At 40.2% G+C, this 163713-nt stretch carries 146 protein-coding genes, 7 pseudogenes and 1 riboswitch; of the genes and pseudogenes, 77 read left to right on the top strand and 76 right to left on the bottom strand.

What is annotated here, in order from left to right:
- Nucleotides 1-166: 166 nt before the first annotated feature.
- Together PSF67_RS10140 and rne are read right to left on the bottom strand one after the other, a co-directional pair.
- Entirely contained in the window at nt 167-457 is a 291-nt protein-coding gene (locus tag PSF67_RS10140) for a putative quinol monooxygenase (RefSeq protein WP_102137715.1), read from the bottom strand.
- A gap of 174 nt (nt 458-631) precedes the next feature.
- Nucleotides 632-3925 (bottom strand): ribonuclease E, encoded by a 3294-nt coding sequence (gene rne / locus PSF67_RS10135; protein ID WP_102137716.1) that lies wholly within the window; start codon nt 3923-3925, stop codon nt 632-634.
- Nucleotides 3926-4467: 542 nt separating this feature from the next.
- Here rne and rluC point away from each other — a divergent pair.
- Entirely contained in the window at nt 4468-5427 is a 960-nt protein-coding gene (gene rluC / locus PSF67_RS10130; RefSeq protein WP_210842901.1) for a 23S rRNA pseudouridine(955/2504/2580) synthase RluC, read from the top strand.
- A 43-nt stretch (nt 5428-5470) separates the two neighbouring features.
- Here the strand turns inward: rluC and PSF67_RS10125 are convergent, their stop codons facing one another.
- A complete protein-coding gene (locus PSF67_RS10125; protein ID WP_272676855.1) occupies nt 5471-6058 on the bottom strand; it encodes a Maf family protein in 588 nt (195 codons plus the stop codon).
- Nucleotides 6059-6201: 143 nt separating this feature from the next.
- On the opposite strand from PSF67_RS10125, the gene yceD reads away from it, so the two are divergent.
- The 22 genes from yceD to umoD all read left to right on the top strand — a co-directional run bounded on the left by yceD (nt 6202) and on the right by umoD (nt 27480).
- A complete protein-coding gene (yceD, locus tag PSF67_RS10120) occupies nt 6202-6726 on the top strand; it encodes a 23S rRNA accumulation protein YceD (RefSeq protein WP_102137719.1) in 525 nt (174 codons plus the stop codon).
- A 12-nt stretch (nt 6727-6738) separates the two neighbouring features.
- Nucleotides 6739-6909 (top strand): 50S ribosomal protein L32, encoded by a 171-nt coding sequence (gene rpmF, locus PSF67_RS10115; RefSeq protein ID WP_004253223.1) that lies wholly within the window; start codon nt 6739-6741, stop codon nt 6907-6909.
- Between the two features lie 12 nt (nt 6910-6921).
- A complete protein-coding gene (plsX, locus tag PSF67_RS10110; protein ID WP_102137720.1) occupies nt 6922-7962 on the top strand; it encodes a phosphate acyltransferase PlsX in 1041 nt (346 codons plus the stop codon).
- A gap of 9 nt (nt 7963-7971) precedes the next feature.
- Nucleotides 7972-8922 (top strand): beta-ketoacyl-ACP synthase III, encoded by a 951-nt coding sequence (locus PSF67_RS10105; protein ID WP_272676857.1) that lies wholly within the window; start codon nt 7972-7974, stop codon nt 8920-8922.
- Between the two features lie 18 nt (nt 8923-8940).
- Nucleotides 8941-9873, top strand: a complete 933-nt coding sequence (fabD, locus tag PSF67_RS10100; RefSeq protein WP_272676854.1) for an ACP S-malonyltransferase — start codon at nt 8941-8943, stop codon at nt 9871-9873.
- Nucleotides 9874-9880: 7 nt separating this feature from the next.
- Nucleotides 9881-10615 carry a 3-oxoacyl-ACP reductase FabG gene (gene fabG / locus PSF67_RS10095; protein WP_102137722.1) on the top strand — a complete coding sequence of 245 codons (735 nt, stop codon included), beginning with the start codon at nt 9881-9883 and terminating at the stop codon, nt 10613-10615.
- Nucleotides 10616-10770: 155 nt separating this feature from the next.
- Nucleotides 10771-11007, top strand: coding sequence for an acyl carrier protein (acpP, locus tag PSF67_RS10090; protein ID WP_004253236.1), 237 nt, complete (start codon nt 10771-10773; stop codon nt 11005-11007).
- 77 nt (nt 11008-11084) lie between these two features.
- Nucleotides 11085-12335: a beta-ketoacyl-ACP synthase II gene (gene fabF, locus PSF67_RS10085; RefSeq protein WP_102137723.1), complete on the top strand. Its 1251-nt coding sequence runs from the start codon at nt 11085-11087 to the stop codon at nt 12333-12335.
- 151 nt (nt 12336-12486) lie between these two features.
- Nucleotides 12487-13317, top strand: coding sequence for an aminodeoxychorismate lyase (gene pabC / locus PSF67_RS10080; RefSeq protein WP_102137724.1), 831 nt, complete (start codon nt 12487-12489; stop codon nt 13315-13317).
- Nucleotides 13318-13369: 52 nt separating this feature from the next.
- Nucleotides 13370-14392, top strand: coding sequence for an endolytic transglycosylase MltG (mltG, locus tag PSF67_RS10075; RefSeq protein WP_272676853.1), 1023 nt, complete (start codon nt 13370-13372; stop codon nt 14390-14392).
- Between the two features lie 5 nt (nt 14393-14397).
- Nucleotides 14398-15027: a dTMP kinase gene (gene tmk, locus PSF67_RS10070; RefSeq protein WP_166264649.1), complete on the top strand. Its 630-nt coding sequence runs from the start codon at nt 14398-14400 to the stop codon at nt 15025-15027.
- A 24-nt stretch (nt 15028-15051) separates the two neighbouring features.
- Entirely contained in the window at nt 15052-16044 is a 993-nt protein-coding gene (gene holB, locus PSF67_RS10065; RefSeq protein WP_166264651.1) for a DNA polymerase III subunit delta', read from the top strand.
- Nucleotides 16045-16056: 12 nt separating this feature from the next.
- Complete coding sequence (locus PSF67_RS10060; protein ID WP_166264653.1) at nt 16057-16848, top strand: metal-dependent hydrolase; 792 nt, start codon at nt 16057-16059, stop codon at nt 16846-16848.
- Nucleotides 16849-16888: 40 nt separating this feature from the next.
- Nucleotides 16889-17239: a purine nucleoside phosphoramidase gene (gene hinT / locus PSF67_RS10055; protein ID WP_102137729.1), complete on the top strand. Its 351-nt coding sequence runs from the start codon at nt 16889-16891 to the stop codon at nt 17237-17239.
- A 20-nt stretch (nt 17240-17259) separates the two neighbouring features.
- Nucleotides 17260-17652 carry a YcfL family protein gene (locus tag PSF67_RS10050; protein ID WP_102137730.1) on the top strand — a complete coding sequence of 131 codons (393 nt, stop codon included), beginning with the start codon at nt 17260-17262 and terminating at the stop codon, nt 17650-17652.
- Nucleotides 17653-17654: 2 nt separating this feature from the next.
- Nucleotides 17655-18233: a penicillin-binding protein activator LpoB gene (gene lpoB, locus PSF67_RS10045; RefSeq protein WP_102137731.1), complete on the top strand. Its 579-nt coding sequence runs from the start codon at nt 17655-17657 to the stop codon at nt 18231-18233.
- A 64-nt stretch (nt 18234-18297) separates the two neighbouring features.
- Complete coding sequence (locus PSF67_RS10040) at nt 18298-19098, top strand: phosphotransferase (protein WP_272676852.1); 801 nt, start codon at nt 18298-18300, stop codon at nt 19096-19098.
- A 64-nt stretch (nt 19099-19162) separates the two neighbouring features.
- Nucleotides 19163-20182, top strand: a complete 1020-nt coding sequence (gene nagZ / locus PSF67_RS10035; RefSeq protein ID WP_166264657.1) for a beta-N-acetylhexosaminidase — start codon at nt 19163-19165, stop codon at nt 20180-20182.
- Between the two features lie 1389 nt (nt 20183-21571).
- A complete protein-coding gene (locus tag PSF67_RS10030) occupies nt 21572-22924 on the top strand; it encodes an OprD family outer membrane porin (RefSeq protein ID WP_102137734.1) in 1353 nt (450 codons plus the stop codon).
- 35 nt (nt 22925-22959) lie between these two features.
- Nucleotides 22960-24579, top strand: a complete 1620-nt coding sequence (locus PSF67_RS10025; protein WP_102137735.1) for a bifunctional metallophosphatase/5'-nucleotidase — start codon at nt 22960-22962, stop codon at nt 24577-24579.
- 417 nt (nt 24580-24996) lie between these two features.
- Complete coding sequence (locus PSF67_RS10020) at nt 24997-26301, top strand: NAD(P)/FAD-dependent oxidoreductase (protein ID WP_004253300.1); 1305 nt, start codon at nt 24997-24999, stop codon at nt 26299-26301.
- Nucleotides 26302-26883: 582 nt separating this feature from the next.
- Nucleotides 26884-27480: a UmoD family flagellar biogenesis regulator gene (gene umoD / locus PSF67_RS10015; RefSeq protein WP_102137736.1), complete on the top strand. Its 597-nt coding sequence runs from the start codon at nt 26884-26886 to the stop codon at nt 27478-27480.
- Between the two features lie 70 nt (nt 27481-27550).
- On the opposite strand, the gene mfd is transcribed toward umoD, so the two are convergent.
- Nucleotides 27551-30994, bottom strand: a complete 3444-nt coding sequence (gene mfd / locus PSF67_RS10010) for a transcription-repair coupling factor (protein ID WP_102137737.1) — start codon at nt 30992-30994, stop codon at nt 27551-27553.
- Between the two features lie 276 nt (nt 30995-31270).
- Between mfd and lolC the strand changes: the two genes are divergently transcribed.
- Genes lolC through lolE form a run of 3 tightly spaced genes read left to right on the top strand, consistent with a single transcriptional unit; the run spans nt 31271 to nt 34414 of the window.
- Complete coding sequence (gene lolC / locus PSF67_RS10005) at nt 31271-32473, top strand: lipoprotein-releasing ABC transporter permease subunit LolC (protein ID WP_102137738.1); 1203 nt, start codon at nt 31271-31273, stop codon at nt 32471-32473.
- The gene (lolD, locus tag PSF67_RS10000) at nt 32466-33167 is read left to right on the top strand and encodes a lipoprotein-releasing ABC transporter ATP-binding protein LolD (RefSeq protein WP_125891188.1); all 702 of its coding nucleotides are present in this window, start codon (nt 32466-32468) and stop codon (nt 33165-33167) included. The genes lolC and lolD overlap by 8 nt, the downstream gene beginning before the upstream one ends.
- Nucleotides 33167-34414 (top strand): lipoprotein-releasing ABC transporter permease subunit LolE, encoded by a 1248-nt coding sequence (lolE, locus tag PSF67_RS09995; RefSeq protein WP_166264661.1) that lies wholly within the window; start codon nt 33167-33169, stop codon nt 34412-34414. Before lolD ends, lolE begins: the two co-directional genes overlap by 1 nt.
- Before the next feature lie 40 nt (nt 34415-34454).
- On the opposite strand, the gene PSF67_RS09990 is transcribed toward lolE, so the two are convergent.
- A complete protein-coding gene (locus PSF67_RS09990; RefSeq protein ID WP_272676851.1) occupies nt 34455-35027 on the bottom strand; it encodes a class IV adenylate cyclase in 573 nt (190 codons plus the stop codon).
- A 140-nt stretch (nt 35028-35167) separates the two neighbouring features.
- Nucleotides 35168-35656, bottom strand: a complete 489-nt coding sequence (locus tag PSF67_RS09985) for a TIGR00645 family protein (RefSeq protein ID WP_102137742.1) — start codon at nt 35654-35656, stop codon at nt 35168-35170.
- 420 nt (nt 35657-36076) lie between these two features.
- Here PSF67_RS09985 and cobB point away from each other — a divergent pair, with 420 nt between their 5' ends.
- Nucleotides 36077-36910, top strand: coding sequence for a Sir2 family NAD+-dependent deacetylase (gene cobB / locus PSF67_RS09980; protein ID WP_102137806.1), 834 nt, complete (start codon nt 36077-36079; stop codon nt 36908-36910).
- A 51-nt stretch (nt 36911-36961) separates the two neighbouring features.
- Here cobB and PSF67_RS09975 read toward each other — a convergent pair whose 3' ends face one another.
- Nucleotides 36962-37672 (bottom strand): SDR family oxidoreductase, encoded by a 711-nt coding sequence (locus PSF67_RS09975; protein WP_166264663.1) that lies wholly within the window; start codon nt 37670-37672, stop codon nt 36962-36964.
- A 385-nt stretch (nt 37673-38057) separates the two neighbouring features.
- On the opposite strand from PSF67_RS09975, the gene pepT reads away from it, so the two are divergent.
- The gene (gene pepT / locus PSF67_RS09970) at nt 38058-39293 is read left to right on the top strand and encodes a peptidase T (protein WP_166264665.1); all 1236 of its coding nucleotides are present in this window, start codon (nt 38058-38060) and stop codon (nt 39291-39293) included.
- Between the two features lie 50 nt (nt 39294-39343).
- On the opposite strand, the gene PSF67_RS09965 is transcribed toward pepT, so the two are convergent.
- The 9 genes from PSF67_RS09965 to rluE form a co-directional block, all read right to left on the bottom strand.
- Nucleotides 39344-39943, bottom strand: coding sequence for a LysE family translocator (locus PSF67_RS09965; protein ID WP_166264667.1), 600 nt, complete (start codon nt 39941-39943; stop codon nt 39344-39346).
- Between the two features lie 328 nt (nt 39944-40271).
- On the bottom strand, nt 40272-41396 hold the full coding sequence (locus tag PSF67_RS09960) for a ribosomal protein uL16 3-hydroxylase (RefSeq protein ID WP_272676850.1): 1125 nt from the start codon (nt 41394-41396) through the stop codon (nt 40272-40274).
- 246 nt (nt 41397-41642) lie between these two features.
- On the bottom strand, nt 41643-43100 hold the full coding sequence (gene phoQ / locus PSF67_RS09955) for a two-component system sensor histidine kinase PhoQ (protein ID WP_181490123.1): 1458 nt from the start codon (nt 43098-43100) through the stop codon (nt 41643-41645).
- A 1-nt stretch (nt 43101) separates the two neighbouring features.
- Nucleotides 43102-43776 carry a two-component system response regulator PhoP gene (phoP, locus tag PSF67_RS09950; RefSeq protein WP_125891179.1) on the bottom strand — a complete coding sequence of 225 codons (675 nt, stop codon included), beginning with the start codon at nt 43774-43776 and terminating at the stop codon, nt 43102-43104.
- A gap of 240 nt (nt 43777-44016) precedes the next feature.
- Nucleotides 44017-45387 (bottom strand): adenylosuccinate lyase, encoded by a 1371-nt coding sequence (gene purB / locus PSF67_RS09945; protein WP_102137749.1) that lies wholly within the window; start codon nt 45385-45387, stop codon nt 44017-44019.
- Between the two features lie 17 nt (nt 45388-45404).
- Complete coding sequence (gene hflD / locus PSF67_RS09940) at nt 45405-46031, bottom strand: high frequency lysogenization protein HflD (protein WP_102137750.1); 627 nt, start codon at nt 46029-46031, stop codon at nt 45405-45407.
- A gap of 2 nt (nt 46032-46033) precedes the next feature.
- Nucleotides 46034-47137, bottom strand: coding sequence for a tRNA 2-thiouridine(34) synthase MnmA (mnmA, locus tag PSF67_RS09935; protein ID WP_102137807.1), 1104 nt, complete (start codon nt 47135-47137; stop codon nt 46034-46036).
- 139 nt (nt 47138-47276) lie between these two features.
- The gene (locus PSF67_RS09930; RefSeq protein WP_102137751.1) at nt 47277-47726 is read right to left on the bottom strand and encodes an NUDIX hydrolase; all 450 of its coding nucleotides are present in this window, start codon (nt 47724-47726) and stop codon (nt 47277-47279) included.
- Nucleotides 47719-48375 (bottom strand): 23S rRNA pseudouridine(2457) synthase RluE, encoded by a 657-nt coding sequence (rluE, locus tag PSF67_RS09925; protein ID WP_430442462.1) that lies wholly within the window; start codon nt 48373-48375, stop codon nt 47719-47721. The genes PSF67_RS09930 and rluE overlap by 8 nt, the downstream gene beginning before the upstream one ends.
- A gap of 527 nt (nt 48376-48902) precedes the next feature.
- Here rluE and icd point away from each other — a divergent pair.
- Both icd and PSF67_RS09915 read left to right on the top strand, forming a co-directional pair.
- Nucleotides 48903-50156 (top strand): NADP-dependent isocitrate dehydrogenase, encoded by a 1254-nt coding sequence (gene icd, locus PSF67_RS09920; protein WP_004253371.1) that lies wholly within the window; start codon nt 48903-48905, stop codon nt 50154-50156.
- Between the two features lie 115 nt (nt 50157-50271).
- The gene (locus PSF67_RS09915) at nt 50272-50940 is read left to right on the top strand and encodes a hypothetical protein (RefSeq protein WP_272676848.1); all 669 of its coding nucleotides are present in this window, start codon (nt 50272-50274) and stop codon (nt 50938-50940) included.
- Here the strand turns inward: PSF67_RS09915 and PSF67_RS09910 are convergent.
- Nucleotides 50927-51442, bottom strand: a pseudogene (locus PSF67_RS09910) (tyrosine-type recombinase/integrase); the annotation flags it as partial. The gene PSF67_RS09915 and the pseudogene PSF67_RS09910 overlap by 14 nt on opposite strands.
- Before the next feature lie 118 nt (nt 51443-51560).
- On the opposite strand from PSF67_RS09910, the pseudogene PSF67_RS09905 reads away from it, so the two are divergent.
- A pseudogene (locus tag PSF67_RS09905) lies at nt 51561-51776 on the top strand (antitermination protein Q); the annotation flags it as partial.
- A 77-nt stretch (nt 51777-51853) separates the two neighbouring features.
- Here the strand turns inward: PSF67_RS09905 and PSF67_RS09900 are convergent.
- A complete protein-coding gene (locus tag PSF67_RS09900; RefSeq protein ID WP_272676847.1) occupies nt 51854-52417 on the bottom strand; it encodes a hypothetical protein in 564 nt (187 codons plus the stop codon).
- A 376-nt stretch (nt 52418-52793) separates the two neighbouring features.
- Between PSF67_RS09900 and PSF67_RS09895 the strand changes: the two genes are divergently transcribed.
- The gene (locus PSF67_RS09895) at nt 52794-53126 is read left to right on the top strand and encodes a DUF2628 domain-containing protein (RefSeq protein WP_272676846.1); all 333 of its coding nucleotides are present in this window, start codon (nt 52794-52796) and stop codon (nt 53124-53126) included.
- 76 nt (nt 53127-53202) lie between these two features.
- Here PSF67_RS09895 and PSF67_RS09890 read toward each other — a convergent pair.
- A pseudogene (locus PSF67_RS09890) lies at nt 53203-53589 on the bottom strand (DDE-type integrase/transposase/recombinase); the annotation flags it as partial.
- Between PSF67_RS09890 and PSF67_RS09885 the strand changes: the two are divergent.
- Both PSF67_RS09885 and PSF67_RS09880 read left to right on the top strand, forming a co-directional pair.
- A pseudogene (locus PSF67_RS09885) lies at nt 53590-53757 on the top strand (NADP-dependent isocitrate dehydrogenase); the annotation flags it as partial.
- A 275-nt stretch (nt 53758-54032) separates the two neighbouring features.
- Nucleotides 54033-54389: an MmcQ/YjbR family DNA-binding protein gene (locus PSF67_RS09880; protein ID WP_272676845.1), complete on the top strand. Its 357-nt coding sequence runs from the start codon at nt 54033-54035 to the stop codon at nt 54387-54389.
- Between the two features lie 185 nt (nt 54390-54574).
- On the opposite strand, the gene PSF67_RS09875 is transcribed toward PSF67_RS09880, so the two are convergent.
- Complete coding sequence (locus PSF67_RS09875; RefSeq protein ID WP_272676844.1) at nt 54575-55462, bottom strand: PhzF family phenazine biosynthesis protein; 888 nt, start codon at nt 55460-55462, stop codon at nt 54575-54577.
- A gap of 667 nt (nt 55463-56129) precedes the next feature.
- Here PSF67_RS09875 and PSF67_RS09870 point away from each other — a divergent pair.
- A complete protein-coding gene (locus PSF67_RS09870; protein WP_166264754.1) occupies nt 56130-56519 on the top strand; it encodes a nuclear transport factor 2 family protein in 390 nt (129 codons plus the stop codon).
- A gap of 87 nt (nt 56520-56606) precedes the next feature.
- Here PSF67_RS09870 and PSF67_RS09865 read toward each other — a convergent pair whose 3' ends face one another.
- Both PSF67_RS09865 and PSF67_RS09860 read right to left on the bottom strand, forming a co-directional pair.
- Nucleotides 56607-57449: an MBL fold metallo-hydrolase gene (locus PSF67_RS09865; protein WP_206276374.1), complete on the bottom strand. Its 843-nt coding sequence runs from the start codon at nt 57447-57449 to the stop codon at nt 56607-56609.
- A gap of 182 nt (nt 57450-57631) precedes the next feature.
- Nucleotides 57632-59305, bottom strand: a complete 1674-nt coding sequence (locus tag PSF67_RS09860; RefSeq protein WP_272676843.1) for a methyl-accepting chemotaxis protein — start codon at nt 59303-59305, stop codon at nt 57632-57634.
- Between the two features lie 355 nt (nt 59306-59660).
- Between PSF67_RS09860 and PSF67_RS09855 the strand changes: the two genes are divergently transcribed.
- Both PSF67_RS09855 and PSF67_RS09850 read left to right on the top strand, forming a co-directional pair.
- On the top strand, nt 59661-59999 hold the full coding sequence (locus tag PSF67_RS09855; RefSeq protein WP_102139791.1) for a GlpM family protein: 339 nt from the start codon (nt 59661-59663) through the stop codon (nt 59997-59999).
- Between the two features lie 212 nt (nt 60000-60211).
- Nucleotides 60212-60550 carry a hypothetical protein gene (locus PSF67_RS09850; RefSeq protein ID WP_272676842.1) on the top strand — a complete coding sequence of 113 codons (339 nt, stop codon included), beginning with the start codon at nt 60212-60214 and terminating at the stop codon, nt 60548-60550.
- A gap of 45 nt (nt 60551-60595) precedes the next feature.
- Here PSF67_RS09850 and PSF67_RS09845 read toward each other — a convergent pair whose 3' ends face one another.
- Together PSF67_RS09845 and PSF67_RS09840 are read right to left on the bottom strand one after the other, a co-directional pair.
- Nucleotides 60596-61378 carry a class I SAM-dependent methyltransferase gene (locus PSF67_RS09845; protein ID WP_272676841.1) on the bottom strand — a complete coding sequence of 261 codons (783 nt, stop codon included), beginning with the start codon at nt 61376-61378 and terminating at the stop codon, nt 60596-60598.
- A gap of 85 nt (nt 61379-61463) precedes the next feature.
- Entirely contained in the window at nt 61464-61955 is a 492-nt protein-coding gene (locus PSF67_RS09840; protein WP_272676840.1) for an N-acetyltransferase, read from the bottom strand.
- 134 nt (nt 61956-62089) lie between these two features.
- Between PSF67_RS09840 and PSF67_RS09835 the strand changes: the two genes are divergently transcribed.
- The gene (locus PSF67_RS09835; RefSeq protein ID WP_102139795.1) at nt 62090-62434 is read left to right on the top strand and encodes a DMT family protein; all 345 of its coding nucleotides are present in this window, start codon (nt 62090-62092) and stop codon (nt 62432-62434) included.
- A gap of 43 nt (nt 62435-62477) precedes the next feature.
- Here the strand turns inward: PSF67_RS09835 and PSF67_RS09830 are convergent, their stop codons facing one another.
- The 3 genes from PSF67_RS09830 to PSF67_RS09820 form a co-directional block, all read right to left on the bottom strand.
- Entirely contained in the window at nt 62478-63629 is a 1152-nt protein-coding gene (locus tag PSF67_RS09830) for a pyridoxal phosphate-dependent aminotransferase (RefSeq protein ID WP_272676839.1), read from the bottom strand.
- A gap of 246 nt (nt 63630-63875) precedes the next feature.
- Nucleotides 63876-64214, bottom strand: coding sequence for a hypothetical protein (locus tag PSF67_RS09825; RefSeq protein WP_102139797.1), 339 nt, complete (start codon nt 64212-64214; stop codon nt 63876-63878).
- Nucleotides 64215-64402: 188 nt separating this feature from the next.
- Nucleotides 64403-64627, bottom strand: coding sequence for a hypothetical protein (locus tag PSF67_RS09820; RefSeq protein ID WP_094960468.1), 225 nt, complete (start codon nt 64625-64627; stop codon nt 64403-64405).
- Between the two features lie 285 nt (nt 64628-64912).
- Here PSF67_RS09820 and PSF67_RS09815 point away from each other — a divergent pair, with 285 nt between their 5' ends.
- On the top strand, nt 64913-65290 hold the full coding sequence (locus PSF67_RS09815) for a hypothetical protein (protein ID WP_102139799.1): 378 nt from the start codon (nt 64913-64915) through the stop codon (nt 65288-65290).
- 55 nt (nt 65291-65345) lie between these two features.
- On the opposite strand, the gene PSF67_RS09810 is transcribed toward PSF67_RS09815, so the two are convergent.
- Nucleotides 65346-65717 (bottom strand): hypothetical protein, encoded by a 372-nt coding sequence (locus PSF67_RS09810; RefSeq protein WP_102139800.1) that lies wholly within the window; start codon nt 65715-65717, stop codon nt 65346-65348.
- Between the two features lie 381 nt (nt 65718-66098).
- Entirely contained in the window at nt 66099-66347 is a 249-nt protein-coding gene (locus PSF67_RS09805) for a DinI-like family protein (RefSeq protein ID WP_102139801.1), read from the bottom strand.
- Nucleotides 66348-66922: 575 nt separating this feature from the next.
- Between PSF67_RS09805 and PSF67_RS09800 the strand changes: the two genes are divergently transcribed.
- Nucleotides 66923-68383, top strand: a complete 1461-nt coding sequence (locus tag PSF67_RS09800; RefSeq protein WP_102139802.1) for an alanine/glycine:cation symporter family protein — start codon at nt 66923-66925, stop codon at nt 68381-68383.
- A gap of 187 nt (nt 68384-68570) precedes the next feature.
- Nucleotides 68571-69467 carry an aromatic amino acid DMT transporter YddG gene (gene yddG / locus PSF67_RS09795; RefSeq protein ID WP_229597448.1) on the top strand — a complete coding sequence of 299 codons (897 nt, stop codon included), beginning with the start codon at nt 68571-68573 and terminating at the stop codon, nt 69465-69467.
- Nucleotides 69468-69533: 66 nt separating this feature from the next.
- Here the strand turns inward: yddG and yidA are convergent, their stop codons facing one another.
- Both yidA and PSF67_RS09785 read right to left on the bottom strand, forming a co-directional pair.
- A complete protein-coding gene (gene yidA / locus PSF67_RS09790; RefSeq protein ID WP_272676838.1) occupies nt 69534-70346 on the bottom strand; it encodes a sugar-phosphatase in 813 nt (270 codons plus the stop codon).
- Between the two features lie 225 nt (nt 70347-70571).
- A complete protein-coding gene (locus tag PSF67_RS09785; protein WP_004253477.1) occupies nt 70572-70955 on the bottom strand; it encodes a helix-turn-helix domain-containing protein in 384 nt (127 codons plus the stop codon).
- 332 nt (nt 70956-71287) lie between these two features.
- Between PSF67_RS09785 and mgrB the strand changes: the two genes are divergently transcribed.
- Nucleotides 71288-71434, top strand: coding sequence for a PhoP/PhoQ regulator MgrB (gene mgrB / locus PSF67_RS09780; RefSeq protein WP_231068146.1), 147 nt, complete (start codon nt 71288-71290; stop codon nt 71432-71434).
- Between the two features lie 229 nt (nt 71435-71663).
- Complete coding sequence (locus PSF67_RS09775; protein WP_195697236.1) at nt 71664-73040, top strand: amino acid permease; 1377 nt, start codon at nt 71664-71666, stop codon at nt 73038-73040.
- 93 nt (nt 73041-73133) lie between these two features.
- On the opposite strand, the gene pagP is transcribed toward PSF67_RS09775, so the two are convergent.
- Entirely contained in the window at nt 73134-73709 is a 576-nt protein-coding gene (pagP, locus tag PSF67_RS09770) for a lipid IV(A) palmitoyltransferase PagP (protein WP_102139807.1), read from the bottom strand.
- Nucleotides 73710-74372: 663 nt separating this feature from the next.
- On the opposite strand from pagP, the gene PSF67_RS09765 reads away from it, so the two are divergent.
- The 3 genes from PSF67_RS09765 (at nt 74373) to thiD (ending at nt 77756) form a co-directional block, all read left to right on the top strand.
- Complete coding sequence (locus tag PSF67_RS09765; RefSeq protein WP_272676837.1) at nt 74373-75929, top strand: YjjI family glycine radical enzyme; 1557 nt, start codon at nt 74373-74375, stop codon at nt 75927-75929.
- Nucleotides 75901-76767 carry a YjjW family glycine radical enzyme activase gene (locus tag PSF67_RS09760; protein WP_166264762.1) on the top strand — a complete coding sequence of 289 codons (867 nt, stop codon included), beginning with the start codon at nt 75901-75903 and terminating at the stop codon, nt 76765-76767. Before PSF67_RS09765 ends, PSF67_RS09760 begins: the two co-directional genes overlap by 29 nt.
- A gap of 191 nt (nt 76768-76958) precedes the next feature.
- Nucleotides 76959-77756, top strand: coding sequence for a bifunctional hydroxymethylpyrimidine kinase/phosphomethylpyrimidine kinase (gene thiD, locus PSF67_RS09755; RefSeq protein ID WP_102139810.1), 798 nt, complete (start codon nt 76959-76961; stop codon nt 77754-77756).
- Between the two features lie 47 nt (nt 77757-77803).
- Here the strand turns inward: thiD and yegS are convergent, their stop codons facing one another.
- From yegS to purM, 14 genes and pseudogenes are all read right to left on the bottom strand, one after another.
- Nucleotides 77804-78703: a lipid kinase YegS gene (gene yegS, locus PSF67_RS09750; protein WP_166264764.1), complete on the bottom strand. Its 900-nt coding sequence runs from the start codon at nt 78701-78703 to the stop codon at nt 77804-77806.
- A 461-nt stretch (nt 78704-79164) separates the two neighbouring features.
- Nucleotides 79165-80550 carry a prephenate-dependent tRNA uridine(34) hydroxylase TrhP gene (gene trhP, locus PSF67_RS09745; RefSeq protein ID WP_272676836.1) on the bottom strand — a complete coding sequence of 462 codons (1386 nt, stop codon included), beginning with the start codon at nt 80548-80550 and terminating at the stop codon, nt 79165-79167.
- Nucleotides 80551-80678: 128 nt separating this feature from the next.
- Nucleotides 80679-81392, bottom strand: coding sequence for a two-component system response regulator BaeR (gene baeR, locus PSF67_RS09740; RefSeq protein WP_102139813.1), 714 nt, complete (start codon nt 81390-81392; stop codon nt 80679-80681).
- Nucleotides 81389-82777, bottom strand: a complete 1389-nt coding sequence (gene baeS / locus PSF67_RS09735) for a two-component system sensor histidine kinase BaeS (protein ID WP_102139814.1) — start codon at nt 82775-82777, stop codon at nt 81389-81391. The genes baeR and baeS overlap by 4 nt, the downstream gene beginning before the upstream one ends.
- A complete protein-coding gene (gene mdtC / locus PSF67_RS09730) occupies nt 82767-85868 on the bottom strand; it encodes a multidrug efflux RND transporter permease subunit MdtC (protein ID WP_272676835.1) in 3102 nt (1033 codons plus the stop codon). Before mdtC ends, baeS begins: the two co-directional genes overlap by 11 nt.
- Nucleotides 85868-88990: an MdtB/MuxB family multidrug efflux RND transporter permease subunit gene (locus tag PSF67_RS09725; protein WP_272676834.1), complete on the bottom strand. Its 3123-nt coding sequence runs from the start codon at nt 88988-88990 to the stop codon at nt 85868-85870. The genes mdtC and PSF67_RS09725 overlap by 1 nt, the downstream gene beginning before the upstream one ends.
- A complete protein-coding gene (locus PSF67_RS09720) occupies nt 88990-90234 on the bottom strand; it encodes an MdtA/MuxA family multidrug efflux RND transporter periplasmic adaptor subunit (protein ID WP_166264776.1) in 1245 nt (414 codons plus the stop codon). Before PSF67_RS09720 ends, PSF67_RS09725 begins: the two co-directional genes overlap by 1 nt.
- 248 nt (nt 90235-90482) lie before the next feature.
- On the bottom strand, nt 90483-91835 hold the full coding sequence (locus PSF67_RS09715) for an MFS transporter (RefSeq protein WP_210848017.1): 1353 nt from the start codon (nt 91833-91835) through the stop codon (nt 90483-90485).
- A 585-nt stretch (nt 91836-92420) separates the two neighbouring features.
- Nucleotides 92421-93707, bottom strand: a pseudogene (gene mgtE / locus PSF67_RS09710) (magnesium transporter); the annotation flags it as partial.
- A 360-nt stretch (nt 93708-94067) separates the two neighbouring features.
- Entirely contained in the window at nt 94068-95597 is a 1530-nt protein-coding gene (locus tag PSF67_RS09705; RefSeq protein WP_102139820.1) for an exopolyphosphatase, read from the bottom strand.
- 4 nt (nt 95598-95601) lie between these two features.
- Complete coding sequence (ppk1, locus tag PSF67_RS09700; RefSeq protein WP_102139821.1) at nt 95602-97671, bottom strand: polyphosphate kinase 1; 2070 nt, start codon at nt 97669-97671, stop codon at nt 95602-95604.
- Nucleotides 97672-97725: 54 nt separating this feature from the next.
- Nucleotides 97726-98313, bottom strand: a complete 588-nt coding sequence (gene speG, locus PSF67_RS09695) for a spermidine N1-acetyltransferase (RefSeq protein ID WP_102139822.1) — start codon at nt 98311-98313, stop codon at nt 97726-97728.
- Nucleotides 98314-98550: 237 nt separating this feature from the next.
- On the bottom strand, nt 98551-99189 hold the full coding sequence (purN, locus tag PSF67_RS09690) for a phosphoribosylglycinamide formyltransferase (RefSeq protein ID WP_210842928.1): 639 nt from the start codon (nt 99187-99189) through the stop codon (nt 98551-98553).
- The gene (purM, locus tag PSF67_RS09685) at nt 99189-100229 is read right to left on the bottom strand and encodes a phosphoribosylformylglycinamidine cyclo-ligase (protein WP_272676833.1); all 1041 of its coding nucleotides are present in this window, start codon (nt 100227-100229) and stop codon (nt 99189-99191) included. Before purM ends, purN begins: the two co-directional genes overlap by 1 nt.
- A 351-nt stretch (nt 100230-100580) precedes the next feature.
- Here purM and upp point away from each other — a divergent pair, with 351 nt between their 5' ends.
- From upp to hda, 3 genes are all read left to right on the top strand, one after another.
- A complete protein-coding gene (gene upp, locus PSF67_RS09680) occupies nt 100581-101207 on the top strand; it encodes a uracil phosphoribosyltransferase (RefSeq protein WP_004253541.1) in 627 nt (208 codons plus the stop codon).
- Between the two features lie 98 nt (nt 101208-101305).
- Complete coding sequence (uraA, locus tag PSF67_RS09675; RefSeq protein ID WP_102139825.1) at nt 101306-102601, top strand: uracil permease; 1296 nt, start codon at nt 101306-101308, stop codon at nt 102599-102601.
- 109 nt (nt 102602-102710) lie between these two features.
- A complete protein-coding gene (hda, locus tag PSF67_RS09670) occupies nt 102711-103430 on the top strand; it encodes a DnaA inactivator Hda (RefSeq protein WP_272676856.1) in 720 nt (239 codons plus the stop codon).
- Nucleotides 103431-103473: 43 nt separating this feature from the next.
- Here hda and arsC read toward each other — a convergent pair whose 3' ends face one another.
- Nucleotides 103474-103830, bottom strand: a complete 357-nt coding sequence (arsC, locus tag PSF67_RS09665) for an arsenate reductase (glutaredoxin) (RefSeq protein ID WP_102139827.1) — start codon at nt 103828-103830, stop codon at nt 103474-103476.
- 12 nt (nt 103831-103842) lie between these two features.
- Entirely contained in the window at nt 103843-105306 is a 1464-nt protein-coding gene (locus tag PSF67_RS09660) for a beta-barrel assembly-enhancing protease (RefSeq protein ID WP_166264791.1), read from the bottom strand.
- Between the two features lie 194 nt (nt 105307-105500).
- Between PSF67_RS09660 and PSF67_RS09655 the strand changes: the two genes are divergently transcribed.
- Nucleotides 105501-106565, top strand: coding sequence for an AI-2E family transporter (locus PSF67_RS09655; protein WP_102139829.1), 1065 nt, complete (start codon nt 105501-105503; stop codon nt 106563-106565).
- 47 nt (nt 106566-106612) lie between these two features.
- On the opposite strand, the gene bcp is transcribed toward PSF67_RS09655, so the two are convergent.
- Both bcp and PSF67_RS09645 read right to left on the bottom strand, forming a co-directional pair.
- Nucleotides 106613-107083, bottom strand: a complete 471-nt coding sequence (gene bcp, locus PSF67_RS09650; protein WP_004253548.1) for a thioredoxin-dependent thiol peroxidase — start codon at nt 107081-107083, stop codon at nt 106613-106615.
- Between the two features lie 14 nt (nt 107084-107097).
- Nucleotides 107098-107655, bottom strand: coding sequence for a glycine cleavage system transcriptional repressor (locus PSF67_RS09645; protein WP_102139830.1), 558 nt, complete (start codon nt 107653-107655; stop codon nt 107098-107100).
- A 287-nt stretch (nt 107656-107942) separates the two neighbouring features.
- Between PSF67_RS09645 and dapA the strand changes: the two genes are divergently transcribed.
- From dapA to purC, 4 genes are all read left to right on the top strand, one after another.
- Nucleotides 107943-108851, top strand: coding sequence for a 4-hydroxy-tetrahydrodipicolinate synthase (gene dapA, locus PSF67_RS09640; RefSeq protein ID WP_102139831.1), 909 nt, complete (start codon nt 107943-107945; stop codon nt 108849-108851).
- Between the two features lie 16 nt (nt 108852-108867).
- Nucleotides 108868-109923 (top strand): outer membrane protein assembly factor BamC, encoded by a 1056-nt coding sequence (gene bamC / locus PSF67_RS09635; RefSeq protein ID WP_102139832.1) that lies wholly within the window; start codon nt 108868-108870, stop codon nt 109921-109923.
- 192 nt (nt 109924-110115) lie between these two features.
- A complete protein-coding gene (locus PSF67_RS09630; RefSeq protein ID WP_231068140.1) occupies nt 110116-110763 on the top strand; it encodes a hypothetical protein in 648 nt (215 codons plus the stop codon).
- A 421-nt stretch (nt 110764-111184) separates the two neighbouring features.
- Nucleotides 111185-111898, top strand: coding sequence for a phosphoribosylaminoimidazolesuccinocarboxamide synthase (gene purC, locus PSF67_RS09625; protein WP_102139833.1), 714 nt, complete (start codon nt 111185-111187; stop codon nt 111896-111898).
- 73 nt (nt 111899-111971) lie between these two features.
- Here the strand turns inward: purC and PSF67_RS09620 are convergent, their stop codons facing one another.
- The 5 genes from PSF67_RS09620 to PSF67_RS09600 are packed head-to-tail and all read right to left on the bottom strand — an operon-like array spanning nt 111972 to nt 115361.
- Nucleotides 111972-112772: an energy-coupling factor ABC transporter ATP-binding protein gene (locus PSF67_RS09620; protein ID WP_272676832.1), complete on the bottom strand. Its 801-nt coding sequence runs from the start codon at nt 112770-112772 to the stop codon at nt 111972-111974.
- Nucleotides 112759-113622 (bottom strand): energy-coupling factor ABC transporter ATP-binding protein, encoded by an 864-nt coding sequence (locus PSF67_RS09615; RefSeq protein ID WP_272676831.1) that lies wholly within the window; start codon nt 113620-113622, stop codon nt 112759-112761. The genes PSF67_RS09620 and PSF67_RS09615 overlap by 14 nt, the downstream gene beginning before the upstream one ends.
- The gene (locus PSF67_RS09610) at nt 113613-114317 is read right to left on the bottom strand and encodes an energy-coupling factor transporter transmembrane component T (RefSeq protein WP_272676830.1); all 705 of its coding nucleotides are present in this window, start codon (nt 114315-114317) and stop codon (nt 113613-113615) included. The genes PSF67_RS09615 and PSF67_RS09610 overlap by 10 nt, the downstream gene beginning before the upstream one ends.
- Nucleotides 114318-114899: an ECF transporter S component gene (locus PSF67_RS09605; RefSeq protein WP_195697225.1), complete on the bottom strand. Its 582-nt coding sequence runs from the start codon at nt 114897-114899 to the stop codon at nt 114318-114320.
- A 36-nt stretch (nt 114900-114935) separates the two neighbouring features.
- Complete coding sequence (locus PSF67_RS09600; protein WP_272676829.1) at nt 114936-115361, bottom strand: PPC domain-containing DNA-binding protein; 426 nt, start codon at nt 115359-115361, stop codon at nt 114936-114938.
- 577 nt (nt 115362-115938) lie between these two features.
- On the opposite strand from PSF67_RS09600, the gene PSF67_RS09595 reads away from it, so the two are divergent.
- Complete coding sequence (locus PSF67_RS09595) at nt 115939-116391, top strand: DUF441 domain-containing protein (RefSeq protein WP_102139838.1); 453 nt, start codon at nt 115939-115941, stop codon at nt 116389-116391.
- A 7-nt stretch (nt 116392-116398) separates the two neighbouring features.
- Nucleotides 116399-118420 carry a tRNA(Met) cytidine acetyltransferase TmcA gene (locus PSF67_RS09590; RefSeq protein WP_272676828.1) on the top strand — a complete coding sequence of 674 codons (2022 nt, stop codon included), beginning with the start codon at nt 116399-116401 and terminating at the stop codon, nt 118418-118420.
- On the opposite strand, the gene PSF67_RS09585 is transcribed toward PSF67_RS09590, so the two are convergent.
- Nucleotides 118401-118592 carry a YpfN family protein gene (locus PSF67_RS09585; RefSeq protein WP_109912443.1) on the bottom strand — a complete coding sequence of 64 codons (192 nt, stop codon included), beginning with the start codon at nt 118590-118592 and terminating at the stop codon, nt 118401-118403. The genes PSF67_RS09590 and PSF67_RS09585 overlap by 20 nt on opposite strands.
- 342 nt (nt 118593-118934) lie before the next feature.
- On the opposite strand from PSF67_RS09585, the gene PSF67_RS09580 reads away from it, so the two are divergent.
- The gene (locus PSF67_RS09580; protein ID WP_102139840.1) at nt 118935-119327 is read left to right on the top strand and encodes a DUF454 family protein; all 393 of its coding nucleotides are present in this window, start codon (nt 118935-118937) and stop codon (nt 119325-119327) included.
- Between the two features lie 54 nt (nt 119328-119381).
- Here PSF67_RS09580 and PSF67_RS09575 read toward each other — a convergent pair whose 3' ends face one another.
- From PSF67_RS09575 to PSF67_RS09560, 4 genes are all read right to left on the bottom strand, one after another.
- Entirely contained in the window at nt 119382-120050 is a 669-nt protein-coding gene (locus PSF67_RS09575) for a M15 family metallopeptidase (protein ID WP_102139841.1), read from the bottom strand.
- On the bottom strand, nt 120047-121177 hold the full coding sequence (dapE, locus tag PSF67_RS09570) for a succinyl-diaminopimelate desuccinylase (protein ID WP_272676827.1): 1131 nt from the start codon (nt 121175-121177) through the stop codon (nt 120047-120049). The genes PSF67_RS09575 and dapE overlap by 4 nt, the downstream gene beginning before the upstream one ends.
- Nucleotides 121178-121190: 13 nt before the next feature.
- A complete protein-coding gene (locus PSF67_RS09565; RefSeq protein ID WP_166264809.1) occupies nt 121191-121562 on the bottom strand; it encodes an ArsC family reductase in 372 nt (123 codons plus the stop codon).
- A 145-nt stretch (nt 121563-121707) separates the two neighbouring features.
- Entirely contained in the window at nt 121708-122328 is a 621-nt protein-coding gene (locus PSF67_RS09560) for a LuxR C-terminal-related transcriptional regulator (protein ID WP_206275955.1), read from the bottom strand.
- A 539-nt stretch (nt 122329-122867) separates the two neighbouring features.
- On the opposite strand from PSF67_RS09560, the gene maeB reads away from it, so the two are divergent.
- The 5 genes and pseudogenes from maeB (at nt 122868) to PSF67_RS09535 (ending at nt 131626) form a co-directional block, all read left to right on the top strand.
- Nucleotides 122868-125147 (top strand): NADP-dependent oxaloacetate-decarboxylating malate dehydrogenase, encoded by a 2280-nt coding sequence (maeB, locus tag PSF67_RS09555; RefSeq protein WP_272676826.1) that lies wholly within the window; start codon nt 122868-122870, stop codon nt 125145-125147.
- A 119-nt stretch (nt 125148-125266) separates the two neighbouring features.
- Nucleotides 125267-126133 carry a ChaN family lipoprotein gene (locus tag PSF67_RS09550; RefSeq protein ID WP_272676825.1) on the top strand — a complete coding sequence of 289 codons (867 nt, stop codon included), beginning with the start codon at nt 125267-125269 and terminating at the stop codon, nt 126131-126133.
- A gap of 145 nt (nt 126134-126278) precedes the next feature.
- Entirely contained in the window at nt 126279-127082 is an 804-nt protein-coding gene (locus tag PSF67_RS09545) for an energy transducer TonB family protein (protein ID WP_210848027.1), read from the top strand.
- 12 nt (nt 127083-127094) lie between these two features.
- The gene (locus tag PSF67_RS09540) at nt 127095-129227 is read left to right on the top strand and encodes a S9 family peptidase (protein WP_272530363.1); all 2133 of its coding nucleotides are present in this window, start codon (nt 127095-127097) and stop codon (nt 129225-129227) included.
- A 140-nt stretch (nt 129228-129367) separates the two neighbouring features.
- Nucleotides 129368-131626: pseudogene (locus PSF67_RS09535) on the top strand (TonB-dependent receptor domain-containing protein).
- Between the two features lie 62 nt (nt 131627-131688).
- On the opposite strand, the gene xseA reads toward PSF67_RS09535, so the two are convergent.
- Nucleotides 131689-133056, bottom strand: coding sequence for an exodeoxyribonuclease VII large subunit (gene xseA / locus PSF67_RS09530; RefSeq protein WP_210844593.1), 1368 nt, complete (start codon nt 133054-133056; stop codon nt 131689-131691).
- 171 nt (nt 133057-133227) lie between these two features.
- Here xseA and guaB point away from each other — a divergent pair, with 171 nt between their 5' ends.
- Both guaB and guaA read left to right on the top strand, forming a co-directional pair.
- Nucleotides 133228-134694, top strand: a complete 1467-nt coding sequence (gene guaB, locus PSF67_RS09525) for an IMP dehydrogenase (RefSeq protein ID WP_272676824.1) — start codon at nt 133228-133230, stop codon at nt 134692-134694.
- An 85-nt stretch (nt 134695-134779) separates the two neighbouring features.
- Nucleotides 134780-136357, top strand: coding sequence for a glutamine-hydrolyzing GMP synthase (gene guaA / locus PSF67_RS09520; protein WP_166264823.1), 1578 nt, complete (start codon nt 134780-134782; stop codon nt 136355-136357).
- Nucleotides 136358-136481: 124 nt separating this feature from the next.
- Here guaA and PSF67_RS09515 read toward each other — a convergent pair whose 3' ends face one another.
- Nucleotides 136482-136964: a glutathione peroxidase gene (locus tag PSF67_RS09515; RefSeq protein WP_206276000.1), complete on the bottom strand. Its 483-nt coding sequence runs from the start codon at nt 136962-136964 to the stop codon at nt 136482-136484.
- A 645-nt stretch (nt 136965-137609) separates the two neighbouring features.
- Nucleotides 137610-138704, bottom strand: a complete 1095-nt coding sequence (locus PSF67_RS09510) for a porin (RefSeq protein WP_272530359.1) — start codon at nt 138702-138704, stop codon at nt 137610-137612.
- A 379-nt stretch (nt 138705-139083) separates the two neighbouring features.
- Between PSF67_RS09510 and alr the strand changes: the two genes are divergently transcribed.
- Both alr and PSF67_RS09500 read left to right on the top strand, forming a co-directional pair.
- Entirely contained in the window at nt 139084-140313 is a 1230-nt protein-coding gene (gene alr, locus PSF67_RS09505) for an alanine racemase (protein WP_195697174.1), read from the top strand.
- 218 nt (nt 140314-140531) lie between these two features.
- Entirely contained in the window at nt 140532-141269 is a 738-nt protein-coding gene (locus PSF67_RS09500; protein ID WP_272676823.1) for a phosphatase, read from the top strand.
- Nucleotides 141270-141382: 113 nt separating this feature from the next.
- On the opposite strand, the gene PSF67_RS09495 is transcribed toward PSF67_RS09500, so the two are convergent.
- Nucleotides 141383-141853, bottom strand: a complete 471-nt coding sequence (locus PSF67_RS09495; RefSeq protein WP_181490157.1) for a GNAT family N-acetyltransferase — start codon at nt 141851-141853, stop codon at nt 141383-141385.
- A gap of 135 nt (nt 141854-141988) precedes the next feature.
- On the opposite strand from PSF67_RS09495, the gene rlmA reads away from it, so the two are divergent.
- Nucleotides 141989-142813, top strand: a complete 825-nt coding sequence (gene rlmA / locus PSF67_RS09490; RefSeq protein ID WP_102138693.1) for a 23S rRNA (guanine(745)-N(1))-methyltransferase — start codon at nt 141989-141991, stop codon at nt 142811-142813.
- A 32-nt stretch (nt 142814-142845) separates the two neighbouring features.
- Here the strand turns inward: rlmA and mntP are convergent, their stop codons facing one another.
- The 8 genes from mntP to pabB form a co-directional block, all read right to left on the bottom strand.
- Nucleotides 142846-143427 carry a manganese efflux pump MntP gene (mntP, locus tag PSF67_RS09485; protein ID WP_102138692.1) on the bottom strand — a complete coding sequence of 194 codons (582 nt, stop codon included), beginning with the start codon at nt 143425-143427 and terminating at the stop codon, nt 142846-142848.
- Between the two features lie 46 nt (nt 143428-143473).
- A riboswitch (yybP-ykoY riboswitch) is annotated at nt 143474-143618 on the bottom strand.
- Between the two features lie 151 nt (nt 143619-143769).
- The gene (locus tag PSF67_RS09480) at nt 143770-144228 is read right to left on the bottom strand and encodes a DUF986 family protein (RefSeq protein WP_272676822.1); all 459 of its coding nucleotides are present in this window, start codon (nt 144226-144228) and stop codon (nt 143770-143772) included.
- An 89-nt stretch (nt 144229-144317) separates the two neighbouring features.
- Nucleotides 144318-145169 (bottom strand): PTS mannose transporter subunit IID, encoded by an 852-nt coding sequence (locus tag PSF67_RS09475; RefSeq protein WP_102138691.1) that lies wholly within the window; start codon nt 145167-145169, stop codon nt 144318-144320.
- Nucleotides 145170-145181: 12 nt separating this feature from the next.
- Nucleotides 145182-145985 carry a PTS mannose/fructose/sorbose transporter subunit IIC gene (locus tag PSF67_RS09470; RefSeq protein WP_004253851.1) on the bottom strand — a complete coding sequence of 268 codons (804 nt, stop codon included), beginning with the start codon at nt 145983-145985 and terminating at the stop codon, nt 145182-145184.
- 68 nt (nt 145986-146053) lie between these two features.
- Nucleotides 146054-147022 carry a PTS mannose transporter subunit IIAB gene (gene manX / locus PSF67_RS09465; protein ID WP_272676821.1) on the bottom strand — a complete coding sequence of 323 codons (969 nt, stop codon included), beginning with the start codon at nt 147020-147022 and terminating at the stop codon, nt 146054-146056.
- 681 nt (nt 147023-147703) lie between these two features.
- Nucleotides 147704-149068 (bottom strand): L-serine ammonia-lyase, encoded by a 1365-nt coding sequence (locus PSF67_RS09460; protein ID WP_102138690.1) that lies wholly within the window; start codon nt 149066-149068, stop codon nt 147704-147706.
- A 280-nt stretch (nt 149069-149348) separates the two neighbouring features.
- A complete protein-coding gene (locus PSF67_RS09455) occupies nt 149349-149909 on the bottom strand; it encodes a CoA pyrophosphatase (protein ID WP_102138689.1) in 561 nt (186 codons plus the stop codon).
- Nucleotides 149902-151272 carry an aminodeoxychorismate synthase component 1 gene (pabB, locus tag PSF67_RS09450; RefSeq protein WP_272676820.1) on the bottom strand — a complete coding sequence of 457 codons (1371 nt, stop codon included), beginning with the start codon at nt 151270-151272 and terminating at the stop codon, nt 149902-149904. The genes PSF67_RS09455 and pabB overlap by 8 nt, the downstream gene beginning before the upstream one ends.
- A 124-nt stretch (nt 151273-151396) precedes the next feature.
- Between pabB and PSF67_RS09445 the strand changes: the two genes are divergently transcribed.
- Together PSF67_RS09445 and yebF are read left to right on the top strand one after the other, a co-directional pair.
- Nucleotides 151397-151576 (top strand): YoaH family protein, encoded by a 180-nt coding sequence (locus tag PSF67_RS09445; protein ID WP_004253877.1) that lies wholly within the window; start codon nt 151397-151399, stop codon nt 151574-151576.
- Between the two features lie 180 nt (nt 151577-151756).
- Entirely contained in the window at nt 151757-152122 is a 366-nt protein-coding gene (yebF, locus tag PSF67_RS09440) for a protein YebF (protein ID WP_102138687.1), read from the top strand.
- Between the two features lie 78 nt (nt 152123-152200).
- Here the strand turns inward: yebF and PSF67_RS09435 are convergent, their stop codons facing one another.
- Entirely contained in the window at nt 152201-152431 is a 231-nt protein-coding gene (locus tag PSF67_RS09435) for a DNA polymerase III subunit theta (RefSeq protein WP_004253885.1), read from the bottom strand.
- 290 nt (nt 152432-152721) lie between these two features.
- Between PSF67_RS09435 and ftnA the strand changes: the two genes are divergently transcribed.
- The 4 genes from ftnA to PSF67_RS09415 all read left to right on the top strand — a co-directional run bounded on the left by ftnA (nt 152722) and on the right by PSF67_RS09415 (nt 155152).
- Nucleotides 152722-153225, top strand: a complete 504-nt coding sequence (gene ftnA / locus PSF67_RS09430; protein WP_102138686.1) for a non-heme ferritin — start codon at nt 152722-152724, stop codon at nt 153223-153225.
- Nucleotides 153226-153455: 230 nt separating this feature from the next.
- Nucleotides 153456-153842, top strand: a complete 387-nt coding sequence (copC, locus tag PSF67_RS09425; protein WP_102138685.1) for a copper homeostasis periplasmic binding protein CopC — start codon at nt 153456-153458, stop codon at nt 153840-153842.
- 1 nt (nt 153843) lies between these two features.
- Entirely contained in the window at nt 153844-154740 is an 897-nt protein-coding gene (gene copD / locus PSF67_RS09420; protein WP_239979355.1) for a copper homeostasis membrane protein CopD, read from the top strand.
- Between the two features lie 64 nt (nt 154741-154804).
- Nucleotides 154805-155152: a DUF2511 domain-containing protein gene (locus tag PSF67_RS09415; protein ID WP_272676819.1), complete on the top strand. Its 348-nt coding sequence runs from the start codon at nt 154805-154807 to the stop codon at nt 155150-155152.
- Nucleotides 155153-155593: 441 nt separating this feature from the next.
- Here PSF67_RS09415 and PSF67_RS09410 read toward each other — a convergent pair whose 3' ends face one another.
- From PSF67_RS09410 to yebS, 3 genes are all read right to left on the bottom strand, one after another.
- Nucleotides 155594-155827, bottom strand: a complete 234-nt coding sequence (locus PSF67_RS09410) for a DUF1480 family protein (RefSeq protein ID WP_102138682.1) — start codon at nt 155825-155827, stop codon at nt 155594-155596.
- 148 nt (nt 155828-155975) lie between these two features.
- Nucleotides 155976-158315 carry a PqiB family protein gene (locus PSF67_RS09405; protein WP_272676818.1) on the bottom strand — a complete coding sequence of 780 codons (2340 nt, stop codon included), beginning with the start codon at nt 158313-158315 and terminating at the stop codon, nt 155976-155978.
- On the bottom strand, nt 158290-159516 hold the full coding sequence (gene yebS / locus PSF67_RS09400) for a membrane integrity lipid transport subunit YebS (RefSeq protein WP_272676817.1): 1227 nt from the start codon (nt 159514-159516) through the stop codon (nt 158290-158292). The genes PSF67_RS09405 and yebS overlap by 26 nt, the downstream gene beginning before the upstream one ends.
- Nucleotides 159517-159648: 132 nt before the next feature.
- On the opposite strand from yebS, the gene PSF67_RS09395 reads away from it, so the two are divergent.
- From PSF67_RS09395 to PSF67_RS09380, 4 genes and pseudogenes are all read left to right on the top strand, one after another.
- The gene (locus PSF67_RS09395; protein ID WP_195697169.1) at nt 159649-160131 is read left to right on the top strand and encodes a GAF domain-containing protein; all 483 of its coding nucleotides are present in this window, start codon (nt 159649-159651) and stop codon (nt 160129-160131) included.
- A gap of 110 nt (nt 160132-160241) precedes the next feature.
- Complete coding sequence (gene proQ / locus PSF67_RS09390; protein ID WP_102138678.1) at nt 160242-160931, top strand: RNA chaperone ProQ; 690 nt, start codon at nt 160242-160244, stop codon at nt 160929-160931.
- A gap of 19 nt (nt 160932-160950) precedes the next feature.
- Nucleotides 160951-162993, top strand: coding sequence for a carboxy terminal-processing peptidase (gene prc / locus PSF67_RS09385; RefSeq protein WP_102138677.1), 2043 nt, complete (start codon nt 160951-160953; stop codon nt 162991-162993).
- A gap of 284 nt (nt 162994-163277) precedes the next feature.
- A pseudogene (locus tag PSF67_RS09380) lies at nt 163278-163713 on the top strand (cell envelope biogenesis protein TolA); the annotation flags it as partial.

Here is a 163713-nt window from a genome sequence, read left to right as displayed (position 1 = left end):
TGAACTATTTAGAGGATTGATATAGTTGTATTTATTTAGGGTTATTAGTATTGCCATCATCGCGCACATATCCTCTCCTATTTTTGCCCGTCGCGTTGTTGGCGTCGCACACTCGCCCTAGTCACATACTTATGTATGCTCCTAGGATCTCGTTTAACTAATGCGCTTATTCAAACGCACCATTCATCAGTTTGATAATAGGGTCCGACCGCTTATAGCTATTTATGAGCGGAACAAGGCGCTGAAAATGTTCGCTGGCACAGTGAATATCTAGCGCTTCTTGATTCGGCCACTCCTCGATAAAAATAAAGTGCCCCGGATCTTTTTGGTCAACGTAAAGGTCGTAACTGATACACAATGGTTCTTGTTTGGTTGCAGCGACTAATTCACGATATAGTGGCATAACTATTTCAATCGCCTCAGTTTTAATAAAATCTTCCGCAATGACTTTTAACATGGATTTCCCTTTTCTTTATAAATAAACTGTACAAAAACACAGTAATATAAACATGAATTGGGTGAGAATACAATGTAAAAAAACGACGAGGTGATGAAATTTTTAAATTATATTGTAATAAAAAAGCCTTGATAGTTTCCTATCAAGGCTTCGGTGTTTTAAAACTATTAAGTTTTAGTGACTAGATGGTTTTGCCATTGCAGAGGTTGCGACGTTTGAAGCAACATGGCCACCTGCGCCACCTTTACCTTCAAAGGTAGAGGCTTCACGCTGATACTCTGTTATCTCAAATGGTGCAGCGGCAGTTGTAGGTGCTGGCGCTTTTGTCATTGGAGAATAAGCATGGCGTTTATGTAAGCTGACCGCTGGGCTGCTTGCTACCGCAGCAGGCTCAACCGCTGCAACAGGTTCGATAACTTCCTCGATACGGGCAACCTCAACTGATGTAGTGACAGCAACTTCAGCATGCTGTACTTCTTCAACCACGTCATTGACCTTTTCATTAACAATAACGGGCGCCGTTTGTTCGTCCGCGATAGTAACGCTTTCAGCCACTTCTGTTTGAGCTATTTCAACCTGTGGCTCAATAACGTCAGCCACTATTGCTACAGTTTCTTTTACAGCTTCGACGGTTTCAACTTCTTGCGAAACACCAGTTTTCTCTTCGACAATAACTGGAGCTGGTTCAACAATGTGCTCGACAGCGGTTGGTTCGTTAACTAAAGAAGTTTCTACAGTCGTGTCCTGAGACTCGAGTTTAACGTCTTCAGCGACGACAGGGGCAACAGTCACATGACTTTGTGACGCGGTAACATTTGCAGTTTCAGTTACAGAAGCTTCATTAACACTTTGTTGTTCAAGCATTTCTTCATTAGTGATGATTGCCATGCTCTCTTGTTGAGACTGGGCAATCGGGTAATGAATAAATACTTTGCCAGATGCGAGCTCAGGTGAGGCAACTGCAGCAACTAATGGCATTGGTGATTTTGTTAAATGACGTTCATCACGGTAGCGACGACGACGTTGCCCACTGACACGTAAATGACGTGGTGAACGACGTGAACGACGTGGAATGATGGTGTCTTGCTTTTCTTCGTCATCAGTTTGTGCCACAGCGCTTTGACGCTCTTCTGCTTGTACTTCACCTTCAGTTTGGCTCACTGGGGCAATTGGTGCAGGCAATGCAGTAATTGGCGCAGGCGCTATTTCAGGTGTCGTTTCAACTGGAGCAATAACCTGCTCGTTATCAGTAACACGAATTTTTTGCTCTAATTGACGACGTTGACGACGAGGGGCAACAGGACGTTGTTCTTCTTCCTTTTCCACTGCATCTTCAACATTATTTTGCTGAGAATCTTGCTGGGTTTTAGCCACCTGCTGTTGACGTTTTTCATCTTGGCGACGGCGACGCTCAGTCCGTTGCTCGCGACGTTGCTGCTGGTTGTCACGATTGTTAGTCTCAGTTGTTTGTTCGTCTTGTTGGCTCGTATTCTTATTATTACGGCCTTTATTACGATTATTCGCATCATCCGATGAGGCATTGCGGTTATTGCGATTGTCGCGGTTATCACGATTGTCACGATTGTCACGATTGTCGCGTGTTTCATTATCATCGCGGTCACGACGATTATTATTACGGCGATTATTATTGCGACGATCATTGTTCCGACGACGATCATTATTATGACGATTTTTTGGTGCAGGCTTCTCTACCACTTTTTCTTCTTCACCGAATAGGTTCTTGAAGAAAGCAGCAATTTTGCTAAATAAACCTGGTTTTGCTGGTTCTGCTGTTGCTGGTTTAACCGGCGCTTTTGTAGAGGCTTCTTTTAACTTAACAGTTGTAGATGCATCAACAGGCTCTTGCAGTGCAAAAGCAGAAATTGCAGGTTGCTCAGGTACTTTACGCTCAGCAGCAGTTTCATCACTTTGCGTTAAAGTTTCTGTCTCGTGATATTGAGCTAAGTTATAGCTTAGAGTATTTACCTCTTCACCTTTACGGATACGGATCACGTGGAAGTGAGGAGTTTGCATTTGGTCATTAGGAACAACTACAACACGAACATGGCTTTGGCGTTGTTCGATATCGCTGACCGCTTTGCGTTTTTCATTCAATAGGTAAGATGCAATTTGTACGGGAACAATCGCATGTACCTCATGGGTATTTTCTTTCAGCGCTTCTTCTTCAATAAGGCGAAGAACAGACAGAGAAAGTGATTCGTTGTCACGAATGGTTCCCGTTCCTGTACAGCGAGGGCATACGTGGTGGCTTGATTCACCTAAAGAAGGGCTCAAGCGTTGACGTGACATCTCTAATAAACCAAAACGAGAGATACGTGCAATTTGAATGCGAGCACGGTCTTGGCGCACAGCTTCACGTAAGCGGTTTTCAACTTCACGTTGATGCCTAACTGGCGTCATATCGATAAAGTCGATAACAATCAAACCACCTAAGTCACGTAGACGTAATTGACGAGCAATTTCATCGGCTGCTTCTAAGTTAGTATTGAACGCCGTTTCTTCGATATCACCACCACGTGTTGAGCGCGAAGAGTTGATGTCGATAGCAGTTAACGCTTCAGTGGTATCAATAACTAATGCACCGCCAGACGGTAAGCGAACTTCACGTTGGAACGCAGATTCGATTTGTGATTCAATTTGGTAGTGACTAAAGAGTGGAACATCACCACTGTAGTGTTTGATTTTACTTGCAAAATCACCACGACCAATAGCTTCGATATGGTTACGAGCCATTTCGACAACTTTCGGGTTGTCGATCAGGATCTCACCAATATCTGGGCGTAGGTAATCGCGGAATGCACGAACAATAACGTTACTTTCTTGGTGAATTAGGAACGGTGCAGGGCGATTTTCAGCCGCTTTTTGAATAGCTTCCCAATGACGTAAACGGTAGAGTAAATCTTGTTGCAGTGATTCTGCCGATTTACCTACACCTGCGGTGCGAACGATTAACCCCATGCCATCAGGGATTTCTAAAGAAGACAGCGCCTCTTTTAATTCCGTTCGGTCTTCGCCTTCAATACGGCGTGAAATACCACCCGCACGTGGGTTATTAGGCATTAAAACGAGGTAACTTCCTGCCAAGCTAATGAAGGTCGTTAACGCAGCACCTTTATTACCACGCTCTTCTTTATCCACTTGAACAATAACTTCTTGGCCTTCTTTTAACACATCTTTAATGTTAGGACGGCCTTGAGAGTGATAGTTACTTGGGAAGTATTCACGAGCGATTTCTTTGATAGGAAGGAAACCGTGTCTTTCAGCGCCGTAATCAACAAAAGCGGCTTCAAGACTAGGTTCAATACGGGTGATTTTACCTTTGTAGATATTGGCCTTTTTTTGCTCATGACCGGGACTTTCAATATCCAAATCATAGAGGCGTTGCCCGTCAACAAGGGCAACACGCAACTCTTCCTGTTGAGTTGCGTTTATTAGCATTCTTTTCATGTTATTACTTACTCATTATTTTCTTTTAAATAAGAGCAGCGAAAGAAAGAGCTACTGTAAACCGATGGCCTCGTGATTTTTACAAAACCGTCTGCCTCGCGGCAGTCGTTCGTATAGAGACGCGCAGTATTCGGTGAACCTGATTTTTAGATTAAAAATTCAGCGTTCTTAATCAGGATGCCGTAAGTTATTAAAGAAAACGGAAGTTCCTAACCCAATAAGCCAAAATTCGTTGCTCGCTAATTTATTTGATGTTGCTAAATGTCTTACGCCATTGCTGCATTGTTACGCCATCAAATAAGAAATCCTATAAAACGTTAACTTTCGTTTTTTAAACATCTCAGCAACTTCATATTATTCCATTGCCATAGCCATTATAGCAAGTGGATACGGAAGTTATATGGAAATTTTATTTAGAAATAGGATAAATCATGCAGAAAATAACCAAATTAAAAAAAAAGATAAAAAATTTTGTGGAGTCGGTATGATAGTGAAAGCGAATAAGAGCATATTTTAATCAATTAGAGTTAACGCATTCCCGAATGAATACACAAAATCAAGTTCAATTTATTGACATCAGCGATGACGAAGCTGGGCAACGTATCGATAACTTTTTGCTCACTAAACTAAAGGGTGTCCCAAAAAGTATGATTTATCGCATTATCCGCAAAGGGGAAGTGCGTGTTAACAAGGGGCGGATAAAGCCTGAATATAAATTGGCAGAAGGGGACCAAGTCCGCGTTCCACCTGTTCGGGTTGCTGAGCGTGAAACAGCCCCGGTTTCTGCTAAGCTGGATAAGGTCGCAGCATTAGCGAATTGCATTTTATTTGAAGATGACGTTCTCTTAGTGCTGAATAAACCGTCTGGTACAGCCGTTCATGGGGGAAGCGGTTTAAGCTTTGGTGTTATCGAAGGCTTGAGAGCATTACGCCCAGAAGCGCGTTTTCTTGAATTGGTTCATCGTCTTGATAGAGACACCTCAGGCATTTTGTTGGTGGCTAAAAAACGCTCAGCACTTCGGGCGCTACATGAACAATTACGTCTGAAACAAATGCAAAAAGATTATTTAGCATTGGTAAGAGGCAACTGGCAGTCACATATGAAAGTTGTCCAAGCGCCTTTACTCAAAAATATTCTACAAAGTGGTGAGCGCGTTGTAAAAGTGAGTAGCGAAGGAAAACCATCAGAGACTCGCTTTAAAGTGGAAGAACGTTTTGATAATGCAACCTTAGTAAAAGCGAGCCCCGTCACAGGACGTACCCATCAAATTCGCGTACATACCCTCTATGCAGGGCATCCAATTGCGTTTGATGACCGTTACGGTGACAAACAATTTGATAGCCAACTGACAGGAACAGGTTTGAATCGTTTATTTTTGCATGCGAGCGCACTGAAATTTACGCATCCTAAAACGGGTGAAGAGATGCGGTTGCACGCTCCATTAGATAACCAGTTGAATCACTGCCTAAAAATACTGCGTAGCCGTAAAGCAGAAAAGTAAGTCATTTAATTAACTGGCAGGTTTTTCCTGCCAGTATAAATAGTTAGAGACTAAGTAATGGGTTGACTTGGTGTTGACGTAACATCTCGAGTAATAAGATAAGTGGAAGCCCAACTAATGTATTAGGGTCACGCCCTTCTAAACGTTCAAATAAACTGATCCCTAACCCCTCTGATTTAAAACTTCCAGCACATTGATAAGGCTCATCTTTAAGTAAGTAATTAGTGATTTCCTCATCAGATAATTGCCTGAAATGAACATGAAATAGTTCACACTCAACATTAAACTTACCTGTTTCAGTATCAAGCAAACATAAGCCAGTATAAAAAGTAACCTTATTCCCTGACGCAGATTGAAGTTGTTGAAACGCATTATCAAAATTATGTGGTTTTCCCATAATTTTATTATCAATAACACAAACTTGATCAGAACCAATTACCAGATGCTGAGGGTATTGAGCAGAGAGTGCGCTAGCCTTTGCATGAGATAAACGCATGACTAAAGCTTGAGCTGACTCATTTAATATAGGGGACTCATCAATATTGGGTGCCGCTGCTAAAAAAGGTAATCCCAACTTTTTTAATAGGGCTTGTCGGTATGTCGAAGTTGACGCCAAAATAATCGATTTCATGATTTTTCTCGAAACTCGTAGCCAAAAGGGTTAACTCATTTTAAACTATAAAACGTAAAACCTACGGTTTTTTGGTGAAAAGGCGAGTTTACCCCGCCTTTTTCTTTGACTATAGCTCATTACAAAGTTAATATGCGCGCCTTATGCAAAAGGTAAAATTACCCCTGACTATCGATGCGCAGCGTGCAGCTCAGAAAAACCTCGACTATGTTGGGAGTTATACATCTGAGCAAGTTACACGAATTGCCGAATCAGTAGTCAGTGTAGACAGTGATGTAGAAACCGAATTATCATTTAATATTGATAAACAACGACTCACGGTTATTGAAGGGAAATCCGATGTGGATCTCACCCTCCAATGCCAACGTTGCGGGAAAAATTTCAAGCATCATGCCTACGTATCGTATTGTTTTAGTCCTGTCGTCAATGACGAAAAGGCCGAAGCATTACCGGAGCTCTACGAACCGATTCAAATTGATGAATTTGGTGAAATAGATTTGCTGGGAATGATAGAAGATGAAATAATTCTATCCTTACCAGTGGTTCCGGTTCATGATTCTGAACACTGTGAAGTGTCCGTAGCGGACATGGTGTATGGTGAACTGCCTCCTGAGGCAGAAAAACCAAACCCATTTGCCGTATTAGCCAGTTTAAAGAAAAGTACTTAAGGAGTAAGGTCAATGGCCGTACAACAGAATAAACCAACTCGTTCAAAACGCGGTATGCGTCGTTCACATGATGCACTGACTGCAACCCTAGTTTCTGTAGATAAAACTTCCGGTGAAACTCACCTGCGTCACCATGTGACTGCAGATGGTTACTACCGTGGCCGTAAGGTTATCAACAAGTAGTTTGTTGTTACCTTGGCTAATCTAACCATTGCGTTAGATGCTATGGGCGGGGATGTTGGTCCCCGCGTCACGGTGCCTGCTGCATTGCAGGCACTGGCATCTAATCCAGCACTCAAATTACTGCTTGTCGGTCAACCCGAAGCCATTCAACCTTTGCTTGCACATCAAAGTGCTGAGCAAATTTCGCGTGTCGAAATTATTCCTGCAGACGGCATTATCGCAAACGATGCAAAACCATCAAACGCGATAAGGCAAAGTAAAGGAACATCGATGCGAGTGGCCTTAGAGTTAGTGAAGACAGGGCAGGCACAAGCGTGCGTGAGTGCAGGGAATACAGGTGCGCTGATGGGCTTAGCGAAATTAATGCTAAAGTCTATAGAGGGGATTGAGCGCCCAGCGCTAATGACAATCTTACCTAATCAGCAAAAAAGCCAAACAGTAGTGCTAGATTTAGGCGCTAATGTTAACTGTAGTAGTGATATGCTCGTCCAATTTGCCGTAATGGGTTCCGTGATGGCTGAGGAAGTGGTTAACATTTCTAAACCGAGAGTTGCGTTACTGAATATTGGCGAAGAAGAGAGTAAAGGGTTGGATAATATCCGCGAAGCCGCCTCAGTATTAAAAGAAACGACATCAATTAACTACATTGGTTATGTAGAAGGTAACGAGTTACTGACAGGTAAAACCGATGTGTTAGTGTGTGACGGCTTCGCAGGTAATGTCTCATTGAAGACGATGGAAGGCGTAATACGCGTCATTCTTTCATTGATAAAATCGACCGGTGATCAACATAAAAAAAGCAGTTGGTTTATGCAACTAGCGAAAAAATGGTTAAAAAAACGTTTAATGAAACGTTTTGGGGACATGAACCCCGACCAGTATAACGGTGCGACTCTGTTAGGATTAAAAGGTATTGTCATCAAGAGTCACGGTGCAGCGAATGAAGGCGCTTTTAAAGCGGCTATTGACCGCGCAGTACAAGCTGTTGAAAAACAAGTCCCAGAAAGAATAACAGCGCGACTAAATATTGTTTTACCCAGGAGTGATCAATAACCTATGGCTATGTACAGTAAAATCTTAGGAACCGGCAGCTACTTACCAGCACAAGTACGTACCAATGCTGATCTGGAAAAAATGGTTGATACTTCTGATGAATGGATTGTGACACGCACTGGCATACATGAAAGACGAATTGCCAACGAAGACGAAAGTGTCTCAGTGATGGGGTTTCATGCTGCGAAGAATGCTTTAAGCATGGCGCAAGTTGATGCAACTGACATTGGCTTGATTATCGTTGCAACCACATCAGCAACTCACGCTTTTCCTAGTGCAGCTTGCCAAATCCAACAAATGCTTGGCATTCAAGATTGTGCCGCATTTGATGTTGCAGCCGCATGTGCAGGTTTTACCTATGCAATTAGTATTGCTGATCAATTCGTCAAAACGGGTATGACCAAAAAAGCATTAGTGATTGGTGCCGATGCATTATCTAAAACATTAGACCCAGCAGACCGTGGCACGATTATTTTATTTGGTGATGCGGCAGGGGCTATTGTTATTGGTGAATCTGAAGAACCGGGTATTATTTCGACACATTTACATGCCGATGGCCGTTATGGGGATTTACTCACATTACCTAACCGTAGCCGTTGTTCTGAAGACCCTGCATATTTAACCATGACAGGTAACGAAGTCTTTAAGGTTGCAGTGCGCGAATTAGCTCATATTGTTGATGAGACATTAGCACAGAGCGGCATTGCGAAAGAAGAACTTGATTGGCTAGTCCCACATCAAGCAAATTTAAGAATTATTTCTGCGACGGCAAAAAAATTAGATATGACAATGGATAAAGTCGTTGTCACATTAGACCGTCACGGTAATACTTCTGCAGCATCAGTTCCTACAGCGTTGGATGAAGCGGTGCGCGATGGCCGTATTCAGCGTGGTCAACTTGTGCTTTTAGAAGCCTTCGGTGGTGGTTTCACTTGGGGCTCTGCATTGGTTCGTTTTTAATTAACTGAGAAAATAGACATGACACAATTTGCTATGGTATTTCCCGGGCAGGGTTCTCAGTCTTTAGGTATGTTAGCGGCACTGGCTGAAGAAAATCAGTTGGTTGAGCAAACATTCGCTGAAGCATCGGAAGCATTGGGTTACGATCTCTGGGCGTTAGTACAAAATGGGCCAGAAGAAGAATTAAATAAAACATGGCAAACACAGCCTGCTTTATTAGCAGCGTCTGTGGCGATTTTCCGTGTTTGGAAAGAAAAAAATGGCGTAATGCCTACAATCATGGCAGGCCACAGCCTTGGGGAGTATTCAGCTTTAGTTTGTGCCGGTGTTATCGACTTTAAACAAGCGATTAAATTGGTCGAATTGCGCGGGAAACTCATGCAAGAAGCGGTTCCTGAAGGCACTGGTGCAATGTATGCCATCATTGGTTTAGATAACGAATCAATTGAAAAAGCCTGCCAAGAAGCCTCTCAAGGTCAAGTGGTTTCACCGGTTAATTTTAATTCATCGGGCCAAGTTGTGATTGCGGGTGAAAAAGCGGCCGTTGAACGTGCGGGTGTCGCATGTAAAGAAGCGGGTGCAAAACGTGCATTGCCATTATCCGTTAGCGTACCTTCACATTGTGCATTAATGAAGCCAGCTGCTGATAAATTAGCCGAAGCGTTAGAAAAAATTGATTTTTGTGAGCCAGGCTATCCAGTTATTAACAATGTTGATGTTAAAATTGAGAAATCGGCACAAAATATTCGTGATGCTTTAGTCCGTCAACTGTATAATCCAGTACGCTGGACGGAAACAGTAGAATTGATGGCAGATCAAGGTGTTGAACATCTAATTGAAGTAGGCCCAGGGAAAGTATTGACTGGTCTTACCAAGCGAATTGTCTCTAAATTAACTGCCGTTGCAGTCAATGATCCTGTATCATTAAGCACTGCTTTAGAAAATAGCTGAGGACGACATGAGCTTTGAAGGAAAAATTGCACTGGTAACAGGCGCGAGTCGTGGAATTGGTAAAGCGATTGCTTTAACTCTAATTGCTCGCGGTGCTACTGTTATCGGAACAGCAACCAGCGAAAAAGGCGCAGAAGCCATTACCGCTTATCTTGATGGTAAAGGTAAAGGTTTAGCGTTAAACGTGACTGATACAGCATCAATCGAAGAAACTTTGACCAAAATCCGCGAAGAATTTGGTGAAATTGATATTTTGATTAATAATGCAGGTATCACTCGTGATAACCTATTGATGCGTATGAAAGAAGATGAATGGCAAGATATCATTGACACTAATCTTTCATCCGTTTACCGTTTGTCTAAATCCGTTTTGCGTGCCATGATGAAAAAACGTTGTGGACGTATTATTTCAATTGCATCCGTTGTTGGTGTAATGGGAAATGCGGGGCAAACTAACTATGCAGCAGCGAAAGCAGGGTTGATTGGTTTTAGCAAATCATTGGCTCGTGAAGTCGCTTCTCGTGGTATTACTGTCAACGTCGTTGCACCTGGTTTTATCGAAACTGATATGACTAAAGCATTGACAGATGAACAGCGTGCAGGCATTTTATCTCAGGTTCCTGCGGATAGACTGGGTGATGCACAAGAAATTGCCAGTGCTGTAGCGTTTTTAGCTTCTGATGAAGCTGCTTACATCACAGGTGAAACATTGCATGTCAATGGTGGCATGTACATGATCTAAAGAAATGATGGAACTATTTGCATTTTTAATGTTATCCAACGCTAAATAATGCAAAATAATAGTTCCAACAGCCGGGATTGGGTTGTATCTTTTCCTGTATTTCATAAACTACGAAAACCATCGCGAAAGCGAGTTTTGATAGGAATTTTAATAGTATGAGCACTATCGAAGAACGCGTTAAGAAAATCATCGTTGAACAACTGGGTGTTAAAGAGGAAGAAGTTGTAAATACAGCTTCATTTGTTGATGACTTGGGCGCTGATTCTCTTGACACAGTTGAGCTGGTTATGGCTCTGGAAGAAGAGTTCGATTGCGAAATCCCTGACGAAGAAGCTGAAAAGATCACAACAGTACAGGCTGCGATTGACTACGTCGAGAACGCATCTAAATAATTGTACGAAAACTTATCTAGGCGATCACTCGATCGCCTATGTTTCTTTTGTAACTTTTCCCTCCTTGGAGGAAATACGTGTCTAAGCGTCGTGTAGTCGTAACCGGACTGGGCATGTTATCTCCTGTCGGCAACACAGTTGAGTCATCATGGAAAGCTGTTTGTGACGGACAGAGTGGTATCAGCCTAATCGATCATTTTGATACTACTAACCACGCAACTAAATTTGCTGGCTTAGTAAAAGATTTCAATTACGAAGAATTTGGCATCTCCCGTAAAGATGCAAAGAAAATGGATCCATTTATCCAATATGGTATCGCGGCTGGCTTTCAAGCCTTCAAAGATGCTGGATTGGAAGTAACAGAAGCCAATGCTACCCGAATTGGTGCAGCGATTGGTTCTGGTATTGGTGGGTTAGGCTTAATTCAGGACAACTGTGAGTCATTACTGCACGGTGGACCTCGTAAGGTAAGCCCATTCTTCGTACCATCAACCATCATTAATATGGTGGCTGGTCATTTAAGTATTATGTACGGTTTCCGTGGCCCAAGTATTTCAATTGCAACCGCTTGTACATCAGGTGTGCATAATATTGGCCATGCTGCACGTATGATTGCTTACGGTGACGCGGATGTAATGGTTGCAGGCGGTGCTGAAAAAGCGACAACACCACTCGGTGTAGCTGGTTTCGGTGCAGCAAGAGCATTATCAACACGTAACGATGACCCGCAAGCGGCAAGTCGCCCATGGGATAAAGACCGTGATGGCTTTGTTCTGGGAGACGGCGCAGGTATCATTATTCTTGAAGAATATGAACATGCCAAAGCGCGTGGTGCAAAAATTTATGCAGAAATTGCAGGTTTTGGGATGAGCAGTGATGCTTATCATATGACATCACCACCTGAAAATGGTGCGGGTGCAGCACTTGCAATGGAAAACGCACTGAATGACGCAGGAATTAAAGCGAGTGACGTGGGGTATATCAATGCTCACGGTACTTCAACCCCTGCTGGTGATTTGGCAGAAGCGCAAGCGGTTATTAATGTATTTGGTGAAGGTACTGACGTATTAGTCAGCTCAACTAAATCAATGACGGGGCACTTACTTGGTGCAGCGGGTGCTATTGAGTCAATCTTCACCATTTTGTCATTGCGCGAACAAATTGTTCCACCAACCATCAATCTGGATAACCCAGATGAAGCGTGCAAACTGGATTTTGTTCCAGGTGAAGCCCGTAAAGTGGACAACATGGAGTTTGCTCTGTGTAATTCATTTGGTTTTGGTGGTACCAACGGTTCATTAATTTTCCGTCGTTATCACGGCGAGTAATTAATCTACTACCGTTATTAATTAGCCCTAGTCACTTAATTGTGGCTGGGGCTTTATTTTTTTCAGTTCTTTGCACAGTTCTTCGCTTTAGTTTATGATGATCCCACTTGATTACTGTCTGATTTATCAGCTTTTATTATAAGTAATATCAATGTCATATTGGGTTAATGGGCAGCTTTGCCAGCAAATAAGTGTTACCGATCGCGCAGTCTCTTTTGGGGACGGCTGCTTTACGACCATACACGGTGTTAATCAGCAAGCTAAAATGCTAGATGAGCATATTGCTCGGTTGAAACATGATAGCCAGAGGTTGAGAATTGCACAGCCAGATTGGGAAAGCTTGGCAGAGCACTTAAAGCAGATTTGTACAGAACAAACTCAAGACGAGTTTGTGATTAAAGTGATCCTGAGCCGTGGTGTCGGAGGCCGGGGATATAGTGCTAAAGGTTTTACTTCACCGACGGTGATAGTGAGCGTTTCTCCCTTTACAAATAACTATGTTCAACTGCAGTGCAAAGGAGCGCGCTTAGTTCTTAGCCAAATTCCATTAGCTCGTAACCCATTGTTAGCTGGAATGAAACATCTCAACCGCCTAGAACAAGTTCTTATTAGACAAGAGGTTGATGAACTTGGTGCAGATGAAGCGATTGTGCTAGATACCGACGGCATTATTATTGAATGCGGTAGTGCGAATGTTTTCTGGCGAGTTGGGCAAACTGTGTATACCCCAATTTTATCTCATAGTGGTGTGAATGGATTAATGAGACAAAAGATCATATCACTGTTAGAGGATAGCCAGTACCATCTTCAACAGGTCGAACGCTTTGCTAATGTTTTAAATCATTGTGATGAAGTGATCATTTGTAATACGTTGATGCCTGTTTTGCCGGTACAAAGTATTCAAATGAACAAACAGTGTCCACCATTGCAATTTGCGTCCCGCGAGTTGTTTGAGTATTTATTTTTGCGTTGCAAAATTTAGTTTTTATAAATGAATTAATTATTACCAACACACGCATTGAAATGGTCAATAAATGAAATTAGCCAAAAAAATCATTCTAATCGCCGTTACCTTGGCTGCTATTGTCGCAGCTGCGGTCTATTGGCAATACCGTCAAGTATTGGACTATGCCAAAACGCCTATCAACATCACACAAGAAAAAATCTTCACGGTGCCTGCGGGGACTGGACGTGTTGCGTTTGAAGGGCTACTTATTGAAGATAACATTCTTGAAAAAGGGAATGAATTTCAATGGTTACTCAAACTACGACCTGAACTGGCTCAGCTAAAAGCGGGAACTTACCGTTTGCAGCCGGGGATGAATGTTGAACAGCTATTACAATTAATTGTGAGTGGAAAAGAAGCCCAGTTTTCGATCCGTTTTATCGAAGGTAATCGTTTAAGTGATTGGGGTAATATTTTACGAGACGCTCCTTACTTAGAGCCTAAAACTACCAACTTAACCCCGACTGAACTGCATTCCCTCATTGGCTTTAACGGGGAAGGCACTTTAGAAGGGTGGCTATATCCTGACACTTATTTATACACAGCAGGGACAACCGATGCTGAAATTTTGAAACGTGCCTATAAACGTATGCAAAATAGCCTTGATGAAGAGTGGAAAGGGCGTGATAGGGATTCACCCTATAAAAATGCCTATGAAATGCTTATCATGGCTTCGATTATTGAGAAAGAAACCGGTATCGATAGTGAAAGATCTCAAGTCGCTTCGGTGTTTGTTAATCGCCTAAAGAAAAATATGCGTCTGCAAACTGACCCAACAGTCATCTATGGTTTAGGTGAAAAGTATCGTGGTAAAATTTATCGTAGTGATTTAGATAATTACACACCGTACAATACCTATAAGATTGATGGTTTGCCACCAACACCGATTGCAATGCCAAGCCTTGCATCACTGAAGGCAGCAGCGCATCCGGCTAAGACGGATTACATATTCTTTGTCGCAGATGGTAAAGGTGGGCATACTTTTAGTCGTAATTTAAATGACCACAATCGTGCCGTTAAAGTTTACCGCCAATTTGAACAGCAAAACTGATAAAAATGAAAAACCAATTTATTGTTATTGAAGGACTTGAAGGCGCTGGTAAAACGACCGCAATCAATACAGTTGTGGAAACGTTGAACCAAGCAGGGATCACGGATATTGTTTTCACCCGTGAACCGGGAGGCACGCCATTAGCAGAGAAATTACGCGAGCTGATAAAACAAGGTATTGCGGGTGATAAAGTTACTGATAAGGCGGAGTTGCTAATGCTATATGCTGCCCGTGTACAACTGGTCGATACAGTGATCCAACCTGCATTAGCAGCAGGTAAATGGGTGGTGGGTGATCGCCATGATTTATCTTCCCAAGCTTATCAGGGCGGCGGACGTGAGATTGACCGCGACTTAATGAAATCATTACGTGACTTGGTGCTAGGTGAATTCAAACCTTCATTAACGTTATACCTTGATTTACCACCTGAATTAGGTTTGCAGCGTGCAAGGTCACGAGGTGAATTAGATAGAATTGAAAAAGAATCGTTAGCCTTTTTTGAAAGAACACGCAGCCGTTATCTTGAACTTGCTGCTGGCGACAAAACGATACTCACTATTGATGCAAGCCAAAACATTGAGCAAGTACAGCAAGATATTCGGCAAACGCTGACAGAATGGCTCGCGCGTGCCTGATAAACCACATAAGGTATTAATCCCATGAATTGGTATCCTTGGTTAAATGAACCTTACCGACAAATCATTACTGCGTACCAAAGCGGTCGAGGCCACCACGCGTTACTGCTTCATTCTATACCGGGAAATGGGGCGCAAGCGCTGTGTTATGGCGTGAGTCGTTGGCTTATTTGCCAAGAAAGAGACGGCTTAAAAAGCTGTGGGCAATGCCATAGTTGCCGTTTGATGCTCGCAGGTCATCATCCTGATTATCATATTATTGAAGTAGAAAAAGGAAAATCTACTGTTAGTGTTGATGCAGTTAGGAAATTAATTGAAACCTTAAGTCGCCATGCACAGCAAGGTGGCAACAAAGTGGTGTATATCCCACAGGTTGAAGCATTGACAGATGCAGCAGCGAATGCCTTATTGAAAACATTGGAAGAGCCTGCAAAGGATACTTATTTTTTATTAGGAAGTGATAAACAAGAGAATTTGCTAGCGACTATTCGCAGCCGCTGTTTAAGTCATTTCTTGCCAGCACCCGACTCACAAATTGCGCTCTATTGGCTTCAAAAGCAAAAACCGGGTATTGCGACTGAAAATGCGATAACAGCATTAAAAATATGCCAAGGTGCACCAATTTCTGCGCTGGCCTTACTGGACGAACAACGTTGGCAAAAGCGTAATGCACTATGCCATAGTTTAAGTCACGCATTGCAAACGGGTGATATGCTGAGTTTGCTGCCTAGTTTGAATATCGATGAACTGCCTGATGCCTTAAATTGGTTACTCAGTTTATTTGCGGATGCGATTAAAATTCAACAAGGGGCTGGGGTTTTTTGCATCAACCAAGATAAGCAAGCTCAAGTCCTGCAATTAGCTGGTGCTATGAATCGTACTCAGTTAATAAATATGTATGATAAGTGGTTATATTGCCGTCATCAATTAATGACAGTTCCTGCTCTGAATCAGGAACTGATCCTGACAAATCAATTATTACAATGGGAAGCTTCACTGGCTGTCCCTACATTTTAAAAAGAGTTAAATATGTTTGTTGTTGATTCACACTGTCATCTCGACTGTTTAGATTATGAAAAATTGCACACAAATGTCGATGATGTTATTGCAAAGGCCTCGGCTCGTGATGTTCACTTTATGTTAGCTGTTGCAACGACGTTGCATGGTTTTGAAAGCATGAAGAAAATGATTGGCATGCGAGACAATATCGCTTTTTCATGTGGTATCCATCCTCTTAATTTAGATGAAGGGTATGATTTCGCTCGATTAGCACAATTAGCCGCAGGAAACGAGGTCGTTGCGTTAGGGGAAACCGGGCTGGATTACTATTACCAGCAAGAAAATGCCGCGTTGCAACAAGAGTCTTTTCGTCAGCACATTCGCATTGGTCGCGAAGTTAATAAGCCAGTCATTGTGCATACTCGTGCGGCACGAGAAGATACCTTATCGATTTTGCGCGAAGAAAACGTGATGGATTGTGGCGGGGTATTACACTGCTTTACTGAAGATAAAGATACGGCAGTGGAACTACTCGATTTAGGCATGTATATCTCATTTTCAGGGATCGTCACATTTCGTAACGCAGAACAAATTAGAGAAGCCGCTCGTGTTGTCCCTTTAGATCGCATTTTAGTTGAAACTGACTCACCTTATTTGGCTCCTGTTCCTCACCGTGGTAGGGAAAACCAACCTGCGTATGTTCGTGATGTCATTGAATATATGGCAGTACTGAAGGGCGTTAGTGTTGAACAGCTCGCTGAAATTACGACGCAAAACTTCAATCGTTTGTTTCATTTAAATGTTGGTACAGGTAACGTATAAATTAGTTCACAAGAACGATTAAATGACTAAGGAAATTGAAATGGCAGAAGAAACGATTTTCAGTAAAATTATCCGTCGCGAGATCCCCGCAGATGTGGTTTATCAAGATGAACTTGTCACGGCATTTCGTGACATTTCGCCACAAACACCATCACACATTCTTATCATTCCTAATAAATTAATTCCGACTGTCAATGATGTCACTGCGGATGACGAGCTTGCGTTAGGCCGTTTGTTTACTGTTGCGGCTAAAATTGCCAAAGAAGAAGGGATTGCAGAGGATGGTTACCGTTTAATAATGAACTGTAATGAACACTCGGGGCAAGAAGTCTTTCATATCCACATGCATCTAGTGGGTGGTCGTCCATTAGGGCCATTATTGGCTAAGTAATAAGGGATAAGGGATCGACAATGAACCGTATTGCATTACTTGCTTTGGTAACAATGTTGCTAAGTGGTTGCATCTTTAAAAAGACACAAGGGCTGGTTTTTAATGAGCAACAACGCATCATTATGGAGCCAGCAGTACTCGCACAAGGGGTCATTGTCGAAAACCCAGTGATAGGTAGTGAAAACCATCAAACCATTGCCACGATTAATATGAGTAATACTCAATCTGAAGTGGTGACTATTGCTTATCGTTTATATTGGTATGATAAGCAAGGGTTAAAAGTGGAAACTTCAAATACCTTGTATCAGCCGATTGCAGCGAATTCCGTTGCGAAAGTTCGTGCTGTGACTTCCTCTCCACGTGCAACAAATGTACGTGTTCATGTATTTTTATCGCCAAAGGCCGGAGAGTAATAATGAAACGCATCTTAATGGTTGCTGCCGCTACATTAATTTTGGCTGGGTGCCCTTCATATCCACCTCAACAACCTGGTACTCAGCCACCGATTGTCCCCGTAGAGCCGGAAAAGCAACCTGAAGTAACGCCACCACCCATTGATGTTGTTCCAACTCCACCAAAACAGCAAACAACAGATTGGTCAGCGTCTATTACACCTTTAGTTAACCAAATGGTGACTGAGGATGGCGTTGAAAGCGGCAAAGTCCTGTTAGTTGATTCAGTGAAAAATAATACGAACGGTTCACTACCTGTGCAAGCGGTGACATCAGCCATGACAACCGCAGTTGAGAATACAAATCGCTTTAAAGTTGTTCCTGCCAGTGTGGTGAGTTCTGCGCGTAAAACTCTCGGTTTATCTCAAGAAGACAGCTTGGTAACCCGTAGTAAAGCAATTGGGTTAGGTCGCTATGTCCAAGCGGATTATGTCATTTACAGTGTGATGTCAGGTTCAAACAAAGAAAGAAGCCTTGAAATGCAATTGATGGAAGTGCAAACAGGTGAAATTATTTGGACTGGAAAGCACAATATTGAGTAACCTGCAGTTACTTTTTCAACTGTTAGTGACGTGCTTTCCTACAATCTCGGTACGAGATTGGGAAATGTCCCCGCTAGCAGGGCTGTCAGGTGGAAGTTATTTGCTGCAATGTTCTTTGCCTGGCAGCCAAGTAAAGCTTATCGCACGTGCTGATGGAAATACACAAACCGCGTTGTATGTTAACCGAAAGAAAGAAGCGCGGATATTACAGCAATTACGTGCTTTTTCCTTTACACCGAAAGTGATTGGTCGAAATTCACAATGGTTATTATTAGGGTGGTGTGAAGGGCAACACCCTGATAATCATGTTTTTTTGCAGTCTAGCTTTCAGTGCGAACTTGCAAATATAGTCACACAATTACATCGCGCGCCACTGTTGGGGTATCACTTACAACTGCGCGATGAAATATCGCATTATGGCTATTTAATTGATAAAAAACGTTTTTCACCTCGTTGGAAAAAATTACATCATTATTTCACCTCTGCTGATTTTCCTAAAATGCTAAAACTTGCCCCTGCCCATATGGATATTCATGCTAAAAATATTGTTTGCACACCAACAGGGCGATTACTGCTATTGGATTGGGAATATGCGGCAAATACAGATATCGCGTTCTCTTTAGAAACCTATTTTCAATTTAATGGTCTGAGTGATATTCAGCGAGATTTTTTCTTGACGCAATATTGTGACATTCACGGTGCTTATCGAGACAAACAGCAATTGGCCGAAAGCTGTCAATTGTGGGCACCTTGGGTAAAATATATGACATTAATGTGGTATGAAGTGCAGTGGCATGAAAGCCAGTCATCTGACTTTTTGTTACACTCACAGTCATTACGACAATATTTTGGTTTATTAGGTTGATGGCCAAGGGCTATCAGAAAACAGTATCGGATTAAGTTAATTAGTTTAATAAGTGAGGCATGTTATGGGTCCTATAATGCTAGATGTTCAGGGGTATGAATTGGACAACGAAGAGCGCGAAATATTAGCTCACCCATCCGTGGGAGGGTTAATATTATTTACCCGTAACTTTCATGACGCAGCACAATTACGAGAACTTGTTCGCCAAATTCGTGATGCATCAAGACACCGGTTATTGATAGCGGTTGACCAAGAAGGTGGTCGAGTACAACGTTTTCGTGATGGTTTCACCGCATTGCCTTCTGCTCAGGCATTTGCTGCACTCAATAGTGAAATGGATGGCGCTAAGCTTGCTGAAGAGGCTGGCTGGTTAATGGCATCAGAGATGATAGCTATGGATATTGATATTAGCTTTGCACCTGTTTTGGATCTTGGTCATCAAAGTATTGCGATAGGTGAACGCTCATTCCATGAAGACCCAGAGATTGCGATGGTTATGGCGGAGCGTTTCATTAAAGGTATGCGCAGTGCGGGTATGAAAACGACAGGGAAACACTTTCCTGGTCATGGTGCAGTGAAAGCCGACTCGCATAAAGAAACGCCACGGGATGATCGCACGTTGGAGAAGATCCGTGGTAAAGATATGTTAATTTTTAAAGACTTTATCCAACGAGAGTTACTCGATGCGGTTATGCCTGCCCATGTTATTTATACCCAAGCGGATGATCGTCCCGCGAGCGGTTCACCATTTTGGTTAAAATCGGTATTGCGTGAGCAGCTTGGTTTCCAGGGGGTCATCTTTTCTGATGATTTGTCTATGGAAGGCGCGGCAGTGATGGGGAGTTACCCTGAGAGAGCACAGGCCTCACTGAATGCGGGGTGTGACATGATTTTAGTCTGTAATAATCGTGAAGGTGCCGTCAGTGTTTTAGATAACTTACCGAAGCAATATGATAGCCAAGCCTCTAAACTATATCATAGTGGTCGACAATACAGTTTGACAGAACTACAAGCCGTTGAGCGTTGGAAAGAAAGTCATCGGCAACTGGTTGATTTACATGAGCGTTGGCAAGAACACCGCTAATAATTTCGATTACATTTAGTATATCTAAAAGCCAGTATTTTATTTACTGGCTTTTTTGCATAAATACGCATAGCAAAGGGACACTATTTTGCATAAAGAAGATGGTGATATCATTGCTCATATTAAAAGTTACCCGTAACGTTATCAATAATTGCACAGTTAATCACAATAATATATCTAATCGTATTAGATAAAAATCAATCAATATTTATTTTGCTCTCTAAAATAATTAGAGAGTATTTTATTGATTTAATCATTTTAAGGTTCATTGTTTGAAATAAAAAAGTGAAATTGTTGATAGTTTGACTTATTGGTATTTATATTTTTAGTTTATATGAAATGATTAACTAATAATTTGCATTACAGCTTGCTTTTTATGCGATTAAGAGTGTTCAATATGACTTTGAGCCATTTAATAATGAAATAGGTTACTTTCAAAAGTTAAAGAAAATTTAAATAAATGAAAAACAAGATAAGTAAAATAACGTTTGATAGCTAAATAATACTTATCATTTATCCGAGATTTACTTGATCGCAATTGGCCTGTAGGGAAATGTACTTTCTCTTGTGATGTGCTATATAGAATAATTGTGGATTGAATATATATCTACAAACAGTATGTATTCATGTGAAAATTTTTATTAGGTTATATTTTATTCATTACTCTTTATATCTATAAAGAAAGCAGTTTACAGATATCCATTTAAATTTATGTTTTAACTGGTTATAAATGAATTGATTCTGAAACCCTATCCAAAATAAAGGTTTATACCTTAAATTCCCCTAAAATGAAGTGTGACTGCGATCACTGTTGGTAGGTAGTTTAATGCAACTGATGTAACGCGTTGTGACAGCGATCGTTTTAATTGACATAAAATTACGATAGCATTCATATTATGAAAGATTTATGACAATTTAGAGCGATAAGTAATCAGTTAAAAAAAACAGCAATTTAATGGTTGCACTTTAAGTTAAATATTCAAATTTATTTGAGATGATTATTTCTCAGGGGAACACTTTGTCATAAAAAATAGAGTGAAAATTTTTTCTTAATGAATTAATGCGGTGTCGGTAAATACAGTACCGTAATGTGAGGCTTAAGCCAAACAAACACCAAATATGAGTATTTATCGCTATTGATTCAATAATGTACTTTGGAATTCCTATAAGGAATATTTCTATTCATAGTAATAAGTAAACACAAATACAGGGAAATACTGTATTGAATTTTATATTTAAAATGACTTATGTGTTTGAAATGGATGTGTCCGTTTGTCTTTAAGTGAAATTGTTTTATTAAGCTAAAAATAAAAAATGGTGTTTTGTTGTTCATGGAAACATGGCACAGCATAAAATTAATTCAAATAATCATTAACTAGGTTTATTCCAATGAAAGTTAAAAATATTGCGTTATTAATGCTTTCTCCTTGCTATTTAGCGGTAGCAATGGCAAATGCCAGCAACTGGGAAGATTCTATCAAGGAAAACTCATTCATTGCGGATTCGGAGCTAGAGCTGTCAACCCGTAACATGTGGAAATACTTAAAAACAGAAAACCGTTTTGATAAAAACGAAAACCGTTATAGAAAACAAGTCGCAAATGCTTGGGGTCAAAACTTCCAAGCAGATTTCAAGTCAGGTTATTTCGCGGATGTCATTGGTTTTGATGCCTCTTATTACGGCGGTATCAAACTGGGGGCAAGTAAAGACTTCGCCTCCCGTGCAATTTTATATAACGATGATGGCCATGCGAAAGGGTATAACAAAATTGGTCAACGTTATGCAAAAGTAAAACTGGACCTTGAACCAGTAAAATTTAATGCGAAAGCAGGTTGGTTTACGCTGAAAAATACGGGTATTTTCACGAATTCACAGCGTTTATCATTGAACAGTTATAGCGGTTACTACACTAATACTGCGATCAGTGACTGGAGTTTGGATTTATTATATCTCGATAAGAAAGTCATGCGTCGTGATAGTCCAAACATTGATGCTATGTATTTTACTGATGCAAATGGCGTTCGACACAATGTCAATCATGTCATCACCGGTGGAATTAACTACAATACTAAGCCATTGAAAGTGCATTATTTCTATGGGCAAGCGGATGATTTATTCCGTCAACAAGGCTTAGAAGCAAAATATAAGCTGACTTCAGATGTGACACTTGGTACACAAATCTATAACCATGAATACGGTAGTGATGGTAAACGTACTGAAACCGATAAACAAAAAGGGAAGCGTAATTTTGACAAACGTGCGTGGCACTATGCAGGAACGGCAGAATGGCGTATTCCTGAGTCGCCTTGGACGTTAAGCACAGGTTTAACTTATACCCAAGCGAAAAAAGCAAATGGTGTCGGCCAGTTTGCGCGTAACCCAATTGGTAATACCCGTGGTCGCTTTAACTCCCCAGCTTATGCAGATATCGACTACGTACGTGATGGAGAAACCATGGTCGCTATGGCCGCAGAGTATCGTATTAGTAAAGAGCTTTCTGTTGGCGCACGTACTAACTATTCAGAATTTAAATATGAAGGTGAAAGATTAAAACAAGGTCAATTTGGTCTATTTAGTTATTGGAAACCAACTGAAAATCTTTCTGTTTCGTTAAGTGGTGGTCTGGGCTGGCACCATCGTCAGGAAAACGATTACACGACGCCAAAATTATATGATGGCCACTCACGTCGCGCACACTCGTTATCTGGTTCAATGACAACAACTTATCGTTTCAAAATGTAGTCGATAGTTGAAAAGGATTAAAAAAGGTAAGATAAATGAAACATAAAATTGGATTACTCACACTGCTCATTTCCGGTGCACTTTTGGCGGGTTGTGCTTCCAAAAATACGGATACAGTAAAAGTACAAGTCATTGGTATAAATGATTTTCATGGGGCTTTACAAGCACCGGGCGATGGTAAACTAGGTGGCATTGAGTCAATTGCGACGCTAGTTAATCAATTAAGAGCGCAAAACGATAAAACCATCGTTGTGGGCGCAGGTGACTTAGTCGGAGCAAGTCCGCTATTGTCATCAATGTTCTACGATGAACCCACTATTGAAGCGCTAAGTGCGATTGGTATGGAAACCAGTGCAGTGGGTAACCATGAGTTCGACAAAGGTAAAGAAGAGCTGCTGAGAAAGCAAAATGGTGGCTGTCACCCAACAGCTGGTTGTGTGGGTAAAGATTCCTTTGCAGGGGCTGACTTTAACTACTTAGCAGCCAACGTTATTGTGAAAGAAACAGGTGAAACACTGTTCCCATCTTACTTTATTAAAGAGTTTGATGGTGTTCCAATGGCATTTATTGGTTTAACGTTAGAAGGTACGCCGGCTATCGTAACACCAAGTGGAACCGCAGGTTTAGAATTCAAAAATGAAGTTGAAACTATTAATAACCAAGTGAAATTATTAAAATCACAAGGTATTAACAGTATCGGTGTTCTGATCCATGAAGGCGCAACACAACAAGTTGATACCAAAGTTAAAGATATTAACCGTTGTGATAATATCAAAGGCCCAATTGTCGATATCGTCAAACAATTAGATGCGAATGTAGACTTTGTTATTAGCGGTCATACACACCAAGCTTATAATTGTGAAATCAATGGGATGACAGTCATTTCTGCCCAATCTAATGGGACTTTATTGTCTCAATTAAACATTGAGATTGATAAAAACACGAAAGATATCGTTAGCATCAATGCAAAAAATATCCCTGTTGAAACGAGTCGCTATGAGAAGAACCCTGAGTTAACCACGTTCGTACAGAAATACGAAAAAATTGCGTTACCTATTTCGCAACAAGTGATGGGGTCTTTAACGGCCAATGTGGATAAAAAATTACTCCCTGCGGGTGATTCAACTTTAGGTAAGATTATTGCTGATGGTCAATTATATGCGGCCTCTAGCAAAGAAGCGGGCGGTGCTCAAATTGCATTTATGAACAGTGGCGGTATTCGTGCTGACATGAAAGCAGGTGAATTGACGTATGGTGATATTTTCACTGTCCAACCATTCTCTAACGTGGTTGTTACACAGTCGCTAACAGGTGCGCAAATTAAGCAAGCGCTTGAACAGCAATGGGATCGTGCTCGTCCACAGGTCATGCCTGTTTCTAAAGGTTTTTATTACGAGTGGGATGACAGCCGCCCAGTGGGTGACAAAGTCATTCAAAAATCAATGAAATTAAATGGTAAGCCGCTAGACATGAACAAAAGCTATCGTGTTGCTGCGAATGAATTCTTAGCAACAGGTGGTAGCCGTTTCTCTGCTTTCAATCAAGGTAAAGACCGTGTTTATAGCCTGCCAGATAACGAAGCGTTAATGCAATACTTTAAAGATAACTCACCAGTTTCAGTTCCAACTGATGTGCGTATCAAGAAAATTAAATAATAAAATTTAATGTTTCATAAAAAACTCTGAGGGTGTTTATCATCCTTAGAGTTTTTTTTGCGCTCTATTTAGGTTCATATTGAAAGTGATTGGGGGGTAATTGATTGTGCGTCACAAATTAAAGAATGATAGAATAATAATTCTCATTATCATTACACTGTTTGCGGATTTAAACAATTGATTGATATAAATGCTAAAAAGCTGACTCGATTCGTTCTGGAGAAAAAATGATTTGACGAATGTGATCGTAGTCATAATAATCAACTAAATTGATATGAATCAATATTTGGTATTACCAATAGACCACTCATGATATTCTAATTGGAATGAAAGGAACTGTGGCTAATTATTGTTATATAAGGTTTTTCTAAATGAGAAACCTTAAATAACATTAATATATTTTGTTTCGAGGGATTTATGACCTTATCTCAACCCAAAATCATCGTTGTAGGCGGTGGTGCTGGTGGATTAGAACTGGCAACACGTTTAGGCCGCAAGCTAGGCCGTAAGAAACGCGCACAAATTACCTTGGTTGATCGCAACCCTAGTCATTTATGGAAACCGTTGTTACATGAAGTTGCGACAGGCTCGTTAGATGATGGCGTCGATGCGATAAGCTATTTGGCCCATGCCCGCCATAATGCGTTTAATTTCCAATTAGGCTCGCTTACCAATATTGACCGTGAAAATAAAAAAGTGGTTCTCGGTGAACTTTATGATAAGCATGGCGAATTATTAGTCCCTTTGCGTGAATTAGAGTACGACATTTTAGTGATGGCATTAGGCAGTACTTCGAATGATTTCGGTACTCCTGGAGTTAAAGAACACTGTATTTTCTTAGATAACCCACACCAAGCGCACCGTTTTCACGATGAAATGCTAAATCTGTTTTTACGTTACTCAGTCCGTGATAACGCAGAAGAGAGCGTTAATATTGCTATTGTTGGTGGCGGTGCAACAGGCGTTGAGTTATCAGCAGAACTCTATAACGCAGTTGAGCAACTGACCAGTTATGGTTTCAAAGGGTTAGATACTGATGCATTGAATGTCACATTAGTCGAAGCAGGGGAACGTATTCTGCCGGCTTTACCCCCTCGAATTTCAAGTGCAGCTCATCAAGAACTTAATAAGTTAGGTGTGAATGTATTGACGAAAACCATGGTAACCAGCGCTGATGCAGATGGTTTGAATACGAAAGAGGATGGTAAAATTCATGCGGATCTCATGGTTTGGGCTGCTGGGATCAAAGCACCTGATTTCATGAAAGATATCGCTGGGTTAGAAACAAATCGTATCAACCAATTGGTGGTAAAACCAACGTTACAAACATCTCGTGATGATATGATTTTTGCCATTGGCGATTGTGCGTCTTGCGCTAAGCCAGAAGGGGGCTTCGTACCGCCAAGGGCTCAGTCAGCCCATCAAATGGCTAGTCTATGTTATGACAATATTGTCGCGTTAATGAAAGATAAACCTTTAAAAGAATATGTTTATAAAGACCATGGCTCATTAGTTTCACTCTCGCGCTTCAGTACTGTTGGTAGCTTGATGGGCAACTTAATGCGTGGGGATATGATGGTAGAAGGGCGCATTGCGCGTTTTGTGTACATCTCTTTATACCGTATGCACCAAATCGCATTGCACGGTTATATTAAAACTGGGCTAATGATGCTTGTTGGCAGTATTAACAGAATTATTCGACCGAAGTTGAAATTGCACTAATCTGCTAATAACCACTTGTTTAATCTGGTTTTATTATCGACATGCACCTGTATATTCGTATAACAGGTGCATTATTTTTTATATTTATAATGATAAATACTCTTTTAATAAAATATATTAACTAAATCTGTCAAGACTTATCTGTATTAAATATTGCTTAGAAAAACTATTTAGATCAAAAGTAATATATTAAATATCGATTATATTGTCATTATCACTTATGCATATATTATATCCAAATGAAACATAAACCGAGTAATTAATATTGAATGAGTGATTAGAATATTGAATACCTTAAGTGTAAATAATTAAGGTATAAATTTGTTTATATAACGAAAAGTTAAAAATGAATTAGTTTTATTTGTATCTGCTTGATTATTAATAATTAAATTGATTTAATTAAATGGATATAAGAAAGTACACTAATAGTAAAGTTTCTACTTTCTAAAACAGTTATAATAAACCGTTTTTTGATGATGGCTTAAGATAATTCTAAAAAACAATACGATTAGTACGTAATTATCGAATTATTCTGAGTAGTGGTTACAATAGATACAGCATATTTTAATAAGGGTTAACACGATGAAGCTAAAATTTAAGTTGTTATTAGCAACTGTAGTGGCACTCCTTATTGTCTTGCTCGTGACTTTATTCAATCGAGGCCCCGAAACTAAATTGGCTACGGTTTTATCTGTTGAACCAATTCAATCCAATCGTCTTGTTGAGTATGAAAATTGTACAGTAACAGGGGTTTTAGGCTCTTTTAACCAACAGTCTCTTTCTCGTTTTCATCCTGCGCAAAGCGAATGCAAAATGATTTTCATGATTGAAGCGCTACAAGGGAAAGGTTTTCCATCTCTGTTTGATATGCAAAATCAAACTTGTGTTAAGACACAAAAAATGGAATTAGTTGTTGTTGGATATGATGTCGTGTACCAAATTGGTAAAACCATTGGGAAAGTTAGAACATCCTATGAACCATCAATGTTTATTCCTTTAGATGATAAAGGGCGCTTAGTGCTAACATCATCTAATTCAGTATGTGAAACCATTCGCAGTGATATAAAAGGATTATTACCATTTTATTGTCTACAGCAAAATGAATTACCAGTCACAAGAAACGCATCAGTCGTCTTAGAATTGCAACCGAACAAAAATACATTTGGCTTTATGGAATAACCTTTTTATATAAATATTAAAATGATAAAGGCGACATGAGTGTCGCCTTTATCATTTTACAGTGTTAAATCTAGATGATTTGATGTTCTTCAAACCCAGTGAGTAATTGCTTAATAAACTCTAATCGATAGACTCTTTCGGTTAAATCATGGAAAAATTTTAGTCGAACAGGGCCATCTAACCGATAAGTTTGTGGCTGGTTTTGTAATAAGCTTATTAAGAAACTTGGGTCGACTTTATTTTTATCACTAAACTCAATAAACCCACCGTTTTCATGGGCTTCAATCCGTTTAATACCAAGGGCTTGAGCTTGTAATCGAATAGCTGCATTCGTTAATAAGAATTTACCTGCATCAGGTAAGCTACCAAAACGATCGATTAGCTCTGTACGTAAGTCGTCGAGTTCTTGGCTGTCTTTTGCACTAGCTATTCGCTTATAGAAAGATAAGCGAATATTCACATCGTGAATATAGTCGTCAGGCAACAGAACAGGCATACGTAACTCAACCTCTGTTTGTTGGCTAGTTAAATCTTCTAGTGAAGGCTCACGACCTTCTTTTAGCGCATCAACAGCACTTTCTAAAAGCTCCATATAGAGGGTAAAACCAATTGTGGTCATTTGCCCACTTTGATCTTCACCGAGTAATTCGCCAGCGCCACGAATTTCTAAATCGTGAGTTGCCAAAGCAAACCCAGCACCTAAATCTTCCAGTGAAGAAATGGCTTCAAGGCGTTTATGTGCATCGGTGGTCATGGCTTTTGGATGCGGGGTGAGCAAGTATGCATAGGCTTGATGGTGAGAACGACCCACTCGGCCACGTAGTTGATGGAGTTGCGCTAACCCGAAATGGTCAGCACGTTCAATAATAATGGTATTAGCCGTCGGTATATCAATACCCGTTTCAATAATTGTTGTGCATATCAATACATTAAAACGTTGATGATGGAAATCTGTCATTACGCGTTCTAATTCACGCTCACGCATTTGACCATGGCCAACAACAAAACGCGCTTCAGGGACTAACTCTTCAAGGCGTGCTTTTGCTTTTTCAATGTTTTCAACATCATTGTAAAGGTAATAAACTTGGCCGCCACGCAAGGTTTCACGTAAAATTGCTTCACGGACAACTAAGTCATCATATTGGCGTACAAAGGTTTTTACGGCCAAGCGGCGCGCGGGTGGTGTGGCGATGATAGATAAATCACGCATACCACTCATGGCCATATTGAGCGTACGAGGGATAGGTGTGGCAGTGAGTGTTAAGATATCAACGTCTGCACGCATGGCTTTGATCCGTTCTTTATGACGGACACCAAAGCGGTGCTCTTCATCGACGACAAGTAAGCCTAAATCTTTCCATACCAAGTCACTTTGTAGCAACTTGTGGGTACCAATCAGAATATCCACTTTGCCTTCAGCGGTCTGGGTAATGATTTGTTGTTGCTCTTTCGCTGTTTTAAAGCGTGACAACATTTCGATGCGAACAGGCCAGTTAGCAAACCTATCTTTAAAGTTATCATAGTGCTGCTGTGCAAGTAGTGTCGTGGGGACTAACACGGCAACTTGCTTGTTATTATTAATCGCAAGGAATGCGGCTCGCATTGCCACTTCGGTTTTACCAAAGCCCACATCGCCACAAACGAGACGATCCATCGCTAATGGCTGGCACATGTCACTGAGAACAGCATTGATGGCGGCTTCTTGGTCAGGCGTTGTTTCGAATGGAAAACCTTGACAAAACTCTTGGTATTGCTGTTTATCATGCTTAAATGCAAAGCCAGCCTTAGCGGCTCGTTGTGCATAGATATCAAGAAGTTCGGCCGCAACATCACGTACTTTTTCTGCGGCTTTCTGACGTGCGCGTCCCCAGCTATCACTGCCTAATTTATGCAATGGGGCATTTTCATCCGCACCACCGGCATAACGACTAATTAAATGGAGTGAAGAAACAGGAACATACAGTTTATCATTACCCGCATAGGTTAAAATTAAATATTCAGCTTTAATTCCGCCCGCTTCTAAGGTAATGAGCCCTTGGTAACGACCCACACCATGCTCAATATGCACAACAGGTTGCCCAGTGCGTAACTCAGCTAAATTACGAATAAGGGTATCGGTATTAATGGCGCGGCGATTGTCTGACCGACGGCGAACAACACGCTCTCCAAGTAAATCGCTTTCACAAATTAGTGCTTTATGGATATCAGACTGAATAAAGCCATGTTCAGCGGCCCCAATGGTGATGGCAAACCGGTTGTCCGCAGGGCTAGTATAGCTTTGAATAATTTCAGGGCGAATTTTTAAACGAGCTAATAGTTCGGTAACGGTTTCACGTCGGCCTTCGCTTTCGACAGAAAAGACGATAGTTCCATCAAACTGTTCAGTAAACTGCCGCAATTTTTCGAGTGGCGTTTTGCTTTGCCCTTGTGTGCTGATATCAGGCAATGGCAGATAATCTAAATTGGTATTTGCCGCTTTTTTGGGCAGAGACTCGGGAGATAACTGAATACGTGGCCAGTTTTTTAACGATTGATTAAGTTGTTCAACGGTTAGCCAGAGTTCAGATGGCGGGAGCAATGGGCGCATTGGGTCGACACCGCGGCTTTCATACCGCTGCTGGGTGTCAACCTGAAAGCGTTCAGCGGCCTCTTGTAAGCTTTGCGAAACAATTAAGCTTGATGGCGGTAAATATTCAAATAAAGAGGGCAGAGGCTGTGCAAAGAATAAAGGCTGCCAATACTCGATACCCGTTGGTAAGGTGTTTTTACTGACTTGTTGGTAAATATGTTCTGGGTCACGGCGAACTTCAAAACGCTCGCGCCATTGGCTGCGGAAACGTTCAATCGCGTCTTTATCGGTCGGGAACTCATGCGCTGGGAGTAAATTAATTTGCTCGACTTCCTCGAGGGTTCTTTGCGAGTCAACGTCAAAAGTTCGCAAGCTATCAATTTCATCATCAAAGAAATCAATACGAAACGGTAATGAACTTCCCATTGGAAATAAATCGAGCAGCGCTCCGCGTGTTGCATATTCGCCATGTTCTAAAACTTGTTCTACATGACGGTAACCCGCGTTATCGAGCTCATTGCGTAAGTTATCACGGGAAAGTTTATCACCTTTTGCCATCACCAAGGCATGACTGGTTAAAAAGTCAGCAGGGCAGACTTTTTGCATCAGTGTATTGACGGGAAGAATTAACGCGCCTTTTTGTAAACTGGACAAGCGGTACAAGGTCGATAAACGATGAGAAATAATTTCCTGGTGGGGGGAGAAATTGTCATATGGCAATGTTTCCCAATCAGAAAGTGTCTCTATAGGGTGTTGTGTAAACTGTTGAATTTCATCTTTTAAACGTAATGCATTTTGCATGTCACGTGTCACGATGATAACAGGCCCTTGATGACGTTGTATTATTTCTCCACATTCAAGTGCACCAGCCGCCCCGATAAGGCAACCTAAATGGCGAACATCGCCACTACGACTAGGGAGTTCATAACGAAATTTTGACAACATAGAAATCTTCGGTATCTCACAGCGATTAGTAAGCAGTTAAACAAGAGTTAGCACAAACATAGCCAAATTTTGTACGAAAAATAGTTAAGTTAATCAATGAATAGTTAAACTACAAAATTCGGAACAAAACAATCAGTTTTAACCCGTAATTCGTCTGAAAGTCAGACAAAAAGGCATCCAAAGCAGAAAAAAAACCATCGAGTGGTTCCATTCATCAATCGTACCCTTTATTATCGCTGAACACTTCGCTTTGGCAACAGGGGCATCATAGATTTCATGCACCAATCTGTCTCATTATTTATAGGCCTACGTTATTTACGTGGGCGCGCTGCAGATAAATTTGGGCGTTTCGTTTCCAGTTTATCTGCTATTGGCATCACACTGGGGGTGACGGCATTGATAACCGTCACTTCAGTGATGAATGGGTTCGAGCGATCTTTACAAGATAGCATACTTGCTTATATGCCGCAGGCAATTTTAACCTCTGCCTCTGGGAACATAGACCCAGCAAAATATCCAATAACCGATCTACAGCATTTAAACGGTGTTAGCCATGTCGCACCTATTGTGCAATCTGATGTGGTACTACAAAGCCGAACCAATGTTGGCGTTGGTGTCATGGGGGGGATTGAACCCGAAGAACCTTCGCTGTTATTGGATAAACTGGTTGTTGGGCAACGTAGTGACCTTAAAGAAGGCAGCTATAATGTTTTTCTGGGAAACAAACTGGCTGAAACGCTTGGCGTAAAACGTGGTGATGAAGTTCGCTTAATTATTCCTGGGGTGAGTCAGTTAACACCTATGGGGCGTATTCCAAGTCAGCGTTTATTTACCGTCGCAGGTATTTTCCAAACGAATGGGGAAGCGGATACGAGCGAATTGGTTGTCGCACAGCAAGATGCTGCACGTATGCTACGTTATCCAACAGGGCACATTACTGGGTGGCGTTTGTATTTGGATGAACCTTTAAAGGTTGACGTTCTGAGTCAGCAAACGTTACCAGACGGCTTAGTGTGGAAAGATTGGCGAGAGCGTAAAGGGGAGTTTTTCCAAGCCGTTCGCATGGAAAAAAATATGATGGGCTTATTGCTCAGCTTAATTATCGCAGTGGCGGCATTTAACATTATTACCTCGCTATCATTGTTAGTGATGGAAAAGCAAGGTGAAGTGGCTATTTTAAAAACCCTTGGTCTCAAACGTTGGCGTATTTTAATGATATTTATGATCCAAGGTGCAGGGGCGGGGGTGATTGGCTCACTCATCGGCACAATATTAGGCACAATACTGTCTAGTCAACTGAATATCATTATGCCGCTGATTGGTTTATTACCCAAAGGTGTCTCTTTACCTATTGTGCTTGATTACTCTGGTATTTTAATTATTGCACTGAGTGCAATGCTGATTTCTCTGCTGGCAACGCTTTATCCTTCTTGGCGTGCAGCAGCGGTTCAACCTGCTGAGGCTTTACGTTATGAATAAACAACCACTTCTGGTCTGTGAAAATTTAAGTAAAACATATCAAGAAGGGACATTGTCGACGCAAGTGTTGAAAAATGTCAGTTTCTCCATGGGGCTTGGGGAAATGATGGCCATTGTGGGAAGTTCTGGTTCAGGTAAAAGTACCTTATTACATTTACTGGGTGGCCTAGATACCCCATCAGAAGGGAATGTCATTTTTCGTGGGCAGCATATTAATCAATTATCCTCAGATGAACGTGCGGCTATTCGTAATAAAGATTTAGGTTTTATTTACCAATTTCATCATCTTTTACCGGATTTTACCGCCCTAGAGAATGTGGCGATGCCTTTATTAATTGGCAAGGTTGCGAAAGAAACAGCATTTTCGAAAGCGACCGAAATGCTAGAAGCCGTCGGGCTAGCACATCGGGCAGGGCATCGTCCTTCTGAATTATCAGGGGGAGAGCGTCAGCGTGTTGCTATTGCAAGGGCGTTAGTGAATGAGCCAGCATTGGTTTTAGCCGATGAGCCGACAGGTAATCTGGATTTACGTAATGCAGACGCCATTTTTGAATTGCTGGGGGAATTAAACCGAACACAGCGGACCGCATTTTTAGTGGTCACTCATGATATGACACTGGCTCGCCGGTTATCTCGCCAATTGGAAATGCGTGATGGGCATTTGCAGCAGGAAATTACCTTGGGGGCTCGGTAATGTCTAAATTGCCTCTTTCACTACTCACGGCGCTACGTTTCAGCCGTGGCCGACGTCGAACTGGGATGGTCTCGTTAGTCTCGATAGTTTCGACGTTGGGTATTGTTCTCGGGGTTGCGGTGCTCATTATCGGTTTGAGCGCGATGAACGGCTTTGAGCGTGAATTAAATAACCGTGTATTATCTGTCGTTCCCCATGGGCAAATATATGCAGTTAAACCTCCTTATAAAGATTTGGAATTTGCTGAACAAGTTATTCGGAAAACACCGGGTGTAGAAGGCGTTAGCCCTTACATCAATTTTACTGGGTTGCTTGAGCGTGGCGCAAATTTAAAAGCAATCCAAGTGATGGGAGTTTCACGAGAGACTCAGTCACAAGTCAGCGCATTACCACAGTTTATTCTCAATGACGCTTGGCAGCATTTTGAAGCGGGTAAACAATCGATTATTTTAGGCCAAGGTGTGGCTGATGCATTGAATGTGAAGGTTGGGGATTGGGTGACAATCATGATCCCAAATACGGATGCTAGCTTAAAAATTCAGCAGCCTAAGCGTATTCGTGTGCAGGTGACAGGGGTTTTTAAACTTAGTGGCCTGCTAGATCACCAATTGGCTCTTGTTCCACTCGCCGATGCACAGGAATACCTCGACTATGGGGATGGTGTGACAGGGTTTGAAATCAAAGCCACAGACCCATTTATTGCCGATCAAGTCGTTTATGATGCAGGTTTGAAAACTATGCATCATGTTGTTGTAAAAAGTTGGATTGGTGATTATGGCTACATGTACAATGATATTCAAATGGTTAGAAGTATCATGTACTTAGCTATGATCTTAGTCATCGGTGTTGCCTGTTTTAATATTGTTTCTACGCTTGTTATGGCCGTTAAAGATAAAAGTAGTGATATCGCTGTATTGCGAACCTTAGGGGCAAAAGATAGGCAAATCCGCGCTATTTTCTTATGGTATGGTTTGTTGGGTGGCCTTGTTGGTTCTTTGATTGGCGCAGTACTTGGGGTCGCCATATCATTAAATTTAACGTCAATGATCAAGGTCATAGAGGCTATTGTTGGCCATCCAATTTTATCCGGCGATGTCTATTTTATTGATTTTTTACCTTCTGAATTGCATGTTATGGATGTGGTTTATGTTTTAATTACAACCATTATATTAAGCCTGCTAGCCAGCTGGTATCCGGCTCGCCGAGCGAGTAAGTTAGACCCAGCACGGATCCTGAGTGGCCAATAGTTATTAGGGGTAAAGAGCTAATTATTTTTAGGGGATGGCGCTAAAAATTTATTGGCTCTTTATTTGATGACTGTGCAGTTAAAAACATGTGTCTATAGCTGCGAGTTTCGACCATTTCTTCTGTAAATCCATACTTTTTGGCCGTCGCCATCAACCTTTTATATAAACTATCAAGTAAATCTTGCTCATCAGTCATGATGGCAAACTCAGCAAACCAACCGATCCCACTAAGATGGTCAATTGTAATGTGTATGTCATTCAGAAAATAAATACTTCTTACCTTTGTCGTGGTTAAGTAGCAATGGTATCCCAGTGTCGTCAACATGTTTTGTACATGGCGGCAGTCATCAATATTAATGGCTTTGCATTCAGAAACCCCAGGGCCTTTAACTATCCATAATGTTATGCCTGATGGCACCATTTCACGTACACACATGCTGACGTTATTGTCGGCCAGTGGTAAATGCGGGTTTTCATAGAAATAATCTGTTTCTGTATTATTTTCCGTAAAGGGTTCAGCTAAGTCGGCTCTTATTTTATACAAAAAAGTGTCAGGGTCTGGTAATTGAAATTTAATCTCAGCTTCATATTTGCCGACAAAATGTTGGCTCATGTTGAGTATCCTTGCTACTGGTATTCAGGACAGTGATGGTAACACAACGCGGAAAATGAAGAGGGGAATAAAGATAAGATTAGCCAACAGATAAGTGCCTATCTGTCGAGATTAGGCACTTTGAAAATAAATTTTACTGTTTATTTTTTTGTCATTTTATCTAGATAACCCATAACGAATGCAGACAATACAAAGGTTAAATGGATAATGACATACCACATTAGTTTGTCATTTGAGACACCTTTTAAGTCCATGAAGATTTTTAACAAGTGAATTGAGGAAATTGCAACAATGGAAGCCGCGACTTTATTTTTTAATGATGAAGCGTCCATTTTTCCAAGCCAGCCGAGTTTTTCGCTGCTGTCAGGAATATCCATTTGGGAAACAAAGTTCTCATAACCTGAAAACATCACCATCACCAATAACCCACCGACTAATGCCATATCAATCAATGATAATAGCGTCAAAATTAAGTCGGCTTCAGGAATTGAAAAGATATTTGGCAAAATATGGTACAGCTCTTGAAAGAACTTAATGGTTAAAGCCAATAGTGTCAGTGAAAGCCCAAAATAGATAGGCGCTAAAATCCAACGTGAAGCATACATCGCTCTTTCAAAAAACTTTTCCATGAAATCCCTTGTAGTGGTGAGTTAATAACACAGTAAAATCTGCGAGGCGTATTTTAACTGCACTCAGAGTGAACGAGAAAGGTTTTTTTATTGTTTTCCCATTGTGTCGGTTTTATGGCGTATTTATGAAGATATGATGTCATTTTCATGAACAAAAAGTGACAAAATCGATACCTTAGATATTTTTATTTGCATTCAGCATGATGATGCGTTTTAGTATGTTAACATTTAGATAATGTCATCAGTTATGGTAAGGAAATGGTTAATATGCCAATAAAATACACACTTGAGCTTGATTGTTTTAAATAATTTCAAACAATCAAGGTTTATAAATTCATGTCGTAATGACATGATAGAAAACAATTAATATTTAATACGGTATAAATTTATTGGTTATATGGATGAAAGGAAGCTTTGATGTTGCGATTTCGTTATAGGTTAAAAAAAGCTCGTAAGAATAAATGTATACGCCGCCAGCGACTTCGTAACAGGTCTTTTTATATAGATAATAGATTGGATAACATGAAAAATGTCAATATCGTCGTTTTGACGGGGGCTGGAATTTCAGCTGAATCAGGGATCCAAACATTCCGTTCTGCGGATGGGTTATGGGAGGAGCATCGCGTTGAAGATGTCGCTACTCCTGAAGGTTTCGAGCGTGATCCTGAATTAGTACAACGTTTTTATAATGAGCGGCGTCGGCAGTTACAGCAAGAAAATATTAAGCCTAACGCTGCTCACTATGCACTTGCACAGCTTGAAGAACTTTTTGGTGACCGCTTTTTGTTAATTACGCAAAATATAGATAATTTGCATGAAAGAGCGGGGAGTCAGCGGGTTATCCATATGCATGGAGAGCTATTAAAAGTTCGCTGTAATTGGTCAAATCAAGTATTGGAGTGGAAAGGGGATTTATCCACGGATGATCGTTGTCATTGTTGTCAATTTCCTCAACCGCTAAGACCTCACATTGTTTGGTTTGGTGAAATGCCAATTGGCATGGATTATATTTATCAATCCATTGAATCGGCGACTATTTTTATTTCTATTGGGACGTCTGGCCATGTTTACCCTGCTGCAGGTTTTGTCCATGAGGCAAAATTACATGGGGCCCATACGGTAGAACTTAATTTAGAGCCTAGCCAAGTGGAAAGTGAGTTCGATGAAAAACACTATGGTTTAGCTAGCAAAGTCGTTGTTGAATATATTAATAAGCTTATTACTGAGTTACAGACAACGAATACCACGCAATAAGCTTTCAATATATGGCAATATAAGGGAAAACACATTGTTTTCTCTTATAGATTAGACATTCGTATCCATCATAGCGGGCATTGTAATCTCTTTGACGCAAGTTGCATTGCTGGTATTGGCGATAAAGCGTACGGCATTGACAACATCTTGTAATGGGATTAATTGCCCATCACTTCTTTCAATGACTTCATCGACAGAAACAGTTAATGGGAACTCAGTTGCTAGATAACCTAAGTTTATGACTGATATTGCTATTTTATCTTCTCGCAGAGTTTCTCTTAATGACTGAGCTATTCCTCTGAGGGCATATTTGGTGGCAGAAAAGGTGACTTCCTTGCCATTATGATTATCTAAACCCCATGTGGAACCAATCAATATAATCTTACTGTTTTTTGCTAGGCGCAAATTAGGTAAAAGCGCTTTTAAGTTTAATAAACAAGCGCTTATATTGGTTTGAACCATATTGAGTAACTCTATGTCATCAGTCGATTCAAATTGGTACTCCTCATTAAACGCCAGTTTTTCCCATATGCCAACGTTATAAATTAAAGTATGAATAGGTTGATTTTGAATAACATGCTTAATGGCATTTGCACTATTAATGTCATTTAAATCAGCAGGGATCCACGTAAAATTAGTTTGTTCAAAAGGGGGTTTTGAGCGGGAAACACCATAAATATGGTCTACTTTTTCAGGAAATCCTTCGACTAATGCCTTGCCTAAGCCTTTGCTGACACCATAAATTAAACATGTTTTTGACATGAACATTCCTATTAACGAGTAAAATTTCGTTTTGTTTATTAATTAGCTAATAAATAAAAAATTAGACATCATATATAGCACACTATTTCAATTTAATAATTGATGATCTGTGTTGTGGGTGAGTGAAAGTTAACCAAATGGAGTGTTTTTAGGTAACAAATAACGAACAACCTACTAATTAATATAATTTGATTATTAGCTTTATTAATTATATGTGCTGATTGTGACTATAATAGTTAATCAATAAAAAAATAGGCTGAAAAATAAATTTTATTAAAGATTTATCATAAAAATAGTGAGCATTAACAGGAAAGCTGATTTGAGACAATAATTGAATCTGTGATCTTTCCCATAATATGAGCATTAATATTTTAGGGGGAAGGGTATGGACAAACTCTTAGAGCGGTTTTTTGAATATACCGCTTTCGACACACAGTCAAAACTAAACGCAAAAACAGTACCGAGCAGTGCGGGACAGTTAAAGTTTGCCCGTGCATTAGTTAATGAGCTGAACGAATTAGGTTTTGAAAAAATAACACTAAGCGACCAAGGTTGCGTGATGGCCTATTTGCCATCAAATGTTAGTTGGGATGTTCCAACGATTGGTTTTATTTCACATTTAGACACAGCGCCTGATTTCTCAGGTAAAAACGTGAGTCCACAAATACTCGAAAATTATCGAGGAGGGGATATTGCGTTAGGCATTGGTGATGAAGTGCTATCCCCTGTGATGTTTCCGGTACTCCATGAAATGATTGGTAAAACCCTGATCATGACCGATGGTAAAACTTTACTCGGTGCCGATGACAAAGCGGGTATTGCAGAAATCATTACAGCATTAGTACGCTTAAAGGAAAAGAATATTCCGCATGGTAAAATCTGTCTTGCATTTACACCTGATGAAGAGATAGGACGCGGGGCTCGCCATATCGATTTTAAACAATTTGATGCATTGTGGGCCTATACCGTCGATGGTGGTGGTGTTGGTGAATTAGAGTATGAAAATTTTAATGCGGCCAATGTTTCGATTAAAATTGTCGGTAATAACACCCATCCAGGTACAGCCAAAGGGGTGATGGTTAATGCATTAGGTTTAGCGAATCGTATTCACTCGATGTTACCTCCTGATGAAACACCTGAAAATACAGAGGGATATGAAGGGTTTTATCATTTAACATCGTTAAAAGGGACAGTAGAAAAGGCCGAGTTGAATTATATTATTCGTGATTTTGACTTAGCAGGCTTTGAAGCTAGGAAGAAAAATATCATTCGAATTGCTGAAAAAGTTGGCGAAGGGCTACATCCAAGCTGTTATATCGAACTGACGCTTGATGATACCTATTATAACATGCATAAAGAGGTCATGAAGTACCCACATGTTATTGAATTAGCGAAACAAGCAATGCTTGATTGTGGCATTGAGCCCGTTATTCAACCTGTTCGTGGTGGTACCGACGGTGCTCAGCTTTCACATCGCGGCTTACCGTGCCCAAATATTTTTACAGGTGGTTATAATTTCCATAGTAAACACGAATTTATAACACAAGAAGGTATGGAGCAGGCTGTTAGTGTGATCATGCGTATTGCGGAGCTAACGGCTATTCACGCACGGCAATCGTGATATTTTTTGAGAAGTAAGGGTGCTTATAACAATAAGCACTCTTACTGTTGTTATTGAAATAATACAGAAATACCACTAAGCGCCAGTAAAACTCCCATGACTAAGTTAAATCGCTTTAATGTCTTAGGTTGTTTTAGCCTTTCTCTTAATTTACTTCCAAACATAGCCCAGATAGCAACACATGGCCAATTGATAGCTGCAAATATGATAGCGACCTGCAACATTGATAAATAGGGCGCAGTTGTATTGGTATACATCGCCATTCCAGAGACCGCCATCATCCATGCTTTAGGGTTTATCCATTGAAATAGTGCCGCTTCTAAGAAAGTTAGTGGTTTAATTTCTTGGTTATTTGTCTGTGCAATTGAGTGGCTAATAGTCGTTTTCCATGCAAGCCAGAACAAATAAATAATTCCAAAATATTTTAATATCGAATAAACCATAGGGGATGATTGGATCAATGTGCCTACTCCTAGCCCTACTGCAACGAGCATAATAAGAAAACCGATTGATACCCCAAATGAATGCGGCAATGTTTTCCTAAATCCAAAATTAATGCCTGAAGCAAGTAACATAATATTATTGGGTCCTGGCGTTATGGATGTCACAAAGGAAAACAATGATAAAGCCAAAAGTGTTTCTATGTTCATGTTGTTATCATCTTTAAAAGAAGCAATTAACGCTGGGTAAAATTGGCGATATTGAAGTAAAAGAGTTTAGAATCGAATCAAATAAAGTCCTTTATCTTTGCGTGCTTATGGGTAAGTAAGACTCATAATTGGAGTATATGGCCGGGGAATGAAATACATATTAAAATAAATAATTTAGTTATTAATAAAGGTATTTTAATTACAGTCAGCGGTTTTTATTAATGGGGAGGAGAGAGATGTTATATAATACTAATAAGATTATTTTGAAGAAAAGGCCCATATTTAATGAGCCTTTCATAAAATACAAATGTAATATTATAGGTACCGACTAATCATCAAAATACCAGTAACCATTATTGACGAGTGCGGTAAGCAGTGCGATAAAATTAACGTCATCAATGGCGTCAGCTAAAAGTTGGCTATTAACAGCATCATAGCGACATAAGCTATCCGCGGCTTCATAACACTCAGTTTCTAAGCATTCTCCATTCACAAAAAATTGGTCGCCAACACGTAATGCTCTGAGACCATTTAATTTGTATAAGGTTTCTTGCTGAGTTTTTAGTAAATCATAGATTTCTTCTTGCTCATAAGGCGGCTCAGGTGGCGCAATGTCTAACTCGTGGCGTGATTGGGAGATAAACTCACCTAGCCATTTACGAAATAGTTCAGGGTCATTAATGAGTGATCCCATCATCTCACGTAGCTTAATTTGCTCGCCTTGTAAAATCTCTGCAGGGTTATCACGAAATGATAAATCTGGGTCACTATAACGGTAACTACCTAAATCGTTAGAAATTAAGTGATCGGCAAAGCTACTGATTAATTCACGAGTATTTGGTGCACGAAAGCCAACTGAGTAATTTAATGAAGGTTCAATGGCGTAGCCTTCATGTGGAAACCCTGGTGGGATATAGAGAATATCGCCAGGTTCCATCTCTTCATCAATGATGGCATCAAAGGGTTGCACTTGCAGTAAGTCAGGATGTGGGCAGTGTTGTTTCATTGGGATTTTTTCTCCCACTCGCCAATGTCGGCGGCCTTCACCTTGAATAATAAACACATCGTATTGGTCTAAGTGAGGGCCTACACCACCACCGGGAACTGAGTAGGAGATCATTAAATCGTCCATTCGCCAGTCTGAAAGCACACGGAATGGTTTCATCAACGCAGAGCTTGGGTGATGCCAATGGTCAACAGCCTGAACTAAAATAGACCAATTTTCTTCACCGAGGTGGTCATAGCTTTCAAATGGGCCATGACCAACTTGCCAAATTCCTTCTTTATGGCTAACCAAACGGCTATCAACCTCATCTTCCATTGCCAAACCGGCAAGTTCGTCAGGTGAGATAGGATCAATAAAATTCGCAAACCCTTTTTTAATAAGCAATGGGCGCTTTTGCCAGTGACTGTCGAGAAAACTTTGCCAGTCGAGATTTAGTTTGTAATCCATCTTATTGTCCCTTGGAGCTGCTAAATATTGCTAATCTGTTTATTGCAATATACCCGGCCTTAATACTGAAAAATGACCTATATAGAATGGCATGATGCTAAATAAACTTTATGAGAAACATGGGGTGACGGTTTATCTTGGGCGTAAACAAGTTAGCCACCCTAAACGACTTTTCATAAAACACTTCACAAATAGTATACCGGAAATGCTTTGTAAAATAGGGGGCAAACGGACACATATCACAGATTAACTATCTTCAATCATAGATTGCTGCCTAAATGTGACGGATAAACGAGCACCGCCAAGAGGGCTGTCACTAATTGTGATCTCCCCGTCATATTGGTCGATAATATCCACGGCAATGGATAAGCCTAAACCTTGGCCTGGACGAAGCGTATCTGCACGTTGCCCTCGAACAAAAATTAAGCTACGTTTGCTTTCAGGTACTCCAGGACCATCATCATCAACAATTAATGTTAAGCTATCAGCTCCCGTAATAGCGCTAACCTCGACAAATTCAAGGCAATATTTACACGCATTTTCCATAATATTGCCCATTACTTCCATGAAGTCATTAGGTTGACCTAGCCAGGTTATTTCAGGAGAAACATTAACCGTAATAGAAACCCCTTTGTGCTGGTAAACTTTATGTAGAGCACTTGCAAGGCTGTCTAATATTGATGGAACAGATGAAATTTCACGTAGCATCATGTTTTCATCACCTTGCGTTGATGCGCGGTGCAAGTAATAACCAACCTGCTGAGAAATACGGCCAATTTGTTCAAGCATGATAGGTTCAGCTTGTTCAATATTCATTTGTTTGCCTGAGCGAAGCAGGCGTAATGTCGACTGTAAAACAGCTAACGGCGTTTTTAAACTGTGTGTTAAATCAGAAAGTGTGGTGCGATATTTACTGTAGCGCTTTCGTTCATTCGTTAACAAAATATTAAGGTTGCGTACTAGGCCGCGAAGCTCATACGGTGGGTTCTCGTCCAGTGCATCCCGTTCACCTTTTTCTAGGCTACTGAGTTGTGATACTAATGATTTAATTGGCCGTAGGCTCCAATAAGCGGCCAACCATAATAAAGGGATGACTAAAATTAAGTTAGCCAGTAAAACGTAACCAAACCACTCCCAAACTAACCCGGTATTTTGTAAGTCTTGTGGTAGGGTATCAACAACGACAATGGTGAGAGGCGGCAGGTTTTCGCTTGCTGCATATTGGTTAACGGACACGGAGTGAGTAAGCGGTTCGTCGTCATTACCCATGTCGTCTAATTTTGTGTTGAACTCGGGGTTGTCGTCTAGGAGTTGGCGAGTTTCACGAATGTCCGTATCAATTTCATATAAGCCCTCTTTTTTTAGCCAATCATTACGGATCAGCCGTTCAACGCTAGGTACATCCCGTTGGCGCCATAATACGAGACCTTGTTCATCATAAATAATAACCAAAGTAGGGTTATTTAACGTGAAATTTGGTGGAACACGAATATCAATTTTATTATTTTGCCATTGGGCTAGGCTGTAAATTAAGTTACTTTGGCTACGTAATAGGGTGTAAGTTGTTTTATCGAAACTAATTAGATACCCCAAAATTGCTACGATACCGTAAGACAAAGAGAGCGCCAAGATCACGGCTGACGTTGCACAGAGAAAACGCGCTCGTAGCGAAAGGGGCTTGAACTTAAATTTACGTAGCTTCATATTAGCCATTCACATCAAAACGATAGCCTTGGCCACGTACAGTGACAATCACATCATCACTATGGAATTGTTGAATTTTTTTGCGTAATCGGCCCATTAAAACATCGATAGTATGACTTTCTCTAAGTTCGGCATCTGGATAAAGCTGGCGCATTAACGAGTCTTTGCTAACTACTTTCCCATTGTTGCGAAGCAGTGTTTCAATGATGGTGTACTCAAAAGCAGTTAATTTGACGGTTTCACCGTTAACTGTAAATTCTTTACGTGAGAGGTCAATAACGAAATTGCCTAATTCGAGTACTTGTGACGCGAGACCGCTATTTCTGCGCATTAAAGCTTGCATACGGGCGACCAGCTCTTCTAGTTGGAAAGGTTTCGTCACGTAGTCATCTGCACCACTGTTTAGCGCTTGTACTTTTTCTTGCCAACTTTCCCGAGCCGTCAGTACTAAAAGTGGAATATTGACGTGCTCGCCACGCCAGCGTTTTATCATGGAAAGCCCGTCTTCATCAGGTAAGCCCAAATCAACTACTGCGATATCTGGGCAACTTTCGTGTAAAAAGTAGTCAGCTTCTTTTGCATCTTCAGCGGAGTCAACCTGATGACCAAGCTCTTTAAGCTGTACGGTTAAATGGTGACGAAGTAATGCATTATCTTCGACAATAAGAATACGCATCGGAAACCCTCATATTGAAAAGAGATAGCTACAATTTATCAGATAGTAGCACTAGATACGCTATGGTAAAAAGAGTTCTGAACAACGACAAGGGATTAAGTAAATATAAATCAAACGAACCTAAAAAATAGTTTATCTATATTTATCTCTAGATAATTTAGCATGAGGGATAGAACGGGGAATTCAGAATGGTAATTAAAAAAGGCGACTTAGAAGCCGCCCAATTTGACACTATCGAGGCTATTTTAGCTCGTCAATAAAAGTGACAGCGTAACCGATGTAGTTAGCCGGTGTCATCTCTTTCAAACGTGCTTTTTCATGCTCTGGCAATTCTAAACTATCAATGAATTGTTTCATCCCTTCGGCGGTAACGCGTTTGCCACGGGTCAATTCTTTGAGTTTTTCATATGGTTTTTCAATGCCATAACGGCGCATTACAGTTTGAATCGGCTCAGCTAGTACTTCCCAGTTTTGGTCTAATTCATCCAGTAAATGCTGTTCATTAACTTCTAATTTGTTTAGGCCTTTCATGGTTGATTGATAAGCAATCAATGCATAACCTAAGCCGACACCGAGATTACGTAATACTGTCGAGTCCGTTAAGTCACGCTGCCAGCGAGAAACTGGAAGTTTGCTTGCTAAATGGCCTAAGACGGCATTTGCTAACCCTAAGTTACCTTCAGAGTTTTCAAAATCAATCGGGTTTACTTTGTGTGGCATAGTGGAAGAACCAATTTCACCAGCGATTGTTTTTTGTTTGAAGTGATTTAATGCGATATAGCCCCAAATATCACGGTCGAAATCTAACACGATAGTGTTAAAACGAGCGACACAATCAAATAACTCAGCAATATAGTCATGAGGTTCAATTTGTGTGGTGAATGGGTTCCATTGAATGCCTAAAGACGTAACGAAGGTTTCGCTAAATTCGTGCCAATTCACTTCAGGGTAAGCGACCATATGTGCATTATAGTTACCAACTGCACCATTGATTTTACCTAAAATTTCAACCTGTTGTAGCTGGCGGAATTGGCGTTCCAAACGATAAGCAACGTTGGCAAACTCTTTACCAATGGTGGAAGGCGTTGCAGGTTGGCCGTGAGTACGTGATAGTAACGGCAAATTGCGGTACTCATGAGCCATTGTTTTGATTTTATCAATAATTTGACGCCATTGTGGCAGTAATACTTCTTCGCGAGCGGTTTTCAGCATCAATGCATGCGAAAGGTTATTGATGTCTTCTGAAGTACAAGCGAAGTGAATAAATTCAGAAACGGCATGAAGAGCAGGGATGTTTGCCACTTTTTCTTTTAGGAAGTATTCTACGGCCTTCACATCATGGTTGGTTGTGCGTTCAATTTCTTTGATACGCATTGCATCTTTTTCACCGAAGTTCGCGACAATTTCATCTAAGTAAGCGATTGCGTCAGCATCAAATGAAGGAACTTCTTTGATTTGAGCGGTTGCAGCCAGTTTTTGTAGCCAGCGAACTTCAACTTGCACGCGAAATTTCAGTAAACCAAACTCACTAAAAATAGTGCGTAAAGTGCTGACTTTATCACCGTAACGGCCGTCAATCGGGGATACAGCGGTCAGTGAGGATAATTCCATTGGTAGCAACTCCAGATTTAAAGGTGAGACAAAATATCTTTCGCCTGATTAGCCAGACGACTGCGAGAGAACATGAGTTGGATACGACTTCCGCCAACTTGTTGCCAAAGCACCGCGCAGCGAATACCTGCGAGTAAAGTGGCTCTAACTTTTGCTTGAACTAACGTATTCTTTAGAATATCAGGGGAGCCCGTGACTTGAATTCGAGGTCCCGCAGGGCTGACTACGTCCACGTAAATACCCGCAAGCGCGTTAAATACACCTTCAGAAAGTGGCTCAAAATAATCAGCTTGGCGTTCGAATTGCTCAATACGTTGGCCAAGTTGGTTCATCGCTTCTTGGTTTTTATTGAGACGACGCTCGAGTGCCATAATACTTAACATATAGCGTGTCATTTCAGCGGATAAACCACTGTTGCCGCCTGTTAACATGCCTAACAGGGCACTGAGTCCCGTTTTTAAATTTTCGGTATCATTACCAAAGACATCCAAAGTGGATTTTGGATTCATATTGGTGAGGCAATTGACCATGGTTTCAGTGTCTTTCTCAAGACAAACACCTTCATGTGCAAGTTTTTGAACCATTGCGCTTGCTTGGCAGATACCCGCTAAAGCAAGCGTAATGTCATAATAGTTTTTTGCCACATTTACTCCTGAATACGGGCTTCAATAATACCGCCACCGAGACAAACTTCATCGATATAAAATACAGCAGATTGACCTGGAGTGACAGCCGCAACTGGGTAATCAAAAGCGACTTCAATGCGTTCATCACTCAGTGGGGTAATAGTACAAGGAATATCCGCTTGGCGATAACGTGTTTTTACAACGCAACGTAGCGGCTCAGTCATTGTTTTTCGGTCAACCCAATGTAACTGCTGGGCAATTAACCCAACAGACATTAAACGAGGGTGTTCATGGCCTTGCGCAACGATAAGAATATTGTTTTCAACGTCTTTATCGACAACATACCAAGGTTCTTCAGACCCCTCTTTTGTACCGCCGATACCTAAACCTTTACGTTGACCTAAAGTGTGGTACATCAAACCTTCATGTTGGCCAATGGTTTCGCCATCGACAGTCACAATAGGGCCGGGTTGAGCGGGTAAGTAGCGGCCTAAAAAGTCGCGAAATTTACGCTCGCCAATAAAACAGATGCCAGTTGAATCTTTTTTCTTCGCAGTAATTAGGCCAATTTCCTCTGCGATGCGACGAACTTCAGGTTTTTCCAGTTCGCCAACAGGGAACAGACTTTTAGCAACTTGTTCATGGCTTAATGTATATAAAAAATAGCTTTGGTCTTTATTGCCATCTAAACCGCGTAATAACTGGCTTTTTCCGTCAACATCGCGGCGGCGAACATAGTGACCAGTGGCGATGTAATCTGCGCCTAAGTCTTCAGCAGCAAACTCTAAGAAAGCTTTAAACTTGATTTCTTTGTTGCAGAGGATATCTGGGTTTGGTGTGCGACCTGCTTTATATTCAGTTAAAAAATGTTCGAAAACATTGTCCCAGTACTCAGCAGCGAAATTAATGGTATGAAGTTCAATACCCAGTTTGTCACACACGGCTTGCGCATCAGCAAGATCAGCCGCAGCCGAGCAATATTCTGTGTCGTCATCTTCTTCCCAGTTCTTCATAAACAGACCAGCAACCTGATACCCTTGTTGCTGTAGCAAGTAAGCGGATACAGAGGAGTCAACACCACCGGACATCCCGACGATGACTTTTTTTTGGCTGTTATCTGACATGGTACTATTATTTGACATGGAAATATCTCACTGCGGAAAAATCAAGCCCCATACTTTAGCATGTTGTTCCCGCATTACACCAGAGTTAGAGGGGAATATTATTGCTTGGTGAAGATTTCACCAAGCAGAAGTTAAGGGCTTAAAGGTAATGATCACCGTAAGCCGTTAAGATATCTAAAGGATAATGCTTTCCTGTGAGAAAACAGCGCAAACTTTCAGCAACTAATGGCGAGCGTAAGCAGCTGCTATGTAAAATTTCTTCGGCCGTTAGCCAGTGGCATTCGCTAATATCACTGTCTTGTGGTTGTGTTTCACAAAGGGAACCAAGTTCTACGGCGAATAAAAAGCGGATAAACTGGGTTTTATCTGGGGCAATCCATTGATGAATTTTAATTAATTGCGTTGGTGTGGCTTTTATTCCAGTTTCTTCCAGCAACTCACGTTCAGCGGCCTGCAAAATAGTCTCATTCGCTTCTAAATGCCCAGCAGGTTGATTCCACGTGGGTTTGTTATTTATCCACTCTTCCACGACTAAAAACTTGCCTTGAGCATGCACGACAGTTGCTACAGTCACATTAGGTTTAAACAACAGTTACCTCCTTCCATTCGCCAACTGAAAGATTTCCCAAATTAAATTCACCAATTTGATAGCGAATTAGCCTAAGTGTTGGAAAACCTATATTTGCCGTCATACGACGGACTTGCCGATTACGTCCTTCATATAAGGTGATTTTTAACCAACTGGTCGGGATATTTTTGCGTTCCCGTATAGGTGGGTTTCTTGGCCATAACCATTCTGGTTCGCCAACTAACTCGATGCCTGCGGGGAGCGTTGGACCATCATTTAACACCAGCCCTTGCCGAAATTTTAGCAGCGCCTCGTCATCAGGGAGCCCTTCTACTTGAGCATAGTATATTTTCCCTGTTTTTTTCTGTGGTTGTGTTAAACGCGCCTGTAGCTTTCCATCATTGGTTAAAATTAAAAGCCCCTCACTGTCCCTATCAAGGCGTCCTGCTGCGTATACATCGGTGATTGGAATATATTTTTTTAATGTATCGCGGCCTTGTTCATCAGTAAATTGAGGTAAAACATCAAAGGGTTTGTTAAATAAAATGACTTTAGTTGATGTTTGCGAACTAACCGAAACCCGTTTAGCTTTATGTTTTAAAGCGGTAGGCCTCGGTGAGTAGCGGTTTTTCTTCGAAACGGATTTCGTGTTCGGTCTGTTCATGGCCATTCAATAAGAATTTATAATTTGTGGTTATTTACCGCATCTAGTGTAGGAGATTTAACGGTTGGATCCTAGGAGGTATTTTTTCATGGCGATGTAATATTTAATTAACAACTTTAAAAACATTTAAATCAATAAAAACAATTTTCTATTTAAAAATAAGTACATATGAGTTTATTTGGATGGTGATAGTGTGAGCAAAACGTATTTTTAATTTGAGTTAACTTGCTAATATTATTTTTTGTAGGGAAGTACTTTAATCAAAATCAAGTCACTCGCTCAAATGAGTCTTTGACAACTTTTCATCGCGGTTTGATTTATTTTCAATAATAGAATACTTAAATTAATTTATTGATTTAAAAGTGTTTATAAAGAGTTATTCGATTAACTTACAAGATAAAACAGCACGTTAAATGCGATCGGCATTGAAGCTTAGATGAGTAATCATTGGCGTTCGACGCAGATTGAAGTAGTATTGACACGTCTCTTACAAAAAATTAACAAGCAAAATACGCAAGTGAAAGGAGAGGTTAATGGAAAGCAAAGTAGTAGTTCCGGCAGAAGGCGCTAAAATTACCATTGATGCAAAAGGCAAACTAAACGTTCCGAACAACCCAATTATCCCTTATATCGAAGGTGACGGCATTGGTATCGATGTTACACCAGCAATGTTAAAAGTGGTTGATGCGGCAGTTAAAAAAGCCTACAACGGTGAGCGCAAAATTTCTTGGATGGAAGTTTACACCGGTGAAAAATCTACACAAATTTATGGTAAAGATGTTTGGTTACCAGAAGAAACCCTCGATTTAATCCGTGATTACCGTGTTTCAATTAAAGGTCCTTTAACAACTCCTGTTGGTGGTGGTATTCGTTCCCTGAACGTTGCACTACGTCAACAACTTGACCTGTATATCTGTTTACGTCCTGTTCGCTACTATAAAGGCACTCCAAGCCCAGTTAAACAACCTGAATTGACGGATATGGTTATTTTCCGTGAAAACTCTGAAGATATCTATGCAGGTATTGAGTGGAAAGCGGGTAGTGCAGAAGCAGACAAAGTTATTAAATTCCTGAAAGATGAAATGGGTGTGACTAAAATCCGTTTCCCACAAGATTGTGGTATTGGTATTAAGCCTTGTTCTGAAGAAGGTACAAAGCGTTTAGTTCGTGCAGCTATTGAATATGCTATTGATAACGGCCGTGATTCAGTGACTTTAGTTCATAAAGGTAACATTATGAAATTCACTGAAGGTGCATTTAAAGATTGGGGATACCAATTAGCACAAGAGGAATTCGGTGGTGAATTATTAGATGGCGGCCCATGGGTTAAAATTAAAAATCCTAAAACAGGCAAAGATATCATTGTTAAAGATGTTATTGCAGATGCTTTCTTACAACAAATCCTGCTGCGCCCAGCTGAATACGATGTTATCGCGTGTATGAACCTAAATGGTGACTACATTTCTGATGCATTAGCAGCACAAGTTGGTGGTATCGGTATTGCTCCAGGTGCGAATATTGGTTCTGAGTGTGCATTATTCGAAGCAACGCACGGTACTGCACCAAAATATGCGGGCCAAGACAAGGTAAACCCAGGCTCTATCATTCTCTCTGCTGAGATGATGCTACGCCATATGGGCTGGACTGAAGCGGCTGACCTAATCGTTAAAGGTATGGAAGGCGCAATCGAAGCTAAGACTGTAACGTATGACTTCGAACGTCAATTAGAAGGCGCTAAATTACTGAAATGTAGCGAATTCGGCGACGCAATCATTAAACACATGTAATTTATTACGTGGTATAATTAATAACGGGAACTTAATAGTTCCCGTTTTTTATTATCACATTTGAAATGGTTATCAAAAAGTTATCAAAACGAATTATCAAAATATAGGCGAATCCGTGAAGATTTTTAATAAAAATAAGATGAAATTTAGTTTTGTTGTGATTTTTTTTGTGTTGCTGCTTTTATATTTTTATTCGTATGTAATATCTAATGACAATTTATTTCCATTTTTCTCAGATGGTCTTCTTCCTGAACTTATGGGCGTATGCCTTGAATTTATTGTTATATTGTATTTTATTGATTATATACAAAAAAAGGAGGATATGAATAGAAAGATCGTTTCTGAAAAAAGGCTAAGAGAAATTTTAATTTTTTTCCTAAGACATATTGATATATATCTACCAGAAGATCTTAAAATAAATAAACATTATCCTAAAAATTCAAATGATAAAGATGAATTTTTATATGGGGTACATTATAAAAGAAATCAAAAATATCTAGATCTATTAATTAATTATTTTATGGGAAGTCAATTGTCAAAAAGTGATGAAAATAAGTTAAAAAATTTTTGTGAAAGAGAAATAGCAACTGTTAGATGCTTAACTCCTGTAGTTTCTACTCTTGATGATCAAAATTTCAAATCATGGCTTAGAATTATATTTTATATGGATGCCATCATTGCTAATGAATACACAGTGGAGGAATGCATGATTAATATTATTAGCCATATGAAAAAGTTTGAAAACGCATCATTTGATAAAGGTTGGCTTGTTAAGGATGATTAATGTTAACAACTAGCCAATCCTTACCCCGGTCATCATTATACCTATCGGTTTGCTGTTGGTTCTTGTGACCCAGCAAATCTTTAGTGTTTATCCCTTGTTCGCGATACAGCCTTTCAGATAAAGATCTCTGTTCATGAAATGAAGCTGGTGTTCCTTCACCCCAATCAATATCAGTTTTATTTCGTGCCTTCTTGAAATTTGTTGTTATTGTATTTGCAGTGACTTGGTCACCTCGATTTGCTTGAGAAGTTGTATGGAAATAATGGATTAGATATGGGCTGAGAACACGGTCACGACATCTAGAAACAACATCTCTCAGCGACATGTTTAACGCATCAGATCTTAATGCTAGTGGAATAGCCAGTTTACTTCCTGTTTTTTCTTGTGTTACGTGCAAGTGGTCATCCCAAATATCACTAAATTTCATTGCTGAGATATCAGCGAGTCGTTGACCAGTAATGATAGCTAATAACATCGCATTGCCTAAATACTTATGTTGCTTTTCTGCTAAACTGAAAAGGTTATTTGTGAGTCATGCAATGGTAAAGGGCAATTGACACGACCGTTGTCGTTGTAAAGGGCGGGGAAAGGTATTAGATGAGGTACAGACCGAATTACAAGGAGCACCAGTTTATAAAGATTGCCCTTGCTGTGCTGGTCAGGAGTTCAACCGTGTACCGTCGTCTGTGGCGTTTGCTGTAATAAAACATTTGGTGCTAGGCCTCAACGAAAGAACATGGCGCAGAAACTGGAAGCCATTCTATGAGAAACTTAGCAGTAAATGTTTCATTGAGGAAGGCATAGCAGAACAAGCATTTAGCAACGTAATTAAATAGAAAAGCGTTAAATGTAGCCAAGCAAGACGAAATCTAACATTCTACTCGGCTAATGATTTAAACTATATCTAGCTGCGTTATTTGTAACTCTTACCCCCAGTAAACCAGTTTTTTTCAAATTCACATTCTTTATCGCCATCCCAAGTATCAGGTGCTGCTTTTTGTGTGGTAAGGTCGAACACTCCTACACCATACCCCGAATTAAGAGGATACAGGTCATAATCATGGCCTTCTTTTGGTATAAAATCATGCTTATAGGTTGTATATTCTGTCGTTGACTGATTTCTAAATGTCTCCTTGGTAAGAGTTACTCTTAGACGTTGGTTAGCCTTTATCCTATACTCAAGCGCATCAAGACCCTTTAACTCCTCTGAAGGAGGAAGCATATCAGGTAGTCTTTTGTTGAATGTAGATTTAATTCCTGCAATGTTAAAACCAGGACCTAAGCTTCTACTGTCAACCTTTTTATAACAATCCCCTGATTTTTCATATACCTCCAGCCCCAGGGTTGATAGATAATTTTTTGCTCTTATTTTAGCAGCATCAGAACCGGTGTAATCTTCAGGGGCTTTACTTAGACTCACAGAACAGGCAGATAAGGAGCTTGCAACAAGGCAAGCAAAAATATATTTTTTAATCATTTTTACCTCTAAAGCATATTTTAATGTTAATGATAATTCTTAGTTGGCTAAATCAGATTTTCCATTTTAGCAAGTTTTGCTTGTAGCATATATTACATAAGTATAACTAAGTGTGTATGATTAGGGCGTATGATTAAATTTGCAGTATGCTTTCATTCTTGTCCGAAATTGGCTTATTGTTTTCCAATAACGGACATTCTATACCTAGTCACATTAAACCAATTCAAGGCCTCGCAATCGCGGGGATTTTTTTATACATAAAACAAATATAAGACTTGCTGTTACGTTTGGTCGGAGTTACATGTGTAGTTATGTACATAAAGTTATTTTTGTTGTACCTTGTCAGATAAAATTTAACTTATGTGATAAAAGAATTATGGATAATTCAATAAACGATAATCTTAAGTATATAACGTTTACTAAAGGTGATAGTACTGTCGTAGTTAAAAATGGCTTTTCATGGACTGCATTTTTCTTCGGATTTTGGGTTTATCTTAATAGAAAAATGTGGGGGGCTTTTGTTCTATGGTTAGTTGTTGGTCTGGTGTTTGTGATTTTGTCGCTCGGTGCAAATGGAATCGCAGAAAGCACTGGTGACAGTAGGCTTGCGTCAGTAATCTTTTTAATTAGACTTCTATATTCTGTGTATCAGGGTGCCACAATTAACAAAAACCACATGCTTAGATTAAAAATGCAAGAGTATGTATGATGGTGGTGTTATGAATGGTTATCATGAACCTAATATCTCAGCACAGAACACCTAGTCTGAACTAATTCTGAAGTGGTCAATAAAATTTGGCCACGGTTTTAGAGTTTTTCCAAAATAGTCGTTCTGACTCATTTGGAGTTAAGCCGCCATTATATTGATTAGGCCTAATCTGGCTGTAATAGCCAATAATATGATGAGTAATCTTTTGGTGCGCTTCGATTACATCACGGTAACCCGTTATGGGTACCCATTCCGTCTTCAAGCTACGAAAAAAACGCTCCATTGGGCTGTTGTCCCAGCAGTTCCCTCTGCGTGATAGACTTTGTTTTATCTGATAACGCCAAAGTAATTGCCGATAATGTCAGCTAGTATAATGACTTCCCTGATCTCTATGGAATAGGACATTTTGAAGCTTTCCTCGTGACTCAAAGGCCATCACTAATGCCTTACCTGTATATTGATTATACTGTTACGTCACATGGGTTGGGTTGAAGCAGCTGATCTAATCGTTAAAGGTATGGAAGGCGCAATCGAAGCTAAGACAGTAACTTATGACTTCGAACGTCAATTAGAAGGCGCTAAGTTACTGAAATGTAGTGGATTCAGTGACGCTATCATTAAACACATGTAATTTATTACATGGTGTTATTAATAACGGGGACTTAATAGTTCCCGTTTTTTATTGTCTAGAAAAATTCTTCTGCAAAACTCTTCTACAAAACAATTGTTATTTTATAGCTTAAACCTGCCAATTTTTCCTACGATCATCATGATATTTATCGGTCATCGCTTGACTCTTATGGCCTAATAAAGTTTTAGAAGAAGAGTTACAAGGTCGATGAGACGGCATACAATAATGAGGTTAGGTGATATTACTGAAGTTTATTATTGAAATGGGATGATCAAATGAACCGTAGTGAATTGATTGATTATATTCAGAATAATTATGGTGTGGATCCTGATAGTCCGTGGGCAAAGTACCCTGATTGTATTGTTTTTAGGCGAAAAAACAATACAAAATGGTTTGCAGTTATTATGCGTATTTCATCTCGTAAATTAGATCCAAATAAGAATGAAGAGATAGTTAATATTGTCAACCTTAAAGCCCCACCGGAGCTCATTGGTTCATTGAGATTAAAGGATGATATTTATCCAGCTTATCATATGAATAAAGAGCATTGGATTACGATAAAGATACCAGGGAGTCTTACCGATGATGAAATTAAGGGACTAATTGAAGATAGTTATAGGTTAACGGCATAGTCATTTATTATATGCAGGGCTATCCCATCCTTGGGAAAAGTTTCTATACTAGTTAGTTAAGCTTTTTAGCGATGATAAATAATCGAGGGAATGGTATTAAAACATGGCTATTATATTGCATTTGCTAGCCTTATTTTTTATTAAATAAATCATAACTTATGTAGCTGAACATATTGTATTCTTTGTTAAATGTGTATCATTTGCGTATCGATCATGGCTGCTTGGCCACCAACTTTCACTTGAGTGATATTTTTTGCTTGTGAGTTAATGGTTACATGAATCGAGGAGGGGCATCCCATCGCACGGCCTTGCTCAAATAGAAATTGCGTTTCATTCGGTAAGACATAATTGACCAAATAGCAGCCAAGCGCTCCACTAGCGCTGCCCGTTGCCGATTCCTCATTGATCCCATAGAGCGGTGCAAAATTTCGACAATGCGCTGTGGTTGAGCGAGCATGACTTAACTCAAACACATGGAAGCCGATAGCATTTGATTCTCTGCTGATTTCCGTTATTGCTTCATAATTAGGCTGCAGTAAATCTAAATAGCCTGTATTCACTGGAATAATAATGTCAGGTAACCCAGTTGAAACTATCATAGTAGGTAAGCCTGTTTCAGTAATAATTTCACTCGTTATGCCAAGAGCTGTTGCAACTTCATTGATATTAGGCCCATTTCTTAAGGTTGGTAGCGCCTGCTCCATAACGATATTGTTTGGGCTAACAGATACACTTAGAATACCGGCTTTGGTTTTTTGGGTGTAACACCCAGAAGAAATTAGCTTAAGTGAAGCTAAAGTGAAAAACACCGCTAATGTTGCATGACCACAGAAATCGACTTCACCTTCAGTGGTATAGAACTCCACTTTAAAATCAGTCTCTTCACCATTATAGACAAATGCTGTTTCTGAAAAACCAACTTGTTGCGCAATAGCAATTTTTTGTGAAGTGCTGAGTACTGGCGGATTTAGGACGATACCTGCAGGGTTACCACCAGTGTTATTTTGTGTGAAAGAATTGACAAGATACACCAGAATATCTTGCTCAATTGAGCCAGTATTTTTAATTGGCATTTATTTTTCCGAGTTCTAAATAGATATCTTAAATTTTCCGAATGTACCTTACTCATTGGTTTAAATTTAATGAGCAGTACAAATAAGGCATTAGCATAACCCATTGTGTAATAAAGTAAATATGATGTTATTCTTTATTGATATATAAGGTTGGCAATTAGGATAGGTTATTGGCAATGACTTTTTCGTTACATATCATTGCGTAACAAAAAAAGCCCCTGCAAGCAGGGGTATCTAATGGAAATGTATATTTATAGTTATTGTTATAAGGCGCCTATTGCTTAGATAGACCACTAAATAATACCAGTTCTTAAGCCTTAATCCAAATCGGAGTAAGCATAAAAGTGAAATTTTTTATAGGGGATTCAATTACGCATAAAGTGAGTTAATGAGTAATTAATTGAAAACACCAATAAAACTAAACTAAAGTTGATGAATAAGAAATAAGTTTTGATTGTTTACCCAAAAAGTTATCGTGATATAAAAAAGGGATAAAATGCATAAAATTAAGCACTATCTTTCAGATTAAATCACGGACAAATGATAAATCATCGAAAGATAATATAAATGTGAAGTTTAAAAGATAATAAATTCAATTTTGACTTGAAATACAAAATAATACACCCATAACAATTAAAAATGATATTTTTATGATAAGGGATAAAATATGACTAATTCACAGAGGGTTACACAAGCACTAAACGCAGTATTGGGTGAGGACATAGGTTCATTGTCTGTGGCTAGACAATATTTTTCAGATAAATACATCCAAGTTGTTGATGGAAAGCAAATTGATTTTAATGAGTTTATTGCACACTTACAGGTATTGAAGCAGGCCACTGAGTCGATTGTTATTACTATTAAATCTATCGCTGAGGGAGATGGGTGTGTTCATACTCAACATTTGGCAAAAGCAACTAAAAAAGATGGCTCAATAAGTGAATTTGAGGTATTTGCCTGTTTTCAAATAGAAGATGGGAAAATTATCCGTTGCGAAGAAATGACAAGAATGATTAAAGGCAGTAGTAAGGATGAAGATTTAGGCTCAAGAACTTAAACCTTCATTATTTGTAAGGTATTTAATATTACTAATTTAGGTAAAGTCTAATAAGAAACAAGATTTTACCTTGATTACATACAGTGTTTAACTTGGGTAAATTAGTTGTAATCCAGTACCGACTTCTTGTACGGGCGCATATTTTGCTAAATGTATTTTTGCGTTGAGATCTGTACAATGACATGGGTGTATAAATTTTAAATCCTGTTGGTGAAAGTAATTCCCCGTCTGTTCCAAAACCTCTTTTGAAGCTTGTTGTAAATGAAATCCGCCTATCACGGTGACAATGTTATTTATTCCAGTTACATGTTTTGCATATTCAGTGATATTGCAAATTCCAGAATGAGAGCAACCAGTTACGACAATTAGGCCTTCCGTCGTTTTAATTGCAAGTGCTGAATCATCAAATACATAGTCGTCAACGATATTATGATTGAAGTCCAGGGTTGTACCAATTGGCTCTTTTCCTTCAAAGCTATTAATTCTAGGAATTTGGCCTAAAAATACGATGTTTTCAGAAAGATAATAAGGCTTAGTCACTTCTATTAAATTGAAGTAGGACGCTAAAATATCTTTAGATGTATTTGTTCCGATGACTTTAGATTGAAATTTTTTAGGAATTAAGGCATCCGGGTGGTATACCAGATGCTTCGTTTCAGGTGTTTCAATGTTACGACGGTCAAAATATTGGATTAAGTGACTTAAGCCCCATGTATGGTCGTTGTGACCGTGAGAAAGAACCAAGTCAGTGATATTTGCAAGGTCAATATGTAAAATGTGTGCATTATCAATAAATATATCTGAATAGCCGGTATCGAATAATATTTTTTTATCATCGGCCTCGATATAGTAGCAGACTCCAGGTTCACCGCAGAAATAACTATCAATCAGGGTATTATTATCGACAAGAACAGTAATTTTTATTGTCATCATGAACTCAGATTTCATAGAAATAATTGTAATCTGTTATATCAGATAAACGCTAAAAAGTATTAAATGGCTATGAAACATAGTAATAAAAATTGATAACGTGGAGGGAGTAATAGAGAAAAGATAAAAATGTTGGAGGTGACCAAAGAAAGTCAACCCCCTAAATGAAATGTTATACTTTGCTAGATAGATTGTTTTACTTTTTTAGTTTTAGCCTCTTGGGGAGTATCACTATCTATTTCATGTTCACTTTTGGGTTCAATGTGAAAAATAGAAATAATAGCCTCTAATAAATCTGATTGGGACTCCAAAGCTCTTAAGGACGATTGCAATTCACGAGTCATGGTTGCATTCGCTTGTGTGGTGTTATCTAATTCATTGATTGCTAGGTGTATTTGGCTAACGCCATGGGTCTGTTCATTTGAGGCAAGCGCAACACTTTGGATCATCTCATTGATATTAGATGTATCTTGTGCAATTGAAACAATATTGTCATTTGCATCTGCAGCTAACTGGAAACAGTGATTAATTTTATCATTTGAATTATTAATTAATAGCTTGATTTCTTTGGATGCTTGAGTGCAACTAATTGATAATTCGCGGACTTCATTTGCGACGACCGCAAATCCTTTGCCATGTTCACCCACTCTAGCTGCCTCTACAGCGGCATTCAATGCTAATAAATTAGTTTGAAACGCAATATTATCAATGGTTGAAGTAATTTTACTAATTTCTTTCGAAAAATCGACAATATCATCCATATTTTCAACAACATCAGAAATAAGTTCATTACTCTTATCAATTGTTATACTCGTTTCTGACATCAATTTGCACGATTGATTAGTGTGAGCAGTGTTCAATTTAAAAGAGGAATCGAGTTCTTCGACGCTGGCTGCTGTTTCAACAATGGCAGCGGCTTGTTGATCTGCTCGAGTAGAAAGGTCGTGATTCATCTGAGTGATATCATTAAGCTCAGTTTTTATATGGTGAGTGTTATCATAAATATTTTTGACGATATCAACCAGTTTACTTTGCATATTAGATACATGCTGTTTAAGTAATTTGATTTCATATAAACCTTTGTTATCAAAGCTATGGTATAAAACGCCATGGCTAACTTTTTCAATGCCATCAATAACTTGGTTCAGTGGGCGAATAAAGAAAAGCTGTAGAATAAAGCGAATGAACAGAGTTACGAGGATAACGATTGAGATAGTAACGATTAAGCCAATCAAACTTTGTTTATACAGTTGCTCACTTGCGAGAGCAATATCATGATAGCTACTATTTAATTGTTGATGATATTTTACGTAGTTTTTCTCAAATGTGTCCTGAAATCCCTGAGTCGGCTGGTTTAAAAAGTCATATGTTTTTCCTTGAACTAAAAATACGGAAAGCTCATTTAATGCAGCGTATAACGCGTTATATGATTTTTCTAACTCAGCAAATTGGTCACTATTTTTGTAGATGGAAACGGTTGTAAATGCATCCCAATAATTACCCGTTTCAGCTATTTTTTTATGATAAAACGCGATGAGACTATCTATGTCAGTATTTGATGTTTTCATCTTATTGATAACTAATAAATGGCGAGAGCTAGCACGATTTAATGTATTTCTTGCTTGTAATAAAGACTGCCATGTATTGTTTAGTTGAGTTTGTTCGTTATAGATAGTATCGAGTTTGGTTAATGTCTCTTGATATTGTTTTAAAGAACTAAAGAAAAACCAACAAGTTGAAAGAAGAAGGGCGATAAGTAGGCCTGAAATAAACCAGACTAGAGTTGTTGTCTTAAAACCAGAAAAAGAGAACTTAGTTGAACTAAAATTAATTTTTTTTAAATTACCAGACATCATTGATTATTTCCTTTCATACCATCGAATAGTATGTTTCACACATACTAAATACGACTTCTAAACATAACGTGATTAACCATGAGCAAATCGAAGCTGTCCGATAGCTAAAAAGTTATATGTAGTCACGCGAAAGCATCAGGCGTAGGGACTGAATAAATGTATCGGCACTATTTCTGGATACTTTATATCCAACAATTTGACTTAGCTCATAAAATTGAAGTTAATTAGGTGTTTTTACTGATTCAAGGTGGGAAAAGGACACTGTAGTTGTACATTGACAGCGACAATACAGTTAACTTACGGATTATTTGTGATAATAATAGTCCATGTTTAAAATTTAATTATTGAGTGCGGTATGTTTTCTTTACTCTTTAAATGCCTTTTAGGTGCTTTAGCTGTGTTGGTTATTGCACTATTTTCGCGTAGTAAAATTTACTACATTGCAGGATTAGTTCCTCTTTTTCCTACATTCGCATTAATTGCACATGTTATTGTTGTACAAGAGCAAGGAGCGGAAGCTCTAAGAAAAACTGCACTGTTTGGGTTGTGGTCTCTCATTCCTTATGCAATGTATTTATTAACAGTATATTTATTAGCAACAAAAATCACAGTTTGGGGAAGTTTAAGTGTTGCAACTGTTATTTGGATAATAACAGCGGCAATATTAGTTTATATATGGCAACTCACTCAATAGATAACATTGGGAGACATAATTAACTGCAAACTATAATGAAAACTAAAGAAGTGCGATAAGCTGACGGCTTAAGTACACTTGGGTAGAGTCGCAAAAAATTAATTATTAACTATAATGATAACCAGTGTTTTCTATTGAGCTGTATCATTAAAATGTTATTAAGAGCCTTGGTGTTACTGTTAGTAGCTGGGTGCGCATATATTGCAGGAATTATGACTGAAGTTTCACTTGATCCTGAATTAGATACAGAGAGTCGGGTTAAAAGCTCTGTTGAAGATTTTCTTGCTTACCCATCAGCAGCTAATTATAAAAATGTTCAATATTATGTATTGGCGAAAAGTGAAGAAGGGGATGAAACGGGTTATTATTGCGGTGAAGTCTTTGGCTTTGAAAATGAATTACCTCATGGCTATAAAAGATTTATCATTAGGCTTCATAAAAATAGAGCTGGTAAGGTAATGATATCCATTCCTTTTGTGGAAAAAACTGATGATATTATCCCAGCAGAACAATTTGAAGCTGTATGGGATAGGTACTGTAAAAGAAGCTAAGTTAATGATCGCTCGTTGAGTGGTTAACACAACGAGCGTTAATAATTAATTGGTTTTAATTGCCATTGTCGTTAGGAATGTTGGTAGATAATTATCAATAACGAATCGTGGATTAGGTTGCCAATCTTCTTTAAAACCTGTGATAGAAAAGCCTGCTTTTATTTGCCCACCTATTAAGTCTGTCAGTGAGTGACCAAATACAAAAGCTTCTTGTCTTTCCTGTTTCTGTGCTATTTGCTCTGCTGATAAAGTGGATAGCTCGGAGTATGGCATCGTATAACTTGGTTTTATTATGCCTTGCTCGTCATAGTGTTTATCTCGTTTGCCAATAAAAAGAATTGGGTTATAAAAGCTGGATAATAGGCGCCCATTGGTTTTTAACACACGGTGGCATTCTTGCCAGACAGGGTTAACATCTGGAATATATAAATTAGAAATAGGGTGGAATATAATGTCAAAGGTTGCATCCGCAAACATGTGTAATGAGCGCATGTCACCTTGAACAGTCTCTAATGTTAAATCATCCCTTTCTGCTACCATTTTGTCTTGCTCAAGTTGTTTCTGAGAAAAATCAAACACAGTCACATTTGCGCCCGCAGCTGCGAGTACCGGGGCTTGTTGCCCACCCGCTGACGCTAAGCAGAGAATTTTTTTATCTTTTATATCGCCTAGCCAAGCTGCATCAACAGGCGTTGGCGTTAAATGAACCTGCCATTTACCTTGCTTGGCTTCATGGATAGTTTTGGAATCAACAGGTTTTGACCAAGCAAGTTGGGATTCTGCTTGTTTATCCCATGCCTTTTGATTTGCACTCGTGTAATCGGTCATAAATGTACCTCTGTATACAATAATTTGTCACAGTGTAGCAAAAAATAAGCAAGTTGAAACTAAAAATGTACTTATTGGTACATTTTTAGTTTCCGACCATTAGATGATATGTTGTGCCATCAAATTCAAAATCAGTGACATTACTCATGCCTATTTTTTTATGTGCGAAAAGAGACCTAAGATTATCCGCATTGATAAAAGCAACGGGCTTTCCTTGATTGTAAGAACAAATTTCATCAAAAAGAGTCTTGAGAATATTTTTTCCCCTATGATCATTATCAATACAAACAGGGCCATAAAGCCAGTTACCTTGTATAATGTTTGTATGTTGTTTAATAATAAAATGAGCTATAGGTGGTAAAGATAAAGAGTGAGAGTCAAAGCTAAATACGACCGCGACAATTTTATTTCCATCCCGACCAATAATGGTGGTTAGACTTCCTGCAAACATTGCGTTAACTTTGGCTTGAGGATATTCACCGAGTAACCCACCTTGCTGGGATTCAGAATTAGATTGCAATAATTGAGCTACAGCATGACAATCTGATTGTGTCATTAATTCATATTTAATATTCATTATTACCTCGTAATGATTGCTAAATACGTTTAAATTTATGATATGAAAAGTGACGGGATTTGTCGGAGCACATTGGAATGTGTTACCTCTAATTCCATAATATCGATTTCTTGTTATTTGACTATTAAATCAGCATGTTAACTAAATTCTACCCAGTATTATTACTTGTTGTTTCAAATGTATTTATGATGTTTGCTTGGTATGGGCATTTAAAATTCACAACAAAGCCACTGTATATTGTTATTTTCTTTAGCTGGTTAATTGCATTGGTTGAATACTGTTTTGCAGTGCCAGCTAACCGGTTAGGGCATCAGTACTACAGTGCAGCTGAATTGAAAACAATGCAAGAGGTGATAACACTCTGTGTTTTTGTTCTTTTCTCCGTATTGTATTTAGGTGAAAGTTTTACAATTAACCATTTGATAGGTTTTATTCTTATTTTTGCGGGGGCCTTTTTTATATTTAAGGGGCCATTTTAACAAAAAGAGCGGCTTGAGCTGCTCTTTTTGGATTTAACTTAATTTATACCCATCCTTTTTCATGGAATTGTTTTAGTATCACAACAAATTGCTGCATTTCCTCGGGGGTTCCTAGCGTTAATCTATTCCAGCCAACCGCGGGTGGAAATTCACGACCTACCATGACATGCGCATCAGCCATACGTTGTTGATAGGTTTTTACGTCCCCTTTAACCTTATGGAAAATAAAGTTAGCCTGTGATGGAGCATATTCTAGCCCGATTTCGTTTAATGCTTTTTCTACGATTTTTCTCGATATATTGTTGGATTTTAGGCTGTATTGAATAAATGATTTATCCTTCAGTGATGCAATCGCAGCAACCGCACCTGCTGTATTAGTATTATCAATAGATAAAAACGCATCTACAGCAGCAATAACTTCGGGAGTTGCGACCCCATAGCCGACTCTTAAGCCTGCTAAGGCGAAAATTTTTGAGAAGGTGCGTGTGACAATCAAGTTATTTTGGCCTTTTTTGACTAACTCAATAGCACTTGTAAAGTCCGAGTCTTCAACAAATTCAGCATAAGCCTCATCAACGATAAAAAATGTGTTGTCAGACTCTTTACTCATCCACTTATCAAGCTGCCTATAAGGTGTGATCATTGCCGTCGGATTATTCGGATTACAAATATAGACCATGGATAAACCGTCAAAATTATCAGCGGCTTGTTTCATTTTTTCTAAATCAAATGATAAATCGGTTTTTAAAGGAACTTTCGTTATCGCTATATTCAATGGAAGAGAATAGAGTTCTGTATAATTGAATGTTGGATCTGGGGTGACTAATTGAATTTTTTTACCGAGTTTATTTGCTTTAGCAGCCAACATGGCAACAGCGGCTTGAATGGTTTCAGATGAACCATTGCCTATAGTAATGTGCTTATCAGATAAACTGTAGAGCTCGCCAATATTCTGCTGTAATTCAGCACGAGCATCATCAGGGTAGCGGAATGCATTAGGTAATGCCTTGATGATAGCTTCTTTAGCATTTTCGGACATCCCTAATGAATTTTCATTGAAATGCAATAGTAATGGGTGCTTTTCACTCGGCAATACAATATTACTATTTTGTGCAACCGCATGATTAAACAATGAATTAAGCGCAAGCCCGCCAGCCACTAATGAGCTGGATTTAAGAAATGAACGACGATCCATAGCTATTCCCTGAAGTTATTATTTTTTGAGTACATTAGATTACTTAAAATTGACTCAAAGTAAATAATTATTTACTTTTTATGACTAATTATTCGTATCAGTGTGTAGGGGATTTATCTGTTGAAAATTTATTGGAAGTATAAAGGGAAGGCTTGTCATACTACGGTGGTGAAGGGCAACCAATCGGGTTATAGCATTATTGAGGATATATAAAAAAGGGTAGTATTTTTCTATCCTTGGTAAAGATTATTGGCCTTGCACAGGGGTATTAGGTGTAATTTCTACAACTGCAACTTTAACCATATACTGTTTACCATTTTCTCCTTTAGGTGCATCTGCAGCGATTTTTTTCAGTGTTTCATCTGGTTGAGCAGTTTGAATAGATGTTGAATACTGCATCATTCCACGGTGACGATTTGCATAATTAGAGTGACGATAATTATCGCAAGGCCTATCATTATATTGGTGTTGGTTTTGGTATCCGCCACGGTGCCATGAACCATTACCATCCCCTGGGTAAGCGAGTGTCGAAAAGCTAATAGCGATTAAACTCGCACTAAGAATTAATGGTTTTAATATATTCATATGATATCTCCTTTAGATATTTATTAATTATCATTTTGCCATTGTAATTAATTAATTCAATTGCATTTACTTATCTAAATGAATAAACCATAATTCAGCCACTTTTATTTCATTATTTCCTCACAATGAAAATAGTTTGTTAATAAAATAAACTTAACGTTAACTCATGGTTTTTTATTGATTTTATTTTATTGTTTTTCATTGAAGAACTTAGCAAGTTTACTGATTGATATAATTGATGCAACGGCAATGTCTTTATTATAATCATCACATAAAACAAGTAGCCTATCGATAGCGGCTTCTTGTTCAATTGAACAAATATAATCGCCTAATGCATTTATCGCCGCTATTTTAACATCATTATTGTTTCCATGAGTTAAGTTAACAAGATTTTTAACGATTTTTTCTTTCATAAAAATATATTAAATCAGTCTAATAGTATGGAGACTAGTATAAAACTAGCTAAGAAAATAAAAAATATTTTTTTTATTAATGCTAAGTTAATAAATATAAATTGAATCAATGTTGATAGATATTTTCTAGCCAATTATCAGGGTTGGAAAATATTTTTTATATCTTGTTATCAATTGGTTAGGGTAAGCATTAAACAATGGAGTTAAAAGCTCAAATTGTTTACTCAAATGGGTATAATACATTTATACTAAGCTAATTAATCATAAAGTAGGAAGGGTGATGCGTTGAAGCGTATAAAAACAAAATTATTGATAGTATTGCTATTGGCTTTAGGAGTATTTGCATACCATTCTTATACGAGTATTGGTGATTCAGATGTCAAAAATGAAGCCCAAAGCATGGTGGAAAAAAAACTCGGCAACTCATCAGTGGTTGAGTTTAGTGATGTGGAAATAGCACAAAAAAGTGAGTTCAAGGAAGGCGAAAGTTATCGAGTTTGTGGTTTATACCGTTTACCTTCTCAAGAAAACTCTCTGCCATTTGTTGCGAATGTAAGTATTAAAGATGGGCGTTTCTCTGAACACGGGCAACTGATTATAAGTGAGACACCGGAATTACAATTCTCGATTGAACAGTTGTGTGTTAAAAAACAAACTAATTGATAAAAAAAACGCTCAAATTTTAGTTTGAGCGCTTTTTTACTAGAAAATTAAATGATTAAGATTTATTCAAAAGAAGTTCAGTTTGAATTTTACAAGCTGAAACAGAATCATTTAATGATTTATTGAAATCAGCTTCATTAGCAAACTTAGATTTATTGCTGCGTATGGCATCAATCGCTGAAGTTAGATTTTCGCGTAGGTCTGACTCAACAGTGGCTAATTGCTTGAGGTCGACATTTTCACTTTTCAGTTTAGCAATGGTTGCTTGAGTTAACTCACTGCTAGTTTTGTCAGTGCTGTACGCTTCACTTAGTGCTTGACCTGTGATTTCGCAATAATCGTTGGCTATCTCACTAATATTTAATGGGGCATTATCAGCCATAACAAGGACTGGGGTCAGGCAAAAAGCCAGTAATAAACGCTTCATAGTCATACCTCTATTTTGCACTCAATGAATAATAACTCTATCTAGTATTAGAGAAATACTATAGCAGATTAGACCTAAAACGGGGACGTCGAATGGATTTTTAGCATGATTTCATAAAAAAGAGCCAGTATAAATACTGGCCGCTATAATTAGCAAAAGCAATGTAAATGAAAATTACGTTATATACATTACCACATAACGGTTAAAGGTAAAGCAAATTTAACTTGTTTTGATAATAGATAAGACTAAGTATGATCTTGATCAGACTTTGAATAAATATTGAGGGGAAATGTTATCGAAATACGAGAGGATATTAAAAATAACCAGCTAGAGCCCATGTAGGCTCACAGCTGGTTTTATTGGTGTAATCTGGCAAGGAAATTACTGTTTTAACCAATGGCCATGCTTTAAGACATCTTCGACAAGTTCATGTAAAACAATATGTGCTTCGTTATCATCATGAAAGCCTTTAGTTTGAAAAGTCGTTGGGCCGTTATCATGAGTGATCAATAGATAGCTGCCAGGATAGACTTCTAAAACACGAGCTTTCAGCTCAGCAATGAAGGCGTCATATGATTTTTCAGAGAGCTGAGAAAGTGGGTCATCAGATAACTTGATATTAATTTCCATGTGTTAACCTCTTGTCTATAAATTTATTAGGCTCAGTTTATTGTTAAGTGAAAACATAAGCAACCATCTAATTAAGATGATTGTAATTGAATTTGCTTTTTTATTGTACATTAGTGTTACACATCGATGATACATTCCAAATAATGAATTAAATAAAAGAAGTATTATAAAGTTTTTCGTTAAGGAATAAGCTAATTAAAAGTGGATATATGAAATGAATGATGAGTTTTTATTTATTCAATTAACTTGTTGATTAAAATAAGCACGATGAATCAATCATTTGATTTACTTTCGGTGAAATGAAAAGGGGATTTTTCATGACTTGTTTTTTCAAAGGGTTATAGGTTCTTTTTTATGGACGTGTAACGTGTTTCTATTAAAATTGAATGTAGTTAATGATTAATGAATCGAAAATTAATTTACATTAAAGATAAAAAAATATAATTTCTGCTAATCATATTAAGATGAGTCGGCTCTTGCTAGCTAAACTCCTTTTCTGGAGTTGTGATTTAAATGTGAGGATTTAATTTTCGATTAGTTTTTTATTAATCGTTTTAATAAAAAAGGAGTGTAATTTGATAGAATTTATAAACTCAATAACTAATTTCATTTGGGGTTCTTTACTTATTTATTTATTACTGGGAGCTGGTCTATATTTTACCCTTCGATCTGGTTTTATTCAAATTAGGCATTTTGGCCATATGTTTAGTGTCTTAAAAAACAGTAAACAGTCTGATAGCGCAGGTATTTCATCTTTTCAGGCATTATGTACAAGTTTAGCCGCTAGGGTCGGTACAGGAAATTTAACTGGGGTAGCTATTGCCCTAACAGCAGGCGGGCCTGGGGCTATTTTTTGGATGTGGGTTGTTGCTTTATTGGGAATGGCAACCTCTTTTATTGAATGTACTTTAGCACAGTTATACAAAACCAAAGATGATAAAGGAAATTATCGAGGTGGGCCGTCATATTATATGCAAAAAGGCTTAAACCAACGCTGGATGGGCGTGTTATTTTCAATTTTTCTGATTATTGCTTTTGGTTTAGTATTTAATGCAGTACAAGCTAACTCTATTGCTCAAGCAACCGCAGTCGCCTTTGATTTCAATCCAATTTATGTTGGCATTGGCTTAGTTTTATTAAGCGGAGTCATTATTTTTGGTGGATTGAAATCCATTGCGAAGGTTGCTGAATTAGTTGTTCCTGTTATGGCGTTAGCCTATTTACTATTGGCGTTTTGGGTTGTTGGGCACCATATCGAACGATTACCTGAAGTTTTTATGCTGATAATCCGAAATGCATTTGGTTTGCAAGAGGCGGCTGGCGGGGCTGTTGGTTATGGTGTTGCTCAGGCGATGACACAAGGAATTCAGCGGGGATTGTTCTCTAATGAGGCTGGAATGGGGTCTGCACCAAATGCAGCGGCATCGGCAGCACCTTATCCTCCACATCCTGCATCACAAGGGTATGTACAGATGCTTGGTGTTTTTATGGACACCATCGTTATTTGCAGTGCGACAGCAATTATTATTTTATCATCTGGTGTATTAGAAAGTGGAATGGACAACATCAATGGTATTGAATTGACACAACTTGCTCTTTCTTCTGCCGTCGGTAGTTGGGGAAGTACATTTATTGCGATAGCTATCTTCTTTTTTGCATTTACGTCAATTATTGCTAATTATGCTTATGCCGAAAGCAATATGATTTTTTTAGAGAATAATCATACTGCGGGTTTATTTATTTTCCGTTTAGCTGCATTAGGTATGGTGATGTTTGGTGCGCTTGCTGAAATGCCATTTATTTGGAAACTTGCAGACTTATCGATGGGTCTAATGGCGATAACTAATTTAATCGCGATCCTTCTATTATCAGGTATCGCTTTTAAACTTGCTAAAGATTATAACCAGCAGTTAGTCGCAGGTAAAATACCAACTTTTGATATCAATCAGCATCCTGAATTAAAGAAACAATTTGAAGAAGGGATATGGGAAAAAGAAGAAGTTGATAAGTGGGTTGAGAAAGAAACATCTCGCTAATACAAAAGTTTTAAATCATAAAATTCTTAGGTGATAGCCTGAGAATTTTTTTATGACATATTATCAATATTTACTAAAAATAAACGCTTGCATTATAATTGTTTGAGCTATAAGGTTTTTTTAGATGGTAAAATGAATGTATTATTACAATGAATATCATTTTCGAAACTAAATAGCTGAGAGAGTTATGAAATTGAATCAGTATGCCGCAACGCTGTATGGGGTTATTTCGATCTTGTTGTGGAGCACAATGGTAGGGCTGATCCGCAGTGTAAGTGAAAACTTTGGACCAGTAGGTGGCGCCGCATTAGTCTATACGGTTGGTTCACTGGTATTGGTACTTGCCATGGGAGTGCCAAAAATAACGAAATATCCTAAACGCTATTTACTTTGGGGAACAATACTGTTTGTTAGCTATGAAATTTGTTTTGTACTAGCGTTAGGTTTAGCTAATAGTCGGCAACAAGCGATTGAACTGGGTATGGTGAATTATTTGTGGCCAAGTTTTACTATCGCACTTGCTGTGTTTTTTAACCGTCAGCGTTTCACTTTATTATTGGGGGCAGGGTTAGTTTTAGCTTTTATGGGACTGATTTGGGTAATTTCAGGAAATCAGCCATTATCGGTACAAACTATTTTGGCAAATATTCAAAGTAATCCACTGTGTTATTTTTTAGCTTTTATCGGGGCTATTGTTTGGTCATTCTACAGCAATGTGACTAAGCGTATTTCTGGTGGCCATAATGGGATGGTATTATTCTTTATCATGACCTCTATTGGGTTATGGATACTGTATTTTTTCAGTACACCGACACCGTTTATTATCAATAGCCAAAGCCTGTTATTATTACTCATTGCCTCAATAGCGACTGGTGGAGCGAATGCATTGTGGACATTTGCGGTTATCAAGGGAAATGTGGCTTTTTTAGGAACGCTTTCTTATTTTACCCCCGTTATTTCGACAGCATTCGCATCAATATTGTTAAGCACTACATTAGCGTTAAGTTTTTGGCAAGGTGTATTAATGGTGACCATGGGGTCGGTCATTTGCTTTTTAGCGACTAGGCAAACAGTAAGCGGCTAAATGTGGCAGCGTGAACGAGTGTAGGCGCTGCCATGGACATCATGTTGATAGCAAATTTTTCTGTGGCTACACATTAATAAATTTATTGATGGCGACGGCTACGCCATCTTCATCATTAGTCGTAGTGACAAATTTCACCATTTGGCGAATGGGGTCTAACGCATTGCCCATTGCGACAGAAACACTGGCGTATTGCAGCATTTGGATATCATTATTTTGGTCACCAATACTCATGACTTTGTCAGGTGTAATACCCAACTTTTCACAAATACATTGTAACGCAGTCCCTTTATTCGCCGTTTTATTTGAGACCTCAAGGAAATACGGACTTGTTCGGGTTAAAGCGTAATTATCGAAGACATTCTCTGGAATATAGCTGATACCAATATCTAATTTTTCTGGGTGGTCAATTATCATAAACTTAGTAAATTCTAGAGAAGAGTCCATCTCATTAACAGGGCAATAGATGAGTGGTGTGTGAGTTAAATAGGCGTCTGCGACCGTATAGTGACTAATATGGCGGTTAGCCGTGAACATGCAATTATCCGCGAGAGCATGCATGTGAACCCCGACATTTCTTGCGAGTTCCTCAAAATATTGGAAGTCAGCGAAATCTAACAAATTCTCTGCGAGATGGCTGCCATCATTGGCTTGGTGAATGACGCTACCATTATTACTAATACAATAGTTATTCGTTGTATTTAAATCTAATTCTCGTAGGTAAGGAGATATACCAGAAAATGGTCGGCCCGAGGCTAAAATAATATGGACACCTTTTTGCTTAGCCTGCGTGATAGCCTCTTTTACTACGGGAGATATTTGGTGTTGGGAGTTAAGTAATGTGCCATCTAAATCAATGGCGACCAGTTTGATTGACATCCAATGCCTCCTAAAGTTCGTGCTTTCTGCCAATACCTTACTCTAATTATTCAGAATGTAAATTATACAAATAGTTATAACTTTAGTTGCATTAGAATAATGCGTGTTTGATGTGAAATTGAACAGAATGTAAAGCAGGAACTCTGTTCAATAGTCAAAAGTTGAAATGACAATGTTTTATAGCATTATTATGTTAATCAATAGGTTAATGCGGCTAAAATATTCTCACTCATAATTATGAATTAGATGGAGCGGTTGCTTAACATCTAATTGGATTTGGTCATTCTGTCTAAAATCAAATGGCGTGATACCATATTCTTTGCGGAACATATAGGTAAAGTGGGACTGAGACCCAAAACCAAAATCCAGTGCAATATCGAAAATGGACTGGTTACTATTACGGAGTAAGTTGACCGCACCAGCAAGGCGGCGTTGACGGATGTATTTACCCAGTGAAATCCCTGTGACTTCTTTAAAGATTTTTTGCATATGCCAAAGTGAATAGCCTGAATAAGCCGCGAGCTCTTCTAAGTGGATCACGCGCCCTAAGTGTTCTTCTATCCATTTACTCAAAGCATAAACAAGTGCTAAGTGGTTATCTTGTGGCATCTCAAATGTTTTCTAGTTTTACGGTAGCAGAAGTATACACAACTTCATTTCATCATGACAAAGGCTGCTTGTGCGGTATTTCCCATTTTTAGGGTAAAAAAAGCACAATCAGAATAAGTTAGTAACCAATAGCACCTAAAATGAGCAAATTTTTGTAAAAAGAGGTCAATTGCATATTTTCCTCAAATTTGATGCTCTAAATTAGAGTACCATTTCTTTTATAAACGCATTATATGCAATGCCATAAGTGATACCAATCATAAAATGGCAGTATCTTAATATTGTAATCATTTGAAAAATAAAATCATCATAGAAATATGAAGGAATTGTCTGTGTTTGGTCGTAAATTAATTATTGCTGTAAGTGCAGTTTTGGCTTGTGTTTTTTTCTATCTTTTAGCGATGGATAACCTGTGTGATCAGGGTGGTGAAAACTTTATTTTTGGTATTTGTCGTGTGACTGACTTGTTACCATTTTGAATTTGCTTTTTAATGCTCAATCCATGATATTGAATCGGGGTAACCATCCTGCGGTATCATTTTGCTATGTGATGAAAAAAATAATTAATAGCATCTGTTTTGGGGTCGTACAAAATGCTGAAAACGGCACCAGAAGAATGTAGTGTTAATAAGAAAATTCAAATAAACTTGTGTCATTATCATTATTTTGGAAGATAAAAAACAAGTAAGGGGACAAAAGGGTAAAGTTATGGCGCAACAGCAACAGACGCTAAAGCGGGGATTAAAAAACAGGCATATCCAATTGATTGCATTGGGAGGTGCTGTTGGTACAGGGTTATTCCTCGGAATAGCAACAACCATACAAATGGCAGGGCCGTCAGTTTTACTGGGTTATGCGCTGTGTGGGTTTATTGCTTTCCTGATTATGCGTCAGTTGGGCGAAATGATTGTTCAGGAACCTGTGGCGGGTTCGTTTAGCCATTTTGCATTTAAGTATTGGGGTGGTTTTGCAGGGTTCCTTTCAGGGTGGAACTATTGGTTCATGTTTATCCTCGTTGGGATGACCGAACTGACCGCTGCAGGCAAATATATGCAACATTGGTGGCCTGAGCTCCCTATATGGGTTTCTGCCGCGGTGTTTTTTATTGCGGTAAATGCAGTTAATTTGATTAATGTACGCTCTTATGGTGAGACTGAGTTCTGGTTTGCATTAATTAAAGTTATTGCAGTCGTTGCGATGATTATTTTTGGTTGCTACTTATTACTCAGCGGCCATGGTGGCCCACAAGCGAAAGTGAGTAACTTATGGGAGCACGGCGGTTTCTTTGCTAATGGCTTTAATGGGCTAATAATGGCGTTAGCAATTATTATGTTTTCATTTGGGGGGTTAGAGCTGGTCGGTATTACAGCTGCAGAAGCAGAAGACCCAGATAAAAGCATTCCAAAAGCGATTAACCAAGTTGTATACCGTATCTTAATTTTTTATATTGGCTCGTTAGCGGTACTGTTAGCTTTGTATCCATGGGTTGATCTTGACGGCGAAACAAGCCCATTTGTCTTAATTTTCCATGAATTAGGGGACTTACTGGTTGCTAATTCGTTGAACGTTGTCATTTTAATCGCTGCATTGTCTGTGTATAACAGCGGAGCTTATGCGACAAGTCGCATGCTGTATGGCTTGGCACAACAAAGTAATGCACCTAAATTTCTTGCAAAAGTGAATAAAGGTGGCGTACCAGTCATGGCATTATTTGTTTCAGGTGTTGCGACGTCTGGTGGTATTTTAATTAACTTTTTGATGGAAGGTAAAGCTTTCGAATTGTTAATGTCATTAGTTGTGACGACGTTAGTTTTAAACTGGATTATGATTTGTGTTTCAAATTTGAAGTTCAGAGCGGCAATGAACAAGCAAGGTGTCGAAACGAAATTTAAGAGCATTTGGTATCCATTTGGAAACTATTTGTGTTTAGCGTTCTTACTGTTGATTTTAGGGATTATCCTGACAATGGACGGTTTGCGTATCTCGGTATTAATTATGCCATTGTGGATAGCTGTTCTGTGGGTTGGGTATCAATTCTCAGGGGCTAAAAAGCAAGATTTAGCTAAAAGCCAACAACTAAGTTAAATTTATTTTTTTCTTATAAAAAAGGCCGGTAGGGTATTCCCACCGGCCTTTTTATACAGCCATGAAATTTTATATAGCCATGAGATGGCTAGGTCACCATTGCCAACGTAACCAAGCGAATAATACGTTGCCGTTATTATAAGTCCCCGGAATGTAAGTGGCTTGCAGTGAAAGTCTATCATATTCCACTGATACCAGAGGGAGTGGTGCAGGGATCGGAATATAATACATATCCTTACGGGCAGTGACGCTCAGAGTGAAGCCTGCTCCCATACGGAAACCATCAATATCTCCCGGGATCCACATTTTTTGGAATGCATAACCAGCAATTGGCTCCCAATCATTATGTGAATCTTTGAATGCCATTGCATAGATAGCATGCCAGTCATTATCTTCATCATAACGATATTTACCAAAGCCCAGACCCCAAGGGCGCTCATTATATTCATCCGTTTTTTTCTTGTCGTACATTGCACGGTTGTGCCAAGTCACCGCGGGAATGTATAGCTCATATTTGTCTGAGTCCCACGTGGTACTGACATTGCCTTTAAATTTATCCCATAAATTTTCCGATTGCTCTTGAGCAATGGCAGGCGATGATATGCAGATTGAGGTGCTCATGAGTAACGATGCACCTACGGCCAACTGTATGTTTTTATAAACTCTCATTGTAAATCCAGTTCTGTATCGCAGATATAAAAATGATGATTAGCTCGCTAATGATTATCAGATTAGCATTATTATTATAATTTTGAGCGGAATTATTTTAATTAAGATACATATAATATAACAGTATTTATTACATAATTAAGGATAATAACTGGCTGGTCATATTAGAACCGTTTAATTTTGCCTGTTTTTATGTGGGATAACCGATTATCTGATTAAATAATAACGTATCAAATTAGTTGTTGAATAGGCTAATACTCCTAAAGTAGCTGATAATAGACGAGGTGCTTCATTTTCAGGTTGGATAAGACGATTTTTCGATGAGAGAAGACGAGAGGGATTTTTAAAAGAATAAGAAAAATAAAGTGCCATTCATTATTTTTGTAGTTAACGTTATGTAATAGAAAGATATTTTTTATTATCTAGGTGATTGCGACTAGTCATGTTGATAGAGCAGACATTTATGAAAAATAGCGTGCAAACAAATCCAAAAAGTATGACGCACATCAAATAATGACTTGTCTCAATGAGATGAAATGGATCACATAGGCGGCAGGTATAAGCTGCGGTATGTCAACACGGCTAGGAGCTAGTCTTTAAAGGTTTATGGCATATATATTGCTGTGAATTACCTTGGCTTCTAACTAAAAAAGGAACGTCACCATGATGAAACGCCAAGAACCACTGACTGAGTACCAAGCTAAATGCTTGGCTATCGCCACAGACAAAATATTATCACCAAAACAAAAAGCCAATTTTTTAGCGGCAGAGGCAGATAGCCATATTCCATATCTTGCAATGAGCCAGCCCCTTGCTGATGCGTTATATGAACGTGTTATTTGTGATATGTATGAAGGAAATGCTCCGTATAAGCCACGTTATGTATTGCCTGACTACGTAAAATACCTCAAACAAGGTTCGGCATACTTAGAATTAGCCCCCGCAGAGGATTTTGATGACGCACTTAATCATCTGATGATTTTGTATCATCATGTGCCGTCGGTAACCAATTTCCCAGTATTTTTAGGGTATTTAGATAAACTTCTCATGCCATATGTGGGGGAGTTGACAGAAGAACAGCTGTATCCAAAGTTAAAAAGGTTTTGGATACAGTTAGACCGAACACTGCCCGATGCCTTCATGCATGCCAATATTGGCCCGGATGATAACGTTATTTGCCGCTTGATTTTACGCATTGATGCGGAACTGAAACAAGTCGCACCTAATCTGACATTTGTTTATCATCCACAGCGCACACCGGAGTCACTTTTCTTACAAGCGATTGAAAGCATTTGTGAATGCAGTAAACCGCATATTGCAAATGATATCATTCATAGTGCGGCATTTGATGAACAAGGTTACGGTATTGTCAGTTGTTATAATGCGTTGCCCGTTGCGGGTGGGGGAAGTACTTTAGTTCGTATTAATTTACGTGAAGTTGCATTACGCAGTCAAAATTCAGCTGATTTTTTAAATGTGCAATTGAAAAAATATTGTGAGTTACAAATGGAACTCATTGAAACACGTAGCGCATTTTTATTTGAGGAGTCTAATTTCTTCCAAACCAGTTTTCTTGTGCAAGAAGGGTTAATTGAGCCTGAACGTTTTGCCCCTATGTTTGGTATTTACGGTTTAGCAGAAGCTGTGAACATCCTGATGGAAAAAGACGGAATGAAAGGCCAGTATCAGGCAAATTCACCGGCCTTGCCATTGTCTTATCAAATCAGCGAGCAGCTAGCTGACTTTGTTGAAACGACCCCCGTTAAGTATGGCTATAAAGGCCGAGCGATGCTCCATGCTCAATCAGGGATCAGCTCGGATATCGGGACAACACCGGGGGCTCGTATTCCATACGGTGAAGAGCCAGACCCGGTGTCACACATTCAAGCGGTAGCTCCCCATCACAAACACTATTTGTCTGGGATCAGTGACATTTTAACCATCGACGAAACGATTAAGCAGAACCCGCAAGCTCTAATGCAATTGTGTAAAGGGGCGTTTAGTTGTGGAATGCGTGAGTTTACTGCAAATGTGGCAAGTAATGATTTAGTTCGCGTTACGGGCTATATGGTGCGTTTATCAGATATAGAGAAATATAAAGAGCAAGGTTCTAGAAGCAATACTACCTGGTTAGGTGAAGAGGCGACTAAGAACTGTAAAATTACAGCCCGTCAGCAGCGAGTCATCAGCAATGAGCAATCGATGCGCTACGCTGAATAAGGTTATTCCTTTTTCCTGCGTAGATGGGCCGGGTAATCGACATGTTATTTTTTTGCAAGGTTGCAACTTACGTTGTCTGAATTGCCATAATCCATATACCATGTCGCTCTGCGACCATTGTGGGGACTGTGTTTTAACCTGTCCTCACAATGGGTTATCGTTTGTTGACGGCAAGGTGGTATGGGATAGCGATGCTTGCCAGCTCTGCGATACTTGTTTGCAGACGTGCACTAAGAATTCAAGCCCGATGACCGTATCATTAAGTGTTAATGATGCCCTCAATGACTTAAAGAAAAATGTTGCTTTCCTGAATGGTGTAACCGTCAGTGGTGGAGAGGCAACAACACAATTACCCTTTATTATTGAATTGTTTAAAGCGATTAAAGCGGCACCGGAACTCAAGCATCTAACCTGCTTTATTGACAGTAATGGACACCTTGCTTCTGCAGGGTGGAATAAAGTGATTGAGTATACGGATGGCGTGATGATTGACTTAAAATCATGGGGTGATGAGTGCGCATTAAGATTAACAGGAAAAGATAACCAACGTGTTTTTCAATCGGTTCAATTTCTGGCCCAAGCGGGGAAATTATATGAATTGCGTTTATTGTATATTCCTCAGCAAACAGATTACCAAGAACATATTGATAAACTTGCTGATTTTTTAAATAAACTCCCTGAAAACACACGGATAAAAATTAACGCCTTCCAGCAACATGGGGTTAAAAATGAAGCCGCTAACTGGCCTGCGGCAACCCAAACGGAAGTGGAGGCATTTGCTCAACAGTTACAATCGCGAGGTGTGGGTAACATTCATTTGCCTAATGTGTACTTATAAGCCATGCTAATTTTTCCTAGGTGAGATATTCCCTCTTTTTATCTAAGTCATTAAAATTCATTCACTAACCGCTGGTATTTGTTAAATGTTATGAGACAATCAATGCGGTTTTATTGTTTGATTTAAAATGATTTCAGTAAACCTCGCTTATCAATCTATTCAATTGCTTTAGCTGAAAAGGGGAGTCACTCATGAGGATCAATGCGTTAACTATCGCCGGAACAGACCCATCGGGTGGGGCGGGTATTCAGGCGGATTTAAAAACTTTCTCTGCATTAGAGGCTTATGGTACGAGTGTGATGACGGCATTGGTGGCTCAAAATACCCAAGGCGTGCAATCTGTCCAAGACTTACCTCCTGAATTTGTGGCGGCACAATTAGACTCAGTCCTCAGTGATGTGCGAATTGATAGCGCAAAAATCGGCATGTTATTTAACCAAAGTAATATCGCGGTAGTGGCGAATGCGTTGAAACAGTATCCAATTCCGTATGTAGTATTGGATACGGTAATGGTGGCTAAAAGTGGTGACCCGTTATTATTACCGGATGCAGTTGATGCGCTACGCCAACAACTATTACCCCTTGTTTCGATTATTACACCGAACCTACCTGAGGCAGCGGTATTGTTAGATGAAAAAGTCGCACAAACGGAAAGCCAAATGTTGAGCCAGGGGTATAAATTACTTGAAAAAGGTTGCCAAGCGGTATTGATGAAAGGCGGGCACCTAAGTGATGCTGAAAGCCCCGATTGGCTAATCACGCCAGAGGGTGAATGGCGCTTTACCTCTATTCGCATAAAGACTAAAAACACTCATGGGACAGGGTGTACTTTGTCAGCGGCTTTGGCTGCATTGCGCCCTCGTTGTGCAGATTGGCAAGACGCTGTAACACAGGCGAAAGCTTATTTACAAGCTGCTTTGGAACAAGCGGATAGCTTAGAAGTCGGGAAGGGGATTGGTCCGGTTCATCACTTCCACGCATGGTGGTAGCCTTTAAAGACTGAAAGCCCTGAATACAAGGGCTTTCATGACGTGTTTTAAGCCAATAAGTTACATTGGGGAGGTAACCGACACTGAATGGCATTTGGCTGCACAGTGAAGGTAAAGGTGTCTCCCGATAATGGCTCGCCATCTAGGTTTAAGATCATATCGTGAGGTGATGAAATTTTTATCCATGATAATGGCTTTTCGACCAAGTGCTCGTTTTTATCGGTTGAAAATAAATTCGATAAAAATGCCGGTATGACATCCCTTGCAGGAATAATCAGTAAGTTTAGTGTGCCATCATTAATGAGTGCTTGCGGTGTCAGTTGTTGCCCTCCGCCCGCTTGGCGGCCATTTCCAACCGCGATGACTAACGTTTCACCCTCCCAACTAAAGTTTTCCCCCTCAATATGGCAAATATCTGTTTTCAGCGTGTCAGGGCGCAGTAAGCCGTTTATCACATAAGCTGCACCGCCTAATGCCGATTTTAGTGCTTCAGGTGTTTCAGTGGTAATACGCGTCCCAAAGCCGCCAGTGGCCATATTGAGGAAGTAATACTGTTCATTGACTTGCGCAATATCAATGGGGACAGATTTCCCTTTTAATGAGAGTGCTAAGGCGGCTTCAATATCTATTGGAATATTTGCGCTGGTGGCGAAGTCATTTGCCGTGCCCATCGGAAGAATACCTAAAACAGGGCGAGACTCGCTAGGGAACTTCATTAAAGTACTGGCAACGGCATTTACAGTACCGTCACCTCCAGCCGCAATGATGGTATCAATACCGTGTTTTATCGCCTGAGAAATAAAATAATACGTATCATCCATCTCCCAAGGAATACGGACTTGAATTTGATGGCCTTCTTTACGCAAGTGAGTAATGGCTTTTCGCAGCTCAACGTGATTTGCTTGCTTACCATTAAGGATAATCATAGCTGACTTATATTGATTCATAAATACCCATCCATTCGGCTTAACGTACGTCAATATTCGTTAAAATGAGTATAAATGGATTAACAAAATAGGGATGCGCTTTTTTTGTTTTTTTGCAGAAAAAGCGTTGGTAAGAGAAATGAAATGCAAATCGCAGATAAAAGAAATGGCTAGCTCAAGGGAGATTGAGCCAGCCAAGGAGGTGGTTCCTAGTCTTATTTTATGACTTTCTAGTTCTTCATTTTCGAGAGTGACTATACGATATTGAATAACCAATTGATGTGATCTGTTGCATAAAATTGGATATTCGGTGCATTTTTTAATGAAAATGTCAATAACGCGAATAATTCTCATATAAGAAAAAGCATATAAAGTAAAAATAATATCATTTTATAGGTGAAAAAAAGCCAAAATATCAAAGTATTAAACGATGAAGTTTTGGCTTTTAGTTAGCAGATTATTTAACAATAAAGGCGTGGTGACTAGCCAGCAATTTGTTTTTCTGCCTGAGTTTGATGAGGAGCTCGGGTCGTTGTGCCTGCTAGGTTACGGATCAACAAACCAAAGTTAACATCGACATCTTCAGGGATAGGGAGATAAACCACATGGCCGTTACCAGGTGCAACATCAATTGCTTCGCCTTTGCGGTTTGTTAAGGCGTCTAAGGTAAAGACAATATTCCCTGCAGGGGTCATCATTTCTAGGCTGTCACCAACGCTAAATTTGTTTTTTACATCAACTTCAGCCATACCATTAACACGTTTCCCTGTAAATTCACCCACAAATTGTTGAGTCTCAGAAACCGAATAGCCATATTCATAAGTTTGGTAGGCATCATGGGTGTGGCGACGTAAGAAACCTTCAGTGTAACCGCGGTGTGCTAAACCTTCTAAGGTGGATAGCAACGTTGGGTCAAAGGGTTTTCCTGCAACAGCATCGTCAATTGCACGTCTATAGACTTGTGCAGTACGTGCACAGTAATAAAACGATTTTGTACGGCCTTCAATTTTTAATGAGTGAACGCCCATTTTTGTTAGGTTTTCAACGTGCTCAATTGCGCGCAAATCCTTCGAATTCATGATATACGTGCCGTGTTCATCTTCAAAGGCGGTCATATATTCGCCTGGACGTTTGGCTTCTTCTATCATAAAGACTTTATCTGTTGGCGCACCCGCACCTAGGGTTGGCGCCACATTTTGTACAGGGATAGGTTCATGCACATGGACAATATTACCCACATCATCTTCTTTACCTTCTTGTATGTTGTATTCCCAACGGCAAGCATTGGTGCAAGTCCCTTGATTTGGGTCGCGTTTATTAATGTAACCAGAAAGTAAACAACGGCCTGAATAGGCCATACAAAGGGCGCCATGGACAAAGACTTCAAGTTCAATTTCAGGAACTTGTTGGCGAATTTCAGCAATTTCTTCGAGGGATAATTCGCGGGATAAAATCACCCGTGTTAAGCCCATTTGTTTCCAGAACTTCACGGATGCCCAGTTAACGGCATTCGCCTGTACAGATAAATGAATATCCATCTCAGGAAACGCTTCACGAACCATCATAATAAGGCCAGGATCAGACATAATCAGTGCATCTGGGCCCATTTCAATGACGGGGGTTAAATCACGAATGAAGGTTTTTAATTTCGCATTATGGGGAGCAATATTCACGACCACATAAAACTTTTTACCCAGCTCATGGGCTTCTTGAATGCCTTTAGCTAAGTTTTCGTGATTAAATTCGTTATTGCGTACGCGTAAGCTGTAACGGGGTTGGCCTGCATAAACGGCATCTGCGCCATACGCAAAAGCGTAGCGCATGTTTTTTAAAGAACCGGCAGGGGACAAAAGCTCTGGTGTAAACATGGTTATTCTCTATCTGATATCAAGTCAGCACTCTCTCTTATGAGAGAGTGTTTTTAAGGGATGTGGATTTTACGCCTATTTGATAAAAAAACCAAATATCCCACAAAAATAGTATGTCTATTGGTTGGTTAATATTCATCCCAACGGTAGCCAAGACCATATATTGAGCGAATAAAGGTTTTTTCGTTATCGAGAGATTCTAATTTACGGCGTAAATTTTTGACGTGGCTATCAATGGTACGGTCAGTGACTACGCGGTGGTCGTCATATAAGATATCCAGTAACTGGTCACGGGAAAACACCATACCCGCATTGTCAGACATAAATTTAAGTAACCGAAATTCAGCGGGTGTCAGTTCAAGTAACTGTGAGCCATAGCGTACTTGAAAAGCATTTTCATCAATAATCAGTTTGGTTTGGTTATCGTTATTCGTTTGGCTGTTGTGCGCTGCCATGTTTGGCTGGCAACGACGTAAAATGGTTTTGACACGAGCCACAACTTCTCGCGGGCTAAAGGGTTTACAAATATAGTCATCAGCCCCAATTTCTAACCCTAATAAGCGATCAATTTCTTCAGTTTTTGCTGTCACCATAATAATGGGAACATCACTAAATTTTCGCAGTTCACGGCACACGGATATGCCGTCCATACCGGGTAACATTAAATCTAATAAAATAAGTGCGGGTTGATGTTGTTTAACATAGTCGATAACTTCATCACCACGCGCAATTAATGCGGGTTGATAGTTTGCAGCGTGTAAATAGTCAAACAGCAGTTGGCCTAATTTGGGTTCATCTTCCACAACCAAAATAGGGATATTGCTCTGTTCAGCCATGATCATAACCCTTTATCTTTTAATTGAATCGGTAAATTAATGGTAATTTTGACACCACCTAATGATGACGGTGTCGCGGAAATTGTACCATGATGAGCCTCAACAATATTATAGCAAATGGCCAGACCTAAACCGGAGCCGCCACTGGCACGATTACGAGAGCCTTCAGCGCGGTAAAAACGCTCAAATAAATGTTGGCATTGCTCAGCAGTAAGCCCTGGGGCGCTATCTTGCCAAATTATATTGAGCTGGTGTTGGTCTTGTGTGACTTGGATGGCAATTTTACCGTGCGGATCGGTATAGCGTAAGCTGTTTTCCATTAAATTATAGAACAACTGGGTGATGCGGTCAGGGTCTGCAAATACGTAGCCTTGCGCAATAAATTGCCGTTCAACCGAAAGTTGTTGGTCTTCTAACCGCCAGCGAGCTTGGCCTATTGCCATTTCAATTAAAGGAATGATATCGGTAAGTTGCATACGGTAGACCAATGAGCCTCTATCCGATAACGAGAGCTGGTGGAGGTCATTAACCAGCTTAATTAAAGTTTGGGTTTCATTGAGTAGGGAATTAATTGTTTCGGGAGTGGCTTGCCGAACGCCATCTTGCACTGCTTCTAATTCGCCTCGTAGAACTGACAACGGCGTGCGGAGCTCATGGGAAATATCCGCCATATAATCACGCCGCATTTGTTCGTTTTTTTCAAGGGTCGAGGCCAGATGGTTAAAATCTTTAGCCAGTTGCCCAAGCTCATCGCGGCCAGATTCAGGAACCCGCGTAGCAAAGTCACCATTGGCGAGCCGGTTAGTGCCTTCGAGTAATCGCTTGATGGGTTTTAAAAAACTACGGGCAAGGAACAATGTGGCAACCAGAGCCACAAATAAAGACAGCCCAGCGATGATCCAGCTAGTGTACATCTGTTTGGTATCAAAACGGCGGTCAAGGGCGCTGCTAATCCCCGTTTCATAACTGGCAACAAGCCAGCCGACGGTATCTCCCTTGCTGGTAATAATAGGTTCACGGAGTACTTTGCTAGGTAAAGGCGTGTCTTGTCCGAAAATCAGCTTGTCCTGTGTATCATAAACCCAAAAAATTGTTCGCCAACGCTGGCGCATAGGGCCACGGTGTTGTTGGTGCTCTACTGAGCGCAAAATACGAAAGAAAATGCGTTCATTACCAATTAGAAAACCCCAATTGCCCATCTCTTCATACTGTTCCGCAAGGGCGGAAGAAACCAGCTCAACACGCTGTTGGTCATTTTCCTTTATATAATCAATAAAGCCGTGTTGAAAGCTCATGCGTACGCCTTGGTGCATAATCAGCACTAGCAATAAGCATGTTGCAAAAATAGCCAAAAAAAGCCGAGTGCTTACACTATTCAACCTAAGCTTCATGGTTATTCTCCGCGATTTTCTGCGTTAATGATTTTTTTCGCAGCCAACGTTGTCTCAAGCTATCAAAACTTAAATACACAACAGGAGTGGTAAATAAGGTCAGTAATTGGCTCATTATTAAGCCACCGACAATCGTGATCCCGAGGGGCTGGCGTAATTCCGCACCATCACCACTACCTAGCATTAACGGTAGCGCACCAAAAATGGCCGCGAGTGTCGTCATTACAATCGGGCGAAAACGTAATAAACAGGCACGGAAAATGGCTTCTTGGGCCGTTAAACCCGCCGTTCTTTGTGCTTGAATAGCGAAATCCACCATAATAATGGCGTTCTTCTTGACGATCCCAATTAATAGCATGATGCCAATTAAGGCGATTAAACTAAATGGAGTGTCGAATAGTTCAAGGGCTAGTAATGCACCGACTCCTGCAGAAGGGAGGGTTGATAAAATAGTCAGTGGATGAATATAACTTTCATACAATATGCCCAGTACTAAATAAACAGTCACGATGGCGGCTAAGATTAAAAACAATTGTGATTGTAAGGTTTCTTGGAATATCTGTGCCGTTCCTGCAAAAGAGCCTCTTACTGTTGATGGCACGCCAAGTGCGGTCATGGTTTTTTCAATTTCGACAATGGCATCATTTAAGGTATAACCGTCTGCGACATTAAACGCAATAGTGGATGACGCTGATAGCCCTTGGTGATTCACGCTTAATGGGGCATTGGCAGGCTGCCAACGCGCAAAATAAGACAGAGGGATCGCTTCACCATCTTTATTGATAACAAACATCTTATCGAGGGAGCTGACATCTTGCGTATATTCAGGGGCAACTTCCATCACCACTTTATATTGGTTCATTGCTTCATAAATAGTGGAAACTTGGCGCTGACCAAATGCATTGTTGAGCAAGCTGTTGGCTTCACGAACATCAATACCTAATTGGGCCATTAAGTCCCTGTCGTAGGTGATCGCCATTTCTGCGCCTTTGTCTTCCTTATCGGAGTTCACATCGGTCAGCTGTGGTAATTCGCCAAGTGCTTTACGGATAGCAGGTTCCCAGTCACGTAATGCAGAAAGCTCATCTGCAAGCAGGGTAAACTGGTAGCTGGCATTGGCTTGTCGGCCACCAACTCGAATATCTTGCACTGGCATCATAAACAGGTTAGCCCCCGGTTCATTGGCTAATTTCGCGCGTAATCGATTGATGACTTCAGCTGAGCTTTCCGTGCGTTCACTCAGTGGCTTTAATGAAATATACATAAAACCGCTATTTACCCGACTACCGCCAGTAAAACCGGTGACATTATCTGTCGCTGGGTCGGCTTTAACTTGCTGCATAAAACGGGTCATTTTCTCTTTCATCGACTGGAATGAAATGCTTTGGTCTGCGCGAACAAAGCCCAGCACTCGGCCAGTGTCTTGTTCAGGGAAGAACGTTTTTGGAACGGTAATATACAGATAAACGTTTAAGCCGATTGTGGCAAATAGCACCGCCAGAACACTACGGCGATGTCCAAGCACCCATTTTAAAGCAACGCCATAACTTTCTTGCAAACGCAATAACACACGGCCAAACCCGCGATGTTTGGCTTTGACGTTGTGAGGGCGTTTCTTCAGTAAATAAGCACACATCATGGGGGTAAGCGTTAGCGAAATCACCAATGAAATACCGATAGCGGTTGCAAGGGTAATGGCAAATTCACGAAATAAGCGACCGACCAGCCCATCCATAAGCAGTAGTGGAATAAAAACTGCGACTAAGGAAATGCTCATGGAAACAACCGTAAAGCCGACTTCATGCACGCCTTTCACCGCAGCAATAAATGGTCTTGTACCATTTTCAATGTGGCGTGAGATATTTTCTAATACGACAATCGCATCATCGACTACAAAGCCCGTCGCAACTGTTAATGCCATCAATGACAAGTTATTTAAACTAAAGCCACATAAATACATGGCTGTAAAAGTTCCAATCAATGAAACGGGGACGGCAATTGCAGGGATCAAAGTAGCGCGACCTGAACGTAAGAACAGCAGCACCACGAGGATCACCAAGGCAACGGCAATCAGTAAGGCGCGTTCCACTTCAGCTAAAGATGCGCGGATGGTTGGTGTCCGGTCTTGTGCCACTTTTAGCTCAATGGCGGCAGGGATCATGTCATTGAATTCAGGTAACTCAGCACGAATTCGATTCACTGTTTCAATGATATTGGCACCCGCTTCGCGGCGAATAACAATCAAAATAGCCGGTTTACCGTCTGCCATACCGGCAGCGCGTACGTTTTCAATGGAATCTTTAACATTGGCGACATCGCTGAGCTTTACAGCATTGCCTTGACTATAATGAACAATAATTGGCCGATAATCTGCCGCTTTTTTTAACTCATCATTAGTCTGTACTTGATAACGTTTTTCGTCATCATTGATATAGCCTTGCGGTTGGCGAACGTTAGCACTACTGATGGCTGAGCGCACGGCATCAAGGGAAACCCCTTGATTAAATAGGGCAGTTGGGTTGAGTTCAACCCGTACGGCAGGGAGCGAGCCGCCACCAACTGAAACTTCACTAACCCCTTCAATTTGGGCAATTCGTTGGGCTAAACGCGTTGAAGCAATATCATAAATCTCGCCAGTATTCAGGGTGTCTGAGGTCATGGTCAAAATCATAATTGGCGCATCAGAAGGGTTTGACTTGTAATAACGTGGGCGGCTTGGCATTCCGCTGGGCAATAAGTTCTGTGCGGCATTAATCGCGGCTTGCACTTCACGTGCCGCGTTATTAATGTCTTTGTCGAGATTAAATTCAAGGGTAATGGTGGTTCGACCAAGCGCACTGCTTGAGGTCATTTCACTAATACCCGCAATACTGCCTAAAGAGCGTTCAAGCGGCGTCGCTACGGAGGAGGCCATGGTTTCGGGTGATGCCCCAGGAAGTGACGCTGTCACGTTAATCACAGGGTAATCCACTTGAGGCAACGGAGAAACCGGTAAAAACAGAAAACTCAGGGCACCACACAAGGTAATCGCGACGCTAATAAGCGTGGTTGCTACCGGGCGGCTAATAAACAGAGCAAAGAAGCGCTTCATTATGACACCTGTGCCTTCTTCGCTTGGCGACGGTCTTTAAAGTAATGAGAAAGACGGTCGAACAATAAGTAAATAACCGGTGTGGTAAATAAAGTGAGGATTTGGCTCATAATTAAGCCACCAACCATACAAATTCCTAATGGTTGGCGTAATTCAGCACCGACACCGGTACTTAGCATTAATGGTAAAGCACCCAGCAAGGCCGCCATGGTGGTCATTAAAATTGGGCGAAAACGCAGCAAGCATGCTTGGTAGATGGCATCATAAGGGGACATTCCCTGTTCACGCTCTGCCGCAAGGGCAAAGTCAATCATCATAATGGCATTCTTTTTCACGATACCAATTAATAAGATGATGCCGATGACCGCAATAACATCAAGATCTTTCCCTGCCATCATTAAAGCGAGTAGTGCGCCAACCCCGGCTGTCGGTAGGGTAGACAAAATAGTAATCGGGTGAATGAAACTCTCATATAAAATGCCCAATACGATATACATCGCCACAATCGCAGCTGCAATTAACCAAATAGTGCTGCTTAATGCCGCTTCAAAGGCTAAAGTCGCCCCTTGGAATTGCGTGGTAATGGATTTTGGCACAGCAATTTGTGATTCGGCCAATTTCACGGCATTGACGGCTGACTCAAGCGAAGCACCATCCGCCACATTAAACGAGAATGTCACAGCGGGGAATTGGTCGAGGTGATTAATGGCTAATGGCCCATTACCTTCTTGAATATTCACTAAAGTGCTCAGTGGCACAATGGCTCCATCAGTCCCTTTTAGACGGATATCATTCAGCGCATCCATACCATCACGGGTTTGTGTGTCATGTTCTAATATCACACGATATTGATTTGACTGCGTATAGATAGTCGAAATCATTCGCTGTCCAAATGCATTATATAAAGCGTTATCAATGGCTGACATCGTGATACCAAAACGGCTTGCTGTATCGCGGTTTACATTCACATAAGCAACTAACCCTTTATTTTGCCAATCACTACTGACATCAGTGAGTTCAGGTTGTTGTTCTAGGGCGTCTAACAAGCGTGGAACCCAGGTGGTTAATTCCTCTAGTGAACCGGCCTGTAAAGTGAATTGATACTGCGTTCGTGCAACTTGCGTATCGATGGTGAGATCTTGCATGGGTTGCAGATATAAATTCACCCCTGCAATGTTATCCACGGATTGTTGTAGACGATCAATAATCGCCACCACTCTATCTTCACGCTGATCAAGGGGCTTTAAGGTAATTTGCAAGCGTGCATTGTTTAATGTTGGGTTATTCCCATCAACCCCCACATAGGTGGTGACATTGTCGACCGCAGGATCTGCTAATAGCTTTGACGCGACTTCTTGCTGCTTCTGAGCCATGGCATCAAAAGAAATGGATTGACGGCTTTCAATTGAGCCTTGAATAATTCCACTGTCTTGCAACGGGAAAAACCCTTTTGGGATCCACATATACAGCAAAACAGTCAGTACCATGGTGCCAAGCGCCACAGAAAGGGTTAACCATTGGTGATTAAGAATACGCTTTAACCAAATAGCGTATCCAGCAACCATACGGTCAAAAAAGCTCTCACACGCTAGTTCAAAACGGTTATGTTTATGTTGTGACTCCGGTTTTAATAAACGGGCGCACATCATTGGGGTTAACGTCAAAGAGACGACAGCGGAGATCAAAATAGCCACAGCCAAGGTAATGGCAAATTCGCGGAATAACCGACCGACAATATCCCCCATAAATAACAGAGGAATTAACACCGCAACCAAAGAAAAGGTGAGGGAGATAATGGTAAACCCGATTTCACCTGCCCCTTTGAGTGCAGCGACCAGTGGTTTATCGCCTTGCTCTAAGTAGCGGGAAATATTTTCAATCACCACAATCGCATCATCGACCACAAAACCGGTGGCGATGGTTAAAGCCATTAGCGTGAGGTTGTTGACAGAAAAACCACAAAAGTACATCACAGCAAAAGTACCAACGAGCGACAGTGGTACGGCAATGCCCGGTATCAAGGTGGCAATTCCATTGCGTAAAAACAAGTAAATCACCATCACCACGAGGGCAATAGCTAACATTAACTCAAACTGTACATCATTAACGGACGCTCGAATGGTACTGGTTCTATCGGTTAAAATATCGACATTAACCGATTTAGGTAAACTTTCAATTAATTCAGGTAACAGCGAACGAATGGTATCGGTGGTTTCAATCACGTTAGCGCCGGGCTGCCGCTGAACATTGATCACAATCGCTTGTTCATTATTCGCCCATGCCCCTAAATAGGCATTTTCAGCCCCTTGTGCAATCGTTGCGATATCACCTAAACGCACTGGCGCACCATTTTGGAAGGCCACAATAAGTTGACGATAGTCGTCAAGTGACTTCATTTGGTCGTTAGCAGAAAGTGTAACCGCCCGCGTAGGGCCATCGAAACTCCCTTTGGCGGAGTTGACGTTCGCATTGTTAATGGCAAGGCGGATCGTTTCGCTATCCAGCCCTTTGGCTGCCATGGCTTGTGGGTTTAAATTCACGCGAACAGCAGGTCGCTGGCCACCCGCTAAGGTGACTAAGCCTACCCCATTAACTTGGGATATTTTCTGGGCAATTCGCGTTTCAATAATATCCTGTACCTGCGTTAACGGCATTGCATCAGAGGTAACCGCTAAGGTGAGAACAGGCGGGTCAGCAGGGTTAACCTTATTATAAATCGGAGGATAAGGTAAATCAGAAGGCAGTAAGCTACTGGCGGAGTTAATCGCAGCTTGAACTTCCTGTTCCGCGACCTCTAAAGGTAACGTTAATTGGAACATTAACGTGATAACTGATGCTCCCCCTGAACTTTGCGATGACATCTGTTTAAGACCCGACATTTGCCCAAACTGTGTTTCCAATGGCGCAGTCACCGCAGAGGTCATCACATCGGGGCTGGCTCCCGGGTAAAGGGTAACAACTTGAATTGTCGGGTAATCGACTTCGGGCAGGGCTGAAACAGGTAAGAAGCGATAGCCGATGATCCCTGCAAGTAATATAGCCACCATGAATAATGTGGTAGCAACAGGGCGCAAAATAAATAAACGAGAAGGCCCACCGCCTTTTAACATTTCAGGCTGCATTACGCTTTCTCCGCGCTATTCGGTTTACCTTTGCGAGGCTCTTTTTTGGCAATGCTTTCAGGGGTAACGACTTCAACCGTTGTGCCATCGGTGAGTTTATCAACACCATCGGTGATGACTTTGGTATTTGCAGCAAGTCCGCTTTCAATAACCACTTGTTGGCTGTCTTGCATACCCACGGTTACATTGTGTTTGCTGACTTTATTATCATCACTTAATATCCAGACATAATGGCCTTCATTACCCATTTGCAGTGCTGCTGTTGGGATCACCACAGCATTTTGTAGCGTTTCAACTTGCATTTTTACGTTAACAAATTGATTTGGAAAAAGTTTTTCTTCTTCATTAGTAAAGCGCGCTTTTATTTTCAGCGTGCCTGTCGCGGCATCAATTTGGTTATCAGTACTGAGTAGCTCACCACTTGCGATTAGCGCGATATTGTTTCTGTCCCAAGCTTCAATCAACACTTTCTCACCAGAGGATTGGGCCTGTTGGATAGCGGGAATATCGCCTTCAGGTAACGCAAAAAGGACATCTGCAGGTTGAGTTTGCGTGATAACAACAAGAGGGGTTGAGGTTCCCGCAGAGATAAAGTTTCCGACATCCACTTGTTTTAAACCAACACGCCCTGAAATTGGAGCGGTAATTTTACTGTAGGTTAACTGAAGTTTGGCGTTGTCGACGGCTGCTTGGTCGACTTTAATACTGCCTTGAGCCTGTAAGACCGCCGCTTTTTGGTTATCTAGCTCTTGTTGCGAAATCACTTTAGTACCAGCAAGCTTTTGATAACGAACTAAATCTAATTGTGCATTCGCTAATGTTGCTTTATCTTTAGCCAATTGGCCTTCCGCTTGTGATAGCTGAACTTCAAATGGGCGAGGGTCAATTTGTGCCAATAAATCTCCCTTATTGACGTGTTGCCCCTCGGTAAAATACAGCTGCATTAACTGGCCTTCAACACGGCTGGTTACTGTGACAACATTTGCAGCCTGTACTGTGCCTAAACCTGATAAAAAGCGAGGAACAACTTTTTGTTCAGCCACGGCAAACTGCACAGGAGCTAAAACACGTGGTGGGCGGCCCATTGCGCTTCGCTGTGAATTCGGTTTTGCTACCACATCAGTAGATTGTGTATCTGATTGTTTTTCTTGATAATAAAAATACCAAGAAGCGCCAGCTGCCGCAATAATGGCAATAAAAATGGCAGAGCGAATAAAAGGTTTACGTTGTTTTTGTTTATTCATTTTGGGTAATTCGCTTAACTCAAAAAAGTGGATGAGATCCGTCAGGCTGTATACTAAAAAACTAACAAAAAAGAGTCAGTTAGACATATTAGTAGTTTAACGTGATAGGTACAAAGAAAAATGGAGGAAATATGAATAAGTGTCAATTTCTGTACTTATCGGCTTCTGCGCTTGTAAAGGTGGGAGTAGGCGAAATTAACTTTTTTATGAAATAGATTTGCACCCTAATAAATAGGGTGCAATAGATTTTATAGACTAGAAGTGTTTAGGACTGCAGATTTTTCGTTAGAAGGCTCAGAATTGACTGTCCACCCCTTCCAAGATAATGGGATAAAGGCCACAGCAACCGCTAATAATGAGACGCCAGCGACATAATAAGCCGGTGCCATGTGAGACTGCTGCAACCAAGCTCCGGTCAATATTGGTGTTAAACCACCAAAAATTGCATAAGCCACATTGTAAGCGAATGACAGGCCAGAGTAGCGAATTTCAGGTGGAAATGCGCGGGTACTGATAATCGGTGTGGTTGCAATCGCACCAACAAAGAAGCCCATCAAACCATAGTTGAAAATCAACGTACCTGCAGCAATATCAGTGGATAATGACGAATAGAAGTAAATTGCGGTTACGGCTAATCCACCCCACGATAAAGTCATTGAGGTACGTGTGCCAGTTTTATCGCCTAACCAACCCCAGAAGATACAGCCTAATGTTAAGGTTAAAGTCGCTGCACAGTTGGCTTGCAATGCAATATTACGGTCAATGTTATAGATCCCTTTTAACACAACATCAGGTGTCATCAAAATGGTCACAACGATGGCGGTTGATAATGACCACGTCAGTGCAGCGGTGATCATACAAGCTTGTTTATGAGATTTAATGACGGTTTTGACTGGTAACTCTTGTGATAAGGCTTTTTTGGCTGCCAGTTCTTTGAATATCGGAGTTTCTTGTAAAAAGCGACGTAAATACACAGAAATAAACCCAAAAATACCACCAAGAATAAATGGAATACGCCATGCAAAATCATGAATTTCAGTTGTGCTATAAGAACGCTCAATAATAATGGCGACGATAGAGCCTAATAAAATACCACCAGTGATCCCAGAAGTCAGTGTACCAACCCCTAAGCCATAGCGTTGTTTTGGTGTATGTTCTGCAATGAATACCCAGGCACCTGGCATTTCACCACCAATCGCGGCACCTTGCATAATACGCATTAACAGCAGTAATAATGGCGCGGCAGCACCAATGGTTTCAAAAGTTGGTAAGAAACCAATAACAAATGTTGGAAATGCCATTAAGAAAATACTGAGGGTAAACATTTTCTTGCGGCCAATTTTATCCCCGAAGTGAGCCATAATAATGCCACCAAGAGGGCGGGCAAGGTAACCTGCTGCAAATAGACCCAGTGTTGCCATTAGCGCGAGAAATTCGTTATCTCCTGGGAAAAATAGCTGGGAAATAATTTTTGCGTAAAAAACAAAGATAACGAAGTCGTAAAACTCAAGAGTTCCCCCTAAAGAGGATAAGCCTAATGTTTTATAGTCTTCTTTGCCCAAAGGCCTCGCAGAGGGCTGGCTGGCGGTTTGCGGTGTCATTATAGTTTCCTTCTAACTACCTGAAATACTAAATTGCATAAATTCAAAATAATAAGCATTGGCTCATAATAATGAGCTAATCATTTTTATTGGTGCAGATAAGAGGTATAAAACGTTGGGTGGGTATAACTTAGTTTAATACACAGTATCTTTTTTGCATGTGTATATTTATAGCAGGAAATTCTATATTCTGTAAACCTCAACCCCAAAAACAAGCTCAATATTCCAGTTAGTTCGCTTTTGTTAGGTTGTTGATTTGGTGTGACGATAAATAACCTTATATGATGTTAATAATATTAATTTTGCAGAATATCGTATATTTAAATTAGCCAGTTATAGTGTTAATAATATTTAATTTAATAAATTCTTACTGAATTATAGTAAGTAAATATTACCTAATTATTTTCTATTATAATTAATTTTATTAATCAAGATAAACTAAATAACTATAAAAGCATTTAATTAGCAGATAAATGAAATGGCGGTTTGTGGAATTTTGGTTTTTTAGCTGGGTTTTATTGTTGGAGGGAGTGTTTTGTAAATCGCACGCGCCCAGCAGGGATACAGGACGCGTGCAAAGCAAATTTAAACGAGGAAAAGAGTGGCTAAACCAAGGAAAATAAAGAAACCGCCTGTATCTGTGATAGCGGTGATCATCACGCTAGAACCGATAGCAGGGTCCTTGCCCATTTTCAGCATAATGAGTGGGATCAGCACCCCCATAATCGCGGCCATTAACAAGTTTAAGATCATCGCTAATGTCATGACTGCGCCCATAGCGATATCGCCATACAGGAAATAGGTGACCACACCCATTATTCCTCCCCAAACAACCCCATTAATAAAGGCGACACCAAGCTCCCTTAACATTAAGAAAGAGAAACTGTTGTTTTGTATTTGGTGCAGGGCAATGGCACGAACAATCATGGTAATGGTCTGGTTCCCCGTATTACCGCCAATTCCTGCAACAATAGGCATTAATGTGGCAAGGGCAACTAATTGGGAAATCGTATCTTCAAAAACGCCAATCACACGTGAAGCGACAAAGGCGGTACATAAGTTAATGGCTAACCATGTCCAACGGGTTTTAACGGCTTGGCCGACAGGGGCGAAAACGTCTTCTTCAGGGCTTAACCCCCCCATACGACGAATGCTGTTATCGTTTTCTTCACTAATATTATCAACGATATCTTCAACCGTCAGGCGGCCCATTAGTAGGCCGCTGTTATCAACAACAGCCGCAGAAATTAAGTCATACCGTTCGAACGCACTCGCTGCATCTTCGCCTTTTTCATCCGGTAAGAAGGTCACAGTGTCGGTTTTCATAACGTCAGCGACTATTTTTTCAGGGGATTGCGTTAAAATAGTGGTTAGTGGCAATTCACCTTGTAGATAATTATTGTTATCGACAACGAAAATTTTATCGGTCGCTTCTGGAACCTTGCCACGTTGGCGTAAATAACGTTGAACTGTCTTTAACGTTACATTTGGGCGTACGGTGACGAATTCAAAATCCATCATTTGGCCGACGCTATCTTTCGCATATTGCAAAACTTCGCGAATGCGGCTACGTAGGCTAGGTTCTAAGTAGGTAAGGAGCCGACGCATGGTGTCACGGGGTAAATGCTCAGCAATATAGGCTTGTTCGTCGACATGTAAGCTAGCAACTGCGCGCAATAGCTCTCTGTCAGACATATCCTTGATTAGGCTATCCCAAACAGAAACGGAAGCCTCAACTAACACTTCACCACGTTCGTTGTTATCAACAAGACGCCATAACGCAAGACGCTCATCATAAGGGAGCATTTCTAAGATATCGGCGATATCCGCAGTGTGTAAATCAAGTAGCAGTTCTTTTACAAGACTAATTTTTTCACTAATTGCTTTGTCATCAATACTGACGTGTTGGTCATTTTCAACAAGCGCATGGACGAACTCTTCGTCGTCTAAAAATAGCGTCAGGATTTGCTGGCGAATATGTGCCAGTTTTTGTGAATGCGGGTTGACTGTTGGCAACGCATCGGTTGAGAAAGCAGATTGTGACATTTTAATCCTTAAAGCAATAGCAGCGCAAAAGCGCTTTTTATGAATTCGCCTGCGAGCGGACGAAATTTATTATCATTATTGTCGCCTATTTAAATAATATATCAAATAGTTGAGTCAAATAAGCGGTGATTTTCAAGTCATCAAAGATGAATAATAAGAATAAATCACTACAATAATGGCCGCAAATTACTCATTTTCTGCACAAATAGTTAACGACCAACCGGGAACATCTTCCCAATAGCCACTTTCCTTTTCTAAATCTAATAACATCAATGCATTTTGCACGAGATATTCAGATGGTAAATAGAGAGTCCAGTGCCCATCATCCGTTTCTATCCGTAACGAAGAAGGGATTGTTGTAGATTGGCGTTGATTATTTAACAAAATGGCTAGCCGCAAAATTTGAATAAGCGGCATAAATTGTTTTCTTTTAAATAAATTAAATTTAGGGATATCGTCATACTTGATAGCCCTTCGATGGTTTCGCACCAATGTTGCCAGTAATAACTGCTGTTCTTGGTTGAAACCCGGTAAGTTGGTATTTTGCAATATATAAGCAGAATGGCGGTGCATGCCACTATGATTAATACTTAACCCGACTTCATGAAGCATAACCGCCCATATTAAAATGGATTCCAATTGTGGATTGAGCTGCTTAGGGTTTTGTTGCCCCCACTGGAAATAGAGCTCTTCCATCGTTTTTAATACGCGTTTAGCTTGCTCCCTATCGATATTATAGTGCTCAGCAAGGCTTAATGCAGTACGCTGACGGATATCTTGGTGGCGAAAGCGGCCTTCCATTTCATATAAAACACCTTCACGCAATGCACCATCAGATAAACGTAACTCTTTAATTTCTAAGGAATCAAATACGGCAAGTAAAATGGCTAAACCTGGAACAAATACGTGCTTACGTTCATTAGAGAGACCGAGTATATTTAGTGCGCTAAATGACTTATATTTCAACGCCATTTGCTTGATTTCGATAAGGCGTTCACGGGTGATAATACCGTCTTTATAGCCTAATTCTTGTATGACACTATGGGCAGCTTTGATGGTGCCAGAGGCGCCCATCGCCACATCCCAAGTTTGTTTCTTAAATAAAATCGCGGTGCTTTCTAGCTTTAAGCAAGCCCCTAGGTAGGCTCGATTAAAAAACTCAGGGTTAATTTCTTCATTTGGGAAGTAAGTGCGAGCAAAGCTCACACAGCCCATTCGGCGGCTTTCAATCAAAAGCGGTTCAAACTTTTCACCAATGACTAACTCAGTTGAACCGCCACCGATATCAAGTACTAATTTGCGACCTTTCTCGGGTTGGGTATGTTCAACGCCCATAAAAATCAATCGAGCTTCTTCTTGGCCTGAAATGATTTCAATAGGATAGGGCATGATTTCTTTAGCGCGTTGTAAAAACAGTTTTACATTGGTTGCGACACGTAATGAATGGGTGCCAACAATACACACATTTTCAGGGGAAAAACCTTGCAACCGTTCGGCAAACAACGCGAGGCAGGCAAGCCCACGCTCCATGGCTTCTTCACTTAATTCATTCGTGTCACTCAGACCATCCGCTAGGTGAACACGTTTTTTTAAACGGGTGAGAACTTGCAATGCACCGTTAACAATACGGGCAATGACCATATGAAAACTGTTGGAGCCCAAATCTATAGCCGCAATTTCTTGTGGTCTCGGTGTTGAGGCGTCGGTTATTGGCATATTTTTAAGCTCTTGTATCAGGTGTTTCGATTGATTTTAAATAATCATACACAGCAAGCTGGGCTTGGATTTTTCGTTTGTTTCCGCGTGGAACATAATGATTACTTAAATCTTTGTCAACATAACGTGCTTTTACGGTATCGCTAAATTGCAGCTCTAAAATATCCAACACCCGCTGTTTCAAATGTGGGTCGACTAAGCTAACGGCAACTTCAATGCGGTAGTCAATATTGCGCGTCATCCAGTCAGCGGAGGAAATAAAGACTTTTTCGTCACCCGCATTGGTGAAAACATAGACACGGTCATGCTCAAGGAAGCGGTCAACAATACTAGTTACTTGAATATTTTCACTGTAGCCAGCTTGACCCGCCACTAAAGAGCACATCCCCCTGACTAACAAACGAATTTTGACACCCGCATTGGAGGCATCATACAGTTTGTCAGTTAACTCTTTGTCGACTAAATTATTGATTTTTAATGTAATTCCACTGGGGCGTTCAGCGAGCGCATTCTCGATTTCTTGGTCAATTAAGGCCATTAAACGGATCCGTGTATTTTGTGGAGACACCATTAAATTATCGAAAGTCACTGGGCGGTAAGGGTTCTCAATAAAGCTAAATACCCGACGAACTTCGTTGGTGATCAGCTCATTTGCAGTAAGTAGGGAGTAATCGGTATAAAGCCGAGCAGTTTTTTCGTTAAAATTACCCGTACCAATATGGGCATAGCGAACGATTTGGCCTTCTTCCATGCGTGAGATAATAAACAATTTCGCATGGATTTTAAGCCCAGGCGCGGAAAAAATAACATGCACGCCCGCCTCAGTTAACCGTTTAGCCCAATGAATATTGGCGGCTTCATCAAACCGTGCTTGTAACTCAACGACTACCGTGACTTTTTTTCCATTATGGGCGGCATGAATGACAGAATCGATAATACGTGAGTCTTTCGCGACACGGTAAATATTAATTTTAATCGATAATACATTCGGGTCAAAAGACGCTTGGCGCAATAATTCTAAAGTATGTTCAAAGGTATAGTAGGGATAATACAACAGCACATCACGTTCACGAATGGCATCGAAACCGTTACGAAAATTATCAAACCAACGATGACGCAGCCTTGGCAATGGCTTGTTTAATAAGTTTTTATTTCCCTCATTCGGGAAGTTAATAAAATCTTTAAAATTGTGATAGCGACCGCCAGCAATCACGGAGTCATCACTGGATAACCCCAGTTTTTCACGTAAAAGAGCAACCATTTCGTCAGGCATATCACGTTGATAGACAAAACGGACAGGCTCAGCGGTTAAACGCTGTTTTAATGTGGATGACATTATCTCAAGTAAGCTCGATTCCATCTCTGTTGCGATGTCGTACTCTGCATCACGCGTCATTTTCATCGAATAGGCATTGAGCTTATCGTAATCAAAGAAGCCTTTGAAAATTTCATCCAGTGTATAACGAAGGATATTGTCAATTAAAATCATTGATTTGCGACGCTTTGGCATTTCAGGCGGTAGGTTAACAAACCGAGGTACTTTATCGGATGGAATTTCCAATAGTGCATATTGAATTTGGTTACCATTGATGATTTCAACGGCAAGATAAGTGTAGTCATCTTTTAGAAATTCAACGAGATTGGTATCAGGATTAATTAATATTGGCGTAATATGCTGACGCAGATTCTGCCGGAAATATTGACGTAACCAAATCTGCTGGCGTGGAGAAATTTGGCGTTCGTTAATCAAGAATATTTGATTACGCGCCATTTCCAATAGTAAGTCATTATAGAGAATGTCGAACTCTTGTTCTTGTTTGGCGACTCTTGACTGAATTCTCTTTAGCAAGTGGCGAGCACCGCTTGCCGAACCCCGTTCTTCATTAATTAAAATACGGCGTTTGACGTCGGCGAAGCGGACTTTATAAAATTCGTCTAGGTTATTGGAATAAATTCCCAAAAAACGCATTCGTTCAATAAGAGGGTTACGCTTGTCGGCTGCTTCTTGTAAAACTCGTTCGTTAAAAGACAGCCAGCTTAACTCTTTTTCATGATAGAGACGTTCTTGGGACATTCTAACTCCGTATTAGACTCTTGTTACTTTATGGCTATGATACCAGTCAGTTAGCTAAATGTGTTGTTTAATTGCTTTATCTTGGGTAATAACACTTTCTGGGTTTGCAAGTTGTTGTTTCATCGTAAAATACTGCTGCTGAAAAATACACATACGGATAGCAGTATGATAACGACCATTAACAAAGAATTCGTCGATCAGTTCGCCTTCAGTATGGAAGCCTAGTTTATTATAAATATGGATAGCTTTGACATTTTCTTTATCAACAATAAGATAAAGTTTATATAAGTTTAGTACGGAAAACGCGTAGTCCATTGCTAATTTTGCAGCGCGACTCGCATAGCCATGACCTTGATGGCTTGGTGCAATGATAATCTGAAATTCAGAGCGTCGGTGAATATAATCAATTTCTACCAATTCGACTAGGCCAACTTTCTCACTGTCATTTTCTACAATAAAGCGGCGTTCCGACTGGTCATGAATATGTTTATCGTAAAGATCGCTTAATTCAACAAAAGCTTCGTAAGGTTCTTCAAACCAATAACGCATAACACTGGCATTATTATCAAGCTGGTGAATAAATGCTAAATCTTCACGTTCAAGTGGGCGCAACCTAAACGGATGAACTTGCCCGGTAGTCATAAAAATACCTCTATTTAGTTAGGAAAAATGTTTTTGTTCTTCGATTATAAGGATAACATTTATTTACGATAAAATAATGACACAGCACAGAGAGATTATCACCTTGTTGAAAAATAATTCATTTTACTTAGGGGGAAGCGGTTTAACTCAATACTGTTTTATGTTATTCCATGTGAAATACGACGAAAAAAGGGTGGATATCCACCCTTAAATCTATATTTTTCGCGGTTACGAAAGTTACTCGTTAGCATAACCTTGCTGCGGTAAAATTTTGTTATCTAACACGGCTTTGCCTTTTTGCATCGTTAATCGGCCACTGATGAACCACTCAACGACTAAAGGATAAATCGCATGTTCTTGGGTTTTTATCCGCTCGATAATATCGTCTTCGCTATCTTGCTCAAAGATAGGCACTTTGGCCTGTAAAATAACCGGCCCGCCATCCAGCTCTTCAGTAACGAAATGAACGGATGTACCATGCTCTTTATCCCCATTTTCTAACGCTTTACGATGTGTGTGTAAACCGGGGTATTTAGGTAATAAAGAGGGATGGATATTGAGTAATTTACCCGCAAAATGGTTGACGAATTGGGCTGATAAAATGCGCATAAAACCGGCTAACACGACTAAATCAGGCTGAAATTGGTCAACTTGTGCGAGTAAGGCGGCATCATAGGCTTGGCGGTCAGTATACTGTTTCGCATCTAAATAACAGGCTGGGATCTCAGCCTGTTGTGCTCGAACAAGACCATAAGCATTTTCTTGATTGCTGATAACAGCAACAATTTGAGCGCCAATTGCCCCAGAGTGGCAGCTATCAATCAATGATTGTAAATTACTGCCACTGCCAGAAATGAGGACAACAATTTTTTTCATTAGCGGATCACAACCTGCTCTTCACTTGCGGGTAATGCGCCAATGGTACCGATTTGCCATGCGTTTTCACCAAGTTTGTTCAGCAGAGCAAGCGCATTTGCGACTTCCTGTTGTGGCAGGGCAATAATAATACCGACACCACAGTTGAACGTACGGTACATTTCGTGAGTGCTAACATCACCAGCTTGCTGTAGCCAGTTGAAGACAGCAGGCCATTGCCAGCTGCTACCATCAATAATTGCTTGTGTGTTGTCAGGGAGTACGCGAGGAATATTTTCCCAGAAACCCCCACCTGTTATGTGTGCAATGGCGTGGATATTGCTATTTGCGATCAGTTCTAATACATTTTTAACGTAAATGCGTGTTGGCTCTAATAAGTGATCAGCTAAAGGTTTCCCATCTAATTGTGTTTCTTCTGGGTTAGTTTGACTGACTTCAAGGATTTTGCGAACTAACGAATAGCCATTTGAATGAGGGCCGCTAGACGCTAAAGCAATTAAAGCATCCCCAGCACTCACTTTGCTGCCATCGATGATTTCTGAGCGTTCAACTACGCCAACACAGAAACCAGCCACATCGTAGTCTTCACCATGGTACATCCCCGGCATTTCTGCGGTTTCACCACCAACTAACGCGCAACCCGATTGTTTACAGCCTTCAGCGATACCAGTGATCACACTCGCAGCGGTATCAACGTCCAGTTTACCGGTCGCGTAATAATCAAGGAAAAACAGAGGCTCTGCGCCTTGAACGATCAAATCATTGACACACATAGCGACAAGGTCAATCCCAATGGAGTCATGACGTTTTAAATCCATTGCTAAGCGTAATTTGGTACCGACACCGTCAGTGCCTGAAACTAAAACAGGCTCACGGTATTTTTGCGGTAGGGAACATAATGCACCGAATCCCCCAAGCCCGCCCATCACTTCAGGGCGGCGGGTTTCTTTTACGACACCTTTAATACGTTCAACCAAGGCGTTACCCGCATCAATATCAACACCGGCATCTTTATAGCTGAGAGAGGTTTTATCAGTCACTACGGCCCCCAAGGCAATTACATTTTTGAGAAAAATAACATCATTGACATTATTCTAACAGGCTAGGCAAACGTTTGCGATAGCTTTGTGTTGGAAATTTTTGGGTACTCATAATCAAAGGATATGAAAGCTAAAAAGCAGTACAGAGAAATAATAAATAGTTTTATTTAAATCAATTTGCGGTTTGGCCAATTTCAACTTAACTGATATGAGGTATAATTTTAAAAAAAATTGTGTTAATCGTTGTTGTTTTGACCAAAATCAAGCGTTATCTAGTGGCAACTAAAGCTAAAAGAGGTATAATCCGGCGATTTTTTTGTCCGCCGCCGTCTTAAATAGTAGGAGAAACCCATGAAGATCGTTGAGGTAAAACACCCTCTCGTTAAACATAAACTCGGCCTGATGCGAGATCATGATATAAGCACTAAACGCTTTCGTGAACTTGCCTCAGAGGTTGGTAGCCTACTGACTTATGAAGCAACTGCTGACCTTGAAACTGAAAAAGTGACTATCGATGGTTGGTGTGGTCCTGTAGAAATAGAACAAATTAAAGGTAAGAAAATCACTGTAGTACCAATTCTCCGTGCTGGTATTGGTATGATGAATGGTGTATTAGATAGTATTCCAAGTGCACGTATCAGTGTGGTAGGTGTTTATCGTGATGAAGAAACACTGCAGCCTGTCCCTTATTTCCAAAAACTCGCATCTAACATTGAAGAACGTATGGCATTAGTCGTTGACCCAATGTTAGCAACGGGTGGCTCAATGATTGCCACCATTGATTTATTAAAAAATGCGGGTTGTACCTCAATTAAAATCTTAGTCCTTGTTGCCGCGCCAGAAGGTTTAAAAGCTTTGGAAGCTGCACATCCAGATGTTGAATTATACACTGCTTCAATTGATGAGTATTTAAATGAAGAGGGGTATATCGTTCCGGGTCTCGGTGACGCCGGCGACAAGATATTTGGTACTAAATAATGATAAGCCGACTGAGAAGTCGGCTTTTTTTTGATTAATTGTAGAGACTCACTGCTTATTCAGTGATTAGCCATTTCGCTAAAAGAGGATAAAGTCACATGACTCGTCGCACCATCAGTGTTGAAGAAAGACCACCATTATTACAAACTATTCCACTGAGCCTTCAACATCTGTTTGCTATGTTTGGCGCAACCGTTATCGTACCCATTCTGTTTGGTGTAAACCCCGCGACAATTTTGCTGTTTAATGGGATAGGAACGCTGCTGTATCTATTTATTTGTAAAGGGCAGATCCCAGCTTATTTAGGTTCAAGTTTTGCATTCATTTCCCCTGTACTGATTTTGCTACCATTAGGTTATGAACTGGCACTTGGCGGCTTTATTATTTGCGGTGTGTTGTTCTGTATCGTTGCATTGATTGTTAAAGTTGCAGGAAGAGGGTGGATTAACGTGATGTTCCCTCCAGCGGCAATGGGGGCAATCGTGGCCGTGATCGGTTTAGAGTTAGCTCAAACGGCTGCAGGCATGGCAGGGCTGTTGCCTAAAGATGGCGCAGTGGTTGATTCAAATACGTTAATTATCTCCCTGACGACGTTATCAGTCACTATCCTCTGTGCTGTCGTTTTCCGTGGGTTTCTAGCCATAATCCCGATTTTGATTGGTTTTTTATCGGGTTATGCTTTGTCCTATTTTATGGGTATTGTAGACTTCACACCTGTTATTGAAGCGCCATGGTTTGCTATCCCAACATTTTATACACCACGCTTCGAATGGTTTGCCATTTTAACTATTTTACCTGCGGCTCTAGTGGTAATTGCTGAGCACGTAGGGCACTTAGTTGTCACTGCGAATATTGTTGAACGTGACTTAATGAAATCGCCAGGTTTACATCGCTCAATGTTTGCCAATGGGTTCTCTACAGTGATTTCAGGTTTCTTTGGCTCAACACCGAATACGACTTATGGTGAAAACATTGGGGTAATGGCCATTACCAAGGTATACAGTACTTGGGTGATTGGTGGCGCTGCAATTATCGCCATTTTATTATCTTGTGTCGGTAAGTTAGCAGCGGCTATTCAATTAGTGCCGGTTCCTGTAATGGGCGGGGTTTCACTCTTATTATACGGGGTGATTGGTGCATCAGGTATTCGCGTGTTAATTGATTCAAAAGTAGATTATAACAAGCCACAGAATTTGATTTTAACCTCAGTGATTTTAATTATTGGTGTCAGTGGCGCGGTTATCCATATTGGGCAAGCTGAACTTAAAGGTATGGCACTGGCAACGATAGTCGGGATCTTTATGGCATTATTGTTCCGCTTTATTACGTTTGTTAGGCCTGAAAAGCAGTTTGTGACATCTGAAGTGCAAGAGCTTGATAGCAATAAAAAATAAGCCACAGTAACTTCCATATTGCCGTTCGATTGTTCGAGCGGCATTTGGTGACCGTTGTTATTCATCTATCCGTATTTTTTATGGTAAACTGCGAGATGAAAATTGATTTATACAGCCAGAGGCGCTTCTGAACACACCATCACAGCTTTCATTACCACTATATCTGCCAGATGATGAAACCTTTGCAAGCTTTTATGCAGGGGAAAATGGGGCGTTGCTGTCTGCTATTCAGTCTGCTATTAATCAACCGCATGGTAGTTATATCTATTATTGGTCGCGAGAAGGTGGTGGGAAAAGCCATTTATTACATGCGGCTTGCGCAGAACTGTCTGAACAAGGTATTGCAGTCGGTTATGTCCCTCTAGATAAGCGTGCGTATTTTGTTCCTGAAGTGTTAGACGGTATGGAGCATTTATCACTCGTTTGTATTGATAACATTCAGTGTATTGCGGGTGATGAAGATTGGGAAATGGCGATTTTCAATCTATATAATCGTATTTTAGAAATCGGCCGCACTTGTTTGTTAATTACTGGGGATAGGCCTCCGCGGCAAATTGAACTGAAATTACCCGATTTAGCCTCTCGCCTTGATTGGGGGCAAATTTATAAACTGCATCCACTCAGTGATGAAGATAAGATTTGGGCTCTTCAATTACGCGCTCGTATTCGTGGTTTCGAGTTACCAGAAGATGTGTGCCGTTTCGTGTTAAAACGCCTAGATAGGAAAATGGGAACTTTGTTTGATATTTTAAACAAACTTGACCATGCATCCATCGTTGCTCAGCGCAAATTAACGATCCCTTTCGTAAAAGATATTTTAAAACTCTAACCGATTAAATGAGTTGGCAGCTATATAGCTGCCAAAACAGAGATTATAAAATTTCACACACCTGCTCAGGTGGACGGCCTAAACGTGCTTTATCCCCATTAACAACGATAGGGCGCTCAATCAACTTAGGGTTTTCATGCATCGCTTTGATGAGTTGATCTTGAGTTAAAGAGTCATCGGCTAATTTTAACTCTTTATATAACTCTTCTTTGGTACGCATTAATTGGCGTGCGTCTTTGAACCCTAGCATTTTAAGCAGTTTTTTGATTTCAGCCGCGCTTGGAGGGGTATTTAAATATTCAACCACGGTTGGCGTGATGCCTTTATCTGTTAAAAGGGCTAAGGTTTCACGGCTTTTAGAACAACGTGGGTTGTGGTAAATCTTAATTGGATCCGTCATTATTTTAATTCCTTACGGTTTTGCATTTTGATCGCGTAATTGTAGTTTTCGAAGCGCATCAATGCGAGCGTCATAGCGCTGTTGTTCGTAACTGCCTAAACGGCTTTGGCGGCTAGCATCGCTGAGATAATTAATCGCAATGTCATAATTCCCTCGTAATGCCATTCCTTCTGCGTAAGCAGCAAGTTCTTCAGTACGTTTACCTTGTTTTGCGGATGCCTCGGCCAGTAAATCCCAGCCAATTGGGTCATCAGGGTAATCAAACGTATATTTATTCAACAAGGTTGTTGCTTCTTTATACTGATGATTGTTAATCAACGCATTGGCTAAGTTGACTATAAATACGGTGTTTTTCGGTGCTTTTTTCAATGCATTTTGTAAACGAGAGACCGCTCTAGATACTTGATGTTGTTCAATATCGACATCCGTCATACTATCGATAAACCAAGGGTTATCGGGTTGTTTCGCTAATAGTTCTGTCAGGATTTTCCCAGCTTCTGCGTACTTTTTGTCTTGGGAAAGGAGTAATGCTTTACCATACTGAGCCGCAATCTGTTCTTGTGCAGAACCTTTACCATAATTCTCAATGATTTGGTCTAAAGCATGGTGTTGATCTGTGCTATACATGGCCAAAATACGAACCCGAGCTAACATAAAATCCAGTGATGAAGGCACACTCACTTTAGGGTATTGGTTCGAGCGGTTTCTGGCATCCGCTAAACGGCTATCCGGTAAGGGGTGCGTTAGCAGGATTTCAGGGGGCTTAGACATATAGCGGGTTTGGTCTGACATGGTTTGCATGAAATCAGCCATAGCGTGTGGGTCAAAACCTGAGCGTCGTAATGTTTGTAGGCCAATGCGGTCTGCTTCTTGCTCATTGGCTTGGGTAAAGCTTATCATGCCTTGCTGCACCCCAGCCATCGTGCTGGTTAATGCTGCAAAACCAGCTTGAGGGTTTGCCATGACTAACAGTAAAGAACCAATAGTCCCAGCAATCGCGAGAGGCGTGGTGCTTTTCTGATCTTCCATCATTCGTGCGAGATGCCTTTGCGTGACGTGAGATATTTCGTGCGCCATGACGGAGGCTAACTGGCTTTCATTTTGGCTGTACCGAAATAATGCAGAGTGCAGCACGACATTCCCCCCAAAATAGGCGTATGCGTTAATATTGGGGTTGTTGACTAAGTAGAACTTAAACGGTGTTTTAACTGAGTCTGCATTTTTCACTAACCGCATGCCAAGTTTGTTAACATATTGGGTTAACAATGGGTCATAAATAAGAGGGGTGCTGGCGCGAATTTGGCGTGTGATTGCATCTCCCATAATAATTTCTTGGTTGATACTAAGAGTGCCTCCCGCCGTCGTTCCTATATCGGGTAAGGTATCTTCAATTGCGCTATAAGCAGGTAAAACTGCACCGTTCATTAGCGCAGCGATCATGAAAGCCAATAATGGATATTTTAAAGTTTTCTTCATGAAACGTGAGTATCCCATACAACATTTTAATTTAGGGTAAGTACCGACTTTATTTCGGGTATATTTAAGTAAGGCACCTAAAAACGCGAAAAGTTTAAAACACATGATAGCAAAAGCTATCGTAAAATCTGTTCTTCGGTATAATTTTCGTTACTTTAGGAACTGTCCTTTGTGTTATTCCTCAGGAGCAATAAATGCTGGAATTGTTTTTACAGTGGTATCGTCGGCGTTTTGCTGACCCACAAGCCATAGCCCTCTTTACATTACTCGTATCAGGGTTTGTGATCATCTTCTTTTTCAGCAGTATACTGGCTCCGTTGCTGGCGGCAATTGCTTTAGCTTATTTGCTTGAATGGCCAACAAATTTATTACAACGCATAGGGCTATCCCGTTCAGTTGCTGTTGGTATCATTTTGACCTTATTTGCTGGAATAAGTGCCATGGTTATTTTAATTATTGCGCCAACGGCATGGCAGCAAGGGATTAATTTGATGGCCGATCTACCAAATATGGTAAACCGGTTCAATGAATTTGCACAGAAACTGCCAGAACAATATCCCGCATTGGTGGATGTTGGCATCATCGATATGATGGCAGATAACCTCCGTAGCCGTATGTCAGGTATTGCAGACTCAGTAGTTAAAGCGTCAGTTGCTTCGTTAATTGGTATTTTTACTTTAGCGGTTTACTTAGTTCTCGTGCCATTGATGACATTCTTCCTTTTGAAAGATAAAGAACGCATTAGCAAAAGTTTTCTCAAGTTGTTACCCAAAAACCGTTTGTTAGTGGGGAAAGTTTGGGTTGAAATGAATGAACAGATCACCAACTACTTACGCGGAAAAGTCACAGAAATGGTGATTGTTGGGGTGGCAACCTATTTATGCTTTGCATATTTTGACCTGCGCTATTCTGTATTGTTATCGGTTCTAGTCGGGGTGGCGGTATTAATCCCTTATATTGGTGCGGTAGCGGCTACGATCCCAGTGGTTATTGTTGCGCTCTTTCAGTATGGTGTTGGCAGCGAGTTTTGGTACTTAATGTTGGCATATTTAGTGATCCAAGGTTTGGATAGCAACGTTGTTGTGCCTTTATTGTTCTCTGAAGCGGTGAATTTACATCCACTTGTGATTATTTTATCTGTTGTGATTTTCGGTGGGTTATGGGGCTTCTGGGGGGTGTTTTTTGCAATACCGCTAGCAACACTGATTAAAGCGGTTATTCATGTATGGCCGGAAGAAACAACGGAGCCAACAAACTAGGTTAGGAATAGTGCTGTATGGGGGCATACAGCACTATGCAGTGACGATTAAGCGTGTGTATTTATGTAATCAAGCACGATTTCGTGGTGGTTACTGGTTTTAAAATTGTCAAAGACGTGCTCTATTTTCCCAGTAGGGTCAACGAGGAAGCTAATACGATGAATTCCATCATAGGTTTTCCCCATGAATTGTTTTTCACCCCAAACTCCAAATTGCTCACATACTTGGTGGTCTTCATCTGATAATAAAGTGAAGTTCAACATCTCTTTTTCAGCGAAACGAGACAGTTTTTCTGGCTTGTCTGTGCTAATACCTAATACCTCGACACCTTTCGCTTTAAGTGTATCCATTTCATCACGTAGACCACACGCTTGAACAGTACAGCCAGGCGTCATCGCTTTAGGATAAAAGTAAACTAATACGCGTTGACCCTGATAATCAGAAAGATTGATGAGCTCACCATCTTGGTCAGGAAGGCTAAATTGAGGCGCCTTATCACCGGCTTTCAATGGGTTCATTACATATATCTCCGTTAACTTTGCATATTGGGGTTGTTAACAATACTTATGTTGCCTTTGGCATTTAGCATTGTACACAGTTGTTGAAATTTATTTTTTATAATTATGCCATTATCGTCCAACGGGTCGTGTGCAGTAATCTGAATCTCCAGTTGAGCGGGCATATCATTATTGGCTGGTTGTGTTTTAGAAACAAGCTCTGCGATATTACACTGCGAAGTTGTGAATAAATTTGTGAATTGCTCGACAATACGAGGTGCATCGTCGACAACAATATTCACGGTTACGGTTGATGGGTAATAGGTTGTTTGGACACTCTGGGTTCTTTTCATTACGATGAGCAAATCAAGCTCAGCGCCTTTAGGTGGTAATGTTGCCTCTAAAAGGGTGATCGCATTCCAGCTGCCGGATAACATCATAATAAAGGTGAATTCCTTGCCAAACATCGCTAAGCGACTATCTTCAATATTACAGTCACACTCGCTGACGAGGCGTGTAATGGTATTCACAATGCCCGGACGATCTGTTCCCAGCGCAGTAATGACAAGAAATTGCTGTTCAGTCTTAGGCAAAGTCTATTCCTTAGTATTGTAATTATGTCAGTTAAATATTTGATTAGAATATCGCCGTAAAATTCGGGCATTAAAAACTGACTGACTATGAAGGTAAGGAAACCATAAAAAAGGGAATCTGCCAAGAGGGGAAATAGACTCTTGCGAGAAATATCAGTGAATTATTACTTCTATTTAAGTTAATGTCCTCGGCATTAACAAAATTCATTAAATTCTTGCTGTTGGGTGGTTTTCTTCTTTGAAATGAAAAAGTAACATGGGGGTTCAATTATTGAGGGGGTATCGCTATGGCTAATGGAAACGCAAATTATAAAGATTTTTTAACGGGAAGCATTGTTGCAGTTATCACACCAATGGATTCGGCAGGGCGTTTAGATAAAGCCAGCCTAAAAAAATTGGTGGATTACCATGTTGAAAGTGGAACAACTGCTATTGTTTCTGTTGGTACAACTGGCGAGTCAGCAACCTTAACGCATAAAGAGCATGTCGATGTCGTAAAAGCGACACTCGAGTTAGCAGATGGCCGTATTCCTATTATTGCAGGAGCGGGTGCAAATGCGACAGCGGAAGCTATTTCTCTGACAAATGATTTTGAAAACAGCGGTGTAGTTGCTTGCCTGACAGTAACACCTTATTATAATAGGCCTTCTCAGGAAGGGTTATATCAGCATTTTAAAGCAATATCAGAAAACACCAGCTTGCCACAAATTCTTTATAATGTACCATCACGGACGGGCTGTGATATGTTGCCTGAAACCGTGGGGCGTTTAGCAAAACTGGCGAATATTGTTGCAATTAAAGAAGCAACAGGGAACTTAGCTAGGGTTCATCAAATCAAAGAACTGGTTGATGATAATTTTGTACTGTTAACAGGTGATGACGCAACAGCACTTGATTTCATGCAACTGGGTGGTCAAGGCGTTATTTCAGTCACATCCAACGTTGCTGCACCGCAGATGGTAAAAATGTGTGACTTAGCGCTTGCAGGCAAATATACTGAGGCGCGTGAATTAAATAAAAAACTGATGGGGCTTCATCTTCAGTTATTTGTTGAACCAAATCCAATTCCAGCGAAGTGGGGCTGTCATCGCTTAGGTCTGATTGCAGATGGTACATTACGGTTGCCAATGACACCGTTAACCACCTCAGGCCAGCAAAAAGTTGAGGAAGCCTTGAAGCTCGCTGGGTTACTGTAAAATTTAGGGAATTTTAATGGCAACATTATTGCAAAAATCGAAGGTTATGAAGGTTGCTGGCCTGTCACTTGTCGTGTTACTGGCAGCCTGCTCCAGCGATCAGCGCTATAAACGTCAGGTCAGTGGTGATGAGGAATATCTCAATGCTGCGCCATTGAAAGTGTTGAATGTGCCACAAGGGCTGACATTACCAGAACAAAATGGTGAGTATGATATCCCTAAAGCCACATCAACAGGGGCAATAGGAAAAGCGTTAGACATTCGTCCACCAGTACTGACAATTTCGCAATTAGCGGGTTCTCGTACAGAGGATAGCGCTCAAGCAAGCCGTTTGTTGCTAGAAAATACACCTGAAAATAGTGCGCTTTGGTCACAAGTTACAATGATCTTAGAGCAAAGAAATATTCCAGTGTCCTCTAAAGATGATGGTTCTCGCTCAATTGAAACCGATTGGGTGAAATGGGACCGTGCAGATGAAAACGTTCCAATTGAAAGCCGCCATAAAGTCACGGTACAACCCGAAAACGGTATGATGGCATTGACGGTAACAAGCTTAGGTTTACGTCAAGGTGGAGAGACAATTACCGATGTTGTCGAAACTCAACGATATAACAAGCTGTTATTGAATGAATTAACCGATAACTTATATACGTTACGTGATACCTCAAACAAAGGTAGCATTCAAAACGCGTATGGCATTATAGATGTTCAAACGGGTAGTGATGATACTGGCTTACCTTTAATTGTCGTTCGTGCACCATTTGACGCAGTATGGGAGCGTTTACCTCACACCTTAGAAAGTGTTGGTATGAAAGTGGGTGACCGTACACGTTCAAGTGGTTCTGTAATGGTGACTTACAAAGGTTTAAGCAGCTCAGAATGGCAGGCTTTGGGCATTGATGACCCAACTGTGCCAGAAGCAGACTATAAAGTGCAGGTCGGTGACTTAAATAACCGTAGTACACTGCAATTTATCACCACTAAAGGTGTGCCTTTAACACAAAAACAAAATGATGAAATGGTTGCCGCGCTGAAAGCAGCGTTTAGTAAAGCACCCGCTAAAAAGTCATAATTCAACATTTTGAGATTGTTAATTAAACCGTAGCTTAAATGCAAGCTGCGGTTTTTTTATGGGTAATTTTAATCGCGTAGTGGCGTTATAAACATCAATTATTGATAGGGCTAAATTAAGTTTGATGGATTTGTCATCCCACTATTTTCGGATATACTTCAACGAAAATCGCTAACATCAAGGAGAAGAGGGATGGATAATCACGCGATGAAACCCATCAAAAATAGTCGTGATTGTATGCCAAGGAAAATATCAGGGGCTGAGTTTAACCAAAAATTGAGAATAACAGCCAGTAATATAGAAAATACACAGTGTTTTCTAACTAAAGGGGTAATAGACTTTAGTTTGCAGGGGTTTGATATACCGGAAGGTTACCGACTCGTAAAATCACTCAGGAAACAACAATATCGCTTGATTGCTAATGGGGAAAAGCCGGAAACTCTTTATCTCGTTGAACTAAAATTTCGCAAAGACATTGTGATCGGGAAGATAACGTGCACACAAATTAAAGTTTGGCGAAGCACTGCTCATCAATATATTAAAATTATCAAAGATTTACCTCGTCAGTTTTTTGCTTACCTTCTTAATACATATTGCATTATGGTAACCGATGAAGAGCAAACAGATGCAGGTCAACGTTTTTGGGAAACCATGATCAATTGGGCATTTGATAAAAAATATTATGTTTACGCCTCAAATGGTGAAGAAGAAAACCGCCTATTGATCCCGATTAAAGATATGGATGATTTTTACTTAAATTGGATGGACTTGTATTGGGGGAAAGATATTGATATTCATACACATAGGTTGGTGGCCATCAGTAAAACGCCCTTAATCTAAATAGAATAACCTCTCTAATGATTTATTCTCTGTATTTGGTTCATGTTATTTCTATCGTAATTTATATGCTTAGCTAATTATTAATTGGCCTTTCGTTAGTTTTAATTTTTTCCTCTCTGCAACGCTAATTTTATTTTTCATATTTTCACCTAAAACAAATGGACAAAAAATCAGTGTTTATGGTTAAGTAATCGTTTGCGTCTGCTCGGGAATTTTATTATCATGATTAGCAGTGAATTATAAAATATTGAATATCAGCTAGTTAGCGTTTCGCATGGTGAATTTCAGTAACTAACTGAAACAGAGCAGAAAATTAACAATGAATAGGCCATTTGGTGGGTTTTTGTTCTTCTGTTACTTATCTGAATCTGCTGTGCAGGTTGATTTTGTTTAGTTTAATCACATCTCTGGAGTGTGTAAGATGCAAAAGAAAGCTGAGTTGTATCGTGGTAAGGCAAAAACAGTCTATACCACAGAGGATCCTGATCTACTGGTTCTGGAGTTCCGTAATGATACATCAGCACTCGATGGTGAACGTATCGAGCAGTTTGACCGTAAAGGTATGGTAAATAACAAATTTAACCATTTCATTATGAGCAAATTAGAAGCCGCCGGTATTCCAACACAAATGGAAGCATTATTGTCTGACACAGAAGCTCTGGTGAAAAAGTTAGATATGGTGCCTGTTGAGTGTGTGATCCGCAACCGTGCAGCAGGTTCACTGGTAAAACGCTTAGGTGTTGAAGAAGGCATGGAGTTAAACCCGCCTTTATTTGATTTATTCTTAAAGGACGATGCCAAGCACGACCCGATGGTGAATGAATCGTACTGTGAGACATTTGGCTGGGTGAGTAAAGAAAACTTGGCAAAAATGCGTGAGCTAAGCTACAAAGCCAATGAAGTGCTCAGTAAAATTTTTGCTGATGCAGGGCTAATTTTAGTCGATTTTAAACTGGAGTTTGGCTTGTATAAAGGCCAAGTCGTCTTAGGCGATGAGTTTTCTCCAGACGGTAGCCGTTTATGGGACAAAGAAACGCTCAATAAAATGGATAAAGACCGTTTTCGTCAGAGCCTTGGCGGCTTAATTGAGGCTTACGAAGAAGTCGCACGTCGTATTGGCGTACAATTAGATTAATCGATTTCCTATAATTTGAATGAAATTTTAGCCTGCATTGCAGGCTATTTTTTTAGCTATAAACTCAAGACGGCTATTGGCGGATCAAATGAGTGATCCATGAAGCGAGAGCGGTATCCGTGGTACTCATTTTTAGTTGCTGACTAAGTGACATCAATGTCGGTGCAGGAAGTGGGCTTTCAACTTGTAACTCAGGATGACCTAATACTTCCAGTGGTTGACCATCAGCAATTAGATTACCCTTTGATAGATGCAATACACGCTGAAAATGGCGGGCAACAAAATCAAGGTCGTGGCTAATCGAAACGACAGTTACCCCTTTTTCGCGTTGTAATGTCAGCCAATCTTCAAATTTTCGCATCCAAAAGGCATCAAAGTCACGGCTTGGTTCATCAAGTAGCAATAGCTTAGGGGAAACAGCCTCTAAACAAGCAACAGCAACCATCCTACGTTGGCCTGCGTGCAAATCTAAAGGGTGTTTATCCGCTACGTCGGATAGATGGCAAATTTCAAGTGCCTGATGTACTCGGTCTTGAATATCACGTTTATGATATTTCTGGCGTTTTAAGCCAAACGCAATTTCATCACGCACACAACTATGAAAAATTTGTTTCTCAGCTTCTTGGAATAAAATGCCGATATGGTTGGCTCTTTGTGGTGAAGAGAGAAGGTGAAGCGGCTGGCTATCAAGCAGAATGTCGCCTTGTGTTGGTTGTAATAACCCCGCTAAAAGGCGCAACAATGTTGATTTTCCTGCACCATTATCCCCAACCAAAGCAACCCATTCACCAGGGTGAATAGATAGAGATAAAGATTGTATATTATCAATAGTTGAACTTGGCCAACGATAACTCAGATTGTTAAGCTGTAACATATTGCTCCTTAAACATCTGTAGCAATTGCGCTTCATCGTGGGGAATATTTTCTTGCCAATGCCCTAATTTGACCAGCTCACCTATCACCCGCCATGCATCTGGCATATTGATTGTTTCAAGAGCATCAAGAAAAACATCATTTAAACTGCCTGTTGAGACCATTTTTCCTGCTTCTTGAAAGGCTTGCCCCGTACTTAGCAAAAGAAATAGGCCACAGAAACTGATAGCCGGTAGTAAGTTACGTTCAAAAAAAATAATGCTGCAGCCCGTTTGTTCTGTATAGCGTTGTAACTGGGCTAATATGCGCTGTGTTGCACTGGGTGTTAGCCGACTAAAAGCTTCATCAAGTAACAGGAGTTTAGGCTGCATCGCTAATGCACTTGCTAACACAACGCGTTGTGCTTCACCGCCGGATAAGGTGGCAGGGTGGCGCGTACGCAGTGCCTCACAAAATGTGAGTTCAATGGCAAGTTCAACTCGCTCACTAATTTCGTCGGGTGTTAAACCAAGGTTCTCAGGCCCGAACGCAATTTCCTGTTCAACGGTAAACGCGCAGCCTGAAAGTTGTAATTGGGGGGATTGCTGAACAAGTTGGCGTGAGATAGACGCCTGAACCACAGAGCTGTCAGCTAAGGGGGCTTGCAATACCTCTGCGGCTCCTTCAATTTCCCCCTGAATGAGGTCATTGTGCCAACCTGCAACTATTTGTGCTAACGTACTTTTTCCACTACCGTTACCACCCAATACACATAGCCATTGGCCTGCATTGAGCTGAAGGTCAATTGGCCCTAATAGGGACTGTTCCGCGCCTTGTGGAATGAAGTGCATTTGTTGTAAATTCACCACCACAGAGAAAGACCGCCTTCAATAACAATTAACAAAACTAACCCATACCTGAGCAAGGCTTGGTGGGTGCTATCCACCGGAGGGTTCAATGTCGTGCGTTTAGTACAATAGCGAAAGCCACGCATATCTAATGCAGCGCCACGAATACTCAGTTCACTCAAGGTATTACTGGCAAGTGGAAACAATAGGGCAGGTAACGATGTAATACGTTGCCAAAAGCGACCATCAAGAGGAACGCCTCTGGCTATTTGTGCTTCACGGATGGTGCCTAATTGTTGACGAAGTTGTTCGGCAAGTAGTAATGGGCCAGCGAGTAGGTAAGCGAAACTCGCAGGTAAACGGCTAGCAAATAAAGCCCGAATAAAGCGTTCAGTCGGTACATATTGCAGCCAAAGTTGAGAAGCACTAATAATCGTTAATAACTTAAACCACAATGTCAACGCAAATTCAGGGCGGCTATTTTTTAAAGTGGCTCCAGTTAATAGCTGAGCTAGCCATCCACCATGAATTAACCAAAGCCCTGCAGCCATGGGAAGCATAATCCATGCAACAATCTTCCAACGGTGGCGGGCTGGCTGCCAAAATATTAAAGCAGCGAAAGTGCTGCAACCTAGCAGAATTAATGGCCAACCCAATGGTAAAAAAAGCGAAGTTATACTGAGCCAAAACCAAATTGTCAGCGAGGTAAATGGATGCATCTAACGGACCTTAGCCATATTTGGATAATTACGTTGAACGCGTTCTGGTAATTGTCGAACCAGTAACCAAGCAATAATGGCTGATGCGACTTTATCTGTAATATTGGCGCCTAATACCGTAATTGCCACTGACTCTAATAAGTTATCGCCAACTGCATGAAAATACGCGACAAAAAAGTCAGCTCCACTACCAGTTGTTCCTGCGAATAAGTAAGTGCGAATGGGAACTGCAACGATCATTAACGCAAAAGTAATCACAACACCGGATAAGATCACTCTTGGTAAGGTGCGAAAACCACCTGCACGGGCTAATAACCCAGCACTCAGGCCAATCATCATTGCTACAGGGGCAAAAGCCGCTGCAATTGGGCCACTGAGTAAACCCCATAATAAATTCGTTAATAAGCCACTCAATAATGCAACCCAAGGGCCAGCTAATAATGCACAAATTAGCGTTCCGATAGAATCTAAAAATATAGGCAATTTTAGCATCGAACTTAATTGGCCAATGACCATATTAATGGCAATAGAAAACACAATTAAGGTCAGAGTGCGACTAGAGATAATCGACGTTTTACCCATGACAAAGTCATTCCTTACAGTAATAAAATAATAAAATTAACGAGACGTGATAATCAGCTCTTCATAACCAGACAACGGGCAAGGCTCACGAGTGAAATTAACTTTCTCAAGTTCCCCAATAACCAGCTCTAATGTGGTTCTAACAGTACAACCCGGCATCATATGACCACCGAGGACTTTTCCGTGTTCATCGGAGACAGATAAATGCAGGTGTTCACCCTGGGCATCTAACGTGCCAATGAATGAAACAATTTCAAACTTACCGGTTGTTTGAAAAGTATTCTCTTGGCCTGCAAAACGCAGTACAACGTCAGTTAAGCTGCCGACACTACTGACAATAAATGCAGCTTGTAGGCCATACTGCTCAATTTTTTGTCTTAATGTTAAGATCACATCTTCGCCAGGGACTAAGCGGATGGCAATAAAACGAGCGTTTGAATAGGGTGATAAAAGTTGATTCATATTATTAATCCTAATAATTGTGCTTGCGCTGAGCGTCCCACAACCATTGAAATCACTAAAATTATAAATAATGCGAAGTTATGATTTTTCAGTATTAATTGTTCGTAATTATTATACGCAATTGAGATGGATTGTCTGGCGGTAAAGGTATTTCGGCCTATCTTCAGCAAAAGGCACCATAAGTTGGTTTTTATAATGATAAATATAAAAAAAAGCGAGAAGTAAAAAAATAAACAGTGATGAATATTCCGAATATTTAGCTTAAGTTTTATCGATGGTCAGGATTATCCGTATTACCATGTTAATTTTTGTTCAATTAAGGGAGGTGCCGTCAGATATTCTGAGTGACTATTTTTCTAGAAGCATTAAATAGCGAATAAAAAATAGCTCAAATGTCACATTTTGGTTAATTAACTGTGCAGAGATAGTGGCTTATTATTAATTAAAAATATCGTTATAAAAATAAAAAGAGTTGGCGTTAATATTTGCTTCTTTGATGATGAGCCAATAACATGTTTTTAAGTCAGTCGATTGACTGCAAATAAATTATAATTGTGCGTTTTACAGGGACAAATCTATGAGTCATGTTGATCCAACACTAATCATTCTCTTGGTATTAGCTGGGTTAGGTATTATCAGTCATAATATGACAGTCACCCTTGCGATGCTATTTTTATTGGTAGTCAGAATAACACCATTGAATAATTATTTTCCATGGATTGAAAAATATGGTTTAACCATTGGCATACTTATCTTAACTATCGGCGTTATGACACCAATTGCGAGCGGCAAAATAACCGCTAGTGAGGTATTGGGCTCATTTTTGAATTGGAAATCGATTCTGGCAATTGTTATTGGGATCGCCGTTTCTTGGCTGGGTAGCCGAGGCGTCACATTAATGACCCATCAACCGTCTACTGTTGCAGGCTTACTTGTTGGAACCGTGATTGGTGTAGCCTTATTCCGTGGTGTGCCTGTGGGGCCTTTAATCGCGGCAGGGATATTGTCATTATTAATTGGTAAATCATAGCATTACGATGTTGAAATTACTTCCTGTTATTATCGAGCAGCTGCATCTGGTTGGCATGCGTCGTCTTATGGTTCTTTCTGGCGACAATGTGTGGGTGGAACAGCAACTCAACGAAATTCAAACAACTATTGATGGCGACTGGTTAACAATTTCATCAAACTTGCCTCACGGTGTTTCCCCTGAAAATGCCCATCTATTATTGGGCCGTGAATTTTTGCATGGCATCTTTGATGTGCGTGAAGGCTTTCATAGCGAAGCGCTAGCCATGCTTGCTGGCACGTTAAAAGCAGGGAGCTTGTTAATATTATGCACCGCACCGCAATCTGAGTGGGCGACAAATAATGATATCGACAGCCTTCGTTGGAATGAACAATCTGGGGTTATTTCGACACCGAATTTTGTTCACCATCTGCAACGGACTTTTGAAGCATCCTCTGATATTTTATTTTATAAACAAGGGGATAAACCTGATTTTCCATTGCTAAAAAACAAACCGTTATGGCAAGCACCTACAGGCCATCCAACAAAACAACAGCAACAAATAATTAGCCAATTATTAAACGCAGAACATGGAGTTTGGGGCTTAATAGCGCCAAGAGGGCGCGGAAAATCGGCAATAGCAGGCATGTTAATACAACAATTTGGGGGAGAGTGTTGGTGTTGTGCACCCGCCAAAGTGGCGACGGAAGTATTAAGCCGACATGCAGGCCAACCGATTAACTTTTGGTCACCTGATAACTTATTAGCCTACTGCCGCAGCAATGAAAAAATAACAGCAGATTGGCTGATCATCGATGAAGCTTCCGCTATTCCTAATTATATTTTACGAGAGCTGGTTGAGTATTTTCCCCGTGTTTTATTGACCACAACCGTCGATGGCTATGAGGGAACAGGGCGTGGTTTCATGTTGAAATTTTGCGCAAGCCTAACGCATTTCAGGTTATTGCAACTTGATAGCCCTATGCGCTATGCGGCTAATGACGCCTTAGAATCATGGGTTAATAGCGCTCTATTACTGCAAGAGCCCACCTCTCAAACGGTTATTACTGAAACTGTTGAATATAAAGCGTTAACTCAGGCGTCATTAGTAGAAAATAATGAAAAACTAAGCGCATTTTATGGCCTATTGATGAGCGCACACTATCGAACGTCACCATTAGATTTACGACGACTATTGGATGCTCAGCAACAACATTTTATGGTGGCAAAAACCGAGTCTCATAATTGTGCTTATTTAGGTGCATTATGGATGGTAGATGAAGGACAGTTGACCGAATCATTGAGCTGGCAAATATGGGCTGGGCTTCGTCGACCAAGAGGAAATTTAGTTGTCCAGTCATTGGCAGCTCACAGTGCTTTTCCTAATGCGGCACAGTGGCAATCTCGCCGTGTAATGCGTATTGCGGTTGATGCGCACCACCGTAGGCGCCAAATTGGTTTAACGCTGTTAGAAAAACAAAAAACAGTTGCTACAGAGCAAGGGTTGGATTTTTTATCTGTTAGTTTTGGGCTAACACCTGATTTAACGGCTTTTTGGCAAAAAGCCGGTTTTAGGCTGATACGCATTGGCACTCATAAAGAAGCAAGCAGTGGCTGTTTTACCGCAATGGCTATTCTACCGATATCAAACCGTGCATACCAACTCTGTGAACAGGGGGAGTTACGGCTAAAACGTGACCTATATTGGCGCAGTGATTTACAAGAGTTTGCTTTCACAACAGACTCACAACAGCAATTAACGACAGATGATTGGGTTGAACTCATCGGGTTTAGTGAGTTTAAACGGCCCATTTCTGCGAGTGAAAGTGCGATTCTGCGTTTATTGAAGGAAGAAAAAAACGGGCTTTCGCTTCTCAGACGGCATTTGGTGTCATGTGAGCCCATCGCACAGATTTGCGCAGATGTTGGTATAACAGGGCAAAAGCAATGGCTACAACGAGTAAGAGAAGAGGTTGGTATACAGGTAAAACAATACCAACCCACGCTGTTAGCGGAGATAAAGCAAAAGGTTATTTCTTCTTGTCTTTAGGCCAATCGTCTTCATCATCCCAAAGGTGGTTATTATCTTGATGTGGGGGAATTTCTGGCTTGTCATCTAAAAATTTTTTGGGGTCCAATTTCATCATTTCTTTGACTGAATTCCAGATAATACCTACCAATAAGAGTAAAATTATCCACCAGTAGTCGGCTAACCATTGCATACATTACCTTCCATTCGTCATTCTTTGAGCTGTCTGTGCGTTGATATCGCTCAGTTACCCTAGTCACATACTTTTGTATGCTCCTAGGGATGCCTTCACTCATCGCCTTCATACAACTCAAATAATTTAGAATGGGGTGAGAGAGCCATTCTTTGAGCTGTCTGTGCGTTGATATCGCTCAGTTACCCTAGTCACTGCTAGTAATAATCATTCCAGCAGGCAAAAGCGACTTTTCATTAAGCTTGTTTACCATTAGAGTATACCATTGATATTATTATGAGTTACCACAAAATTTATGCGGTTTTTACCATTTAATTTATTTATTAGAGAGGAGGAGTAATTTTGAAAAAATTGTTCCTCATTGTTATTGGATGGTTAGCTGTTGCGCTGGCTTTTGCTGGCGTCGTTCTTCCTGTTTTGCCGACTACGCCTTTCTTATTGCTGGCGGCATGGTGCTTTTCTCGTTCATCTCCACGCTTTCATCATTGGTTATTATATCGCTCTTGGTTTGGGGGGTATATCCGTCATTGGCAAAAGCACAGAGGGCTACCTAAAGGGGCAAAACCCAAAGCAATTATATTGATAATACTTACTTTTTCATTATCAATCTGGGTTGTTAGTTATGTATGGTTGAAAATTGGCTTATTGGCACTGTTGTGTTGGCTGCTTATTTTTATGTATCGACTTCCAGTTGTTGATGAACAAATTTCCACGAAAAATAAAAAAGCCTCATAAATTATGTAATGTAATTTATGAGGCGTGATAGAAGTTGCTTTGCTGACTTAGGGGTTATTCAGGAGCTCTAATATAGCGTTCGAATACATAATCTAAGTTACTGTTTAACCAGTTTTTCCCGCAAATATCCTCTTGTTCTAGAACTTGCTTAATCACTTCTGGCGTTAATAGCTGTTCAGCTTCATGGGATAACGGCCAGTAGCTAATATGCCAAGGTTCATAGGCAACCCCTGCATTTTTGGCAGTAAAAGGGCGATAAAAATCAAATGTCGCCATATTATCCGTGAGCCAGTGATTTAGTTCAGCAAGGTAGCCGCCAGTTTCATACTCCCAAGGTTCTAACTGCAATGTTTGCCCTGCTGGGATACGTAATGGGTCATACACGTCTATTTCGGTTCCCCAATGATGACGGCTTGCACCGGGTAATGCAGACCAATGCAAAATCGCCTCACAAAGCTCACCTTCAGAAAGGGCTGTAATGTCTAGAGGTTGGCTCTGTGCATCAAGAACAGGGCGAAGGCCGGTGAATTTTTCATTCCAAATCAACTGTTGACGTGAAAAATCACGAAATGCACTTGCTGATTGTAACTTGAAGCCTGCTTTTACCGCTGCTTGTTGCATGGCTAAAAATGCTTTGGTGGCATTAAACTGTAGGCGATGAGAGCCGCCAAGTGTCACTAAATGGTCCGTGGAACGGCCTGTTAGCATTGCGATGGTGATCATAATAACAATAGCTCCATGACTCGCTCATAAATTAAGGCCAGTTGTTGCAAGTCTTTGACACTAACGCATTCATCAACTTTATGTATGGTGGCATTCAATGGGCCGAGCTCAATCACTTGAGTTCCCATTTGGGCGATAAAACGACCATCCGATGTTCCACCACTTGTCGATAACTCTGCGTTAAGACCTGTCAGTTCATGAATTGCTTGCAGAGTTGCAGTGACAAGCTCTTGTTTTTCAGTCAAAAATGGCTGCCCAGATAATGACCATTCAATTTTGTATGTAAGGCCATGGCGGTCTAACATGTTAGTGACCCTGTCACGTATCTGTATGTCAGTCAATTCTGTGCTGAAACGAAAATTAAATTGAACAAATAACTCTCCGGGGATCACATTACTTGCCCCAGTACCTGCATGGATATTGGCAATTTGCATGGTAGTGGCAGGGAAGAACTCATTGCCGTTATCCCAGATAGTTGAGGTGAGCTCTTGCAAAAAAGCGGTTGAGCGGTGCACCGGGTTGTCCGCTAAATGGGGATAGGCAACGTGTCCCTGTGTACCCAAAATAGTTAAGTTTGCTGTAATAGAGCCTCTACGTCCATTCTTTATGATGTCGCCTAATTGTGATTGGCTTGACGGCTCACCGACTAAACAGTAATCAACGCGCTCATTACGTGCTATTAATGTTTCAACAACTTTAACCGTGCCATCCAACGCAGCAGCTTCTTCATCAGATGTGATTAAAAAGGCCAAGCGTCCCGGATGATGAGGGTGTTTTTTGACAAAACGCTCTGCTGCGACAACCATTGCTGCGACTGAACCTTTCATATCAGCAGCACCACGGCCATATAGATGTTGATTTATAATTGTTGGGTTAAACGGCGGAGTCTGCCAATTTTCGCTATTGCCTGCCGGTACAACATCGGTATGACCTGCGAATGCAAGGGTTGGCCCCTGAGTACCTCGATGTGCCCAAAAATTCAATGTGTCACCAAAATGCATGGGTTCAACAGTAAAACCAAGTTGGTTTAAGCGCTCGGTAAGTATTGCTTGGCAGCCTTGGTCATCGGGGCTGATAGAAGGGCGAGTAATTAATTCTTTGGCAAGCTGAATAACGGGGCAATCCATTATATCCACCTGATTATCGAATGAAGTTTTGGTAGTCATTAGCGTTAAACCCAACTAAGTATCGGTTATCTGGAGAAACAAGTACGGGCCTTTTGATCATGGCAGGCTCTGCAAGTAGTATTTTTTTCGCACTGTCTGCGTCAACAACTGCATTTTTTTCATCGTCAGTCAGTTTGCGCCACGTTGTTCCCCGTTTATTGACTAACACTTCCCAATCAATATGTTCCATAAAGGTAGAAAGTAATTCATCGCTAATACCATCAACACGATAATCATGAAACTGATAGTTAACGCCATTATCTTCTAAGTAACGGCGTGCTTTTTTAATGGTGTCACAGTTTTTAATTCCGTACATGATATAAGGAGAGTTAGATGTATTTGGCATATGATTTTCCTCAAAAAAACTAGCGATAATCCTTACATAATGAGGCAAAAATCACTTGGGATCTAGCCCAAACTTGAGAAATATATAATAACCTTATAATTAAAAACTATGTGACTTAGCCTCGACAATTAATATATTAAAAAAATCATCTTGAGCGCATATAAATTAAACTAGCTTCTAGACGAGAGCGAACGCGTAACTTTTTAAGAATATTTCGAATGTGAACTTTAACAGTCTCCTCAGAAATAAAAAGCAAATTAGATATTTCACGATTTTTCAAGCCGACAGCCAGTTCATGTAAAATTTCAGATTCTCGTTTCGTCAGTGCTGATAGCGGATCATTATAATTATGACGTGAAATAAGATGTTGATATATTTTTTCACTAAAAACCAATTGCCCTCTAGAGGCCTTCTTCATGCTATAAAATAGCATGTCAAGTTCACTGCTTTTCAATAAATAACCTTGTGCACCTGCATCAATAGCACCATATATATCTGTTTTAATTGTTGATGCAGATAACACTAGTAAGTAACTGTCATTGCAGTGTTTACGAAGTAATCGCATGGTTTCAAATGTTTTAATACCTTGAATATTGGTATCGATGATAATGAGATTAGGCTGTAGGTGCCTTGCGATACTTAAGGCTTCGTAACAACAAGAGCACTCTGCTGTGACACTAAAGTGTGTATCTGTATTTATGAGCTGACGCAATCCCAAGCGTATAATAGGGTGCTCATCAATAATCATTACTGTATATTTAGACATAGAGGGTTCCTTTTTTATGTCTCAAACGTCAAAGTCTAGTTAAGTATTCCCCATAAAATAGACAATCTGATTTCAATATGTTTATTATATTTAATAAGTATATTAATAATTATAAAACTAGTTTGGTATATTATTAATGTTACTTCTTTAATTAATTTGAATAGCTATGCTAATAAAATAAGGTGTTTGTCGATAATACATTAAAATCAGAAAATTCATATCTAATATTTAAATTAAAATTAAAAATAAGTGATTTTGAAACGGAATTACACAGTGTTGTTAGGTAATTAATTATTTATATATATTACCATCATGAAATTAACTATAAATTATTTTAGTTTTATTTTTAATAATTAAAACGGTGTTGCGATATAATCAAAGCGATTACGTTTTACTCTAATAGTGGCCTAACTCTATTGTCACTGAAAGGCTGTAACTGAAAGATTTTTCTGGAAATTGCAGGTATGATCATGATTTGCTAGTGAGATGTGTTTATACTGTTATCGCTCTTACCTTACTTATTTTGAAAGGACTTGACGATGGATGATAAATTAAAACAAAGTGCTCTTGATTTTCATGAGTTTCCACATCCTGGGAAAATTACGGTTACCCCAACTAAACCCCTAACAACCCAGAGAGATCTCGCATTAGCATACTCACCAGGTGTTGCAGTGCCATGTCTTGAAATTGCAGATGACCCACTTAAAGCTTATCGTTACACGGCTAAAGGTAACCTTGTCGGGGTGGTGTCTAATGGTACTGCTGTTCTTGGGTTAGGTAATATCGGTGCTTTGGCTGGTAAGCCCGTCATGGAAGGGAAAGGTGTACTATTTAAAAAGTTTTCTGGTGTTGATGTCTTTGATATTGAAGTTGATGAAACCGATCCAGACAAGCTCGTGGATATCATAGCATCCCTTGAGCCGACTTTTGGCGGTATTAACTTAGAAGATATCAAAGCACCAGAATGCTTTTATATTGAACAAAAACTCCGTGAGCGGATGAAAATCCCTGTATTCCATGATGACCAACACGGAACGGCGATCATCTGTACTGCCGCTGTCATTAATGGGTTACGGATTGTTAAAAAAGAGATTGGTGATGTTCGCCTAGTCGTTTCTGGCGCAGGGGCAGCATCAATCGCTTGTATGAATCTATTAGTCGCATTAGGGTTGAAACGCGAACATATCACCGTCTGTGATTCTAAAGGGGTGATTTATAAAGGCCGTGACGAGCGCATGGATGTGACTAAAGCCGCGTATGCAATTGAAGATAACGGTCAACGTACTTTAGCGGATGCTATTCCTAATGCAGATATTTTCTTAGGTTGTTCAGGTCCTCGCCTTTTAACGCCAGAAATGGTGAAAACCATGGCAAAAGATCCACTGATCTTAGCATTGGCTAACCCTGAACCTGAAATATTGCCACCGTTAGCGAAAGAAGTTCGCCCTGATGCCATCATTTGTACCGGTCGCTCTGATTACCCAAATCAGGTTAATAACGTGTTATGTTTCCCATTCATTTTCCGTGGTGCGTTAGATGTCGGTGCAACAACGATAAATGAAGAGATGAAACTGGCTTGTGTGTACGCCATTGCAGATTTGGCATTGGCAGAACAAAGCGAAGAAGTGGCTTCAGCGTATGGCAATCAAGATCTATTCTTTGGTCCTGAGTATATTATTCCGAAACCATTTGACCCACGTTTGATTGTTAAAATTGCACCGGCTGTGGCAAAAGCGGCAATGGACTCAGGGGTAGCAACACGTCCAATTGAAGATTTCGATGCTTATATCGAAAAATTGAACCAATTTGTTTATAAAACAAACTTATTTATGAAGCCTATTTTCTCCCAAGCGAAGACTGCGAAAAAACGCATTGTTTTAGCCGAAGGGGAAGAAGAACGTGTATTACATGCCACTCAAGAGCTGGTTTCTTTAGGTTTAGCTTTCCCAGTCTTAGTTGGGCGTCCAAGTGTGATTGAAATGCGTATTCAAAAACTTGGCCTACATATTGAGTTAGGTAAAGATTTTGAAGTGGTCAATAATGAAAATGACCCGCGTTATAAAGAGTATTGGCAAGAATATTACCAAATCATGAAACGTCGTGGTGTTTCCCAAGAAATGGCACGCCGTGCAGTGATTAATAACCCAACCTTAATTGGTGGGATCATGGTGTTACGTGGTGAAGCTGACGGGATGATTTGTGGTACTGTCGGAAGTTATGGCGAACACTACGAAGTGGTTAAAGAACTGTTTGGTTTCCGCGAAGGTGTTCACACCGCTGGTGCAATGAACGCATTATTACTGCCAACGGGGAATACATTCATTGCAGACACTTATGTCAATGAAGACCCTTCACCGGAAGAGCTAACTGAAATCACGTTAATGGCAGCGGATACGGTAAGACGCTTTGGTATTGAACCGAAAGTCGCGTTGTTATCGCGTTCTAGCTTTGGCTCTTCAAATTGCTCATCAGCACAAAAAATGCGTGATACGTTATCGATGATCAAAGCACGTGACCCACATCTTGAAATTGACGGCGAAATGCATGCGGATGCCGCATTAATTGAGTCTATCCGTAAAGATGTGATGCCAGATAGCCCATTAAAAGGTTCAGCAAATTTATTAATAATGCCAAATATGGAAGCGGCACGTATTAGTTATAACTTACTGCGTGTGACTAGCTCTGATGGTGTGACTGTCGGGCCGGTGTTGATGGGGGTTGCGAAACCTGTGCATATTTTGACACCAATTGCGTCGGTACGCCGTATCGTGAATATGGTTGCTTTAGCGGTTGTTGAGGCTCAAACAAATCCTCTCTAACGGTTAATATTAGTTAATCCCTTTTAAAGGCTTCTATGGTTTCATAGTGGCCTTTTTTATTGAAAATGATTCTCATTATCTGTATCTTGTGGGTTTGACTACACAAGACGGAAAGCATAATGATTTCAATTAGATTGACCTCTCGAATAGCCACTTTGATGGTTGGGTTATTCTTTCTTATTGGTTGTACACAAAAAGTTGAACCGACAACCGTACAATTAGATAATCAACTAACAGTTAGTAACCAAATTATTGACTTAGCAACAGGTAAGTCTTTAACTCCTCAACAATTAATTGAGCAGCTTGCTCAATCTCCACGTGTGATCGTGGGAGAAAAGCATGATAACCACTATCACCACCAAATTGAGCAGTGGCTTGTACAAGAAATGCCAAAAATACGTCCTCAAGGCGCGGTTCTACTCGAAATGCTGACACCTTCACAGCAAAAGGGCGTGAGCCGTGTACAGGCACAGATGCAAAGTAACCCCTATATTCGTGACGAAAAGTTACAGTCTGCCTTAAATTGGAATAGCGGCTGGCCTTGGGAACAATATGGGTCTTTAATCCGCCATTTGCTGAGCTCACCTTATCCACTACTGTCTGCAAATTTAGACAAAGAAGAGGTGCTTGCCGCCTATGCTAACCCGTCATCGATAGTGGGGCAGTATTCTACTCAGCCTATTGTTCAAGAACTTATCAGCAAAACGATTGAAAGTTCTCATGGTGGGGAGCTTACAGCGGAACAAGTTATAAAAATGACGTTCGTACAGCAGCTGCGTGACCGTCGTATGGCAGAGTCGTTATTAAATGCGCCTACACCAGCGCTTCTGTTCGCAGGTGGCTACCATGCAACAAGAGCTATTGGTGTCCCCTTGCATGTGCAAGATCTCGCCCCTGATGAACCAATGAAAGTGTTAATTATTTCGGAAAGAGGGGAAGAAATAGACCACTTACATGCGGATTTTGTGTGGTACACACCTAAATGATGACTAAATAATAGCAACCTAATGATTTCAAAAAAGTTAATTTTGTGAAGTAATCTTTATTTTCATTAAGAAATGATTTCCATTTTCATTTGTTATTAATTATCATTTGCGTTTATGTGAGAATACGTAAGTATGAAAGATAAAAATGAGTATAACAACATTTGAAAATGAGTATTTAAAGCGAACGACAAAGATGAGTGGTTGGCTCGCATTGGCAATCGCTCTTCATGTTGTGGTTGTTGGCGTGTATTTATGGGTAACTCACAATCAACAATGGGAAGAGTTATTGCCACCGCCATCCGTGGTCATGGAAATTTCGATTGAGTCGCAAGCGGTGCAATTGACAGAAGCTAACATTGGTCAGTTACAAGAGTTGTCTGTGGCGAGTCAAGTTCATGAGGTACCGTCTGAAGATAAAATTATCCCACCCCTAGCAGTCAATGAGCAGGCAGAAGTGCAAGTGGCTAAGGCGGTGAGTAAACAGCGAACAGTTGAAGTCAAAAAACAAAAACATGAAAAGCAGGTGGTTGAACAAAAACAAGCGACTGATTCAAAAGCCAATGATGCTCCTGTCACCAGTGATGCAGCAGCACCATTACAGACGCAGAAAATTGCGGCAGAATTTAATAGCCAGTCACAATCGATAGAGAACGCGAAAAGGCTGTGGGAAGCTCAAGTATTGGGAAAACTAAATAAATACAAGCGGTTCCCTGAAGATGCCGTAAGGCGAGGGCGAGTTGGTCAATCAACCGTGACATTCACGGTTGACCCACAAGGTTTTTTACTTGGTAGCGACTTGGTGAGTTCATCTGGAACGCGATCTTTGGACAGAGAAGCGTTGCAGGTGCTCTCAAGGGCGGCACCGTTACCTGAACCACCAGCCGAAATTTTAATTAATGGGCGGGTAACAGTCAGGATCCCTATTGATTTTACTCTTAATGAAAAATAGATTGGATTAATTATGCGTAATAAACTCACTGAGTTTTGTCTTATTACATTACTTGGTTTATATGCAGCCACTAGTGCTGCGGAGGAAAGAATGTCAGCACCAATAGCCCAAAAGCAACCTCATACCATTACCACTCACGGAGATGTCCGTGTTGACAACTATTACTGGTTAAGAGATGACCAGCGTGAGTCTCCCGAAGTTATCGAATATTTAACGCAAGAAAATAATTATACGCAGCAACAACTTGAAAAAGGTGAGCCGTTAAAAAAAGAAATTTACGATGAACTATTTTCGCGTATGAAGCAGGATGATGAATCAGTTCCTTATAATTATAATGGTTATACTTACCGCTCACGAGTGGTTGCAGGTAAAAACTACTCTATATATGAAAGGCGCCCGGTAAATAGCCAGGGTGAATGGGCTGTATTAGTTGATGGTAATGAACGTGCAGAAGGCACTGAATATTATCGTATGGGCGCATTAGCGATTTCGCCAGATAATACCACGCTTGCCATCGCTGAAGATCGCCAAGGGCGTAATGAATTTGTCGTGTCATTTCGCAAAATTGATGAGAGCGAGTGGCAAGAAAATGTGTTAACCAATACATCAGGTAATATTGTTTGGGCCAATGACAACCAAACGCTATTCTATGTGAATAAGGACAAGCAAACATTGCTTCCTTATCAAGTCGTTAGGCACCAATATGGCACACAGCAAACTCAAGACAAACTGGTGTACGAAGAAAAGGATGATACTTTTTACGTTAGTTTATCGAAATCAACTTCAAAAGATTTTATTTTAATTGGTATCACGAGTACTGAAACCTCTGAATACCGGTTAATTGATGCAAATCAGCCACAAAATGACGCTAAAATCTTGAAACCTCGTCAAACAGGTGTTGAGTACTATCCTGATCATTTCAACGGTAAATTCTATATTCGTTCTAATCACCAGCACCCATTATTTGGTTTATATATTGCAGACAATATTTCAGCTCCGTGGGCAAGTTTTATAGCACCACGTGATGGGGTTGACCTTGAAGGTTTTGCTTTATTTAATAATTGGCTAGTGATAGAAGAGCGCCAAAATGGCTTAGTAAATATTCGCCAAATCAGCTGGTTAACGCATAAAGAAAATCAAGTAAGCTTTGATGACCCAACGTATATGGCATGGATTAGTAATAACCCTGAGCCTGATACAGACATATTACGCTACGGCTATTCATCAATGACCACACCGTCTTCAGTATATGAAATTAATATGCTGACTCAAGAAAAACAGCTTTTAAAACAAGAAGAAGTTAAAGATTTTAATAAGCAAAACTACCAAAGTGAGCGTATTTGGGTCACCGCACAAGATGGGGTAAAAGTTCCGGTTTCCTTGGTTTATCGTAAAGATCTTTTCAAACATGGCCAAAACCCATTGTTAGTCTATGGTTATGGCGCTTATGGATATGGTATTGACCCTTCATTTAGCTCATCTCGTTTGTCTTTACTGGATCGTGGCTTTGTTTACGCGATTGCTCATATTCGTGGTGGTGGTGACTTAGGTAAAAATTGGTACATACAAGGTAAAACAATCCACAAGATGAATACTTTTACTGACTTTATTGATGCAACCAAAGGGTTATTATCAGAAGGTTATGGTAAAGCAGGCCATGTGTATGCCATGGGCGGAAGTGCTGGTGGGCTATTAATGGGCGCTGTAGTGAACATGGCACCTGATTTATACGAGGGTGTTGTTTCCGCTGTTCCATTTGTTGATGTGGTGACCACAATGTTAGACCCGTCAATCCCATTGACCACTGGGGAGTATGATGAGTGGGGTAACCCTGAGAATGAAGAGGACTACTGGCGAATTAAAGCGTATAGCCCTTATGACAATATCAAAGCACAGCATTATCCGCACATATTAGTGACGACAGGGCTACATGACTCACAAGTTCAATATTGGGAACCTGCAAAATGGGTGGCTAAATTGCGAGATATTAAACAAGGCAATTCATTATTATTATTAGAAACGAATATGAATGCAGGGCATGGTGGTAAATCGGGCCGCTTTAATGCGTTAGATGATATTGCTCAAGAATATAGTTTTATTCTTATGCTTGAAAATAAAGATAAATATTTTCCTTATTTAAAATAATAATTAGCCTATAAAATTGAGGTTATTTCAGGCCAGCAACAATATTAATGACATTGTTGCTGAGCCTTTTCACAGGCTTTATTTGCCCTGTGTTAGCAGTGTGAGCGTATGACACACAGTACGTTTACAGGAATGGTTTAATGAATAATAAAACAATAATTATGGTAGCTGGCTTTATTGCCACTGGCTATCAAGGGATTGCTTTGGCTGAAAATACACAGCAGCAAAATAAGCAGAAAGAGGGTGTGGTTAATTTTAGCCAATTAAAAGTTTCAGGTGCACAAAAACAAACACCATTAGTCAAGGCATTGGAAAAACCGGGTGCTTACAGTGCGGTGGGTACAGAAAATAAATTGCAGTCGATGGATAAAATAATCCGCACCATGCCAGGGACTTATACGCAAATGGATGCTAGCCAAGGAACGGTTAACGTGAATATTCGCGGGTTAAGTGGTTTTGGTCGCGTGAATATGATGGTTGATGGTATCACTCAAAGTTATTATGGTAATTCCCCAAGTAAGTACACACACGGGATGCAGCCAAGTAATGATTTTGGCTCATTAATAGATCCTAACTTTATAGTGTCGGTAGAAGTAGAAAAAGGACAGCTAAATGGCAGTAATAGTGTCAACGCCTTAGCGGGGAGTGCAAATTTCCGCACTATCGGTATTGATGATGTCATTTTCAATAACAACTTATATGGCCTACGTAGTAAGGCCAGTTGGGGAGATAATGGTCTCGGTTATAATGGCATGGTTGCAGTTGCAGGAAAGACATTATTACAAGATGATGGCTATTTTGGCGGTTTAATTGCGGTTAGCGGCCATAATATTCCTGGTAGTTATAAGAATGGTGATGGGTTTGATAGTGATGAATTTGCCACAGACCCATCATTTAAACAAAAACCACAATCCCAATTAGCCAAACTGAAATATAAACCTAATGACAGTCATGAATTAGAATTTAGTGGCCGTTTCTTACAAAATAAATTAACTAGCAGAAAGATTAATAGTGATGACTATTACCTTAAATATAAATACACCCCATTAAATGAATTAATTGATGTGGAAATATTGGCAAGTCATGGAAATAATCAGCAGAAACTCTAAGGTGATCCCGTTGGTGGCGCGTACAGAGATGCCATATCTAAAAATAAATCAGATAGTATAAATTTATCCAATACTAGCCATTTTTCTTATGGCGACGTGGATTATAAATGGCAAGTTGGTTCGAAATTAATGAAAACCAAGTACAGTAAGGAAGCTCAATCTGTTGAAGACCCAAACACCCAGAAAAATAATCCATTTGCACCAAGCGGAACACAAGATATTGCCAGTGTATATACTCAGTTTGAAGCGAAATACGATATCTACACAGCGATATTTGACCTTAATTACCTCAATTATAGTGTGAAAGGCTATAAACCTGAGTGTGATGCAACAGAGAAATGTTTTCCTCAAGAAGCCAGTAATCTGAATATTAAAGATAGCGGAATTAACCCTGGAATATTATTATCCACACAACTCATTCCTGAATTCCAACCCTTTGTTAGCTATGCTCATTCAATGCGAGCACCAAATTCACAAGAAGCTTTTTTCTCCTCAAATGGTGGCCAGACTATGAATCCATTTCTTAAGGGGGAAAAATCGAAAACTTGGCAGGTTGGCTTTAATAGCTTAAAACCTGATTTAGTGGTGGAGGGGGACCAATTTAACCTGAAAGCATTGTGGTTTCATACTCAGGTTAAAGACTACATCACGAGTAAAGCTTTCATTCTTTGTCGTTCCAATCCACGGGATGAATTTGATTGGTGTTTAGTCAATGATGATGTATGGGATAAAGAGAATCCACCCATGTCTCAGCGAGCAGAAATGTATGTGAATGACCACCGAGATGTGAATCTACGTGGGTATGAACTGCAAGCCAACTATGATGCAGGTGTATTTTACTCAATGATTTCCTATACCAAAGAGTCAGGAAAACAACCAGTTTCTATTAATAGTACCTCTGCATTTAGTGCTGGGGACTTTACGCAATTACCCGACTATTACCTAACATTAGATTCAGGTGTGCGTTTGCTGGATGAAAAGCTGACACTGGGGTCAACGATAACGTGGACAGGGCCGTCTAAGCGAATTAGCCCAGTTCTTGATGCCGACCAAAATGGTGACGCTATGACGGAAAAATACGAAAAACAGCCAACCATTATTGATGTATATGCAGATTATGAAATTAATAAAAACGTTAAGTTGATGATGACCATTAACAATGTGACAAATAAAAACTATACCGATGCATTAAATCGCGCAAATTCGGGTGCAATTATGGAAGAACGAGGGCGAAATAACGAAACGGGTAGAGGGCGTACCTATATGATAGGTGGGCAGGTGCGTTTCTAATCAACATATAAATTTAACACCACTTATCTCGTTATTTTTATCGAGATAAGTGGATAAAATAATTATTTCGATACTCTTTTGACTTTAACCTTCTCAATGTGGGTGACTTGGCTTTCAACCCAGCCATCATTAAGGCGTGTTTTCAACGGTTGGCCGACTTTCACTTGGCTGGTTTTTTTCAACACAGTGCCTTTAGCGGTTTCACTGATACTAAACCCGCGAGCTAGGGTGGCTAATGGGCTAACCGCTTCCATTTTCGAACAAGCCACTGCGAATCGCTGGCGATAGCTATTGACCAAATGGGTAACCATATTTTGCAAATGATATTGCGTCTGTTGCAGCTGGCGTTGTTGTTTTTGCAGATGTGGGCGCAAATCATTTTGCAGTAAACGACGATTAACTTTCTCGAATTTAGCCGTTGAACTTTGTAGTTGCCGCGTCATCGACTGCGCCAGCTTTTGCTGCAATAAATTGAGCTGGTTATGTTGCCTTGCCAACCGCAATTGCGGGTGCTGCTGCTGTAGGCGGTGATGCAAGCGTGCGAATCTTTGTTGTTGACCTGCCACGTAATAATCCATCGCCATTTCAAGGTGTTGCTGTGCTGATTTTAGCTGGCGGAGCATTTCCAATTGATTACGGCTAACAAGCTCAGCGGCGGCTGACGGGGTTGGCGCTCTTACGTCCGCCACATAGTCGGCAATTGTCACATCGGTTTCATGGCCAACAGCGCTGATTATAGGTAGTTGGCTCGTAAAAATAGCTCTAGCAACGATTTCTTCATTAAATGCCCATAAATCCTCAAGTGAACCGCCTCCGCGACCGACGATCAACACATCGCATTCTTGACGTAAGTTTGCTAGCTCAATCATTCGAGCAATTTGTGCTGGCGCCATCTCACCTTGAACGGCCGTTGGGTAGATGATGATAGGCAGGGAAGGGTCACGACGACGTAAAATATTTAAAATATCATGTAGGGCTGCACCTGTTGCCGAGGTAATGATACCGACAGACTTAGCAGGGCTAGGGAGCGGTTTTTTATGAATAATATCAAATAAGCCTTGTGCGCTTAGCGTTTGCTTTAATAGCTCAAAACGCTGTTGCAGTAACCCTTCACCGGCGGGCTGCATGCTTTCAAGGATTAATTGATAGTCGCCTCGTGGCTCATACAAGGTGACTGTCGCTCTGACTAACACCTGTTGACCATTCTGGGGGCGGAAAGTGACACGCGCATTTTGCCCACGGAACATTGCTGCACGAACCTGAGCCCGATCATCTTTTAAGGTTAGATACCAATGACCGGAGCTGGGCTGCGAAAAATTAGAAATTTCTGCGGTTAACCAAATACGACCCATTTGGTTATCAAGAAGTTCTCGAACCGTCTGGTTAAGCTTGCTAACAGAGTAAATTGCGCTATTTTGTGATGTCGACATGTGAGCCAGATCAAATTTTAAAACAATGACTTAATCGTTAGATACTAACCTAGCCATAAGAGTTATCAAGTTTTTTTTCAAAAAAACGCTGGAAGCAACCGTTTTCGGTGTGTATAATGCCGCGGCAATATTTTATACCTTTCCATAACGCTGCCTGGTGGGATATTGCCTATGTTACGCATTAAAAAAGAAGCACTAACTTTCGACGACGTTTTACTCGTTCCTGCACACTCAACGGTATTACCAAATACTGCAGATTTATCAACTCAACTGACTGCAAACATCCGCCTGAACATTCCTATGCTTTCTGCAGCCATGGATACTGTCACTGAATCTGACCTTGCTATCGCATTAGCACAAGAAGGTGGCATTGGCTTCATCCATAAAAACATGACTATTGAGCGCCAAGCGGAAGAAGTTCGCCGCGTGAAAAAGCATGAAAGTGGTGTGGTTACTGATCCTGTCACCGTAACGCCAGATACGACCATTCGTGAAGTGCAAGAAATGGCTGAGCGTAATGGGTTCGCGGGTTATCCTGTTGTTGCTAAAGACAATTCACTAGTCGGTATCATTACAGGCCGTGACGTCCGTTTCGTGACAGATTTAGACCAACCTGTTACCGCAGTGATGACGCCAAAAGAGCGTTTAGTGACCGTAAAAGAAGGCGAAGCACGCGAAGTCGTTTTGCAAAAAATGCATGAAAAACGTGTAGAAAAAGCCTTAGTGATCGATGATAACTTTCATTTGTTAGGGATGATCACCGTTAAAGATTTCCAAAAAGCAGAACGTAAACCAAACGCGTGTAAAGACGAGCAAGGCCGTTTACGTGTTGGCGCTGCAGTTGGTGCTGGCGCAGGAAATGAAGAGCGTGTTGATGCGCTGGTGGCCGCTGGCGTTGATATTTTATTAATTGACTCATCACATGGTCATTCCGAAGGTGTACTACAACGTATCCGTGAAACTCGCCAAAAATACCCTGATTTGCAAATTATTGGTGGTAACGTTGCAACAGCTGAAGGGGCTAAAGCCTTAGCAGATGCCGGTGTTAGCGCAGTTAAAGTGGGTATTGGTCCGGGTTCTATTTGTACCACACGTATCGTGACAGGCGTTGGTGTACCACAAATCACAGCGATTGCAGAAGCGGCAGAAGCGCTTGAAGGTACTGGTATTCCTGTTATTGCGGATGGTGGTATTCGTTTCTCAGGCGACATTTCTAAAGCTATCGCGGCAGGCGCAGCCTGTGTGATGGTCGGCTCAATGTTCGCAGGAACTGAAGAGTCTCCGGGAGAAACCATTTTATTCCAAGGCCGTACTTACAAAGCATACCGTGGTATGGGCTCACTTGGTGCGATGTCTAAAGGTTCGTCAGACCGCTACTTCCAATCGGATAATGCAGCAGACAAATTAGTGCCAGAAGGGATTGAAGGCCGTGTCGCGTATAAAGGCCGTTTAAAAGAAATTATTCATCAACAAATGGGTGGTTTACGCTCCTGTATGGGGCTGACCGGCTGTGGTACTATTGATGCATTAAGAACAAAAGCAGAATTTGTTCGCATTAGTGGTGCGGGTATCCAAGAAAGCCACGTCCATGATGTTACTATCACGAAAGAGTCTCCAAACTACCGTTTGGGGCAATAATCGATAAAGTTTCTCAGGGTGGCGCATGCGTTTGTTTGCGTCACCGATTCTTATTTTTGACTTGAATTTTTGGAATTCTCCTCAAATGACAACAAATATCCATAAACATCGCATTCTTATTCTTGATTTCGGCTCGCAATATACACAGCTGATCGCTCGTCGCATCCGTGAAATTGGCGTTTACTGTGAACTCTGGGCGTGGGACGTTACAGAAGAACAAATTCGAGGATTTAATCCAAACGGTATTATTCTTTCTGGTGGACCAGAAAGTACGACGGAATCAGATAGCCCACGTGCCCCTGATTACGTATTTAATGCAGGCGTTCCTGTATTAGGTATTTGTTATGGCATGCAAACCATGTCAATGCAGTTGGGTGGTGCAGTTGAAGTCTCTGGTGAACGTGAATTCGGTTATGCTAATGTTGAAATCACTGAGCAATGTGAATTATTCCGTGATATTCATGACTCTCTGAACGAAGCGGGCAAACCAGTACTAGATGTCTGGATGAGCCATGGTGATAAAGTGACTGCAATTCCAGCGGACTTTAAAACCATTGCCAGCACACCAAGCTGCCCATATGCCATCATGGCAAATGAAGAGAAAAAATTCTACGGTGTTCAATTCCACCCAGAAGTGACTCACACTCACCAAGGCCTAAATATTTTAACGCGTTTTGTGAAAGATATTTGCCAATGTGAAGCCCTGTGGACACCAGCTGCAATTATCGAAGACACAGTAGCGCGTTTAAAAGAGCAAATTGGTGATGACCACGTACTGCTTGCATTATCGGGTGGTGTTGACTCATCGGTTACGGCATTGCTATTAAACCGCGCAATTGGTAAACGTTTAACCTGTGTGTTCGTTGATAACGGTTTATTGCGTTTAAACGAAGCAGACCAAGTAATGGAAATGTTCGCAGGTAAATTTGACCTAAACATCATCCATGCAAAAGCTGAAGATCGCTTCTTAAATGCATTAGCGGGGATCAGCGATCCAGAAGCTAAACGTAAGAAAATTGGCCATGTGTTTATCGAAGTATTTGATGAAGAGTCATCTAAGCTGCCTAATATCAAATGGTTAGCTCAAGGTACGATTTACCCAGACGTTATCGAATCAGCAGCATCAGCAACTGGCAAAGCGCATGTTATCAAGTCTCACCATAACGTAGGTGGCCTACCGGATGACATGAAGCTTGGTTTAGTTGAGCCATTAAAAGAGCTGTTTAAAGATGAAGTGCGTAAGATTGGTTTAGAGTTAGGTCTGCCGTACGATATGTTATATCGCCACCCATTCCCAGGCCCAGGCTTAGGGGTTCGCGTGCTAGGTGAAGTGAAGAAAGAGTACTGTGACTTACTACGCCGCGCAGACGCTATCTTTATCGAAGAACTGCACAAAGCGGATTTATATCATAAAGTTAGCCAAGCATTTACTGTATTTTTACCTGTCCGCTCTGTCGGTGTTATGGGTGATGGCCGTAAATACGACTGGGTTGTTTCATTACGTGCAGTTGAAACCATCGACTTTATGACCGCGCATTGGGCACATTTACCTTATGACTTCCTAGGCCGCGTTTCAAACCGCATCATTAATGAGGTCGAAGGCATTTCAAGGGTTGTATATGATATCAGCGGCAAACCGCCTGCGACCATTGAGTGGGAATAATCCCGCAATAGGAATTAGCTAGCAGTGACTAGCAAAATAACGACTTAAGCCCATGTAAAAGTGGGCTTTTTTGTTTTTTTAGTCTTTAATAGCATTCGATTTAATTAAGCAAATTAGTGAACACTTAAATTTGAAGTGCCGAAAGGATTATTGCTTCCATTTTTTCAGGGGTAGTGAATGGAGCGAAGCGTTTGAGCGGTTTACCATCACGCCCGATCAAGAATTTAGTAAAGTTCCACTTGACTCGCCCACCCATTAGACCTGGTAGCTCGTTTTTCAGGTAACGGAATATTGGGTGAGCTGAGCTTCCATTAACGTCGACTTTTTCGAACATTGGAAAGCTCACTTCGTAGTTAATAAAGCAGGTCTGCGCGATTTCCTCAGCCCCACCGGGTTCTTGTTTGCCAAACTGATTACAGGGGAAACCCAGCACCACAAAGCCCTGAGGAGCATATTTCTTGTAGAGTGATTCTAAGCCGTTGTATTGTGGTGTAAAACCACAATGACTGGCGGTATTAACGACGAGAACAACCTTACCAGCGTAGTCTTTCATAGAGATAAGTTGCCCGCCGAGACTCGTCGCTGCTAATTGATGAAAAGGGGCCATAGTAGGATCCTTAGAGTAGAGCCAATCGACATAAGCCAATATAGCCGCTGATTGTGTGGTAGGCCTGAAATCTTGAGCCGGTTATATTGGCAAATTCTAAAGGTAAAAACAACATACTGGCTGTCCTCCCATTGATTGAAATATTAGCTCTTTGTTTTAATCCCGCTATAAACATTCGCTGGCTAAATAATGATATCAGCCCGTGTCAAAGTGGAGGGAGCTTATGGCATCAACAGCCTCTCATGTTCCTTTGCAATCAACTCAGTCCCATCTTTTGGGCAGTGAAATGCGGCAAAATAGCCATGCCAATACCCGCTTGGACTGCGCTAAATTGTGCTGACATCGTACTATTAGTGAGCCGGCAAGCCCTTCAGTTTCTTACTGGTGCCTTTTTTATTAGTACCAAAGACGTTAGAAAAAATAGGTATACCATTATAGGAATTTATTTAGGAAAAGGGGGCCTCTATGTATGGGATTAGATACTTTTGTATCTTGCAACTGTTTTATCGAGGGTAAAGCAACAAAACTTCCCGTTCTGAGGGAATAAGCCATGAAGATGATGAGAGATATTTTTATTGTCAAAGCTCACCCGTAAAAAAGCGCCTGTAATTTACAGACGCTTTTGCTTTTCACTCAATTCTAAAATTAGAACTGATACACTAACCCTAAGCCAAGGACATTATCGGTATTCACTTTGTAGTGGTCGGTAAAATCATTATCATTTAATAAATTGATTTTATAGTCGATGACAGCACTTAGATTTTTATTGAAATCATATGCAGATCCGACAGCGATATAATTTACTAGTTCTTTATCACCAAAGCTGCCCAAGTTTTTACCTTTGGAATAGTTATAGCCAATTGATGGGGTTAAACCGAAGTCAAAAGAATACAAAGCAACCACTTCAAGGTTCTGAGTTTTATTTGCTACTGACTCCATATTATCATTACCAAAACGGCTCATATTAAGCGTTTGGCCATACATGACTGCGAGATACAGGTCTTCGTATTCAAATTTTCCCCCGACGTTCCAAGCTTCAGCGCGTTTACCAGTCGCACTGCTAGTTGTAGTATCTTTTTGTTTTGGTGTACGGGATGATGAGGAATAACCACCGCCAAGGGAAATACCATAACCTAATTCATAAGCTGTAGATAAACCAAAACCATCTCCGTTATCGGTTAATTCATCGCCGGATGATAGGTTTTGTTCGCCATTTTTACCCTGATATTGTAGTGCAAAGCTTAAACCATCAATGTAACCAAAGGCATTATTATTGCGATAAGTGAGTAAATTGCGGTTACGGCTTAGCATGTAGTTATCTTCTTGATCCATCGTATCCGCTCCCCAGAGAGGTAATACGTCTGTCCAAGCATTGGTATCATAGATAACTCCATAATTGCGGCCATAATCAAGGGAGCCGTAATCTGCAAATTTTAAGCCTGCATAAGCTAAACGATTGCTATTTTCTTCAGTTGATTCTGATTTGTTAGTTTTAGTTTCCCATTCAAAACGCCCAAAGCCAATGAGTTGGTCGGTGATTTGTGTGTCACCTTTTAGCCCCAATCTGACACGTGAGTCATCACCATCTTCGCCACTACGGCTTTTAGCAATATGATGGCGAACATCGATTTGCCCATACACATCAAGCTTATTACCATCTTTATTGTACATTTCAGCGGAGTTAGCAACATTAGTAGTAAGTAGTGTTGGAATAATGAGTGCGAGTAATTTGTACTTCATAATATAGCCTTATGGATTGAGTGATATTTAGCAACCGGTCCTAATTGATAGTTATTATCATTTAAGCATTTTAATTCGCCAAATAAAAAATGTAACAAAATTAAATATTAGTGAAATATTATGGCTAACTTATTAAATAATAAAAATAATTTAATTTATGGTGATTTCAACCAAATGTTTTATTTTTAGAAAATTAAAATCAATATGATGTAAGAGCTATGTTTATACTTAAGTGGTTTTTTATGCATAAAACATGAATTATTACTTGTTTGAAGTGCTAAGGTTGGTATTATTTGAATACCGATATATATATTTTTTTATATAACTCAGAAACATCAAAATGATTTTGGTAAAAATCATTAGAAATAAGGAATGACAAGTGGCTTTTCGTTTGAAGTATCTGGCATTACTCCCTTTATTCGTTGCTGCGACAGCTTGCCAGCAACCAAATAATATAAAAACACCAGTAGAAACCTATGCATCACAAAGCCAACCTGCGGTGGTTAATAACGCATGGATTGAAATATCTCGCGGTGCATTGGATTTTAATATCAAAAAAGTACAAAACCTATTAGGGGATAACTCTTCTCTGTGCGCAGTTTTGAAAGGGGATGCATATGGGCATGACCTTTCTTTAGTTACACCAATAATGATTGAAAATAACGTGCAATGTATTGGGGTAACAAATAATCAAGAGCTTAAAACTGTGAGAGACTTAGGCTTTAAAGGTCGCTTAATGCGAGTGAGAAGTGCGACAGAGCAAGAAATGGCTCAAGCAACACAATATGAGACGGAAGAGTTAATCGGTAATTTAGAAATGGCGCAGCGCTTGAATGCGATTGCGAAAAAGCAAAATAAAGTGATCCCTATCCATCTAGCACTGAACTCGGCAGGTATGTCCCGTAATGGGCTAGACGTCAGTAATGTCTCTGGCTTAGATGAAGCAAAACAGATTGCGGCGTTATCACAATTAAAAATTGTGGGCATTATGTCTCATTATCCAGAAGAGGATGAAGCTCAGATCCGTAAAGACCTTGCGAAATTCAAAAAAGAGTCTCAACAAGTATTGGATGTTACAGGGTTAAAACGTGAAGACATTACATTACATGTGGCGAATACTTATGCAACCATTACTGTACCAGAATCATGGTTGGATATGGTACGTGTAGGCGGCATTTTCTATGGTGATACCGTTGCGACTAATGATTATAAACGTGTAATGACGCTGAAATCGAGTATTGCTTCTGTCAATCATTACCCGAAAGGTAATACGGTAGGTTATGACAGAACCTATACCTTAAAGCGTGACTCAGTATTGGCAAATATTCCTGTCGGTTATGCGGATGGCTACCGCCGTGTATTTAGCAATGCAGGACATGCATTGATTAATGGTCAGACAGTTCCTGTTCTAGGAAAAACATCAATGAATACGGTTATGGTTGATGTTACTGATTTAAAAAACGTTAGCCCAGGAGATGAGGTTGTATTTTTTGGTAAACAAGGCAATGCTGAAATTACTGCCGAAGAGGTTGAAGATATCAGTGGTGCATTATTTACTGAAATGTCGATCTTATGGGGAGCGACCAATAAACGTATCTTAGTTGACTAAACTGATTTTTAACTCAGTATGTTTTAACCCGCAATGAACGCGGGTTTTTTTATCCTAAAAGCCTCTTCGGATTTTATCCAATATATCGCAATATGTTGATAAAATGCTGTTTAGCTCAATGACTATCGAAACTTTTAGGCTGATATGTTAGGTTGATAGAGTCTTTTTTGAGCGGATTGACTCAGAAGGGAAATAAAAGAATTAGAAGGATATCATTTATGTATCAAGTTGATTTACATGCTCATACCATTGCCAGCACCCATGCATATAGCACTGTTAATGAATATTTTGCTGAAGCAGCTAGTCGTGGTGTCAAACTCTTTGCAATTACCGACCACGGGCCTGAAATGCAAGATGCTCCACATGAGTGGCATTTTGGTAATATGCCTATCTTACCCAGAATTGTGGATGGTGTCGGTTTATTGTACGGTATTGAGGCGAATATAAAGAACAAGTTGGGTGAGACAGACTGCAATGAAAAGATCTCTCGCCATTTAGATATTATTTTAGCGGGTTTCCATGAACCAGTTCTTGAGCCTCAAAGTTTAGCTGATAATACAGAGTCCATGATTGCCACGATCCGAAGCGGCAAAGTACAAATAATTACTCACCCAGGTAACCCTAAATACCCTATTGATATCAAAGCAGTAGCACAAGCCGCTAAAGAGTGTAATGTTGCTTTGGAAATGAATAATTCCTCATTTTTGCATTCAAGAGCGGGCAGCCAAAAAAATTGCTTAGAAATTGCTAAGGCAGTTAAAGAGGCAGGCGGGTGGGTAGCATTAGGTTCAGACTCCCATTTTGCGGGGTATCTCGGCCGTTTTGATCGCGTGGTTGAAATGTTGGAATCAATTGATTTTCCGCAATCGCAAATTTTAAATGTTTCCCCTCGCCGTGTATTGGACTTTTTAGAGTCCCATGGACGTAAGCCTATCCCTGAATTTGCTGATTTTTAACTGTTATATAAAACTGTAGTCACAGGTACTGTTGATCACAAATATAGTCAGTCTTGAATAGAAATAAAGCCACTAAATAGGTTAGTGGCTTTTAACTCCAGCTATACTGAAAGTTATAATTCAATTTCCATTCGAACACAATTTAACTCGGCTTGTGCAAGAGAAGAGTAATAGCTACCATTTTTAATCGAAATAAATCCATGTTTCTGATAAAAGCGTTCCGCATTCGGTGATGAATCTAATACTAATTTTTTAATGTTTCTCTTTTTGGCTTCAGCTTTAATGGCATCTAATATTAAGCCAGCAGCTCCGCAGCCGGTGTATTGTGGTAGAGTAAATATTGCTTCAACACTGTCAGCCTCTAAATTAAGATAGCCAGTTGCAATGGGGTCATCATTCTTATTTACCGCGACAAAGAATGGGTTATTCTTCACAATACATATATAACTTACTGGCATTTCATCAGGTGTCCAGGCACTGATCGTTTTTGCATCAAAACTCGTTGTGCATCCATGTCGAATGGCTTGGTTACGTATAGACCAAAGATGTTCTGCTTCATCGGCTGTTGCTAACCTAATTTTCATCATGAGACACATCGCTAATGTTTTTTTGATTACTTTTATAGAACAAAAAATACAGTTAAAAAGCAAGATATATAACAGAAAGAAAACTAATTTGAATATGGTATACTCACCCTTATTTTTAAATCAGTGACTTTTATGAATTATCAATGCCCCCTTTGCTTTACACCGCTAAACTTGATGCATAACAGCTATCGCTGCGCAGAAAACCACCAATTCGATTGTGCGAAAGAAGGTTACGTTAATTTGTTGCCGGTGCAACATAAACGATCTAAAGACCCCGGTGATAATGCTGAAATGATGCAAGCGCGTAGGCAATTTCTCGATGCAGGGCATTACCACCCGATGCGTGAAAAGGTGGCAGAAAAAATTATTCAGTTTATTCCATCATCTAATACTAGTTTGTTAGACATAGGGTGTGGGGAAGGGTATTACACAGACTATTTCTCTCGAGAACTAGAAAAATATTTTGAAAAATATACAGTTTTAGGCCTAGATGTTTCGAAAGCAGCGATTCGTTATGCGGCGAAGCGGTATAAATCCGTTCGTTTTTGCGTCGGTACAAGTCATCGCTTGCCATTCTCAAATAACAGCTTAGGTGGAGTTGTCCGAATTTACGCGCCCTGCAAAGCACAAGAATTAAGTCGTGTATTAGTTTCTAAAGGTATGTTAATTACCGTTACGCCTGCGGCAGAGCATCTGCAAGAATTAAAAGCGTTAATTTACGATGAGGTTAAGTTACATCCAACCAAAGACGAAGATTTACCCAATCTTTCGCTAATAGATAGCTGCCAATTAAATTATAAAATGGCACTGACAGGGCAAGAAGCTTATGAATTATTGATGATGACACCATTTGCTTGGCGTGCATCAGAACAGGTCAAAGAGAATTTGCAACAAGCTGAAGTGAAAGAGTATACGGCTGATTTTTTAATTCGTGTTTATCAATCTGATGCAGAGTAAGGTTATTGCCCCCATATAAGGGGGCACAAAAACTAATGGGCGTACATAAATAACTCAAGATGCTCAAATAAAATATTAAAACCAATACCTATTAGTACCAACCCACCAATAATTTCTGCTTTTTTTCCGAGTAATGGGCCAACATAGCGGCCAATCATCATACCGATAGTTGCCATAATCATCGTCATTAAGCCGATAGTCATGGCAGTATGAACAATATCTACTTGTAAGAAAGCTAAACCGAGACCAATAGCCATTGCATCAAGGCTGGTGGCTATCGCAGAAAAAATAAGGTTTGTTGAGCTATGACTAGTGGGTTTAGAACAGCATTCTTCATCTTTTGTTTTAATGCTCTGCCAGATCATTCTAGCACCTAAAACAAACAATAAACCAAATGCAATCCAGTGATCCCAGCGGATAACATATTGACTAGCTAAGATCCCGATCCCCCAACCAATAATGGGGGTTATGGCTTCAATAAAACCAAAAATAAAACCGGTACGGAGGATTTCTCTAAAGCGGGGTTTATGAAGTACTGCACCTTTACAAATAGCGACAGCGAAGGCATCCATTGACAGGGCAAGGGCTAAGATAAGGGTAGCATAGAAACTCATAATAGAACCTCGGTTGGGTGATTCCATATACACATAAATTACCCCCAACCAAAAGGCTTATTTATGTGTCTATGGTCTTGCCAACCGAACTTTGGTGTCCGCACCACGCTTGAAACCAAACGAGTATGTTGATACGGACTTTCTGGTATTATATATAAAACCAGAACAGGCTACTCCCCAATGACGTGGAAAGAAAGATACCATATTTTATATTAAAGGCAACACTTAATTAATTGTGGATATTAAATGTTAGTGAGAATTATTATCAACAAGGTTATTGGTAAAAATAGGGTTAATTAAATTGATAATTAACCCTATTTTTAATGCCAATATAAAAAGCGCTTACTTATGATTAATGAGGAAATCATAAATTCGTTGTAAATCATCAAGATGTGATACTTGAATGTTAATTTTCTTTTTTTCCAAACCTATTATTAATACACCGTCTTCGGATAAATTCATTGTTTTTATTCTGTCATACAAAATAAATGCATTAGCAAAATAAAAACCAGTTTGTTTGAAGAATAGCTTAGGTGTTCTTATAAATGCCAAATAGATTGACATAAAAATAGTAATCAATAATAAGTAAGTGGTTAATAAATTACCATGACGTACAATATTTGTATAAATAACGATACAAATTAGAACAATAAAAATAATAGCATCAGCCCGATGTTTTCTTTTTAGATTAATTTTTAATAAGGTTTTACCCTTTAGCAAATGCTGAATGAATTCATCATAAATTGCATAAACAAGCATGATCAAAATGATTATAGCAAGAATGGCATCATTGAAGGTCATTTGTGAGCCCTTGGATAAGTAGACATAATGCAGAGCTTAAAATTAAAAAAGGGAGGCTGCAACCTCCCAATTCAAATAATGATGGAAAATTATGGCGCTAAGAAGTTCAGCCAAGCACCTAGGATACCCAAGCCAAAGAAGCCGATAATAATCCACAACGCGTTAACTTTACGACGTAACAACCACATACAGGCGAAAGTCAGCAATAGAGGCACTAAGCCTGGCATGAGTTGATCAAGGATCATTTGAACGGTGGTAATATCTTCAGTACCCGTTGTAGGGTTTTTGATCCGTGACACTTCAAGTGGAATATTGACATGTGTCCATTTGTTTACCAAAGCCCCCATAACAAATAAACCAAGGATTGATGCTCCTTCGGTTAGTTTTTGTAGGAAACCACCACCAATGTCTTGAACAATATCAATCCCTTTTTTGTAGCCGTATGACACACCATAGTAAAGGGTTAATAAACGTACAAGGTTAAACAAAACAAAGAACAGGAGAGGGCCAAGTAAGCTACCTGTCATTGCGATACCTGCACCGAGAGCCGCAAATACAGGGCGAACAGTTCCCCAGAAAATTGGGTCACCCACACCGGCTAATGGCCCCATTAGACCAACTTTGATACCATTTATTGCACCGTCATCAATGTCAGCACCATTGGCACGCTGCTCTTCCATTGCCATTGTGACACCCAGAACAGGCGCTGCAACATACGGGTGAGTATTGAAGAATTCAAGATGGCGCTTAATGGCTTGTTTTCTATCATCATTATTTTCTGGGTAAAGACGACGAATAACTGGAACCATTGAGTAGCAGAAGCCTAGGGCTTGCATACGTTCAAAGTTCCAAGAACCTTGCAACAGGTTAGACCGTAAGAATACGCCGCGAATATCGCTTTGTGTAAGCTTTTTAGCTGTCGGTTTTGTGATATCTACCATTATACGTTCCTCCTAGTCTAACTCATTATCAAGGTTGTTATTGCTACTATTTCCTTGGGTAACAACAGTTTGTGATTTATTGTATTTTGGACTGAGTTGGATATACAAAATAGCCATAACAGTACCGATCACCCCAAGTGCAACTAGGTTGAAGTCAGTAAATGCCGCGGTAACAAAACCTAAGTAGAAGAATGGCATTAAGTAACCTGCACGCATCATATTGATGACCATCGCATAACCGACAACGACAATCATACCACCCGCAATATTAAGGCCGTCGGTAACAACTTGTGGGATAGAATCCAACATTTGTTGTACTTCTGATGTACCAACAGAAATGGCGACAATTAACGCAGGTATTGCGATACGCATCGCTTGCAGTAATAAAGCTGAAATATGGATAAAGCCAATAGCAGTTAGATTACCATTGAGGGCGGCTTTATCAGCAGCGTGTTGGAATGCAACCGTTACAGTACGAACAATAATGGTTAATACCTGTCCTGCTGCTGCGAGTGGGATGGCGATGGCAATACCTGCACCAATGCTTTGCCCACCAGCAATAACGAGGATCGTTGAAATGATGGATGCTAAAGCGGCATCTGGTGCAACGGCAGCACCGATATTCATCCACCCAAGTGCGATCATTTCTAATGTACCACCGATGATGATACCTGTTTTCATATCTCCCAGAACGATACCTATAAGCGTACAGGCAATGAGAGGACGGTGAAATTGGAATTCATCAAGGATTGATCCCATCCCCGCGATACACGCGACGATGAAGACCATTACTATTTGAACAACGGTAAGTTCCATTGTTTAATCTCCTGTAACCAAAAGTTTTAAAATCTGTTTTGAGTAATGGATTAAAATTAATATAAAAATTATTTTTTGAGCTTATTGATCAAGTCCATCATATAAACTTTGCTATCTGATGAGACTTTCCTAACTTCAAGTTCAATATTTTTGTCGTTCAAATAATTAAATGCATCAATGTCTTCTTGGTTGATAGATACGGCATTTGTGACCATGGTTTTGCCATCATGGTATGCCATACCACCAATATTAACGGACTTAATATCAACACCTTCTTCGACGATACGTTTAACATCAGTTGGATTAGTGAAAAGCAACATAACGCGCTCACCAGCGTATTTCGGGTTATTGTAGACGCGAATACATTTAGCCACATCGACAACATGCGCGGTGACACCGGGTGGTGCGACTTGTTTCAGCAATGTTGAACGAACTTGGTCTTTAGCTACGTCATCACTGACTACGATAATGCGCTTAACTTGGGTTTCTTTCGTCCAGCGTGTTGCGACTTGTCCGTGAATTAAGCGGTCATCAACACGAGCAAGTGCGATCACCATATGTCCACCGGGGCCGGCTTTCACTGGTACTGGGGCGGGGGTGCTTGATGCGACAGGAGTCGGTTCTACTTCTGTTTCAGCTTCTTTGAATTTAAATGAACGAACACCACCGCGACCCGTTTCGAGTGCAACAGAGATAAGTTCATTCATTGATGGGTCATCATCACGGCACATGAAGGTTTCAACTAACATTGGAACATTCACACCAGTGATAATGTCATAATTATCATGCTCATTAACAATGCGACTAGCCGCGTTAAATGGACTGCCTCCCCATGTATCAACAAGGAATAAGACACCCTTTGATGTATCTAAATCAGTTAGCTTTTGGGTGTACTTATCAAATAGGGTGTCTGCGTTTTCCCCAGGGATAAAGTCAATAAACGACACATTATCTTGTTCGCCTATTAACATTTCGGTTGTTCGAAGAAGCTGCTCTGCAGCGACTCCGTGTGTACCAATCATAATAGCTATACTCACTATTTTTCCCTCATAGATAGATAAAACAAAACATTATCTGTCGATAAAATGGACACTTAAGTTAGGCGCCTTTTTATCAGTTTCCCCTGTATAATAATTTTAGCTGAATAATTACAAACATCTCATAATATTCATTAACTAGCTCATGGTGTTGTTAGTATCAATTACATTATTAGCATATCATCTTGCATTATCCTAAAAACTTGTTTCGCGTCAGAAAAATAAGAATATACCTAAAAATTGATATTGAATTGCATTTTGCTGCTGTTTATTTCAATTCAATAAAATTAATAATCTGAGTATTTTGTTTTTGTTAGTTTCTTGCTGTGTTATCGGTAACAAAAAAAGCAAATAAAATAGTGCGATATTGATTTTTAGAGTAAAAAACAACCAAATCTCAGTAGTGATTAGCTATCTCTTGTTCAGCTCAAAACAATCTTTAGCACAAAATAGTATTAATTTCGTTTTGATGTAACTTGTTGAATATAAGAAAACTGAGTTAATTCAATGGAAAAATTATGGGTAATTGATTAGGTGAATTGGATCATTTAGGAAGATAAAGGTGACTAAAGAATAACAAAAACTTTTTAATGCATATTAAAAAAGCACCCTCAAAATACTGTTTAAAGCGATAACAGAATAGAAAAGGGTGCTTAAGGCTTAAATTAATTGAGAATAAAATTAGTCACATTGTACTTTGATGGCTAACCCGCCTCGGGATGTCTCACGATATTTCGCATTCATGTCTTTCCCTGTTTCGTACATAGTTTCAATGACTTTATCGAGTGAAACCCGCGGCTCACTTGTTCTGCGTAGGGCCATGCGTGTGGCATTCACCGCTTTAACGGATGCGATGGCATTACGCTCAATACACGGAACTTGCACTTGGCCTGCGACAGGGTCACAAGTTAAACCTAAATTGTGCTCCATACCGATTTCTGCAGCAATACACACTTGCTCAGGGCTGCCACCAAATAATTCGGCCAGACCAGCTGCGGCCATAGAACATGCCACACCGACTTCACCTTGGCAGCCTACTTCAGCACCTGAAATGGACGCATTCATTTTGTATAAAATACCAATAGCGCCTGAAGCTAAGAAATAGCGCATATATAACTCTGGCGTTACAGGTTCAATGCAATGATTATAATAGGCTAATACCGCTGGTACGATGCCGCAGGCACCGTTAGTTGGGGCAGTTACGACACGGCCGCCAGCTGCATTTTCCTCATTCACGGCTAAGGCATACATATTGATCAGATCAACCACATTCATCGGGTCATTAGATAGCTTACTTGATGAAGTGACCATTCGATTAAGTGCCGGCGCACGACGGGGCACACGCAATGGGCCCGGTAAAACACCTTCGGTGCTTAAACCGCGTTCAATACAGGCTTGCATCGTCTGCCATACATCAGCGAAATAGGCTTCAATCTCTTCTTTGGTATGAAGGTCTAACTCATTTTTCATCATTAAGCTAGAAATTGAAAGACCTGATTTTTTACAATTTAGCAGCAGCTCTTCCGCAGAGTTAAATGGATAAGAGACCGGTTTACTATCAAGCGCTGACTCGCCAAAATGCTCTGCATCTACAATGAAACCACCACCAATGGAATAATAGGTTTTGGTGTAAATTTCATCATTACCTGCAAAAGCATGGATTGTCATGCCATTTTCATGCAATGGCAGGTTGTCTTGACGAAAATTCATGCCACCTTCATTAGGGAAGTCTACGACCTGAAGACCATTCGCTAATGATAACTTTTCTGTTTCTTCTACATTTTTGATAAAAGTTGGGATGGACTCAATGTCGACAGTGGCAGGTAAATTACCTGCTAGCCCCATAATAATGGCAATATCAGTATGGTGCCCTTTTCCAGTAAGCGATAATGACCCATAAACATCCACTGAAATACGAGTGACATTAGGTAATAGATTTTTGCTTACTAAATCATCGACAAATTCTTTCCCAGCCTTCATTGGACCAACGGTATGAGAGCTTGAAGGGCCTATGCCCACTTTAAACATGTCGAAAACGCTTATCACGCAGGACTCCTTAAAAAAAAGATGAAAATGTAGTGCATTATTTTAAAAGGCGCTACTTTACTGTTATTTAGTAGTGTTAACCAGTAAGTTTAAAGTATTTTTTGAAATAAGGTAGTTGCTGAAGGGTAATTGATTGTAAATAGCACAAAATGTCTGTGATGTGCTCAAAAAAGCAACAGGTGGTAGAGGTATATTTTGTCATATATGACGTCATATCTTGTTATCTTAAATAGATTTTACTGCAATACTGGCATCGTATGGTGAAAAGTTGTGTTAAGCGTTAATCCAATTGCAAAGCAAGTTGGTGAATAATAGAGGCGGTTAGTCCCCACACTAAATGGCCATTATACCAATAAAAAAAGATGCGATTATGTCGCCCTGAACGCTTAATATCGACATACTTATGACGTTGTAATGAAAGCGCATCAAATAAGGGAACTTCAAAGATAGCGGCGACTTCACTCGGGTTGGCTTGGTATTGAATGTTATTTGGCACCAAGCCAACGATTGGCGTGACTTCATAGCCACCGTAACTTTGTAAGGGGCTTAACTGACCCAGTACTGTGACTTTTTCAGGGGGGATGGCCACTTCTTCATAAGCTTCACGCAAGGCGGTATTGACGAGCGTGCCATCTTCTGGGTCACTAGCGCCTCCCGGAAAGGCGACTTGGCCTGCATGGGAGCGTAAAAAAGGAGAGCGTTGCGTGAGAAGTAGCGTCGGATTTGGTTTATTGATAATAGGTAAAAGAACAGCCGCCGATTTACCCGCCTTGCGTTCAGACTGGCGGGTAGCCGGTAAAGTAAACTGAAAACGACTGATAAAGTTATTCAGTTCAGTCATCGGTATTGAGCGCTCCTAATAACGGTAAGATCAGGCTTAATTTATCAAAAGTTTCTTGATACTCTTTGTCTGCTTGGCTATCTGCAACGATACCGCCGCCAGCCCAGCAATAAACCTGCTTTTTATACGTCAGTAAAGTACGGATAGTGATATTGCTATCCATATTACCACTGAAACTAATATAGCCGATTGCGCCACAATAGCCATGTCGACGATGGGGTTCTAACTCTTCGATAATTTCCATTGCACGTACTTTAGGTGCTCCGGTTATTGAACCGCCAGGAAAGCACGCACGTAACAAATCAGTTGCACGGTATGGGCTATCGAGTTTTGCCGTGACGGTACTGACTAAGTGATGCACTGCAGGAAAAGCTTCAACAGCGAATAATTCAGGAACACTGACCGTGCCTGGTTTTGCAACGCGGCCAATATCATTACGTAGTAGGTCGACAATCATCAAGTTTTCTGCGCGGTCTTTTACTGAGTTCGCCAGTTTTTCTGCTTGTGCAAGGTCATCTTGTTCATTATCTAGGCGAGGTAGCGTACCTTTTATTGGGCGGGTTTGAATATTCCCATCTTGTAAACTGATAAAACGCTCAGGCGAAATACTGATAATTGCATTTTCTGGGAGGCGTATAAATGAAGAAAAAGGAGCTCCATTACGCTCAAGTAGCGCTAAAAATGCATTCCATTCATCGCCCTTATATTTGGCCTTGAATCTTTGCGCTAAGTTGATTTGATAGCAATCACCATTATGTAAATAGTCATGGATACGGGCAATATTATGATGATATGCCTCTTCTGACATATTTGATTGCCATGAGGTCGTTAATTGGAATTTGTTTTTACGGGGCTTCTTTTGGGCTTGTAGCCAAGCAAGCCGAGCTTCAACATCATCATAACTAATGAGTGTGGTGGTTTTATTATGATGGTCAACAATGAGTGCCCACAAGTAGATGCCAACTGCCATATCTGGAAACTGCAATTCTGTTGTTGCAATTTCAGGTAATTTTTCAATGCGTCGACCTAAATCGTAACTCCAAAGACCGAGGGCACCGCCGTTGAAGGGACATTCAGTCTCTTCCTGATGTTTCGGTTGGTATTTATCAAGCAATCCTTGAAGAAGTTCAAAAGGATCTGATTCAGAAACGATAGGAGCTTGATTTGGCTCTGAGAGGGTTGTTTCAAGCTGATAAGTCGTCAGCGTTGCAATGGGGTCAGCAACAATAATGTCATACCGATTATGGGCGTGTTTTGCATTACCTGAATGCAGTAACATCGCCCATGGCTGGTGTGCCAGTGGGGTAAAATAATCAATGGCTGTGTTTGGGCTATAAGGTAATTGGATTTTTTTGATAACCATAATGATGAGTCTAAATTTCCGCAAGTGAATCAATACAGATTAACATATATTCTTATCTTAATAGTCGAAGAGATGTTAAAATCTTAATCATTGATTTTAGTCTTTTATACATGAGGTTTAAACCATGTTTTCTGGTATGCCAGCACTTAATCACCAAGAACAGCAAGAAGCAGTTGAAAAAATTCATCAATTGATGGCGGAAGGGATGAGTAGTGGTGAGGCAATTGCATTAGTCGCTCAAGAAATTAGAGAAAAGCATCAAGGTAAAGAGCAGATCCATGTTCGCTTTGATGATGAAAATTAATAATTTGTAAACATACTATTAACATCCATACATAAACCTGATAGATTAATATTAGTTAAGTCATTCTATTTATCAATGAAGACTAGATAATAACCAGAAGATAACTGGTATCTAATAGGCTGAAATAAGCCGCTAAACTAATCAAAAGTCTTTACCTATTAATAGGTATCGGAGGATGGTATGGAAGCGAATCAAAAAATTGCTGTAGTTTTAGGTGCTTGTGCGCTGGTTTTTAGCTCTTTTGCGTTAAGCGCAAATAGTGAAGAAGGTAAAGCTGCACCTTTCGTCAGTTGTGGTACGTTAACTGAGCCACAAATTGCAGCGCAAGTGAAAAGCGATTTTATGCATAATCGTTTACCTCGCTGGACGGATGAAAAAGCGGCTTTAGGTAAGAAAGCGGTTGCATGGGTCAATGATAGTGAAGTCACTAAAACCGAAACAGGTTACAGGGTACCGCTAGTTGTTCGTGGTGCAAAATCTGACTTACATTATTCAGTTGCGGTAGACTGCCAAAATAACACCGTGACATATAATACGACGAAATAAATTTTTTAATCTTAAGAATCAAGGGGTAACCATTCAGGTTACCCCTTTTTTGCATCATTTTTTTGTGTGCTCGTGGGGCTAGCGATTTCGCGGCTCATAAGGCATACGTGCAAAATTCTGTGATAGCTGGCGGTAGTATACAAGTCGCTCCCTGAAGTATTCCCTTAAGTGTTCAGGTTGTTCTCGCTCGACAGCTTCAGCGATGATGGCAATATTATAGCGCTCTTTAAATGCAACACCGGAAGCCAAAAGGTCGACATTGACCTTATCCATTTCATCTTTAGGCAATAAAGCAAGATTGTGACTCATATTTGATCTCTACGGTTAAATTCATCCCTTATTATTGTAACTGGATAATGAGAAAAAATCTCAATACATTAATTGGAATAATGAAAAATAAGGGTTGAATTTATCCATTTATATATTTAGTTATTAAGAATAAACAGGAAAGGATAATGAGATTGATTATTATTGTTTTTAACAAAAGTTATTAATTATCAGTAAATTGGATTTTTTTGTTTTAAGATTGTTTTAGGGTTTTAATTATTGTAATACTGTGCATAATATACTCATCAATGATTAACCGATAAGGCATAAATATGTTAACTACAGATATGGTCAAAAAATTAAACGAACAATTAAACCTTGAATTTTACTCTGCAAACCTTTATTTGCAAATGAGTGCTTGGTGTAGTGACAAAGGCTATGAAGGCGCTGCTGCGTTCTTAAAAGCACACTCTCAAGAAGAAATGGAACATATGCAGCGTTTATTTGATTATCTTAGTGACACAGGTGCATTGCCACTGTTAGGGCAAATTGCAGCGCCACCAGTTGATTTCAAATCAATTAGCGATGTATTCAACCAAACGTACGAACATGAGCAATTAATCACCCGTGAAATTAATAAATTGGCTCATTTAGCAATGACAACACAAGATTATTCTACATTTAACTTCTTACAATGGTATGTTGCAGAGCAACATGAAGAAGAGAAATTATTTAAATCAGTTCTGGATAAACTGGATATGGTGGGTGAGTCTGGTAAAGCACTCTTCTTGCTAGATAAAGATTTAAAAAACCTGTCAGCAGCAACACATGTTTAATCTAAACACCAGTAAATAGAAACATCGTTTTTATTTCAACTTGATATAAAGCTCCCTAGACTTATGGACATGAATACGGTAATTCAATGTTCATAAGTCTTTTTCTTTTCATTTTGTGTGAAAACTCACAGGATAGGGCGATAAAACCCATTTTTAAGCGGTAAAATGGTTTGTTTTCCGTATAATGATTGGCAATTATTCTAAATTCACCTGCAAATTAAGAGGTTACTATGCCAATTAACCCTATTAAATCTTCATGGCGCAAACTCAGCGCAGTTGCCGTTCTTTTTTTAGGTATGTCTTTCCAGCAAGCATTTGCACATGCGCATTTGAAAGACCAGCTTCCTGCTGAAGGTACAGCAGTAGAACAAGCGCCAGAGTCTATTTCATTAAGCTTTTCTGAAGGTATCGAAGTTAATTTCACTAAAGTCAGTATTATTGGGCCTGAAAATAAAATTGTGAAAACGGGTAAAGCAATATTAGACCCAAGTAACGATACAAAAGTGATCGTTCCTGTTGAAGACAAGCTCATTGCTGGGAAATATGATGTTAATTGGAGCGTTGTTTCTGTCGATGGACACAAAACAAAAGGAACGTATAGCTTTACAGTGAAATAATATGTCACTAGAAGCTTTTTACACACTTATTCGCTTTGTTCATTTTATCGCTGCAATATTGATGTGCGGAATGTCAATATTTGCAGTGGTGCTTAGTCGCGGGTCATTTAATTATTTACTAAGCCGCTATCTGAATAAAGGCATTTTCTTCTGCGCCATCGTTACAGTGTTAACGGCCTTTAGCTGGATGCTTGCGCAAGCAGGTTTGATGGGTGATGGTTGGGAAGATAGTATCGACTGGGAGATATGGCAAGGGGTATTAGGGACGTCATTTGGTCAAATATGGCGTTGGGAACTTCTGTCATCCGTATTACTACTCGTGGTTTTATTTGTAAAACCTATCAAATTACGATTAAAGTTAATATTGCTCTTTTCGATAATCCTACTCGGTCTGCATGCTTTTATTGGGCACGCGGCGATGCATGATGGCGCAATCGGAATGCTTCATCGTATTAATCAGTTTGTTCATCTTATTAGCTCCGCCTATTGGTTTGGTGGTTTGTGGCCTTTTTTAATTTGCATTCAATTTTTACGCAATAAAAAAGAGATGGCTGAAGGGATGGATAAACAAATTGTGAATACCATGATGCGTTTTTCGCGTTTTGGCCATATCGCCGTTGCACTGGTTATTATAACGGGGATCATCAGTGCGGTAACTCTCTTGCCAGGTTGGCCATTAAACTACTCTGGGTCAGAATACCAATCACTACTTTGGTTTAAGATCATTTTAGTGGGGGGAATGCTTTTGTTAGCTATTATCAATCGCTACTACATTGTTCCGATCATTAGGCAAAAAGGGCGGGTAAATTACCTAATCATTAACAGTTGGGTTGAGTTACTGTTAGGCACTATGGCGATCCTTTCTGTGGCGATTTTTGCAAGCTACCAACCAATCTAGCTAAACTTTTATATTTAATTGATAATATGCAACGATATCTTCAATGTTTAATAAGGTCACTACCATGAAACTTAAACTCATTATTTGCTCTCTATTATTGGGTGGAACTGTGAGTACAGCTTTTTCTGCACCGTTAACATCCGTGAGTAAAAAACAATTTGGTGCTGATTGGCCATTTACTCGTGAGGAGGTCATGTTAGAGTGCCGCCATAATGGGGCTTTGGTCGTCATTAACCCTGCCACATTAATGCAATATCCACTCAATGAAATAGCGACTGAACTGATGAATAAGAAAGAGATAAAAGCGCAGCCTATTGATGTACTACTTAAGCCTATTGATAGCGCCAAGTCAGTAGAGGAAAGAACCTTGCCGATAAAAGAAGCCGCTGAAAAATTGTGTGTGGTCAATTAAGTGTATTGCCAATTAAAATTATCAGCCTATAAGGGAAGTGGGAAATTAGAAAATTATCAATATTATTCAGTGTGTTGATTGATTGAAAGGTTTGAGTTATTGCATACATAGGTTCAACCTATTAAACAAATAGTTCAACTTTAGAAAATTAAGAAATAAATTGTGTTAATAATATGTGAAATTATTGATAATAAACATGGTAAGAACGTGCATTGAAAGCTAGTATTAGAGTGTACTTTGTTACGTCTCAATGGCAATTTTAGCGCACGGCTCTGCCAGAGCCATTTCCCAAGGCCCGGTAATCGGAATCTACCAGGCCTCTTTTTTTGCCTATTATTTTGTTCGTTCTCATTTCATATCAGCTTATTAGTTCCTGCTCATTTATATGCTTAGCCACTCGCCTAAGCTTTAGTCACTGACCTAAGCATAGTAACAAAACGATTAAGCCAGTTTCATCACCCAATGATGATTTTCTTTGTCATAGCGATCACGGTAGAGTAAGACTGGTTTCTCATCTAAAGTTGCCGGGATACTTGTATGTTCGTCCCACCCATCAAGTTGCATGCAGAAGTCAGTATCAGAATCACACGGAATACTGACGGTATCGCTTTTGTGGGAAGCCATAATCGCATCATTAATTTCATAGGAAGATATTTTCAATTTCACAATACACATAACTGCACCTCACTTTATCCATTTTAACCATATATAATCAGCCTAACGAAGTTAAGCATAGTATAAATGGAATTAATTTCCAAAATAATTTTTATGGTGTGTGTTAGGAAAGGGTGCAATATGTGGTTAATATGCACCCTAATAGTGGTTATTTTTTAGGGATAGACGTTCCCCACGCCATGTAATCTTTAGGGGGTTCTAATTTTAGGATGAAATGCTGTTCAGGTTTAGCTTGTGGGGCTAAAGGTACTGATGGCGGTGTTGCAAGGGAGATACCACCACGCACAAACTGTTTGAACGTTCCGCTTTTGGCAACGCCACCCGTTAAGCCAAAGGAAAAATTAAAACCGGAGGATTGCCAAAACTCGGTATTGCTGCGAATAAGATATTGGTATTCCTTCCCAATACGTGTTGCAACATATACGCGATCGGAAAGCTCTCCCAAATATAGACCTGTAACGACACCGACTTCTAATCCTCTAAACAAAATAGGCGTGCCAACCTGAATGGCGCCGACATCACTAGCATCAAGGTAAATAGTTAAACCGTCGAGATAGCGCGAGTCTGTAATATTGGCGGTTTGTAATTCAAACTGATAACGGGTTTTATTATTCCGTCCCGGTTCTGCGCTAATATATGGTTGCAATATACTATCTAAATTATTTAAACCAGCGGGAGATAGTTCAGGGGTTACAACAGCGAAGCGACTTCCTAGTTTAGTAAAAGTACTGACATATTCAGGGTATAGGATCGCCTTTGCTTGCACTTCACGTTTATCAGATGACAATTTTAATGATTCAATTTGGCCAATATTTATACCTAAGTAACGGATTGGCATACCTTCGGAGAGTTTTGATGCATCAAATGTTGTCAGAGTAATGATGCTTCCTATTGCTTTCGCAGAGGTCTCATTTGGATAAAGTGTATGCTGTCGAGCAGTATTGGCGACGCTACTATCAAGGTTATCAAAGCTAATTGCACCGCTAATGGCTCGGCTCAGAGGGGCCGCTTGAACGGTTAAACCGTTACTATTAAGTTGAACTTTTGCGCCACCTTCAGCCCAAAACACACTGTTCTCAGTGAGTAAATGAAGATATTCATTTGAGATATTTACATTGATCGCAAACCCGACTTTGGTCGGTTTAATTGCAATGATTTTGCCGACGGCAAATTGGCGATAAAGAACAACAGAGCCAGCTTGAATGTCTGGTAATGTAGTCGTGTTGAGGGTGATAGTGGTGGGAGGTAAAGCCCCTAAAATACCCGCTTTTGCATTATCATCACTACGATATAAAGGAAACGTTTCGGGGAGTTTCTCTTTACTTTGTCCTGCAATTAGATGGATGCCGCCATCTAACCATTCTTGAGGAGTAGCACCTTGGAATTGCACTCCATTAAGACCTAATTGGATATCCACCCGGCTATTAGCAACAAATTTACTATCTTCACGCACAAGGTGTTTGAACTCATCATATATCAAGATACTAAAATTGACTTTCTCAGTAGCCAAGTGACGCTGTAACACCTCGCCAATTTGAATGCCTTTATAAACAATCGGTTGACCTTTATCGACACCGTAAGTGTCATGTGCCCAAAGTGCTACCGTAAGGGGGGATTTACCGTCTTCCTCTTCGGTTTTGATTATCTTTTTGCTACTTTGTAGGACAAATTGTTGTCCTTCTTCTGCTTGTGGGCTGTTTTTCGGTGAGTCAAAGGCAATAGCGCCATTGATAACTGCAGAAAGGCTTTCCATTTTTAGACTGGCACCAGACTTAAGGTCAAAATTGCCTTGAAGCCCTGATACATTCCAAAATTGGCTCTCTTTACGGACTAAGTTAACATAAGGCTTTTTTACTACCGCAGAAATGGAAACACCCTTGTTATCAGGCAAAATAGTGTAGTCCGAAATATAACCAACAGGCACTTTCCGGTAATAAATAGGGGAGTTTTCATTCAATGAGCCTAGATCTGGAGCTGTAAGGTGAATAAGTAACTCACCTTTATCAATATTGAGTTGTGGGGGCGTATCTTGTGCAACAAAAGAGAACTGCTCTGTTCCTGTGCTGGGTAACATGCCAATGTAATTTCCACCAACCAGAGCATCAAGGCCAGAAACGCCAGCCAATGATGCTTTGGGGGTGACTAACCAAAATTTAGTGCCTGAATTCAAAGCCGGTCGCATGTCTTTATTCACACTAGCGGTCACAATAATGGTTTTCATATTTTTACTGATAGCAACAGATTGCACTAAACCAACTTCAACACCTTGGTATCGGATAGGCGTTCGATTGGCTACAACACCAGGTGCAGATGTAAATTCAATCGTGATATCCGTTCCTCGTTCAACCCAATGCTGAAACAAAAGCCAGCCCGCAATGAAAATAGCGACTAAAGGCAGCAGCCAGAAAGGCGAAATTTGCTTGCGTTTACGTAATATGGCTTCTGATATTTCCTCAGAGGGTTCATTTTGCGGGTTTTGATTTTCCATAAGAATCCCAAATTAAACGGCTATCTAACCACTCAACAGCCAAAATAGTTAAAATAACGGCTGAACCAAAATACAGAGCAGCAGGCCCCATAGTAAAAGACATCAGCTGATCTCGATTAACGAGTGTCATCATTAAAGCAATGACAAATAAATCTAGCATGGACCAACGACCAATCCATGAAACAAACTTAAGTAATTTCATACGTAGAATAGGGTCAGTATTGCTTTTGAAATGGACAGAAAACAGTAGCAATATCATGATAATAATCTTAATAAATGGAACTAATATACTGGCGATGAATACAATAATTGCTATTGGCCAGTTGCCTGTATCAATTAATGAAACGACTCCAGAATAAATGGTGTCCTCTAAGCGCTGTCCATTGAGATAAAAAATAGAAATTGGCATTAAATTAGCAGGAAATAATAACACCATGGCTGCAATTAGTGCGGCCCAGGTTTTTTGTAAGCTATGAGGCTCCCGAAAATGTAGAGGACGATGGCATCGTCTGCATTTCCCATTCCAATTCGCAGGCCCAGTGTAATGACAGGCAGTGCAGGCTAGTGTGCTATCTTGCGCTTCTTTATTATTAGTGGGATAAAATTTGTGCCATAACTCATCTAGGTTCATATGGATGAGAATTAATAAACTGAGAAGAGACATAGTAATAAAAGCGACTAAGCCATGGCCAATAAATACACTCGCGTAATCTTGCATTTTAATGGCGGCAATACCCAATGCTATCAGGTAAACATCTAACATAACCCACTCTTTGATATGTCCAAGCACTAAAAGGATCGGCCGGAGATTCAAATTGATGCGCTGACCAATAGGTAACAATAAAATTAAAATTGGTAATAATAAGGGGGCGGCAATAGCACAAAAAGCCACTATACTGGCGGTAAATGGGTCCCCTTGTTGATTAATTAAGTGAATACCTTCAATGACATTTGCGTTGATTTGGCTTCCTAATAAATGAATAGAAATGAGAGGTTGCCAAAATGCAATGGGGGCAAGCATCAATAATGTGATAGCCAGTATTGATAAACGATTAAGTGACCAAGATCGCCCATCATTAAGTTGGCTAAAACAGCGAGGGCAAACAACGACTTGCCGTATGCTGAATTGAGGCGTTAATAGCTTCTGATTGCAATGATTACAGCGTTGAAAAAGCAAATCAGTGTGATTAGTGTGGCTCATATTGACTCATTTTAGGTGGTTACCTAGATGTAATCTAGTGTAAAAGAATTTACCTCAAAGTGACAAATTGGTAATCTTAGGGCTACGCTTACAAATATTTGATTAATTGCTTGATTATTACAAGAAATAATTATGGATAAAAAGAAGTATTATCTTGAACTTTCAGACAATCTCTCTGCTCTACTTGCAGGTGAGTATGATTTAATTGCAACCTTAGCAAATACCAGCGCATTATTATATGAATGTTTAGAAGGTGTTAACTGGGCTGGTTTTTATCTCAGTAATGGGCAAGAATTAGTGTTGGGTCCTTTCCAAGGTAAAGTTGCATGTGTTCGGATCCCTTTTGGTAAAGGCGTTTGTGGAACAGCCTTTACCAATAACCAAGTTCAGCGTATAGAAGATGTACATGCATTCCCAGGTCATATTGCCTGTGATGCAGCAAGTAACGCAGAAATTGTCTTTCCTTTGGTAGTTAATGGGCAAACTATCGGGGTTTTAGATATCGATAGCCCAAATATTAGCCAGTTCGACCAGGAAGACGAAAAAGGGTTACAACACCTTGTAAGCCAGTTGTGTCAACACTTGGCAATGTGTTCTATGCCTAAATATCATTAAATAATGGTCAGTTAAATTAATAGTAACGTGGCAATTGTCAGCAACACGATTATAATGTCGGCTTGTTCATGCCCGTGAGGTTGGCAAAATCGTTGTTATCAGGAAATTTCATGGAAAATCAACCTAAGTTGAATAGTAGTAAAGAAGTTATCGCATTTCTAGCAGAGCGTTTTCCTCGCTGTTTTATCGCTGAAGGCGAAGCACGTCCGTTAAAAGTCGGAATTTTTCAAGACATCGTAGGGTGCTTAAAAGAAGAAGATGGTATTAGCAAAACGCAACTGCGTTCTGCATTACGCATGTATACTTCTAGCTGGCGTTATCTTTACGGTGTTAAAGAGGGCGCTAAACGCGTTGACCTAAACGGTGAAGATTGTGGCGAATTAGACGCAGAACATATTGCTCATGCGCGCCAACAATTATCTGAGGCTAAAGCTCGCGTTCAAGCACAACGTGCTGAACAGAAAGCACAAAAACGCCCAGTTGCACAAAAAACGGGTGAAAAAACACCGCGTACTCAAGATGCAACTAAAGAAAGAGCACCTCGCCGCCGTCCAACAGAGAATAAAGAACGTCCGCAAAATACATCATCTAAGAACTCTCGTCGTAATACACCAGCTCCAGAGCAAAAACTGAAATCAGTGACTGATATCAACGCACTACAGATTGGCCAAACTTTGAAAGTGAAAGTGGGCACTAGTGTGATGGACGCCTCTGTGCTGGAAATTGCAAAAGACGGTGTTAGGGTTCAATTGCCAACAGGGCTGGCAATGATTGTACGCGCGGAACATTTAAAGTTCTGATACGGAGGTCAATCAGGTCATGAACAAACTTCTTAAAATTGCACTGGTGGTTAGTCTAGCGACTTTCGGCAGTGCAGTCGCTAATACTCAAGCAGTGGCTCCGGTCACTGCGGCTCAGTTACCTGTCTTAAAACAGAATGTACAACACGGTACAGTGAGTGAAAGAGTCACATCTCGGTTTACTCGCTCACATTATCGTCAATTTGATTTAGACAATGCGTTTTCTGGGAAGATATTTGACCGTTATCTTAATATGTTAGATTTCGGTCATAATGTTTTACTTCAATCCGATATTGACCAATACGCCAAAGATAAAGGCAAAGTCGGTCAATGGCTTGAGGATGGCAAATTAGATCCGTTTTATGACCTGTATAACCTGTCTCAGGAAAGACGTTTCGAGCGTTTTAAATATGCACTAGCTCGTTTAGAGCAACCCATCGATTTAAATGCGACTGATTCAATTGAAGTTGACCGTTCTAAATCACCATGGCCCAAAGACAAGCAAGAGCTTGATCGTCTTTGGGACCAAAAAGTGCGTTATGACTGGTTGAATTTAAAACTATCAGGGAAAGATGACAAAGAAATCAAAGAGAAACTGACAAAGCGTTATAACTTTGCGTTGAGGCGTTTAACGCAAGCGCAAAGTGAAGATGTGTTTCAATTGATCGTTAACTCTTTCGCTCGTGAAATCGATCCGCACACAAGTTATTTATCGCCTCGTAATACAGAACAATTCAATTCAGAAATGAGTTTATCATTAGAAGGAATTGGTGCGGTATTACAGCAAGATGACGAAAATACAGTTATCAACTCGTTAGTTGCTGGAGGCCCTGCGGCTAAAAGTAAAGAGCTAAAAGTTGGTGATAAAATTATCGGTGTAGGCCAAACGGGTAAACCGATTGTTGATGTGGTTGGCTGGCGTCTTGATGATGTGGTTGCTTTAATCAAAGGCCCGAAAGGAAGCAAAGTTCGGTTAGAAGTCGTTTCTGATACTAAAGGGGCGAAGCCACATATTGTCACCATAGTTCGGGAGCAGATCCGGCTAGAAGACCGAGCAGTCAAGCTGACAATCAAACAGCAAGGTAAAGATAAAGTTGCTGTTTTAGATATTCCTGGTTTTTATGTCGGCTTAACAAATGATGTTAAAACCCAATTACAAAACTTGGCAAAAGATAATGTTTCCGCATTGGTTATCGATTTACGCGGTAATGGTGGTGGTGCATTAACCGAAGCGGTTTCTTTATCTGGCTTGTTCATTCCGAAAGGGCCAATTGTGCAAGTTCGTGATAATAACGGCCAAGTTCGCCAAGATATCGATGATGATGACGTTGTTTACTATAAAGGTCCTCTTGTTGTTTTAGTCGACCGTTTTAGTGCATCCGCATCAGAGATCTTTGCTGCGGCAATGCAAGATTACGGTAGGGCGATGATTGTCGGTGAACCGACTTTTGGTAAGGGAACCGTTCAGCAACACCGTGGTTTAAGTCGTGTTTACGATCAAATGCTAAAACCAGAATGGCCTTCATTAGGTTCCGTTCAGTATACCATTCAGAAATTTTACCGAGTTAATGGTGGAAGTACACAGCGTGAAGGGGTGACTCCTGATGTGGTCATGCCTACAGGCCAGGATCCAGCTGAAACAGGTGAAAGTTTTGAGGACAACGCATTGCCATGGGATAGCATTCCACCGGCAAAATATACGCCTGTTGGTGATGTTTCTTCTGATTTATCGCCAATAAAAACGCAGCATTTGGCGCGTATTAGCAAAGATCCTGAGTTCAACTATATTGATGAAGATATTGCGCGCTATAAAGTTAACAAAGAGAGTAAGAATCGTATTTCACTCAACTATGCTGAGCGACAAAAAGAAGATTCAGAAATTGAAGCGACAAAATTGAAACGTATAAATGAACGTAATACTCGAGAAGGTAAACCATTATTGAAATCAATTGATGATTTACCTAAAGATTACGAAGGGCCAGATCCATACCTCGATGAAACGGTTAAAATGGCGGTCGATTTAGCGAATCAACATACTAAGTTATTATCAAATAATAAATAATTTCCTCTTATTATTTGTCAAATTAAGCCAGCGCCTAAGCTGGCTTAATTTTTTAAGTTTTCCTGTACCATCTTAATAGCTATCGCAAAATATAAGCTAAACATTAATGTATTGTTAATATGATATTTTTAGTAAATAGTCCCCAAATTAATGCAGTTTTATGCTTTGTTTACTTTATTTTTTAAAATGACTAACTGAAATTAATAATTAACTATAGGTTTCTTTACCTTTACTTAATTTATCCTAAACTTTTGGTATAGTTTCCTTATCAATGAGGCATTACCATGCGTAAATTATTTATAGGATTAATGGCTGTTAGTGTGATGATGGTTGCATCTATTAATACAGCGAATGCAAGAAATTACCCTTGTTCTGGAAGTAAAGGAGGAATTGACCGTTGTGACGGGGAGAAGTTTATCTGTAATGACGGGTCAACAAGCCGTTCAGAGCAAGTGTGTACGATAGAATTAAAAAACGATATTAACAGTAAAGCGAAAGCGGCTGGAGCGGTGATTGGCACAGGCGTTGTCAAGCAATCAAGTAAATCATCGGTTTCTGACTCAATAAAAAACAGTAGTGACAAAGCCAGTAAAACCGTTTCTGATAAAGCAGACAAGGCAAGTGATAAAGCATCTGGCACAGCTAAGACAGTAAAAGAGAAGGCTAGCAAAGCTGCGGATAAAGAAGTTAAAGACGTAAAAGATAAAGTTAGTAAAGGGA

This window comes from Providencia sp. PROV076 (genome assembly GCF_028483405.1).
Taxonomy (GTDB): domain Bacteria; phylum Pseudomonadota; class Gammaproteobacteria; order Enterobacterales; family Enterobacteriaceae; genus Providencia; species Providencia huaxiensis.
The sequence above is the reverse complement of the archived record's forward strand: the minus strand, read 5'-3'. Positions and strand labels throughout refer to the sequence as shown.

What these genes read in the sequence shown, in the direction of transcription:
- PSF67_RS10140 (WP_102137715.1), bottom strand. Translation starts at nt 457, where the DNA reads ATGTTAAAAGTCATTGCGGAAGATTTTATTAAAACTGAGGCGATTGAA.
- rne (WP_102137716.1), bottom strand. Translation starts at nt 3,925, where the DNA reads ATGAAAAGAATGCTAATAAACGCAACTCAACAGGAAGAGTTGCGTGTT.
- rluC (WP_210842901.1), top strand. Translation starts at nt 4,468, where the DNA reads ATGAATACACAAAATCAAGTTCAATTTATTGACATCAGCGATGACGAA.
- PSF67_RS10125 (WP_272676855.1), bottom strand. Translation starts at nt 6,058, where the DNA reads ATGAAATCGATTATTTTGGCGTCAACTTCGACATACCGACAAGCCCTA.
- yceD (WP_102137719.1), top strand. Translation starts at nt 6,202, where the DNA reads ATGCAAAAGGTAAAATTACCCCTGACTATCGATGCGCAGCGTGCAGCT.
- rpmF (WP_004253223.1), top strand. Translation starts at nt 6,739, where the DNA reads ATGGCCGTACAACAGAATAAACCAACTCGTTCAAAACGCGGTATGCGT.
- PSF67_RS10105 (WP_272676857.1), top strand. Translation starts at nt 7,972, where the DNA reads ATGTACAGTAAAATCTTAGGAACCGGCAGCTACTTACCAGCACAAGTA.
- fabD (WP_272676854.1), top strand. Translation starts at nt 8,941, where the DNA reads ATGACACAATTTGCTATGGTATTTCCCGGGCAGGGTTCTCAGTCTTTA.
- fabG (WP_102137722.1), top strand. Translation starts at nt 9,881, where the DNA reads ATGAGCTTTGAAGGAAAAATTGCACTGGTAACAGGCGCGAGTCGTGGA.
- acpP (WP_004253236.1), top strand. Translation starts at nt 10,771, where the DNA reads ATGAGCACTATCGAAGAACGCGTTAAGAAAATCATCGTTGAACAACTG.
- pabC (WP_102137724.1), top strand. Translation starts at nt 12,487, where the DNA reads ATGTCATATTGGGTTAATGGGCAGCTTTGCCAGCAAATAAGTGTTACC.
- mltG (WP_272676853.1), top strand. Translation starts at nt 13,370, where the DNA reads ATGAAATTAGCCAAAAAAATCATTCTAATCGCCGTTACCTTGGCTGCT.
- tmk (WP_166264649.1), top strand. Translation starts at nt 14,398, where the DNA reads ATGAAAAACCAATTTATTGTTATTGAAGGACTTGAAGGCGCTGGTAAA.
- holB (WP_166264651.1), top strand. Translation starts at nt 15,052, where the DNA reads ATGAATTGGTATCCTTGGTTAAATGAACCTTACCGACAAATCATTACT.
- PSF67_RS10060 (WP_166264653.1), top strand. Translation starts at nt 16,057, where the DNA reads ATGTTTGTTGTTGATTCACACTGTCATCTCGACTGTTTAGATTATGAA.
- hinT (WP_102137729.1), top strand. Translation starts at nt 16,889, where the DNA reads ATGGCAGAAGAAACGATTTTCAGTAAAATTATCCGTCGCGAGATCCCC.
- PSF67_RS10050 (WP_102137730.1), top strand. Translation starts at nt 17,260, where the DNA reads ATGAACCGTATTGCATTACTTGCTTTGGTAACAATGTTGCTAAGTGGT.
- lpoB (WP_102137731.1), top strand. Translation starts at nt 17,655, where the DNA reads ATGAAACGCATCTTAATGGTTGCTGCCGCTACATTAATTTTGGCTGGG.
- PSF67_RS10040 (WP_272676852.1), top strand. Translation starts at nt 18,298, where the DNA reads ATGTCCCCGCTAGCAGGGCTGTCAGGTGGAAGTTATTTGCTGCAATGT.
- nagZ (WP_166264657.1), top strand. Translation starts at nt 19,163, where the DNA reads ATGGGTCCTATAATGCTAGATGTTCAGGGGTATGAATTGGACAACGAA.
- PSF67_RS10030 (WP_102137734.1), top strand. Translation starts at nt 21,572, where the DNA reads ATGAAAGTTAAAAATATTGCGTTATTAATGCTTTCTCCTTGCTATTTA.
- PSF67_RS10025 (WP_102137735.1), top strand. Translation starts at nt 22,960, where the DNA reads ATGAAACATAAAATTGGATTACTCACACTGCTCATTTCCGGTGCACTT.
- PSF67_RS10020 (WP_004253300.1), top strand. Translation starts at nt 24,997, where the DNA reads ATGACCTTATCTCAACCCAAAATCATCGTTGTAGGCGGTGGTGCTGGT.
- umoD (WP_102137736.1), top strand. Translation starts at nt 26,884, where the DNA reads ATGAAGCTAAAATTTAAGTTGTTATTAGCAACTGTAGTGGCACTCCTT.
- mfd (WP_102137737.1), bottom strand. Translation starts at nt 30,994, where the DNA reads ATGTTGTCAAAATTTCGTTATGAACTCCCTAGTCGTAGTGGCGATGTT.
- lolC (WP_102137738.1), top strand. Translation starts at nt 31,271, where the DNA reads ATGCACCAATCTGTCTCATTATTTATAGGCCTACGTTATTTACGTGGG.
- lolD (WP_125891188.1), top strand. Translation starts at nt 32,466, where the DNA reads ATGAATAAACAACCACTTCTGGTCTGTGAAAATTTAAGTAAAACATAT.
- lolE (WP_166264661.1), top strand. Translation starts at nt 33,167, where the DNA reads ATGTCTAAATTGCCTCTTTCACTACTCACGGCGCTACGTTTCAGCCGT.
- PSF67_RS09990 (WP_272676851.1), bottom strand. Translation starts at nt 35,027, where the DNA reads ATGAGCCAACATTTTGTCGGCAAATATGAAGCTGAGATTAAATTTCAA.
- PSF67_RS09985 (WP_102137742.1), bottom strand. Translation starts at nt 35,656, where the DNA reads ATGGAAAAGTTTTTTGAAAGAGCGATGTATGCTTCACGTTGGATTTTA.
- PSF67_RS09975 (WP_166264663.1), bottom strand. Translation starts at nt 37,672, where the DNA reads ATGTCAAAAACATGTTTAATTTATGGTGTCAGCAAAGGCTTAGGCAAG.
- pepT (WP_166264665.1), top strand. Translation starts at nt 38,058, where the DNA reads ATGGACAAACTCTTAGAGCGGTTTTTTGAATATACCGCTTTCGACACA.
- PSF67_RS09965 (WP_166264667.1), bottom strand. Translation starts at nt 39,943, where the DNA reads ATGAACATAGAAACACTTTTGGCTTTATCATTGTTTTCCTTTGTGACA.
- PSF67_RS09960 (WP_272676850.1), bottom strand. Translation starts at nt 41,396, where the DNA reads ATGGATTACAAACTAAATCTCGACTGGCAAAGTTTTCTCGACAGTCAC.
- phoQ (WP_181490123.1), bottom strand. Translation starts at nt 43,100, where the DNA reads ATGAAGCTACGTAAATTTAAGTTCAAGCCCCTTTCGCTACGAGCGCGT.
- phoP (WP_125891179.1), bottom strand. Translation starts at nt 43,776, where the DNA reads ATGCGTATTCTTATTGTCGAAGATAATGCATTACTTCGTCACCATTTA.
- purB (WP_102137749.1), bottom strand. Translation starts at nt 45,387, where the DNA reads ATGGAATTATCCTCACTGACCGCTGTATCCCCGATTGACGGCCGTTAC.
- mnmA (WP_102137807.1), bottom strand. Translation starts at nt 47,137, where the DNA reads ATGTCAGATAACAGCCAAAAAAAAGTCATCGTCGGGATGTCCGGTGGT.
- rluE (WP_430442462.1), bottom strand. Translation starts at nt 48,375, where the DNA reads ATGGCCATGAACAGACCGAACACGAAATCCGTTTCGAAGAAAAACCGC.
- icd (WP_004253371.1), top strand. Translation starts at nt 48,903, where the DNA reads ATGGAAAGCAAAGTAGTAGTTCCGGCAGAAGGCGCTAAAATTACCATT.
- PSF67_RS09900 (WP_272676847.1), bottom strand. Translation starts at nt 52,417, where the DNA reads ATGATTAAAAAATATATTTTTGCTTGCCTTGTTGCAAGCTCCTTATCT.
- PSF67_RS09895 (WP_272676846.1), top strand. Translation starts at nt 52,794, where the DNA reads ATGGATAATTCAATAAACGATAATCTTAAGTATATAACGTTTACTAAA.
- PSF67_RS09880 (WP_272676845.1), top strand. Translation starts at nt 54,033, where the DNA reads ATGAACCGTAGTGAATTGATTGATTATATTCAGAATAATTATGGTGTG.
- PSF67_RS09875 (WP_272676844.1), bottom strand. Translation starts at nt 55,462, where the DNA reads ATGCCAATTAAAAATACTGGCTCAATTGAGCAAGATATTCTGGTGTAT.
- PSF67_RS09870 (WP_166264754.1), top strand. Translation starts at nt 56,130, where the DNA reads ATGACTAATTCACAGAGGGTTACACAAGCACTAAACGCAGTATTGGGT.
- PSF67_RS09865 (WP_206276374.1), bottom strand. Translation starts at nt 57,449, where the DNA reads ATGACAATAAAAATTACTGTTCTTGTCGATAATAATACCCTGATTGAT.
- PSF67_RS09860 (WP_272676843.1), bottom strand. Translation starts at nt 59,305, where the DNA reads ATGATGTCTGGTAATTTAAAAAAAATTAATTTTAGTTCAACTAAGTTC.
- PSF67_RS09855 (WP_102139791.1), top strand. Translation starts at nt 59,661, where the DNA reads ATGTTTTCTTTACTCTTTAAATGCCTTTTAGGTGCTTTAGCTGTGTTG.
- PSF67_RS09850 (WP_272676842.1), top strand. Translation starts at nt 60,212, where the DNA reads ATGACTGAAGTTTCACTTGATCCTGAATTAGATACAGAGAGTCGGGTT.
- PSF67_RS09845 (WP_272676841.1), bottom strand. Translation starts at nt 61,378, where the DNA reads ATGACCGATTACACGAGTGCAAATCAAAAGGCATGGGATAAACAAGCA.
- PSF67_RS09840 (WP_272676840.1), bottom strand. Translation starts at nt 61,955, where the DNA reads ATGAATATTAAATATGAATTAATGACACAATCAGATTGTCATGCTGTA.
- PSF67_RS09835 (WP_102139795.1), top strand. Translation starts at nt 62,090, where the DNA reads ATGTTAACTAAATTCTACCCAGTATTATTACTTGTTGTTTCAAATGTA.
- PSF67_RS09830 (WP_272676839.1), bottom strand. Translation starts at nt 63,629, where the DNA reads ATGGATCGTCGTTCATTTCTTAAATCCAGCTCATTAGTGGCTGGCGGG.
- PSF67_RS09825 (WP_102139797.1), bottom strand. Translation starts at nt 64,214, where the DNA reads ATGAATATATTAAAACCATTAATTCTTAGTGCGAGTTTAATCGCTATT.
- PSF67_RS09820 (WP_094960468.1), bottom strand. Translation starts at nt 64,627, where the DNA reads ATGAAAGAAAAAATCGTTAAAAATCTTGTTAACTTAACTCATGGAAAC.
- PSF67_RS09810 (WP_102139800.1), bottom strand. Translation starts at nt 65,717, where the DNA reads ATGAAGCGTTTATTACTGGCTTTTTGCCTGACCCCAGTCCTTGTTATG.
- PSF67_RS09805 (WP_102139801.1), bottom strand. Translation starts at nt 66,347, where the DNA reads ATGGAAATTAATATCAAGTTATCTGATGACCCACTTTCTCAGCTCTCT.
- yddG (WP_229597448.1), top strand. Translation starts at nt 68,571, where the DNA reads ATGAAATTGAATCAGTATGCCGCAACGCTGTATGGGGTTATTTCGATC.
- yidA (WP_272676838.1), bottom strand. Translation starts at nt 70,346, where the DNA reads ATGTCAATCAAACTGGTCGCCATTGATTTAGATGGCACATTACTTAAC.
- PSF67_RS09785 (WP_004253477.1), bottom strand. Translation starts at nt 70,955, where the DNA reads ATGCCACAAGATAACCACTTAGCACTTGTTTATGCTTTGAGTAAATGG.
- PSF67_RS09775 (WP_195697236.1), top strand. Translation starts at nt 71,664, where the DNA reads ATGGCGCAACAGCAACAGACGCTAAAGCGGGGATTAAAAAACAGGCAT.
- pagP (WP_102139807.1), bottom strand. Translation starts at nt 73,709, where the DNA reads ATGAGAGTTTATAAAAACATACAGTTGGCCGTAGGTGCATCGTTACTC.
- PSF67_RS09765 (WP_272676837.1), top strand. Translation starts at nt 74,373, where the DNA reads ATGATGAAACGCCAAGAACCACTGACTGAGTACCAAGCTAAATGCTTG.
- PSF67_RS09760 (WP_166264762.1), top strand. Translation starts at nt 75,901, where the DNA reads ATGAGCAATCGATGCGCTACGCTGAATAAGGTTATTCCTTTTTCCTGC.
- thiD (WP_102139810.1), top strand. Translation starts at nt 76,959, where the DNA reads ATGAGGATCAATGCGTTAACTATCGCCGGAACAGACCCATCGGGTGGG.
- yegS (WP_166264764.1), bottom strand. Translation starts at nt 78,703, where the DNA reads ATGAATCAATATAAGTCAGCTATGATTATCCTTAATGGTAAGCAAGCA.
- trhP (WP_272676836.1), bottom strand. Translation starts at nt 80,550, where the DNA reads ATGTTTACACCAGAGCTTTTGTCCCCTGCCGGTTCTTTAAAAAACATG.
- baeR (WP_102139813.1), bottom strand. Translation starts at nt 81,392, where the DNA reads ATGATCATGGCTGAACAGAGCAATATCCCTATTTTGGTTGTGGAAGAT.
- baeS (WP_102139814.1), bottom strand. Translation starts at nt 82,777, where the DNA reads ATGAAGCTTAGGTTGAATAGTGTAAGCACTCGGCTTTTTTTGGCTATT.
- mdtC (WP_272676835.1), bottom strand. Translation starts at nt 85,868, where the DNA reads ATGAAGCGCTTCTTTGCTCTGTTTATTAGCCGCCCGGTAGCAACCACG.
- PSF67_RS09725 (WP_272676834.1), bottom strand. Translation starts at nt 88,990, where the DNA reads ATGCAGCCTGAAATGTTAAAAGGCGGTGGGCCTTCTCGTTTATTTATT.
- PSF67_RS09720 (WP_166264776.1), bottom strand. Translation starts at nt 90,234, where the DNA reads ATGAATAAACAAAAACAACGTAAACCTTTTATTCGCTCTGCCATTTTT.
- PSF67_RS09715 (WP_210848017.1), bottom strand. Translation starts at nt 91,835, where the DNA reads ATGACACCGCAAACCGCCAGCCAGCCCTCTGCGAGGCCTTTGGGCAAA.
- PSF67_RS09705 (WP_102139820.1), bottom strand. Translation starts at nt 95,597, where the DNA reads ATGCCAATAACCGACGCCTCAACACCGAGACCACAAGAAATTGCGGCT.
- ppk1 (WP_102139821.1), bottom strand. Translation starts at nt 97,671, where the DNA reads ATGTCCCAAGAACGTCTCTATCATGAAAAAGAGTTAAGCTGGCTGTCT.
- speG (WP_102139822.1), bottom strand. Translation starts at nt 98,313, where the DNA reads ATGACTACCGGGCAAGTTCATCCGTTTAGGTTGCGCCCACTTGAACGT.
- purN (WP_210842928.1), bottom strand. Translation starts at nt 99,189, where the DNA reads ATGAAAAAAATTGTTGTCCTCATTTCTGGCAGTGGCAGTAATTTACAA.
- upp (WP_004253541.1), top strand. Translation starts at nt 100,581, where the DNA reads ATGAAGATCGTTGAGGTAAAACACCCTCTCGTTAAACATAAACTCGGC.
- uraA (WP_102139825.1), top strand. Translation starts at nt 101,306, where the DNA reads ATGACTCGTCGCACCATCAGTGTTGAAGAAAGACCACCATTATTACAA.
- arsC (WP_102139827.1), bottom strand. Translation starts at nt 103,830, where the DNA reads ATGACGGATCCAATTAAGATTTACCACAACCCACGTTGTTCTAAAAGC.
- PSF67_RS09660 (WP_166264791.1), bottom strand. Translation starts at nt 105,306, where the DNA reads ATGAAGAAAACTTTAAAATATCCATTATTGGCTTTCATGATCGCTGCG.
- PSF67_RS09655 (WP_102139829.1), top strand. Translation starts at nt 105,501, where the DNA reads ATGCTGGAATTGTTTTTACAGTGGTATCGTCGGCGTTTTGCTGACCCA.
- bcp (WP_004253548.1), bottom strand. Translation starts at nt 107,083, where the DNA reads ATGAACCCATTGAAAGCCGGTGATAAGGCGCCTCAATTTAGCCTTCCT.
- dapA (WP_102139831.1), top strand. Translation starts at nt 107,943, where the DNA reads ATGGCTAATGGAAACGCAAATTATAAAGATTTTTTAACGGGAAGCATT.
- bamC (WP_102139832.1), top strand. Translation starts at nt 108,868, where the DNA reads ATGGCAACATTATTGCAAAAATCGAAGGTTATGAAGGTTGCTGGCCTG.
- PSF67_RS09630 (WP_231068140.1), top strand. Translation starts at nt 110,116, where the DNA reads ATGGATAATCACGCGATGAAACCCATCAAAAATAGTCGTGATTGTATG.
- purC (WP_102139833.1), top strand. Translation starts at nt 111,185, where the DNA reads ATGCAAAAGAAAGCTGAGTTGTATCGTGGTAAGGCAAAAACAGTCTAT.
- PSF67_RS09620 (WP_272676832.1), bottom strand. Translation starts at nt 112,772, where the DNA reads ATGTTACAGCTTAACAATCTGAGTTATCGTTGGCCAAGTTCAACTATT.
- PSF67_RS09610 (WP_272676830.1), bottom strand. Translation starts at nt 114,317, where the DNA reads ATGCATCCATTTACCTCGCTGACAATTTGGTTTTGGCTCAGTATAACT.
- PSF67_RS09605 (WP_195697225.1), bottom strand. Translation starts at nt 114,899, where the DNA reads ATGGGTAAAACGTCGATTATCTCTAGTCGCACTCTGACCTTAATTGTG.
- PSF67_RS09600 (WP_272676829.1), bottom strand. Translation starts at nt 115,361, where the DNA reads ATGAATCAACTTTTATCACCCTATTCAAACGCTCGTTTTATTGCCATC.
- PSF67_RS09595 (WP_102139838.1), top strand. Translation starts at nt 115,939, where the DNA reads ATGAGTCATGTTGATCCAACACTAATCATTCTCTTGGTATTAGCTGGG.
- PSF67_RS09590 (WP_272676828.1), top strand. Translation starts at nt 116,399, where the DNA reads ATGTTGAAATTACTTCCTGTTATTATCGAGCAGCTGCATCTGGTTGGC.
- PSF67_RS09585 (WP_109912443.1), bottom strand. Translation starts at nt 118,592, where the DNA reads ATGCAATGGTTAGCCGACTACTGGTGGATAATTTTACTCTTATTGGTA.
- PSF67_RS09575 (WP_102139841.1), bottom strand. Translation starts at nt 120,050, where the DNA reads ATGATCACCATCGCAATGCTAACAGGCCGTTCCACGGACCATTTAGTG.
- dapE (WP_272676827.1), bottom strand. Translation starts at nt 121,177, where the DNA reads ATGGATTGCCCCGTTATTCAGCTTGCCAAAGAATTAATTACTCGCCCT.
- PSF67_RS09565 (WP_166264809.1), bottom strand. Translation starts at nt 121,562, where the DNA reads ATGCCAAATACATCTAACTCTCCTTATATCATGTACGGAATTAAAAAC.
- PSF67_RS09560 (WP_206275955.1), bottom strand. Translation starts at nt 122,328, where the DNA reads ATGTCTAAATATACAGTAATGATTATTGATGAGCACCCTATTATACGC.
- maeB (WP_272676826.1), top strand. Translation starts at nt 122,868, where the DNA reads ATGGATGATAAATTAAAACAAAGTGCTCTTGATTTTCATGAGTTTCCA.
- PSF67_RS09550 (WP_272676825.1), top strand. Translation starts at nt 125,267, where the DNA reads ATGATTTCAATTAGATTGACCTCTCGAATAGCCACTTTGATGGTTGGG.
- PSF67_RS09545 (WP_210848027.1), top strand. Translation starts at nt 126,279, where the DNA reads ATGAGTATAACAACATTTGAAAATGAGTATTTAAAGCGAACGACAAAG.
- PSF67_RS09540 (WP_272530363.1), top strand. Translation starts at nt 127,095, where the DNA reads ATGCGTAATAAACTCACTGAGTTTTGTCTTATTACATTACTTGGTTTA.
- xseA (WP_210844593.1), bottom strand. Translation starts at nt 133,056, where the DNA reads ATGTCGACATCACAAAATAGCGCAATTTACTCTGTTAGCAAGCTTAAC.
- guaB (WP_272676824.1), top strand. Translation starts at nt 133,228, where the DNA reads ATGTTACGCATTAAAAAAGAAGCACTAACTTTCGACGACGTTTTACTC.
- guaA (WP_166264823.1), top strand. Translation starts at nt 134,780, where the DNA reads ATGACAACAAATATCCATAAACATCGCATTCTTATTCTTGATTTCGGC.
- PSF67_RS09515 (WP_206276000.1), bottom strand. Translation starts at nt 136,964, where the DNA reads ATGGCCCCTTTTCATCAATTAGCAGCGACGAGTCTCGGCGGGCAACTT.
- PSF67_RS09510 (WP_272530359.1), bottom strand. Translation starts at nt 138,704, where the DNA reads ATGAAGTACAAATTACTCGCACTCATTATTCCAACACTACTTACTACT.
- PSF67_RS09500 (WP_272676823.1), top strand. Translation starts at nt 140,532, where the DNA reads ATGTATCAAGTTGATTTACATGCTCATACCATTGCCAGCACCCATGCA.
- PSF67_RS09495 (WP_181490157.1), bottom strand. Translation starts at nt 141,853, where the DNA reads ATGAAAATTAGGTTAGCAACAGCCGATGAAGCAGAACATCTTTGGTCT.
- rlmA (WP_102138693.1), top strand. Translation starts at nt 141,989, where the DNA reads ATGAATTATCAATGCCCCCTTTGCTTTACACCGCTAAACTTGATGCAT.
- mntP (WP_102138692.1), bottom strand. Translation starts at nt 143,427, where the DNA reads ATGAGTTTCTATGCTACCCTTATCTTAGCCCTTGCCCTGTCAATGGAT.
- PSF67_RS09480 (WP_272676822.1), bottom strand. Translation starts at nt 144,228, where the DNA reads ATGACCTTCAATGATGCCATTCTTGCTATAATCATTTTGATCATGCTT.
- PSF67_RS09475 (WP_102138691.1), bottom strand. Translation starts at nt 145,169, where the DNA reads ATGGTAGATATCACAAAACCGACAGCTAAAAAGCTTACACAAAGCGAT.
- PSF67_RS09470 (WP_004253851.1), bottom strand. Translation starts at nt 145,985, where the DNA reads ATGGAACTTACCGTTGTTCAAATAGTAATGGTCTTCATCGTCGCGTGT.
- PSF67_RS09455 (WP_102138689.1), bottom strand. Translation starts at nt 149,909, where the DNA reads ATGACTGAACTGAATAACTTTATCAGTCGTTTTCAGTTTACTTTACCG.
- pabB (WP_272676820.1), bottom strand. Translation starts at nt 151,272, where the DNA reads ATGGTTATCAAAAAAATCCAATTACCTTATAGCCCAAACACAGCCATT.
- PSF67_RS09445 (WP_004253877.1), top strand. Translation starts at nt 151,397, where the DNA reads ATGTTTTCTGGTATGCCAGCACTTAATCACCAAGAACAGCAAGAAGCA.
- yebF (WP_102138687.1), top strand. Translation starts at nt 151,757, where the DNA reads ATGGAAGCGAATCAAAAAATTGCTGTAGTTTTAGGTGCTTGTGCGCTG.
- PSF67_RS09435 (WP_004253885.1), bottom strand. Translation starts at nt 152,431, where the DNA reads ATGAGTCACAATCTTGCTTTATTGCCTAAAGATGAAATGGATAAGGTC.
- ftnA (WP_102138686.1), top strand. Translation starts at nt 152,722, where the DNA reads ATGTTAACTACAGATATGGTCAAAAAATTAAACGAACAATTAAACCTT.
- copC (WP_102138685.1), top strand. Translation starts at nt 153,456, where the DNA reads ATGCCAATTAACCCTATTAAATCTTCATGGCGCAAACTCAGCGCAGTT.
- copD (WP_239979355.1), top strand. Translation starts at nt 153,844, where the DNA reads ATGTCACTAGAAGCTTTTTACACACTTATTCGCTTTGTTCATTTTATC.
- PSF67_RS09415 (WP_272676819.1), top strand. Translation starts at nt 154,805, where the DNA reads ATGAAACTTAAACTCATTATTTGCTCTCTATTATTGGGTGGAACTGTG.
- PSF67_RS09410 (WP_102138682.1), bottom strand. Translation starts at nt 155,827, where the DNA reads ATGTGTATTGTGAAATTGAAAATATCTTCCTATGAAATTAATGATGCG.
- PSF67_RS09405 (WP_272676818.1), bottom strand. Translation starts at nt 158,315, where the DNA reads ATGGAAAATCAAAACCCGCAAAATGAACCCTCTGAGGAAATATCAGAA.
- yebS (WP_272676817.1), bottom strand. Translation starts at nt 159,516, where the DNA reads ATGAGCCACACTAATCACACTGATTTGCTTTTTCAACGCTGTAATCAT.
- PSF67_RS09395 (WP_195697169.1), top strand. Translation starts at nt 159,649, where the DNA reads ATGGATAAAAAGAAGTATTATCTTGAACTTTCAGACAATCTCTCTGCT.
- proQ (WP_102138678.1), top strand. Translation starts at nt 160,242, where the DNA reads ATGGAAAATCAACCTAAGTTGAATAGTAGTAAAGAAGTTATCGCATTT.
- prc (WP_102138677.1), top strand. Translation starts at nt 160,951, where the DNA reads ATGAACAAACTTCTTAAAATTGCACTGGTGGTTAGTCTAGCGACTTTC.